General features: G+C 39.4%; 153 protein-coding genes, 3 tRNA genes and 4 pseudogenes (1 of these 160 running past the window's edge). 83 read left to right on the top strand and 77 right to left on the bottom strand.

Going from position 1 to position 169,210, the window contains the following annotated elements; genetic code table 11:
- Positions 1-356: 356 nt before the first annotated feature.
- Positions 357-746, top strand: coding sequence for a DUF1499 domain-containing protein (locus A9Y75_RS11355; protein WP_071189638.1), 390 nt, complete (start codon positions 357-359; stop codon positions 744-746).
- Here A9Y75_RS11355 and A9Y75_RS11350 read toward each other — a convergent pair.
- Positions 733-1,809, bottom strand: coding sequence for a glycosyltransferase family 4 protein (locus A9Y75_RS11350; RefSeq protein ID WP_071189637.1), 1,077 nt, complete (start codon positions 1,807-1,809; stop codon positions 733-735). The two genes, A9Y75_RS11355 and A9Y75_RS11350, sit on opposite strands and share 14 nt — an antisense overlap.
- Positions 1,810-2,454: 645 nt before the next feature.
- On the opposite strand from A9Y75_RS11350, the gene A9Y75_RS11345 reads away from it, so the two are divergent.
- The 4 genes and pseudogenes from A9Y75_RS11345 to A9Y75_RS28420 all read left to right on the top strand — a co-directional run bounded on the left by A9Y75_RS11345 (position 2,455) and on the right by A9Y75_RS28420 (position 8,636).
- Positions 2,455-3,258 (top strand): ABC transporter permease, encoded by an 804-nt coding sequence (locus A9Y75_RS11345; RefSeq protein ID WP_083389549.1) that lies wholly within the window; start codon positions 2,455-2,457, stop codon positions 3,256-3,258.
- Positions 3,259-3,696: 438 nt separating this feature from the next.
- Positions 3,697-5,550: a bifunctional serine/threonine-protein kinase/formylglycine-generating enzyme family protein gene (locus tag A9Y75_RS11335; RefSeq protein WP_071189634.1), complete on the top strand. Its 1,854-nt coding sequence runs from the start codon at positions 3,697-3,699 to the stop codon at positions 5,548-5,550.
- Positions 5,551-5,559: 9 nt separating this feature from the next.
- A pseudogene (locus tag A9Y75_RS11330) lies at positions 5,560-5,751 on the top strand (DnaJ C-terminal domain-containing protein); the annotation flags it as partial.
- A gap of 614 nt (positions 5,752-6,365) precedes the next feature.
- On the top strand, positions 6,366-8,636 hold the full coding sequence (locus A9Y75_RS28420; protein WP_071189632.1) for a peptidylprolyl isomerase: 2,271 nt from the start codon (positions 6,366-6,368) through the stop codon (positions 8,634-8,636).
- Positions 8,637-8,933: 297 nt separating this feature from the next.
- On the opposite strand, the gene A9Y75_RS11320 is transcribed toward A9Y75_RS28420, so the two are convergent.
- Entirely contained in the window at positions 8,934-9,902 is a 969-nt protein-coding gene (locus A9Y75_RS11320) for a DUF1517 domain-containing protein (protein WP_071189631.1), read from the bottom strand.
- A gap of 1,154 nt (positions 9,903-11,056) precedes the next feature.
- Between A9Y75_RS11320 and A9Y75_RS11315 the strand changes: the two genes are divergently transcribed.
- Positions 11,057-12,295, top strand: coding sequence for a glycosyltransferase family 4 protein (locus A9Y75_RS11315; protein WP_071189630.1), 1,239 nt, complete (start codon positions 11,057-11,059; stop codon positions 12,293-12,295).
- Between the two features lie 262 nt (positions 12,296-12,557).
- Here A9Y75_RS11315 and thiS read toward each other — a convergent pair whose 3' ends face one another.
- A complete protein-coding gene (thiS, locus tag A9Y75_RS11310; protein ID WP_071189629.1) occupies positions 12,558-12,770 on the bottom strand; it encodes a sulfur carrier protein ThiS in 213 nt (70 codons plus the stop codon).
- 81 nt (positions 12,771-12,851) lie between these two features.
- On the bottom strand, positions 12,852-13,895 hold the full coding sequence (locus A9Y75_RS11305) for a thiamine phosphate synthase (RefSeq protein ID WP_071189628.1): 1,044 nt from the start codon (positions 13,893-13,895) through the stop codon (positions 12,852-12,854).
- Between the two features lie 192 nt (positions 13,896-14,087).
- On the opposite strand from A9Y75_RS11305, the gene A9Y75_RS11300 reads away from it, so the two are divergent.
- Positions 14,088-15,755 carry a DUF1565 domain-containing protein gene (locus A9Y75_RS11300; protein WP_071189627.1) on the top strand — a complete coding sequence of 556 codons (1,668 nt, stop codon included), beginning with the start codon at positions 14,088-14,090 and terminating at the stop codon, positions 15,753-15,755.
- A gap of 95 nt (positions 15,756-15,850) precedes the next feature.
- Entirely contained in the window at positions 15,851-16,339 is a 489-nt protein-coding gene (locus A9Y75_RS11295) for a CRR6 family NdhI maturation factor (protein WP_071189626.1), read from the top strand.
- Positions 16,340-16,350: 11 nt separating this feature from the next.
- Here the strand turns inward: A9Y75_RS11295 and A9Y75_RS11290 are convergent.
- Together A9Y75_RS11290 and A9Y75_RS11285 are read right to left on the bottom strand one after the other, a co-directional pair.
- Positions 16,351-16,536 (bottom strand): annotated as a pseudogene (locus tag A9Y75_RS11290) (hypothetical protein); the annotation flags it as partial.
- A gap of 283 nt (positions 16,537-16,819) precedes the next feature.
- Positions 16,820-17,803 carry a glycosyltransferase family 9 protein gene (locus A9Y75_RS11285; protein ID WP_071189624.1) on the bottom strand — a complete coding sequence of 328 codons (984 nt, stop codon included), beginning with the start codon at positions 17,801-17,803 and terminating at the stop codon, positions 16,820-16,822.
- A gap of 227 nt (positions 17,804-18,030) precedes the next feature.
- Here A9Y75_RS11285 and ispD point away from each other — a divergent pair, with 227 nt between their 5' ends.
- From ispD to A9Y75_RS11270, 3 genes are all read left to right on the top strand, one after another.
- The gene (gene ispD / locus A9Y75_RS11280) at positions 18,031-18,708 is read left to right on the top strand and encodes a 2-C-methyl-D-erythritol 4-phosphate cytidylyltransferase (protein ID WP_071189623.1); all 678 of its coding nucleotides are present in this window, start codon (positions 18,031-18,033) and stop codon (positions 18,706-18,708) included.
- Between the two features lie 196 nt (positions 18,709-18,904).
- Positions 18,905-19,426, top strand: coding sequence for an SMC-Scp complex subunit ScpB (gene scpB, locus A9Y75_RS11275; protein WP_071189622.1), 522 nt, complete (start codon positions 18,905-18,907; stop codon positions 19,424-19,426).
- Between the two features lie 232 nt (positions 19,427-19,658).
- Positions 19,659-19,850 carry a DDE transposase family protein gene (locus A9Y75_RS11270; RefSeq protein WP_071189621.1) on the top strand — a complete coding sequence of 64 codons (192 nt, stop codon included), beginning with the start codon at positions 19,659-19,661 and terminating at the stop codon, positions 19,848-19,850.
- A 71-nt stretch (positions 19,851-19,921) separates the two neighbouring features.
- Here the strand turns inward: A9Y75_RS11270 and ctpC are convergent, their stop codons facing one another.
- The 4 genes from ctpC to A9Y75_RS11250 form a co-directional block, all read right to left on the bottom strand.
- The gene (gene ctpC / locus A9Y75_RS11265) at positions 19,922-21,205 is read right to left on the bottom strand and encodes a carboxyl-terminal processing protease CtpC (RefSeq protein WP_071189620.1); all 1,284 of its coding nucleotides are present in this window, start codon (positions 21,203-21,205) and stop codon (positions 19,922-19,924) included.
- A gap of 132 nt (positions 21,206-21,337) precedes the next feature.
- Positions 21,338-22,561 carry a (E)-4-hydroxy-3-methylbut-2-enyl-diphosphate synthase gene (ispG, locus tag A9Y75_RS11260; protein ID WP_071189690.1) on the bottom strand — a complete coding sequence of 408 codons (1,224 nt, stop codon included), beginning with the start codon at positions 22,559-22,561 and terminating at the stop codon, positions 21,338-21,340.
- Between the two features lie 117 nt (positions 22,562-22,678).
- Entirely contained in the window at positions 22,679-23,437 is a 759-nt protein-coding gene (locus tag A9Y75_RS11255) for an MAE_28990/MAE_18760 family HEPN-like nuclease (protein ID WP_071189619.1), read from the bottom strand.
- On the bottom strand, positions 23,421-24,482 hold the full coding sequence (locus tag A9Y75_RS11250; protein ID WP_071189618.1) for an AAA family ATPase: 1,062 nt from the start codon (positions 24,480-24,482) through the stop codon (positions 23,421-23,423). Before A9Y75_RS11250 ends, A9Y75_RS11255 begins: the two co-directional genes overlap by 17 nt.
- 240 nt (positions 24,483-24,722) lie before the next feature.
- Between A9Y75_RS11250 and A9Y75_RS11245 the strand changes: the two genes are divergently transcribed.
- Positions 24,723-25,748: an isochorismatase gene (locus A9Y75_RS11245; protein ID WP_071189617.1), complete on the top strand. Its 1,026-nt coding sequence runs from the start codon at positions 24,723-24,725 to the stop codon at positions 25,746-25,748.
- Between the two features lie 84 nt (positions 25,749-25,832).
- On the opposite strand, the gene A9Y75_RS11240 is transcribed toward A9Y75_RS11245, so the two are convergent.
- The gene (locus tag A9Y75_RS11240; RefSeq protein ID WP_071189616.1) at positions 25,833-26,717 is read right to left on the bottom strand and encodes a M23 family metallopeptidase; all 885 of its coding nucleotides are present in this window, start codon (positions 26,715-26,717) and stop codon (positions 25,833-25,835) included.
- A 174-nt stretch (positions 26,718-26,891) separates the two neighbouring features.
- Here A9Y75_RS11240 and A9Y75_RS11235 point away from each other — a divergent pair, with 174 nt between their 5' ends.
- Positions 26,892-28,097, top strand: a complete 1,206-nt coding sequence (locus A9Y75_RS11235; protein ID WP_071189615.1) for an HhoA/HhoB/HtrA family serine endopeptidase — start codon at positions 26,892-26,894, stop codon at positions 28,095-28,097.
- 40 nt (positions 28,098-28,137) lie between these two features.
- Here the strand turns inward: A9Y75_RS11235 and A9Y75_RS11230 are convergent, their stop codons facing one another.
- A complete protein-coding gene (locus A9Y75_RS11230; protein WP_071189614.1) occupies positions 28,138-28,482 on the bottom strand; it encodes a DUF760 domain-containing protein in 345 nt (114 codons plus the stop codon).
- 557 nt (positions 28,483-29,039) lie between these two features.
- Here A9Y75_RS11230 and A9Y75_RS11225 point away from each other — a divergent pair.
- The 4 genes from A9Y75_RS11225 to A9Y75_RS11210 all read left to right on the top strand — a co-directional run bounded on the left by A9Y75_RS11225 (position 29,040) and on the right by A9Y75_RS11210 (position 36,267).
- On the top strand, positions 29,040-30,086 hold the full coding sequence (locus A9Y75_RS11225; RefSeq protein WP_071189613.1) for a response regulator: 1,047 nt from the start codon (positions 29,040-29,042) through the stop codon (positions 30,084-30,086).
- Between the two features lie 317 nt (positions 30,087-30,403).
- The gene (locus tag A9Y75_RS11220) at positions 30,404-30,901 is read left to right on the top strand and encodes a chemotaxis protein CheW (RefSeq protein WP_071189612.1); all 498 of its coding nucleotides are present in this window, start codon (positions 30,404-30,406) and stop codon (positions 30,899-30,901) included.
- Positions 30,902-30,962: 61 nt separating this feature from the next.
- A complete protein-coding gene (locus tag A9Y75_RS11215; protein ID WP_071189611.1) occupies positions 30,963-33,215 on the top strand; it encodes a methyl-accepting chemotaxis protein in 2,253 nt (750 codons plus the stop codon).
- Between the two features lie 82 nt (positions 33,216-33,297).
- On the top strand, positions 33,298-36,267 hold the full coding sequence (locus A9Y75_RS11210; RefSeq protein ID WP_071189610.1) for a hybrid sensor histidine kinase/response regulator: 2,970 nt from the start codon (positions 33,298-33,300) through the stop codon (positions 36,265-36,267).
- 140 nt (positions 36,268-36,407) lie between these two features.
- Here the strand turns inward: A9Y75_RS11210 and A9Y75_RS11205 are convergent, their stop codons facing one another.
- Positions 36,408-37,190, bottom strand: a complete 783-nt coding sequence (locus A9Y75_RS11205; protein WP_071189609.1) for a DUF4231 domain-containing protein — start codon at positions 37,188-37,190, stop codon at positions 36,408-36,410.
- 459 nt (positions 37,191-37,649) lie between these two features.
- On the opposite strand from A9Y75_RS11205, the gene A9Y75_RS11200 reads away from it, so the two are divergent.
- Together A9Y75_RS11200 and A9Y75_RS11195 are read left to right on the top strand one after the other, a co-directional pair.
- Positions 37,650-38,549: a DUF2382 domain-containing protein gene (locus tag A9Y75_RS11200; RefSeq protein WP_071189608.1), complete on the top strand. Its 900-nt coding sequence runs from the start codon at positions 37,650-37,652 to the stop codon at positions 38,547-38,549.
- Between the two features lie 154 nt (positions 38,550-38,703).
- Positions 38,704-39,234 carry a DUF2382 domain-containing protein gene (locus A9Y75_RS11195; RefSeq protein ID WP_071189607.1) on the top strand — a complete coding sequence of 177 codons (531 nt, stop codon included), beginning with the start codon at positions 38,704-38,706 and terminating at the stop codon, positions 39,232-39,234.
- Between the two features lie 72 nt (positions 39,235-39,306).
- On the opposite strand, the gene A9Y75_RS11190 is transcribed toward A9Y75_RS11195, so the two are convergent.
- The gene (locus A9Y75_RS11190; RefSeq protein WP_236721371.1) at positions 39,307-40,551 is read right to left on the bottom strand and encodes an MFS transporter; all 1,245 of its coding nucleotides are present in this window, start codon (positions 40,549-40,551) and stop codon (positions 39,307-39,309) included.
- 24 nt (positions 40,552-40,575) lie between these two features.
- On the opposite strand from A9Y75_RS11190, the gene A9Y75_RS11185 reads away from it, so the two are divergent.
- The gene (locus tag A9Y75_RS11185) at positions 40,576-41,499 is read left to right on the top strand and encodes an ion channel (RefSeq protein ID WP_071189606.1); all 924 of its coding nucleotides are present in this window, start codon (positions 40,576-40,578) and stop codon (positions 41,497-41,499) included.
- 54 nt (positions 41,500-41,553) lie between these two features.
- A complete protein-coding gene (pabB, locus tag A9Y75_RS11180) occupies positions 41,554-43,686 on the top strand; it encodes an aminodeoxychorismate synthase component I (RefSeq protein WP_071189605.1) in 2,133 nt (710 codons plus the stop codon).
- 75 nt (positions 43,687-43,761) lie between these two features.
- On the opposite strand, the gene recQ is transcribed toward pabB, so the two are convergent.
- The gene (gene recQ, locus A9Y75_RS11175) at positions 43,762-45,927 is read right to left on the bottom strand and encodes a DNA helicase RecQ (RefSeq protein WP_071189604.1); all 2,166 of its coding nucleotides are present in this window, start codon (positions 45,925-45,927) and stop codon (positions 43,762-43,764) included.
- 337 nt (positions 45,928-46,264) lie between these two features.
- Complete coding sequence (locus A9Y75_RS11170) at positions 46,265-47,743, bottom strand: hypothetical protein (protein ID WP_071189603.1); 1,479 nt, start codon at positions 47,741-47,743, stop codon at positions 46,265-46,267.
- 369 nt (positions 47,744-48,112) lie between these two features.
- Here A9Y75_RS11170 and A9Y75_RS11165 point away from each other — a divergent pair, with 369 nt between their 5' ends.
- Positions 48,113-48,397 carry a DUF427 domain-containing protein gene (locus tag A9Y75_RS11165; RefSeq protein ID WP_071189602.1) on the top strand — a complete coding sequence of 95 codons (285 nt, stop codon included), beginning with the start codon at positions 48,113-48,115 and terminating at the stop codon, positions 48,395-48,397.
- A 354-nt stretch (positions 48,398-48,751) separates the two neighbouring features.
- Here A9Y75_RS11165 and A9Y75_RS11160 read toward each other — a convergent pair whose 3' ends face one another.
- Positions 48,752-49,186 (bottom strand): molybdopterin-binding protein, encoded by a 435-nt coding sequence (locus A9Y75_RS11160; RefSeq protein WP_071189601.1) that lies wholly within the window; start codon positions 49,184-49,186, stop codon positions 48,752-48,754.
- Positions 49,187-49,295: 109 nt separating this feature from the next.
- Here A9Y75_RS11160 and A9Y75_RS11155 point away from each other — a divergent pair, with 109 nt between their 5' ends.
- On the top strand, positions 49,296-50,150 hold the full coding sequence (locus A9Y75_RS11155; protein WP_071189600.1) for a DUF72 domain-containing protein: 855 nt from the start codon (positions 49,296-49,298) through the stop codon (positions 50,148-50,150).
- Between the two features lie 383 nt (positions 50,151-50,533).
- On the top strand, positions 50,534-50,818 hold the full coding sequence (locus A9Y75_RS11150; protein ID WP_071189602.1) for a DUF427 domain-containing protein: 285 nt from the start codon (positions 50,534-50,536) through the stop codon (positions 50,816-50,818).
- A gap of 515 nt (positions 50,819-51,333) precedes the next feature.
- Here A9Y75_RS11150 and A9Y75_RS11145 read toward each other — a convergent pair.
- Entirely contained in the window at positions 51,334-51,768 is a 435-nt protein-coding gene (locus A9Y75_RS11145; protein WP_071189601.1) for a molybdopterin-binding protein, read from the bottom strand.
- Positions 51,769-51,877: 109 nt separating this feature from the next.
- On the opposite strand from A9Y75_RS11145, the gene A9Y75_RS11140 reads away from it, so the two are divergent.
- Together A9Y75_RS11140 and A9Y75_RS11135 are read left to right on the top strand one after the other, a co-directional pair.
- Positions 51,878-52,732: a DUF72 domain-containing protein gene (locus tag A9Y75_RS11140; RefSeq protein WP_071189600.1), complete on the top strand. Its 855-nt coding sequence runs from the start codon at positions 51,878-51,880 to the stop codon at positions 52,730-52,732.
- 146 nt (positions 52,733-52,878) lie between these two features.
- A complete protein-coding gene (locus A9Y75_RS11135) occupies positions 52,879-53,319 on the top strand; it encodes a hypothetical protein (RefSeq protein ID WP_071189688.1) in 441 nt (146 codons plus the stop codon).
- A 624-nt stretch (positions 53,320-53,943) separates the two neighbouring features.
- Here A9Y75_RS11135 and A9Y75_RS11130 read toward each other — a convergent pair.
- Complete coding sequence (locus A9Y75_RS11130) at positions 53,944-54,513, bottom strand: pentapeptide repeat-containing protein (protein ID WP_071189599.1); 570 nt, start codon at positions 54,511-54,513, stop codon at positions 53,944-53,946.
- Positions 54,514-54,904: 391 nt separating this feature from the next.
- Between A9Y75_RS11130 and A9Y75_RS11125 the strand changes: the two genes are divergently transcribed.
- Positions 54,905-55,507 (top strand): hypothetical protein, encoded by a 603-nt coding sequence (locus tag A9Y75_RS11125; protein ID WP_071189598.1) that lies wholly within the window; start codon positions 54,905-54,907, stop codon positions 55,505-55,507.
- On the opposite strand, the gene A9Y75_RS11120 is transcribed toward A9Y75_RS11125, so the two are convergent.
- Positions 55,480-57,657 (bottom strand): DNA phosphorothioation-associated putative methyltransferase, encoded by a 2,178-nt coding sequence (locus A9Y75_RS11120; RefSeq protein WP_071189687.1) that lies wholly within the window; start codon positions 57,655-57,657, stop codon positions 55,480-55,482. The genes A9Y75_RS11125 and A9Y75_RS11120 overlap by 28 nt on opposite strands.
- Positions 57,658-58,146: 489 nt before the next feature.
- On the opposite strand from A9Y75_RS11120, the gene A9Y75_RS11115 reads away from it, so the two are divergent.
- Positions 58,147-58,365 (top strand): hypothetical protein, encoded by a 219-nt coding sequence (locus tag A9Y75_RS11115; RefSeq protein WP_071189597.1) that lies wholly within the window; start codon positions 58,147-58,149, stop codon positions 58,363-58,365.
- The gene (locus tag A9Y75_RS28415; protein ID WP_177176154.1) at positions 58,362-58,532 is read left to right on the top strand and encodes a hypothetical protein; all 171 of its coding nucleotides are present in this window, start codon (positions 58,362-58,364) and stop codon (positions 58,530-58,532) included. Before A9Y75_RS11115 ends, A9Y75_RS28415 begins: the two co-directional genes overlap by 4 nt.
- 3 nt (positions 58,533-58,535) lie before the next feature.
- Here A9Y75_RS28415 and ribD read toward each other — a convergent pair whose 3' ends face one another.
- Both ribD and mreD read right to left on the bottom strand, forming a co-directional pair.
- Entirely contained in the window at positions 58,536-59,744 is a 1,209-nt protein-coding gene (gene ribD, locus A9Y75_RS11110; RefSeq protein ID WP_071189596.1) for a bifunctional diaminohydroxyphosphoribosylaminopyrimidine deaminase/5-amino-6-(5-phosphoribosylamino)uracil reductase RibD, read from the bottom strand.
- A gap of 43 nt (positions 59,745-59,787) precedes the next feature.
- Positions 59,788-60,333, bottom strand: a complete 546-nt coding sequence (gene mreD, locus A9Y75_RS11105; RefSeq protein ID WP_236721381.1) for a rod shape-determining protein MreD — start codon at positions 60,331-60,333, stop codon at positions 59,788-59,790.
- On the opposite strand from mreD, the gene A9Y75_RS28410 reads away from it, so the two are divergent.
- Positions 60,316-60,495, top strand: coding sequence for a hypothetical protein (locus A9Y75_RS28410; protein WP_177176127.1), 180 nt, complete (start codon positions 60,316-60,318; stop codon positions 60,493-60,495). The two genes, mreD and A9Y75_RS28410, sit on opposite strands and share 18 nt — an antisense overlap.
- Before the next feature lie 29 nt (positions 60,496-60,524).
- Here A9Y75_RS28410 and mreC read toward each other — a convergent pair whose 3' ends face one another.
- Together mreC and A9Y75_RS11095 are read right to left on the bottom strand one after the other, a co-directional pair.
- The gene (mreC, locus tag A9Y75_RS11100) at positions 60,525-61,334 is read right to left on the bottom strand and encodes a rod shape-determining protein MreC (protein WP_071189594.1); all 810 of its coding nucleotides are present in this window, start codon (positions 61,332-61,334) and stop codon (positions 60,525-60,527) included.
- Between the two features lie 78 nt (positions 61,335-61,412).
- A complete protein-coding gene (locus tag A9Y75_RS11095) occupies positions 61,413-62,420 on the bottom strand; it encodes a rod shape-determining protein (protein WP_071189593.1) in 1,008 nt (335 codons plus the stop codon).
- A gap of 370 nt (positions 62,421-62,790) precedes the next feature.
- On the opposite strand from A9Y75_RS11095, the gene A9Y75_RS11090 reads away from it, so the two are divergent.
- A complete protein-coding gene (locus A9Y75_RS11090; RefSeq protein ID WP_071189592.1) occupies positions 62,791-63,153 on the top strand; it encodes a single-stranded DNA-binding protein in 363 nt (120 codons plus the stop codon).
- 142 nt (positions 63,154-63,295) lie between these two features.
- Here the strand turns inward: A9Y75_RS11090 and A9Y75_RS11085 are convergent, their stop codons facing one another.
- The gene (locus A9Y75_RS11085) at positions 63,296-64,039 is read right to left on the bottom strand and encodes an SIMPL domain-containing protein (RefSeq protein ID WP_071189591.1); all 744 of its coding nucleotides are present in this window, start codon (positions 64,037-64,039) and stop codon (positions 63,296-63,298) included.
- 241 nt (positions 64,040-64,280) lie between these two features.
- On the opposite strand from A9Y75_RS11085, the gene A9Y75_RS30385 reads away from it, so the two are divergent.
- The 5 genes from A9Y75_RS30385 (at position 64,281) to murI (ending at position 72,321) form a co-directional block, all read left to right on the top strand.
- On the top strand, positions 64,281-64,535 hold the full coding sequence (locus A9Y75_RS30385; RefSeq protein WP_343232408.1) for an EVE domain-containing protein: 255 nt from the start codon (positions 64,281-64,283) through the stop codon (positions 64,533-64,535).
- Between the two features lie 248 nt (positions 64,536-64,783).
- Positions 64,784-66,214, top strand: coding sequence for a cation:proton antiporter (locus tag A9Y75_RS11075; RefSeq protein ID WP_071189590.1), 1,431 nt, complete (start codon positions 64,784-64,786; stop codon positions 66,212-66,214).
- 700 nt (positions 66,215-66,914) lie between these two features.
- Positions 66,915-68,765: an N-acetylmuramoyl-L-alanine amidase gene (locus A9Y75_RS11070; RefSeq protein WP_071189589.1), complete on the top strand. Its 1,851-nt coding sequence runs from the start codon at positions 66,915-66,917 to the stop codon at positions 68,763-68,765.
- Positions 68,766-69,287: 522 nt separating this feature from the next.
- Positions 69,288-71,189 carry an N-acetylmuramoyl-L-alanine amidase gene (locus tag A9Y75_RS11065; RefSeq protein ID WP_071189588.1) on the top strand — a complete coding sequence of 634 codons (1,902 nt, stop codon included), beginning with the start codon at positions 69,288-69,290 and terminating at the stop codon, positions 71,187-71,189.
- 277 nt (positions 71,190-71,466) lie between these two features.
- Positions 71,467-72,321 (top strand): glutamate racemase, encoded by an 855-nt coding sequence (murI, locus tag A9Y75_RS11060; RefSeq protein ID WP_071189686.1) that lies wholly within the window; start codon positions 71,467-71,469, stop codon positions 72,319-72,321.
- A 314-nt stretch (positions 72,322-72,635) separates the two neighbouring features.
- Here murI and A9Y75_RS29550 read toward each other — a convergent pair whose 3' ends face one another.
- On the bottom strand, positions 72,636-72,833 hold the full coding sequence (locus A9Y75_RS29550) for a hypothetical protein (protein ID WP_071189587.1): 198 nt from the start codon (positions 72,831-72,833) through the stop codon (positions 72,636-72,638).
- An 854-nt stretch (positions 72,834-73,687) separates the two neighbouring features.
- Between A9Y75_RS29550 and sds the strand changes: the two genes are divergently transcribed.
- Positions 73,688-74,659 (top strand): solanesyl diphosphate synthase, encoded by a 972-nt coding sequence (gene sds / locus A9Y75_RS11050; protein ID WP_071189586.1) that lies wholly within the window; start codon positions 73,688-73,690, stop codon positions 74,657-74,659.
- 71 nt (positions 74,660-74,730) lie between these two features.
- On the opposite strand, the gene A9Y75_RS11045 is transcribed toward sds, so the two are convergent.
- Positions 74,731-75,207 (bottom strand): hypothetical protein, encoded by a 477-nt coding sequence (locus A9Y75_RS11045; protein ID WP_071189585.1) that lies wholly within the window; start codon positions 75,205-75,207, stop codon positions 74,731-74,733.
- Positions 75,208-75,369: 162 nt separating this feature from the next.
- Between A9Y75_RS11045 and hetZ the strand changes: the two genes are divergently transcribed.
- The 5 genes from hetZ to gmk all read left to right on the top strand — a co-directional run bounded on the left by hetZ (position 75,370) and on the right by gmk (position 81,580).
- Positions 75,370-76,560, top strand: a complete 1,191-nt coding sequence (hetZ, locus tag A9Y75_RS11040; RefSeq protein ID WP_071189584.1) for a heterocyst differentiation protein HetZ — start codon at positions 75,370-75,372, stop codon at positions 76,558-76,560.
- A gap of 148 nt (positions 76,561-76,708) precedes the next feature.
- A complete protein-coding gene (locus tag A9Y75_RS11035; RefSeq protein ID WP_071189583.1) occupies positions 76,709-77,530 on the top strand; it encodes a PatU in 822 nt (273 codons plus the stop codon).
- A gap of 300 nt (positions 77,531-77,830) precedes the next feature.
- Positions 77,831-80,152, top strand: a complete 2,322-nt coding sequence (locus A9Y75_RS11030) for a DUF3488 and DUF4129 domain-containing transglutaminase family protein (protein ID WP_071189582.1) — start codon at positions 77,831-77,833, stop codon at positions 80,150-80,152.
- A 393-nt stretch (positions 80,153-80,545) separates the two neighbouring features.
- Positions 80,546-80,812, top strand: a complete 267-nt coding sequence (locus A9Y75_RS11025; protein ID WP_016949896.1) for a DUF370 domain-containing protein — start codon at positions 80,546-80,548, stop codon at positions 80,810-80,812.
- 171 nt (positions 80,813-80,983) lie between these two features.
- A complete protein-coding gene (gene gmk, locus A9Y75_RS11020; protein WP_071189581.1) occupies positions 80,984-81,580 on the top strand; it encodes a guanylate kinase in 597 nt (198 codons plus the stop codon).
- 97 nt (positions 81,581-81,677) lie between these two features.
- Here the strand turns inward: gmk and A9Y75_RS11015 are convergent, their stop codons facing one another.
- The 3 genes from A9Y75_RS11015 to A9Y75_RS11005 all read right to left on the bottom strand — a co-directional run bounded on the left by A9Y75_RS11015 (position 81,678) and on the right by A9Y75_RS11005 (position 82,999).
- Entirely contained in the window at positions 81,678-82,199 is a 522-nt protein-coding gene (locus A9Y75_RS11015) for a photosystem I reaction center protein subunit XI (RefSeq protein ID WP_071189580.1), read from the bottom strand.
- A gap of 116 nt (positions 82,200-82,315) precedes the next feature.
- A complete protein-coding gene (psaJ, locus tag A9Y75_RS11010) occupies positions 82,316-82,465 on the bottom strand; it encodes a photosystem I reaction center subunit IX (RefSeq protein ID WP_016949893.1) in 150 nt (49 codons plus the stop codon).
- A 39-nt stretch (positions 82,466-82,504) separates the two neighbouring features.
- Positions 82,505-82,999, bottom strand: coding sequence for a Photosystem I reaction center subunit III (locus A9Y75_RS11005; protein ID WP_071189579.1), 495 nt, complete (start codon positions 82,997-82,999; stop codon positions 82,505-82,507).
- 224 nt (positions 83,000-83,223) lie between these two features.
- Here A9Y75_RS11005 and tsaD point away from each other — a divergent pair, with 224 nt between their 5' ends.
- Both tsaD and A9Y75_RS28405 read left to right on the top strand, forming a co-directional pair.
- Positions 83,224-84,267 carry a tRNA (adenosine(37)-N6)-threonylcarbamoyltransferase complex transferase subunit TsaD gene (gene tsaD, locus A9Y75_RS11000; RefSeq protein WP_071189578.1) on the top strand — a complete coding sequence of 348 codons (1,044 nt, stop codon included), beginning with the start codon at positions 83,224-83,226 and terminating at the stop codon, positions 84,265-84,267.
- Positions 84,268-84,272: 5 nt separating this feature from the next.
- Positions 84,273-84,473 carry a hypothetical protein gene (locus A9Y75_RS28405; RefSeq protein ID WP_177176153.1) on the top strand — a complete coding sequence of 67 codons (201 nt, stop codon included), beginning with the start codon at positions 84,273-84,275 and terminating at the stop codon, positions 84,471-84,473.
- On the opposite strand, the gene A9Y75_RS10995 is transcribed toward A9Y75_RS28405, so the two are convergent.
- Together A9Y75_RS10995 and A9Y75_RS10990 are read right to left on the bottom strand one after the other, a co-directional pair.
- The gene (locus tag A9Y75_RS10995) at positions 84,454-85,371 is read right to left on the bottom strand and encodes an alpha/beta hydrolase (protein ID WP_071189577.1); all 918 of its coding nucleotides are present in this window, start codon (positions 85,369-85,371) and stop codon (positions 84,454-84,456) included. The genes A9Y75_RS28405 and A9Y75_RS10995 overlap by 20 nt on opposite strands.
- A 93-nt stretch (positions 85,372-85,464) precedes the next feature.
- Entirely contained in the window at positions 85,465-86,184 is a 720-nt protein-coding gene (locus tag A9Y75_RS10990) for a hypothetical protein (protein WP_016949888.1), read from the bottom strand.
- A 1,066-nt stretch (positions 86,185-87,250) separates the two neighbouring features.
- Between A9Y75_RS10990 and A9Y75_RS10985 the strand changes: the two genes are divergently transcribed.
- From A9Y75_RS10985 to prmC, 4 genes are all read left to right on the top strand, one after another.
- The gene (locus A9Y75_RS10985) at positions 87,251-87,778 is read left to right on the top strand and encodes a GNAT family N-acetyltransferase (RefSeq protein ID WP_071189576.1); all 528 of its coding nucleotides are present in this window, start codon (positions 87,251-87,253) and stop codon (positions 87,776-87,778) included.
- Positions 87,779-88,045: 267 nt separating this feature from the next.
- Positions 88,046-88,119: transfer RNA gene (locus A9Y75_RS10980), tRNA-Pro, on the top strand.
- Between the two features lie 435 nt (positions 88,120-88,554).
- A complete protein-coding gene (locus A9Y75_RS10975) occupies positions 88,555-89,358 on the top strand; it encodes a Tic22 family protein (RefSeq protein ID WP_071189575.1) in 804 nt (267 codons plus the stop codon).
- A gap of 5 nt (positions 89,359-89,363) precedes the next feature.
- Positions 89,364-90,290, top strand: coding sequence for a peptide chain release factor N(5)-glutamine methyltransferase (gene prmC, locus A9Y75_RS10970; protein WP_071189574.1), 927 nt, complete (start codon positions 89,364-89,366; stop codon positions 90,288-90,290).
- A 103-nt stretch (positions 90,291-90,393) separates the two neighbouring features.
- Here the strand turns inward: prmC and A9Y75_RS10965 are convergent, their stop codons facing one another.
- Positions 90,394-90,951: a Uma2 family endonuclease gene (locus tag A9Y75_RS10965; protein ID WP_071189573.1), complete on the bottom strand. Its 558-nt coding sequence runs from the start codon at positions 90,949-90,951 to the stop codon at positions 90,394-90,396.
- A 676-nt stretch (positions 90,952-91,627) separates the two neighbouring features.
- Here A9Y75_RS10965 and A9Y75_RS10960 point away from each other — a divergent pair.
- Together A9Y75_RS10960 and A9Y75_RS10955 are read left to right on the top strand one after the other, a co-directional pair.
- A complete protein-coding gene (locus tag A9Y75_RS10960; RefSeq protein WP_071189572.1) occupies positions 91,628-92,206 on the top strand; it encodes an L-threonylcarbamoyladenylate synthase in 579 nt (192 codons plus the stop codon).
- An 18-nt stretch (positions 92,207-92,224) separates the two neighbouring features.
- Complete coding sequence (locus A9Y75_RS10955; protein WP_071189571.1) at positions 92,225-93,130, top strand: HAMP domain-containing sensor histidine kinase; 906 nt, start codon at positions 92,225-92,227, stop codon at positions 93,128-93,130.
- A 285-nt stretch (positions 93,131-93,415) separates the two neighbouring features.
- On the opposite strand, the gene A9Y75_RS10950 is transcribed toward A9Y75_RS10955, so the two are convergent.
- From A9Y75_RS10950 to A9Y75_RS10930, 6 genes are all read right to left on the bottom strand, one after another.
- Positions 93,416-93,919, bottom strand: a complete 504-nt coding sequence (locus tag A9Y75_RS10950; RefSeq protein ID WP_071189570.1) for a GNAT family N-acetyltransferase — start codon at positions 93,917-93,919, stop codon at positions 93,416-93,418.
- 180 nt (positions 93,920-94,099) lie between these two features.
- Positions 94,100-94,513, bottom strand: coding sequence for a hypothetical protein (locus A9Y75_RS10945; protein ID WP_071189569.1), 414 nt, complete (start codon positions 94,511-94,513; stop codon positions 94,100-94,102).
- Between the two features lie 141 nt (positions 94,514-94,654).
- Positions 94,655-95,632, bottom strand: a complete 978-nt coding sequence (gene secF, locus A9Y75_RS10940) for a protein translocase subunit SecF (RefSeq protein WP_071189568.1) — start codon at positions 95,630-95,632, stop codon at positions 94,655-94,657.
- Positions 95,629-97,041, bottom strand: a complete 1,413-nt coding sequence (gene secD, locus A9Y75_RS10935; protein ID WP_071189567.1) for a protein translocase subunit SecD — start codon at positions 97,039-97,041, stop codon at positions 95,629-95,631. Before secD ends, secF begins: the two co-directional genes overlap by 4 nt.
- 8 nt (positions 97,042-97,049) lie before the next feature.
- Entirely contained in the window at positions 97,050-97,181 is a 132-nt protein-coding gene (locus A9Y75_RS30140; protein WP_269086289.1) for a hypothetical protein, read from the bottom strand.
- Between the two features lie 24 nt (positions 97,182-97,205).
- Entirely contained in the window at positions 97,206-98,189 is a 984-nt protein-coding gene (locus tag A9Y75_RS10930; protein WP_071189566.1) for an alpha-ketoacid dehydrogenase subunit beta, read from the bottom strand.
- Between A9Y75_RS10930 and A9Y75_RS30135 the strand changes: the two genes are divergently transcribed.
- Both A9Y75_RS30135 and A9Y75_RS30130 read left to right on the top strand, forming a co-directional pair.
- Positions 98,177-98,299, top strand: coding sequence for a hypothetical protein (locus A9Y75_RS30135; protein WP_269086288.1), 123 nt, complete (start codon positions 98,177-98,179; stop codon positions 98,297-98,299). The two genes, A9Y75_RS10930 and A9Y75_RS30135, sit on opposite strands and share 13 nt — an antisense overlap.
- Positions 98,300-98,639: 340 nt before the next feature.
- Positions 98,640-98,762: a hypothetical protein gene (locus A9Y75_RS30130; RefSeq protein WP_269086287.1), complete on the top strand. Its 123-nt coding sequence runs from the start codon at positions 98,640-98,642 to the stop codon at positions 98,760-98,762.
- A 234-nt stretch (positions 98,763-98,996) separates the two neighbouring features.
- Here the strand turns inward: A9Y75_RS30130 and A9Y75_RS10925 are convergent, their stop codons facing one another.
- Both A9Y75_RS10925 and A9Y75_RS10920 read right to left on the bottom strand, forming a co-directional pair.
- Positions 98,997-99,209 (bottom strand): helix-turn-helix transcriptional regulator, encoded by a 213-nt coding sequence (locus tag A9Y75_RS10925; RefSeq protein ID WP_071189565.1) that lies wholly within the window; start codon positions 99,207-99,209, stop codon positions 98,997-98,999.
- Positions 99,210-99,215: 6 nt separating this feature from the next.
- Positions 99,216-99,428 (bottom strand): helix-turn-helix transcriptional regulator, encoded by a 213-nt coding sequence (locus tag A9Y75_RS10920; RefSeq protein ID WP_071189564.1) that lies wholly within the window; start codon positions 99,426-99,428, stop codon positions 99,216-99,218.
- Between the two features lie 170 nt (positions 99,429-99,598).
- On the opposite strand from A9Y75_RS10920, the gene A9Y75_RS10915 reads away from it, so the two are divergent.
- Positions 99,599-100,051 (top strand): hypothetical protein, encoded by a 453-nt coding sequence (locus A9Y75_RS10915; protein WP_071189563.1) that lies wholly within the window; start codon positions 99,599-99,601, stop codon positions 100,049-100,051.
- Positions 100,052-100,162: 111 nt separating this feature from the next.
- Complete coding sequence (gene drt5 / locus A9Y75_RS10910; protein WP_177176152.1) at positions 100,163-101,638, top strand: antiviral reverse transcriptase Drt5; 1,476 nt, start codon at positions 100,163-100,165, stop codon at positions 101,636-101,638.
- A gap of 154 nt (positions 101,639-101,792) precedes the next feature.
- Here drt5 and hemB read toward each other — a convergent pair whose 3' ends face one another.
- Both hemB and A9Y75_RS10900 read right to left on the bottom strand, forming a co-directional pair.
- On the bottom strand, positions 101,793-102,770 hold the full coding sequence (gene hemB, locus A9Y75_RS10905) for a porphobilinogen synthase (RefSeq protein ID WP_071189561.1): 978 nt from the start codon (positions 102,768-102,770) through the stop codon (positions 101,793-101,795).
- Positions 102,771-103,042: 272 nt separating this feature from the next.
- Positions 103,043-103,402 (bottom strand): DUF4870 domain-containing protein, encoded by a 360-nt coding sequence (locus A9Y75_RS10900; protein WP_071189560.1) that lies wholly within the window; start codon positions 103,400-103,402, stop codon positions 103,043-103,045.
- Positions 103,403-103,583: 181 nt separating this feature from the next.
- Here A9Y75_RS10900 and A9Y75_RS10895 point away from each other — a divergent pair, with 181 nt between their 5' ends.
- The 14 genes and pseudogenes from A9Y75_RS10895 to A9Y75_RS10835 all read left to right on the top strand — a co-directional run bounded on the left by A9Y75_RS10895 (position 103,584) and on the right by A9Y75_RS10835 (position 118,964).
- Positions 103,584-104,948, top strand: a complete 1,365-nt coding sequence (locus tag A9Y75_RS10895; RefSeq protein ID WP_143046398.1) for a serine/threonine-protein kinase — start codon at positions 103,584-103,586, stop codon at positions 104,946-104,948.
- Between the two features lie 133 nt (positions 104,949-105,081).
- Complete coding sequence (locus tag A9Y75_RS10890) at positions 105,082-105,276, top strand: hypothetical protein (RefSeq protein ID WP_071189559.1); 195 nt, start codon at positions 105,082-105,084, stop codon at positions 105,274-105,276.
- A gap of 24 nt (positions 105,277-105,300) precedes the next feature.
- Positions 105,301-105,660, top strand: coding sequence for a nucleotidyltransferase domain-containing protein (locus A9Y75_RS10885; protein WP_071189558.1), 360 nt, complete (start codon positions 105,301-105,303; stop codon positions 105,658-105,660).
- A complete protein-coding gene (locus A9Y75_RS10880; protein ID WP_071189557.1) occupies positions 105,623-105,991 on the top strand; it encodes a HEPN domain-containing protein in 369 nt (122 codons plus the stop codon). The genes A9Y75_RS10885 and A9Y75_RS10880 overlap by 38 nt, the downstream gene beginning before the upstream one ends.
- Positions 105,992-106,230: 239 nt before the next feature.
- On the top strand, positions 106,231-107,031 hold the full coding sequence (locus tag A9Y75_RS30125) for an FHA domain-containing protein (RefSeq protein WP_269086286.1): 801 nt from the start codon (positions 106,231-106,233) through the stop codon (positions 107,029-107,031).
- A gap of 20 nt (positions 107,032-107,051) precedes the next feature.
- Positions 107,052-107,606 (top strand): protein kinase, encoded by a 555-nt coding sequence (locus A9Y75_RS30120; RefSeq protein WP_269086285.1) that lies wholly within the window; start codon positions 107,052-107,054, stop codon positions 107,604-107,606.
- Positions 107,607-107,843: 237 nt separating this feature from the next.
- On the top strand, positions 107,844-109,469 hold the full coding sequence (locus tag A9Y75_RS10870; RefSeq protein WP_071189556.1) for a peptide chain release factor 3: 1,626 nt from the start codon (positions 107,844-107,846) through the stop codon (positions 109,467-109,469).
- Between the two features lie 103 nt (positions 109,470-109,572).
- A complete protein-coding gene (locus tag A9Y75_RS10865; RefSeq protein ID WP_071189685.1) occupies positions 109,573-111,765 on the top strand; it encodes a M48 family metalloprotease in 2,193 nt (730 codons plus the stop codon).
- Positions 111,766-112,374: 609 nt separating this feature from the next.
- Complete coding sequence (locus A9Y75_RS10860; RefSeq protein ID WP_071189555.1) at positions 112,375-112,869, top strand: RNA-binding protein; 495 nt, start codon at positions 112,375-112,377, stop codon at positions 112,867-112,869.
- A 319-nt stretch (positions 112,870-113,188) separates the two neighbouring features.
- Positions 113,189-113,488: pseudogene (locus A9Y75_RS10855) on the top strand (DUF3727 domain-containing protein); the annotation flags it as partial.
- A 909-nt stretch (positions 113,489-114,397) separates the two neighbouring features.
- The gene (locus tag A9Y75_RS10850) at positions 114,398-115,666 is read left to right on the top strand and encodes a glycosyltransferase family 1 protein (protein ID WP_071189554.1); all 1,269 of its coding nucleotides are present in this window, start codon (positions 114,398-114,400) and stop codon (positions 115,664-115,666) included.
- Positions 115,667-115,695: 29 nt separating this feature from the next.
- Positions 115,696-115,968 (top strand): hypothetical protein, encoded by a 273-nt coding sequence (locus A9Y75_RS10845; RefSeq protein WP_016949872.1) that lies wholly within the window; start codon positions 115,696-115,698, stop codon positions 115,966-115,968.
- Between the two features lie 357 nt (positions 115,969-116,325).
- A complete protein-coding gene (locus tag A9Y75_RS10840) occupies positions 116,326-117,111 on the top strand; it encodes a choice-of-anchor W domain-containing protein (RefSeq protein WP_071189553.1) in 786 nt (261 codons plus the stop codon).
- Between the two features lie 125 nt (positions 117,112-117,236).
- Positions 117,237-118,964: an NFACT family protein gene (locus tag A9Y75_RS10835; protein ID WP_071189552.1), complete on the top strand. Its 1,728-nt coding sequence runs from the start codon at positions 117,237-117,239 to the stop codon at positions 118,962-118,964.
- Positions 118,965-119,290: 326 nt separating this feature from the next.
- Here the strand turns inward: A9Y75_RS10835 and A9Y75_RS10830 are convergent, their stop codons facing one another.
- Complete coding sequence (locus tag A9Y75_RS10830; protein WP_071189551.1) at positions 119,291-120,904, bottom strand: iron uptake porin; 1,614 nt, start codon at positions 120,902-120,904, stop codon at positions 119,291-119,293.
- Between the two features lie 541 nt (positions 120,905-121,445).
- Between A9Y75_RS10830 and A9Y75_RS10825 the strand changes: the two genes are divergently transcribed.
- From A9Y75_RS10825 to A9Y75_RS10810, 4 genes are all read left to right on the top strand, one after another.
- Positions 121,446-122,438 carry a metal ABC transporter substrate-binding protein gene (locus A9Y75_RS10825; protein WP_071189684.1) on the top strand — a complete coding sequence of 331 codons (993 nt, stop codon included), beginning with the start codon at positions 121,446-121,448 and terminating at the stop codon, positions 122,436-122,438.
- A gap of 468 nt (positions 122,439-122,906) precedes the next feature.
- Positions 122,907-123,686 (top strand): metal ABC transporter ATP-binding protein, encoded by a 780-nt coding sequence (locus A9Y75_RS10820; protein WP_071189683.1) that lies wholly within the window; start codon positions 122,907-122,909, stop codon positions 123,684-123,686.
- Between the two features lie 101 nt (positions 123,687-123,787).
- Positions 123,788-124,648, top strand: coding sequence for a metal ABC transporter permease (locus tag A9Y75_RS10815; protein ID WP_071189550.1), 861 nt, complete (start codon positions 123,788-123,790; stop codon positions 124,646-124,648).
- Between the two features lie 89 nt (positions 124,649-124,737).
- Positions 124,738-124,810, top strand: a tRNA-Phe gene (locus A9Y75_RS10810).
- A 399-nt stretch (positions 124,811-125,209) separates the two neighbouring features.
- Here A9Y75_RS10810 and A9Y75_RS10805 read toward each other — a convergent pair.
- From A9Y75_RS10805 to trmFO, 3 genes are all read right to left on the bottom strand, one after another.
- Positions 125,210-125,282 (bottom strand) — tRNA-Arg (locus tag A9Y75_RS10805).
- A gap of 42 nt (positions 125,283-125,324) precedes the next feature.
- On the bottom strand, positions 125,325-126,530 hold the full coding sequence (locus A9Y75_RS10800) for a M23 family metallopeptidase (protein ID WP_071189549.1): 1,206 nt from the start codon (positions 126,528-126,530) through the stop codon (positions 125,325-125,327).
- A gap of 344 nt (positions 126,531-126,874) precedes the next feature.
- Entirely contained in the window at positions 126,875-128,194 is a 1,320-nt protein-coding gene (trmFO, locus tag A9Y75_RS10795) for an FADH(2)-oxidizing methylenetetrahydrofolate--tRNA-(uracil(54)-C(5))-methyltransferase TrmFO (protein WP_071189548.1), read from the bottom strand.
- A gap of 122 nt (positions 128,195-128,316) precedes the next feature.
- On the opposite strand from trmFO, the gene A9Y75_RS10790 reads away from it, so the two are divergent.
- Together A9Y75_RS10790 and A9Y75_RS10785 are read left to right on the top strand one after the other, a co-directional pair.
- Positions 128,317-128,583: a type II toxin-antitoxin system ParD family antitoxin gene (locus tag A9Y75_RS10790; RefSeq protein ID WP_071189682.1), complete on the top strand. Its 267-nt coding sequence runs from the start codon at positions 128,317-128,319 to the stop codon at positions 128,581-128,583.
- Positions 128,580-128,801, top strand: coding sequence for a type II toxin-antitoxin system RelE/ParE family toxin (locus tag A9Y75_RS10785; protein WP_143046397.1), 222 nt, complete (start codon positions 128,580-128,582; stop codon positions 128,799-128,801). The genes A9Y75_RS10790 and A9Y75_RS10785 overlap by 4 nt, the downstream gene beginning before the upstream one ends.
- A gap of 107 nt (positions 128,802-128,908) precedes the next feature.
- Here the strand turns inward: A9Y75_RS10785 and A9Y75_RS10780 are convergent, their stop codons facing one another.
- The 13 genes and pseudogenes from A9Y75_RS10780 to A9Y75_RS10725 form a co-directional block, all read right to left on the bottom strand.
- Entirely contained in the window at positions 128,909-129,301 is a 393-nt protein-coding gene (locus A9Y75_RS10780; RefSeq protein WP_071189547.1) for a hypothetical protein, read from the bottom strand.
- Positions 129,302-129,367: 66 nt separating this feature from the next.
- Positions 129,368-129,799 (bottom strand): DnaD domain protein, encoded by a 432-nt coding sequence (locus A9Y75_RS10775; protein WP_071189546.1) that lies wholly within the window; start codon positions 129,797-129,799, stop codon positions 129,368-129,370.
- A 94-nt stretch (positions 129,800-129,893) separates the two neighbouring features.
- Entirely contained in the window at positions 129,894-131,570 is a 1,677-nt protein-coding gene (locus A9Y75_RS10770; protein ID WP_071189545.1) for a hypothetical protein, read from the bottom strand.
- 361 nt (positions 131,571-131,931) lie between these two features.
- Positions 131,932-132,021, bottom strand: a pseudogene (locus tag A9Y75_RS27530) (Uma2 family endonuclease); the annotation flags it as partial.
- Between the two features lie 54 nt (positions 132,022-132,075).
- Positions 132,076-132,639, bottom strand: a complete 564-nt coding sequence (locus A9Y75_RS10765; RefSeq protein WP_071189544.1) for a Uma2 family endonuclease — start codon at positions 132,637-132,639, stop codon at positions 132,076-132,078.
- Positions 132,640-132,779: 140 nt separating this feature from the next.
- On the bottom strand, positions 132,780-133,934 hold the full coding sequence (locus tag A9Y75_RS10760; RefSeq protein WP_071189543.1) for an iron-containing alcohol dehydrogenase: 1,155 nt from the start codon (positions 133,932-133,934) through the stop codon (positions 132,780-132,782).
- 136 nt (positions 133,935-134,070) lie between these two features.
- Positions 134,071-134,379 carry a transcriptional regulator gene (locus A9Y75_RS10755; RefSeq protein WP_071189542.1) on the bottom strand — a complete coding sequence of 103 codons (309 nt, stop codon included), beginning with the start codon at positions 134,377-134,379 and terminating at the stop codon, positions 134,071-134,073.
- Positions 134,380-134,383: 4 nt separating this feature from the next.
- Entirely contained in the window at positions 134,384-135,355 is a 972-nt protein-coding gene (locus A9Y75_RS10750; RefSeq protein WP_071189541.1) for a sodium-dependent bicarbonate transport family permease, read from the bottom strand.
- Between the two features lie 332 nt (positions 135,356-135,687).
- A complete protein-coding gene (locus tag A9Y75_RS10745) occupies positions 135,688-136,617 on the bottom strand; it encodes an alpha/beta fold hydrolase (protein WP_071189540.1) in 930 nt (309 codons plus the stop codon).
- 20 nt (positions 136,618-136,637) lie between these two features.
- Positions 136,638-137,462 (bottom strand): SDR family oxidoreductase, encoded by an 825-nt coding sequence (locus A9Y75_RS10740; RefSeq protein WP_071189539.1) that lies wholly within the window; start codon positions 137,460-137,462, stop codon positions 136,638-136,640.
- Positions 137,463-137,554: 92 nt separating this feature from the next.
- Positions 137,555-138,040, bottom strand: a complete 486-nt coding sequence (locus tag A9Y75_RS10735; protein ID WP_071189538.1) for a glutathione peroxidase — start codon at positions 138,038-138,040, stop codon at positions 137,555-137,557.
- A gap of 266 nt (positions 138,041-138,306) precedes the next feature.
- Complete coding sequence (locus tag A9Y75_RS10730) at positions 138,307-138,954, bottom strand: pentapeptide repeat-containing protein (protein ID WP_177176151.1); 648 nt, start codon at positions 138,952-138,954, stop codon at positions 138,307-138,309.
- Positions 138,955-139,567: 613 nt separating this feature from the next.
- A complete protein-coding gene (locus A9Y75_RS10725; protein WP_071189537.1) occupies positions 139,568-140,059 on the bottom strand; it encodes a hypothetical protein in 492 nt (163 codons plus the stop codon).
- A 778-nt stretch (positions 140,060-140,837) separates the two neighbouring features.
- Here A9Y75_RS10725 and A9Y75_RS10720 point away from each other — a divergent pair.
- Both A9Y75_RS10720 and psaI read left to right on the top strand, forming a co-directional pair.
- A complete protein-coding gene (locus A9Y75_RS10720; RefSeq protein WP_071189536.1) occupies positions 140,838-143,339 on the top strand; it encodes a hypothetical protein in 2,502 nt (833 codons plus the stop codon).
- 97 nt (positions 143,340-143,436) lie between these two features.
- Positions 143,437-143,577 carry a photosystem I reaction center subunit VIII gene (gene psaI, locus A9Y75_RS26390; RefSeq protein ID WP_083389547.1) on the top strand — a complete coding sequence of 47 codons (141 nt, stop codon included), beginning with the start codon at positions 143,437-143,439 and terminating at the stop codon, positions 143,575-143,577.
- Here the strand turns inward: psaI and A9Y75_RS28400 are convergent, their stop codons facing one another.
- The 7 genes from A9Y75_RS28400 to A9Y75_RS10690 all read right to left on the bottom strand — a co-directional run bounded on the left by A9Y75_RS28400 (position 143,578) and on the right by A9Y75_RS10690 (position 146,403).
- The gene (locus tag A9Y75_RS28400) at positions 143,578-144,069 is read right to left on the bottom strand and encodes a hypothetical protein (protein WP_177176150.1); all 492 of its coding nucleotides are present in this window, start codon (positions 144,067-144,069) and stop codon (positions 143,578-143,580) included.
- A 94-nt stretch (positions 144,070-144,163) separates the two neighbouring features.
- The gene (locus A9Y75_RS10710; RefSeq protein WP_016949290.1) at positions 144,164-144,283 is read right to left on the bottom strand and encodes a photosystem II reaction center protein J; all 120 of its coding nucleotides are present in this window, start codon (positions 144,281-144,283) and stop codon (positions 144,164-144,166) included.
- A gap of 54 nt (positions 144,284-144,337) precedes the next feature.
- Positions 144,338-144,457 carry a photosystem II reaction center protein L gene (locus A9Y75_RS26380; protein ID WP_083389546.1) on the bottom strand — a complete coding sequence of 40 codons (120 nt, stop codon included), beginning with the start codon at positions 144,455-144,457 and terminating at the stop codon, positions 144,338-144,340.
- Positions 144,458-144,466: 9 nt separating this feature from the next.
- The gene (gene psbF, locus A9Y75_RS10705; RefSeq protein ID WP_071189534.1) at positions 144,467-144,604 is read right to left on the bottom strand and encodes a cytochrome b559 subunit beta; all 138 of its coding nucleotides are present in this window, start codon (positions 144,602-144,604) and stop codon (positions 144,467-144,469) included.
- 9 nt (positions 144,605-144,613) lie between these two features.
- Positions 144,614-144,862 carry a cytochrome b559 subunit alpha gene (gene psbE / locus A9Y75_RS10700; RefSeq protein WP_016949289.1) on the bottom strand — a complete coding sequence of 83 codons (249 nt, stop codon included), beginning with the start codon at positions 144,860-144,862 and terminating at the stop codon, positions 144,614-144,616.
- 119 nt (positions 144,863-144,981) lie between these two features.
- Complete coding sequence (locus A9Y75_RS10695) at positions 144,982-146,004, bottom strand: photosynthesis system II assembly factor Ycf48 (RefSeq protein ID WP_071189533.1); 1,023 nt, start codon at positions 146,002-146,004, stop codon at positions 144,982-144,984.
- 54 nt (positions 146,005-146,058) lie between these two features.
- Positions 146,059-146,403, bottom strand: coding sequence for a rubredoxin (locus A9Y75_RS10690; protein WP_071189532.1), 345 nt, complete (start codon positions 146,401-146,403; stop codon positions 146,059-146,061).
- A gap of 361 nt (positions 146,404-146,764) precedes the next feature.
- On the opposite strand from A9Y75_RS10690, the gene ndhC reads away from it, so the two are divergent.
- Genes ndhC through A9Y75_RS10675 form a run of 3 tightly spaced genes read left to right on the top strand, consistent with a single transcriptional unit; the run spans position 146,765 to position 148,372 of the window.
- Positions 146,765-147,127: a photosynthetic/respiratory NAD(P)H-quinone oxidoreductase subunit C gene (ndhC, locus tag A9Y75_RS10685; protein WP_015214106.1), complete on the top strand. Its 363-nt coding sequence runs from the start codon at positions 146,765-146,767 to the stop codon at positions 147,125-147,127.
- A complete protein-coding gene (locus A9Y75_RS10680) occupies positions 147,118-147,852 on the top strand; it encodes an NADH dehydrogenase subunit K (protein WP_071189531.1) in 735 nt (244 codons plus the stop codon). The genes ndhC and A9Y75_RS10680 overlap by 10 nt, the downstream gene beginning before the upstream one ends.
- Positions 147,845-148,372, top strand: coding sequence for an NAD(P)H-quinone oxidoreductase subunit J (locus A9Y75_RS10675; protein WP_071189530.1), 528 nt, complete (start codon positions 147,845-147,847; stop codon positions 148,370-148,372). Before A9Y75_RS10680 ends, A9Y75_RS10675 begins: the two co-directional genes overlap by 8 nt.
- A 657-nt stretch (positions 148,373-149,029) precedes the next feature.
- Here the strand turns inward: A9Y75_RS10675 and A9Y75_RS10670 are convergent.
- Positions 149,030-149,311 (bottom strand): Npun_R1517 family heterocyst differentiation transcriptional regulator, encoded by a 282-nt coding sequence (locus tag A9Y75_RS10670; RefSeq protein ID WP_071189529.1) that lies wholly within the window; start codon positions 149,309-149,311, stop codon positions 149,030-149,032.
- A gap of 1,128 nt (positions 149,312-150,439) precedes the next feature.
- Here A9Y75_RS10670 and A9Y75_RS10660 point away from each other — a divergent pair.
- The 4 genes from A9Y75_RS10660 (at position 150,440) to A9Y75_RS10645 (ending at position 155,628) form a co-directional block, all read left to right on the top strand.
- On the top strand, positions 150,440-150,796 hold the full coding sequence (locus A9Y75_RS10660; protein WP_071189527.1) for an NAD(P)H-quinone oxidoreductase subunit M: 357 nt from the start codon (positions 150,440-150,442) through the stop codon (positions 150,794-150,796).
- A 399-nt stretch (positions 150,797-151,195) separates the two neighbouring features.
- Entirely contained in the window at positions 151,196-153,118 is a 1,923-nt protein-coding gene (locus tag A9Y75_RS10655) for a protein phosphatase 2C domain-containing protein (RefSeq protein ID WP_071189526.1), read from the top strand.
- Between the two features lie 138 nt (positions 153,119-153,256).
- Positions 153,257-154,834 (top strand): CHAT domain-containing protein, encoded by a 1,578-nt coding sequence (locus A9Y75_RS10650; protein WP_071189525.1) that lies wholly within the window; start codon positions 153,257-153,259, stop codon positions 154,832-154,834.
- 155 nt (positions 154,835-154,989) lie between these two features.
- Positions 154,990-155,628: a hypothetical protein gene (locus tag A9Y75_RS10645; RefSeq protein WP_071189524.1), complete on the top strand. Its 639-nt coding sequence runs from the start codon at positions 154,990-154,992 to the stop codon at positions 155,626-155,628.
- Between the two features lie 160 nt (positions 155,629-155,788).
- Here the strand turns inward: A9Y75_RS10645 and A9Y75_RS10640 are convergent, their stop codons facing one another.
- The 9 genes from A9Y75_RS10640 to A9Y75_RS10600 all read right to left on the bottom strand — a co-directional run.
- Positions 155,789-157,159 (bottom strand): PrsW family glutamic-type intramembrane protease, encoded by a 1,371-nt coding sequence (locus A9Y75_RS10640; protein WP_071189523.1) that lies wholly within the window; start codon positions 157,157-157,159, stop codon positions 155,789-155,791.
- Positions 157,160-157,496: 337 nt separating this feature from the next.
- A complete protein-coding gene (locus A9Y75_RS10635; protein WP_071189522.1) occupies positions 157,497-157,949 on the bottom strand; it encodes a nitrate reductase associated protein in 453 nt (150 codons plus the stop codon).
- Between the two features lie 193 nt (positions 157,950-158,142).
- The gene (locus A9Y75_RS10630; protein WP_071189521.1) at positions 158,143-158,601 is read right to left on the bottom strand and encodes a phosphate-starvation-inducible PsiE family protein; all 459 of its coding nucleotides are present in this window, start codon (positions 158,599-158,601) and stop codon (positions 158,143-158,145) included.
- 372 nt (positions 158,602-158,973) lie between these two features.
- Complete coding sequence (locus tag A9Y75_RS10625; RefSeq protein WP_071189680.1) at positions 158,974-161,172, bottom strand: nitrate reductase; 2,199 nt, start codon at positions 161,170-161,172, stop codon at positions 158,974-158,976.
- Between the two features lie 62 nt (positions 161,173-161,234).
- Positions 161,235-162,077 (bottom strand): nitrate ABC transporter ATP-binding protein, encoded by an 843-nt coding sequence (locus A9Y75_RS10620; RefSeq protein ID WP_071189520.1) that lies wholly within the window; start codon positions 162,075-162,077, stop codon positions 161,235-161,237.
- A 1,691-nt stretch (positions 162,078-163,768) separates the two neighbouring features.
- Positions 163,769-165,742, bottom strand: a complete 1,974-nt coding sequence (locus tag A9Y75_RS10615; RefSeq protein ID WP_071189519.1) for a nitrate ABC transporter ATP-binding protein — start codon at positions 165,740-165,742, stop codon at positions 163,769-163,771.
- Positions 165,743-165,872: 130 nt separating this feature from the next.
- The gene (ntrB, locus tag A9Y75_RS10610) at positions 165,873-166,715 is read right to left on the bottom strand and encodes a nitrate ABC transporter permease (protein WP_071189518.1); all 843 of its coding nucleotides are present in this window, start codon (positions 166,713-166,715) and stop codon (positions 165,873-165,875) included.
- 138 nt (positions 166,716-166,853) lie between these two features.
- Positions 166,854-168,179, bottom strand: coding sequence for a CmpA/NrtA family ABC transporter substrate-binding protein (locus A9Y75_RS10605; protein ID WP_071189517.1), 1,326 nt, complete (start codon positions 168,177-168,179; stop codon positions 166,854-166,856).
- 61 nt (positions 168,180-168,240) lie between these two features.
- Positions 168,241-169,210: the 3' portion of a ferredoxin--nitrite reductase gene (locus A9Y75_RS10600; RefSeq protein WP_071189516.1), read on the bottom strand. It continues 599 nt past the right edge of the window; only the last 970 of its 1,569 coding nucleotides appear in the window; its start codon lies off the right edge, out of view — the gene reads right to left on this strand; it ends in the stop codon at positions 168,241-168,243.

Genomic DNA, 169,210 nt, shown 5'->3' with positions numbered 1-169,210 from the left:
GATTCAGCTATCAACGAATCGCACACATCCCTCAGTTTTGCTTTAAAAGCAAATAACGTCAGTAACCTGGTATTATTTGCCTGGGCGCTGGCAATCACAGCTATTTTGGTAGGATTAGAGCGTTATGCTTTGTGGTTATTAGCACAATACGCAAGTGGCAGGGAAGAAGGAAGATAGCGATCGCTCTATTTGTCTGATATTTTTAATTTTCAATTAACCACCTTCATTTATGATGGAATCATGAACCCAATCATAGATTAATATTTTTCGTGTCGATTCAAAAAACAACAAGAAGCTTTTTAGGTTTTATCTTTCTTAGCATTCTAATTCTGATTTTTTTACCCCTACTTAATCCTATGATCTTTGCAGGCCAACGACCAAATAATTTAGGCGTTCAATCAGGTAAATTAGCACCCTGTCCTTCTAGCCCTAACTGTGTCTCCAGTCAGGCTTCAGATTCACTTCATCAAATCGCACCCCTGAGTTTTACATCCACCCCAGAACAAGCATTAGCTAATCTGAAAAATCTGATTCTGTCTTTACCTAGAACTAAGATAATTACCGAAACAGAAGATTATTTATATGCAGAATTCAAAAGTGCTTTGATGGGATTTGTCGATGATGTAGAATTCTATCTCGACCGGAACTCTAACATCATTCATGTACGTTCAGCTTCCCGCTTAGGTTATGGCGACTTAGGAGTAAATCGCCAACGGATTGAGGAAATTCGCGCTAAATTAAATTAACTACAGGAGTGCGGAAATGACCATTTTTAGCAAATCTCTCAGCAAGAACTTGTTGATAAACCGCCTCATACCCATCAGTCATTTTGTCTACACTAAAACATTTTTCCACATACCGCCGACAAGCATAACGGTTTAACTTATTTACCTTGTCAATCGCATTCACACATTCTTGTGTATTATTGCAAAGGAAACCGGTTTCACCATCAGCAATTACTTCTTCCGTCGAACCCATTCGCATCGCAATTACTGGCGTACCCGCAGCCATTGACTCTACCATTACTAAACCAAACGGTTCTCGCCAAGTGATCGGGAATAAAGTTGCGACAGCACTTCCCATGAGAACATTTTTTTCAGCATGATTAGCTTCACCTAAATACTGAATTTGCTCCCCATCAATATGTGGTTTAATTTCTTTTTCAAAAAACTCCACATCTACCATATCTACCTTACCTGCCATTTTCAATCGCCAACCAGCTTTTTTGGCAATTTCAATAGCTAAATGTGGCCCTTTTTCTGGAGACATCCTACCCAAAAATGCCAAGTAAGGCTCATCTATTGGTTCAGGATAAAACTCATAACTACTAACATCAATGCCATTGTAAACAGTGCTGACATAATTTAACCCTAAACTAGCTTCCCTTTGGGAATCAGAAATACTGATATAAGGCTGTTTTTTGCCATATTGAAAGATTTTTTTATTATCTGGTGTAAAAATTCCATGCAACGTGTGAACTGTAGGCGTTTTCACAAGTTTCGTGTATGCTATGGGCGTATGTCCCATATGAGAGTGAATAATATCAAAATCTTCGGCTCGCTCATAGACTGAAGCTAGATGTAGCGATTCATAAATGCTGCAATCTTTGACAGTTTTATCAAGTCTTAAAGCACGAGGATGAACCGATATCAAATTTGCTAAAGTCAGAGAATCACCTGATGCAAATAATGTAACTTCATGTCCCCTGCGGACTAATTCATCAGTCAATAATCCAACTACTAATTCTATTCCACCATAAGCTGGAGGAGGTACTCTCTCCCACAGTGGAGCAATTTGAGCAATTCTCATTATCAACCTCCTAAAAAATAAGACTCTAAAAAATAAGTGGTGTTTATTTGTTTGATTTAAATTAAGTCCAATCATGTCCAGTGATTCACTATAGCAGTAAATCACTTAAAACACCAACTACATGGATAACTGCTATTGCATCTTATACTGAAACTTCGATATTTTTTGTCTATCCTAGGTAGGGAAATCATATTCACCTCAAGAGGTAAATTAGCAATTTAATTATCAGATAATTGTCGTTTAATTGCTGAATAATTCTGATAAAAACTGCAAATATTCCCAAATTGGTCAATTCCTATTTATCCCCAATCTCTAGGGTAATTTGTCTATTTATTTAAGTCTGGAGATGGAAAAAGTTAGCCAAGGTGAAAATAACTGCACGACAGCAGATAGAAGTCTATTGGGCTTTCAAGCTTCCCGCCCTATCTTTATGTCAATATGATACGGAAGCAACGGCGATACCTTGACTTTGATAATTTATTTATGGTATGAGAATATAAGATAAAATAGAACTAAATATAGGACTCCTATTTGATTATTGAACAAGACTCAGTAAATAGTGAAAACCTTCTTTCCTGTTCCCTGTTCCCTGTTCCCTGTTCCCTGCCCACACCAATCAATTCAGAAATCAAACCGGATTACTATATGAATATCTCTAAAACAATCAAAAAACCGCGTGTCTCATGGCAGGCGGTTTTCTCACTAGTTATATTTGTGTTCATGTACCTGCCTATCCTGGTACTAGGTTTTTATAGCTTCAATCAATCACCCTACAGTGCCACATGGAAAGGATTCACCCTAGAATGGTATAAAACACTGTTCCGGGACGATCGCATTTTATCCGCTGTAAATAACAGTTTACTAGTTGCCTTTAGTGCAGTCACAGTTTCGTCCGTTTTGGGAACCATGATGGCTGTGGGGTTAGCGCGTTATAACTTCCCTGGTAAAAAATTATATCGCGGCATATCCTATCTACCATTATTAATTCCTGATATTGCGATCGCAGTTGCCACTCTAGTTTGTTTAGCCGCCTTTGCCATTCCCCTCAGCATCTGGACAATCGTAGCCGCCCACATCGTTTTTTGTCTATCCTACATCAGCTTAGTAGTCTCATCCCGACTCAATAATCTAGATCCTCATCTCGAAGAAGCCGCACTAGATTTAGGTGCAACCCCAATTCAAGCCTTCTTCAAAGTAGTTTTACCACAACTAATGCCCGGTATCATATCAGGCTGTTTACTAGCCTTTGTCCTCAGTTTAGATGACTTTCTCATCGCCAGCTTCACCGCCGGTAGCGGTTCCAACACCCTACCTATGGAAATATTTAGCCGCATTAGAACCGGAGTCAAACCTGATATTAACGCTCTTAGCGTCATGTTAATTTCTATCACTGGAACTGTCGCTGTTATAGCTGAATTAATTCGCATTTCCGGAGAAAATAATTCGTAATTCCTAATTCGTAATCGGTTAAACAGATACAGCAGATTGCAAGTGAATAAAGTACAAACCAAAAACCAAAATCTGTACATCAAGTTCCCCTCCTCGCTTGCGGGGAGGGGCTAGGGGTGGGGTTCTTCGATGGTAATTGAGTAAGTTGAATATCAGTAAACCAAACACTTGACAAGATCCCCAAACTCTTCTATTATTAATATTATAATGGGAATCCGTGCGCGCATATATAGTCACCCGAAAATTAGTAAATAGGGTGATAACAGATAAAACCTCCCCAGAAACATAAATAAATCAACATATTCTCTTCACTTTTATTCCCATAATCAGCCAATGTCAGGACATAGATAGATATCCTTGTTTACTGACCTAAATATCTTTTATAAATTAGATAATATTGGGGACGACTTTGGAAAAGATGCTATCTTCCCCTCAACTATGCAAATTTGCCAAAATCCCAACTGTTCAAACCCCTTCAACCCTGACTACAGTAAATTTTGCATCGTTTGCGGACACGGTACATTTGGAAAACACCTCAGAAACCGTTACCGTGTTTTGCGATTATTAGGTGAAGGTGGGTTTAGTAAAACTTACGCAGCAGAAGACGTAGATAGACTAAATGCACCTTGCGTAATTAAGCAATTTTTTCCTCAAGTTCAGGGAACAGCACAACGTGCAAAAGCAGCCGAATTTTTCAAAGAAGAAGCTTTTAGATTATATGAACTTGGCGAAAATCATCCCCAAATTCCCCGGTTATTAGCTTACTTTGAACAAGGTGCTAGTTTGTATTTAGTCCAGGAATTTATTATTGGTAAAACTCTCCTCCAAGAAGTTCAAGAACAGGCTTATAACGAAACCCAAATTCGTCAACTTTTAGCTGATTTATTACCAGTACTTGAATTTGTTCACCAAAAAAACGTAATTCATCGGGATATCAAACCTGAAAATATTATTCGTCAAGATACAGATAATAAACCTGTATTAATTGACTTTGGTGGTGCAAAACAAGTTACTCACACCAGCATAGCCAGACAAGCCACAGCCATTTATACATTAGGTTATGCACCAACAGAACAAATGGCCGGTTTTGCTTGTCAAGCTAGTGATTTATATGCTTTGGGAGTAACTTGTGTACGGTTATTAACTCAAGAGTTACCTATGCAAGATACCTATGGACTTAAAGATCCTCTTTATAATCCCATGAATGCAAAATGGTTATGGAAAGAACGTTTACAAGAAAAGGGTATTACTATTAGTGATGAATTAACAAGAATATTAGATACATTACTCCAACATTTCCCCAGCGATAGATATCAGTCAGCAACAGAAGTTTTAAATGACTTGAAAGCCGAATTATCTCCACCAGCAGCATTAAAAATTCCTCCCATTCCTCAACCACAATTACCACAATTACCACCACCTCCTCCTCCAAAAGTCATCGTACCTGTACCACCTTTAGAAACATTTGAATTTTATGTCGTCACAGTAGACACAGGAGGGAGAGAAGTTAACCGCGACAGACGTAGCGCCAAATTATTTACAGAACAATTAAATAAAAACGTTAATTTAGAAATGGTATCAATTCCCAGCGGAATTTATTTAATGGGTTCACCAGAATTTGAAGGTGATGCTGAAGAATATCCTCAACACAAAGTTATAGTTGAACCTTTTTATATGGGGAAATATCCCATTACTCAATCACAATGGAAAGCAGTAGCAGCTTTACCAGAAATTGTCCAAGCTTTAAACCCCAACCCCTCAAGATTTAAAGGTGCAAATTTCCCCATAGAAAATGTCTCTTGGTATGAAGCTGTAGAATTTTGTTTGCGGTTGTCAATGAAAACAGGACGAAATTATCGTTTACCAAGTGAAGCCGAATGGGAATATGCTTGTCGTGCGGGAACAACCACATCTTTTCACTTTGGAGAACGGATTACTTCTGATTTAATTAACTGTAGCGGTGGTGATTTTTATGCTGTAGAACCAAAAACCAGGTTCCGCAAAGAAACAACAAATGTAGGCAGTTTTAAAGTAGCAAATGCCTTTGGGTTGTATGATATGCATGGGTTAGTTTGGGAATGGTGTGCTGATCCTTGGCATAATAACTATAATGGCGCACCTATAGATGGTAGTGTGTGGGACATTGGTGGTGATATACATCGTCGGGTTTTGCGCGGTGGTGCTTGGAATTTCAGTGCTGAACTTTGTCGCAGTGCGAGTCGCAGTTGGAATGAAGCAGATGATGGTTTGAGAATGTCAGGTTTTCGAGTGGCGTTTTCTGCACAGGAATGAGTTGGAAACCAACCCCATTCTTTTTTCCAAATTGAGGGTGATAATCTAGTTTGTGAAGTGCTAATTACACCAGATGAAGCTACATTAGGCGCTACCATTGATGTACCTACACCCGATGGCAATGTCAATGTTAAGCTGCCGGCAGGTGTGCGTTCTGGTCAATCCCTGCGCTTACGTGGTAAGGGTTGGCCTCTAGCTAAAATAAATGGATTAAGAAACCTCTCTCTAAATCTCTCTCCTACAAGGAGAGAGACTTTGATTTTCCCACTTCCCTTGTAGGGTAGGGGGTTAGGTTTTTCGGTGCTTTGGATTTTCTGTACAAATACTTAAATGAATTTTCGTGAAATTAGCGTAAAGAAACAGAAAATCAAGAGAAATTAATATAAATATGCTTGACTATACCTTAAGGAATAGTTTAAATTGAAACTAATAAATTACTGATACTTCGGTAATTGAGGATAGAGTTTTAATCCGCATTATCTTAGGCATTCACTGAATTTGAAAGTTTTCGATGTAGTTTCATAAACTTTTCGGTGTTACTGAAACCATCTGTGGATTTAGGTGTAGAGACGTTCCATGGAACGTCTCTACTTTTCCGGAGATGTCTAATATTTTAAACGGCTTTTTTAACTTTGAACTAAACGCAAAGATAGAGCCTTAGGGGGTTGACAATGGGTTTGAGATTTGTTATCCTAAAATTGATAAGGAAGAAGTATCTAGCAATAATAATGCAGCCGCAGGCAATAACCTCAGCGGTTTTTTAATGCCTATCTATTGGCAAATATAAAACGAAAACCCTAACTATTATCAACAATATGCTCAGATTTACACCTATTGTCACCACCCCCATCAATAACATTTCTGTGGGAGTAAATGCAGCCGATACTAATCTAAATTTAATAAACTACTTTGATGACCCTAGCACAACAGGACTCGTAGCCCATTTTAACTTAGCAAATACATCAATAGGCAATGGAGTAATTAATGTAGTCCTATTCGACCAAAATGGAGCCGGCGCACCAAAAACAGTTCAAAATTTCCGCAACTATGTCAATAATGGCAGTTATACCAACAGCATTATTCATCGTTCTGTTCGTAACTTTATTGTTCAAGGTGGTGGGTTTACAGTCAATAACCTAGCTGTAGGAAGCATTCCCGCTAACGCACCGGTGCAGAATGAATTTAGTACCCAGCGTTCTAACGTGCGCGGAACCATCGCTATGGCTAAACTAGGTAATGATCCTAATAGTGCCACTAATCAATGGTTTTTTAACCTAGCAGATAACTCCACTAACCTCAATAATCAAAATGGCGGTTTTACCGTCTTTGGACAAGTTCTTTCTAATAATGATTTAGCTACTATTGATGCTATTTCGTCCGTACGAACTTACAACGGAAGTGGCATTAATCCAGCCTTTACAAATCTACCTCTTGTTGTCGATAATCCCGCCCAACCTGTTATTAACAGAGATAATAATTTTATTCGTCACAGTAGCATCACCGTTACACAACAGGATGAACTTAAATTTACTGTAGTTGGCAACTCCAAACCCACCTTAGTCACTCCTATTATTAATAATAAGCAACTTTTACTCGATTATCTTCCTAACCAAACTGGTACTGCAAATATTACCCTTCGCGCTACAAATTTATTTGGTGACTACTTAGATTATCAGTTTTCAGTTACAGTTTTACCTATTATCAACCTAGCGATAAATCCCACCAGCGTCACCGAAAATGGTGTAACAAATCTAGTTTACACCTTTACCCGCAATGGCACTTTAACCAACCCCTTAACCGTTAACTATAAAGTCGGGGGGACAGCTACTTTTAATAACGATTATACTCAAATTGGGGCAACTAATTTTAATACAACCACTGGCACAATTACCTTTGCGGCTAATTCTGCCACAGCAACTTTAAGGATTGACCCCACTGCCGATACAATCATTGAAAATAATGAAACTGTTGCTATAACTTTATCATCAGCAGCAACCTATAAAATAGGAACAAATCCAACCATTACAGGTACAATTCTTAATGATGATTTTCCTAACCAAGCCCCTACAAACTTGACTTTATCTAACAACAAAATTGCCGAAAATCAATTAATTAATACAGTTATTGGCAACTTTAGCAGCACAGACCCAAATCCAGGTAATACCTTCATCTATAGTTTAGTTGCAGGAACAGGTTCTACAAATAATAACCTATTTACAATAGTCGGCAATCAACTCAAAAGCAAATTCGTTTTCGATTATGAAACCAAAAATAATTATAGCATCAGAGTTCGCACTACAGATCAAGGTAATTTATTTTATGAAAAACCATTAACCATTAATATCAACAACTTAGATAACGTTTTTACAGGTACTATTAATAACGAAAGTATTACCACAACTGCCGAAAAAGATATTATCAACACTCAAAGCGGTAATGACAGCATTAACAGCGTCTTTGCTAATTTACAACAACAAGATTCTCTCAATGGTGGTACGGGAATTGATACCCTATTTATTAAGGGCGGTACAACTGCAAATAGTATTTCCATTAATGCCAATAACACTACCAATCAACTCTTGAATATTACAGGCACAACTATTGTAGGATTTGAACGATTTGATTTAAGTGGATTTGCGGGAAAAGTTACTTTTGTTGGTACTAACAGTAATGATTTGATCAAAGGTGGTACAGGGGCAGATAATTTAACTGGTGGCGCTGGTAATGATATTCTCAATGGTGGTGCAGGTGCAGATACCTTCATTGGTGGAGTTGGTAACGACATCCTTTATTTAGGTTTAAACGATAATGCAGTAGATAACGTTAAGTATGTCTTTGGTAATGGTGCAGATACCGTTTATCAGTTTGTCCGTGGTGTCGGTGGTGATAAACTCAATTTTACCGGCATTACTGCTATTGATGTGCTGAAATCAGGTACAAATACACAACTGCGAATTAGTAATAATATTGCGGGTAATGCTGGTTTTGGTACAGGTCAGTTATTAGTTACTTTATCCGGTACATCTGGCTTTATTGGTGCTGATGTGAATGTTAACTTATTTGGTGCTAATTTCTTGTTCAGTTAAAGTTTGTCTATCCCCAGAATTCTCTTCTGAATGCAAGAAGTAAGTCAAGGAAAAAAAGGGAGTTTTGGGGGTTGACGATTGATTTAAATTTTGTTATCATGAACTTGATAAGGAAGAACTATCTTAAAATTTATATTGTTATCTCGTTCCCAGTCTCTGACTGGGAATGCTATCCAAGAGTCTCCGACTCTACTGTCACGCCCACAGGCAGAGCCTTGTAGAATTCATTCCCATACAGAGTATGGGAACGAGAAACGAACGAGAAACGAGAAATTTTCCTACATGACTAAAGCTTGGTTAAACCAACTTCAAATCAGGATACTCAGCAAACAAATCATCAGAAGTCAAAGTATCACCTTCGGCTTGAGGAGTCCACAACACTTCTAGAGCTAAAAGTTTCTCACCAGGAAGACTACCAATTTGTCGCAAAGCTTGACGTAAATCATCGGCGCTATTAATTTGGGGAATTTCAAATTTACCCAAAGTTGCAGCTAATAAAGTGACAATCAGATATTCTCCAGGCCCTTCACTAATCAGACGAGTGGGGTTATCGATTTCACCGGGTAATTCTTTAGCCAGAACAGATTTTAGCTGATTGTTAACATTAGAAAGAGTTTCTTCGCTAAACTTGCTGCGTTCAGCCAATGACAAGCGATTAAATTGTGATTCAGCAGCATTTAATTTCACTTGTTGGCTACCACCACCGGCATATACCCAATATTCAGGATGACGTAGTAAAGCCAAACTCGCTTCTTGCAAAATTTCTGTTCTTCCTTCTGAGGTGTTGGTATCAGCTTTTTCGGCAATTTGGTTAAGTTCGGTTTGTAAACCTCTAGCTTGTGCTAGTAAACCAACTTGTAAACGAGTAACAGAAACACCGGGATTGCTGTTGTAGCTTACTTCTTCACCTTCTTCACCGCTAACACGGCGGAAACTTTGGACTAAGAAATTAGCGATCGCAAAAAAGATTAAAATACCAAACAAGCCGCCAAAACCTCCCCCAATACCCCACAAGGGAAGTAGGAAGGGAAAGCCAAAACCACCACCAAAACCGCCACCAGGATAATATCCCCCACCACCAGGTGAGTAGGTGCGTGGTGTGTAAGTGCGGCTAGAAGGCATTCTAAAGGAACCCCCACCAATACGTCCGCCACTGCGTGCAGCTAAAGCACCATCAGCATTACCCAGCGCTAAAGCCAGCACCAGACTGAGGACAAAGGTGATTTTTAACAGGGGTTTGAAGATTCTTTGTATTTTTTTATGCATAACTAATCTGGAATTGCAGTATTTTTAAGTTTTCTCCCTCCATTGGTAGGAGGTAATAGCCACAAGCCGATAAGTTTGGCATTGTGCAGCTATATATCCAATCTACAGGGTATTATCTTGGGTTGGCAGCAAACGCAGGGGGGATTTCTCGCGGAGATAACCGTACCGCGAAACATCTTTGCAAATACATAACTTGGGAATCTATTAATTATATCAAGCCCAGATCATCACCTGTTATTAAAATCTCTCCGCCTCAAAGCATCAGCCCTAATGATAACTATTCAACCGGACTTGATATTATTCTCTTCTGTATTCACTGCAATTGAATCAAAAATCTTACTTCATAAACTGACACATACCCAGATAATTTTTTTCCGGATAGGGAAAGAATATTCAGCACATATTGGCAGGGGGTTGAAGTCATCAAAGCTACTATAAATACAGATGCAATCAATAAAAAAATAACAAATACTACCTATGTCTCCGAGTGGAAATTATCAACATCTGTACAGAGGTAAAAATATACAAATTGGTAATTTATTCTGTTGCCGACAAAAGAATAAACACCATCAATTTCCGGTTAGACTGATGAAAAATTTTACAATAGCATGAACAAATATAAATCATTCTTAGGAAATACAATCTGTTGCCTAAAGTATCAATTTTTTAGAGATATTTTGGCAATTTGGCATGGATTTTGGATATATTTAGGCTAGTCTATTAATATCAGCTAGATTTAGTAATTTCACCAGCATTCTCCCAGAAATTGCCTCATGCCTATCGGCGATAAAATCTAGCTCAAGTTGATTATGCCCAAAAATCATCCATCATATCGTGTCAGGTTGTTCGCGTAGCGTCTCGTCAGAGATATAGTTATCATTAGGGAACCGCACGGTGACGGGTCGAGTTTTTTTGATCAGCAATTACCCGGACTTGATATCAATAGTCAATTGCCGACAAAAATATAAACAAGCCAATTTAAAAATCAATCTCCCTTCATTGTTAATTCTTGATTTTCAATTCCGAATCTTTACAAAATATTTAGCCAGATAAGCTATGAGTTTTCAACTCCACTTATCGCCAATCAATCTGCGACAAATTAAAAATTAGTTCAAGATTAGTTCAAGGATATCAAGTTTATTTAAAACATCATCATGGAACATATTTCACAAATAGGGACACAATTTAGGGACAATACAACTTATCCAGATATCCTAGTTATCTCCCGCATCTTCCGTCCGCAAGAGGCTGTAATTGGAGAATATGTATATAATCGCTGTTTGCAAGATCCAGACAGAGTGATTGTATTAGCCGCTGGTTGTTCAGGAGATAAAATATTTGACAAAGCGCAAAATTTTCCAGTTTATCGCTGGCCATACTTTAGTTTCTGCTGTGGTAATGTATTGAGCAAGATATTCAAGTCTTTTTTTAATATTATTTGCTCATTATTACTAGCCATTAAGCTATATTTCCGCTATCGTTACCGCTACATTGAATGGTGTCATGGTGAAGATTTTCTAGCCTTGTTAATACTCAGTTATATCTTACCCATTCGATTTTTTATCTATCTCCACGGTAATGATTTGGTTAGTATTACACCTAATCCTTTGTGGAGATGGCTATTTAAAATTACCCTAAAACGGGCAGCAGGAATTGTATGTCACAGTTCCCATATCAGAGATACTTTAAGAACTAAATTTCGTGTAGATACTCCTACCCACGTCATTAACCCAGTAGTCAGACCAGAAAAATTTGGTACTCCCACCAGTCCTAGTCATCTCGAAGAATTACGTGTCCGCTTACGTCAAGTTTACAACATTCCCGAAACCGCAATTGTGATTCTCTCAGTCGGTAAATTTCTCAAGCATAAAAATTTCGACCGAGTAATAGATAACATCCCCTTACTATTAACTATTGGTGTAGATGTTCACTACATCATTTGCGGTGAAGGTCCATGTGAACCACAGCTAAAAAATCTATCCCAGCGTTTGCGAGTAGATAAAAGAGTACACTTTGCTGGCTATGTAGCCGAACGTGAATTAGCCAGTTATTATGCAGCCTGCGACATTTTCGCCATGCTAACTATAGAGTCAGAAAAAGCTAAAAACATAGATAATTTTGGCATGGTTTATTTAGAAGCAGAATACTTTGGTAAACCTGTAATTGCTTCTCGCTTAGGGAGTATTTTAGACACAGTTCACCATGAAGAGAATGGACTGTTGGTAAATCCAGATTCAGGCTATGAAGTTTTACAAGCCTTTAAGCGTTTGTGTCAAGACAAACAACTACGGGAAAAACTTGGTCGTCAAGGACAAGAACTAGCTAAACGCAAAACCTATCACCGTTGGCTATATGCACCTGAATCTCGTTATTCTTGTTTGTTGCAGCAGTAAATTGATAACTCATTAAGTAAGGGTAAAGCGCATTACTCATGAGTATCAACTTAAGCTCAAACCGTTTTCCCACAGCCGTTCTACCCCACCCCTTAGTCCCCTCCCCTCTTGAGGGGAGGGGAAGTTTTACGTTAGTAAAACGGGGGTGGGGTGATTCTGGATTGATTGGTCATTGAGTAAGTTGGATATAACGTCAATGAAGAGTCTTTTACGTTAAGTTGACACCAATGTTAGCTGCTAAACCCCTACAACTGATAACTGATTAACCACCACCAACGATTGTAACTACTTCCAAGCGATCGCCATTTTCAATTTTAGTCTCTGACCAAAACTGACGGTGTAATATTTCACCATTGTATTCTACCGCCACCAACCGAGGATTAAAACCCAACTGCTGAAGTAACTCAGGTAAAGACATTTCGGATAAACAACTTTGTGTTTCTCCATTTACTTGCAAAATAACTTTAGAATTCATAATTCGTAATTGGTAATTGGGCGGGGAAACCCCGCCCCTACAGTACTGTCACCTGTCACCTGTCACCTGTCACCTTCTTTTCTACTTCCGATAAAGTTGGGATATAAAATACTGTGTGACTAAAGTCGGTTGTTCAGCTTGCATGAGCGATCGCACCACAGCCACTTTTTGCGCTCCCGCATCAATCACATCATTAATATTACTAGTATCTATTCCCCCAATTGCCACCCAGGGAATTGGACAATTTTGAGCCGCATAGCTGACATATTCTAAACCTGTTGCCGCCTTACCTACTTTTGTCGGCGTTTCATATACTGGCCCCACACCAATATAATCCGCACCTTCCGCAATTGCCCCTTGCATTTCTTGAGGATTTGTGGTAGAGCGTCCTATCAAACGCTGGGGACCTAGCAATTGCCGCGCAATAGCAATAGGAATATCTTGTTGTCCCAAATGCACCCCATCAGCATTGACAGCCAAAGCCAAATCTACGCGGTCATTGATAATGAATAAAGCCCCGTAATCATCACATAACTGCCTAAGTTTTCTGGCTCTTTCCAGACGAATCACATCATCAGCCGTCTTTTCTCGATACTGTAGCAGCGTTAAACCACCTTTGAGAGCCGCTTCCACAGTCTCAAACAAATTATCTACCGGAGAAGTTACCAAATATAAGCGCGATCGCCATAATAAGTGATGACGCTGATAACCCATTAAATTACTTTCCAGGGTATAAACCTGATAGCGCATTTGCTTAAAAGCACTACCCATATTCGGGTCATACAGCTTGCCATATTCCTCCAGCACCCTCAGTGCTTCTTGAACACGACAAAAATTGGCTTGCAACAAGGATGTGATATTAGCTCGTTGTTCTTCTTGGGGATGAGTTAAATCAGTACCAGCATCGCCAGGAGTATCTCGTGCCGCCCTCATTTGTGCCGTATGCCAGTTACCTATCTCTTGACGTAGGTGCTTACAGACTCCAGCTAACTGGGCATCATTTAAGCCAAAGCGACACCATTCCTCAATAATTCTCAGACCCTCACGAGCGCGGTCTAAGTTTGCGTCTAAAATGCGGTAAACCACTTGCTGTACTTGCTGTTTTTGGCTGTGGGCTTCGACCATTACAACAACTCCGTTGTTAGTCCAATCATAAAACCTCCAGCCTGTTTCATAATATTTGTATCATTAAATATTTACTAAGTAAATTGCATGAAAAATAGCCAATTGGTCAAATTATGAGTAATATTATCCACATATTACCCTATGAAAAGTATAAAACTTCAGTGTGTGTTCTACAGGAGTTAGTTAAATTTGATGCCTCCGTTTAAATTTTTTCATAACCGTAGAGCAGATATCCTGCCCACAAAGCCTATTTTTCCTCAACTCGGCAGATATTCAGATTTGCCTGCCTCAATATTGAGTTTAACCTTTGCTTTAGGAATCGTGAGTATAGCACTTTTAAACACAAGTTTTAGCAGTGCCATCGCTCAGATTACCATCTCAGGAGAACGGAAACTGGACAATGAGAAAATACTCTCTCAGGTTAACGTCTTGTTTGTCAACCCAAGTGCTGGAGATGACAAACTAGGTAATGGTAGCGATCGCGCTCCTTGGAAGACAATTACCCAAGCCTTGCAAGTAGCCCAGCCGGATACTCTCATTATCCTCTCTGCGGGTACATACAGTGCAAAAACCGGAGAAGTATTTCCCTTATTCCTCAAACAAGGTGTAGCCATTCAAGGAGACATTCGCAACAAAGGCAGAGATATCAAAATTATTGGCGGTGGCGAATACCTAAGTCGTAGCTTTGGTGGTCAAAACGTTACCATTGTTGGTGCTAACCAAACAAGTTTAACTGGAGTTACAGTCACAAACACCAATAGCCGTGGATATGGTTTATGGTTAGAATCAACCAATCTCCTAGTTCAGGAAAATACATTCACTGCTAATACCCAAGATGGGATTTCCGTCACAGGCAATGCTACACCGACTATTAGCAACAATTATTTTTACCGCAATGGCGCTAATGGCATCACTGTGACTGGTAATTCCCGTCCTCAAGTCCTGGAAAATATCTTTCAACAAACTGGTTTTGGCATTAACATTGCCCAGAATGCTGCTCCTGTAATTATCAGAAATCAAATTCTGAACAACAGATCAGGAATTATTGCACAAGCAAATACCCGCCCGACTTTGCGGAATAATTTAATTGCAGGCAGTCAAGAAGATGGGTTGGTTATAATTGCCCAAGCTACACCAGACTTAGGTAATTTCACAGAACCAGGTGGAAATGAATTTCGGGATAATGGTCGCTATGATATTAATGCTAAAGCTGCCAAGCAGTTAATCTCTGCCCCAGGCAACAACCTAGCCAAAAACCGCATCATTGGCAATGTAGATTTTAACGCCAGAACGGCCCCTATAGCCAGAAAGTTTCCACCTGATTCTGTCTCAATACAGGAAATACCTCAAGGCAGAGAAATTGTTTTTGCTGCCCCCACAATTCCCAAAACTCCCAACCAGTATTTAGCTATATTGCCCAGTCGCAGAACTACTTCCCAAAATGGTCAACTATCACCAATACCAGCTAATGTGCAGACTTCTTTCCCCAGCAACAATTCCCAGCTAACTACCCCTGGAGAACAACCAGAGACACGGCAGTTAAATTATGTGCAAATTGAGCCGGGAGTGATTGAGTTTACTGCACCTCAAGCATCTCTCCCTAACAATTCAGTAATAATATCAGCACCCAAACTTTATACAACTACTCCCAGGGGTGTACGTTATCGTGTCATAGTTCCAGTTACAAATAACCAACAGCGGGAAGTAGTGCTTTCCGTAGCCCCTGATGCTTTTTCCAAAACCTGGCAAGGTAGCAGGGTGATGCAAGTAGGCGTTTTTAGTAGTCAAAATAACGCCAGTGAAATGGTTCAAATTTTGAGTAGTAAAGGTTTAAGAGCAATTATTCAACCCTTGAATTAATTCTTGACATACTCACCAGCCTAAAGGCGTGGGAGTATGTCAATGTGGATTCTCGATTCTACTGTTGAGCGATCAAAAAAGCGGTTAATCAGTCAATGACAATCACAATCAGCCTCAATAACGACTTCATTAACAATCTGGATTTGTCACCTGCATTAACGGTGATTGAACCACTAATACAAGACAAAACTATTACATCTAATGAACAGCTACTTTCCTTTGAGATTAACTACGCACGGGAAAAAAATGATCCAAGGGAGCTTTCAGAAATTCCCGAAGTGCGCCTGTGGTTTGTGCGGCTCGATGCTAAGTATCCCTGGTTACCATTCTTATTAGATTGGAAAGGGGGAGAATTAGCCCGTTACGCTGCTATGTTAGTACCCCATCAGTTCAGTTCTAAAGAAGGCATACAGTACAACCCTGAAGCCTTAGAAATCTTTTTGATGCACAAAATCTTTATTTTAAGTGCTTGGCTAAAAGAGCAAGGTATCCCGACTCCATTTCGGCTCAAGTCTCTAGCACAAATTCTAGGTTATGAGTTAGATGATGCTTTCTTTGAGATGATTGAAAAAACTAATTTGTAATAGTGCTTACCTAAAACTATATATTCTTCAATTTGCAAGCTGGGGTTATTAGCGACTATGGCGGCTAATTCCATCAATGCTTCTACATTAACTTGGCGATATTCTGGGGCTTCAATTTTATTTAGCAAATGTTCAACTAGCAAAGCAAAATTTCTTTCTCCTGATGTCATTTCGGAAAGCATTATTTCACTATCTAACCCCTCCCCGCAAGCGATGAGGGGAATAATAAGTTTTTCATGTGTCCTGGTGTACGCAGTTCATGATGGCTACTTACGCTAATGAGATTCAGAGTAGGAAATAGATGATAAAAATTTTGGATTTTAGATTTTTACAGCGGTTTCCGCTCTTATGAATTACATCATAGCCCCCTCATCGCTTGCTCTTAGGGGGTTGGGTTCTTGTACCTCATAACACCGGGAAGTGCTTGTTGTAATTGAATCCAAAATCTAAAATCTAAAATCTAAAATCTAAACTTGGTATTCAACCACCCCAGATTTTTTCTAACACAGTTGCAGGTGGAATATCGGCTGTTTTACCAGTAGGGGATTGAATCGCCAGAAATTTATCACTTTTTGGTAACAAATGTATGGAATTGATAGCACCCAGTAGAGCAATAGTATAGGTTTGAACAGCTACACTTAGTTGTAGTGGTGCGCTATCGATAGACATCATTAAACTCGCTCCGCCAATTATGGCAGTCAATTTGCCAATATTATCGGGGCAAGTAACCTTGATATCTGGACAAGATTCTAAAAGCAATGGCGTTACGCCCAGTTTTGGTGAACGCACAAATTTATCATCGTCAGCCTCTTTAATCACCACTACTGGTAACTGTGGCTGTTTTTGTTGGCAATCTTGAATAATTTGCTGCCAACTTGCTACAGGATAGCTTGTATCTGAATTATCTATTTGGGACAACTGGCCAGAACCACCATAGATCAGGATGTAACCTGTTTCATGTATCCCTAGGCGTTTTTGCTCATGTTGCGCCCATTCAATATCTGATTTGGGTACATTTACTGCTAACTCTGGACAAGGTGTGTCAATTCCCAAAGGTTGCAACAGGTCATGATACATCGCTGCCACATATTGGGATGTGTTCATTGATATTGTGTTGGTGAGAAAACCAGCACCCTTGCCTTTGTAGCCAATACGTGTGGGAATTCCCGTTAACCAGAGAAACAAACTTACTAACCAGCTTTGTCCAACAGCAATGGCGACATCATATTCGCGATCGCGTATTGTGCCAACCAAGTTACCCCAATCTGCTAGACTATTACGATCTTTGTAATCAAAGGTCAATACCTCATGAACTGACTTGCTCACTCGGTAGGCAGCCTTTGACCGGGGTTCCACAATGACATCTATCTGAGCGTTCGGGTAATAACGCTTCAGGCTATCTAATGTGGCAAAAAAGAGAATCTGGTTGCCAATTGAGCCAGGTACAAGGGCTACTACACGCATAATATTTATGGAAGCTTACTCGCTCCTTATTTTAGGGGAATATAGGTAATGGATAATTGATAATTCGTAATTCATAATTCCTAATTGGTTAATCTCTTACCAAAAGCAGTCCCCATGAGGCAGGAGTTGGCTTTAATTTTGAAATTTGAAATTTGAAATTTGAAATTTGAAATTTGAAATTTGAATTGATTTCTCTCTAGTCCCCAGTTTAAAAATTGAGGAAATTTGTGTATTTACTAATTCCATCTGCTGGCACCGGCAAACGAATGGGTGCTAATCGCAATAAACTTTTACTACAGTTACGCTCACAACCGATTATTGCCTGGACTCTACTGGCCGCAGAAGCAGCAAGCTCTATTAGTTGGATAGGAATTATTTCCCAACCTCATGACTGGCAAGACTTAAAAGCAATTATGGCTGATTTAAAACTAACTAAACCCATAAAGTTAATTGCTGGTGGTTCCACTCGGCAAGAGTCAGTACATAATGGCTTGCTGGCATTACCAGCAGATGCTAAACAAGTATTAATTCATGATGGCGCTCGTTGTCTAGCTACACCCGATTTACTCAATGCTTGTGCTGACGCTATTCGCCATTATCCTGGGTTAATTGCTGCTGTACCTGTCAAAGACACAATTAAAGTTGTGGATGAAAGTGGCATAATTCAAAGTACACCAGAGCGAAGTCAACTTTGGGCGGCTCAAACTCCCCAAGGTTTTGATGTTGAGTTGTTAAAACAATGTCATGCTGAGGGTGTACGTCAAGGTTGGGAAGTCACGGATGATGCGGCTTTGTTTGAAAAATGCGGTATTGAAGTGCATATAGTACCAGGAGAGGAGACTAATTTAAAAGTTACCACTCCCCAAGATTTAGCGATCGCTGAATTTATCCTCAGTAATAGGTAGTAGAGGAGATGGAAAGATGGGGAGATGGGGGGAGGGGAAGACGCGGAGACAGTGGGACGCGGGGACGCGGAGAGTTTGTTTGATCAGCAATTAAGTAGAGTAAAACCCTTTTTCTCCCTGCACCCTGCCTCCTGCCCGCTGCACCCTGCCTCCTGCCCGCTGCACCCTACCTCTGCCCACTAACTCTTGGTTAAAAATGCCTAAAAATATATCTATAGCGATCAAAATAGAAGCAATTCTCTATTTAAAGGGTAAACCCTTGTCCTTGAGTGAAATTGCCGAGTATGCCGCGTGCGATCGCTCTACAGCCGAAGAAGGCATAATTGAACTCATGGATAATTATGCCCGTCGAGATAGTGCTTTGGAAGTTTTAGAAACCTCCGATGGCTACAGTTTGCAAGTGCGGTCAGATTTTCATGATTTAGTACAAACTTTGATACCTGTAGAATTAGGTGTAGGCGCTTTACGGACTTTAGCTGCGATCGCTCTCCATAGTCCCATACTCCAAACTGATTTAATTAACTTACGCGGTTCAGGAGTATATCAACACGTTCCCGAACTTGTCGAATTGGGTTTTATTCGCAAACGTCGAGATAGCGATTCTCGTTCTTACTCATTACAAGTCACACCCAAATTTCACCAGTACTTTCAAATCGACCAACTCCCCCAAATATTCCCCACAGCAGAGAGTGAACAACAACTAGAACTAGAGCTTTGACACTCCCATCCTGTACCTCATCTAACGACAATCTGCTGTATATTAAGTTTAATTACGCCAAAGTACTGAAGATAAAACCCACTACGTAGTGTGTTTTGTAGTGGGTGATAGCAGTAACAAACAATGTCATTCTTATCATCTGTTATTTATGTAACTTATTCAATTGGTTAATGTAATATTTGCATCGTTATATTGCATTTATCGAAAGTCAACCACAAATCAAAATTTTGCGATGACTGAAGAAAATACACAAACTTGGTATATTGTCAAGCATAAATCTGAAAAATGTGAAATAGTCCCCAGCCAAAAAATTGAGGACAACAACCCAGACATTATGGAAAAATGGGGAAGTTTTAGTACTCCACAAGAACCTATTTCGCGGCGGATTGGATTAATTAGGGCTGGAAAATGCCAACCCACTTAATGTTGGATTTTGGATTTTGGATTTTAGATGTTGGATTTTGGATTTTAGATGTTGGATTTTGGATTTTGGATTTAATTCTTATTTGTGGTTGTAGTATTTTGAGAAACTTGCTTACCTAAAACTTCCACAGCTTTAGCAAATTGAGGATCTTCTAGAGTAGCGAGTTTATCGCGCTCACGTAGCCACAAATCTTGTCTTTGAGCATCTGTCAACTCCACCTTTATATCTGGATCAACACCATGTTTATTAATATCTTTACCACTGGGGGTATGGTATTTAGCAATTGTCACCGCTAAACCTGAACCATCTTCTAGAGGGCGCACCGATTGTACCAAGCCCTTACCAAAAGTTTGCGTACCCACCAAAACAGCGCGTTTGTTATCCTGCAAAGCCCCTGAAAGAATTTCACTGGCACTAGCTGAACCTTTATCTACCAAGACTACCAAAGGTTTAGTCGTCAAAGCTCGTCCCCTAGCTATTTCCCGTTCTTGCTCACCTTGACGGTCAATAGTAGAAACAATTATCCCTTTATCTAGCCACATCCGGGCAATCTCCACGCTGGAAAATAGTAAACCACCAGGGTTGCCACGTAAATCTAAAATATAACCAGATACTTTTTTGTCTTCTAATTTGTTAATAGCATCTTTCATTTCCTTGCCAGAATTGGCACTAAACTGGTTCAGGCGAATGTAGCCAATATTACCTGCTGGTGTTTGCTTCTGGGAAAACTTAACTGGATGAATTTCAATTCGCGCTCTGGTGATGTTAAATTGCTTTGTCTGACCATTTCGCTGAATTTTCAGCTTGACTGAGGTTCCGGCTTCACCACGAATGAGAGATACAGCCTGATTAGTGTCCATCCCTTCAGTACTTTTGCCATCAATTTCTAGAATGATATCCTTAGCCAGAACCCCTATTTTAAAGGCAGGTGTATCCTCAATTGGGGCAATCACCACCAATTTCTTAGTTTTTTCATCCTGACTGATAGTAATACCAATACCCGTGAGTTCTCCAGAAGTATCTACTTGCATACTTTTGAACTCCTCTGGGTTCATAAATCGGGTGTAAGGATCTTCTAGCTTTTTAAGCATTTCCCGAATGGACTTATAAGCTTCCTCCTGATTAGTGTAGGACTTGCTTAAATATTCCTTACGAACAGCCTGCCAATCTACCTGATTGAAAGTCCCATCTACATATTGACGGTAAACGATGTTCCACACTTCATCTACTAATTCCTTGGGACTTGCTTTAAATAAAGCCTGACCACGGGAGTGAATGCCAAGACTAGTAACAGCAATTGTAGAGAGCGTTACTGCCGTAGCACCTAAAACAAGTCTACTTTTTGTAATCACCATAATGACAGTTGTGTCAGAGGGAAAATTTATAGTCAGTATGCCCAATCTAACACAGGGTCAGCAATTCCAAATTCAAAATGAAGATTTAGGATGACAAATATCAGGCGACCTTAATGGTCGCCAATGTCATAATTAAGGATCTACCCAACGGCCATCAGCCTTAATGAGGTTGATTAATTCCTCTACACCTTGTATTTCTGGGACTTTTTTAATTTCTTCTCGGCCACGGTATAAAGAAATGTAACCAGGAGTTTTGCCGACATAGCCATAGTCAGCATCTGCCATTTCTCCAGGGCCATTGACAATACAACCCATGACGGCAATATCTAACCCTGTTAAGTGTTTGGTTGCTTCTCTGACTGTGTGCAGCACTTCTTCTAAGTTAAATAAAGTCCGTCCGCAAGAAGGACAAGCGACATACTCAACCATTGTTTTCCGCAAACCTAACGCTTGCAGAATGCTGTAACAAACAGGAATTTCTTTTTCAGGTGCTTCGGTTAGAGATACACGAATTGTGTCACCAATACCATCAGCCAGTAATGTGGCAATGCCAGCTGTAGATTTAATTCTGCCATATTCACCATCACCGGCTTCGGTTACGCCAAGGTGTAGAGGATAATCCATTCCCAAGTCGTCCATGCGCTTGGCCATTAACCGATATGCAGCTACCATCACAGGAACTCGTGATGCTTTCATAGAAATTACGACATTGTGAAAATCCAAAGATTCACAAATGCGAATAAATTCTATGGCAGATTCCACCATGCCTTCGGGGGTGTCACCATAGGTAAATAGCATTCTTTCGGCTAGAGAACCATGATTTACGCCAATTCTCATCGCCTTACCTTGATCTCGCAAGGAAATCACCAGCGGTGCTAATGTTTCGCGGATTTTTTCGCCAATTTCGTCAAATTCAGCTTTTGTATATTCAGTGCGATTGGTGTTTGGCTTTTCAAATACATATAACCCTGGATTAATTCGCACTTTTTCAATATGTTTGGCGACTTCTAAGGCGATTTTCATCCCGTTGTGATGCACATCAGCCACAATTGGCACATCACGGTAAGTTTTAATTAATTTCTGTTTAATTTCCGCCAAAGCTTTCGCGTGTCCGAGACTGGGAACTGTAACGCGGACTATTTCGCAGCCTATTTCATGGAGACGACGAATACCCGCTACCGAACCGTCAATATCTAGGGTGTCTTCATTAATCATGGATTGCACCACGACGGGGTAGCCTCCCCCAATGGTGACATCTCCTACTTTGACAGCACGGGTTTTGCGGCGTTTGATGGTTGTATCAAAGGCAGGTTGGCTTGTAGCGTTGGTAGTTTCAAGAGTCGGCAGAGTTTGCATAACCTTAAGAGGTAGATTTTCTGTAGCTAAAATATCAGATTGCAATGGGTTCTGCTTCTCAGATTGCCATAGTTGGGGCTGTTTTGGGGGATGATGTGGTGAAAAAGGGGAACAAAGCTACAAAATTTGATGAATACTCTCAACAACTTGCTCAATAAAGTCAACTGCATTATTAACTAATAATTCATCTATAGGCCAGCGATTACCTAAACCTAATGTGGGATCTATATCTGCTTGATGAGCAATTTTGTTTCTACGATCTACAATCAAAATTAGTTGTTGTTTGATCTGGTTAGCTTGTTTCACATTTCCACTTATTTGAATAGCAACTTCATCCCATAATTTCTTATTTGATATATACCTCATTGCATCAGCGATATTATCTGGTGTTTGAAAACTTAGTTTGCTAAACTCTTTCCTAATTTCATTTTCTAACCATGAATTATTATTTAATTGATTTAAAATATTATTGGAAATAATAGGAATTAAACTAGAGATATGATGAGATTGCTGCAAAAAATTATCTCCATAAGTCTGCTGTATTTCACTCTCTATCCAAGAGGAAATCTCTAGAGCAACTCTTCTATCTTCACGCGCACTACCCAGCGAAACTTTAAACCTTGCAAAAGCTGATTGATTTGCATTAGGGGTAACTGCTGGTTCTGAGCGTGTTCCTCGATGAATTTCCAGCATACCCAATGTTACAACCTCATGGACATAATAATCCAAGGCACTCACACTGAGAACTATAGCAGATCGTAAAATATCTGAAATATCCAGAGCAGCAGTAGCTTGAGCTTTAAATGAATTATGAAGAGCAATCAGATCCCTAACACGCTGAATGCTAATGCGAAATTGATCAAGGGCTGATTGCATAACTCGATGATAGTGCCATAATTTTATCTGCTAAATCGGAAAAAGTTGTTTTAAATTCCTCTTGCTTTGCCTGATTATTATCTAAAACTGTACCTTGTTGTTTTAATTGTTCAGGCGTGAGCGCATACACTGGAGTACAGTGTTCTTGTGAGCGAGCGATTAAACTGTTAAAGTTAGAAATTTTGGTCATGGTAAAACTACCATTCATACCCTGTTCAGTATAGACTTGATTAGGTAATAACAAGTTATTTTTTTCTAGAATTGGTTTTAGTCTACTAGTAACTGTCCTTTCTATTTTTTCTATCCATGTTTGAAATGCTGTTGTTTCTTTACCTCTAATAATTCTATAGTTTTGAACTATAGTTCCTAAAAATTTCAACCTAAATTCTGGAAAAGGATAAGCTGCTTCCTTTAATATAGGGTTTGCGCTGGCCATCCTCGCCCAATTACACCACTTTGGTAATATTCTGGACAGAGAATCAATCGCCATCACAGAGAAAAAATCAGCAGTTGTAGGCACTAAAAAAAAGTCACTTGTCATTAATAAATTTTGATTGATAGATCCTAAGCTTGGACTCATATCAATTAAAATGTAGTCAGCATTAAATTTATTAGCAGTCTTTTCCAAAAGATCAGAAATCGCACCTGGTAAATTTTTGAGTGTCTGAATTGAACCACTTAGTTCTTGTGCAATTCCTAATGTTACTTCGTATTCACCAAAACCCACATGGCCAGGTAATAAAAATAAACCTTCTTGACCTTCTATCTGAATACAATCTACTGCTTCAATAGCTCTTGGTTGAGACTCAAAAGCAGGAGCTAAACCAGTCTTGATATTGGAACGTGTGTTATAAATGTTTTCTATTCTTGCTTCGTCATCTTCAGTTTCCTCTTTTAAAGCTATTCCTGTTAGATTACATTGAGGATCAGTATCTACAAGGATAACTCTCTTCCCCTTTGAAGCAAGCATCCAACCTAAGTTAAAAGTAGTTGTGGTCTTACTGACACCACCCTTGTGATTGAACAAGGCAATCTTGTGAACCATATTATTTGGCCTGTGATACTTTTAAAACCTTTTAGATACAGGTACAGTCGTATAACCTGTATGACTTAGTATAGCTTGTCCAGAGGTTCCAGATGGGATAACAAAAAGTTTAGTTTCTGGACGCGCCTATGTAATAATAACGCTAAACCCTTAATGGTTAATAGTTATAAGTTATGAAGCTATCAAAATCAAATAGAAAAATTTTTAATAATTCATATAAATCAAAGTTTTAATAGACTTATGACTACCCGAACCCAACTCCCCATTCCCGCACACTTCAACCCTGCAAAAGTCGGCGAAGTCTGGCGTGTACCCTACCAACAACGCGCAGCCGCAGCAGAAACATTTGCAAAACAACAAAATATCCAACCAGCAACATTAGATAAAACACGCATTTGTCTATTATTAATAGATGTCCAAAATACCTTTTGTATTCCTGATTTTGAATTATATGTAGGTGGACAAACGGGAACTGGTGCAGTTGATGATAATACAAGATTGTGTGAATTCATTTATCGCAACTTGGGCATAATTACAAAAATTATCCCCACCCTAGATACTCACACAGCAATGCAAATCTTTCATCCTATTTTTTGGATAAATGCAGATGGAGAACACCCGACACCAGCAGCAACCAACATTACACCCACAGATATAGAAAAGGGAATTTGGCAAGTTAACCCAGCAGTTGCTAATAGTGTGACAAATGGCGATTATGAATTATTAAAAAAACAGGCTTTTCATTATGTGAAACAACTTAGCCAAAATGGGAAATACCCGCTGACAGTTTGGCCTTATCATTCCATGTTAGGCGGAATTGGTCATGCTTTAGTTTCATCTGTAGAAGAAGCGATATTTTTTCATAGTATCGCTCGTCAAAGTCAAACCCAATTTGAACTGAAAGGTGAAAATCCGTTAACAGAGAATTATTCTATTTTACGTCCAGAAGTATTAGTAGGTTTTGACGAAAAGCCAATTGCTGAAAAAAATACAAATTTAATCAAACAACTTTTAGAATATGATGCAGTGATTATTGCAGGACAAGCCAAAAGTCATTGTGTTGCTTGGACAATTGATGATTTATTAACAGAAATAAAACAGGTAGACCCTACCCTGACAAATAAAATATATCTACTTGAAGATTGCACTTCTCCTGTTGTAGTTCCGGGAATAGTTGACTACACAGAACAAGCTAACGCGACATTTACCAGATTTGCAGAAGCAGGAATGCACATCATTCAATCTACCGAACCTATTTTTATTTAACGCAGAAAAACACAAAATTTACTCAGCAAATCTCAGCGTCCCTCTGCGTTTACCTCAGCGTCCCTCTGCGTTTTAAAAAAATCCTCATTTTGTGAAATACTCTTTTGGATTTTTAGCTTCCCAACCCAGGGAACCATTAGAACGCATTTCAAAATGTAGATGAGGTTCTCTAGAAGTCGGTTGTCCTGTAGCTCCTACAGTTCCCAGTAAGTCACCTGTTTTGACATTTTGACCCAAAGTGACATTTATCGTCTCCAGTTGGGCGTAACGGCTTTGATATCCGCCCAGGTGATTAATAATTACCAACTTGCCATAACTATTTTGGTCTTTAGCAAATACTACAATACCTGGAGCGATCGCTTCCACAGGAGTACCCACTGGTGCTACCAAATCGACACCACTATGAAAAAAAACTTCCTTGGTTATAGGGTTGATTTGCCAGCCATAAGCTAAAGCTACAGTTGTTTCACTCGATAAGGGATAGCCGGCTATTGTTGCAGATGGAGCAGTTTGTGCAGGGGAAGCAGCAATAATACGATTAGAAGATCCAGTTACGCCCGGAACAACTGGCACAAAAACAACTCTAGGATTTTGTTGACAACCATTAATCTCAAACAGAGTATCTGGGCGGATTTTGTACTTTGTAGCAACTTGTCGCCAAGTTTGAGTGGGGGGTACTTCCACGACAATCCCATTGAAGGGAGGAATCTGAAGTTCAGTACCAACCCTCACAGTTCCGTTTTTGATAAATGGATTCATGCCGATAATTGTTGCTGGCATGAGCTTGTAACCCTGGGCTATGCCCTCTAAAGTCTCACCACCTGAAACTTGGTGGCGTTGAATGCGAGATAGGGCAGGAGTTGAACAACTTGGTGCAGCATTGGCGCTTTGTGGTTGTGGCATTGTGGATATTAGCCCCAACGCACTAACTAAGCTATACAAAAACATTGAACGATAGGGAAAAGTCATGTCAACAAGTTCAGAGAGCGCTAATTCTAGATTTTAGTTGGGGAATCTTAAAGATAGGATATTTTTTTGGCTGGATTGGAAATTATCTCCCCTGCCCTCTTTCTTTTTTTTGTGACTACACTTAGAAATAAGTAACTGTCTTGCGGTGAGAGCAATTATTCTTAATAAATAAATATGAATTTATCTGTGAAGCAACTAGCCGTTTATCTGTTTTTAGTAGTAATGGGTAGTGGTTTTGGTGTATTTGGTAGTCGATATCTTTTGCCACACAATGCATCATTTCAAGAGTTTAAAAATGTCACAGCGACTTTACCTCCAGAAGCTGTTATGCCTGATTCTGCCCAAGGAGTGGGGAATTCAATTGGCGGCGACAATGTAAATTTTATTGCCACTGCTGTGAAGAAAGTAGGGCCAGCAGTTGTCCGAATTAATGCGACTCGCAAAGTGGCAAATCCGATTTCCGAAGCTTTTAAAAATCCTGTATGGCGGCGTTTTTTTGGGGAGGATGAAAAACCCATTCCCGAAGAAAGAATTGAGCGAGGTACTGGCTCAGGATTTATTTTGAGCGAAAATGGGGAATTAATAACCAATGCTCATGTAGTAGCCGAGACAGATACTGTACAAGTTACCCTCAAAGATGGTCGGACTTTTGAGGGGAAAGTAGTGGGAGTTGATACTGTAACAGATGTAGCAGTGGTGAAAATTCCGGCTGATAAATTGCCGACAGTGAAGTTAGGTAATTCACAAAACTTAATTCCTGGTCAATGGGCGATCGCTATTGGCAATCCTTTAGGTTTAGATAATACTGTTACTATCGGCATTATCAGCGCCACAGATCGCACCAGCGCCCAAGTCGGTGTTCCTGATAAACGCGTTAGTTTTATCCAAACTGATGCCGCCATTAACCCTGGAAACTCTGGCGGACCGCTCTTAAATGCCCAAGGTGAAGTTATCGGCGTTAATACTGCTATCCGCGCCGATGCCCAAGGACTTGGTTTCGCTATTCCCATAGAAACCGCCGCCCGTATTGCTAATGAGCTATTTACCAAAGGCAAAGCAGATCATCCCTTTTTGGGAATTGAAATGACAGACCTTTCTCCTGCCAAAAAACAGCAGCTGAATCAGATCAACAAACTCAACATTCAGCCAGATGTCGGTGTTGTCATTAAGGAAGTTTTGAAAAATTCTCCAGCACAAAAAGCAGGATTACTTCCCGGAGACGTGATTCAAAAAATAAACGGTAAAGCCGTGAAAATTACAGCCCAAGTACAGAAGATTGTTGAGTCAAGTACAGTAGGTGACATTCTGGAAATCGAAGTCAACCGCCAGGGAAAAACTCAAACCTTCAAAGTGCTATCAGGAACTTATCCACCGCAGTAATTAATAGTACAGACGTGATGAATCGCGCCTGTACTATTGACTATTGATTAGACAAATGCTCTAATTGCATTCGTTGTTCCATTTGGCGCAAGAAATACCCGGTCATCATTGCTGATGCTAACAGCCCTGCTAGGTTATCCCGGTCTGTAGTAATTTGCACGTTAAAACTCTCTCCTGGGAGCATTCCCACTAGCCCTTGGACATTTTGGGAAATGATTTGTTTAATTTCTGGGCTGACAGACTGGGCTACACGGGCTAGGACTTCGGGAGACTGATGCTGCAAATATTTGAGTAACTGATTCGGATTTTCCCCAAAGTGATCGTTCAAAAGCTGATTAGGGTGTTGCTCAGAGTTGTCATTCAAAAAGTCAGGATCAAACACCATTGGCAATTTTTTTTAGCTTAGTTGCTAATTCTACTCTAAACCATAGTCAAGGGATAGTGCATTCTAATAAAGTTGCAACGCACTTGATACTAATTCTGTATGATATATAGCTGGCGTGGTGTAGCCATAGATACGCCATTCGTTAAGACCAAGGTAGGATTTGGATTCAGGGTGATGGGGCTGAGATGACAAGTTGAGATCAAAAAAGCCTTTCCATATACTGTATAAGCAAGCAGCAAAGAAAGGCTACAGACACTATACTGGCTTGAAAGTGGTCAATAACATTGTTATTGTTGAGTTTTACCATAAACCAGAACATCAAATTTTGTATTGAGGATGACAAAGTATTTGATGTTTTATACTTGACTTTAATTGTGAAGCATCTGCTGTGGCAATCCTCAATTATTCGTGAATAAATCTGTTGCTGATTCCTAGCTTGTCTATTTTCTGTATCAGTAAGACTATAGCAATGCTAAAATCCTACATCACCAATCAGATAGGAATGCTATGTGCAAATTCAAATCACAAGTATTGAATTTAGCTAAAGTAAAAGCAAAATGATGACAACGACTCTAGGTAGCTACAGGTTGTTTCAGAAACTACATCCACTGTCCCTGTTGGCACAACTCAGCACTCGACGAGTGACAGGATGTTTAAATGTATTGACTAATACAGTTTCTTGGTCAATTTATTTACAAGAAGGTAAATTAACTTATGCTACTTATTCCGTTAAAGTTTTTGAGCGTCTTGAAAGTCACTTACAACGTTTAAATCAGCAACTTCCTACTTTTGACAGTGCAACTTATGAACAAATGGGGCTGATTTCCTCAGCCCAGAATGAAACTCAGTTCATAGCAAATGCAGATTATCATGCTATTTGCTGGTTAGTTAAACAAAACCATATTACTTCTGCACAAGCTGGAATGCTGATAGAAGAATTAGCGAAAGAAGTGCTGGAATCATTTCTTTGTTTAAAAGAAGGTAACTATAAACTTAATTCTGATCATTCTTGGGATCAACTACCAAAGTTCTGTCATTTAGATTTGCAATTAATTGTAGAACATTGTCAAAAGCAGTTACGCTATCGCCAGAATATCAAGCCAGTAATGTTATCTCCTAGCAGTTCACCAACTCAGACATTACCTGAAAACCAGCTTGAGGAAAAATCAGCAAAATCACCAAAAGTATCGCTTTATGAGCAGAAAAATCCCAAAAATTCGCAGTCGTCTCTGAGTAAAAACTATTATACAATTGCCTGTATAGATGATAGTCAAGCAGTTTTGAATTCTCTCAGGCATTTTTTGGATGAACAAACATTTGCAGTAGTCTTGATTAATGACCCAATTAAAGCTTTAATGCAAATTATCAGAAGTAAACCTGATTTAATTTTGTTAGATGTCGAAATGCCAAATTTAGATGGTTATGAACTCTGCTCATTATTACGTAGGCATTCGGCATTTAAAAATACACCCATTATTATGGTAACTGGCAGAACAGGCTTTATTGACAAAGCAAAAGCTAAAATCGTTAGGTCATCAGGCTATTTAACCAAACCTTTTACCAGAGCCGATTTACTAATAATGGTGTCTAAGCACATCGGCTAATTGAGTAATTGCCAGTCACATAGACAAATTATTAATATAGCAGATTGCAGATCAATGAGGTACAGAATCAAAATTGAAACCTAGACAGCAAGCCAGTTTTACTCCTGACTCCTGTACGGGCGTATTGCAATACGCCCCTACTGACTCCTGAATTCTGCTGTACTGGCAATGGAGATTTTGATAAAATTTATCATGGAGTTTAAATTTACTGATGATAATTTTGATTATTTGCTATAAATCCGGCCAATAAAATGATATTAATAATTCCAGATGCCATCAAGAAGTTCAACATCTTCAATATTTAACCAATTCAATATATGGCAAATCCCAAAGTAACCCTGTATTATCAACCGATCCAAAGCTCCTTGGGAGACAGCTATCTTAAATTTCAATTGAATCAACAAACTACGGCTGTTTTATCAATTAATCATACCCAAGAGGCAATTATTATTCCAGTTGAATCTGTAACGGCGATGCCGAATATGCCTGCCTATATTTTAGGATTGATGAATTGGCGCAGTCGGATTATTTGGGTAATTGATCTGCCCAAAATGTTTAATTTAGAATGCCTAGATCATCGACTTCGACAGTATAACATAATTGTAATCAAGGTAGAATCCTTGCTTTTAGGCTTAGTTGTACAAGAAATTAAAGGTACAACTAAATTGATGGCTGACGATATTCATTCTCCTGTGGGACAAGTGGCATCTAGTCTAGTTCCTTATCTATGCGGCTGCGTAGAGCAAAAAGAAGAAACTTTACTTGTATTAGATGCAGAGAATATTGTAAATTATGCCAATCCTCAAAGTGATTAAATGATTAAAAAAAAGGCTGTTTACGGGTATTTTTATTTAATAACGCCAAGGGAATTATTTCATGTTTAATAAAATTAAGACTGCTCAAAGTGGTGATACTAAAAATAAAGCATCTCTGATGACATCACCAAAAGTCACTGGTACTAAAATCGATATCGCCAATAAGTCTGATGCTCAAAAAACTCACAATTATTCTGGCAATTATGCAGTTAAATATTTGCAGCAACTTAAATTAAACACCAAAGCCCTATTTTTTGCCCTTGCTATCGGTACATTACCAGTAATGGGAATGGGAATAATCGCCTATAGCTTTGGTAGCAAATCGATTACTAAACAAATTATCATCAATCAAGAAACTGAAGTGAACAACTTCAGCGATACTATTAATAGTTTTATGTTGGCAAGGTATGGAGATATTCAAATACTCTCTAGTCAGCCATTTTTGACAAATGAGCAAGTTGGCAAAAGCACTCTTATTCCCCAAAAACAGGAAGTATTAAACCGGTTTATTACAGCCTATAAAGCTTATGACAGTGTGGCGGTATTAGATTTAAATGGGCGAGTTATTCTGCAAAATAAAGGTAAATCTATAGGACAGGAAAGAAACCAAAAATATTTTCAAGAAGTTTTGCAAAAAAATGCTATTGTTATTAGTCAACCAGAAAAATTAGAAAATATCGGTTTAGTAATTTATATAGCTGCACCAGTTAAAGAAGGAGCCACGGGAAAAACTATCGCTATAGTGCGAACTCGGATGCCTTTAAAACTGTTAGAAGAGTCCATTAAAAATTACATAACCAATAGTAATAAATATTATTTATTTGATGCTTCAGGAAAAATATTTCTCAGTCCCAAGTCAGATTTATTAGGGCAAGAGGCTACAGTAATATATCCTAGTTTAGCAAACCTGCTGACTAGGCAAAATGTCAATGATTTAACAGAAGTGCAGACAATTAATCAAAAGCCAGAAATAATCAGTTATGTGCCATTGAGAAAAATAGCAGGTTTACCGGAACTCAACTGGCAGATAATCATGGCTAAAGATGCCGCAATTGCTATTGAGCCGCAAAGACAATTTCTGATTTTTATTGCTAATAGAACAGCATTGATAGCATTATTCATGACATTACTCGCAGCTTGGTTAGCCAAGAGAATGACAAAGCCAAATTTAGATAAATCTGCGGTAGTAGCAATTCGGGCTGAAGAAGAGATCAAAATTCCTGTGGAGATTACCAGAGAAAATGACTTACCAGTTTCTGTGAAAGAGTTGGAAATTAAAGCTAATAAAGAATCTACTTCAGAACAGGAATGGCAACAGAAAGACACAATACATTTGCAACTTTTGAAGTTACTTACCGAAGTAGAAAGTGCTGCCAAGGGAGATTTAACAGTACAAGCTGATGTCACCGCTGGAGAAGTTGGTACTGTTGCCAATGCGTTTAACTCTATTGTCGAAAAGCTGCGGGATATTGTCACCCAAGTCAAACAGGCTGCTGTACAAGTGAATACAGCCCTTGGCTCGAATCAAGATGCTATCCAACATTTAGCAGAAGAAGCAATGACACAAGCTGCTGAAATTAATCGCACCTTAGCAGCAGTTGAGCAAATGACAGGTTCCATGCAAGCTGTAGCTGAGGGCGCTCAACAAGTTACTGCTATTGCTCATCATGCTAACCACACCGCGGCCAAGAGTGGAAAAGCGATGGATTTGACAGTGCAGAATATTCTATCTTTGCAAGAAACAGTGGGTGAAACTGCTAAGAAAGTCAGGCATTTGGGAGAATCTTCCCAACAAATTTCCCGCGTGGTGTCTTTAATTAACCAAATTGCCATGCAAACTAATTTGTTGGCGATTAATGCCGGAATTGAAGCGGCGCGGGCTGGGGAAGAAGGTCAAGGTTTTGCTGTAGTTGCGGAAGAAGTCGGGGAATTAGCGGCTCGGAGTGCGGCGGCTACCCAAGAAATTGAGCAAATTGTCGAGAAAATTCAACGAGAAACTAATGAAGTGGTGAAGGCAATGGAAATAGGAACTATCCAGGTAGTTGAAAGTACCCAAATTGTCGAAGATGCCAAACAAAGTTTGAGTGAAATTTTAGATGTATCGCAGCAAATAGATACTTTAGTACAGTCAATTTCTACAGCTACGGTTTCTCAGGTACAAACATCGCAAGTTGTGAGCCAATTGATGAAAGATATTGCTGCTATTTCCCAACACACCAGCGATTCTTCTCACCAAGTTTCTGAATCTCTCCAAAAAACTGTGGAAATTTCCCAGCATTTACAACAGACTGTCGAGACTTTCAAAGTCAATTGAGTCAGTCATTAATTACCAGTGGTATCAATTCCTAAATTGTCACTTAAAAATCCAAAATTGAATAACTGAGGACTAATGATTTATGACCAATGATAAAGAACTGGAAATCCAGATGCAGTTTCTGGAAGAAGCAACTGATTATCTCAACACATTAGAAACTATATTGCTAGAAATCGACACTAGTAAACATATTGATTTAGATAAGATCAATGCTGCCATGCGAGCCGCTCATTCTATTAAAGGTGGCGCGGCGATGATGGGGTTTCGGGTGTTAAGTGATTTGGCTCATCGCTTGGAAGATTCTTTTAAGGTTTTAAAAACTAGTAAAAATTCCCTAGAAATTGACACTCATTTACAGAGTTTATTGTTATCTGGCGTGGACTGGTTGCGGCAAATTGTGGACTTGTTATCACAGAGAAAATCTCTAGATGATAAGTGGTTAAAAACCTTTTGCTATCCGATTTTTGATGAATTACATCAGCGTTTGGGTGATCCCGCTCCTGAGGATATTACAACCATGCTATCTCCAGAAGATGGGCAAGGAATTATCCCTTTACTGTTTGAAACCGAGGTGGAAGAGTATTTGCAGCGCCTAGAATCGATGTTAGCAAATAGTTCTCAACTGGAGTTACACCAAGAAGTGGGGATCATGGCTACGGAGTTGGGTGGATTGGGAGAAATGCTTCAGTTAAGCGCTTTTACCCAACTTTGTGAGTCAGTCAACCATCATTTAGAAACTGCTCCAGAGCGCTTTTTGGAAATTGCCCAGTTAGCTTTGCAAGCATGGCGAAGATCGCAAGCTTTAGTGTTGACAAATCAACGAAATAGCTTACCAAGAGATATTCATCTGGGTGCAGTCAGGGATATCCAAGAGCAGGTTTCTACCTCAGCAATAGTTCCAATCGATAAAAATTCATCGGTGGCAGAGACGCTGATTACAGATTTTGAATCAATAGAGTTACCTCCAGAAATTAATGCTGTTGAGTTTCCTGAACCAAACATAGCATTTACTCAAGAAATACCATCTTTAGATTATAAACAAATTGAACGCAAAGGCGATGTTGTCAATGTTTCTAAAGATAAAGAAAGCCATGAAAATACAGTTCGAGTTCCTAGTAAGCAACTAGAGGAAATTAATGATTTATTTGGAGAAATAATTATCCAGCGAAATGGGCTAAATTTACAACTAGAAAGATTACGTAAATTAGTTTTTAGTCTCAGCCAAAGAGTGCAAATTCTTGATCAAGAAAATCAAGAAGTGCGTTTAGCATATGAAAAAATTATTACGGAAACTTCGTCATCTGCATCAAAAGAGTTGGAAGCCAATCACCAAAAACTGGAGAGAGAGTCAGGTGTTAATGGTTTAGAAATGGAGCGCTATCAAAAATTAAACCTGCTATCTCAGGAGGTGATGGAAACTATTGTTCAGGTAGCAGAAGTTACGAGTGATATTCAACTCAGTGTTGATGATACAGATCAAATTGCACGGAAGCTAAATAAGACATCCAAGCAAGCCCAGAGAAAGTTAACACAAGTGCGGATGCGTCCTTTATCTGATTTGGTAGATCGTTTTCCTAGAGCAATTCGTGATTTAAATGTTGAGTATGGTAAAAATGTCCAGTTAAATATTGAAGGTGGGAAAACTTTAATTGAACGTAGCATTTTAGAGGCTTTGAATGAGCCTTTGATGCATTTGTTACGTAATGCTTTTGATCATGGAATTGAAGATCCGGCTACTCGTCGTGCTAAAGGGAAGCCAGAACAAGGATTAATTGAAATTAAAGGCTATCATCGTAGCGATCGCACTTTTATTAGTATGCGTGATGATGGCAGAGGCATTTCTCTAGAAAAAATTCGCCAACGCGCTTTAACGATGGGTTTGGATACGGCGTTAATAGCTGGTGCTAGTGATGAAGAACTACTATCACTAATTTTTGAGCCTGGGTTTACAACTTCTGATCAAGTCACGGCTTTATCTGGCCGTGGTGTGGGAATGGATGTGGTTCGCAATAACCTGTCACTGGTACGGGGTGATATTAAAGTTGATACACAGCCAGGAATTGGCACGATTTTTACTTTATCAGTACCCTTTACACTGTCAGTCGCCAGAGTGTTACTAGTAGAGATTGATACAGGCAGCGGGCGACACCAACGCATGGTTTTGGCATTTCCTACAGATGTGGTTGCAGAAATATTTTTACTGCAAAACGATCAGGTTTTCTCTATGGATGGTGGGGAATTTCTTAACTGGCAAGATACTATGTTACCTTTAATGCGTCTAGGTAATTACTTTGAGTTTAATTGTTCCCACTACAATAGTTTAGATATAGAAAGTCCCACAGGAATTAATGCCAGTAGCGTGTTAATAGTCAAAAATGATCATCAACCAGTGGCTGTGCAAGTAGACCGCTGCTGGGGTGAACAAGAAGTAGCAATTCGCCAAGTTGAAGGAAATAGACCTTTACCCGACGGTTTTAGCAACTGTACAATTCTCGGTGATGGTCGGGTAGTACCACTAGTAAATACTAACGAGTTAGTATCTTGGATTACAACTAATCAACGCCCCCACAGAAGTAATAAATTACCTACAACTAGATTAAAAACAGCTTTTCTCAAACCACAAAAAGATAGACCCATCACTAGACCCGCTCACCAGAAAGGCATGATTTTGATTGTCGATGACTCAATTAATGTCCGCCGTTACTTAGCTTTAACTTTAGAAAAGGGAGGGTATCAAGTTGAACAGGCTAAAGATGGTCAAGATGCTTGGGAAAAGTTAGAAAGTGGCTTAAAAGTCCAAGCTGTAATTTGTGATATTGAAATGCCGCGTCTTGATGGTTATAGCTTTTTAGATCGTGTCAAATCGAACACTGATTTAAAAAATATTCCTGTAGCTATGTTGACTTCTCGTAGTAGTAATAAACATCGCCAAATGGCAATGCAATTAGGGGCGCGAGCTTATTTTTCTAAACCTTATAATGAGCAAGATTTGTTGAGAACTCTGGAAGATATGATTGTGAGGATGGCGGAAACGACTTCATCTAATAATTGAAATCTAAATCTAAATCTAAATCTAAATCTAATAATCAAAATGAATCTCCTTCCGCGTCCCCACATCTGTGCATTGGTATCAACCTGAAAGGATAATGGTATTATCCAAATCACACTAATTTACAGCCAATTTCCAGCGTGTTATTCGCTTTTAGTGGTATCAGAACTGGATTGTTCAGTAGCGCCTTGCTCCTTCTTATCCTTTTGCTGTTCAGTAGCTTGTTGCACTTGTTGCAAGTGAATGTTATTGACTTGGGTAATAAATTGTTCTACAGATTGACTTATGCGTTGTTGTTGTTCAGATTCATCAGTGACATCATAACAACGATAAGCTGGTGTAATTCCCAAGATAAACTTTTCTTGTTCTGCTTCTAATAACTCAACAATTGTATTAGCAGCAACCGCATTCTTCTGAAAAGGAAAAGAAGTGACTATACTGGCGACAATAGAAGCAAGAGCCGGACAGATTACTGGCAGCCACTTGAGCCAAGCTTGTCCTGCTTCTAATTTATCTACCAACACTAAAATTGGTGTAACACCGGATAAAACAACGGTGGAAATTTGCAAAACGTAGTAAAGATTTCTAGCCCAATTTCTAACTTTTTTATAATCATTAATTAAATCTTGACAATACTCTAAAGCTTTAGCCCTAGCAGGAATGATTGTATTGTTTTCCAAGGAATTACTACTAGTTAATAAAGAAGTGTAAATTTCTGCCTTTTTTTCCAAATCACTCTTTTGTGCTTCCTTCTGAGCATTGTTAACTGAGCTTCTGTTGAGTAGAAATAGGAAAATCGCAATAGCTAAAGCTGCTGAACCAGCTACTACATATTCTTGATTACTAGAATCGAAATAAATGATGATAGTCGCACTGATAAAAACAGCCGCTAATAAATAATCAATCAGCTTTAAGAACAATAACATTTTTCCACCTGGTTAAGAAAATGGTTTCGGATTAGACGTACAGGGAATTTTCGACTGGATACTCACAATTGGATGCTTTTCCGGTATTGTTTCCCTGATACCCCCTTGAAAATTAGTTGAAAAGCCTGAAAAAAGGTCATTTTCACAAGCAAAAAACCATATTACACTAAAGTAGCATTCAATACAAGTTTGTTAAGATGATTTAATCTGCTTTTTTAATTTTTAATTATTAATTTTTAATTATTAATTTTTAATTCCGCCCTGCGATACTAGTCAAACAATAATCTCCCTATCTCTGTTGTTACCCATTATTCCCAATGATAATTTGTTAATTAAATGTCCTATTACTTTTGATAAAAATAGCTTAATTCAATTCAGTCGGTAGAGAGAGGAGAAAAATTGAGTAAAAAATTACTATAGACATTAAGGATTTCTATAAGATTTTTGAGGAGAAATATAATGGTTCTTTACAAATTACAAGAGTTTGATCCTGATTATAGCAATACCTTTGAAGGTAAAGATATTAAAGGATTCGCAGTTTACACCGAAGGAACTGACGAAAAAATCGGTAATGTTAATGACGTTTTAGTTGACGATGAAGGTCATTTTCGCTATTTAGTAGTTGACTTAGGGTTCTGGATTTTCGGTAAGAAAGTCTTACTACCCATTGGTCGCACTCGCATCGAATATAATACTGATCGTGTATACGCCATTGCTTTAACAAGAGAGCAAGCGGAAAATTTACCAGAGTACAACGAACGTCTAACGACAGATTACGACTACGAAGAACGGGTACGGGGAGTATATCGCAATCCTGAGTATCGCACCGCTCCTGTAGAATCATCAGTACCTGTAGAATCATCAATACCTGTCGAATCATCACCAGGAGTAGCAACAACAACTACATCAACTTATAACCGCGATACTTACAACTATGAACATGAGCCTGATTTGTTCAACTTAAATGAGCAAAATCATCAGACTCTGAGATTGTATGAAGAAAGGCTTATCGCTAATAAACAGCGCCGCAAAATGGGCGAAGTCACAGTTGGTAAGCACGTAGAAACTGACACAGCAAGAGTATCAATACCAGTGGAAAGAGAACACGTTATCATTGAACGTGTCACACCAGATGATGCTGGTAGAACTGTTTCTTCTAGTGAAGCTAACTTCCGGGAAGGTGAAGTTACTCGCATGGAAATTTATGAAGAAACGCCGGAAGTTCGCAAAGAAGCATTTGTCCGAGAAGAAGTTAGAGTTAAAAAAGTCGTAGACAGAGATAACGTTGAAAGTCAAGAAACTGTACGTCGTGAAGAGCTAGATGTAAATTCTCCTAATCTACCGATTCAAGAACGATAAATAGTTTTGAAAAAATGACAATAGTTTTCCTCAGTCTAGCTGTAAGGCTGAGGTTACACTAAGTTAGCCCGCTCAGGCGGGCTAAATAATTTCGTTGAAAAAAAGAAGTCATCAATCGGCTGACATTAACATAGAACCATGATAAATAAAGTATATGCCTGAATATTTAAGCTCGGAAACAATAAACGACCATAAGCTAGAAACAAATACCTCTGTCAATTTAGAATATTCAGCAGTGGTTGAGGAAAAAATTATCTCTCTTCTAGAAGAAAAATTGGTTGTTAATAATCACAAACAGAAAGTAGGAGAGGTTATTGTTCGTAAAGTAATTGAAACTCACATGATACAAGTTCCTGTCCGCCGGGAAAAGTTGATTGTTGAACAAGTTAGTCCAGAGCATAAACAACTAGCAGAAATTGATTTAAGTCAAGGTGAAATTTCCGGTGTAGAGTTAACCATAGGAGAAATACCGCAATTTACAAATTTTGACAGTAATTTCATGGTCAGTGGTGAGTTGAGTTCCCCAAAAATTGCTAGTTTACTTTTAAATGCGATCGCTCTGGAACAAAATCATGGATGCCAGAAAATAAAATTGGCAATTATCCTAGAAAATGAGTCCCAACAGCAAAAGTATCAAGAATGGTTTAACCGCTGTTCTCACAGTCAACAACCAAAGTTTTCATAAAAGTTTTCATAAAAGTTTTCATAGTAGTTATTTTTAGGGTGGGCATTGCCCACCTTTTTTATGAATTATCAATTACCCATGACTAGGTGTATATCTTCTCCGATTATATATTGCAAAAACTAAAACAAAAAATGTTAAAAATCCTGCTAAATATAAAGGATAGCCATAGGTAATGGGATGAGATTGTTTGACAATAACTCCAGCAATTACAGGGCCAAGACCATTAGAAATACTTAAATAAGATGCATTTAAACCCAATGCAGTTCCCTGATCTTGTGGTTGAGCATTGAGAGAAATTAACGTGCTAATCATCGGTTGGACTAAAGAATTAAATATTGAAAACATAATACTGACAATCACAAAATAAGTAATATTAGGAAAAATTGGCATCAAAGCAAATGAAAAACTCCGAAAAAACAACCCTAAAAATAATATTTTAACAACATCAATTTTCTTACTCATCACAGAAACTCCCCAGGTTTGCATAATCACAGCTAAGATGCCAAATAATAAAAACAACAATGTTAAAGACTTACTATTTTGACCTAAAACTTGAATAAAGTAAGGTTGAAAAGCATAGGTAAACATCGTAAAAGTTGTTCCCGTTAAAAAATTAATGAAGAGCAAAATACCCACTCCCGGCATTGCTAAACCTTTAATTAAATTTCCTAAGCCTAAATCAAAAATGTTCTTAGATTTGGTAGCTTGATTTTGGAGAGTTTCAGGTAAGAAGAAGATTGTCACTAACAAAGCGACAAACGCAACTGCACCAGAAACTAAAAAAGCAGCCCCCAAAGAAAACTGTTGTGCTAACAAGCTAGTAGCTGGCCCTAAGACAAAGCCTAAACCCATTGCAGCCCCATAAATTCCAAACGCTTGAGCGCGATTTTTTGGGCTGGTGATATCAGAAATTACTGCTTGGGCAACAGAAGCATTACCACCGGTGATACCATCTAAAAATCTGGCGAAAAAAAGCAGTCCCGCAGTTGTTGCAGTTCCAGCTATGGAGTTAGCGATGACTGTTCCCGCTAAACTGATGATTAGTAAAGGCTTACGTCCAAAACGGTCGGACAATTTACCAATCACAGGAGTTGCGAAAAACTGAGCGATAGAGTAAACGGAAAATAATAAACTCGTTTGGAAATCGCTCAGACCAAATTGTTTGCCATAAAGATAGATAATGGGAATTAAAATTGTAAAACTCAGGGAGTTCACAAAGGCAATTAAAGCAATAATCCAAAAATTGCGATTCATCAGGAATAAATAACTATCAGGTTTGTGCTTTATAGCTGCATTCATATCTAGCCATACTACCATTCATCATGCTTTTGGTTACTCCCCATGAAATTTCGATTGCAGAGACAGTCCAGGAAGCAAAAAAAAGGTATAATCCCGCGAGTTCATATCAAGATCCACAATGGACAATTTGAGATCATGGGTATGGGTGCATGGCATTCTTATTGGCGTGATCCTTATCATTTGCTCCTCACGATTCCCTGGCTTGGTTTCTTGCTTCTAGCTTGTATTTTTTATGTGGTTATTAATGCTTTTTTTGCCTTTGCCTACTTGCTAGGAGGAGATTGTATAGCTAATGCTCAACCAGGTTCTTTTTCAGATGCCTTTTTCTTCAGTGTGCAAACATTGGCATCTATTGGCTACGGTGCAATGTATCCAAAAACAACGTATGCCAATATCATTGTCACTATTGAAGCAATGATTGGTGTGGTGGGAATTGCGGTGATGACAGGATTAGCCTTTGCTCGTTTCTCTCGACCAACTGCCCGTGTAATATTTAGTCGTGTAGCTGTGATCACACTCCATGAAGGAGTCCCCACCCTGATATTTCGTACCGCTAACCAGCGCCGGAATATGATTTTAGAAGCACAGATGCGGATGTATTTAATGCGTGACGAAATCACAGTCGAAGGATATTCCATGCGGCGAATTTATGATCTCAAACTTTTACGCAATCAGACACCTAATTTCTCTTTATCCTGGCTAGTAATGCATATTATTGATGAGTCTAGCCCTCTCTATGGCATGACGGCAGAATTACTAACTCACACCAATACTTTATTGATGGTTTCTGTTAGTGGTATTGATGAAACTGTGGCACAGATTGTTCATGCTCGTCATAGTTATGGTGCTAATGAGATTTTATGGAATAGTAGATTTGTTGATATTATGCACCACACGCCTGATGGAAATCGCTATGTTGACTATAACCATTTTCATGATGTCTTACCTGTAGATGAAGTGAGTTAATTTTTCCTGATAAAGACGCAATTTACCAACAGAAGATACAAAGGGGATTTTTGAGTGCAAACACTGATTATTGATAACTACGATTCTTATACATTTAATCTATATCAGCTGATTGCCGAAGTAAATGGACAGCCTCCTATTGTAATTCATAATGATCAAATTGATTGGGACGAATTAAGGCAACTAAAATTTGATAATATAGTAATTTCTCCTGGTCCCGGTCGTCCAGAAAAATCTCAAGACTTCGGCATTTGTCAGCAGGTAATCCAAAATATAAATGTCCCCTTACTTGGTGTTTGTCTTGGTCATCAAGGACTAGGTTATTTATATGGTGCTAAGGTGATTCATGCACCCGAAGTTAGACATGGAAGATTGAGCAAAATTTATCATAATAGCTTGGAGTTATTTCAGGGAATTCCTAAAAGTTTCTCTGTGGTACGTTATCATTCATTGATTATTTCTGAAGATTTACCAAGTTGTCTAGAAAAAACTGCTTGGACTGAAGAAGGAATTGTAATGGGTTTACGTCATCGTCATTTACCATTTTGGGGTGTGCAGTTTCATCCTGAATCAATTTGCACTGAATATGGTAAAAATATTCTTGAAAACTTTAAAAAAATTACTTTACAATTTTATCAACAACAATTAATTTCTGATCACCCAAGACAATTTAAAGATAATTCTCTAATTTCAACTAGCTATCCTGCTCAAGATTTAAAGCAGCAATTTACTGTTTTGAGTCAAAAACTAGATATCTACCCTGATGCAGAACAGGTATTTGTGCATTTGTTTGGAAAAGAAAAAAATGCCTTTTGGCTTGATAGTAGCAGAGTTGAACCTGGTCTAGCTCGCTTCTCTTTTATGGGTGCTGGAAGTGGTTTAAATAGTCAGGTGGTGGAGTACTGTACCCAAGGTCAGGAATTAACGATTACGCAATCAGGTAAAGTCACACATCGTATAGAAAGTATTTTTGATTATCTTAAAAAAGAACTTGAGAAAAGATCCTGCAATTCTGATGATTTACCTTTTGATTTCAATTGCGGATTTGTTGGTTATTTCGGTTATGAGCTGAAGGCAGAATGTGGCTCAAAATTAATTCATTCTTCATCTCTTCCTGATGCAATTTTTATCTTAGCTGACCAAATTATTGTATTTGATCACCAAGAAAAAACAACTTATCTTTTATGTCTGACGAAAAAAGATGAATTCCATTTAGCAGAAGTTTGGTTTGAGTCAACAAAACAACAACTTCGTAAACTACCACCGTTACCGCCAATTTTTCCCCAAAGTCAGGAGTCTGTGATCTTCCGATTAAGTCGTGATTACAAAAATTATATAGATGATATTAAAGAATGTTTACAAGAAATTTATGAAGGGGAAAGTTATCAAGTCTGCTTGACTAATAAATTGTATACAAAAACTATTCCTGAACCACTTGCATTTTATCGGACTTTACGCCGAATTAATCCTGCACCTTATTCAGCTTTTCTGCGTTTTGGTGATATTGCTGTTGCTTGTTCTTCTCCAGAAAGATTCTTACGAATTGATTCTCAAGGCTGGGTAGAAACTAAGCCTATTAAGGGAACTCTGGCTAGGGGAAAAACTCCTGAAGAAGATTTTATTTTGCGGGAAATTTTGCGTAATAGCGAAAAAGACCGCGCTGAAAATTTGATGATTGTCGATTTGTTACGCAATGATTTAGGTCGAGTTTGCGAAGTTGGTAGTATTCATGTTCCTCACTTAATGGATGTGGAAACCTATGCGACTGTACATCAACTTGTATCTACTATTCGCGGTCGTTTGCGTCCAAATATGGGAGCAACTGACTGTATCCGCATGGCTTTTCCTGGCGGTTCCATGACTGGTGCGCCAAAAATTAGAACTATGCAAATTATTGATAGATTAGAGCCAGAGGCACGGGGGATTTATTCTGGTGCAATTGGGTTTTTGGCGCTCAATGGTGCAGCTGATTTGAATATTGTGATTCGCGCTGCACTCATAACTCCCCATGAAACCTCTATCGGTGTGGGAGGTGGTATTGTGGCTTTATCTGAGCCGCCAGCGGAATTTGCAGAGATACTCCTAAAAGCACAGGCTTTAATACAAGCTTTACTAATCACTGTTCACGGAGAGTTTAACCCAAACCTCCTCGTCCTAAAGTCCGAGGATTTCTTAAGTATTCAATAATTCATGCAATGCTTATTCTCAGACTAAAAATATCAGCGATCGCACCATATATGCTAAAATTAAATAGCAATAAAGTTACTTAAGTTTTTCTCGTCTCCACTTTCCTCGCACTAAGCGAATTTCATCAAAACTATAGCTTTCACCTAAATAATCCCGAATGGGTGTCAGGGCAATATCGCCGAGGACTTCTAGAACTTGCCAAATTTTTTGTTGATGTTCTAGAGTTACTAATTGACTTAAATCTACAGGTTGATTTTTCTCAATTAAATCTGCCAAATGACGGATAATTGTGGTAGGGCGAATATTGCGTTTTTGAGCAATTTCTTCAATACTAAAACCCTGCTGATATAACTGAAGTGTTGTTAATTCTGTATCAGAAGGAAAGTTATTAACCTGTGAGTAATTTACTTGATTAGCTGTTGATGGCTGTAAACCTTGTTCTTGACGATAGGCTTGAATTTCTGCCAAAAATTTATCGCCATATTCGGCTAATTTGTGACTACCTACCCCAGAAAGTTCGCCAAATTCATATAAAGTTCTGGGCTGTACTTGCGCCATTAATTTCAAGGTAGAATCATGAAAGATGACGTAAGGTGGGACAGATTGTTCATCAGCGATGTGTTTACGAAGCGATCGCAATCTGTGCATCAGAATTTCTACCTCTGCGGCTTTGATATTTCCCCTGTTGAAGGAAATTTTCTGCGCTACAGGAACCACAATGGAGACTGGACGCTGTTTTCGCATTACTTCCCAACTAAGGGCGTTAAGCTTCAAAACCGAGTAACCATCAGCGGTTTGCTCTAGTATACCTTGATGTAAGAGCGATCGCCCTAACATCCGCCACTCATCTACAGTCTTATCTTTCCCAATCCCGTAAGTAGACAGTTGATCATGTCCGTTGAGGGCAATTTTTTGGCTTTTTGCACCCCGCAACACCTCAATAATATAAAGCATTCCATATCTTTCTTTACACCGTGCCACACAAGATAAAAACTTCATAGCTTCAATTGTCCAATCTTGCACAGGTTTGGGATAGCGACAATTATCACAATTTCCGCAATTTCCAGGAAATCTTTCACCAAAGTAACCTAATTGAATTGTGCGTCTACAGTCTGTACCTTCTGCATAATCAATGACTTGACGTAATTGTTGTTTAGCAATTAATTGTTCTTGTGGATCTGGTTTTTGATTAATACTCCATTCAATAGTTTTAATATCACCATAATTGAAAAACAGTGTACATCTAGAAGGTTCATCATCTCTCCCAGCCCTACCTGATTCTTGATAATAACTTTCTAAATTTCGGGGTAAATCAGAATGAATTACAAACCGCACATCAGGTTTATTAATGCCCATACCAAAGGCAATTGTCGCTACCATTACCCTCACATCATCCCGAATAAACCGAGTTTGATTTTTTGCTCTTTCTTCATCACTTAATCCAGCATGATAAGGTAAAGCTGAAACTTTATCATTTTGTAATTTTAAAGTTATTTCATCAACTTTTTTCCGAGTTAAACAATAGATAATTCCTGAACCTTCATTTTCTCTAACTATTTCTAATAATTCAGCATAAGCGCGGTTACTTTTAGCACGAACTTCATAATAAAGATTTTGGCGGTTAAAACTAGCAATGTGAATACTGGGTTTTTTTAATCCTAATTGTTCAATAATATCAGCCCGGACTCTATCTGTAGCGGTAGCAGTCAGCGCAACAGTAGGCACATCAGGATAGCGTTTCCTTAATAATCTTAATTGTCGATATTCTGGGCGAAAATCATGTCCCCATTCTGAGACACAATGGGCTTCATCAATAGCAAATGTAGAAATCCCGACTTTTTCTTTAACTACATCTAAAAGCGGGAGAAATCGGTCACTAATCAGGCGTTCTGGGGCGACATAAAGTAATTTTACTTTACCATTCATAATCGCTTCTTCACGAGAGCGAACTTTATAGGCGTTGAGACTACTATTCAGAAATGTGGCAGAAATGTTGTTATTTCGCAGTGCTTCCACTTGATCTTGCATCAAAGCTATCAACGGTGACACCACCACTGTTAAACCTGGTTTTAAGAGTGCGGGTAATTGAAAGCACAGAGATTTACCCCCACCTGTGGGCATTATTACCATTAAATCACGATTTTGCAGCGCATCTTCGATAATTTGCCTTTGTCCAGGGCGAAATTGATCATAACCAAAATGATGTTTTAAGGCTTTTTCTAAGTGAGGATACTGAAGCATGGTAAATATCTGTGCAGATAATGCTTGTATTGATAGGGGTTGAGATTGTTAACTAGTTTTAACTTAACAGAAGAATGCCTGATACAGCAGATTGCAGATCAATGAGGTACAGAATCAAGATTGAAACCTAGACACATTCGCCAGTTTTACTCCTGACTCCTGAATTCTGCTGTATGTTAAGCAATTCAACCTGAAAAAACGTAATACCCATATCCCCGACTTCTTTTCAAAAAAATCGGGGATCTATACACTTTCTATTGTACGTTTAATTAGTTGACTTACTTATTTTCTCACCATTCCCTAAAATAAAATTTACACTAGATTACAGGTAAATGAGTTAAAAGTTGGAATTATTGTTTGAATTGTCAGATATCTTACCGATTGAGCTAATACTCTTTTGACTTATATGTATCCATGAGTCTAAGAGAAAAACTAAGATAAAAAGATGCAGGGAGGCTAAAAATTCGTGTCTTTGGAAAGGGAATAGTATTTGTGGCAGTGGTCCCATAATGGAAAAAACAAAACATCCATAGGCTAAGGCTGCAAAGAAACAAAATATAATTGAACGTAGAGAAAATTCAATCTGATTGATATAAAACCAAGTAATTGCAATGAGTAAAAATGGATATCCTAAATATAGGTAACGTTCGTGTGTGCCACTGAGTAAAACATTGAAACCAAAATGGCAAAGACCATGAAACAAACATAATAGAGACATTAAGTAACCTGCTGCTTTATCTCTTTGTTCAATCCAAATTTTACTTTTGCAAGATTTCCAAATTGCCTTTCCACAGGTAAATAAAATCAAGGATATGAATATTGAATATAAAGCAATTCCAGTTTTATATGGACTAAAGTTATATTGGAGATTTCCCAATTTTAAACTTAAAAAAGGAATATGAGAAGAAGACCGCATATCACGACCCAGAAACATCCAAATGTTAAATCCGTTTCCAGAAATTTTGTTTCCATGTTCGCTTCCTCCCCCTTTCCATACAAACCAGTAACTTGAATTATGAAATTGTTCAGGTACTTCCAAAAGACTATCTAGACTACGAAAGAAGAAAATAAAGAAAATTAAAGCTAAAAATATCCATACAATTCCTTTATATTGGAATAATTTCCAAAATCTCCACGCAGTTATTAGACCAAGGATCAAAAAGAAAGGTAGGGAAAATATAGCCAACTGTTTAGTTAAAATATAAATAGCAAAACTACCAGTTCCTACAAGTAAATAAATTCCACTTTCCCAGGCTTTTTTATTCGCTGTATCTATATCATTAAATCGCCATGATTTGAAAAAACAAATTACAGAAAGTAAGCAAAAGAATAAGGAAATTCCATCAATTTGCCCCCAAACCGCACCTCCTACCCAAGTAGATGGTATTATTAATAGAATCATACCTATAAAAATGGGAAAAGGAAAGCGCATCAGCTTGGCTAACCAGATAAATAAAAGAAAATTTAAAGAATCGAAAAATGCTAAATAATAACGAAAAATTAAATCTACAGTAGTTCTCTCAATAATACCGAAAGTAGAAATTATAGTATGGATTACACCTGCACTTAGAGCTAGTCCAGCTACAGGATAATTAGGAGATACTTTAAGTTGGCATTCTATATAAGTTCTTTGATTCCAGCAATCCACCCAAGAATGAAATACATTTACATCATCTTTAAAATAGGAATCTATATATGTGACAAGCAAAAAAGGTAGAGCTATTCCCAGAAGAATAAGAAGCCACAAAAAAATACTTTTATTCCATTGCTCTTGGTCAATTAATAAACTGCTCAACTTAGCATTAATTTTCTTCATATTTTCATAATTTTAGTTATATTTTGATTTTTGATAGCTTGTTGCTGACGATTGAGAGATGAATGCTTACTTAAATTTTAGTGATTATACAAAACCTCCTTAATTTATTAAACTAATATAGGATTTATATTTTATTTATGAACAAAATTTTAGATAAAACCTTTATGTACTGCGATTTAACATCTCAGTATGCGTTCAAAATTTAAGTCTGATTTCTAGATATTACCATGACTTACGCAAAATACCAAGAGCTAAACCAATAGATAAAAAGATGCTAAGGATCTATGAAAAAACATAAGTTTATTTAACTGACTTTAACTTATTGATTAATAGTGTCACAATAATAATTGTTAACTTTTTTCAATCCTCATTATGAAAGCAATTTGGAACGGCACAGTTTTAGCCGAAAGCGATAACACCGTAGTCGTCGAAGGAAATCATTACTTCCCTGCTGACGCTATTAACAAACAGTATTTCCAAGACAGCAACACCCACACCACTTGTCCGTGGAAAGGAGTCGCTAGTTACTACAGTATTGAAGTTGATGGACAAGTCAACAAAGATGCTGCTTGGTACTATCCCAGCACCAAAGAAAAAGCTAAAAATATAGAAGGTTATATTGCCTTCTGGAAAGGTGTAAAAGTCGAAGCTTAGACTAATATTAGATTATCATAAGCATTCGTTTAGCCAGGGAATAAATTCCCTGTCTAACAGCTAAAGTCGGTTAAAACCGACTAATTTGGATGAGCTTATTTATCCATTTTCAAATTCAAAAATTGTCGTTATGAGTCGGGAAAGCAATTTCCCGTTTTTGTTGGAGTTTAAGAAGGTTCTTTTACATCTGTCTCTATTCTTTGGCAATGACAATATCATAGCTAAAGTCGGTTTTAACCGACTAATTTGGATGAGCTTATTTATCCATTTTCAAATTCAAAAATTGTCGTTATGAGTCGGGAAAGCAATTTCCCGTTTTTGTTGGAGTTTAAGAAGTTTGTTTTACATCTGTCTTTATTCTTTAGCAATGACAATATCATTAGATTTAATCACAGCATAAGCTTCTGTACCTTCATACAATTCTAACTCCTCAGCCGAAACTCTAGTAATCATTGAAGTTAACTCAACTTTATGAACAATTTCTAAAGTCACTTCAGTATTCACAGTTCCTGTAGTAACTCGTTTCACAACTCCCTTAAGAACATTGCGTGAACTAACTTTTAATGGCTTTTTTGAATTAATAATTTCCAACTCATAAGTGTGAGTTTCCACTTTCTCTTGTGGAGTTGGTAACGATGTTGGCGGTGAAGAGGACTTATTAAGACCACGTACTAATTCCCGCAAAATCTCAGTTTTAGTTCGCTGAGAGTGCTGACAGAATTCCTCTAAAATCTTTTTCTCCTCTTCTGAGGTTTGAAATGTCACCCAACCTTGTTCTTTTCTTGGCATAAAATTACTAATTTATTGAGTTAGTATAATCTTGATACAATACTAGCAAGAGTCAATGTTTTTTAACTACTTGTACAATTGAATAGAACATATCAAAGCGACTTATTTTGTGAACTTTTATATCGGATGTGCCGTTTGGGCATATAAAGGTTGGGTGGGCGAACTCTATCCCCCAGGAACTCGCACCACTGACTTTCTACATCTTTACAGTCGCCGTTTTACTACTGTAGAAGGTAATACCACTTTCTACGCCGTACCTAACCCCGAAACAGTCACCCGTTGGGCTACAGAAACACCGCCAGGGTTTGAGTTTTGTTTAAAATTACCGCGAGATATCACCCATCAAAAATTATTGCGTCCCCACATCCCTGAAGCTTTACAATTTTTAGAGAAAATGCGCCCTTTAGGTAAGCATTTGGGACCAATGTTTGCTCAACTACCGCCCAGTTACTCACCTGCATTGTTGGATGATTTAGCGGCTTTTCTGGAAGCTTGGCCTAGTAGAGATGCACCTCTAGCCTTAGAAGTAAGACATCCTGACTGGTTTCGAGAACCCCATAAGAGTAATTTGACGACACTGTTAGAGAAATTAGAGGTGGGGAGAGTGTTATTAGACTCACGCCCCATTTACAGTGGAGATGATGATCCACAATTAGCATCAGAACGGCGCAAACCTCAGCTACCAGTACAATTTAGTGTTACAGCACCTTTTAGTTTGATTCGTTTTATTTCTCATCCGCAGTTGTCAGTTAATCAGCAGTTTATGGAACAATGGGTAATACAGATCCAAAAATGGTTAAAAGCAGGAGTACGGATTTATTTCTTTGTCCATTGTCCCACAGAAGATATGTCTCCTCATAATGCCCGTTATTTCCAACAGCTATTAGAACAAACCGCTGTAGCAGTTCCCTCTCTACCTTGGAACAACCTTAACCAGCCACCTAGTCAACTGACTCTTTGGTAGCAATTATAACTAATAACTGACAGCAGGTTGGCTGGCTTTATGTATAAAATATTAAGTGTTATAGATACCAAGTACAAAATATGTTTTATATTAATATATAGATTTTAGGTAAAATTATGGAAGAATTTAAACCAAAAGACAGTGAGATGAGTCGGCTTCTATATGAAAGCTCAGTCTCATGTACTGCGATTTAACATCTCAGTATGCGTTCAAAATTTAAGTCTGATTTCTAGATATTACCATGACTTACGCAAAATACCAAGAGCTAAACCAATAGATAAAAAGATGCTAAGGATCTATGAAAAAACATAAGTTTATTTAACTGACTTTAACTTATTGATTAATAGTGTCACAATAATAATTGTTAACTTTTTTCAATCCTCATTATGAAAGCAATTTGGAACGGCACAGTTTTAGCCGAAAGCGATAACACCGTAGTCGTCGAAGGAAATCATTACTTCCCTGCTGACGCTATTAACAAACAGTATTTCCAAGACAGCAACACCCACACCACTTGTCCGTGGAAAGGAGTCGCTAGTTACTACAGTATTGAAGTTGATGGACAAGTCAACAAAGATGCTGCTTGGTACTATCCCAGCACCAAAGAAAAAGCTAAAAATATAGAAGGTTATATTGCCTTCTGGAAAGGTGTAAAAGTCGAAGCTTAGACTAATATTAGATTATCATAAGCATTCGTTTAGCCAGGGAATAAATTCCCTGTCTAACAGCTAAAGTCGGTTAAAACCGACTAATTTGGATGAGCTTATTTATCCATTTTCAAATTCAAAAATTGTCGTTATGAGTCGGGAAAGCAATTTCCCGTTTTTGTTGGAGTTTAAGAAGGTTCTTTTACATCTGTCTCTATTCTTTGGCAATGACAATATCATAGCTAAAGTCGGTTTTAACCGACTAATTTGGATGAGCTTATTTATCCATTTTCAAATTCAAAAATTGTCGTTATGAGTCGGGAAAGCAATTTCCCGTTTTTGTTGGAGTTTAAGAAGGTTCTTTTACATCTGTCTCTATTCTTTGGCAATGACAATATCATAGCTAAAGTCGGTTTTAACCGACTAATTTGGATGAGCTTATTTATCCATTTTCAAATTCAAAAATTGTCGTTATGAGTCGGGAAAGCAATTTCCCGTTTTTGTTGGAGTTTAAGAAGTTTGTTTTACATCTGTCTTTATTCTTTAGCAATGACAATATCATTAGATTTAATCACAGCATAAGCTTCTGTACCTTCATACAATTCTAACTCCTCAGCCGAAACTCTAGTAATCATTGAAGTTAACTCAACTTTATGAACAATTTCTAAAGTCACTTCAGTATTCACAGTTCCTGTAGTAACTCGTTTCACAACTCCCTTAAGAACATTGCGTGAACTAACTTTTAATGGCTTTTTTGAATTAATAATTTCCAACTCATAAGTGTGAGTTTCCACTTTCTCTTGTGGAGTTGGTAACGATGTTGGCGGTGAAGAGGACTTATTAAGACCACGTACTAATTCCCGCAAAATCTCAGTTTTAGTTCGCTGAGAGTGCTGACAGAATTCCTCTAAAATCTTTTTCTCCTCTTCTGAGGTTTGAAATGTCACCCAACCTTGTTCTTTTCTTGGCATAAAATTACTAATTTATTGAGTTAGTATAATCTTGATACAATACTAGCAAGAGTCAATGTTTTTTAACTACTTGTACAATTGAATAGAACATATCAAAGCGACTTATTTTGTGAACTTTTATATCGGATGTGCCGTTTGGGCATATAAAGGTTGGGTGGGCGAACTCTATCCCCCAGGAACTCGCACCACTGACTTTCTACATCTTTACAGTCGCCGTTTTACTACTGTAGAAGGTAATACCACTTTCTACGCCGTACCTAACCCCGAAACAGTCACCCGTTGGGCTACAGAAACACCGCCAGGGTTTGAGTTTTGTTTAAAATTACCGCGAGATATCACCCATCAAAAATTATTGCGTCCCCACATCCCTGAAGCTTTACAATTTTTAGAGAAAATGCGCCCTTTAGGTAAGCATTTGGGACCAATGTTTGCTCAACTACCGCCCAGTTACTCACCTGCATTGTTGGATGATTTAGCGGCTTTTCTGGAAGCTTGGCCTAGTAGAGATGCACCTCTAGCCTTAGAAGTAAGACATCCTGACTGGTTTCGAGAACCCCATAAGAGTAATTTGACGACACTGTTAGAGAAATTAGAGGTGGGGAGAGTGTTATTAGACTCACGCCCCATTTACAGTGGAGATGATGATCCACAATTAGCATCAGAACGGCGCAAACCTCAGCTACCAGTACAATTTAGTGTTACAGCACCTTTTAGTTTGATTCGTTTTATTTCTCATCCGCAGTTGTCAGTTAATCAGCAGTTTATGGAACAATGGGTAATACAGATCCAAAAATGGTTAAAAGCAGGAGTACGGATTTATTTCTTTGTCCATTGTCCCACAGAAGATATGTCTCCTCATAATGCCCGTTATTTCCAACAGCTATTAGAACAAACCGCTGTAGCAGTTCCCTCTCTACCTTGGAACAACCTTAACCAGCCACCTAGTCAACTGACTCTTTGGTAGCAATTATAACTAATAACTGACAGCAGGTTGGCTGGCTTTATGTATAAAATATTAAGTGTTATAGATACCAAGTACAAAATATGTTTTATATTAATATATAGATTTTAGGTAAAATTATGGAAGAATTTAAACCAAAAGACAGTGAGATGAGTCGGCTTCTATATGAAAGCTCAGTCTCATACAAAGGATATTTGATCATTCCATTTATTTTTGGTAAAGTCGATAATTACGAAATTTTTTCATACAAATTATTGTCAGAAATTGGCAGAAAAAGCCAGTTTCATAAGGTAGAAAATCCCGCTAAAGTGTATGGAATTAGTATCAGAAATATTGTTGATATTGCCCAAGAACATATTGACATCAATGCAGAGTTTATAAGTCATGAAGATGGTTTTAGAGCGCGCTACGTTTATCGCCACAATTTAATAATTGTGTGTAAAGAGAACAATAAATATTTTTATGACCATTATCCACCCGAATCTTTAAATAATCTAGCAGCACCAAAATTGTTCAAATCAGAATATGAATGTCTCAGATGGGTTCAAGAAGGACTTGACGGGAGGAATATTCGGAAAAAAGCCCAATAAATAACAATAAATAAATTGAATTTAATTTACAGTCTGGATGTGATTGGGGACGCAGTTAATTAACTCTTAAGCCAACCAGAAATCAGGTAAAATAGATTTACCAAAGTTAGGGACTGTTTGATTTAAATTCCGTGCTTGGTTGGATATGTTTTTCGTCTTCCTTCACGGGTAAAATACATGATAAAAATTAGCTTCAATTACGCAGCTAAATTTTATAAACCTAATATAGTTAAATCTTGTGGTGCGGGACGGACAGCCCGCTAGACTTATACAAATTAAATGCACAACAGCTTAACAACATTGGTTCAATTAAGTAGTAAGACTGAACAAAAGAAAAGTTAGTAGTAAGGGCTTTAGCCCTATCAAACCTAGCAAGAGAGCGATTTATCTCTCACTACGACAAATATTTTACCTTACATTTAATTCTGTCTAAGTAGGTTAACAGAAAAATTTAAAGGTATGTGAAGAAAAGTAAAATCGCCCAAAGCTCTCTTCCTGTTCCCTGTTCCCTGTTCCCTGTTCCCTTGCCCCAACGACAATTTTTAACGCCCACCTACTTATCTACTTAATACATCTGAAATTTACGTTAAAATTGCCTAAGTCAGTAAATCGAAAAATTTTTCGTCAACTATGAATGCTACCATCAGGCATAATCGCCCCTGTTAAGAAGGTTTCACTCATATCTGTTTCATCTAAATTAGCTCCTGTCAAATTCACCTCACACAAATTCGCTTCACTTAAGTCAGCACCAGTTAAATCAGCATCTTGCAAATTTGCTTTCCACATTCGCACTCCGCCCATTTTTGCTCCACTCAGGTTTGCACCCTGTAAGTTTGCGGCTGAAATTGAGGACATATGTAAATTAGCATCGCACAAATTAGCACCACTTAACAATGCTCCACTGAGATCTGATTCATTTAAATGAGCCGTTTTTAGGGTGGCCTGAGTTAAATCAGCACCACAGAGAATAACTTCCGATAAATGCGCTCTTTCTAATTTTGCACCTCGGAGATTGGCTTTACTTAAATTAGCTCCACTTAAAGATGCTGCTGTGAGGTTAGCACCTCTTAAATCTGCTCTACCAAAGTCCACACCACCTAAGTTAGCTCCTTGTAGGTTTGCTTCCGGTAATACAATACCCTGAAAGCTTCTTTCTCCTTTAGCATACCTAGTTAAAAGTTCTTGAACATTCATAGTTTTCTCGTTATTAGTAATTAGTTGGAACAGTGAATTTGCTGTTTGTGAAAATTGAGATTCCTATAAACAAGAAATTTTTAAGCTAACATATTAACCAGACTAATTCTTATAATATTAATTATACCCCTAATTAGAACAAATAGAAAACTACAAAGCTAATGCAGTCAGTCTTTAACAATCCCAAATCTCAACTGGTATAAATACATCAAGATTCCCCAAATTTACCAAATACTGAAAATAGAAATCAGAATATATTGTTGAGAAATATCTTATAGCAATTCTCATTCAAGTGAGGTACAAGCAGTAATAATTAAACGCAGATGGACGCAGATAAACGCAGATAATTTTGTACTTCATTACACTAGGAAATGCTATCTAAGGATTGGATATGAATACGAGAGAAGTAAAAATTAGTAAATACATCACATTGGCAGAATTTTGTACCTGTACGCAAACTTATCATAAATATAACCAACACATCAACCCTTATCCGCAAAATATCCAAGAAGTTATTCCGGCTTTACAGGATTTAAATAAATTTATCATCGACCCAATTATAGATTATTTTGGTAGAGAAAAATTTCGTCTTACCTATGGTTTTTGTTCTCCAGACTTAAAAAAATATCTTGAGAAAAAAGACCCAGTAACAGGGCAAAAAAACGGTCGTGTAGCCCCTAATCTCGACCAACATATCAGCCATGAAATCAACAAAAATGGTAAATACTACTGTGAAAGATTAGGGGCAGCTTGTGATTTTATGATTACAGATTTACCGAGTACAGAATTAGTAGAATGGATTTTACAAAACAAACTACCTTTTGATTCTCTCTATTTTTACAGTAACGAACAACCAATTCACATTAGTTATGGACAACAACATAAACGGGATATTTGGACATTTAACAATTCTGGAATACCCACAAAAAAAGGAATTGCAGATTGGGTAAAATTAGCAAAACAAATTTATGGTGTTTCTGAGTCTGAATCTTGACATTGATTTATTTTATTTTTCTCGATTTTGCGATGATTAACAGCATTTTTTAATAATTTTAATTTATATGGATCAGCATCTTTACACCAACTTAACCTATAACCATTCAGAACAGCACAATTTTCTTTTAAACATTGTTTCCAACCAGAAAGACGACGAATAGTCCGCCAATTATCTAAAAGTCCCCAATCTTCTTCTTGACGAGTTAATTTAACAAACTTCTCATATTGGGGATAATCAGGAGTTACTAAAGCATCTATGTGGTGTAATATTGGCGGGTCATCTTCAAGATCATAGTCTTGATAAGTAACGTGTAAATCCCGCAAATCAATGGTCATTTCTTTAGATAAAACTGGGTGTGGATCAATATCAAAATCAGGATAAAATAAATAAGAAATCTTTGGGTTTTTGATATGGAACTTAATCACATTTGCTTCTTCTAAGCGCCCAATTGTTCTACTAGCGCAGCCTTCATAAAGGCGTAGTAAAGGATCAACAGATTGTAGTGCAGAAATATGCACCCAAAGAGAATTAGGTAATTTTTTCCCGATTTTGCTTTCTTGACAACGTTTAATAATTAGTTGTGTATTTCCCAAGCTGCGTAGCATTTGATCAGCATCTATACACGCTTGTTTATAAGTACTATATAAACCAATTATGTCATCTTGTACCGCTGGGGCTAATTGTCCTAATCTGGGACGACGGCTGAAATTACACAGCGCTAGATAAACCATCAAATCTTGACGGCGTTTTTCTGCGATCGCTTCCCATTCTTCAGAGTCTGTCGCCTGTATAATTACACTAAAGGCACGTCGTAAACTTCCAAATTCTGTACAAATTTCCGCTTCTTGAGATAATTCCCCCTTACTAGGAAGTCGTCCCCGTTCCGTCATAAAAGCCATCAAGGGCGCTAACAATTCCTGATGTTCTTCAAACCGCTTCACACAAGCACGTATTCTCGGAGTACTAGCACGAGAACGGAAGCGCGAAGACCGAAATAACTGTGCTTCAGCTTCATCCCGAAACACAAAGTAAACGCCCAAAGCCACAGGAATTGCATCAACTCCTAGCACTTGATCAATGTAAATTTTTAATTCTTCTTGTTCATAATATTTCTGAAATGTGTTGCGGTTGGTAATTACCCCATCACCGAAAGCAATTACACCTCTTCTACTATCAGCAATTAAAACTTGGGCGGATACCAGCAGCACTTTTTGAGTTAGTTCCCAAGCTTGGATTAAAGCTTCTCGACGTTCACTTTGGTCTTCAATAACATTAATTACAAAGCCAATATTGACAATCTCCGCAGGTGTACGGGGAATATTTGCACAGTAGTAAGGGTCCCAACCGTTACTAATGTAACCTTGTTCAGCGATGCGAGTAACATCTCCACCATGTCCACAACCATAATCAAAAAAGTTGGTTTCTGGACTAAATAAGCCTGAGTCTAAAGCTAATCTGACTGGACGGGATAAATCAGGACGAATAATTGCGGCTTTATGTCGCTCGATTTTTGGGGTTAAATTAGCTGTATTGGCGATTTGTCGTTGAATCAGGTTATGTCCCTGTATTTCCACCCCATAAGCTTGTAACCGCTTTTCCCAACCCTCTCGTGTCCCAATCCCTCTGGTATTATGCAATAATCCTAAAGCTTCTTGAGTGCGGGTTAAGGCTGCAAACTGCTCATAAAAGGGATAGTCAGGTGTGACAAAAGTTTCTTTGCGGTGAAGAATGGGAGGATTTGCTGAGTCGCTATAATCGCGGTAGCCAATTTCACCAGTTTCTAAGTCAACTTGAATACTTACTCGTAATGCAGGATGGGGGTCAGTATCAAAATCAGGATAAAATAAATAGGAAATTTTGGCTTTATTAGTGCTAAATTTAACTAATGTAGCTCCTTCTACTTGCGGTACGACACGACGGGCGCGGCTTTCATATTCCTGAAGCCAAGGGTCAAGTATGTGCAGTGCTAACACATGAATGTAAAAAGCATCAGGTAGTAATTTACCAAATTTACTGTTTTGGCAATAATCAGCAATGCCGAAACCTGCTTCAGATAACATAGGTGTCGGTATCGCACTTACTTCCATCTGTTCTACAATTAAGTAGGTTTCTTCAAGTATTTTCAAGCTGTTGTCAGGCTTAACCATTGCAGTCATTAGTAGAGAACTACCGCTAACAAAAATGTTAGTTACCCTGTTTTATTCTTAAAATTCTAAGTCATAATCAGCATTTTAGAAAATTTATTCTTGAACAAATTAGCATTAAGTTATATTTCTACCCCCTCCCCTAGTCAAAAATCAATTATCAGTCTCCCACTTTCATAACTATTTTGGCATTAGGGTTTGAATCCCTAAATTAAATTACTGATAACTGACAGAGCTAGTAATTTAGATCTGCGATTTGTATAATAGGAGAGTATTTAGTTAGGTTAAGAATGTTCAATTATTCTCGATGAGATTGGGTTAACTTTTGTTAATCAATCTATGTATTTTAACAATTCTGAATGTTCATAAAGTTATAAATCTGTTTGTTAAGTTTTTAATAACAGTTGTCTCATGTTGTAGCTTTATCTCGTCAACTTATATCGAAATTGTGTAATCTGAAAAGAACTAAGCTCAAGATTCAATAGAGGTCTGATGACTCCTACGATTATGCGTCAGCTTTGGTCTATAGTTGAAGCCGCCCAAGCGGTGACTCTCTTGCAGCTTGACGATGCTAGTTTGGTACAGTGGTTAGTCAAACAAACCACAAAGCAAGCTTTGTTGGATGCAAACGAAACTGACTACCTTTGTGACTACATTCAAGCCAGGTTAAGTCTCATCCGCGATCTTGCCTATGAACGTGAGCAGTCATGATCATCCAGGAAAGATGGGGAGATGGAGAGACGCGGGGACGCGGGGACACGGAGACACGGAGACACGGAGAGGGGAAGAATAACCTTCTCACTTTTGCCTATTACCTATTCCCTGTCACCAATATGCCTAATGGCAGGCTATCGCCAACACAAATCACCAATCTCTGATGACTACTGACTTCTTTGTGGCAAATAACCTTCCACTAAGCAATCGGAACCGACAACACGCCAACGAACACGTTCTAAGGGTAACGCCTCAGTCATGGTAGTAAAACCTAAGTCGCCTACGGGTGTAGGAGCATTACTACCACCAATGATTTTGGGGGCGATAAAAGCCAGGATTTTTTGTACTGCTCCTTGAGCGATCGCACTCGCTGCTAAAGTACCACCGCATTCCCACAATACGCTACAAAAACCTCGCTCGTACAAATGAGTCATTGCTAATTCGGGCGTTAGTGATGGAAATTCCACAACTTCTACCCCCTTTTTGAGCAGCATTTCTTGAAAAGTTGGTGAACTGCCAATTTCCGTCAAAACTAAAGTTGGAGCCTCAGCAACTTCCCAGAGACGAGCATTTTCCGGCAAGTTTAGGCTGCGACTCATCACCACCCGCAGGGGATTATGCCCACCCACTTGGTGGCTAGTTAAATAAGGATTATCTTGTCGTACCGTATTTCCACCAACAATTACAGCATCACAAGCCGCCCGAAGTTGATGTACTTCACTGCGAGCATCTTGATTTGTCACCCAAGTACTATGTCCAGAACTAGCAGCAATTTTGCCGTCTAAGGTCATGGCATATTTCAAAATTCCCAAAGGTCGTTTGTAAAGAATGCGATGTATAAAACCTTCATTTAGCTTTTGACAAGCAGCTTCTTCTACCCCTACAACCACTTCTATTCCCGCTGCACGTAACCGGGCAATCCCCCCTCCAGCTACCAGAGGATTAGGGTCAACCATACCCACTACAACCTTAGAAACACCAGCATTTATCAATCCTTCTGAACAGGGTGGAGTCCGTCCGTAGTGGTTACAAGGTTCAAGACTGACATAGATTGTAGCTCCACGAGCGCTATCTCCGGCAGCTTTAAGGGCAAAAACTTCGGCATGAGGTTCACCAGCACGAGGATGAAACCCTTCTCCCACAATCTCCCCATCTTTGACAACCACCGCCCCCACTAACGGGTTTGGCGAAGTCCGCCCCAAAGCGCGACAGGCTAGTTTTATACACCGTTGCATCATCCGGGAGTCAAATTCACTACCTACTATTTCTTTGGCTGGGATATCCACGCTGATGACAGATTGTCCTAGAAGTTGATTCTCTTGAGTGTCTTTGGGTGAAAATGCATCTGCTGGAGCTACCGTTGAGGAGTTATTCATGTTAACTAACTCTTGAACATATATATCTAGGTACTCAATAATCTTACGAATTACGAATTAATTTTGTCTGTTGCCACCAGCGATTTAAGGGATAATAAACGACAGGGGCCCACAAGCTACTCAGAATCGCCGATGCTAAGGCCACACGCTGATAGTATGTCCAAATGTCTTCCACTTTGCGATCGCCTACCAAAGACAATTGCACAGCAAAAATAGTATCTGCTAATACTGCCATCCCAAAGACAATTAAAGCAATAGAAATAAAGTCTTCTTGAATAAAACGCTGCTTCTGTATTAGACCAGTGAGCATCCCTACTATCCCCAAACTTATAGCATGAGAAGGGTAAGGCGATGTCATCGCATCTTGTAATAAGCCAATCACTACACCGGCGAAGACACCAGCAAAGAGCGATCGCTTCACACTCCACGCCACCACCCAAATTAGTACCCAGTTAGGCCCAATACCCAATAATTCCATCCCTGGTAAACGGGTTGGTAACAACAGTAAACATAACAGCACAGAGCCAGATGTGACCGCCCAATCCAACAATTGACGCGCCCAAGGATACCAATGTCTCAACCCTGGGATGAAGGATGTGGATTTTCGGTCTGGCGATGGTGCGGTTCTCTGTCTGTTGCCAGGAAATCCAGGAATTTTCATGGTTTTGCCAAATTGTCAACTATAGCAGGAGTCAGGAGTCAGGAGTCAGGAGTAAAACCCTCTTGTCGTGGGAGTTTCATTATCAATTGATGTCCTAACCACCCTGTCCACGGCTATATTTAATTAAACTTTTGTAACTGTTGATTTGTTACCTTGGGTTTTTCCGGATCTGTGTTTTCTGGCTTAGGATATACAGTTACCCAATCTAAATGTTGAATTGGTGGAAAAAGCTCGACTTTCGCCACGGAAGCTGGGAGTTTATTTAAATCCAGAGACTTAACTCGTCCTACCGATAAGCCAGCAGGGAATTTCTGACTATAAGTAGAAGTAGATATTAAATCCCCCACCTTAACATTAGGAACTTTCTCGTAAAACTCTAGTACCCCTTCGGCAGAAGAATCACCACGCAAAACCCCCTTGGCTGCTGTGCGGCTAATAGTAACACCTACTTGACTTTTCAAATCGCTAATTAACAACACACGGCTAGTATTGGGAGTGACACTTTCTACCAAACCCACCAATCCACCATCAGCTTTAACTACAAACCCTTCTTGAATCCCAGCATTTGTACCACGATTTAGTGTCACTTGTTGCCACCAGTGATCAGCACTGCGTCCCACTACTCTCGCTAGAACCCGTTTGGCTGAACCCTGATCTTTCTCTGCGTAACCCAATAAACTTTGCAGTTTTTGATTTTGACTTTCCAGATCAACTATGCGTGTTTGTAACTCCATAAACCGAGCGTCACGAATACGTTCTTCAGGACTTATTCCTGGTTGTAATATCTGTAATGGACGGGTAATACCTTGATATATCTCCAGCAGTAGTGTGCCTTGAGTTTGTCGCAGTGTCCAAGCACTACCAGCGACTAGAGCTAACAAACCTATTTGTAAACCTTTATGTTCCCACCAACGGCGTGCAGTAAACATTTATACCTGTATATATTTTATAAATTATTCACGATATTGGATTCCATACTTCATATAATACAGAATCCAGTATCAATCCTACATATTGCGAGAACGTCCACTGAAAACCCGTTCTAGCTGCTTGAAGTTTTCTAACACACGACCTGTCCCCAAGACAACACAACTTAAGGGATCGGCGGCAATATGTGTCACAATACCAGTTTCATGACTAATTAAGGTGTCTAAGCCTTTGAGTAATGCACCACCGCCTGCCAGCATAATTCCCCGATCAATGATATCTGATGCGAGTTCTGGGGGTGTGCGTTCCAGTGTACGCTTAACTGCTTCTATAATTACTGATAGCGGTTCCAACATACTTTCCCGAATTTCCGGGCCTTTAATGGTAACAGTTCTCGGTAATCCAGACAGCAAATGCAAACCTCGGACTTCCATCATAGCATCGCCATCATCATTGGTAGGATAGGCAGAGCCAATGCGAATTTTGATATCCTCAGCTGTTCGTTCACCAATGACTAAGTTATGAACTTTCTTCATGTAGTGGATAATTGCTTCAGTCAACTCATCTCCCGCAATCCGCACTGATTCGCTGATTACTGTACCCTGAAGACTCAGCACCGCTACTTCTGTTGTGCCACCTCCAATATCAATGATCATGTTACCAGTGGGTTCAGCTACAGGCAGTCCTGCGCCAATTGCTGCTGCTACTGGCTCATCAATCAAATATACTTCCCTGGCCCCAGCTTGAGTAGCTGCATCCATCACAGCCCGTCTTTCAACTCCTGTTACCCCGCTGGGAATACCAATGACAATCCGAGGTAAAATTAGGGATCTGCCCTCATTTACTCGCTGGATAAAGCTTTTTAGCATTAATTCAGCGGTATCGAAATCAGCAATGACACCATCACGCAGGGGACGAACGGCAATCACATTACCTGGTGTTCGACCTAGCATTTTTTTGGCATCTTCTCCCACTGCCAGCGCTATCTTTTCATTTTTATCAATGGCTACTACTGAAGGCTCTTGGAGTACAATTCCTTTACCAGATACATAAACTAGGGTGTTGGCAGTACCGAGGTCGATACCCATATCCCATGATGAGCGAAAGTTCCTAAAAAGACCCACGCGTCTCTAAGCCCCCTATGTGCGCTACTTATGAATATAATGTCAGAGTTAATTGTGCTGGATTCTATTATGTTTTTTCGCCTGGCTCCAGTCAAACAGACTATTTTTTCCATAACTTTTGTCAATCTTGATGGAAGTTTCAGGCCTCTTATTTTCTCTATTCCCAAGTCACTCAGTATAACCGTATAATTTTGGCAATGATGCCAAGTAAATTTTGAATCATTGTGTGGAATTAATTATATTGCTAATTACTTAACATATTTTAAATATTTTTACAATTAGATATTATATTATTTACAATAATCTAGTACTTTTGTACTAAAAGGTAACACCCATGAGCATCAATGTTGTCACTCTTGTCGGTCGTGTAGGCACTGACCCCGATATGAAGTACTTCGAGTCTGGTACAGTTAAATGTAAATTAACACTAGCAGTTAACCGGCGATCGCGTAACAACGATAAGCCCGACTGGTTTAATCTAGAACTTTGGGGTAAAACCGCCGAAGTCGCAGGGAACTATGTACGGAAAGGTAGCCTGATCGGGGTTAAAGGTTCCTTGAAATTTGATTCCTGGAGTGATCGCCAAACCGGAGTCAACCGTTCTAGTCCAGTTATTCATGTAGAACAACTAGAGTTACTAGGCTCTAAGCGTGACGGTGAAGGCGGTATGGCTGATATGTCTCCAGAGAATTTCTAATTTAGTCAGAAGGGGCGTATTGCAATACGTCCGTACAGGAGTCAGGAGTCAGGAGTCAGAATATCAGAATATCAGAATCATCTATAAACCTTCCAAATGACCAATGACCAATGACCAATGACCAATGACCAATGACCAATGACTAATAACTAATTTGCAGCGTTACAGATGCTTGTACTTCTTGTTCACCAGCAACTATGGGGGTAGAAGCATCTGCATTAGCTAACTTAGCTTCTGTCCGGTAAAGCATAGGTGGCGGTGGCGCACTGGCACCATTGATTTGAATACTAACAATTTCTTTCGACTTCAACCCCAATGTGCCGAGAACTGTTTCTGCTTGCTGTTGAGCATCCTGAGTAGCTTTTTTAAGTGCTTGTTTTTGGGCATTGGCGATCGCATCATCACTAGCTACAAAGCTCACACCGTTAATTTGTGTCGCCCCAGTTTTTACAGCTTCGTCTAACAACGTACCAGTTTGATCAACGGGAATACGAAAACTCACTGTATTCGTGGCAGCATAACCAGTTATTTTTTGTACGTTATTACTGTAGCTGTATACTGGATTTAGGCGAACCCCTGTAGTTTCTAATTTTTCTACGTTGCGGCTTTTGAGCAGATTGACTACAGCTGATGACCTGCGGGCTGCTTCTTTTTGTACTTCCTGAGCAGTTTTTCCTTGAATTTCTACACCCAAACTAACTTGCGACAAGGTGGTAGGAATTGCTTCCACCCCACGACCACTCACCGTCAAAGTGCGCCATAGTTTTTCTTTTTCTTGTGCCGATGCAGGTAATGTAAAAATCATAAATAACAGTAAAGTCAAAGATAGTCTTTTCCAAAACTCACCCCGCTGAAAACGAGAACTGGATAAAGTAGCTTTATACATTAGACGTACACTCCTTACAAAATTTATACCGAGTTTCCAGGTTTTAGGGAACTTTCACCCAAAACTTTCTAAAACTTTTTACAACTACAATCCGATTTGTATATTTATACTTTGACACTGCCTAAATCAAAAAGTTGCTTGGTTACATTTTTGGCAACTAAAAAAAATTACACCCTAATTGATGAGTATTTGCTCATGGCTGATTGGCTACTGAAAACAAAACCAGAAATTTCTTCTTACTTTGGATTTAGAACGAGATTGCAGTACAGTATGGGATGGAGTCAATCATCCCTTAGGCTTCAAACATATGCAGACAATGCTCCCTCATAATTTGGCTTTGATTTATCACACAGGCAAAGAACGGCAAGTTATGGGCATAGAAGAAATCTACTCTCAAGCTGATAGTGACCCAGCCTGGAATGATAGTAAAGGGGTAGTTGTGGATTTGCGGGCAAGCGCGAAAGGTCTATCAATCCCTCACCTTAGCCAAAATTAAACAAGACATTCACGTTACAAGTTTTAACTTGCTAAAATTGCCAAGACTTTCTCTTCTGCCAGTATTAGAGTTAAATTGGCATCACCTGAATGTATTTGGTAGGAGACATCAATTAATTTATACCTGTTATCAGTAGTGCATATATATCTAATATCTTATGATTGCTGTTAGAAGTAAGTATATATCTATGTCTATGAAATGGTTTCAATAACAAGGTAAAAATAAAGAGAAGGATATTAACAGAACCAATGCAGTTTTTCAATGCAATCAATTTAACTGTTCCCCTGTTGGCAAGTGCCACAGAAACCGTAGACAGTTCGATGGTGGTAGCCTCTGTGCTACTGAGTTTAGTAGTAATTTACTTTGCCAGCAAAGTGGGAGGGGAATTCTCCAACAGAGTAGGTTTACCCCCTGTCTTAGGTGAACTTGTTGGTGGTGTAATTATCGGTGTCTCTGTACTCCATCTGTTAGTATTCCCTGAAGGTGGTACAGACAGTTCTAATTCTTTAATCATGACTTTCCTGCAAATGACTGCTGGTTTAACTCCAGAAGCTACGCCACAGGTGTTCGCTGCACAGTCAGAAGTCGTTTCTGTTTTAGCAGAACTGGGTGTTATTATCCTGCTATTTGAAATTGGTTTGGAGTCCAATTTAAAAGACTTAATGGATGTCGGTATCCAAGCAGTCGTTGTCGCAGTCGTAGGGGTAGTAGTACCCTTCGCAGCAGGGACTGTAGGGTTAATGGCTTTGTTTGGTATCAGCGCTATACCGGCTATTTTTGCTGGGGCGGCTTTGACTGCTACTAGTATTGGTATTACTTCCAAAGTCCTCTCAGAACTAGGACGGTTGAATTCTAAAGAAGGGCAAATTATTCTCGGTGCAGCTGTAATAGATGACATCCTCGGAATTATCGTACTGGCTGTAGTTGCCAGTTTAGCGAAAGATGGAGCAGTAGATGTAGGCAATGTCATCTATTTAATTACCAGCGCTACTGGTTTTCTCGTCGGTGCGATTGTTTTTGGTAATGTTTTCAATAAATCCTTCGTAGCGATCGCTGATCAACTCAAAACACGCGGTGAATTGATCATACCCGCCTTCATTTTCGCTTTTGTGATGGCCTATTTCGCCGCCGTTATCCACTTGGAAGCAATTCTCGGCGCTTTCGCAGCAGGTTTAGTTCTAGAAGAAACAGACAAACGCAAAGAACTACAAAAGCAAGTTATTCCTATCGCTGATATGCTAGTGCCGATTTTCTTCGTCACTGTTGGGGCAAAAACTGATTTTGGAGTATTAAACCCAGCAATCCCCAGTAACCGGGAAGGTTTAATTATGGCAACTTTCCTGATTGCAGTCGCCATAATCGGTAAAGTGATCACAGGTTTAGCCGTGTTTGGACAACCTAACATCAATCGTTTGGCTATTGGTGTAGGGATGATTCCTAGAGGTGAAGTTGGCTTAGTGTTTGCTGGTGTGGGCGCTGCTAGTGGCGTTCTTTCCAAACCACTAGGAGCAGCAATTATTATGATGGTAATTCTCACCACTTTTTTAGCTCCCCCTCTGTTAAGATTCGTATTTCCCGAATCAACGCCCGCAGCTACTTTAGACGGTGCAGATGATACATCATTAGCAATAGCAGCAGCAAATCATGCGGGAACTTTGAAAGACACCTCAGATTCATAGAAGAGTCTGAGTCAGTAGTCAGTTCCTAATTTTTACTTGTCCATAATCAACTATGGACAAGTGTATAGGACTTACGCACTATACAAATTAGACATGATCTGTATCAACCTAAATTAGTTATTTCCGGGATATTAGTAGGGTGTGTCAGATGGCAAAATTTTGTTAATTGTGGGCAAATTATCCGGTCTAACGTGGTTGGTGAGCTTGCCGAACCACACCATAGAAGAGATAAAATCCACAATGCATATTTAATAAATTTTGTCAATGCGTAACAGCTTAGTGTACTTTGGCTTATATCCAGTTCTCCTACTGTCTCTAGGACAACTGCTGTAATAGTTAACGGAAACTTATCTTTCTCAAGCGCCGTCTCCTGTGATAGCCAATTTTCAGTTGTTTTTCATTCTTACTGGGATATTGAAAAAATTAAACAATTAAAAATTCCAATTAGCTGAACTGCAAGGCTGGCGAGACTTAATTTAAAAAGCTGATTAGCAAAGCTTTTCAGGAATTTGGAAGCTTGACTTATTGATCATTATTCATTTTGTCTTTGTATTAGTTTGCCAAAGCCACAGTTTAAAAACAAATTTTATTGGCTATTTAATATATTTTACAAATAATTTAGGATTGCTATAGTCAGGAATTGTTATCGAAAATCCAAAATTCCTTGGATATCTCAAAATGTAAATCAGGAGCAATAACTTTGAAAATATACTCATTACTACCCGGTACTCTGGGAACTATCGTCTTACTAGCTTCGCCAACTTTAGCGGCAAAATTAGAATCTTGGCGGTTTGATGCTAATCAAAACCAACTAGAAATTAATACTTCGGGCGCTGTACAACCCCAAGCACAACTAATTTTTAACCCCACACGTTTGGTAATTGATTTACCAGGTACTAGATTTGGGCGATCTCAATTAACTCAACCAGTAGGTGGTGCTATTCGCTCAATTCGGATAGGACAGTTTGACCCCCAAACAACACGCATAGTTTTAGAGTTCACTCCAGGTTATACTATAAACCCTAATTTAATTAAATTTGTTGGCACTACTGCCAGTCGTTGGAAAGTCCAATTACCAAAGCTGGAAGCTGAGAAAGTTCCAGTTTCTAACAACACTAATACTTATAGTTTAGTGACGATAGACTCTCAGGCTAAACCTGAGTTTTCAACAGCCGCCACTACCACAGCGGGAATAACTCAAATTCAGAAAATACAAACTACAGGGGATGGTTTTTTTATTCGTACCAGTGGTGGTAATCCCCGGATTCAGGTCAATCGTAGCCGCGATAATACTACCATTTTCATGGATATCTCCGGTGCTACTTTATCACCGGATCTAGCACCAGGAATTTTACCAATAAATCAGCATGGTGTCAGCCGCATAGAATTCACCCAACTGCAAACAAAACCAACTTCTGTCCGCCTAACCTTGCGGGTAGATAAAAATAGTTCCGATTGGCGGGCTAGTATCAGCAATGTTGGTGGGTTAATTCTACTACCAACTAAGGGTGCTGTCCGCTTACCTGGAAATAATAATCAATCAACACCTATTCCATCTACAAGTAACCTCCCTGTTACCAACACACAGGCTACTATTCAATCTGTAGAACTAGCAGCTAATGGCACACAATTACTAATTAGAGCCGACCAAACTTTATCTGCTACTGGTACTTGGGATAAGTCTAGTGGACTATTTCGGATCACAATACCCAATGCTAAATTAGCTAGTAACGTACAAGGCCCTACTTTCAATGCCAATAGCCCTGTCCTGCGGGTACGTATGCAACCGCAAACACCCAACAGCGTAGTTGTTTTTGTTCAACCTGCATCGGGTGTACAAATTGGGGCGATTAATCAAGTTAGTGACCAGATTTTGGCTCTAGAATTACAACGATATCGTCAAGTCAGACCCCCAATTAGTTTACCTCCCTTACCATCAGCCAACAGTGGACAATTACCAGACCCAAATATCAGAACTCCCCAGCCCCGTCCGCGGGCCTCAGTTCCAAAAGGGAAATTATTAGTTATCATTGACCCTGGACATGGTGGTAAAGACTCAGGAGCAGTTGGCATTGGTGGAATACAAGAAAAAAATATTATTTTGCCCATTAGCAAAAGGGTAGCAGAGATTTTGCAGCAAAATGGCGTGCAAGCTGTGATGACAAGGGATTCTGATTATTTTGTTAGCCTACCAGGAAGAGTCCAAATGGCAGAAAGAGCCAACGCTGATGTATTTGTCAGCATTCATGCTAATTCAGCCGGAGCAAGTCGTCCAGAGGTCAGTGGTTTAGAAACTTATCATTACGGCAATGGTCTGACTTTAGCTCGCATTGTCCATAACAGAATTCTTCAAAGTCTCAATGTCAGAGACCGGAAAGTGCGGAAAGCCAGATTTTATGTTCTCAGAAAAAGTTCTATGCCCTCAATTTTAGTAGAAACGGGTTTTATAACTGGTCGAGAAGATGCTGCCAAACTCAGAACTTCAGCTTATCAAAATCAGATGGCCGAAGCGATCGCTCAAGGAATTCTCCAATATTTAAGGCAAAGATAAGTAATTCACGTTTGTTTACTCTCTTCCCACTAAAAGAATACGGATTAAATAAACCGCAAAGACGCGTATTGCTAAAGCGAAAGCTCCGCTAACGCGCAGCGTTCCGTAGGAAAGAACGCGTTCTTCGAAGACGTTCCGTAAGAAAGGAACAAGGAAGAAGATAGCTAATCTTACACTGGGAAGGGAGTATACCACTCGCCACATTTGACCAGCAAAGTTTTTTTGAATACTAAATAGTTACCATCACCAACCTGATTGGACTAGTATTTCTGCTCAGAAAAATATGATTTTCTGATTACGGTTAATTTTTGATAGCTCTTTTTGGTGTAATCTGATGCTTTGCAGGCTAAATTGATTTACGCTCACAGCATGGCAAAATTAAAAACTTATGCTATAGTGTTACGCCATTAGCTGTGTCTCGATACCAACGCAAAGCTAAAGTTTGGGCGGTAAAGGTGTGAGGATTTACCAAGATGTTGAGATATTGACGACTCCCATGAATGCGAATCAGGAGAAAGGACTGTGAAACTACACTGGTTAATACCCAGCACTTTTGGAACTATCTTCATGCTATCGTCGCCAGCAATGGCCGCGAAATTAGAATCTTGGCGCTTTGATACCAATCAAAACCGCTTGGAAATTAACACTTCTGGTTCTGTTCAGCCTCAAGCACAACTAATTTTTAACCCCACTCGGTTAGTAATTGATTTGCCAGGTACTACCTTTGGTCGTCCCCAATTAACCCAGCAGATAGGTGGAGCAGTTCGCGCTATCCGCATTGGGCAGTTTGACGAACAAACAACGCGCCTAGTTGTAGAACTTACTCCTGGTTATACACTAGACCCCACCCTCATCAAATTCACCGGAGCTAGTAGCAGCCGCTGGATAGTACAATTACCACAAATAGAGGCTGAAGCACTACCACCCTCTGGCTATGTGGGTGAGCAAGCCACAGAAACACCCAAATTCATACCCCCTCAATCACCATTCACGCCCGCAGCCTCCCCTCAAAATACTTACAATATGGTGACAACAACTTCTGTCACCCTTCCTAACCGTGACATAGCAGTCAACACCACCGGGGGAGTAGTTCAAATTGAAAACTTGCGAGTCACCGGGGATGGTTTTTTTATTCGTACCAGTGGTGGTAATGCCCAGATTCAAGTTAATCGTAGCGACGATAACCGCCTAATTAATATTGAAATTGCCGGCGCTGCCTTATCACCAAAACTTGGACAAAGAGATTTGTTAATTAATCGCTATGGTGTCAGCCGCATCCAATTTACCCAACTATCAAGTAAAACGCCGACTGTCCGCATGACTTTGCGGGTAGATAGCAACAGCGCCGACTGGCGAGCCACAACTGGCAATACTGACGGTTTTGTTTTACTGCCTAATCGTCTGGTGAGATTGCCAGGAAATCAACCCTCTACAGCAATTGTTCCCAACTCTCCAGCCACAATTGGGTCTGTAGAACTGGCTGGTAATGGTACACAACTACTGATTAGAGCCGACCAAGCTGTATCTGCTACTGGTGGCTGGGATAGGACTTCTGGTTTATTCCGCATCACTATTCCCAATGCTAAGTTAGCTAGTAAAGTACAAGGGCCTGCTTTTAATGCTAATAGTCCTGTTCTTCGGGTACGTCTACAACCCCAAGCCAACACTGTAGTCATCTTTGTTCAACCTGCCTCTGGTGTACAAATTGGCGAACTTAACCAGGTGGGAGAAAAGCTTTTAGCTCTACAGTTAGAACGCTCTCGTCAGTTAACACCACCCATTAATTTACCTCCTTTACCATCAGTCAATAGCAGACAACTACCAGAACCTACGGAAAGTACTCAAATACGTACTCAGCCACAACCGCGTCTATCTGTTCCTAGAGGAAAACTACTAGTAGTTATTGACCCCGGACATGGCGGTAAAGATTCCGGCGCTCCCGGTTTGGGCGGTTTGTTAGAAAAGGATGTCATTTTGCCAATTGGTAAAAGGGTAGCTGCAATTTTAGAGCAAAATGGTGTACAAGCTGTGCTGACACGAGATGCTGACTTTTTTGTGGAATTGCAAGGACGGGTAGATATAGCACAGCGAGTAAATGCAACTTTGTTTGTCAGCATTCACGCTAATGCAGTAGATAGTCGTCCTGATGTGAATGGGTTAGAGGTATATTATTACGGTAGTGGTTATGGTCTGGCAGAAACTGTTCGCAACACTATTCTTCAGGATATCAGTACCATTAAAGATAGGGGAACCCGTAAGGCTAGATTTTATGTACTTAGGAAAAATTCTATGCCCGCGATTTTAGTGGAAACAGGCTATATGACTGGTCGTGAGGATAATCCCCGTTTAGGCTCACCAGAGTACCAAAATCGCATGGCTGATGCGATCGCTCGTGGTATCCTCAATTATCTACAGCAAAGATGAGAATACACTACTTTTTAGTATGTCATCCACATTACTAATTATAGATTCAGTATGTAAGTAAGTCGGCACGATCAAACCGATGTATGTTGAGTTTTGTAAAAACCGTGAAATGACCTATTGATAAGGCATTAATTGAATTTACATTTTGTTACATGGTTATAAATTTTCCCACCGACTTACTTAGACTTTTTTTAGGTACAGAATTTAGTGGTCAAGGAGAAAATTGTCTGCTAAATTCTGTATTTTAAATAGCAAAATCTCAATCAATAATTTACCTGTGTATTCATCTTCCATTTTTGAAGGTAATCTTAATTTCTCGGACAAAGAACCTCAACGCGCCCCCATTGGGGTGTTTGACAGTGGTGTCGGTGGGCTAACGGTACTGCGACAACTCTACAAGCAACTTCCCAATGAATCAATTATTTACTTTGGGGATACAGCCCATCTTCCCTACGGCATTCGTTCACAAGCTGAAATATTACAATATGTCAGGGGAATCCTGGACTGGATGCAACAGCAACGAGTAAAAATGGTGATTATGGCTTGTAACACCAGTTCTGCTCTGGCTCTAGAAAATGTCCGTCAAGAATTTAGTTTCCCCATTCTCGGAGTCATTCTACCAGGAGCAAAGGCAGCAGTACAGCAAGGTAAGCGTATTGGTGTCATTGCTACCCCAGCAACTGCCAAGAGTAATGCTTATCGCCAGGCTATTGTAGAAATACAACCTGATGTCCAAGTCTGGCAAGTCAGTTGTCCAGAATTTGTCCCACTCATTGAGCAAAATCGCATCCACGACCCCTACACCATAGAAGTGGCTAGATCATATTTAGAGCCTTTAATCAAACAGGAAATTGACACCTTAGTTTATGGCTGTACTCATTATCCCCATTTAGCACCTGTACTGCGATCGCTCCTTCCCCCACAAGTCAAGTTGGTTGATCCAGCTGTTCATGTTGTGGCAGCTTGCGCTCAAGAGTTAGACTTATTAACCATCAGCAATACCCACTTACCAATGCCTACTCGCTTTGCTGTCAGCGGTTGTCCGCAACAATTCGCTCAGTCTGGATTACAGTGGTTGGGCTATACTCCTCTGGTAGAACAGGTCTTCCTCACTGATGCCACAGTCTCATAAGTCACTCAATTTTGGATTTTGGATTTTGGCAGCATCCCATTAAGAGGATGTTTTAAAAGTTGTGAATGATGTATCAAAAACTTTTAGTTTCCCCTATACACCTGAAAAAAGTAAGACCCAAAGTCTCCCTTTTTTAAGTTGGTTTAGGGCGATATCGATACAAATTGATGCTTGAAAAACATCCTTTTGGGCAATTGCTCCAGGTGAAAATTTTGAATCTTGAATTTTTCCAGAGAATGAGAACGGCTATTGCACTATAACGAGTTCAGATTTTTTCTTCTTAATCCAAAATCTAAAATTATCCTCACCTTTATTTATTGACTATTGACGACCTCAGTTACTTTTGTCCTTAGTCCTCTTTGCTGATTGTGCTGATCCTGTATAGCTGAAGCTCCACTTCTAAGAACACCTTTTTTGCCTGTTCGCTTTGCTAGTGCTAATAATAAGTAGACGGTGAATAAATATCCAGCAGCTAAAATAAATATCAACATAGGCATATTTCCGTAAATCATTGTTCTACCAGCCCTGCTCTCAAGGGAATATAAAATTGCATACAAAAACAGTAGAACTTCAGCCAATCAAGACTGTACTTGATTACTGTAGTTGGCTATGAAAAACCCCCAGTAGAGTGTTAATTCTCTCCGGATAACGAATTTATGATTTTATTTAATTTCTCGCAGACCACACATCCGACAGTAGTTAATTCGCTAAATTGCAAATTAACTGCGCTCTTCAGCAGTCTACCCAGTCTGCGTTATTTACCCTCACACCAATAGAGCTAGAGCTACACTAATGCTCAACGTGCGCTGAACTAAGTGTAGTGGCTTCCCTAACAGGAGGCACATTATCCAACCCAAAAGGTCTGTTGGTCGCACAAAAAACAATTAGGAATCATTTCCTTAATTCTGTAAGCGACCTGCTATTTTAGACTTACAATCCCCATGAGTAAAAACACCTAATGGTGGTTTGCTTTTTTGGGAAGTGAATATCTGAAAAATTTAAAATTCCTATAATTTAGCGTAACATAACCTAACGAGATTTTAAGCTTACTTCCAGACTAAATTTCAAATTTTTTAGATGTTTACACACAAGCTTTATATCAAGCAGTTTTAATGCTAAATAAATTCAGCAGGAGTGAGAATAACCTCATGTCTAAAGCCAGCGGTGGCAATGAATAATTCTTTTTTTGGCACGAGAGCTATTTTCATATCACAAATAGTCCAATATAGCAAAAGTTTTTTATGTCTTTTTTGCAGATAATTTAGCATGGGATTCGCTGAGGAAAACTTTTCGCTGGCACTGGGTTATCTTAAAATGAGTAAAGGATATGTAAACTTTCGTAACCTAAGTCAGAGTCCGCCCATCCATGACCCCAGCCACCTCCCTGTTTACCCCTGTGGAAGCAGACCTGCAAATACTAGCAGATAACCTCACACAGCTAGTTGGAAATCGCCACCCCATTCTCTATGCAGCAGCCGAACATTTATTTGGTGCTGGGGGCAAGCGTCTCAGACCAGCAATTGTGCTGCTAATATCGCGGGCAACCATGCTAGAACAAGATATTACACCCCGTCATCGCCGCTTGGCAGAGATTACGGAAATGATCCACACAGCCAGCTTAGTACACGATGATGTAGTGGATGAATCAAATGTCCGCCGTGGTGTGCCTACGGTTCATAGTTTATTTGGTAATCGCATTGCCGTACTAGCAGGAGATTTTCTCTTTGCTCAGTCGTCCTGGTATTTAGCGAATCTAGACAATTTGGATGTAGTCAAACTGCTTTCAGAAGTAATTATGGATTTGGCAGCTGGGGAAATCCAACAAGGGCTAAATCGTTTTGATACTAATCTTTCTACAGGAACTTACCTCAAAAAGAGCTATTACAAAACAGCATCCTTAATTGCTAACAGTTCTAAAGCCGCTGGATTACTCAGCGAAGTTTCCCCAGAGAGTGCCGAAAATCTGTATAACTACGGTAAGCATCTTGGTCTAGCCTTCCAAATAGTAGATGATATTTTAGATTTCACTGGTTCTACAGATGTCTTAGGTAAACCAGCCGGATCGGATCTCAAAAGCGGTAATCTGACTGCACCAGTGTTATTTGCCTTGGAGGAACAACCTTACCTAGAAGTGTTGATTGAAAGAGAGTTTGCCCAAGCTGGTGATTTAGACCAGGCATTGGGGCTGATTTCAGATAGCCAAGGTATACAGCGGGCGAGAGAATTAGCTGCTCACCATGCTAAATTGGCTGCTGACCATATTGCCACCCTAGAATCCTCAGAATCACGACAAGCATTAATTAACATGACTGATTATGTACTGAGTCGCCTCTTTTAGCCGATGCGTGAATTTTAGATTTTGGGTTTGGGATTGACTCTAAAATTCAAAATCTAAAATCTAAAATTGATTCAGGCGATATTAGGTGGTACTTGCTGACTGGCTCTATGTTGTTGCAGATTCTGTTGAATTAGGTTTTGCAGCTCAGTTTTTCCCACTTCAATGGCGTTGTTAGTTGTGCCAGGAGTCTCAAAAAAAACTATACTATCTACTGGCTCTAATGCAACCAATTGAAACAAAACGTGAATGACAGGAATGGCTTTAGCTGCAACTTGAGGGTTAAGCCCAACAGATGAGAACAAGGAGACATCCTGTAATCTAGGAAAAGCGTAAACCACGCGCTTCTCTAGTTCTGGATTTGCCTTGTTACTTAATGTAGTTAAAATCCAGCTTTCCTGTATATTTTGGAGAATATAGTACTGAGGGTAGCGTAACTTTTGAGCGATCGCTCTCAGCGCCGGGGCAATTGTAGCCACAATTTTTGGTGTCATCCCATCCTGAGGTGCATTGTCAATCAACAATTGAATTTGTACTTCTAAATCTGTCATGACTTATCAATGGCTCCTGAGTAATCTCCAGAATATTAAATCAAGGAACAGCGAACAGGGAAAGGTAACAACTGATAACTGATACGCAAAACTTATCAATCTAACGCCCATAACCTTACAGGTTGTGTTTAAGTATGTTAGGGTCTTTTTAAAATTTAGACTATGAATTCAGCCGCAACCGCAACTACTCAGGGAGACAAGTCTATCGGCGTGGAGGTTATATTTCAATTCCTATTGAAAGAACTACAGCAGTCAACCAAGGCTACAGAAAAAAATTGCCGCAGTGTGTCATTGCGAATTGCTGGCGAAGTACTGAGAATTTGTAATGAGAGTAAACGCATTCAAGCTTCCGGTGAAATCGAAAGCTCCGCAATGACCCTAGCCCGACATCGGCTGCAACAATGTCTCAGGTACTATCAATTGGGTTCCAATCGAGGCAGAGTAGAGTTACATAGTACTCTGAGTGCAATCATTTATCGCTATATTAATCCTCCTCAGAAGCAATTGAGCTATCAAGGGCGACTGACTATCATAGAAGATTTTCTTCAGAGTTTTTATCTGGAAGCATTGAATGCTTTCCGCAGGGAGAATCAACAAGAACAGACCTATCGCCCCCAAACTCTCCTAGAATTAGCCGAGTATATGGCATTTACCGAGCGCTATGGTAAACGTCGTATTCCCTTACCAGGAAGACAACAACAGCTAATTATCTTGCGAGCGCAAACCTTCTCACAACAGCAACCTCCAGAAACTAGCATAGATATAGAAAAAGCTTCTGAAGGCAGTAGTGGTGAATTTGATGGATCTTGGGAAGAGCCAGCCATACAACAATTGCGATCAGCAATGGCAATGCAACCAGAACCAGAACTGGAAGAAGAAACCCTGCGTTCAGTTGTGATTACGGAATTAATGGATTATTTACAGCAACGGCAACAATCAGACTGTGCTGATTATTTCTCCCTCCGTCTCCAGGATTTATCCGCGCCAGAAATAGAATCAATTTTGGGTTTAACCCCGCGTCAACGAGATTACTTACAGCAGCGCTTTAAATATCATTTAATTCGGTTTGCACTTTTGCATCGTTGGGAATTAGTTCATGAATGGTTAGAAGCTTCTTTACCCACTAATCTAGGCTTGACCCCTCATCAATGGCAAGTCTACACTGCAAAGTTGGATGCTCAAGATCGATCTTTGCTGGATTTGAAACAACGAGGAGAATCGGACGAAACAATTGCCAAAACCTTAAACTTGTCAATGGCACAACTGCAAAAACGGTGGTTTAAGATTTTGGAACAAGCTTGGGAAATTCGTAACTCATTAGTGTCCGGATCTAGTGCATCTACCCATGAATAGTGACTCACAACCCTTACAATACCAGTTGCTCGATTAGTTGTTGGCAGAATAATGTCAAACCGGCGAGTATCCCTCGGTAGAGTATGAGAAAATTGAAGGGGTAGAAGACCCTCTCAAGGAAGCCACTACATAACGTGGTGAGCCAGAGTTGGGAGGAAAACCCCAAACCTTTCAACTAGGAGAAATTCCTACTGTGCAAGAACGTTTTCAAGCCGTCCTTAAGCGTCGGTTACAAGTCGAAATCCAAAACCACCCACCTTTATTCCCTTGGGAAAGCCAATTAATAGATTATCCCGAATTTGTGGAAGAGCCATCGATTGCCTTAGTTCCTGCCTGGGGGTGGTTGGCACAGCAATCGAAGCTCAATCTGCCAGTTTCTTTACCAGAAAGAATTTTCCAGCAATTGATGGAAAAGTGTCAGTCATTACTGACATCTTCTCTACCCTTAGGCCCTAAACTGGTTCAAGCTGTAGAGAGCTTTTTTCCTGAAGATTACCAGTTAATAAATGATGTAGCTGGCTTGGTACTCAGAAGCGCTTATCGTTCTGTAGATGTTCTAGAGACAATACCCAATATTCAGAGCGATTACTCAGATTTACAACCACGTCAACAAATGGCGTTGTCGTTAATGGCAGCTAAACAACTGCTAGAAAATCTGACTCTGCCAATTTCATTCACTAATCCGGTGATAGAAAAACAATGGCAAACTGCGGCTGGAACGCTAAGTATCAGAGTAGAACTACAGTCGTTGGGTAAACTCACGAAGTTACGGGTTCATAGTGAATTACCCACTCTAGGAGTTTTGAAGCTTCATGGCAATGGGACTCAAGCAGTGTCACAATCTGGAGATTCAAATAAACCGAGTGTGGAATTATACTGTAAACGTACCAACCAGACTTGTACTCTGGAAATTGAATGTCCAGAACTAGAAGAACAACCATTACTATTGGCTATTAATCTGACGATGTAATTCAAATTACCACCGCTAGCACTCTCAATTCATAAACAGCGATAGCAAAAGATAATAATCCTGGTTTTCAAGCTTACTCCTCTTTGCCAACAACAGTAATTAGGGCATCTATTAGTAAGTAACTATGAGCGGGACACTTGCGAAAAGGCGTAGATTCACTTAGATGATTAAAGGGAATCTAAAGCTAGGATAGGGTAGGGCTAAGATTGAAGACAAGGTAATCAGTTGTCGTCTCTAGCATTGTGTCCGTAGCGTCTACATCATAGTTTTACTTACTTCAAAATGTTAAATTTATCCAGGATGAATCGGTTTCGGCGCTTACCTGTAGGTGATTACTGGCGACAAACTAGACAGCGGTCGTCCTTAGCAGAAGTGGAAGATTCAATCCCCTTACGGGTGCTGGTGCTAGCGTTGGTAATTTTAGGGACTGTGGCGACGGATATTGCATCGGAAACTACCTTTAGTTTTTGGGCAGTGCCTCTGAGTATGGTTGGTGCTATTTGGAGTCACTACCGTCGCCGCAATGCTAATATTCCTGTCAAGTTCTGTATTGCTATAGGAATGTTGGTGGCACTAGGTGCTTTTTTTGGGCGGTTTATCGGTGAGTGGAATGATACAAGGCTGAGTCTGGCAGAATTACTGATTCAACTTCAGGTACTACACAGCTATGATACTCCTCGCCGCAAGGATTTAGGTTATTCGATAGTTATCGGCTTAATATTGTTAGGTGTAGCTGCAACATTAAGTCAAACTATGGCGTTTGCACCTGTGTTGCTGTTATTTTTAGGCGTGGCTTTGCCAACTTTAGTCCTAGATTACCGCTCACGTTTGGGTTTAAAGCCATCAAAAAAAGAAAAAATTGCTAAGAAGAATTCTTCAAGCTTCAATTTTAAATTTTTAGTTGTAAATTTTTTGGTAATTTTGGGGCTGGGACTGGGAATTTTTGCTGTTTTACCGAGGGTTCCTGGTTATCAGCTACGTTCGTTTCCTGTAAGTGCGCCGATTGAATTAAAAGGCCCGTTTACAGGGCGCAATATCAATAATCCCGGTTATGTTCGCCAAGGTAATAGTCAAGGTAATGGTAGCGGCACGGGAGAAGGAAGAACTGGTGAAGCAGGAAAGATAGATAATAATTTTTATTACGGTTTTAATAGCCAGATGAACCAAAACCTGCGGGGGGAAATGAAACCCAAGGTGGTGATGCGGGTTAGATCCCAAGCAGAAGGTTTTTGGCGAGTTCTGGCTTTTGATCGCTATACAGGTCAGGGATGGGAGATTTCTCGTAATGATCAAGTTACTACTCTTAAGCAATTGCCTTGGTCTTACAAAATTTCCCTTGATCTGCCAATCATCACAACTCCAACCAAAGAAGTAGTACAAACTTATAACGTGGTATCAGATTTACCTAACCTGATTCCCACTCTGTCTTATCCCAAAGAAATGTATTTTCCGGGGCCTGTGATCGCAGTTGATACCGAAGGGGGTTTGCGATCGCCTGTACAATTATCAGAAGGGATGACATACACGGTACTTTCAGAAGTACCCTACCGCGATCGCACTTTGTTAGGTAAAGCCTCGACTAAATATCCCCGCAATATCAAGAATTATTACCTGCAAATTCCGCCAGAAATTAATGATAAAGTCCGACAAAAAACGGAAGCTATTCTGGCTAACTATAATCATGAACGGGTTTCTCGAACTGAAGACACTAGAACCCTAGATTCAGCTTACGAAAAAGCACTTTACCTAGCTCAATACCTCAAGCAAAATTACTCTGTCCCAGAAAATCCTTTGGGACTACCTTATTTAGATCAAAAAGAGGACTTGGTAGAATCCTTTTTGTTCAAAAATCAAGGAGGCTATGCAGACCACTTTTCTACTGTGCTAACTGTGATGTTGCGTTCCATAGGCATTCCCGCACGGTTAGTAGCAGGATTTGCTCCAGGAGAATTTAATCCATTTACAGGAATGTATGTTGTCCGTAACACTGATGCTTATGCCATGACGGAAGTTTATTTTCCTAAATATGGCTGGTTCAGTTTTGATCCAATTCCCAATCATCCCTTAATTCCTCCATCAATTGAGGAAGATCGGACTTTTAGTGTCCTACGTCAGTTTTGGAATTGGGTGGCTGGTTGGCTACCTTCACCCGTTACAGGGTTGCTGAATAATGTATTTGGGGCAATATTTAGCTGGTTCGTTAGAGCGATCGCTTGGTTTTTAGCTTTATTTTCTCAAGGTTGGGTAGGGGTATTCACTGCCTTAATTGTAGGGACAACCACCGCTTTCTTAGGTTGGTTGGGTTGGGTACAGTGGCGAAAATGGCTTAATCTTCGTTGGTTGAAAAAATTGCCCCCAATGGAAAGCCTGTATCAACAAATGCTACAATGGACAGCCGAAAAGGGTTTGGGTAAACATCCAGCCCAGACACCTTTAGAATACGCCCAAGTATCATATCAGAACCATCCTCAGGCAACTGCTGTGGTCATAGATGAAATTTGTCAAGCTTATGTAAGTTGGCGTTATGGAGGTAACAGTCCTAACTGGAAACAATTACAACAAAGATGGCAAACAGTCAAAAAAACAGCTAAAACTCGACAAAACCAAAAATCAACGGTATAAGCTGACGGGGAGAAGAGGAAATTCATCTCTCCCCATGTCATAAAAGTAGTTCACAGTGCTTTCCATCCTGAAATCAATGTTTTTTTCAGCCAATCCTTTTCAAAGAACCTGAAAACTAATAGCTCTTGAGTTCCAAAATCTTTCTTCCTTGCTTCTTGCCTCCTACAAAAAAGCTTCTGCGGTGATATCCATAGCGTGTATGAGTATAATTTCCCATATATCTTTGGAGAGATTTTTAGTAAATTTAGCTGATAAATAGCTAAAAAAAAGCAGTTGTTATTAAAAAACTCAATATACCAAGACTTTAAGCGTTGTAACTACGATTCTTTAGGTATAACATGGGAATAAGTTTCTAACAAGCTTTTTCTAGCGCTTTTAGCGTCAGTTTTTTTTATGGACATTCAATTAATTAACATAGGTTTTGGCAACATCGTATCCGCCAATCGAGTAGTTGCCATTGTCAGTCCAGAATCTGCCCCAATTAAGCGGATTATTACCGATGCTAGGGATAGAGGTCAACTGGTTGACGCAACCTATGGTCGCCGGACTAGGGCTGTAATTATCACTGATTCCAGCCACGTGATTTTATCAGCGATTCAGCCGGAAACGGTAGCAAATCGCTTTGTCATTTCCCGTGATCATCAAACTGTAGATAATTAATCGTAGGTGGGTGATCAACCCACCGCTATTTGCACTATATTGGCCGTACCATGTGAATTAGACAAATTTTCTGTCACCAGTGCTACAAATTTCTTAGTCCCAGCTTGCCCTCGCAACTAACACAAGACTAATGAATAACATCTATTGATTAATTCACAAGTTGAACGGATCATGCAAGTCTTACCAATACATAGTGGTGCTACTACAAAAGAATGCCAATCTCCGGGCAAGCTGATTGTTTTGACAGGCCCTAGTGGAGTCGGCAAAGGTACTTTAATGCAAGCGCTCCTCCAGCGTCATCCAGAACTGTATTATTCAGTATCTGTAACGACTCGTTCTCCGCGCCCTGGAGAAACTAACGGCAAAAACTATTACTTTATTAGCCGTAGCAAGTTTGAACAATTAGTTGCTCAAGGGGAATTCTTGGAATGGGCAGAATTTGCTGGTAACTATTACGGCACTCCACGTGAAGCTGTACTTAACCATATTCAGTCTGGTAAGTTGGTGGTGCTAGAAATAGAGCTAGAAGGGGCAAGACAAATTCGTGCTTCCTTCCCTAGCGCCCTCAGCATTTTTATTCTGCCGCCGACATTTTCAGAATTGGAGAAACGGATACGGGGACGGGGACAAGATTCGGAAGAATCGATAGCTCGTCGTCTGCATTGCGCCCAAACAGAAATTCAAGCCGCAGATGAATTTGATATTAAAATCGTAAATAACGATTTTGAAACCGCTGTCAATGAAATTGAAGCGGTCTTATTTCGATAAATAGCAGTTTAACAACACACCTATTTTAGTTATGGGTAATAGGTAACAGCAACAAATAACTGAACAATTACCTATTACCCATGATTCAAAAATCAAACTAACCGACTAGACCTTGAATGATGCCCAAGTTGCCAGTCAAAAAGTAAGCAACTACCGCACCACCAATACCGCCAATTAAGAAAGCACTAGCAAAGTTATTCCAGCTTTCCTTAGAGTTAAAAGCATCTACAGGAGGATTGGGAACAGTAACGCTGGCAAGTGCTTTAGCAGGATTGCTATTAGCATACAAGGATAGGCAGGCAGTGAGAATCACAACCAAGCCAATACTACCTAGTAAACCCGCTAAGTTAGCATTGGGTGCATCCCGCAGTGGACCCAATTTAGAAAATGGACCAAACAGCAAGTAACCATGAGCCATGCCAACTTCTAGTCCCCTTCTAAAAGGAGTAAGACCTAGACGATAAGCAGGCAAATTGCCGATAAACCACTTCACCAAAGGAGAAGAATTAATTGGGGTTTCTAGGTTGCCATCCTGTGGATCACGTCCAGCAGGTCTAACTGTCTCCCGGTTTCTAGGATCACTAGGGAGATTTTTTGATGCATTTACTGCTTGCGCCATATTTTATGTTGCCTCTAAATGAGAATCGTGGCATTGATTTCAGTGGTCAGTAAACAGTTATCAGTTAGCAGAGTGTTTACTGTTTACTGTTTACTGATTTAAATCACATTTTCACCCTATGGTAGGGGGTGAAAAAGTAAGTCAGGGAAAAAGCGGTTAAATTCAATCAAAATGCCTGCTGTTATTGTCAGCCAAATGGTTGCTGCCACAGGTGCTGTAGACAGAAATTTAACAAAGTAGGTTGATTGATCGCTTTTTTCAGCCATGAATTTAGTCTCCAAAACAAGTGAATGAGTACAGATGAATTAGCGGGGAGAAACAGTAATTTCTGAATCCTTAGCTGTTAATTCACCTGAAAGAAATTCTTTCAGTGCAGCTACAGGCCAAGCAAAGCCGGAAGAAATAATGGGTAGGGCGATGCCAAGATCGATTTGAATTTCCTTTTGTTCAGAATCAGATCCCTTGCTGACCGCTTGCAAATAAGCGCGACCAACCCAACCTATCCAACCAGCAATATAGAGGAAAAGGATACTGGGGATCAAAAAGTCGCCAGCCCGATCAAGCCGACCATCAACAATCAGGTGAGGATAACCCTCAGGTCCACACAGGGCTTGAGAATAACGCTCAAACCGCTTTTTCCCTGATTCTGGGTCAGCAGTGGTGTTACGGGCATTTTGTGCTAGTGCTTGAAATGCGGGAGAGTCTTTGCAAGGTACAAGGTTAGCTCCTAGGGCTTGAGCTTGAGGAGCAAAATTGAACCAAAGACCAATCGCTAAAATCAAAGCAAACAATCGTCGCATGGAGTTGTTTCCTTTTATTACAAAACAAGAAGTTCTTTGTACAAAACGAAGCGGCTTGTACAGTGTTTAATTTGGATAACTAGCAAGTCATCATACTCTTGGCCGGGAACCGAGTAAAGTTTAAGTAAATAAAAGTTAAAGCTTCTCAACGAAAAGATAGGGAACAGGCAACAGGCAAGAGTTACAATATATTACTTTTTACCACTCCCTCGTCCCCAGTCCCTATGCCAACCGTTTTAGCAATCGAAACTAGTTGTGATGAAACTGCCGTCGCAATTGTGAACAATCGTCAGGTGTACAGCAGTATCATAGCCTCGCAAATTCCCGTCCATCAGCAGTATGGTGGAGTTGTGCCAGAGGTCGCATCGCGCCAGCATTTAGAAACGCTCAATCAAGAAATAGCGCAAGCAATGGAGCAAAGCCATAAAGATTGGGGGCAAATTGATGGCATCGCTGCCACTTGTGCGCCTGGTCTCGTAGGAGCGCTGTTGGTGGGGTTAACAGCGGCCAAAACCCTGGCGATGGTACATAAAAAACCATTTTTGGGGGTTCATCACCTCGAAGGCCATATCTACGCGACTTACTTGAGTGAGTCAACTTTAGACCCCCCATTTCTTAGCTTACTCGTTTCAGGCGGACATACAAGCTTGATTTATGTAAAGGATTGTGGTAATTACGAAACCCTGGGAGAAACCCGTGATGATGCGGCGGGTGAAGCTTTTGATAAAGTGGCACGATTGTTAAAGCTGGGTTATCCAGGCGGTCCAGTAATTGATAAACTCGCACAAACAGGAAATCCCCAAGCCTTTGCACTACCAGAAGGGAAAATTTCTCTACCGGGTGGCGGTTATCATCCCTATGATGGGAGTTTTAGTGGTTTAAAGACAGCAGTCTTGCGGTTGGTGCAGCAGTTAGAGAAGGAGGGTAGAGAAGTACCTTTGGCAGATGTAGCGGCGAGCTTTCAGGAAACTATAGCGCGATCGCTAACCAAAAGAGCGATCGCCTGCGCCCGTGACTATGGTCTAAATACAATTGCTGTGGGTGGTGGTGTAGCAGCGAATAGCGGGCTAAGAAAATTCTTACAAGCTGCAGCTGCCGAGCATAATCTCCGCGTTCTCTTCCCCCCCCTAAAATACTGTACTGACAACGCCGCTATGATAGGATGTGCCGCATCTGATCATCTATCTCGTGATCACACTTCTGCCCTCACATTAGGCGTACATTCTCGCCTACCCCTCAGCCAAGTTATGAATTTATATGAACATTAATTGCAATGAAAGAAGACGCGGGGATGGGGAGATGGGGAAGAAGAGGACGCGGGGACGCGGGGATGGGGAGACGCGGTGAGAAAGAGAGATTGTCTTCTGAGAGTCAACTCTTTCCCCCTATCCCCCTGTCTTCTTTTCCCATATCTTCGTGTAAGAGCGTCCCCGTGTCTCCGTGTCCTCTTGTCCCTATTCCCTATTCCCTGTAACCAATGAGCGGATATGATGGGCAACTGCATCTGGCTGCTCTAACATTGCCAGGTGTCCACAATCAGGAATTTCAATCACATTATCGCCAACGTATTGAAAAAGCGGGTGAAAACTCGCTAAATGGCGTACATACTTGGGTTCCATCACCTTGTCATCAGCACCAGCTAAAAAATAAACTGGCTGTTTTAGTTGTGACACTAACTGTGGTAAGCGGTTAATTTCTTCCTCAGTAGTAGATTCTAAAAGTGTTCCTAAAGAAGCTTCTGGGTCAGCCACAAGGAAATCAATTACCCGTTGTCGCGCCCAAACGCGTTCTAAAGGACGTGATACGCTTGCTCTGGTAAACAGTAAATCAATCAAAGGAACTTGGGAGAGCCAACGTGGGCGGACTTGTAAAAATTTCTGACCAGCAGCGCGGAACTGCTCAAATGCCTCTTTAAGATAAATTCCACCACCAGCATTAATACAAATGACTCCTTGCACACAATCAGGTAGTTGAGCAGCTGTCCACAGGGCAATAGTACCTCCCAGAGAATGACCAATTAGCCAAACACTGGAAATATTCAGTTGTGCCAAGAGAACTGCTAAATCCTGAGCATAAGCAGAGGGCGAATATAAAAAATCGAAAGGAGAGCTAACCACACTAGGATCTGCGGAATTGAGGTTCAAATCAGTTTCTGCGCGATTAAAATCTAATTTCGCCTGAGACGATGATTCTCCAAACCCCCGCAAATCATAAGACAAGCACTGTAAATCAACTGATAGGCGAGAAATCACAGGTTGCCAGTATCCACGGCTATTTAGCCAACCGTGGATGAACACTAAAGCATGGGGGCAAGAGGTGGGAGCCGTTAGCTCGTATGCGTGGGGAACGCCTAAGATTTCTATTGTTGCCATACCTAATATCGTACCCCTAAGAGCGGGTGCGACTAAATACGGTGAGGGAAAAACAAATTCAACTTCAAAATTCTGAATTTGAATTTGCTATACTTATCGACCGAGTAACCTCTGTCGCACTCCTTCAGCAATTTTGTTACCAAGATATTCAGGAATCAGGCTTTCATTTGGTCCCAACAAATAGAGTATCAGCCTTGTCCGGCCGCGCCAAACCAGCAAATTGGCATTGACTACCAGCAGGTCTTCTTGCCAGATACCATACATGACTTTATAAAATAATCCTGGTTGATTATCGGCTTCAATCACTAAGGCGGGAAGATGAAAAACTGGATCAACATAGAACTCAGTTTGTACCTGCTCTAACCCGGCATTCAGGTTAAATTCTACTGCCAGCATTTCTTCCACCTCAAACCGACTTCCCAAAGCCTCACGAATGGCACGGCAAACATTTTCTGCTGTTTTTTCAGTCAAGGCTTTGCTGCCACGAGACACGAGCAGTTTGATAAACACTAACATCGGTGGTCGGATCTGACCATATAAACTCAGACCGTGGATAGTCAAACCATAGGCAGCCAGCACACCAAAAATATCGCTGAGGAGAAATGACTGATTCCGGTACGCGAAATGCAGGGCGCTTTTATTGCCCTCCGGTTTCATCTCTATAACTGCGCGTCTAGTTTTATACAGACGATATGCCAGGCGCAAATTTTGTAGTTGAATCTCACTGCTAACAAATTGCTCATAGAATTGGGGAAACGCTCGGTTGAAGCGCTTTAGGAGTTCCAGTGTCGAGGATTTTAAACCAGAAGTCATTTTTGGCGGTAAGACTTACTTGCTTTGTTAAAACTAAAGCTAAAAACTGTATGATCTACTACTTCTGTCTCATATCCTTCCGTTTCGGCGGCTTGAACATAAGCTTTACATAATAACCGGAATAGTGGATGAAGTTAGGTATCATACCAGCTACAACCGAAAATTCTACATACTTTACATAATTTATGTAAGCATTCGATTTTCTTTAAAAATCCTCGTTTCTTGGGGCAGGGAGTGTGAAAATGTCGTATTAGATTTAAATAACAAAAATCTAGTCAGATATAGTCAAATATTAACATCTGTGGCACAAAAATATCATTAATTTTTGCCTATATTATGTGATGCAAGATGTGAATGTGATATATTTAGTCTTGAGTTCAAGAAGTCTAGATCCTTGAAAAGTGGTGAAAGTCCTGATCTGAGACTGCACCAAAGTCAGAATTGATCCGACTATAGCTCCTGTGTGACAGGAAATCCTATAAATCAGACGAAATAAAACATTTTCAAGAGTAGCTAATCAAATCAGAACCCAAAAACGAGAAGTCAGAAAAAAGTATTTTACGTAAAGTAGTCCCGACACCTTTTAGTCTAGGGATAGGGGAGCCACTGCGTTAGGCGGATTTCCCGACTTGTAGCAAGTGGCGTGGCGTTGTAGTGCCTCCTATGCCTTCGGCACGGCTTCGCCGAACGGAGGAGCTTCGCTAACGCCCCGTCGGGGTTATTCCCGGCAAACAAAGGGCATGAGATATTTGTCTATGTTTTTTGGAACTATCTTGATTTTAATGGATCAGGAAATCAACCACCTGAAAAAAATCAGTAGCCGAAAGGCAGTGCATCTTCAAAAAAATCTCCACTGCTTTAGCTAGGGGAGTGTGAAAACAAAATGCTAAAGTTAAAAATGATTGGTGTGAAACATACAATAAATGGCTGTTAACATTTCCAATGCCCGAAACACTCAAAAATTTTTCTGTGTCTGGGGATAAGGTTGTAACGGTTGTATCGAGTGTGAATCAACGCTCTCAATGAGTGGAAACCAATTCAGTCATCTTAACCGAACCACGTTGGCATGGGTTTTTGGAAAACTTGGTTTAGTGCTTCTGAATCTGTAGCGACAAATAAAACAACTGCATTTGAAGAGAATACAGCAGACAATAGAGGCAACTCTAGCGTCGGTAACGATAATATCGTTTTCAGCACCGAGCGAGATATCGACCTGTATGAACTCGAAGAACTCTGTGATGCAGTTGGTTGGTCGCGTCGCCCTCTGAGAAAAGTAAAAAAAGCCATTGAGCATAGTTTCCTCGTCGCTACCATGTGGCAAGTGCGCGGAAATCAAAAAAGGTTGATTGGTTTTGCCCGTGCTACCTCAGATCATGCTTTTAATGCCACTATCTGGGATGTGGTAGTTCACCCAGACTTCCAAGGTCAAGGGCTGGGCAAGACATTGATGAAATATGTTCTCAAAAAATTGAGGAATGAAGAGATTAGCAATGTTACTCTCTTCGCTGACCCCCAGGTGGTAGATTTTTACCGAACTATGGGGTTTATGCCTGACCCAGAAGGTATTAAAGGAATGTTTTGGTATCCTCACTAATCCCTAATTGGAAAAAAAACTGCTTGTAACTGGAAAATTCAGCTATGATGTCTAAGATGTGATATTATGGACAGGTTGATTCAAAATTCAGTCGTCTAGCTGATCAACATGAAAACTCTTATTTAGGAAGTAATATTATTTTTCCTGGGTAAGAGGCTTCGCAATCAGCTTGAAGTATGATATAATGATTTAGAGCAATGCCTAAGTAAAACATAATAAGATTTATGTAATGCTTGAGCAAAGGCTCTAAAGTTAGAGTAGTTTTTTCGGGATGTAGCGCAGCTTGGTAGCGCGCCTGCTTTGGGAGCAGGATGCCGCAGGTTCGAATCCTGTCATCCCGATTTATAAATATGGATATGAAACCTGGCGCTTTCTATAAATCTGGATATCAGGTTTGATTTTTTTAGATGAAAAAATGCTTTTATTGATATAAACTAAAAATGTTTAATTTTGGGATAAAACATTAAAGCGATGGCTTTGATTTGGAACGATTTATTTATTCATAGCGTCACCCATAACTGAGAAAAACAATAAAATAGCATTGTTCTGATCAAGAGTCCGGGTATAACTCCCCGCTTGGGAAGAAATATAATAGGCACATACAGCATTTCCTAGTGAATGGCAAGGCAATTTTCAAAAAATTAGCTAAATCTACTAGTTATTTACCTATAAAATGGCTTAATAGATAACTGAAACTAGTTACTGCTGTATAAATTCTAACCTTTTTCCAATTGTTTAAGTTAATTCAACTATTGATATTGAAGTGAGGAGTTGTTATGAAATCATTAGTTCGCTGGGGCGCAACTTTAGGTCTAGTAGGAAGTACATTTTTCTTAAGTGTTGTTGGCCTCAATATTCCTGTACTGGCATTATCAGAACAACAAATAAAAGATAAACTAGACTCAGTACCTGTTTACTTAATTACCAATGATAAAGGTCTACCCCTAAGTCGTAATTTACCCGATGGTCAGAATGGGCAAAAAGGTGGCTCAGTAACGGGTGTATATATGAGCCGACAAGAAGCTTTGGCTTTTATCAAAGAACTGCGGAATGCCAAAAATAAAGACCCGAAACTGGAGGACATGGCCAAAAAACTACAAGTTACTGCCGTGCCTTTAGGTGTAATTTATCAACAATTGCAACAAAGCAAAAACCAACCAAATCGCCTTTTATTTGCTTTTAAGCCTGTAGAACAAGAACTGAAAGGGGCTTTAGACTTGCTACGTGCCAGCGGTCAAAAAATAGATCAGTTTAAGAGTGTACCAGTTTTCGCTGTTAGATTTGCACCTGATAAAGGGTATGTACCTATTCAACTCGGTGGTGAGAAACAGCAAACTATTCCTTTATTCTTGAGTAAAAAAGATGCACAAGGTTTATTGAGCCAAGTGAAGCCGAAGTTTCCTACGGCTGATATTCAGGTGATAGATGTAGATGGGGTGATTAAAACTTTAAAAGATAAAAACGATTCGTGGTTAAACCAAGTGGTTTTGGTTCCATCCCCTGAATCTAGAGAATACATCAGAACTTTGCCGAAGGAAAATGCTCCTAAGCCAAAAAGTTTACCGTCTAAGCAGCCTTAATCAGGATGGAGAATCAACAGCCAAAGGTGATTTCTGGTATAGAAATATGGCAATGGCGGAATATAGCAATTCAAAGTGCGATCGCTCATGATGTCTCACCGCTAGAAGTAGATTGGCTGTTACAGGAAATAGCTGGATTAGACCGTTTGGCACTGCGTTTGGAGTCTTTCAAAGCATGGAATCAAATTCAGATTCAGTTGTCTTTGCAAGAGTTAGACCTGTTGTGGCAAAGTCGCTTGTATGAGCGCTTGCCAGTACAGTACATTGCTGGAGTTACACCTTGGCGAAAGTTTAAACTCGCAGTGTCAAGTGCGGTTTTAATTCCTAGACCAGAAACAGAGATGTTGATTGATTTGGCTGTGGCCGCTGCTAACCAATGTCAAGATGTTTCATGGAACGTCTCTACACAGCAACATTGGGCAGATTTGGGGACTGGTAGTGGTGCGATCGCTCTGGGATTAGCTGAGGTATTGACAAATGCTACAATTCATGCTGTTGATTTGAGTGCAGAAGCATTGGCTGTTGCTAAAACTAATGCTGAAAATTGGGGTTTTATTGAACGGGTTAATTTTTATCAAGGTTCTTGGTGGGAACCGTTAGAATCGCTGAAGGGTCAGTTTAGTGGGATGGTATCAAATCCACCTTATATTCCTAGTGATACGGTACTGACTTTGCAACCGGAAGTAGTTAAACACGAACCACATCTGGCTTTAGATGGTGGTGTTGATGGTTTAGATTTTATTCGTCATTTAATAGAAGTTTCCCCTCAATATTTGCGTCCGGGTGGGGTTTGGTTGATTGAGATGATGGCGGGACAGGCGGATATAGTGCGGGAATTATTGGAAAACAATGGTAATTATTGTCATATTTCCATTCATGCTGATTTAGCGGGAATTGAACGTTTTGCTGTGGCTTATATAAAAAATGTCTGATTCTGACAAAAAAGATAATTTAATTCATTGCATCCTGTAAATCCTTAAATCCTGGAAATCCTGTTCGCGGAGCGTGGCGTTAGCCATTTCAGACAACAAAAATTTAGGGAATACCAGCTTGTTGAAAAATTTGTTCAGAAGTAATTACCAAACCTGGAAATAGAGAATCTTCTAAACTATCTTGACTGCGTTTTGTTTGCGGACGTGTATCAGGATAAAATATAGTTACAGTTTTAGCTTTAGGATCTATTACCCAAACTCTCAACACACCTGCATCAAGATAATCTGTAGCTTTGGCGCTCATTTCGCCAAAAGATTGATCCGGTGATATAATTTCAATTACTAAATCTGGGGGAATTGGACAAGCTTCATTTTCAATTACATCACTTTGAAAACGAGAATAAGAAATATATAATAAGTCTGGAACAGGAACCCAATCTTTACCACGAATTTTTAAAATAACCGCCCATTCTACACCAACTTCACCTTGATTTTCTGCCCATTGGGTGAGAATTAAACATAAGGCTATAGTCAATCGAGAATGGAATCTTTTTGGTGACATTTTTGGTTTTGCTTCCCCGTTAATTAATTCATAGGTGATATCCTCTTCTGGAAGAGTGAGAAATTCTTGTAGTGTAAGTTGATGTTTAATAGCAATCATAGATAAATTTATAGTTAGTAATTATTAAATTATATCTGAATAAATAATATTTTGTCTGAAATGGCTAACGCCACGCTCCGCGAACAGGATTTCCAGGATTTAAGGATTTTCAGGATGTGATTGTTAAATTTTCCCTGATTAAATTCAACTAGATTCTAGTAGTGTAGGTAGGGCTATGCCTTACATAACCAGGATATCGTGGGCAATGCCCACCCTACGTAAAATTTCAAAAATCAAATATTAGTCTTATATCTGAATAAATAATATTTTGTCAGACAATTTTATATTATTTTCTCCTTTACCTCCTTCTTACCGCAGCTACCAAACCGGGATTATCCCATTCATACATTTTCACCAATTGAGAAATACCTTGTAAGTACTTTTCTAGCGTGTTTCTGGTATCTGGTTCAACCATGCAACTTGACGCACACAACGGTTTAATTTTTGTAAAAAATCCATTGTTAATTCTATTCTCTCATAATTCACCCCACTCCTCTAAGGGCAAGCCATGACGGGGCTATGATGTACCTTATAAAAAAGGAATCCGCTGTAACAAACCAGTAAAATTACCTTAGTGCTGATTTTACCATCCTGGTGATTGGAAATCACAGCTACACAAACAAAACCCACTTATGCGGGTTTATCTCCAAAATAAATAGGTAGTTTTCTGATATTTATGAATGTTTCTCTAGAAGTACTGATAAACGCTGCAAAAGCTGGAAAATTAATCAGCTTCCCCACAGATACCGTCCCCGCATTGGCCACCATACCCACACAAGCAGAATTGATTTATGCTGCTAAACAAAGAAGTTTTGATAAACCTTTGATTTTAATGGCTGCTAAAGCTGAAGATTTGTGGGATTATGTGAAAGGCAATAATATTGAATATGAAATTTGGCAAAAAGTTGTTAATCAATATTGGCCTGGTGCGTTGACTTTGGTTTTACCAGCTAGTGATAAAATTCCTAAAGTCATGAATCCTCATGATCCAACGACTATTGGAATTAGAGTACCAAATCATCAAGTTGCTCAAACTATTTTGGCACAAACTGGACCAATGGCTACAACTAGCGTCAACTTATCAGGACAACCTGCTTTAGAAAATCGAGCCGAAATAAACATTCATTTTCCAGAAGTTCTGACTTTAGAAGCGACAGAATATAAAGGTTGGGGAATACCTTCTACTGTTGCTAAATGGACAGGTAAAGATTGGCAGATTTTGCGACAAGGTTCGATTAAATTGGATCAGGATTAGAATTCAAATTAGAAAATAATGAATTTTATTAATTGGCTATATCTAGGAACAGGAATAGGATTAGGAATAGGTTTTTGTAAATTATTTCTACAGTCTTCCAAATCAACACCCACTCCTTCTCCAAGTGCGCCACAACAGGCAGAAACTCAACTTTTACAACAATTGAAGCAAAGCCAACTGGCCTACGAAATGGCGCAGGAAATGAGCCAGTTTCAAGCGGGTTTTTTGGCGCGGACTAGCCATGAATTGCGATCGCCCTTGAATGGTTTAATAGGGTTACACCAGCTGATTTTGAACGATTTGTGCGAAAATCCAGCAGAAGAAAGAGAATTTGTGGGACAAGCTTATGAGCGATCGCTAAAATTGTTGAAAATGATGGATGAAATTCTGAGTGTCGCCCGAACCGAACATGGGACAAACAAATTAGATATTCAGCCTATACAGCTAATTCAAGTTTTACAAGAAGTTCATAAATTAACTCATATGCTGGCGGCCAATCGTAATTATCCCTTGACTGTGACACTTCCAGAACCGGAAATTTACGTTTTAGCAGATATGCGCTGGCTACGCCAAATATTGCTAAATTTAGTAGACACGACAATTTCTCAAATGGAAGAAGGCAGTATTTGCCTTTCTACTCATATTCTACCTATAAATAATTGTATTCATATCTGTTTAGATATTCCCAGTCATGCTGTAATTTGGAGTGAGCGAATAGACTTAATTGAATCTAAAGAAAGTCCAGAACAAGAAAATACCAATTTGTCTTCCGAAATGAAGCTATTGCTCAATCAAAAATTATTAGAAGTGATGGCAGGAAAACTAGAAATTGTCCCATCTCCCATCACCCAAGAAGTAACACAGAATTGGACTAGGTTACAAATATCTATGCCCCTAGTACCGCAGGGCGGAATTAAAAATTAACAATTAAAAATTAAAAAAGCAGATGATACATACAAGCTTTTTAGTAATTTTTAATGGTTGGTTGATTTAAGCCGTTGTGTATTAGTAAGTACGTAGACAGAATTAAATGTAAGATAAAATTTTTGTCGTAGTGAGCGATTTATCGCTCTTTTACTAGGTTTGATAGGGCTAAAGCCCTTACTACTAACTTTTCTTTTATTCAGTCTTACTACTTACAAAACGGCATAAGTTAAACAAAGTGAAAAGCTTGTTTAATTCGCTTTTTTAATTTTTAACTGTTAATTTTTAATTCTGAGAAAGCGGTACTAATGATTCTTGAAACTGAACTTCTCCAGTTGCAGGAGAACCTATATGAGATTGATTGTATAGCACCATCGTGGTTGTGCTATTACTTTGAAAACCAATCTTTTCATAAAATGCCTGTTGGTTAGTAGTCATCAGGTAAACACGCTCTACTTGCATTCGCGGATGACTCAAAACTGTTTCTACTAATTTAATTCCCAGTCCATTGCCTTGATACTCTGGGTGGATGACAACATCCCAAATTGTAGCGCGATAGATACCATCAGAAGTAGCTCTAGCAAAGCCAATTAATTGCTCTTTATCCCACACACAGATCACTGGTTCACTGTTAGCAATAGCTATCCCTAAATCCTCAACACTACGCCCTTTTGCCCAGAAAGCGGCAATATCAAATAGGTTCTGGAGTTGGTAAAGATCAATTTCTGAAGAGCTTTGTCCTTTGCTAAAGCTACGCTGCTCGCTAAAGTGAATCTGAGAATATTTCATGTTTAGACACCCAATGTTCGTAATATCTTCGCTACGGTTATGTCATATTTTGCTAGAAATTACTGAAACTGTATATATATAGGCAACTCAACAATTAAAATGTCTCTGATATTATGACCGACAAAGCCATACAGAGGAGCTATGCTCACCAAATCCAAAGAACTTCTTGCTTGTACCTATTCATTGACAAACCCACTTCCAGAGAGGATGAGTAGGACCTTGCTGACGGATGCGACAAACTTGTGTTTCTAAGCGTTGCTTTTCCTGTTGTGGTAGTCCCAAAAGAATATTCCGACTTTGCCAAACTAAAACAGAAATAGTTATGGCAATACAAAAGGATAAACCAAGAGTAGCTAGTGGATGAAAAGCGAGTCCATATCGCACTGCTACCCAAGTAAAATATTGTTGCCACAAAGCCATTTCTGCACGTAAATCCCATAAGCAAGCAGGTGCAATCAGGAGCCACGAACCGCCAGCAAATAACCACCTGCCATAAACTGTTAGCTGGTGTAACCTCTGTACTTGGCGAATAAAAGTAGCGTCAGGGTTTTCAATGATTGAATCATTAATTGGTGGTTCTTCCTGTTGAGCCATAGGACAAGAAAATTACAATATAGCAGGAAGCAGAGAATGCAGAAGGAGTAAGGGGAATTTTCCTAATTACGAATTACGAATTACGAATTACGAATTACGAATTACGAATTATTTTAATCCCATTTTGAACTAATCCCTGAGCTAACTATCCTGGGAACTAACAGATGTATTAATTGCTTCAATTGTAGATGTTTCTGTGCGCTCTCGCCACCAAGTTAATAGTGTACTGGCGATGAAAATACTGGAATAAGCCCCCATAATAAAGCCAATAATGAGAGCCAAAGAGAAATAATGCAGTGTTTCTCCACCAAATAGGAAGATAGCAGATAATGTCAGTAAGGTTGTTAAAGTAGTGTTGATTGACCTAGATAAAGTTTGGTTGACAGCATCATCCACAATTTCCGCAATGGGAAGTTCGGGATTGAGTTTAATAGTTTCCCGAATCCGGTCATAAATTACCACCGTGTCGTTAACGGAGAAACCTGTGATGGTCAGCAACGCGACGATAAAGAGGCTATCTACTTCTATACCTGCAACTAAGCCCAAAATTGAGAACACACCGACAGTAACTAAAATATCGTGGAATAGAGCCACAATCGCAAACAGGGCATAGTCTAACTGGAAGCGGAAACTCATGTAGATAGTAATACCTACAAATGAAACTATTAGAGCTAAAACCCCAGAAGTAAATAACTCTTTTCCTAATGTTGCACCTACGGAATCAATTTGATTTTTTTGCGGGTCAAAAGCACCTATTTTTTCGCTTAAGGCGTTTTGTAACTTGGTACGCTGGTCAGTCTCCAAGTTTTTTGTGCGAATGGTAATGCCATTTTCTTGACCATTTTCGGAGATTAATTGGATGCTACTATCTCCAAGTCCCTGTGATTTAGCAACTTCCCGAACGGCGTTGATATCTATTGGTTGGTCACAGTTATTAGGTGGACTACAGTCTCGAACTAGCTGCAATCGCGTCCCACCGATAAAATCTAAACTGGGGCGTAAAGGTGCTTTGATAGCTGGTGTTTGCCAAGAAATCACCATTGAGATGATACCGCTAAGAATGATAGCAGCCGAAATAGTCCACCAGAGCGATCGCGATTTGTTAATACTTAGTTTCATTGAGCTACCTCCACTTTCTTCACTTTTGGCACATTAGGACTGTAAAGTTCTGTTTTCCGCCAAGAGGGAATGGAAATAGCCAAAAACATTAATGTGCGACTACAGGTAATGGCTGTAAACATACTCACTGCTACCCCTAAAGCTAAAGTGAGAGCAAAGCCTTTTACTAACCCTGAACCCAGCCAAAATAGTGCTGCACAAGCAATCCAGGTAGTAACATTACTGTCTAAAATGCTGGAAAATGCCCTATAAAAACCAGATTCTACAGAACGATATAAAGATTTACCTGCTTGCAATTCTTCCCTTGTCCGTTCAAAAATTAACACGTTAGCATCTACAGCCATACCAATACTGAGAATAAAACCAGCAATTCCCGGTAAGGTGAGGGTGACACCCAATAAACAAAAGGTAGCCCAAGTCAGAAGCGAGTAAATCACTAGTGACACATTCGCTATCATTCCTGGTAGTCGATAGTACAAGACCATAAAAATTAAGACTAAAGTCAGACCACCAATACCAGCGTAAATGCTGCGTTGAATACTGTCTTTACCTAGAGTTGCTCCTACTGTCCGTCTTTCAGCAATTTCTACAGGTACAGGTAACGCGCCACCTCGTAACTGCACACCTAAATTGTTCGCTTCTTGGGCTTGAAACCGACCTGTAATCACCGCAGAACCGCCTGTAATCCCTGTTGTGGCAAATTCTATACCCACACTAGGAGAACTAATTAGTTCATTGTCAAGAAAAATACCGATACCGCGTCCAGTCCCAGCCAGGGTTTTAGTCAATTCTGCAAATAGTTCACCGCCCTTTTGATCAAAACGAATAGCTACATTCCAACTATTGCCTTGAGTGGGTTCACCGTAGGCATCCTTGAGATATTTACCTGTGAGTGGTGGGTTGGTGCTTTCAAATAATTCCGCCAGCGCTTGATTACTGTTGTTTAAATCTTCTTGATTTTTAGCAATTGCTTCTTTATCACCACTCTTTCTCAACTCTTCTTGTTTAGCTTTGAGTTCGGAGCGTGATACTTGCAGCGCAAATACTTGAGTTTCTGTATTCGGTTTTTGAATCTTAAATTCTAACTGGGCTGTACCCCCTAGTACCCGTTCTGCTTGTTCTGGGTCATTCACTCCCGGCAGTTGTACTAAGATTTTATCTGTACCCACAGTTTGAATTACTGGTTCCGAAACGCCTAAACCATTAATCCGTCCTTCGACGACTTTCTTCACGGCCTCCAATTCTCTTTCGGTGATTTGCTTAATTTCCGCTGTTGGTTTCACCTGAATTGTAAGCTGTGAGCCGCCCCGCAAGTCCAATCCCAAGGGTACGGGAATTGTCGCAATCACCGCAATAGCGGCGATGACCAAAACTATAATCAACGCTAATAGCGATCGCTGTCTTTGCATACTATCACTCACAACTGACAAATGCTATAATAGCGTTCTTTGATCGCGTTATGAGTAGAAGTTTTGATAGAGAGCAGGTGACAGGTGACGGGTGACAGGTGACAGACAAGAGAAAGAGTTTTTAAGATTACATTACCCATCACCAATTACCCATCACCAATTACCTAAACTCGCAAAGCTACCATTTTTTGGACTGCTTCAACGATTTGCTCTGGTTGGATAATTGTTAGGCGTTCTAGATTACCGTTGTAAGGTGTGGGTATATCTTGGGAAGAAAGCCGCAGTACAGGTGCATCTAATTCATCAAACAAGCGATCGTTGATAGAAGCGGTTAATTCTGCGCCAATACCCCCAGTTCTCATGCACTCTTCCACAATCACTACACGGTGGGTTTTGCGGATTGATGCGCCAATAGTATCAAAATCAAGGGGCTTGAGAGATATCAAGTCAATAACTTCTGGATCGTATCCTTGTTTTTCCAAAGTTTTTACGGCTTGCAGGACATGATACCGCATCCGGGAATAAGTCAAAATTGTGACATCTTTACCTTGACGGACTACTTCAGCTTTATCGAGTGGGAGTAAATATTCTGTTTCTGGCAGATTTTCTTTTAAGTTATAAAGCAAAACGTGTTCAAAAAATAACACAGGATTATCATCACGGATTGCGGCTTTAAGCAGTCCTTTGGCGTTGTAAGGTGTGGAACAAGCGACAATCTTTAACCCTGGAACAGCTTGGAAATAAGCTTCTAGTCGCTGAGAATGTTCTGCACCTAACTGTCTACCTACTCCACCAGGGCCACGAATGACCATAGGGATTTTAAAGTTACCGCCTGAAGTGTAGCGCAACATCCCGGCGTTGTTAGAGATTTGGTTGAAGGCTAAAAGCAAAAAGCCCATATTCATGCCTTCAATGATCGGTCTTAACCCTGTCATTGCGGCTCCTACAGCCAACCCTGTAAAGCTATTTTCGGCAATAGGAGTGTCTAAAACTCTGAGTTCGCCATACTTTTGATATAGGTCTTTGGTTACTTTATAGGAGCCACCGTACTGTCCTACATCTTCACCAAGAACAAATACGCTGGAATCACGCGCCATTTCTTCATCAATGGCTTCCCGGAGGGCGTTGAAAAATAGTGTTTCTGCCATTTAGACCTTTATTACAATTTATTGTTTTAGAATTTTATCGTGTCATTGTCCCCAATACCGTCAGCGATCGCACTCTTATTGACGACTGGGAACTGGGAACTGGTGACTAGGTACTGGAAACTGAGGACTGGGTAGTTATAGCAGGACTCAGGAGTCAGTAGGGGCGTATTGCAATACGCCCGTACAGGAGGAGGCAGTGCGGTGGACGGGTTCCCCGGCATAAAGCAACTGCCGTTCAGGAGTAAAACCCTCTTGTAGTGGGAGTTTCATTATCAATTGATGTCCTAACCACCCTGTCTACGGCTATACCATAATCACTAGTGACACATTCGCTATCATTCCTGGTAGTCGATAGTACAAGACCATAAAAATTAAGACTAAAGTCAGACCACCAATACCAGCGTAAATGCTGCGTTGAATACTGTCTTTACCTAGAGTTGCTCCAGTGCGGTGGACGGGTTATTTAGACCTTTATTACAATTTATTGTTTTAGAATTTTATCGTGTCATTGTCCCCAATACCGTCAGCGATCGCACTCTTATTGACGACTGGGAACTGGGAACTGGTGACTAGGTACTGGAAACTGAGGACTGGGTAGTTATAGCAGGACTCAGGAGTCAGTAGGGGCGTATTGCAATACGCCCGTACAGGAGGAGGCAGTGCGGTGGACGGGTTCCCCGGCATAAAGCAACTGCCGTTCAGGAGTAAAACCCTCTTGTAGTGGGAGTTTCATTATCAATTGATGTCCTAACCACCCTGTCTACGGCTATACCATAGTTTGAATTTTGAATTGTGAATGGAATCACCCTACTCTTCTACAACATCATATAAATCTTCAATCAAAACTTCAAATGTCCGTGCCAGCTTTTGCAGAGAAGTTACGTCCACGGTAGCCAAGCCCGGAGACTTAGCATAGTTCTTGAGCGTGGTGTATGCAATTCCTGAACGCTCTGAAACTTCTTTGAGAGTCCAGCCCTTCTCAGCCGCAAATTCTTTGACCCGCAACCTCACCAAGCCCATAGTTTATTATTCCTGCACTATTTCATACAAGTCTTCTATCAATACGTTAAAGGTTCGTGCTAACTTGTGTAAGGATGTCACATCAACAGTTGCCAACCCAGGAGAACGCGCATAAACCTTGAGCGCACTGTACCCTACACCAGAACGATCAGACACTTCTTTTAATGTCCAACCATTCTCAGCCGCAAATTCTTTTATCCGCAACCTTACCAAACCCATACTTGACAAAAGATATGTATCTATCCTTTAATAGTTACAGGAATAAAAAGCGATCGCCTCCAGTCTACCAAACAAAAGAGCGATCGGCAATTTAAATATTCATTTAAACCTCTTGGTGTCTTTCACCCGAAAACCAGGTTCATCTACCCAAAAGATCAAAATCTTCAATCATGATAACACTTGAACAATCGAAATCCAACTCTGTCAATCCTTTATTTAAGTTTGTTACTGAAGAAGCAGTTGCGTTGCTGCTGAAAATTCCAGTTACGGAAATCAAAAATATTCGCTGCTGGCCGAATGTAATTTTGGTAATTTCGGAACATTTAGTCAGATTTGTTAGTTACGCCGACTTACCACCCATCTTAGATGCGGAACGACCTACAAATAAAGATATATTAACTTGGCGGAAGCGTTGGCGGAAGCAGAAAACACATCAAGCGCCAAAGTTCTGGAAAGAATTCTATAGCCTAAAATTTCGCCAAGCTAAAGACTCTGATGAATTGTATGCTTGGGGGCGACTTGTCAACATTCTCAAGTTTGCATTATCTCATGATTCCCTAGAGACGCTAAGAAACGTTTTTCGGGAAACTCGCAATTTTATCGTTGTCCCTGTACGCAAATAATCTCACGCCTAAATTATAGAGAAAGTTAAATTTATTTCTGGATATTTGAAATTGACAGGTGCAATCGTGGGTAAAATAGAAATGATACCTTAGTGATACATGGAAAATATAATGGTTAGTAATGATAATGCTGGGTTAGTTAATTTTATTGTTGATGATTTAAAGAGAACATTATTTCCGCTGAATCTAACTGCATTTATGGCTCAATATGCTCATAAGGAACTTCAAGAGTACATTGACAACATCTACGCAAGAACCGGAAATTTTCATTCGCAGACTACAGTTTATGCAGACAAGCCTAATCGAACTCTTAGAAGGACTTTGAAGCTTGATCCAATTGCCGAGTGGTATATCTATTCTATTATTTACAAATATAAGGATAAATTTCAAGAGATAAATACAGAACGGGTAAGTGTCTATGGCTATAAATTTAAATCAGTTTCTCCAGTACCCGGAAGAGATTCTTATCGAAATTTCAAGAATGAATTTTATTCGTGTAGAGAGAAATTTAAATACTCGATGGAATTAGATATTGCTAATTATTTTAACACTATTTATCATCATGATCTTCAGCATTGGTTTGCAAGGTTAGCTGATGATGATCAAGATGCAAAAGTATTTGGTCAATTCCTGCGGGAAATAAATACAGGCCGCTCTATTGACTGTTTACCACAAGGTATATATCCAGCTAAAATGATAGGAAACTCTTATCTACAATATATTGACTATAACGGTAGTCTACGTTCTAAACGTTATTTAAGATTTATGGATGATTTTATACTATTTGATAATGATGAATCTGTTCTTTATGAGGATTTATATAAGTTACAAACTCTATTAGGTAATAAAAGTTTATCAATCAATGAAGGTAAACTTAAGCTTCCTTCTAAAGCTGATAATGCTAATTATAAAGATATTGATGAAATAAAAATTAGTCTTCTAAATGTTCGTGAGCAATTGTTACAAGATTATGATGGTATACAAGACGAAGATGAAATGGATTCCGTTATACTCAATAAAGAACAAAAAGATTTCCTTTTGGGAATTCTGAAAAATGATAATATTGATGAAGAAGATGCTGAACTTGTGCTGGTATTGATGCGTGATAGTTGGAATGATGGTTTTGATAAAATTTCTAACATAGCATTTGATTATCCAAATTTGGCAAAAAGTTCTTATAAGTTCTTTGAATCTGTTGAAGATAGGGAAACTGTAGCCAAAACTATTTTACAAAGAGTCTTAAAAGGTGAACATCTAACAGAATATCAATTATTTTGGATGGCTAAGATGTGCGAAGATTTTTTATTAGAAACAGCATCTGTTGGAGAACTTTTATATGCACTTTATGAGCATCGTTCAGCAACTACTATCTCACAGGCTAAAATACTTGAAATTCAAGATACACGTTATGGATTACCTGAAATGAGAGAAACAATTCTGAGAGATGGATCTTCAACATGGGCATCTTGGTGTGCTGCTTTTGGTTCAAAATCTGAAGTTAAAGCACGTATAAATCATCACTTAAAATATTTTCAGAATCCTTCAATTATGAATAATATAGTTGGAAAGGTAATTTCCAATCTGTAGTTTATTTGCTGATTTTACCTGATAAAAAATTCAATTTTGAATTCCAATAACTTATTCTGAAAATATCACCAAAAACTAAAAATCTCACGCCCAAACACAAAAACCCTCAAAATCTTCTTTGCGCCTTTGCGCCTTTGCGTGAGAAATTATCTTACTACAACCACCGAGCCGCATCTTTAGCGTGGTAAGTCAAAATCAAATCAGCACCAGCCCGTTTAAACCCAGTCAAAGTTTCCATCACAACGCGCTGTTCATCAATCCAACCATTTAAGGCCGCAGCCTTCACCATCGCATACTCACCAGACACATTGTAAGCAGCAACAGGTAAATTAGTAGCTTCCTTCACGCGCCAGATAATATCCATGTATGCCAAAGCTGGCTTCACCATCAGCATATCAGCGCCTTCAGCAATATCCAACTCAATTTCTTTAATCGCTTCACGAGCATTACCAGGGTCCATTTGGTAAGTGCGTCTATCTCCAAATTGAGGTGTTGAATCCGCTGCATCTCTAAACGGACCATAATAAGCCGAAGCATATTTAGCAGCATAAGACATAATCGGGATATCTTCAAATCCCGCTTCATCTAAACCTGCACGAATTGCTTGGACAAAACCATCCATCATTCCCGAAGGTGCGATAATATCAGCACCGGCTTTAGCTTGAGAAACTGCGGTTTTCTTTAATAATTCCAAAGTTGGATCATTTAAAACCCTTCCTGTCAAATCACCAGTTTGTAAATAACCACAATGACCATGACTTGTATATTCACACAAACAAGTATCAGCCATAACAATTAAATCAGGAACAGCTTCTTTAACTGCGGTTGCTGCTTTTTGAACAATACCACAATCATGCCAAGCACCAGTAGCATCTACGTCTTTATCTGCCGGAATTCCAAATAAGATAATTGCGGGAATTCCTAAGTCATAAACTTCCTTTGCTTCTTCCACAATTTTATCTACCGAAAGTTGGTAGACACCAGGCATTGATTTAACTTCTTTTGCAACACTTTCACCGGGAACAGCAAACAGTGGATAAATCAAATCATTGGTTGTTAAAACGGTTTCACGTACCATCCGACGCAATTGAGGATGAGTACGTAAACGGCGGGGGCGATGTATAGGAAACATAATTTTTTATCAAGAAAAAACCACAATGGACATAAAACAAAGCGTCACAAAAGCCAGGTTTTAGCCAGCTTTTTTCAGACACACTAGAAACAGTGCTTAACTGTCTTTGCCCTACTGTTGATCAAGCTGTGGGGCAATTTTGTATTTTACAGCCTGGTTGACATTTGCTTAGGACAAATTTACAAAAAACAATCTTAAAAAAAATCATTCAATTAATTTTGGGAAATTGTTAAATCAAATGTTTGTGATTAATCAAACTACCCAATCTCTTTCTAAAAAACTCGGAAAATAAACGGATAACGGCAAGGTTGATCAGGATTGCTAAAAACACCAATTAACGCCCAGATTGTTAGTCCCCAGTGGATGATATATCCTAAACCTGCGATTGGTAACAAAACAATTAGCGGTAAAACCAACCAACCAGTTAGAAAAAACAAAGCTCCCAGAATTGCACCGTAGAACCAAACGTTAAAGTGGAAATTGATTGATTCCTTTGCATTGTCTTTAACAACAGGATCATCGGATACAAATAATATAGCTATAGGTAAACCAACAGATACTATTGTCGTGCTGAAAAAAATCGCCCCGTGACACAAGGCTGATAATAGTTTACGTTTATCGCTGTCGTACATTCTTATCTCCTATTCAGTTCTGGTTATTTATTATATCAAGAAAGAAGGCACGATTTTCAGACTAAAAAATGCACAACTTCTTAAAGAAGTCAGGGATCTGAGAAAATCGGATAGGATTGCTATCATGATATAATTTTTACAAGATATTAAATCAATCTCAGCAATATCTACTATCAAAGGTATGATCATTTGGCAACCAAATCAAGAAATTAATAAGGGTAGATTCATAATTCAAGGTAAACCCTTGGGAAGTGGTGGTTTTGGAACTACCTACAAAGTTTTAGAACCCAGCACGGGTAAATTATACGCTATCAAAACCCTGAACTCAACCATGCAACTCAGGGAAGACTTTGCAGAACAACAGGTTAAGTTTATTAACGAAGCCTTGACAATTAAGGGATTTGATCATCCTCATATTCTCAAAGTTTATGAAGTCATCCAAGAAGGTGAACTTTTTGGGGTAGTGATGGAATATATTGATGGAGAGACTTTATTTAAATATGTTCAGAATAAGGGACAACTATCAGAATCAGAAGCACTTTTATATATAGATCAAATTGGTAAAGCTTTAGAATATATCCACAATAAAGGACAGTTACACCGCGACATTAAACCCCAAAATATTCTCTTACGCCAAAATAAACAAGAAGCGGTTTTAATAGACTTTGGTTTAACTCGCAGTATTGCTACCAAAAGCATGACAAATTCTTTAACAGAAGGTTATGCACCTATTGAACAATATCGACGCAAAGGTAGTTTTGGTTCTCATACAGACGTTTATGCTTTAGCTGCAACTTTATATTATCTCTTAACTGCCGATGGACTCAAAAAAGAGGGTGAATTTACTCCAGTTCCCGCGCAAAACCGGAAATATGATGATGAAGTTTTACCCGCACCAAAACATTATAATTCTCGGATTAGTCAGAGGGTGAATGATGCTATTTTGCAGGGTATGGAAATAGAACCGGAAAAGCGGACTTCGACGGTTTTTAAGTTTCGGGAAAATTTGGGTTTGGTTGTTCAACCGAGAAGAACCCCACCCCCTAACCCCCTCCCCGCAAGCGAAGAGGGGGGACTAAAATCATCCTGTGGAATTGACTACACAAAACTGCATGACTTACTCAAAGCAGGGAAATGGAAGGAAGCAGATGAAGAAACAAGAAGGCTAATGTTAGCAGTTGCAAAACGGGAAAAAGAAGGTTGGTTAGATCTTGAAGATATTGATAATTTTCCCTGTGAAGACCTCCGCACCATTGACCAATTATGGGTAAAATACAGTGATGGGAAATTTGGTTTTTCTGTGCAGAAACGAATTTATCAAAGTTTCGGTGGAACGAGAGAAAATAACTCGGAAATCTGGGAGAAGTTCGGGGACAAGGTAGGATGGAGAAGAGGCAACAACTGGTTGTACTACAAAGATATTACTTTTTTGGACAAGGACAAAGCACCAGAAGGCCACTTCCCGGTGGTTGATGGGTGTGTTTTGTTTTGTTGTGTGTTTGGGGTCTCTTCTCTCGCGCCGAGACTTGTAAACTGTAACATTTAAAGGTTACAGAAAATTATTAAGAATTGTAAACAGGTAATTTTCAACGAAGTCTTGCGGGTTCTGGGTTTTGGATACCTGGTACTCCAGGTACTCCACAAAAAAGAAGAAGTCACAAAAAGATGTAGTACAAGTCATGCTTGCTTCTGTTGCATTGCTGTTAATTGGGAATGTATATATTATTGTCATCAATTCTATCATCTTTGGAGAATTACTAGGAGGTTTTGCACTAGGAAATAAACCAGAAATCAATCGTGATGAATTGGGAAAATTTATGGAATCTCCTAGAGTCAAAATATTTCCTATAGATGAGAAAACATCAGAATATTAAGACAAATTTCTCAGATAAACAACTATGAAACACCCAAAACTAGAACAAATCATGCAAGAATTATGTGATAATTTGATTGCGACTTATCAAGATCAGTTAGTTGCAGTAATTCTTTTTGGTTCTCAAGCGCGTGGTGATGCTACTCCCGATTCAGATTTTGATGTGTTAATTGTCCTCAAAGATATATTTCAAGCAACTAAAGAAATAGAAAAAATAGGCTTTTTTCTTAGTCCCCTTTGTCTAAAATATAGTGTAGTAATTTCTAACCTGTTTTACTCCCTTAGTCGTTTTGAGAAAGAAGAAACAATGCTGATCAAAAATATCAAAAAAGAAGGTATTTATTTCTATGAACAACGAACAACAGTTTCTAGTGCAAAAAGCTGAAGATAGTCTGCGTGCAGCTAAAATTTTAGCTAGTGAAAATCTACATGATTTTGCTGCTTCTCGTGCTTATTATGCTATGTTTTACATAGCTGAAGCATTTCTAGTAGGTGCAGATTTGAGCTTTAGCAAACACTCCGCAGTAATTAGTAAATTTGGCGAACTTTTTGCCAGAACTGGTAAAATTGATCCTAAATTTCACCGTTATTTAATTGATGCAGAACAAATCCGTTTAAAGGGAGATTATGATCGTTCTGAACGGTTGAATGCTGAAGATGCAAAACTACTGATTGACAGATGCGAAGAGTTCTTAAAATTAGCAGAATATCTATAATTTTTTAAATCTAACATATCATCAATGTATAACATAACAGAGTTAAAAAATAATATTGCAAATTCACATCCTGTACATCCTCAAATTCTGATTCTGACAAAAAATTCCCAACTCCCAAAAAACGATCATCTAACAACATCCTGTAAATCCTTAAATCCTGTAAATCCTGATTCTGACATTTTCCCCCCAATCACGTCAAAATCCTGTATGATATAGTGCATCAATAAAAATCCTCAAATATGCAATCTACCATTACCCTGACTATTACTACAGGGAAACTCTCAGGAAAACAATATATATTCGATAGTCGCACCACTGTTTTAATTGGTAGAAATGATGATTGTTATTTATCCATACCGGATGAATTTGATAAGCGTGTTTCCCGCTATCATTGTTTATTAGATATCAACCCCCCAGAAATCCGAGTCCGAGATTTAGGAAGTTTAAACGGTACTTATATAAATAATACAAAAATTGGTAGTAGACAATCTCACCAAACTCCAGAAGAAGCTGGTAAATTGAATTTTCCTGAATATGATTTACAAGACGGTGATGAAATTACTTTGGGTGATACCGTCTTGCGAGTGAATATTGAAATTTCACAACCACAACCAATTAATAAAACTCCCGATACTCAAAATCCTGGTTTTATCCAACCACTACAACCAAAAGCTAAAACCAAGCTTTTTGATGTCATTCAAAAATTAATCAAATTAGCAATAGGTGGAGAAAAACAATTAACAGCTTTACGCAATTATCAAATTATTAAATCTATCGGTAAAGGTGGTTTTGGTGAAGTTTATTTAGCGCAACATTCCCAAACTGGTAAATTAGTCGCTTTAAAAGTGATGTTACCTGCGGTTGCACAAGATGACAATCATGTACAGATGTTTCTCCGGGAAATCGAAAATATGAAAGCTTTAAAACATCCCCATGTTGTGGAATTATTTGATTATGGTTATGCGGAAAACCTGTTTTTCCTAGTTATGGAATATTACGAAGGTGGGAATGTTTATGATTTAATGCAGCACAGCAATTAGGAGGAAAGTTACCTGTAGATATGGCTTTAGGAATTATCCTGCAAGTTTTAGACGGTTTAACGTACACCCATAATGCCGAAATTCCTTATGTTAAATTAGCTAATGGTAATTTTGCAAAAGGTAAAGGTTTGGTTCACCGTGATTTAAAACCAAATAATATTTTTCTCTGTAATATTAATGGTAAACTAACCGCAAAAATTGGTGATTATGGTTTAGCGAAATCTTTTGATTTAGCAGGTTTAAGTGGACAAACTTTCACAAAAAGAACGGGTGGTACACCTGGTTTTATTCCTCGTCAACAGGTGCTAAAATTTAAAGATTCAAAACCTGATGTTGATGTATGGGCTGCCGCAGCTTGTTTATATAATTTGTTAACAGGATATGTTCCCCGCAACTTTACAGAAGATCCTTGGTTGGATGTTTTGCAAAATAATCCTGTACCCGTTCTGCAACGAAATGGAAATATCCCGATAAAATTAGCTGAAGTCGTAGATTTAGCTTTAACTGAAAAACCGCAAATCTATTTTCAGAGTGCTGCAAAATTTAAGGAAGCAATCATTAATGTAATCCTGTAAATCCCAAAATCTTGTAAATCCTGATTCAGACAATCTTAAATCTTCTAAAAAAGACTCTATATGCGCGCACAGATTCCCATTATAATAATATAATGAAAAATCGGGCATTTGTCAACTATCAGACTGATTAATTTCTGAATTGAGTAAGATTGATTCAGATGTGAAGATTAATAGAATTTACAAATGTGATTCCTAGTCCTGGAAAAGATTACATTAACTTACAAACACATTACAATCATGTCCACAGAAATTGAAACTGAATTATTAGAAGCGGTGGAATTACGTCGCAATTTTGCGATTATTTCTCATCCTGATGCTGGTAAAACTACGCTAACTGAAAAGCTATTATTATACGGAGGTGCAATTCACGAAGCTGGGGCAGTGAAAGCCCGCAGAGCGCAGCGTAAAGCGACTTCTGACTGGATGGCAATGGAACAACAAAGGGGTATTTCCATTACTTCCACTGTATTGCAATTTGTCTACCGTAATTGTCAAATTAATTTACTAGACACTCCTGGACACCAAGATTTTAGTGAAGACACCTATAGAACTTTAGCAGCAGCTGATAATGCGGTAATGCTAATTGATGCTGCGAAAGGATTGGAACCCCAAACCCGGAAACTGTTTGAAGTGTGTAAACTCAGGGGTATTCCGATTTTTACATTTGTCAATAAACTCGACCGTCCGGGACGAGAACCATTAGAACTGTTGGATGAGATTGAGCAAGAATTGGGATTACAAACCTATGCGGTGAATTGGCCGATAGGAATGGGCGATCGCTTCAAAGGAGTATTTGATCGCCACCAACAGCAAATCCATCTCTTTGAACGTAGCTCCCACGGTAGCAAAGAAGCCCGTGATACCATCATAGATTTAGGTGATGGCAAAATTGAAGAATTACTAGAACAAAGTCTTTACCACCAACTAAAAAGTGATTTAGAACTGTTAGAAGGAGCAGGAGGAGACTTAGATTTAGAGTTAGTGCATCAAGGAAAAATGACACCCGTGTTCTTTGGTAGCGCCATGACTAACTTTGGGGTCGAGTTATTTCTCAAGTACTTCCTGGACTATGCCCTCAAACCAGGTACACACAGTAGCAGCGTCGGTGAAGTTCCCCCCAGCTATCCAGAATTTTCAGGGTTTGTCTTCAAACTGCAAGCCAACATGGACCCTAAGCACAGAGATCGTGTGGCTTTTGTCCGGGTCTGCACAGGTAAGTTTGAAAAAGATATGACAGTGAATCATGCTCGCACTGGCAAAGTTGTCCGTCTGTCTCGACCACAAAAACTCTTTGCCCAAGAACGGGAATCCATTGATGTGGCTTATCCAGGTGATGTGATTGGTTTGAATAATCCCGGCGTTTTTGCAATTGGCGATACAATTTATACAGGGCAAAAACTGGAATATGAGGGAATTCCTTACTTTTCTCCAGAATTGTTTGCTACTCTCAGAAACCCCAACCCCTCAAAGTTTAAGCAGTTTCAAAAAGGCGTTTCCGAATTGAGAGAAGAGGGTGCTGTACAAATTATGTACGCTACTGATGAAGCCAAGCGAGATCCAATTTTAGCAGCAGTGGGTCAGTTGCAATTTGAAGTGGTGCAGTTTCGCCTACAAAACGAGTATGGAGTAGAAACCATACTGGATGTTTTACCATACAGTGTTGCCCGTTGGGTGGAAGGAGGTTGGGAAGCGTTGAATCAAGTGGGACGTTTATTCAACACGACAACAGTCAAAGACAGCATGGGACGACCAGTGTTGCTATTTCGCAATGAATGGAATTGCCAACAATTAGAGGGAGATCATCCAGAATTGAAATTAAGCGCCATTGCCCCGGTATTTTCTAGTCAGAACACAGTTCTTTGACAAGGAATGGTCATGGGTGATGGGTTATGGGTCATAGATGAGTGTTTTTTTACAATTACCTTTTTCCCAATTACCTTTTTCCCAATTACCTGCCAAAATTTGTATGCCTTCACACCCCGAATCGTCTTTGGAGGCAGGTTTAGTTGCCCTCAAGGAAGGAAATTACTACGCAGCAATCACTCAACTAGAACCTATTGCTAGTAGCCAGAATCAGAGCAATACTTGCCTGCAAGCCAAAGTTGGGTTGGTGATGGCTTATGCACGCACAGGCGAAACCTCAAGAGCGATCGCTTTGTGCGAAAATCTGATTTTGAGTCATAATTCCCAAGTTCAAGAATGGGCTAAACGTGCGCTCGAACACCTCAAAAAAAGCCAAAAACGCCACAGAAAAACCAAAAACACCGAAACGGGATTTGTCGCTTTTGATAATTCCTCACCACAGAAACCACAAGAACCTATCCCCGCCAAAAATACTCCTACTCACAGAGATATAGCAAATACAGGCTTCATCGGTATTAGAGGTAGTACAACTCGTGAAGAGTCCAGCATTTATTGGCGGCAAGCTAGGCGCGCTAAGGTATGGCAACCTTTGCGTAAGCCTAATTTAATGCTGACAATACTGTCTCTGTTGCTGACAGCAGGAACATTTATCTCCCTGTTTTGGGTGTTGCAAGCAATACTCAAATTACCAATGGGTTTAATCAACCTGATTTTAGACAAACTGCCATATTTAACGCCATTACCACTTTTATCAGGTGATTATAGTTCACTTATACTAGGTTTTCTGTTAGTCTTAATCGGACTGTCTCCTTGGTTGCTAGATTGGCTACTGGCAGCATTTTATGGTCAACAACAGTTATCCAAAGAAGTCTTACACACTCACAGTCGTGAAGCAGTCCGCGTTATCCAACGTACTTATCAACAGCGACACTGCCCTCTTGTTAAATTGCGGATTTTACCAATAGCCGCACCAATAATGTTGACCTATGGTAATCTACCGCGTACAGCCCGGATAGTCGTGAGTCAAGGTTTGTTAAACCAACTAGGGGATGATGAAATAGCCACTATTTACGCCTTGGGACTAGGACAGATTCATAGATGGGACTTTTTTGTCATGTCCTTGGTGCTACTGGTGACATTGCCGTTTTACGAATTATATCAGCGAGCCTCAGCATGGGGAAACAACGGCCAACAACCGATCTGGCGCTGGACAGCTACAGGCTTAAGTTGTGTGTGCTATGGAATTTGGTGTTTACTGACCGGTACAGCCTTGCTTAACTCCCGGTTTCGGCTGGATTATAGCGATCGCCACGCCGCTGAAATTACAGGTAATCCCAATGGGCTAATTCGGGCTTTACTCAAAATTGCCATTGGTGTTGCTGATGATATCAAAAAGCAACAACATACTTCCTGGGAGTTGGAAAGCCTGAATATCCTCGCCCCAGTTAGCTACCAACAAAGCCTGTCTTTAGGAAGTATGGCCAATCATCTTCCTTTTGAATCATTTTTAATGTGGGAAAACTTCAATCCCTATCGGCGATGGTTTACTATAAATAATAGCCACCCCTTAATCGGCGATCGCATTCAACGCCTCTGCCAAATAGCCCGTCATTGGCATCTAGAAACCGAACTACACCTGACTGGTCAAGAATCCTGTCCAGCTAAGCCTCAGTCCTTCTTATTACAAATTTCGCCTTGGTTGGGGATTCCCCTGGGTTTTGTTTTCGCCGGTCTGTTCTGGATAATTTGGCAAACAGCATTTGCCATTCATTTGTTAAACCTGAAGTGGATCTACGATGATTGGTCTTTCGTCACAGGTTTTGTCTTGATAGGCTTTAGCATCGGTACAGTGATGCGGATTAATTCCTTTTTTCCTGATATCAAACCTTTAACCTTGCAAACTGACTACTACTTGCCTAACTTATTAACTGACCCCACTGTTTTACCAATCGATAGCGTCAGCGTTCGTCTTGTTGGTAAACTCTTAGGCCGTCGTGGCACTAGTAACTTTCTGGCGCAAGACCTAATCTTAGAATCCAACACCGGTTTAATCAAATTAAACCATATTCCTTTGCTAGGACAGTCAATCAACCCCCAGGAATGGATTGGTAGGCAGATTATCGTTACAGGTTGGTTACGCCGTGGGGCAACACCTTGGATTGATATTCAAACCTTGGAAACTCAAAGTGGCAAAACCATTAATAGTCCTCATCCCATTTGGTCTACTGTTTTGGCAGTCGCTACTCAAGCTTGGGGTGCATACATTGTGCTGACTGCTCAATCCGTAGCAGGTTAAGGCAGCAATTCAATCAATCATTACCAAAAATGTAAACAAAAGTTGCAGAATCCTTACCAAAGTGTTACATTTATTTACGAAATCAATGGCAACTGACATAATTCATCTACATAATTCGGTGATTGGTCTAGCTGCTGGTACTATCTCGTCCCCTTTGATATCCCCAACACAGCAGTAAATCAACCAGCCAGTGGCTGGTTTTTGTTGCCTATTTCTAATTTTGTCAAAAAAAATGTATTTTATGCTACGATGCAATAATACTATTGGCAGAAATGTAGGTGCTGAACTAGCTACGTAAAAAATACCGTGATAATCTTAAGGGATGGTATTTTACTCTGCCGATAAAAGCTAGAAAGAATTCATTTACTGTGGCGGACGGTGGGCTATTAAATTTACAATTCTTAGAATTAAGGTGTTATTAACTGAGCGTGGTGGCGCGTTTGTCTTAAATAAGCTTGATCCCAACAAAAAACTGTATTGTATAGGTTGACAGTTTGGATTAAAAAAATTGGTTTATGGCGATTTTAGTTAATAGCATCTATTTAAAAGCCAAAGCCAAGTGATTGTTTTTGTCAAAATAAGTTCATTTCAACTCTGGAGGTATAGTTCATGTCTGTTCGCCTATATATAGGTAATTTGCCAAAAGAAGAAATAGATCGTCTAGAGTTGCAAGCAGTTTTTGCAGCTGAAGGCGATGCTGTCACTACTAAGCTAATCAAAGACCGCAAAACAGGCAAATGTCGTGGTTTCGGGTTTTTGACGGTGAACAATGACGAACAAGCAGACCAAATTATTGAAAAGTATAACGGTCAATTGTTCAAAGACACCGCTATTAAACTAGAAAAGGCATTACCTCGTACCAAAGGTGAAGAGGGTGAGGAACAAGCGCCTAAACCTGCTAGTCAAGCTACTAACATTCCCACACCTACCATCAACAAAGAAAATAACCGTCGTGAAAAAAGCGCTAAGAAATCTCGGCGTGGTGGCGGCGTGCGCGAAACAACCAGCAATAATGTTGATTCAGACGCTATTCGTCCAGATCCCCGTTGGGCTGCTGATTTAGAAAAGCTTAAACAAATGTTAGCTGCACAAACTACTAACTGATCATCTGGGGAAAAGATTAAAAATTAAAAATTAGCAAAGTGAAGATTTTTAATTTTTGATTGTTCCCTTGTTAATTCAGAGTCAATGTAGCTAAATTTATCTGAGTGGGTTGGCTTCTGTGCTGGTTGCAACATCCATCTGTAGTCGCTACTCAGACGAAGTTTTGTCTGGCTGCTAATCTCAAACTGAAATCATCAGCACCAATCTGGGATTGCTCTCTGTGCAAATAAAAATTATTGAGCAGTGATGAAAGCCAAAGAAGGCTATTCTTACTGCTCAATTTGACTTTTTACAGTAAATTTTATATTAACCCAAGTTGCTACTTACAGAAAATACTGCTTATGCTTTGACGGTGGCTGGTGAGTTACCACCAGTCGAAGAATCAGAACTCTTCACTTTAGAAATTGAAGATGACGAAGCAGATTTAGAACCAGAGCAACTACAGTTACTCGCCAGTTTCTACCATGAAGATCAGGAATATGCAATTTATACACCTCTCGATCCCCTGCTATTTTTTGCCCGGATAACGGATACAGGTAAGCCTGAATTGCTATCTCCTGAAGAGTTTCGGAAAGTTCAACCGTTATTGGAAGAGCATCTGTTTAATCAAGTTGAATAATCCGAATTTAAAATTAAACACTAATAGTTAGAAATAGCATTTCTCAATTGTGAAGTTGAAATTTTTCCATTGCCAATCTGACTCGATTACGTTGATTGGCAGTGGAAATTTATTAATCAAAAAATCCCATGATTTAGAACTCGTAATTACAGAATAGAGTAACTTTGTTTGTTAATAATAGAAAAAGAAAAATAGTAAGAATTCAGGAGTCAGGAGTCAGGAGTCAGGAGTAAAACTGGCTTGCTGTCTAGGTTTCAATTTTGATTCTGTACCTCATTGATCTGCAATCTGCTGTATATAAAAACAGAGTTTCAACCCTGTTCCCTGTTCCCTGTTCCCTGTTCCCTATTAAGAGTTTCCGTCTTCAATGAGATGTCAGGTAAGAGATACAGAACTGACAATCCAGCAGTATCTGAGGTTTTTGCAAAAGTGTATCTTATTTAACAAAAAAATACATAACATAATAATAGTATAAGTTACCACAGTTAGTCAAAACAAATTTGTGTCAAAAAAACTTTTTCATTTTGGCATATTTGTTGATAATCAATGACTGTAAATTAAGACGTAATTTAGGATTGGTATTTTGATTGAATAAAAAGCTAAAACGGTTAAATTAAAATATCTAAAATTTACTTGGTGTTGTACTGCAAGGCAGCAACAGCAGAAATTTTTCATGCATTTTTTTAAATCAATAAATAAGAAAATATTAATTATCTTCCATAAGATAGAACTAAATCTATCGAAAGTATTAGAGGAAAAATAGAGTTTTACATATAATAAAATCAATATTTTTTGACACAATTAAATTAAAATAAAGATTAAGCAAAGTTCCGAAATACTTCAGGTAAGCGTGATAAACGCCAGAGTGGAACTGCATACTACCTTGTGACAATCAGCAACACACAACTTATGAACTCTACCACTAACAAACGCATTGCCTTGATTTCAGTCCATGGTGATCCGGCGATTGAGATTGGGAAAGAGGAGGCTGGAGGACAGAATGTTTACGTACGCCAAGTGGGTGAAGCACTATCCCAGCTAGGATGGAAAGTTGATATGTTTAGCCGCAGAGTGAGTGCTGACCAAGAAACGATTGTTCAACATAACTCTCACTGTCGAACTATTCGTTTAACAGCAGGTCCAGTGGAATTTGTCCCACGAGATAATGGTTTTAAATACTTGCCCGAATTTGTGGAACAGTTACTTGAGTTTCAAAAAGAAAACGGGATAAAATATGAGTTAGTTCATACTAATTATTGGCTGTCTAGCTGGGTGGGATTGCAGTTGAAGCAAATCCAAGGAAGTAAACAGGTTCATACATATCATTCTTTAGGAATAGTCAAATACAACGCCATAGAAAGTATTCCTCTAGTTGCGAGTCAACGCCTAGCAGTAGAAAAAGAAGTTTTGGAAACAGCAGAAAGAATTGTGGCCACAAGTCCGCAAGAAAAACAACATATGCGATCGCTCGTTTCCCAACAAGGTGACGTTGATATTATTCCCTGCGGTACAGATATTCGGCATTTTGGTTCAGTAAAAAGAGAAGCAGGCAGAGCCGCATTGGGAATTGACCCGGAAAGCAAAGTCATATTGTATGTAGGGCGTTTTGACCCGCGTAAAGGCATAGAAACCTTGGTACGGGCAGTACGTGAGTCTGAGTTTTATGGTTCAAAAGACCTGAAACTAATTATTGGTGGTGGCAGCACTCCAGGTAATAGTGATGGTAGAGAACGCGATCGCATTGAGGGCATTGTCAACGAATTGGGGATGAGTGAATGTACTATTTTCGCCGGTCGTCTCAGTCCAGAAATCCTCCCAAATTATTATGCTGCGGCTGATGTGTGCGTCATTCCCAGTCACTACGAACCCTTTGGATTAGTAGCAGTTGAAGCGATGGCCAGTGGTACACCCGTCATAGCCAGCGATGTAGGAGGACTTCAGTTTACCGTCGTTAATGAAAACACTGGTTTATTAGTACCACCCCAAGACGTAGCAGCCTTTAGTAACGCCATTGATCGCATTCTCAGCAATCCAGAATGGCGAACACAACTAGGTCAAGCTGGTAACAGACGAGTCATGAGTAAGTTTAGCTGGGATGGTGTAGCTATGCAGCTAGATGAGTTGTACACCCAACTCTTGCAACCAGTGAAAGAACCCGCATTAGTTACGCTAGGGTAAATTCAAAAGAGAGTTAGACAGGTAAAACGATGGAAGTTCAAGAACTCAAAAAATTTCCTAAGCCAAGGAAACCAGAAACTGAAGCTACAACTTCTCAACACATCAAAATATTAGACTGTAACCAACCAGTTAGTCGGGTAATTTTTGAGTGTTGGCATTGTAAACAAGGTCTGTTGAGTGAAGTAGACGTATCATCTTCACAGTTTCTAGAAATTCAATGCCCCAGTTGTGGTAGAACAGCTTTAAGACTGATGGCAGAAACAGTGATTTCAACTACAGCGATCCCTTCACCCTGGCAATGAGCTATAGCAGGTGACAGGTGACAGGTGACAGTGCTAGAAGCCTTTTATTGTCTAACTTTTAGCATTGGTTGATGTCCTAACTGCCTTGTCCATTGCTATATTAACTAGAAGCAGGAAATCCTGACTAAATTAAACCCAGAAATTGTGTTGGATTTCTGGGTTTAACGTCGTTTTATGGCATTAAAGAGCTAAAGATAACAGCGGTGCTAGAGAGAGTAACCGCAAGCATTTATACATTATGAAATTTCGATGAAAAGCACGTAATGTTTGTTTAAAGCTCTTAAAATACTGATTTTTACTGGGTACTATCTTATTTAGTAGAGCAATTAAACACTGACGTAATACTAAGGAAAGATTATGCTATCTATACACGGATATAAATCATTTCTGGTTTTGGGATTGGTAACATTGGGGTTAGGACTCGCTCCCAATCAAGCAAAAGCAGTGACAATAACTCCTTTAACATCTCAAGATGCTACTCCTGGGTTTGATGATACAGACTTTAATTTATTGCTTGACAACGGAGATTTTAAAGAATTATTTGTTGCTGAAGGACGAATTGGGAATAATGCCGGCAACGGAACTCAAGAATTAAGCATTAACAAAGATGTAGCTATCGGTGGCGCACCAGTTGATCAAGATCAGTTGACCTGGGGAAATGGAAAGTTATGGGATTTCAGCTTGCAATATGATGGAAGCCAGGTGACTTACAAGATTTTCGAGTCTGGTAATTCTACCGCCACACAAACACTACATTCTACTCAATTTACTGGACCAGCAACAGATATATTCTTACGTACTCGTGCCAGAGACAACACCACTAGCACGACTAGCAACTCAATCACATTGAGCGACCTCGTTTTCAACGGTACATCAATCGGTAATCTCTCCTCTGTTGGTTCAGCTACCAGAGATATAGACTATTTGCACCTTAGTAATATCACCACTAACTTTACCTTAACTGGTAAAACATCCTTTAGCTGGACAGGTACTACTCCCACCAATTCTAACCTTGCTTTTCAAATTAAAGTCGGAACTTCACCACAATCCGAATCTGTACCAGAACCTGGTATGTTAGGTGGTATATGCTTGGCAGCTACTATAGGCGCGGCTATGAGTAAAAAAAAGAAAGTAGCTGTTTAGTTATGAGAATGCTGGTTTAGAATAGTAACCGTTAGAATAATTCTGAAAGAAATCGGAGTATTTAACGGTTTTGTTTTTGGCTGTTGGCTTCTTGATGGAAAACTCCCCTATTGTGACTAATTGTTTTGCAACCAGTTGATTTTACTACCCTGACTGCTGCTTGTAGCGAACTACGGGCTGACTGGCTACCTTCGCGGACAGAGCAGGTTTACCAGCGCGATCGCTATACTATTGCTATAGCCTTACGTACCCTAAAACAACGTGTTTGGTTAGAAGTATCTTGGCATCCCCAAGCTACCCGAATTTGTATTGGTGAACCACCACCACGCACACCAGATACTTTCACCTTCAGTCAACAATTAATCCATCAATTGGGTGGTTTAGCGTTGGTAGGAATTGAAGCGATCGCACCTTGGGAACGTGTCATTGATTTACAATTTGCTCGTCGTCCGGGAGAAAACGCCCTCTATCACTTGTATGTGGAAGTGATGGGTAAATACAGTAACGCCATTCTCACCGATGCCGACAACTTCATTATCACCGCTGCTCATCAAGTTAGTCAGCAACAATCCAGCGTTCGTCCTATTCAAACCGGACAACCTTATGAAATACCACCCAAACAAACCGGCCCTATTCCTAGTTTGAGCGAATCCCAAGCACGTTGGCAAGAACGGGTGAGTTTAGTACCAGGCGCTATTAAACGACAACTACTCAAAAATTATCGTGGGTTGAGTGCAGCTTTGTTAGATACAATGTTGCTGGTAGCAGATATAGCACCAGAAACAACCACAGATACACTAAATGCTGATGATTGGCAGAGGCTATTTGCACATTGGCAAGAATGGTTACAAGCTTTAGAAATTGGTAAATTCCAACCTGCTTGGACAGCAACCGGTTACACTGTCATGGGTTGGGGTGTTGTCGCACCAGCTAAAAACATCCAAGAGTTACTGAACAAATATTACACCGACGAATTAAATAAACAATTATTTTCTCAATTACGCCATCAGTTAACTCAGAAACTAAATAATATTCTCGGCAAATTACGTACCAAAGCCCAAACTTTTAGTGAGAAATTGCAGCAGTCAGATCAAGCTGATGATTATCGACAAAAAGCTGATTTATTAATGGCATATCTCCAAAACTGGGAACCAGGGATGAAAGAAATTATCCTGGCAGATTTTGAAACTGGTAAACCAACTGCGATCGCACTTCTCCCAGATAAAAACGCCGTCCAAAACGCCCAGAAGCTTTATAAACAGCACCAAAAACTCAAACGCGCTCGTGCTGCTGTTGAACCTTTATTATTTGAAGTTCAAGCCGAAATTGATTATTTAGAACAAGTAGAAGCCGCAATTTCCCAAATCGACAACTACCAAACAGCAGCAGATTTACAAGCTTTAGAAGAAATCCGTGATGAACTCATTGGGCAAAAATATCTAGAAGCCCTGGAATATCGCAGCCGCAGTACCACCGACTCTCCCAGCACTAATTTTCATCGTTACCGCACTCCCAGCGGCTTTGAAGTCTTAATCGGTCGCAATAATAACCAAAATGACCAACTGACATTTCGTGTAGCCGGAGATTATGATCTGTGGTTTCACGCTCAAGAAATCCCTGGTAGTCACGTTTTATTGCGTCTTGAACCTGGTAAAGTCCCGGAAGAAGCCGATTTACAATTTACCGCTAATCTTGCAGCTTACTTCAGTCGCGCCCGTCAAAGTGACCAAGTACCAGTAGTTTACACCCAACCCAAGCACGTCTACAAACCGAAAGGTACTAAACCAGGACTTGTAATTTATAAACAAGAAACCATCATTTGGGGAAAACCGCAAATAATTCGTAATTCGTAATTCGTAATTCGTAAACAGGGAATAGGGAATAGGGAATAGGGAATAGGGAATTCTCCCCGTGTCCCCGTGTCCCCGCGTCTTCCCATCACCCTATATCCCTATCTCCCCTTAGAAATAAATACTACTGACCTGCGGATAGATATTTTTTAAGATATTTTTATGAAAAAAGTGTACTGGCTGTTACAATCTTGTTAAGAAAAGTTGCCCGTTAAATTTTGGGAACGCGCAATTTGGTTTTGACTCTCTTGAGAAGACAACGCGAACAACGTTTTTTAGACCAGCCCGTGGGAAGGCTGGTCTTTTTGTTAAGATGGTGATTTTGAAATTTAGAAACTGAAGGTGGTTCTCAAAGCACCAATGACTACACCATCATTATTATCGTTATGATCTGCGGCGGTTAACCAAATCACACCTGGGGTAATGGTGATATTGTCGCTGACTTTGTATTGATAAAATGCCTCAATGTGATATGAGGTATCTTGGTCTTTAAATGCACTTCCAAAACTGGAACTTGTAACTCTCGGTTCCATTCCGAGGATAACACCAGCTAAATTACCTTTTTTGCCCAAGTCTGGGAACCCAAGAGTAACAGCATAGTTCCAAATGTCAACATCTCCCTTTGTACCTGTCAATACCTGACTATTCGTATATCCAGCCCAACCACCGAGGACAAATTTATCACTGATGCCAATTGATGCTTGGAAACCATAAGAATTGCTAGAAAATGCTTCTGAATTGCCATCTAGATTTGTATCCAAGTTCTGGAAGGTAGCGAGATTACTGCCTGTGAGTAGTGGCTGTTTGTAGGAATTGATATAAGTTAGACCAAAGGAAATGCGATCGCTTGGTTTAACTGTCAACTGCGCCAAAGCACCGTACTTACCGTCAAACAAACCATTTTTAGCACTGGGGTCATTAGCTGAACCTGCTAAATACGCTAAACTTAGTGTCAAATTTTTACCGAACTGGTGATTTACTCCCAACCCGCTACCACTGATCTGAGCATAAATCGGGTTGCGTGTACCAAAGCTTGACAATGCACCAGATCCACCATCACCATCAAAAAGATTCACAGTACTGGTCACGTCATCTGCTGCACCAGCATTAGCAATAGCGATTACCTGTGTGTTTTTTCCTAGAGGGAATTTGTACCATAGCGCATCTATGACAGCGTTGTTAGTACCATCAGGACCTTGAAAAAACAAGTTACCTTCTGGAGTACCAATATCAGGAGTCTTGATATTGTTACTCTGGATTCTGGTAAACAGAGTATCTTGACCAGTGAAACTAGTTACAAATTCAATACGCGCCCGCGCCCCAAGGGTAGTATTTTTGTCTGTAATCGGTCCGTCAACATTGTCACCTGATAAAACATCACTGACAACTGCAACAACTTGTCCTTGCAGTTTGGTGGTAGTAGAAAATTGATTGGCTTCTAATTCAGAAGCCCTCGCTTCTAATGCATCTACGCGTCCACGCAAGGTTGCTAGTTCTGTGGAAAAATCTTCTTGCAGTTTTTGTAATGTTGCTAAATCTTGTTTTGTCAACGAGTCGGCAGTTGCGGTAGCAATTAGTTCATTCACCCGATCTAAACAAGCATTCAAACCAGCCGCAAACTCATACCTCGTCATGGCACGATTACCACGATAAGTACCGTTAGGATATCCAGCAATACAACCATAACGTTCTACTAAAGATTGTAAAGCTTGGAATGCCCAATCTGTGGGTTGTACGTCCGACAATTGAGATACTGATGTAACTTGTGAGATTAACTCTTTTTGATTTATATTTTCAACTTGTTGGTCTGAATTGGCTACAACAAGTGGTTCACTGGCTTCTATTGTTGCTGGTGCTTCTCCTGCCCACGCTGCTGCACTCATCAATAGTGTTGCGCCGCTAACTACTGGACTAGCTAACAGATATTTCCATGATTTTTGCATTTTTCACTCACACCTATTTACTAACAATCAGCACATTACGTGCTTATACGAAATGAGAGATTATTAAAAACTGATCTCAATATACTAGCAGTAAGCAGCATTTTTTTTAACTCAAAAAGTCAAGAAATCTTCATGAATGGGGAAAGCTAGTATAAGGCAGTATCCTCTCAACAAAATCATCTGTTATTACTTAATCTCAGTAGACATCTCCAGAAATTAAATATGCGTGACCTAAAACCGTTGTAGAGACGTTCCATGGAACGTCTCTACAATCTTTATCGGAGATGTCTAGTATATTACACGGATACAGCAGATTCCTTTGTTATAAGATACATGATAGCCCCCTCATCGCTTGCTCTTAGGGGGTTGGGGGTGGGGTTCTTGTACCTCATAACAGCCGGAAGTGCTGTAATGCAGGGTATTTTTATTAAACCAAAATGATAATGAGAATTATTATAGTATAATGTCTAGGATTAAGTCTTGTTGTCAATAAAAATATTGACGTAGGTAAAGACAGTATTCTGAAGGAAGAGAAAACATGATGATTGAGACTGATGTCAGCCGAAGAATAGGCAGATTTAGAGGTAAAATGTTGTCTCTCATGGCGCTGCTGATGTTGGCAATGATTTCTGGCTGTACTGAAACGAAACAGGTTACACAGACAAATGCAGAACAGTCAGAACCAGCACAACCACCAAAAACTAAAGTAGTCACAACATTTTTACCAGTGTATTTATTTACCAAAGCAGTAGCGGGAGATGCAGCAGATGTAGAAATTTTAGTCCAGCCAGGAACGGAAATACATGAATATCAGGCTACACCAGCTAATGTGAAAGCGATCGCAACGGCGAATGTATTAGTAAAAAATGGGCTGGGGTTAGAAGAATTTCTGACAGATACCGTCAAAAATGCCCAAAACACCAAATTAGTCGAAATTGATGCCAGCAAGGGTATTAAGGCTATCAATGAAATTTCTCCCATAGAGGAAATTGGGAAGGAAGAAAAAGATCACAACCACGAACACGCAGATGGGAATCCTCATGTTTGGCTAGATCCCGTTTTAGCTAAACAGCAAGTAGTAAATATTAGAGATGGGTTAATTGCTGCTGACGCTGGGAATAAAGCAACGTATGAAGCTAATGCTGCGGCATATATCCAAGAACTAGAGAATTTAAATAATGAATTTCAACAGACTTTACAACAGACTCCAAATTGCACCTTTGTTACCTTTCATGATGCCTTTCCTTACGTAGCTAAACGCTATAATCTCAAACAATTAGCCGTTGTAGAAATTCCAGAAGATCAACTTTCACCCACAGATATACAAAAAGTTGTTAATGCTGTGAAAAAATACAAAGTTAAAGCCTTATTTAGTGAACCAGGGGTAGATAATAAATTATTTACAAGCCTATCTAAAGACTTAAATTTAACTTTGCGAACTCTGGATTCTCTAGAAACTGGTGAGACAAATCCACAGTATTATTTTAAGGTGATGAAATCTAATTTAGAGACTTTAGCAACAGCTTGTAAATAATTCTATGGAAATGCAGGTTACTAATCTTTTGATTTTTACTAGTCCGCGACTTTCATTCTTTCGTCGGGCTTTTTATACATTTCTGAAGATGAAACTGCACAGAATAAAATTTCCAGAAGTTTTAACGGCAGATATAGACACTCGTAGAGTGGCTTTTCAAAGAGTAAGCAGACAAAACCGATGACTTCATGCTTTTGTGCAAACTCAAATTAAATTAAATACAGCAGATTGCAGATCAATGAGGTACAGAATATAAATTGAAACCTAGACACCAAGCCAGTTTTACTCCTGAATTCTGTACGGGCGTATTGCAATACGCCCCTTCTGACTCCTGTTTAAAGACCTCACTACAAACTTTTAATTATTGACATTACTCTACTTAGTATTACTTGTTTGCTAATTAGTAATTGAAAAAACTGAAAATTGGAGTTTAAAATCTAAAATTCGATGAATAACGACCAACAATTAATGACATTACCAATATTAAAAGTAGAAGGATTAACTGTCTATCAAAGCAGTTATCTAGCGGTACGGGATGTTTCTTTTGAATTGTTACCAGGAACAGACACAGCTATAGTCGGACCGAATGGCGCGGGTAAGAGTACTTTGGTAAAAGCTATTTTAGATTTAATTCCCAGAAGTGCTGGTGCAATTGAAATATTTGGTCGTCCAATATCGAGATTAGGAAGTTTACATCACCTGTTAGGCTATATGCCACAAAACTTTATTTTTGATCGTAGTTTTCCGATTTCTGTTAGTGAATTGGTGGGACTAGGAATAGGTGATAGAGAAAAGGTTGCAGGTGACAGAAAACATTTATTTTCCAAGTTTTGGCAAAATCACAGACAAAAATCAGCAGCAATAACCGCAGCTTTACAACGAACTGACGCATATCATCTGAGAAATCAAGCGATTGGAACTCTTAGTGGTGGTCAACTCAAGCGGGTTTTGTTGGCTTATTGTTTAGTAACTCCACGCAAATTTTTGGTACTTGATGAAGCTTTTGCTGGGGTAGATGTGCAAGGTGCGGCTGATTTTTATGTTTTACTAAATGAATTAAAGAGAGAAGAGGGTTGGACAGTTTTACAAGTTTCCCATGATATTGATATGGTCAGCCGTCATTGCGATCGCGTTCTTTGTCTTAATCAAACTCTTGTATGTACTGGTAAGCCAGAAATTGCCCTTTCAGCAAAAAATCTTTTAGCGACTTATGGCCCTGGTTTTAGCCGCTACCAACACAATCACTAAACAATTCAACATTGTAAATTTAAAAAGTTCAGTAACATCCAGACAAAGACTGAATCATGAGTTGTGGTTAAATCAATTTATGTAGAGAAAAAAGTCAAAATATGCATTTATTGATTTTACATCCACACAAATTGTTAGTTATTGCTAATAATCAAGAATTAGTGGATTTATTACAATTCCCTTTCATGCAACGTGCCATTATTGGTGCTGTATTAATGGGAATACTTGGCGGTTTATTGGGCAGTTTTGTGACTTTGCGCCAGTTGTCATTTTTCAGCCATGCTGTTGGTCATGCAGCCTTAGTAGGCGTAGCATTAGGCGTATTATTAAACACAAATCCTACTTGGATGTTGTTACCTTTTACCTTGATTTTCGGGATTGTTGTTCTCTACTTAATTGACAAAACAGATTTAGGTAGTGATAGCGTTCTCAGTATAGTTTTATCAGGAGCATTAGCAATAGGTGTTATCCTCACCAGCATGATTAAAGGATATCGCGGCAATTTGATGGCTGTGCTGTTTGGCGATATTCTCGCGATTGATGTCACCGATTTAATTTTGACGCTGGTGATACTTGTCGGTAGCAGCATTTTTTTATTATCAACTTTGCGATCGCAAATTTTGTTAACTCTTAATCCTGATGTTGCCCAAGTACAAGGCGTTCCGGTGCAATTGTATCGTTATGGGTTTGTCGTTTTGCTGTCTTTGTCCGTTGCTGTAGCCATTAAAGCGGTTGGCGTTTTACTCGTGAATGCTTTTTTAGTGATTCCCGCTGCCACTGCTAAACTAATGAGTCACCATTTTAACCGCTTTCTGATTCTGTCGGTGCTTGTCGGTTCTAGCAGTAGCATTGGTGGAATTATGGTTTCTGGGGTGTTTAACCTGGCTTCTGGCCCTAGTATCGTTCTGGTACAGTTCCTGATGTTCCTCCTCGTTTTCACTTGGGTGAAGTTGGGGATTTGAGGGGGCGTAAAAGTTTCTTCTGTAAACCACTTGACAAATCTTTCTTTCTTTGCTACATTGATTAATCGTGGCGGTACTAAAAAAACCACGCCGGGATAGCTCAGTTGGTAGAGCAGAGGACTGAAAATCCTCGTGTCACCGGTTCAAGTCCGGTTCCTGGCACTTCTTAGTAAAAAGTAGCAAAAAATAACCTCCTACAAAGCTTAAAATTTTGTATGGGGTTATATTTTTATCTGTTGGGGTTCTCTAACTTACAGCGGATTCCTTTGTTATAAGGTACATCATAGCCCCCTCATCGCTTGCTCTTAGGGGGTTGGGGGTGGGGTTCTTGTACCTCATGACGCTGGGAAGTGCTGTATACCCAACCTGCGGAAGTGTCCCATAATTTTTTTTAACCAGCTATAACAAACTCAACCATTGCTATTAACTTTGGAAATGTTGATATTTGCGGTTTTCTCAAACTTGCCAATTCTAAATGATCGTGTAAATATCTAATCGGTGCACGTGAATAAAAACCGAAAAAGAGTTAATTTTCTGTTGATTTTGTAATATCTTAAAAAACGAGCGCGGAGGGATTTGAACCCCCGACCCACAGGACCGGAACCTGTTGCTCTATCCACTGAGCCACGCGCCCTCGAACATATATCTTATATCATAACATACTTTCTGAATTTAATTATAAGTAATTTGCTGGATCAACGGGTGTACCATCACGACGGACTTCAAAATGCAGGTGAGGGCCTGTAGATAAGCCTGTAGAACCGACAGCAGCGATCGCTTGTCCTTTTTGTACAGATTGCCCTTCACTCACATATAATTCACTACAATGGGCATATAGGGTGGTAATTCCTTTACCATGATCAATAATCAAAGATTTGCCATAACCACCATACCAACCCGCAAAAATCACTGTACCTGAATCTGCGGCTCTAATGGTACTACCATAACTAGCGGCAAAATCCAAACCTCCATGAAAACGCCGATATCCGAGAATAGGGTGAATCCTCCAACCAAAGGGACTGCTGGTAGGTGCGTCGCTGGGAAATGCAAAGATACCTGTACCACGAATCCAAATTTTACTGTTAGCTTTTGCTTGTGCGGCTTCCCGCGCTTCTCTGGCTTTTTGTTCAGCTACTTTTTGTTGAATCAAAGCTTCTAGATTTTGAGAATCTTTCTCTAGTTGATTTTGTGCTGCTTCTAAAGCCAAGCGATCGCTATTTAAACGTTGAATCAATTCTCCTTGAGATTCCGCTTGAGCTTGATAATCGGATTTTTGGGCTAATAATTGTTCTCTAATTAAAGCAATTTGATTTTTCTGCGCTTCTACTTCTGTTCTTTGTTGAATTAATAAATTTGCTTGTTCTGCAAGTTTAGATAAAATCCGCTGGTCTGCCTGATAAACTAACTTTAACTGATGACGACGACTGATAAAATCACTTAAATTCCGGCTTTGTAACAAAACAGCCAATCCTTGAGAAGATTGCGATCGCTGTAAAAATCGTAACCGCGCTACGGTTGCAACTTGTCTTTCTTCATAATTACGTTCTGTGACAGATAAAACAGCTTCTAATTCTTGGAGGCTTTCAGTAGCAAATTTTAACCTAGTTTCGCTGTTTTGAATTTGGCTATTAGTGGCTTGCAGATTTTGATTTAACCCAGTTAAATGTCTTTGCGCTTCTGTTTGCAGATTCGTTAAATGATTCTTTTCCTGAATCACATTTTGACGCTGCTGTTGAACTTGCTGCTGTTGTTGCTTTAGGGTATTAATTGTTTGTGAATAAGCTGCACTTAGTGGTAATAATACTGAAGCATACCAGACAAAACAACAAAATGTCAGCAACAACCACCAGGTTCTAATTTTGGGGAAAGATACCGTTTTCATCCCGTGATATTCAGCCAAAGAAGTACAAACATAAACAGTATTATGCCCAAACTTTGGCAAAAATTAACACCCATAACTATTACTGATGATTTGAGTATGAAAACAGGTTCAGATATTCTGGTTTTAACCTTAGTCTTACCTGGTTTATTGGTATTTTCAACATCGCTGTATTGCTATTACCATAATTACTAAAATAGAGGTGTTGCGGGGAAGAATTGATTATGTTTTAAAAGCTGATACAGTGACAAATATAAATATATATATATAATAAAGTTCAGAACCCAGACTTCTTTTTTGATATTGTCAATAAATGATATATTAATCATAGAAGTCGGGGATCTTATTTATCCTAAACTTGCAGCTTTCCAACTTGATAAATCTGCCAAAGAGCGATCGCGATAACGTCCATATTTTTCTGGTTTACTCTTGATTCTCACACCCAAATCTGGCACAATACCAAAATTAGGAGCCATCGGTTGAAAATATTTTGGTTCAGCGGAACTGATAAACTCAAATAAAGACCCCATCATGGTTGTAACGGGTAAAATTAGCGGTTCTTTTCCTAAAGCTAACCTAGCTGCATTTGTTCCCGCTAACCAACCTCCCGCAGATGCAGCAGTATAACCTTCTGTTCCTATTAATTGTCCCGCAGCTAATAAAGTTGGACGTTCTTTAAATTGCAAACTTGCAGACATTAACTGCGGTGCATTTAAAAAAGTATTGCGGTGCATAACTCCTAATCTGACAAACTCGGCTTTTTCCAAACCAGGTATCATTTGAAAAACTCGTTTTTGTTCACCCCAACGTAAATTAGTTTGAAAACCCACCATATTCCAAAGTTGACCGGCTTTATCTTCTTGACGCAATTGAATTACCGCATAGTTACGTTCACCCGTGCGAGGATCAGATAAACCCACTGGTTTCAGGGGACCATATCGCATGGTATCTTCCCCTCTGCGTGCCATTTCTTCAATTGGTAAACAAGCTTCAAAAAATTTCGCGGTTTCTTTTTCAAAGTCTTTTAATTCTGTTTGTTCTGCTTGACGTAATTCTGACCAAAAATGTAAATACTGTTCTTTATTCATCGGACAATTCAGATAAGCTGCTTCACCTTTGTCATAGCGAGAAGCCATAAAAGCAATATCTTTATTAATAGAATCTCCTAAAATAATAGGACTTGCAGCATCAAAAAAATTGAGATATTCCATCCCGGTAAACCGCTGTAAATCTGCCGATAAATCGGGACTTGTTAATGGGCCAGAAGCTAACACAACAATACCTTCGGGAATTTCTTTAACTTCTCCCCTGCGGAAATCAATTAAAGGATGATTTGCTAAGGTTTGGGTTAAGTCTTCACCAAATTGTCCTCTATCTACCGCTAAAGCCCCACCAGCGGGGACTGCGTGTTCATCAGCTTTAGAAATGATAATAGAACCGAGTTGACGTAATTCTTCGTGTAATAATCCTGCCGCGCGATCGCTCGCCATAGCCCCGAAAGAGTTACTACAGACCAATTCTGCCAAATTTTCGGTATGATGGGCAGGGCTGAACCTTTTAGGGCGCATCTCGTGGAGAATTACGGGTACTCCTGCTTGGGCTATTTGCCATGCTGCTTCTGTTCCCGCCAGTCCACCGCCAATTACTTGTATTGGTTGTTGTGTCATAGTGATTTTTCTGTGATATTTTTTAATTATTACTTTGGTTATAATAACAATTAATAGTAGGTTACAATTGCCAATACTGAATCCTCAAGTTATTAAATTTATCAATTCTGGTACTTATGACTATGAATATTAGCCTTCAACCGGAACAAGAACAGTTGATTCAATCCAAATTGCAAAGTGGTAAATATGAAAATGCCTATCAGGTAATTGTAGCAGCTTTGCAATTACTAGAAGAAAGAGATAAACATTATGAACAATGGTTAGAAGAAACCCGTAAAAAAGTAGCTGTGGGTATTGAACAAGCTAACAGGGGACAATTAACTGCTGGTGAAGTTGCTTTTGCTAAATTGCGAGAAAAACTTGCCCAAAAAGGTGAATCTTTGCAATGAGTAATTACAGTTTAACAGATGAAGCAATTGAAGATATCAATGAAATTTGTGAGTATTTATCCAATTTCAATTTAGATTCTGCACATCAGTTTTTGGATACCATAGAACAAAAATGTCAAATGTTAGCACAATTTCCTAACATGGGGCGTAGTTATGCAGAATTATCACCAGAATTGCGAGGGATATCTACAAATCCTTATATTATTTTTTATCGGTAGAAGATGATGTAGAAATTATCCGAGTAGTTAATGGATATCGTAACATTGAATCTTTGTTTTCTTAAACTTTCCGAAATATATGTAGACACAAGAATTTAAGGATTTGGTCAACTATATCCTCGCCAACGAAGTAAAACTGCGGCTTGGGCTTTACGTAACATAAAGAGATCAGATTCGTGTCGGAGAGATATTAAATTTAATCTTTCTGTTTCTGTTAATGTACCACTAGAATTTTTCTCTAGTAAAGTATTATATTCTTCCATATCTGCTGCTGTTTTCTGACTATGGAAAATTTGCCAGAGAGTATTATCATCTAACTTATCTAAAGCAGCAAGTTCGGCTTGAAATTCCTCTGGTACATCATCCCATGCTGGTGAACTACCCACTTGTAAAGCATGAAGCATGACTTCCTCTAAAGGACGTTGAGTAGCATGGGCGGTATTGACTAACCGTTGATAGATAATTTCGGGTATTTGTAGTGTAACAGTTTCAGTAGGCATATTTCATTACTACTTAGGGTTTGCTGAAAAAGTTTTTTGGTTAAGAGTAGGAGTAAGTCCGATGATTTACTCTTCCATCTCTTCGAGAAGAACAGATATCAAGTTTCTTGCGTCTAACATTGTAAGTTCATCAAAGTCAGTCTTATCACTCACGTCACTTAAACTAATCCCATCTCTCTCTAGCAAAGAAGCAATATAGGTAATTTGTTTAGCAGTTGCTGGCTTCTTAGCTAATCCGACATCAGGGTTTGATAAATATTCTGGTGGACTTTCCCTAGCCCAATTCTTTAAAATGCCTGCTGTATATTTAACATAATCCTGGATTTCTTTGCGTACTGCAATATCAATTGCCGCTTTAATCCAGTCAGGTTCGTATCTCTCTATAAAATGCTCAATAGCTGTATTATCTTTTTCTGATAAACTTCTTTTTTTTAAAGATGAAGCCCAATGCTGCTTAATTTCATCTAGCTTTTCTCTCCTTTCTTTAAGTATCTGCAAACGTTTAGCCCTGATATGTTTAGACCATTCTTCTTTATTGAATCCTCCTGTAAAATCTTTAATTAACTTAGAAGATTTACCAGAATTACACTCTTCACAACTTGTCGCTTATTACACCTAAATTATTGATAGCTGCACTATTATCGGGCTGTTGATCAATTAAAATTAGATATATAGCTTCTGCTTCATCTCGATTACTTAAAGAATTGAGGCTGTAAGCATAATCAAAAAGTCCTTGAGTTTTATTAGAAGCATCAACTATCTTTTTGCTAATCTCAGCAACAATATAAAATAATCCTTTTTTGAAAAGAAGGTTACGCCAAACTGCATTATAAAAAGGTACAAAAACTTTAATGATTATCTCTGGATTTTGACATTTCCTCAATTCTGATAAAGCAATCTCATTTATAGAATCAATATACTCTAAAATACCATTCCTAATTTCAGACTGGTTGATATAAATTGTATTTGAAAAATTATTTAAAAGATATTCATCACTCTCACATTTCCAAATTGCATATTTTAAGTAATAATGTATTGCTTGTATAATATCTTTATCTATGATTTCTTGAGTTAATTCGTAACATAAATTAGGTGGATATCCCAATAATTTTGCTGAAAATAAAAGTGGTGATTCTGATAAATCTGGGAAAAATGCCAGTAATTCATTTTGACGATCTTCATAAAAATATCTTTGAATGGTATAAATTAGTAAGCCTATACTTTGTTGTGTTAATAATTCGTTTTCATCCTTCAGTAAGACTAAAGTTTCACACACATCTTCAATTACATCAAATTCTTTATATAAATAATGTTCACCATTAATTGAAATATCTATCCAAGAATATATGTAATCTACAATTCCAATCAATAGCTCTGCTCCAGACACAAAATCGTTAATTGCTTGCTGTAAATTATTATTGTAAATGTTCACATAAGCCTTTTTGAAATAGTATTTGACAATAGGTTCAAAACTATTTTGATCTATGTTTTCGGCAGACAAAGCTAACCAATCACCAAAATTTCCTTGTCTAAATAGTAGATCAGATTTTATTGATATATAACCGTCCTTATTATTTATTTCAATACTATCTAAATACTTATCAGCATCAGAATATTCTTTCTGATTAACCAACGCTTCAAAGATATACCATCGTGCTTTTTGATCGAAATTTTCTGTACCAACTAAAGGTGTTAATATGGTAATAGCTCTTTCATTTTCTCCTTGAAAATGGATCAAAATAGAAGCTAACTCAAACCGAACAATTGGATTATCTGGATACTTTTGAAAAGCCTTATTCAGTGTATCAATTTTATTTTCTAAGTGGTTGAAATCATATAAATCTACAAGTAAAAGATAAGATTCAACAGGACAATCTTCAAATTCTATTGATCTTCTAAGGTAGCTCTGCATCATCTCCTTACTAGCTGCATCTACGTTTAATAAATTACGTCCTTGCCTTTCGGCAACTGCTAGATAATAATAGATGTATCCAGATTGATTTATACGCACCGATTCCCTAAGAACCCTTGTCATCTCCTCCCAATTCTTACTCTGCTCATGAATCATAGCCAAAATTATGTAATCACGATTTGTTAGATTTTCAATCTCTTGCACAACTCTGAAGGCTTCTTCAAAATTACCAAGAATGAACCAACAAACAGCTAGTAAACTACGTTTTTCATCATTTGGATATGACTTTATTTCTATTTGAAGTTCAGTTATGGCTTCTTTATAGAGTTTTTGAGCAAAAAGTTCTTGGTAGTTCATAGCTTAATTTTCCCTTAAAAAGCTTTTATATATGAGATATAGAATAGTATAGATTGTATTATAGCCGTTCTCATGCTAGTGAAGTACAAAGTTTTTTCGTTTTAGGGAACAGGGAACAGTTAATAAATTGGTGTGTACTTCATTAGACTGGGAAACGCTATATACCTCTATTTATTAATCTCGCAATATTAATATTAATATTTACTCTAAGATGATGTTGTAAAAATCCCTCATGATGTATCAAAAATTTTAGATACCCCTAAATCCCCATTGAAAAGGGGGACTGTTTTACTCTTATTTTAAATAAGAATCAATTTCACTCTAACAACCACGCAAACAACTCTCCAACTGTCAGTTGTAAATCACCATCAATATACTCACTAGCCGGTTTCGTTTCTGGTAGTTGCAGAAACTCCTCTAATGTGAGAGTTTTTAATATTGCTTGTACCATCTTAGTTAACTTCTAGAAAATATTTGTTTTTCAATGTTAAATTTAAGTATTTTTCTACTTAAATAAACTACCCACGACACAACTAAATCCAGGCAATAAAGGCGATATTAACTCATCATTAGCAAACAGAGTTTCTACTAATACTAAAATTGCTCTTTCTCGTCTATAAACTTCTATTTGTTGTAACCGCCAATTCATTATCCAATATTCCTGCACACCTCTAGAAGCATAAAGTTTTAATTTCACTTCTTTATCTCGGCGTTCATTTTCCACACCAGCAGAAAGCACTTCAATTACTAATTCTGGCGCACCTGTTAAATGTCCATCATCATCTAATAAAGTTGCTAACCTTTCATTACTTGCCCAAACTACATCAGGAATGACATTATCAGCATCAGTAAAAATAATACCTGGAGCAGTTACAGCTTCTCCTAAACCGGTTTCTCTAGACCAAAGTGTGAGTTCTGTACAAACATTGTTGCCAGCTTTTTGATGTTTCCAATGTGGCGCTCTTGTCACAAATAATTCTCCATTAATTATCTCATAACGGTTGCCGTTATCTGGCAATAGTTCAAGGTCTGAGCTTGTCCAGCGTACTCCCTCATATATCTGGGTCATACGGACTCCTGTGGTGGTGTTCAATAATTATATTATAGAATCTGTAGCAATATTGTTGTTGTCTCAAGTTGAAAAATTTTAGATATTAAAAATTGCTTTGTTATGGGTAGGTAAAATACCTACCCTCAAAAATTTAATTTCTAAGCACAAAGAGCTAAAATTTGCTCAACAACTTGCAGATTAACATCTTTATTTTCCCCTAAAGCTGTCATCCCATGTTTTTCTAAATTCTTGATCACTGCGGGAATGGTTTCTAGTCCCACACCATAATCAGATAAACGAGTGCGAACACCAACTGATTCAAAGAAATCACGAGTTTTACTAATTGCTGCATCTACTCGTTCTTCATCCGAACCACCAATAATTTCCCAAACTCTATCTGCATATTGTAGAAGTTTTTGCCATTTGCGATCGCGTCTAATTGTCAAAGTGCTGGGTAAAACAACCGCCAAAGTTTGAGCATGATCCATACCATGCAACGCTGTCAACTCATGACCAATCATGTGAGTTGTCCAATCTTGGGGGACACCAACAGCAATTAACCCATTTAACGCCATTGTTGCAGCCCAAACTAAATTCGCCCGTGCATCATAATCTGTAGGATTTGCTAAGGTTTTTGGACCTTCTTCAATCAGCGTTTTCAGAATTGACTCAGCCATGCGATCTTGCAATGGTGCATTCACTGAATAGGTTAAATACTGCTCCATCACATGAGTAAAAGCATCCACAATCCCATTACTAATTTGCCTCGTAGGCAGGGAGAAAGTCGTTTCTGGGTCAAGAACAGAAAATTTAGGAAACACCAGGGGATTAGCGAAATATAACTTTTCTTGAGTTTCCGACTTGGTAATCACCGAAGTTGGGTTCATTTCCGAACCAGTTGCTGGTAAAGTCAAAACCACACCAAAGGAAACTGCCTCTGTTATCGGTGCGCCTTTTGCTAAAATATCCCAAGGGTCGCCCACAAAAGATACCGCAGCAGCAATAAATTTAGTCCCGTCAACAACGGAACCACCACCCACAGCTAAAAGAAAATCAATACCTTCTTTGCGTATCAATTCCACTGCTTTCATCAAAGTTTCAAAGTGGGGGTTGGGTTCAATACCACCAAACTCAAATACCTTTCTTCCCGCTAATGCCGATTTTACTTGATCATAAACGCCATTGGCTTTAATGCTACCACCGCCGTAGGTGATCAGGATTTTAGCATCAGCAGGGATTTCTGAAGCAATATTGGCAATTTGACCTTTGCCAAATAGGATTTTAACAGGATTGTAAAAAACAAAATTTTCCATGATTAATCACACAAGGGAATTAGATTTCACCTTGAGTATTGTAATCAGTTTCTTGATTTTTGTGCCTGTACCTACAGAATACTACTTCCCAAAAAGAAGGCAGAGTTATTCGAGAAGTGAAGAATTTTATGTTTACCTAACCAACATACTTGGTTGTTTTCAATTCCATTGCATCAGAAATAAAACAACTCCCACCAAACTTATTTAAAGTTTTTCTAATCTGCACCTCCACCTGCGGCAATTTTTCAGGAGGAAAGAAAGCAATGATATAAATGTTATCTAGCAATGTCATTGCTAAATCATCACTGTCTGTTCCTCCTCTACCTTTACCAGCAACATTCTTAATAACAGTATGTCCAGGAACACCAGCCTTTTCTAAAGCTTCTAAAATCTTGCCGACTTCGACGTAATTAGCAAAAATTTCTATCCTTTTAACTAACTCCATAATCTCAACTCCAAAAGATATTAATTGCGTATAAATAAAAGGGTATGCCGATAATGATGTTAAAAGGAAATGTCACAGCTAAAGCAGTGGAAACATATAGACTAGGATTAGCTTCAGGAACGGTTAGTCGCATAGCTGCTGGAACTGCAATGTAAGAAGCACTAGCGCACAACACTGAAAATAAGAGAGCATCTCCTTGTGGCATACCGATTAGTTTAGCAATAATTAAACCAACTCCAGCATTGACTATGGGTATTAATATGGCAAATAAGATTAAGAAAACGCCAGTTTTTTGTAAATCTTTGATTCTTTTCGCCGCCAGAAGTCCCATATCTAACAAGAAGAAAGTGAGGACTCCGTAAAACATATCCTGTGTAAAAGGTTTTAATGTCGTCCAACCATGTTCACCTGTAAGTAAACCCATAATTAGGCTACCAACTAGGAGAAATACGGAACTATTTAGGAATGCTTCTTGTAATACTTCCGCCCAATTAAACTCTCTGTCACTCTCATCAGCAGTAAATAATTTTACTAATATCAAACCAACAACAATCGCTGGAGATTCCATCAAAGCCAGGGCTGCAACCATATAACCATCAAAGCTGATACCCAGTTGAGTGAGAAAAGAACTAGCCGTGATAAAGGTGACAGCACTAATTGAACCATAAGTAGCAGCGATCGCAGCAGCATTGTAAGAGTCCAGTTTTATTTTGAGAATGAAAAAAGTATAAATTGGTACGAGGCAAGCCATTAAAATCGCTGCCAGCATGGTGAAAATCACTTCCTGACTGATACCACTTTTTACGAGTTCCACACCACCCTTAAACCCAATCGCAAATAGCAAATACAGGGAAAACAGCTTGGGAATGGGTGCAGGAATTTCCAAATCTGACTTCAGGAAAACCGCCAACATCCCCATAAAGAAAGCTAACACAGGTGGATTCAAGATGTTGGACACAATCAAGCTGACATCCATTCCCACCACTCCTATAATTTCGTGATTAAGATTCCTTCATCAGTTTGACACGAGAGCGGTAATCAGAACATTTCATCGCCATCCAATTTGACTGATGATAACCTTGCATGGTGTAGCCATAATTACTTGTATAGACAGGATTTAGGGTATAAATCAGGTCAAGTTGTACCTGATTTTTAAGGACACGTTGGCCATAGTCTCCCGTAACCAATAAGTAAAACAACGTAAATAATTAAAGGTATGTAGTCAGGGCTTCAGCCCAAAGTTGAGGTATAAAACCTTCACTACGAGTGAATTTCGAGATTGGTTACTTAACTTCACATAGTTGTGAACTAAGAAAGTTCATGAATAAATGGAGATATAGCCGCTACAAATTCAGCAGTAGATTCATATGGTAAAACATTTCTGCCGCTGATTTTTATTCCTTGACCTTGAGGTAAACAAGCCAGATAATCTGCCAAACGTTCATCTGGAGTTTCTTTTTTACCTTCTTTGCTAATAGCTGATGCTTTATTTCCCAAAACTATTAATGTTGGTTGCACAATTGCCGCAATATCACCACTATAATCTCGCTGCCAAAATCTAGCTAAAAAAGCAAATACTGCATAGCGTCCACCCATATTTTTAGCATCTGCTATTAAGGTTTTTAACCATTCTTCATCAACGGCATCACTAGAGTCAAAAAGTCTTTCAATAGAGAAAGAAAGTAAAAATTTGCGGGTGCGGGCATAGCGAAAAAAAGCATTTCCTATTGGTGAATCAAAGATATTCCAAAGTAATTTTTGTCGCCATTTAGCTGCATTTTTAGTAGTTACACTCCAAGCCGTTGGCCCAGAAAGTATAATTCCAGCAATTAAATTTGGTTCTAGTTTAACTAATTCAATTGCTACTGGTGATAAAGCACCCTGCGCTATTAAAATCACAGGTTTTTTTACTACTGTTTGTAAAAAGTGTTGTAACTGTTTTGCCCAATCGATTGGTGTATAAGCTTTGCGTGGCATATCACTTTCACCACATCCCAATAAATCAATATTGTAAATAGAGTTATGGTGATTTGTCTGATACCATTCACGGATAAATCTCTGCCAAAATTGCCGTGATAATCCTACCCCAATAGGATGAATTAATAGTAAAGGAATAGCTGTTGGAGTTGAATTTGTTGGTTGATGAACTTCGTAAGCACAGCGATAAGTCTGCCAAGTATAAAACTCAGAGATAGGTGGTGTTACAGCAAATGTATTAGCTCCGGTTGATGGTTGCATGATTTTAAATTTAAGACCTGCTAAAAAATTATTTGAGGATGAACCAAATTGTAGCCTGCGTCTTTTAGCTTTTGATTCGACACCCAGGTATTATATTGGCGGGTACTCTTGTTTGCTGCATCCCATATAACATTAGGTAAATTATGTTTTGTCAATACATTACCAATTAATTCTCGACTGCTAAGATGTGCATCATCCACAAGATTATATATACCTTGCAAGCGGTGATTGCGAGCAAATTCTATAGCACCAACAATATCATCGAGGTGAATCCAATTGGTTATATCTTCGCCATTACCAGGACGAGTTGTCCCCGCGACTCGTCCAAATATTTTCACCAATTCTCTACCAGGTCCATAAATTCCCCCCAAACGCAAGATACAAACGCGGAGGTTTTCATTCTCTGCGGATAGTAAAACATCCTCAGTTTTGCGAAGAATCTGAGCATTAAGATTAGCTGGTGCCGGTGGAGTTTCTTCATCTACCCAGACACCATTTCTATCTCCGTAAATTGAATGACTTCCTGTATATATCAATTGGCGAATATTGGGGCAATTTCTTAATACTGAAACTAATGTTTTAGCAGTTTGAAGATAAGTTTCTTCATAGGAAGTTGCAGTTTTTGCCGCCACAGTTAACAGCACAACATCTTGATTTTTTAATGCTGCTTTGAGACTTTCTGTATCATTTCCTTGGGTGACGATAACTTTTTGAGATACTACTTGTAATCCAGGAACACGCTCAGGATTAGTTGTGGTTGCAGTGATCCCAAAATTATTATTTCGTTGCCAATATTGAGCAACTGCATAGCCAACATAACCACAACCAATTATTACTATATTCATGACAATTTAACACCAATTAATTAAAAAGTGTTTTTTCCCAAGTCAATAATCAATAGTACAAGACTTTTTATGTCATTACTAATGACTAAGGACTATTTTGCTAATTCTCTTTCAATTATGGCAATTAATTCTGATGAATCTGGCTTGACACTACTATTAAATCTGGCGACTACTTCCCCCTGCTTACTGATTATAAATTTTTCAAAGTTCCAAGACACTGCTCCTTTTGGCTCAACTGCATTGGTAAGTTGAGTATAAAGGGGATGCTGCTGAGAACCTTTAGCATGAACTTTATCAAATAGTTCAAAGGAAACCCCAAACTTGCTTGTGCAGAATTGTGCGATTTCGGCATTGGTTCCAGGTTCTTGCGCTCCAAAATCGTTGCAGGGGAATCCTAAAATCTCTAAACCTGCTGCTCTATACTTCTGGTTTAACTTTTCCAGTCCCCCATATTGAGGAGTATAACCGCAGTAGGAAGCCACATTGACAATTAATAGTACTTTGCCTGTGTAGACGTTGAGTTGCTTATCTTCTCCATTGATTGTCTTCACTAAAATGTCATATATGATACCATTCATGGGCAATGTAATTCATAAGGAATATTACTAAGTTTCCCATATAGTAGGTAATGTTAACCAGGTTTTTTAGCTTTTTGTACACTATAGGAATCTTATTTGATTTTTACCACTGTTAAGATTTCCGGTGTTGCTGAATTGAGGTATGAAATTCCCAAATTGAACCTTTAAAACTCTTACCTTTGCGCCTTTGCGCCTTTGCGTGAGACTAAAATTCATACCCTTAATCAGCAACGTCAGATTTCCCTACGCAAAAGGTTGGGTTAGTGTCAGCTATGAATTGCACCATCGGGCATAATCGCTCCAGCTAAGTTGGCACCAATCAGTTTCACCAATAACCGTTCGCCTGAGCGAATTCTAGCACCTGTCAAATCTGCACCCCGCAAGTCTGCACCACTGAGATCCGCACCAATTAGATTAGTATTGCGTAAGTTGGCTTCTCTTAAGTCTGCTAACAGTAGGTTAGCTCTAAACAAATTGGCTTCCGACAAATCCGCCCCTCTCAGATTAACTTTGTGCATAAAAGTATCACTGAGATTAGAACCGCTCAAATTAGCATAACTCAGGTTTCTCCCAGATAAGTCTCTGTTACTTAAGTTGGCTCGACTGAAATCTTTTCCACTCAAGTCTGGGTTTTGATTTGGTGGTTGATAATTTGTTGTTGGTGGTTTTTTTGGCGAAGTTGTTCTATGGTTATGTGCAGTTTGAGGCTGATCTTTCAAAGAACGCAATTGATCACGAGCTTCATTAAAGGCTTTGAGCTTGTCTTGAGCTTTTTTTTGTAAGCGGTGGTTGTCTTTAGGGAGGCGATCAGGATGCCAAACAAACACTAAATCTTTATAAGCCTGGTTTATTTCTTCTAGTGTTGCTCCAGGCTCCAATTCTAAGACTCTGTAATACCGCTCCAGTTCGCTCATACAATGTGTTGGTGGACAATCAGATAATCATTAAATTAATTATGAGTGATGCCGTCATTTGACAGTATAAATATTGATTGAGGCTCTCCCTGGATTCATACAGGGGATTTCAGATTCTGAATCAGTTTAGCTTTTTACCCTAATTTCCAATTCTCAGTCTTTGCCATTAAATAATTTTTTGTTAGTTATCCCTAAAATACTACTACAGTTCCTTGTCCTAAAGTGGCTACAGCATAAACACATATAAGTGAAAAGCCGTAAATAAACATAACAATGTCAACAAAGCTAAAACCCTGTTCCCTCTTGCCTAATCATAACGTTAAATATTTACTGCGAATTCACACCGTCCTACTTAGAGAATTTTTTAACCGTATTGGGTGGACGAAAATAATATTGCTGATGCCGCACCCTACCGCGAACGCAACACCCATATCAAAAAGGTAAAAGTCCAATACCCGTACCCTATCAGAACGCTAAATACATACGGCGTAGCTTATATCACCCATACAAGCAAGCTCTAGTCGGGGTTTAAATCTCCTTATTTAACAGTTGGCAATTTTGTATCCCTTACGGCAGCATTCGCCTCTATTTTAAATTTTGAATTGTTTAAGATTCACCTGATTAATCCATTTCTCCAGCGAGTTATGGCTCGAAAATATGCCATAATTGGGATTTGATAAACTTCAATGAAAATCCAAATTATGATTGATAAATGTGATAAAAAAGTGAGCGCTGTCCAGATCGATGGTACCCAGGTAAGAGGATCATTAATTTGTGGAGGAAAATGATAAGCTCCTATAGCAATTAAAGTAGTAGGAAAAAATACAAAAGCAATTGCAGCCACCACATAACCCCAACCCAATTCTACACCTTCTAACTGGGCTTCTGTCCACTTATAGCCATTCCACCGCCAAACCAACGGAGGTTCTCTAGAAGGCATTTTGATTTGTTGTAGCTCTAAGTTAACGGTAAAAATCTCTTGGCAAAAGTCACAAGACATCGCCTCCATTAGTGGCATATGGGAAATTTTACCGATGCGGCAAACAGGACAGGGGTAATCTTCTTGAAAATTTAAAGATGTGGAAAAAATTTGGGAATTAGGCATAATCAAATTATATTTGTCACAAACTTATTCTGGTTAATAATAAATCAAATAAAAATCATAAATTGTCAGATTTTTCACTATTTGTTTGGATATCTTTATCAATATCTGATACCACACAATAACTGTATAATTTATCTGACCGCAACAGAATTCAGTAGTTGCAGGAGTGGAAGAGAGTGAATTTATTTACTCTTTGCTTTAGGTAATAGTATGTGAATACAGGTTACGGTTTTGATTTTCTAGCGATTCCTACATTTGCAAGGTAGGGTAAGAAAGATTTAACCGCAGATAGAAGAAGATGGATGCAAATAAATCTAAGAGAAATCTGTACCTCAGCCGACTAGAAAACGCTATATACACACCAGCAACTATTTTGAATTCTCGTAGTTGTAATGAGTCTATCGTTTTTTTTGTCTAATGGGTATATTGACACAGCAGACTCTTTCTTAAGTAGGTTGGCGTTAAAAATTGTCGTTATGACAAGGGAACTCTTAACAGGGAACAGGAAGAGAGTTTTGGGCAATTTTACCTTTCTTCACATACCTTTAATTTTTTCTGTTCACCTACTTAGAGGTTAGAGGATATTTTCGGGATTTGTTGGGTTGTGGGACGCTACGTCTTAGTATTACTTTTTATTAGTACTGCAGTACTAGTTTAGCTCCGATATAGATGTATTGAACCAAGATAAGTGATGCAATTACGTATTCCTGAGTTAAACTTGCAAGCAAGTTAATGCAAAATATTAATCGGCGACTCTTCGGTTTGGGCATTACTCACAATGGAAAACTGGCAATTTCTGATACAGAAACAGGGCGATCGCACTTGGCAAACCCTGGAATCGCCAACTCTAAAAATTTTGGCAGGTAAGTATAGAGTTTTGGCTCGTTCTCACCTTGTCAATACAGATGTAGAAGTGCGGGTAACTCACTCGTCAATCCAGGAAGTTCTCCCCAAACGGAGAATTTTTAAGCGTTTGCGTCGCACCAATACAGATGGACTTATGGCTGTAATTCCCTTTATTGATCTCAAACCGGGAATTTGGGAGTTACGATGCTCTGGCGACTTGATGACGCATATGCTGGGTAAATCCTGGCAATACACGCTCACTATTAAAGTCTTACCTCAAGAATTAAGTGAACAATCAAAGCTAGATATTGCCCTTCAGCAATTAGATGGGGAAAATCAATCTGAGATTACTCCACAGGACAATTTAGATATCAAGGATTTTTTCACAGAAACCGAAGAAGATATAATTATTAATCAGCCTGTTAGCCCAGTCTGGGTCAAAGGCGAGACGGCAGAACAGATTTTACAAAGCTTAATAGATTTGGCTTTACCCACCTCGGAATCCTTGGAAGAGGAGCAAATATCTGAGGATTTTCGACTAATATCACCACTTTCACCAATCAAACTATCTTTAGAACGGGATAGCTATATTGCTAGTTGGGGAAAACCCATCACAGTCAATGGGGACGTGGAATTGGCAGAAACGGGGAATCTAGAAGATGAAATATTATCTACAACCAGCCTTGATCAGTTGCAACTAGTCATTGAACTGCGATCGCCCTTAGAGTCCAAAATCTTAACTCAAGTCAAGCAGCCTTTAACAGCTAAAACCCTGCCTTTGAGATTTAGTACCGCTATTGATATTCCGACTGAGTGTGAATCTAAGTTAATTTTGGCAGAAATTAGTTTATATGGCGCAGTTACGAATGGCGGTGAAGTCATACTCTTAGGTAGCAGTGGTTTTACAATTACAGCAGATGTGACAGAATTACTGACAGTTAGAAGCAAAAAATCAATCACACCAGACTTATTAATTGACAGCAATGCGCCACCAACGCAGGTGGAAGCCACAAAGCCAGAACAACCTGTCAGTATCGGTTTAGAACTTTTCAATCTGGGCAAGAAGCCAAAACTAGCCCAGTTTCACATTTTAAAACCATCCCCAAGCCAACCTCTACCACCGCGAATTAAACCCTTGGTTTTTTTGGATAGGTTTTCACCACAACTACCGAAGCTGCCTGAGAATCAAAAAGATGCTATTGCTACTAATTCCGTAGTTGCAGATTCCCTGAAACCGGAAGAAACTGTCAAGATAACTCAGAAGATAGCTCCAATTAATCTGGAAAAGTTGGTAATCAAACACACAAAAACTTCTTTACCCTACCTAAAACGGTTAAAAGCAGTCCCAGATCCAAAAGAAGTCAAAAGCAATACCCCAGATAGCTTAGAAGCTCAGATTACGGATGAGTCTCAACAGATAGTAGAGATACCTTCCTTAGAAGAAGCTACACACAAGGATACGATCAATGAAGCGATGCCTACGGCGTACCCCTCCGGGGAAGCAAGATACGCGGAGCGTCTCGTTGGTGAAGCCTCTGTCTACGACACGCTCCGCGAACGTAGAGAAGAGAGCGAAGCGATCGCACCTGAAGAAGAAAATACACTGTCTCAATATGAGTCTGATGTTGAATTGAGAGAAAATGCTGTTGCTCAAGTTCCTACTCTGGACAGTGAAGAATTAATCACAGCCAATACCCCAGAGAGATCACCCTTAATTAGAAAGTGGATGCAGAGCCAAGGATACTTTTTACCAGAAGGTATCGATTTAGTAGATGAAGATGATGATACTCATGAGCCAAATGAGGAACAGCCTGTAACTGTCTTTGATGACAATTCGGCAGTTGAGGAGTTAGATGTAGATAATTTTGCAGAAGAAAATCTTTATTTAGATACTTGTGAATCACAACCAGAAGAAGAAACACCTCCTAGTGCGCTCCAGACCAATACTACTTTGTTATCCCAAGAAATCGTTCTAGACGATATCTACATTGCACTGACAAATGAGAATAACAATCAATCTCCTGAAAAACAGGAACAACCACTAGTAGATATATCTAGTCCTTTGCTGGCATCGTTACCAACACCCCAATTGTTTATGCCAAATGGTGAATTGGTGGCTGGAAAATCGGTGAAAGTGCGTTTAGAACTGTCTGAGGTATGGTTAGGAGTGGCGGTTAAGTTATGGGTTGAAGATTACCAAACTCGCGGGTTGTTAGATGGACCTCATCTGCTTAAGGATTTGCGACCTACTCCCTGGGGAAATTGGGAAGCGGTAACTCACTTAGTTGTGCCTTTAGGCTGTGTAGAAATTCGTGTGGAAGCGATCGCTCTCGATCAGACTACCCAACAGGAAAGTCGCAAAGTTACATTAGTCAAAACAGTGATTCCTCCCGATTTACCGAGTATGGAACTTGATGAACTGCTGGGTATGTAAACGTCTGTGTTAAAAATCTTGAGAATTTGCAAAAATAGGCAGAATTTTAAAGTAAGCTCCTAACAGAATTGTAGTGTGACTTAAAAGGACTTTTACTATGTCAGGTTCATTTTTGCCCTCTATTTTGGCCTATTCTTCATTCTTGCCTTCCATTTTCGTACCTCTGACTGGTCTAGTTTTGCCAGCAGTAGTCTTCGCATTTCTATTTTCATACATTGAAAGCGAAGATATCGCCTAATTAGGGACTGGGAGATGGGGTGACGCGGTGACGCGGTGACGCGGAGATGGGGAGATGGGGTGACGCGGAGACGCGGAGATGGGGAGATGGGGAGATGGGGAGAGTATTTATCTTTCTTCTTTCTTCTTTCTTCTTTCTTCTTTCTTCTTTCTTCTTTCTTCTTTCTTCTTTCTTCTTTCTTCTTTCTTCTTTCTTCTTTCTTCTTTCTTCTTTCTTCTTTCTTCTTTCTTCTTTCTTCTTTCTTCTTTCTTCTTTCTTCTTTCTTCTTTCTTCTTTCTTCTTTCTTCTTTCTTCTTTCTTCTTTCTTCTTTCTTCTTTCTTCTTTCTTCTTTCTTCTTTCTTCTTTCTTCTTTCTTCTTTCTTCTTTCTTCTTTCTTCTTTCTTCTTTCTTCTTTCTTCTTTCTTCTTTCTTCTTTCTTCTTTCTTCTTTCTTCTTTCTTCTTTCTTCTTTCTGCCCCCTGCCCCCTGCCTCCTGCCTCCTGCCTCCTGCACCCTGCCCCAATTTTTAATGGTAAAACCGCCTATCTAAAACAGACAGGCGGTTTTTTTTGTTGTTTTTTAAACAAAAATTCGGATCAGCTGATCATTACAATGAAGAACCGATTCCAGCGTAGGCTCCATAGAAGAAAATACCTACAACAGTAATTACACCTAAACCTGCGACCGTAGCAACGACCCACAGGGGAATTCTTCCACTTCCAGACACAGTTTTCTCCTCCCTTAAGAACAAATCAACAGAAATTAGCAATGACGCTTCCAGTTAGTTAAAGAAGTAACTGGAAAACAAAATCCCTAGAACGAAAATCAATAGCAGTCCTAGATACAGAGAGGTACGGTTTAATTCAACCGGTTGTTGATTAGGATTAGGCGATCTGTCCATGAGTTGCTCCTAGCGTTGAATAAACTGCATTGCGGCGATCGCGCCCAAAAAGAAGACAGTTGGCACACCTAAAGTGTGAACTGCGATCCATCGAACCGTAAAAATTGGATAGGTAACTGGTTGATTGATGTTATTGCCGCTGGTCATGACTTCAAATTACTTTCCGATAAATGTTTCTACTTGCTTTTTAGCTTCAAAACGGTTTTTCACGATTGGCACTTCTTGACGAACCTGTGTGAAATACTCATTAGGACGGGGTGTACCAAACACATCATAAGCCAGTCCGGTGCTGACAAATAGCCAACCAGCCACAAATAAAGCTGGAATGGTGATGCTGTGAATTACCCAGTAACGAATGCTGGTAATAATGTCCGAAAACGGACGTTCTCCAGTGGTACCTGCCATTTAGATCACTACCTTCACGAAAACTAGTATTGAGTTTATTATCCTACAAAGTTTAGAAAGAGTTACAACTTGCAACGTTCTTCTCAGAAAAGGGTATCATCACTTAACCCTGAGTGTAACTAAGCAGCCTCTGGTTGATTGGCTGGTTCTGCACTGGGGTTATATTTGAGCAAAATACCGCGATCGCCAATGATGAAACCTTGGTCTGGCTTAAAAAATACAATTTTGTAAAAATTAGCGGCCACTCCTTCCACTTCCCGGTCTTTTTCCCAGGTTTTACCGCCGTCGGTACTGCGTAACAGATTACCACTACCGCCACCAATCCAGATTTCATCGGGTGTGCGATAAGCCAAATCTAGTAAACCCCAGCTTGTTGCCAACTCTGGATATTCTACATCAAGCCATTCATCTGGTTTAGTCAAATCGCTAAATTGAACTTGACCTCCCCGTGCTAACAACCATAACTGGCCATTATCCGCAAAGCCCATATTTTCTACCCGTCGAGAACTCAGACGGTTATGGGGTTCCCAAGAGGCTTGTCCTGGTTCCCAGACTGAGTAAAAACTACCTTTGGCAGAAACAGCAATATACTTGCCATCGGGCGATCGCTCTAAGTTCCGCACCACACCAACAGCAGCTTCGACTTGTGCTTTCCAGTTTTTACCACCATCTGTAGTTTGATAGATAGCACCCACATCAGTAGCCATTTCCGCTGTATTTTCAGCCAAGGCGGCAATCATAATTGGGCTACCTGGTAACTTTTCGTTTAGGGGAATACGTGACCAAGACTTGCCTTCATCAGTAGTATGTAGCAGCAACGAAGGCTCTCCAGCAATCCAGCCTTCATTTCCACTAAAACTGACTGAGTTAAAGCGATACCTTTCATCGTCTAGTTCCAGTTTGAGCGGCTGCCAAGTATTTCCACCATCTTTGGTTTCCAATAAGGTAGCATTACTACCAACTAAATAACCATGTTGGGGATTACCAGTAAAGCCAATATCGAATAGTTTCGCCTCTGTTGGCACATTAATAACTTGCCAGGGATTGTAGCTGATAGACGCAACTTTGCTACAACCTATACAAGCTATAACTACTATTAACGCGGCAAAAATTCCTTGCCACTTTTTTACAATTGAGTGCATCAGTATTTCTTAGTCTTTTCTAAATTTGTGTAAGGTATTTGTGAAAAACGGTTCTTATTGTAAGCCGTAAAGACTGATAAAGAACAAGAAGCCAAGGGCTAAAGCACCGAAGATCAGGATGTTCTTTTGGGTTGGTGTCAGGGTATTAACGCCTAAGCCGTAACCTAAATTTTCTTTGAAACCAGATGCAGTACCCGCAGGACCAATGTTGGCAAAAGCTACCTTGTTAGCAGTACAAACTGGACAACGCCAACTTACAGGTAGTTCTGCAAACAGTGTCCCAGCAGTAATATCACTTTTGTCGTCTCCTTTCTCCGGTTCATAAACGTAACCGCAAGAGCGACATTCATACCTATCTAAAACTGGAGTTTCAATAGCTTCTTCAGCTTGTTCGCTCATGGCTAAAGCCTCCCAGAGGGCAAATCTTAAAGATACGTTACAAATTATGACATATTTGTTAGGCTTTTCTATCACTCTCAAAAAGGAATCAAATACTCCCAGTGTAGTGCATTAAATTTGTATAAAAAAGTCAAGCTTTTCCGTATGCGGTAAAAATGCGATACCTTGTCTGCGGAACCCTGTTCGCCAACAGTTCAGTGTAGCTATCGCAAAACACAAGTAGTTGAGGTTGAAGGGGTACTGATCAAATCAACACCATACGCTCAGTGTGTCAATTTCCACGATTTCAGAAAGCCTGAAAAGATATAATGTAAAAGAACAATATCCATTTCAATTGCACCATCAGCGGTAGATATCCATTGTGTTTGTCCTTAGCGGTTACGAATATCTTCTAGGCTTTTTCCTCCTCTGTAGCCTAGTACCTGCCCTGGCGCTCTCAGCGTCCAAGCTCCTCAGACCTAGTAGCTTCAGCCCAGAACGGCGCACCACTTATGAATCTGGAATGGAACCCATTGGCGGAGCCTGGATTCAATTCAATATTCGCTACTATATGTTCGCACTGGTTTTTGTCGTTTTTGACGTAGAAACTGTGTTTTTGTACCCTTGGGCGGTTGCTTTCCACCGGTTGGGTTTATTGGCGTTTATTGAAGCGCTGGTTTTTATTGCGATTCTCGTAATCGCCTTAGTTTACGCATGGCGTAAAGGAGCTTTGGAATGGTCTTAAATTCTAACATAACCACCCAGGACAAAGAGCGTATCATCAACCCCGTTGAGCGCCCTACTGTCACTCAAGAACTGTCAGAAAACGTCATCTTAACCACCGTTGATGACCTCTACAACTGGGCGCGGCTTTCTAGTTTGTGGCCTTTGCTGTTTGGTACAGCTTGCTGCTTCATTGAATTTGCAGCTTTAATTGGCTCTCGATTCGACTTTGACCGTTTTGGTCTAATTCCCCGTTCTAGCCCCCGTCAAGCCGATTTAATTATCACTGCGGGAACAATTACCATGAAGATGGCTCCTCAATTGGTGCGTCTTTATGAACAAATGCCTGAACCCAAGTATGTAATTGCTATGGGTGCTTGTACAATTACTGGCGGAATGTTCAGCGTTGATTCTCCTAGTGCTGTGCGCGGAGTTGATAAGCTGATTCCTGTAGATGTGTATTTGCCCGGTTGTCCTCCCCGTCCTGAAGCGATTATTGACGCAATTATTAAGCTGCGGAAAAAAATTGCTAATGATTCCATGCAAGAACGGGGTCAAATTAAGCAAACTCACCGCTATTACAGCACGACTCATAACTTGAAACCAGTACCAATGATTTTAACTGGTAAGTATATGCAGTCAGATACCCGCTTTACTCCACCGAAGGAATTGACGGAAGCAATAGGTATGCCCATACCACCTGCGCTACTGACAGCAAAGACAAAGGAGGAAGAAAAGCGTGGCTGAAGAAGAATCTAATTTAGTTCCTGCGGCGGAAGAGTCTATAGTTCCGGCTGGTCAGGTTTCTCAGTGGTTGACAGAAAATGGTTTTGACCATGAATCTTTAGCCCCAGACGTGAACGGTGTAGAGATTCTTAAGGTAGCAGCAGATTTCTTGCTTCCTACCGCTACAGCTTTGTACGCCTACGGGTTTAATTATCTCCAGTTTCAAGGAGGTATTGACTTGGGGCCAGGACAAGATTTGGTAAGTGTCTATCACTTGGTGAAGGTAAGTGATAATGCTGATAAGCCAGAAGAAGTCCGGGTGAAGGTGTTCTTACCTAGAGAAAATCCCTCTGTGCCTTCAGTTTACTGGATTTGGAAGACTGCGGACTGGCAAGAGCGTGAGTCTTACGATATGTATGGCATTATCTATGAAGGTCATCCCAATTTGAAGCGGATTTTGATGCCGGAAGATTGGGTGGGTTGGCCTTTGCGTAAGGATTACATTTCACCTGATTTCTATGAGTTGCAAGATGCTTATTAGGTAGTGCTGAGTTTCAGCTATGATTAACCCCTTTCCGGTGGCGGAGAGGGGTATTGTTTTTTAACGCAGAGGTTCGCAAAGGAGAAATGTTTACTTCAGCTAGGATGGGTGATGATATTAATAGATAGGAAAGTATAGCAAAGTGATGAATAGAAAACGAGTTGTTTTTAAGCTTGTATCAATCAACAATGTTCTAACCGCCTTGGCAGTTGCTATATTTAGCGAAGTCCCATGTCTCAAGATTTATTAACAGTATTTCACCAAGTATTTGGCGTTCTAATTTGATGAAAAAATAAGTAAGATGCACCTAGAGGAGTTTGCTCACAAAGGATAATATGTGGGTTCTTATCATTGAAGCGGAACCCTCCTAATGCTGAAATTTATCTGAAAATAGACTTTCAACAACCCTAACCTAAATTTGAAGCCAGGGATGACTGCATTGAGTAGACATCCATATATGTTGGTAGTGCACTATTTTTAAGGGCTGATGTAGATACTGGCGTGAACTTCCCTGAGGTCATCTTCTCGCTTGTATCTGTAGAGTCTGATTATACAAGCCGACTAAGAATCATAGCAAATAGGTAGGGACAAAGTAAATAAATTTACTATTTTGATGCCCGCAGCAGAATTTGCTACTTCTTAAAAGTACACCGTTAGTTATTGGCTATTATCAGCAAAATTCCGTAAGCGCATCAGTTGACGTCTCATTTGAGGCGAGGCTTTGAACTCAGAAACCTCTTGGGCTTTTACGGACGCTTGTAGTGTCTCCAAAAATTCGTCAGATCCCTCAGTTAGTGCTTCTAGTAGCACCTGCAACAGTTGTTCGCGATCGCCCAATAGACTCTTTTCTTCAATCAACCGGAATTTGAGATGAATTTCGCATTCATAAACACCCACTTCGAGATTATTTATTTGGCGTGGTAATGCTTTGGAGTTCATAGTCTGAGGATTCCTTTACTTGGTGTTCATGCGAGTGAGAAACTAGATATCCGGAAAAAATTTCTTTATATTTTTTTAAATACAAAGAAGTCGTTGAATTAACAATTTTTTCTTATACATCACCTTTACATTCGATTTAACTCCCCCTGTTTTGGTTCTGGCTATATTTTCGTCTCAGTTTTGATGTTCCTGTGCTAGTTATCGCATATGTTACTCATAAACTATTATTCAGTTTTTAAGATTCCATACAATAAAGTTTCTGTAAGAACTTTTCAGACCTTTTTAAAAGTTTTTACATCAACTTTATCTAAACGTCAATAACAGTTTTTCTTATCATCATTTTTTAAGTATTTGTACTTACGCATAAATGCTGGCTTTTTTCATTTGATTAGAGCTATATGTCATTGTAGCTAGTGTAAGTACAATTACTCTATGTACGCTTTTTTCTCAGTAATTTTAGGGTGCGTTAATTGGTAAACTGATGAGTTGTAAAAATTTTCTTCTGGAGAAACACATACATACTGAATTAAGTCATTTTATCCCAGAATTTTACAAAATCAAATGGTAAGTTTTAAAGATTACTAGCTGCACTGAGAGGGCGTTGGTCAAAAATAAAAATTCTTAATTCTTCCCTCTGGCAATACTGCTCACTTTGTAGATTTTGGGGAACTCCCAAAAATAAATTATCCAATTTCACTCCAATCAAAATGACTTTTCTTTCCTCCCCTGCAAGATCAGCCCCCTCCCATGCCCTCAAAACGATTGGGGTACTCTTCGAGAAGCCACCCTACTAGTGTCTACATCCTTTTTGCGGTTAAATCTTTCTTGCTGTACCTCAGGCTGGGTCGGTACTAGCAGCACAACCCGCTTTTGCTGCTATTGTTTTTGTATAATTCATAAATTAGCGTAATTTAAGATTAAAAAGCTTGTATTATTTCAATTTGCAAATTTAGCAACCTTGTACAGATGCTTTTATGCAGTTGAAATGATGATTCAGTTTAAACGTAAACTAAATATTTCCCAAAGTTTGTGAAAACTGCCATCACAGCTTGTAAGTTGGAGGAATTAAGCCCAAGCACAGCAGTTAAAATGATTGCAGTGTAATTAACCGAAATCTTACACCTTTTTATGGATAACCCAATGCTGCTCAAGTCTACAACCCGCCATATTCGCATTTTTGCGGCGGAAATGGACAAAGATGAACTAATTCCTAGTAATCAGGTGTTGACGTTAGATGTTGACCCAGACAATGAATTCAACTGGAATGAAGATGCACTGCAAAAAATTTATCGCAAGTTTGATGAACTAGTAGAAGCCTCTAGTGGTGTAGATCTAACAGATTATAACTTGCGTCGTATTGGGTCAGACTTGGAGCATTATCTGCGATCGCTTCTACAAAAAGGCGAAATTAGCTACAATCTCTCTAGCCGCGTTACTAACTACAGCATGGGACTACCCCAAGTTGCAGCTAACTCAAATCAATAAGGTGAAGAGTTATTGTTGGTGAGTTATAAATTTTGTAACCCACCAACAATTTAGGGACTAGCCAAACTGAGAATCCCCAGTCCCTAGTAAACAGCAGACTGAAGGGTTAACATCCCACTCCTGTGTCTCTATCTCTCCAAGTCAAGCTTTGCTGACAGGGTGAAATTAAGTGGCATTGATGGTAGAGAGTCCCAGAGCAATAGAAGCTATGATGAGGCTGTAGAGTTTTAAGGATTATGCTCTTGGGATAAGTAGTAACAAGTATTAGCAACTGCTGGTAGTCACTAGCTACAATCACGATCCAAAGCTGGATATGTTGAGGACAAAAACATAAGCGGTCTAAATTGCCGCTGCAAATACCGTTGAAGAAATTGCCAATCGCTGATCGGTGCGACAAATATGGAAAATGAAGCGGCAAAGCTCTACTGCCCAAATGAATATTGTCAAGCTGCTAACCCCTTGACACATAAGTTCTGCCAGCGATGCTCCACACCATTACCCAAGCGTTACCTGTGGGCTGTGGGGGATAATTTAAGTCTGGGTAGTCCTGGAGAAATTTTAGCCGATCGCTATTTAGTCATTGGTCAATCAATTCTTTTTGATCTCAAGCCTGGTTTACTACCCCAAATACCTGAATTAGATAATTTACAGAAACTTAAAGCCTATCTCAAACTCATTCCCTACCGCTTACACATACCGCAAATATATGGTGTGTTAACTGTAAATCCAGAACAATTGCAGCCAGAAATATTACTTCTGGAAAAACCGCCCCTATTAGTTGATGGTACAGGCACTCAAGTGCATCTGTGCAGCCAGTTAACGACTGTTTGGGGCAATGCCTCATCAATACGGCAAATTAATTGGCTGTGGCAGTTAGCTCATTTGTGGCAACCCTTTTTAACCGAAGGAGTAGCTTCCAGCTTATTAAATTCCCATTTATTGAGAGTTGAAGGGGGATTAGTACGGTTACTAGAGTTGCATTTGGATTCAGAACCAGCACCAACATTGTCACAATTAGGAGAATTTTGGCAACCACTGCTGAAAGATGCCAAGCCAGCCGTAGCGGAATTTATCAAACAAATTAGCGATTCTCTAATTCAGGGCAAAATCAACTCATCTGAGCAATTAATTACAGTTTTAGATCAAGGATTAGCACAATTAGGGACAGCTTGTACTGGACGAACTTCTCCAGCCCAAACCACCATTAAAATTGTCACCCAAACTAACACAGGCCCTAGTCGTCAACGTAACGAAGATGCCTGTTACCCTCCTAGTGGTGTCGTGGTGAGTAAACCACCACAGCAAACTGCCTTAGCTATTGTCTGTGACGGTATTGGTGGACATGAAGGAGGTAACATAGCATCAACTTTAGCCATTGAAACCATTCAGCAACAGGTAATCGAACTCACCTCAGTTCCTTATAACAACATCGATCCTTTACTGCTGCTGAATGATTTAGAACAGGCTGTAGCACTTGTCAATGATAAAATTAGCCAACGCAACGACACAGAACATCGTCAAGGGCGACAACGGATGGGAACCACCCTGGTAATGGCTTTGCCCATTGCCCACGAAATGTATATCACCCATATTGGTGATAGTCGTGCCTATTGGATTACGCGCCACGGTTGTTATCAAGTTACCCTAGATGATGATGTGGCATCCCGCGAAGTGCGGTTAGGCTATGCTGTATACCGCGAAGCATTACAACATAGTGGTTCTGGTTCCTTGGTGCAAGCTTTAGGAATGAGCAAAAGCGCTTCATTACATCCCACAGCCCAACGGTTTATCATTGATGAAGATGCCGTTTTTCTGCTCACATCCGATGGTTTAAGTGATTTTGATCGGGTAGAAGAATATTGGGAAACAGAAATTTTACCAATTCTTGCTGGCGATACAAATATAGAAAATGTTGCCCAGCGACTTATAGAAATCGCTAATACCAAAAATGGACACGATAATGTCACCATCGCCTTATTACATTATCAAGTCCAATACTCCGAACCGAATTTAACGCTCAACGCGGACATTCATACTATTTCCTCTAGCAAAACGGTAGATTTGACCCCAAAAATCACAAACGACACAGTTTTGGACAACTCTCACCAGCAAACTCAAGTCATACCTGAAACCAAGCTGACTCGTACGTCTCAATTACCGCTACAGTTACTAGTTATTCTTGGGGTACTTTTAGCATCTGGTTCACTGGGATATTGGATCAAAATGCAACGGCAGCTACCATCTCAGGAAAACCCACCACCAACAAGCCTGGAAAAACAACAAGATTCCTCGCCACAAGTCACTCAAACACCTGCACCTTAGTAAACAATGCCTTTTTGGTACCACACACTATCTTATAATGCAGGTGATAAAGAAAATAAAAAATTACCGGGTAAAAATTTCTGCCTGGACTAAGTTTGTTGGAAATTATTTGTTATTAAAGTTTAGTTCCTTGAATCCATGTCCTGCCTGAATCTGGCGATCGCCCGTCTGGTAAATACTGGCACTGATAACTTCGCTATTTGGGTGGTTAAAGCTCCCTATCCCAGTGGTTATGTTTTGCGTGACTGTGTTTTTTCTACTGAACTTAGTCAAATTTGGCAAGAATGGCAGCAGATGTTTGCTGGTCATAATCCCTTGGATATTGTTTCATTGCCGACATTACCAGGAGTAAATACATTACCCATTGATTTAAATTTACCCGTGGTCGGTCAAACCACCAGTCCTTACAGTAGTCGTTTGATGCAATACCTGGGCATCAGTTTATGGCGTTGGGTATTCGATGGGTCAATTCTTGGTAGTCTAGAACGTAGTCGTGGTATTGCTATGGGTCAAAATAAACGGTTGCGCTTTCGTTTAGAAATTCGTGACCCTGATCTTATAGCTCTGCCTTGGGAAATTATGCAGCGTGAACCTGGCCAATCGGCAATATCTATTTCCCAAGACATTTTATTCAGTCGCACTACTAGTGAAGTTGAACCTTTGCCAAATTTGCGAACTGATCCAGCTTTAAATGTCTTATTGGTTTTAGGACATGATGACAATCTGCAATTAGAACAAGAAGCTGCTATTCTCGAAAAAATATTGTCAGACTGTAGTCCATTAGGAAAAAATGCCTACGCGCCCTGTATGGTGAAGACACTCTTGCAACCCACTCCACAGCAGTTAATTCAAGAGTTAGAAACCAAAACCTACAATGTGTTTTTTTTCGCTGGCCACGGTTTACCTGCTCCAGATGGCGGTTTGTTATTTTTGGGGTCGGATCTAACTCTCAATGGTATAGAATTAGCGCAAGTTTTAACACGTACAGGTGTAAAGTTGGGGGTCTTTAATGCCTGCTGGGGGGCGCAACCAGCGACAATTAATCAACAAGTTATAGCTGCGAGTAGTTTAGCAGAAGTACTCATCCGTCATGGTGTACCTGCGGTACTAGCGATGCGGGATGAAATTGCTGACCAAGAAAGTCACAGTTTTATTCAAGCTTTTACAGAAGCATTGCGATCGCGGAAACCAATTGATGAAGCAATGGCAGCAGCAAGGCAAGAACTGTTAACACTATATAAGTTCAATCAACCGGCTTGGACATTACCAGTTCTCTACCTGCATCCAGATTTTAATGGTGACTTGATTAAAAGTGTTGATGAAGGAATTACAGAATTACCAGATACTGCTATCTCTGGACTGGGTTCCCCAAAAACCACAGCATCATTGCGATCGCTTTCACCAGAAGGTCAAACTTGGTTATTGCGTTCTGGTGTTACCCGTATTGGTCGCACTAAAGATAATGATATTGTCATTCCTGAACTCTATATTTCCAAACGCCATGCCGAAATTTTATGCCGAAATACTCTCACTGGTACTACATCAGTGCAAACATACTACCTGCAAGATTTATCAACTTATGGTACAACTTGGTGTTTAGGTCCAAATGGCTGGCAACAAATCCTCCGAGAGGAAGTACCACTAAAATCGGGAATGCTATTAAAGTTTGGCAGTGCTAAAGGTGAAACATGGGAATTCTTAATTAAAAACCCCTAAAGGAATAATTTCAACCGGAAAATTCCTGACCTCAGCATTGGTGGCAATCCTCTACTTTTAATATACAGAAACGATCATTATTTTTTGCGGAAATTTGATTCTTCAAGTTGTAGCTGTCAACAAGGCAAATTAATTAATTAATTGTGAGGTGAAACATGATTAATAAAATCAATAGTTTAGATACCTGCTCGATTTTTCCATCTTCAGTAGATTTAGATTTATTAGAAGCACTACTACAACCTGAAGATGCTACTTATCCCTGGAATCCCGCTGATGAAGAATCAGAAGCTTATTTTTCCCAACTAGAGCAGCAGTTTGAGAGTCAGGATTTACTAGCAAAAGACCTGACTACCAGAGCGGAGAATTTTTATCATCATCTAGACGACATTTGGTCTCAAGTGTCCCATTCTCAAACTGACCATGATCAAAAACCCTGTCATCGTCTTCAATCCACATTACATAGTGCTTTTTCTGCCTTTGTACCCTCAAATTGGCTAAATGCCATCGCCGAAAAAGTCTTGGAAATTAGCACTTTAGAACAAGCTGCTAGTAATAAACTAGTAGAATGTGTGCAAGCTTTACTACCAAATTGGGGAACAGATGATCTGCTAGTTTTAGCTCGTCCTTTTGCCTATGCCATGCGAAGTAACGAACAACAAAACTTAGTATTTGTCAGCAAAAATATTGAAAATCGAGATTGGACAAGTTTATCAGAAATAGAACAAGCAAAAGTTAGTTTAGCGATCGCTGGCTATGCCTTCAAACAACTCTCTAGCTTGCAGACTGAATCCTAAATTTGTCCATTTGTATCAAACTTAAAGTGAAACGGTATCAGAGACTGGGGAGATTTTAGATTTTAGATTTTAGATTGGAGTTAATTAAATACAATTCCCAATCAGAAATCCAAAATCCTATAATCAATCACTAATTACCCCAGAAATGTTTTATTTTGTTTTATTTTGGTTCGAGAAAGCGAGTTGCGAAATTTTGCGATCGCGTTGGGGATAATGCTCGTGCTTTCAGAATTGCCGCCATCAAAAAAGCATAAGATAAAACCCCAACTACCACCAACAGCAAAGCATTGATTGAACCTGTAGCATTCCAAAGAGCATGGAGTGCGGAAGCGCTTAAATACCCAACTGATAGAATTTGCCAACTCATCAGCGGCTTGAGGACAGCTAACCCGATAAAATAACCCAAGTATCCACTGTAAGCCATATGTCCGGCTACAGAGCCTAAAATTCGCGGAATCAGGAGTTGCAAACCCACCAACTGGCCTGCACCTATTCCATCTTGTTGGGTGACATTTTGGGTGATCACAGGCACATATTGACCAAGAGTTTCTAGCAAAGTAAAACCCACAGCCGAAGCAGTTCCCAGCAAAATCCCATCGAGAGGTTCCCAAACGCCGATCCGTTCGCGCCAAGGTGATGGCAAGGAGTTACCTATAAAATAAGCACCTAATACCGGCAATACCTTCAGTAATTCCTCCATTAACCCAGCACCAAAAAACATCCGCACCAACAATTCTGTGAAGGTGATTGATTCTTGAGATGAAGGCAAACTTCCAGGAAGAATAACGCGAAAGACAAAGATTAGAAAATCTAATACAGGACTCAGCAAAATCAGCGCTGTACTCAATCCCATAGCTAAGAGAACCCACCAAGGCTTCTGTTTACCGCAAAGTTGGTAAACAAAATAGTAAGCAGCAAAGGCGATGTAAGACCCAACAATCAATTGATTTGCTTGGGGATTGCCTACTGTAGCAAACATCAGGACTACAAATACTACTGTCAGGATTCCCGGTACTAGGTAAGCTTTCCGAGTTAAATCTTTCCCAGTGGAAATAATGGGAAACAGTTGTGTGAAGCTAACTGAATCATGCTGTGATAGGGGTGGCTTATTGTTAGCAGATAGTAGTGACTTCCCCTGATTCGCTGACATCACCGTTGGTTGGGAGGGAAATTCATACTCAAAAATGAATTGTGGTCCATCTGCACCTAAAGAAATGCGATCGCCTTGGTGCAATTCCTGAGAACCTTGTAACAGTTGTCCATTTAAAAAAGTTCCATTGGCGCTATTTAAATCATAAATCACCCAGCTGAATCTGCTATCTGGAGATAACGAAAGGGGTCGAACCACTGCATGACGACGAGATACCATCCGGTACATCATGGCATCCAAGACAACTTGGCAGCTGGGGTCGCGTCCAATGACCATCTCTTTAGTGGAAAGCAGCGAGTAGCGGGATTCTGACCCGGAAGTTACTCCATTACTAGACACTAGCCGCAGAAATGCATTATGTCTTGCGTTGTTGCCTGTCATCGAGTTAGTGAGTGTGTCTAAACAAATTCTATGGCTTACGCCACGCTAGGCTATCAAATTTTTTGGTAGTAGATTTAACCTTAGTTTGAACAACAGCCACAGCTATTGCTAAATACACTATAGCTTCACTAACCGTCGCTTCGCTCCAATTCAAAATACAAAATTCAAAATTCAAAACCAAGAAAGTCACAAATGTACAATATTGGTTGTTTTACTCCTAACTCAGAACCAGGGAAGCTTTCTAGCTTTCTAGCTTTTTAGCAAGGGAAAACAATGGAATATTTTCCTGCATATCGGTATAAGTTCGCTATATTTAAGTTGAGAAAAACGTAGAACATTAAAACAGATTAAATTCTCTCATTGCTGCGGGAAAATTTTTGTTTTCATGTCCTGAAAGACTAAGTTTTATCAGTGCAAACCGTTGTAACGGAGTTAAAATTCTCCACTTTGATAAGGTGATAGTAACACCTATTGCTTGTGATTTCTCCTGAAGGCTAATAGGTATAGTTGTAGAATCCAACCAAGGGGGATGAGGTTCAATTACTAACTGGGTAGCTGGTTTACCTGTATGTTCCAAAATTAGTTGCTGGAGATACTGTTGATAAGATTGAATTTCTGTTGTTGTGGAACATGGAGATTCAACCAAAGCTGTACGTTCTGCTAAAGTCAATTGATTCCATTCAGACAACCTGAGCTTAATTCCACAAGTATCTAATTTGTAACGTAGTTCCATAGGGATGCAACGTAGAGAATCCACAAAATCGGCTTCAAATCCAAATAATTCTGCCATAAAATTAAAACCAACTTAGTTTAATTGTAAGTATTCAGGATAGATAATACAGAAGACGCTACGCAGACCTGGGGTTCAGAAGAATAAAGGCTTTTTTAGTGAACTTTGATGATTTTGATAAAATCTCACTTCTCTCTATTCTTCATTTCATAAGCATTCTGACTCCTGACTCCTGACTCCTGAATTCTTACGTTTAATGTTCGTTTCGGGAATTGTTAGTCCGAATTATAAAATAACTAATTGATAGGGCAAGAATCGCAATACCTAAACCTATAATTTCTATACCTTCAGTTACTTTTAAATCAAGAATAATAATTTTACGAGCAATTGCAATTAGAGAAGTAACAATAACTAATTCAACTTGTAAAACGTGCTTTTTTAGGTAGCCTGTAATATTTTCTAATATTTCCAAAGCAATCAGCACATTTAGAAATAAACCAAAAGTTTTAAATAATGCCTGACTAAAAGTGCCTTCTGCTGGGGAAAGTATCTCCTTAACTATAAATATTGTTAAATCTCCCAGCGTCGCAAAAATTACTATCACCATCAGTAGAGATAGCAATTTTGAAACTATGACCTCTACAATTTCTATGAGGTGCATGAAGTTTTTATCGCTGGTAAGTTCTATCAATTGTTTGATTAGTTTACTCATCTGAAGTATCCTGTTTAAAATCAACTAAAAAACTACAAAAATAAAATAAAAACCCCATAGATACATCTACAGGATAAGAAAGACTATTTGTATTATAGGATTCCTATATTTAACAGTTTATTATCCAATATTTTGGATAATGATTAAATCATAGTGACTTTTGTATCAAAAAACCTAATCATAATGATTGAATATTAATATTAGGTTAAGTAGGTAGGCAAAATAAAACTCAACTGTGTAAAGAAAAGTAAACAAGGCTAAAACCCTTTTTCCCCCTGCCCCCTGCCCCCTGCCTTATCCCAACGACAATTTTTAACGCCAACCTACTTAAGTGAATAATTCCTAGTTTAGGAAGCAAGCATATTAAGCAGCTTACCATTGTGAGAACAAAACTTGATAGTTTTTGGCAGTAATTTCTACAGAGACAGGCACTAATTGCACAGCACAAGCTTTTAATTCTGGTTGTAAAGAATCAGGACAAGCTTGTGAGTGAGTCATTGCATTAGCTTCAGCATCATCTGCCCAAAGTTTACCCCAGTGCATGGGGACAAAGACAGTACCAGGAGCAATTGCTTTTGTGACTTTAGCAGGAAACTTAGTTATACCACGACGCGATCGCACTTCCACCGATTGATTATCAATAATTCCCAACTTTGCAGCATCACGGGGATGAATTTCAATAAACGGTTCTGGGTGCATTTTGCGAATTTTATCAATTCTACCTGTGCGCGTCTGTGTGTGCCAATGCCCATATAATCTACCAGTAGTTAATATAAAAGGATAATTAGGATCAGGTGGTTCTGCTAAACCTTTAGAATAATATGCACCGAATTTAGCGCGTCCGTCTGGAGTATGAAAGTGTAAATCAGTGTAAAGACGTTTCCCTGCATAAGAGAGTCCCCGTATAAGAGCGTCCTCTTTCCGGTGCGGCCATTGAATTGGTCCTTGTGTTTTTAATACCTCATGACTCAACCCAGACATATCACAAGGACGTTGACGAGTTAATTGTACAAATTCCGCATAAACTTGGGCAGAATTATTAAAAGCAAATTCCTTTTTAAAACCTAAACGCCGTCCTACTTCTGCAAAAATTTCCCAATCTGGTTTTGCTTCCCTTGGTGGTTCACGAAAAGCTGAACACAACGTTACCATTCTTTCAGAATTAGTCATGATCCCAGTTTTTTCACCCCACTGCGCCGCAGGTAACAAAACATGAGCATAAGCTGATGTTTCCGTAGGATAATAAGCATCTTGATAAATAGTAAAAGGAGATTTTAATAAAGCTTTTTTAGTGCGTTCTAAATCTGGCATACTGACAGCGGGATTAGTAGCAGCAATCCATAATAAACCTACATTTCCAGTTTCCAAACCAGTAATTATTTCCCAAGCAGTTAAACCGGGAACAGGAGAAATTTGTCCTGGTTCTAAACCCCAAAAATTCTCAACTTCTGCTCGATGTTGTGCATTTTTTACCAATCGATATCCCGGTAACAAATGCGCCAAACCTCCCGCTTCTCTTCCACCCATTGCATTAGGTTGACCAGTAAGAGAAAAAGGTCCAGCACCAGGTTTACCTATTTGTCCCGTCATTAAATGTAAATTAATAATAGTTCTAACTTTAGCAGTACCTTCCGAAGATTGATTAACTCCCATTGACCATAAAGAAAGTACAGATTTAGATTTTCCCCAATATTTAGCAGCCGTTTCCAAATCTTCAATACTAATACCACATCGACTCGCTACCACTTCTGGAGAATAGTGGCGAATTACTTCTGCATAAGCTGGAAAATTGCTAGTACAATCATCTATAAATAAGGGATCAATGTAGTGCCAACGCATCAATAAATGAGCAATCCCATTTAACAAATCAATATCTGTACCTGGACGAATAGCTAAATGTAAATCGGCTGCTTCTGCGGTAGGAGTGCGACGAGGATCAACAACTACCATTTTCACGTGACGATTTTTTTTATGATATTTCGCTAACTTATTAAAAACAATTGGATGACATTCGGCTGTATTCGTACCAATTAAAAAAGCACAATCAGTTAATTCTAAATCATCGTAACAGCAAGGAGGACCATCAGCGCCAAAACTTTGAATGTACCCAGATACCGCACTAGACATACACAACCGGGAATTAGCATCAAAATTATTAGTTCCTAAACAACCTTTGAGTAATTTTTGAGCAATATAATAATCTTCTGTTTGAAATTGTCCAGAACCATACATACAGATAGAATCTGTGGCATTATTTAAGCGTAATGTTTGAATATGTTGGGTAATAATATCAAAAGCTTCATCCCAACTAACACGGCGAAATTCTTGATCTAAAGAATTACGCATCATTGGATAATGCAATCTATTTTTATCTAAAGATTCGGTAATAGTTGCACCTTTAACACATACCATTCCTTGACTAGAAGGATGGGATCTATCACCTCTAACTCGCCAAGTTGGAGTTCCTTCACTATCTCGATTTGTGGCTTTTCCATGTTGTGCTGGTGGGGAAACTTCTAAACCGCAACCAACACCGCAATAAGAACAAAGGGTTTTTGTAATTTCTGTCATAATATTTTGATTTTTTTTCACGCAGAGACGCAGAGAGATTTTTGCGCCTTTGCGTGAGATAATTATTCTTCTTCAATATGAGCGCAACGACGAAAGAGGAAGTCTAGGGCGTAGTTTCTCAAGTGATAATATTCTGGATTTTCCATGATGCGGCGACGGTTGCGAGGACGGGAGAAGGGTATTTCTAATACTTCGCCAATATTTGCTGCTGGTCCGTTGGTCATCATTACTAATTTGTCGGCGAGAAAAAGGGCTTCATCAATGTCATGGGTTATCATTAAAACTGTGACTTGATGATCTGACCAAATTTGTAGTAGTTCTTCTTGTAATTCTTCTTTGGTGATAGCATCTAAAGCGCCGAATGGTTCATCTAAAATGAGGAGTTGGGGACGGATGGCTAAAGCACGGGCTATGGCTACTCTTTGTTTCATTCCTCCAGATATTTGACTGGGTTTCTTTTGGGCTGCTTCTGTTAGTCCTACCATTGCTAAATGTTCTTTAACTATTGCCCGTTTTTCGGCTTGGCTTTTGTTGGGAAATACGGAATCAACGCCTAAATAAACATTATCAAAAACATTTAACCAAGGTAATAAACAATAGTTTTGAAATACCATCATTCGGTCTGGTCCTGGTTCGGTGATGGGTTGACCTTGCAACCAGACGACACCGTTGGTAGGTTTATTAAATCCAGAAACCATATTCAGGAGTGTTGATTTTCCACAGCCGGAATGGCCAATTAAACAAATAAATTCACCTTCATGAACTTTGAGGTTAATGTCATCTAGAACTGTATAGGGTCCTTCGGCTGTGGGATAAATTTTGTTGACACCATCAATTACTAAAAAGTCCTCTTTTCTCTGGGTTTGTAATTGTTGGCTTTGGTTATTAAAGTTTACTGTTGTCATGATATTTTTGGGAATGGGGAGTTTATTATGTTTCCTTGATCAATGACTGATGTAAGGGCGAAGCATTCGGAAGTTAGACCTGGGTAAAAACCGATAATTTATCGCCCGTAAGGGCGAAGCATTCGGAAGTTAGACCTGGGTAAAAACCGATAATTTATCGCCCGTAAGGGCGAAGCATTCGGAAGTTAGACCTGGGTAAAAACCGATAATTTATCGCCCGTAAGGGCGAAGCATTCGGAAGTTAGACCTGGGTAAAAACCGATAATTTATCGCCCGTAAGGGCGAAGCATTCGGAAGTTAGACCTGGGTAAAAACCGATAATTTATCGCCCGTAAGGGCGAAGCATTCGGAAGTTAGACCTGGGTAAAAACCGATAATTTATCGCCCGTAAGGGCGAAGCATTCGGAAGTTAGACCTGGGTAAAAACCGATAATTTATCGCCCGTAAGGGCGAAGCATTCGGAAGTTAGACCTGGGTAAAAACCGATAATTTATCGCCCGTAAGGGCGAAGCATTCGGAAGTTAGACCTGGGTAAAAACCGATAATTTATCGCCCGTAAGGGCGAAGCATTCGGAAGTTAGACCTGGGTAAAAACCGATAATTTATCGCCCGTAAGGGCGAAGCATTCGGAAGTTAGACCTGGGTAAAAACCGATAATTTATCGCCCGTAAGGGCGAAGCATTCGGAAGTTAGACCTGGGTAAAAACCGATAATTTATCGCCCGTAAGGGCGAAGCATTCGGAAGTTAGACCTGGGTAAAAACCGATAATTTATCGCCCGTAAGGGCGAAGCATTCGGAAGTTAGACCTGGGTAAAAACCGATAATTTATCGCCCGTAAGGGCGAAGCATTCGGAAGTTAGACCTGGGTAAAAACCGATAATTTATCGCCCGTAAGGGCGAAGCATTCGGAAGTTAGACCTGGGTAAAAACCGATAATTTATCGCCCGTAAGGGCGAAGCATTCGGAAGTTAGACCTGGGTAAAAACCGATAATTTATCGCCCGTAAGGGCGAAGCATTCGGAAGTTAGACCTGGGTAAAAACCGATAATTTATCGCCCGTAAGGGCGAAGCATTCGGAAGTTAGACCTGGGTAAAAACCGATAATTTATCGCCCGTAAGGGCGAAGCATTCGGAAGTTAGACCTGGGTAAAAACCGATAATTTATCGCCCGTAAGGGCGAAGCATTCGGAAGTTAGACCTGGGTAAAAACCGATAATTTATCGCCCGTAAGGGCGAAGCATTCGGAAGTTAGACCTGGGTAAAAACCGATAATTTATCGCCCGTAAGGGCGAAGCATTCGGAAGTTAGACCTGGGTAAAAACCGATAATTTATCGCCCGTAAGGGCGAAGCATTCGGAAGTTAGACCTGGGTAAAAACCGATAATTTATCGCCCGTAAGGGCGAAGCATTCGGAAGTTAGACCTGGGTAAAAACCGATAATTTATCGCCCGTAAGGGCGAAGCATTCGGAAGTTAGACCTGGGTAAAAACCGATAATTTATCGCCCGTAAGGGCGAAGCATTCGGAAGTTAGACCTGGGTAAAAACCGATAATTTATCGCCCGTAAGGGCGAAGCATTCGGAAGTTAGACCTGGGTAAAAACCGATAATTTATCGCCCGTAAGGGCGAAGCATTCGGAAGTTAGACCTGGGTAAAAACCGATAATTTATCGCCCGAATGCTTCGCCCCTACTAAATAAATACTTCTTCAACGCGAAGTTGACATTTAATTTCCAACCTTTTTAAATATTCGATTGGTTCTGAAGGATTAAAGACTTTACCATCAAATAATTTAATTGGTTCTTCTCTACCAATATCTAAAATGCCTCTTTCTCTTGCGGCTGCGCCAAACACATCTGGACGACAAACTCTGTCAATTACTTCTACCCAATTTTTTGGGAAAGCTACTAAACCCCAACGGGCTAATTGGGTTAAAATCCATAGCATTTCATTACGATCTGGATAGTTGGCTTTGTTGAAATAAAACTGATGGGAAGTTTGGGTTTTTTGGAAATCATACTGTTTGTAAGTATCTATTAAAGCTGGACGAAGATTAAGGGAATTACTTCCAATATAGTTAGGTTGAGAAATTAATTTGAGAACTTCTTCCCAGTTACGAATATCATCACAATATTCACAAGCTGCTAATAGGGCTTTGACTAAAGCTAGATGTGTTTGGGGATTTTCTTGCGCCCAATCTTCTCTGACTCCTAATATTTTATCTGGATGTCCATTCCAAAGTTCTGATGTGATAGCGGTGATAAAACCCACATTTTGATCAACTGCGTGAGAGTTCCAAGGTTCACCGACACAGTAACCGTCAATTTTTCCGTCTTGGAGGGAAGTCACCATTTCTTCTGGTGGAATTACCATCAAACTGACATCAACATCAGGTTGAATTCCACCGGCTGCTAACCAATAGCGTAATAATAGGTTTTGCATGGATGCAGAATGGACAATTCCCAAGGTGTGGGTTTTGTCTAGGTCAGCGTTGATGGTTTTTTGAAATTCTACTAAGTTTTTAACCCCATTATTCAATAATTCCTTGCTGAAAGTAATGGCGCTACCATTGCGGGAAAGGGTCATGGCTGTAACCATTGGAATTGCAGTTTTACCTCCTGCACCTAATGTCATTGCTAAGGGCATTCCTGCTACCATTTGGGCTGCATCAAGTCTACGAGTTGCTACACCTTTGGCGATGTCTTTCCAGCTATTTTCGCTGTTAAGGTTAACTTCTAAACCATATTGGGCAAAGAAACCTTTTTCTTTGGCAATTATTAAAGGTGCGGCTTGGGTGAGGGGAATATAGCCAATTTCTAAATGAACTTTTTCTAAGTTGTTGTTAGAAATAATTGCTGGTGCTGTGGGTTGTTGCTGGCGTTTTTTCGCTTGTTTTTGTTGGTTGAGGAAGTAGATCATTTGATTCCGCAAGTTGTAGTAACTGGGATGGTTAACTACTTCCAAACGTTGACGAGGACGGGGAATAGGTACTTCGAGAATTTGCCCAATGTGTGCTTCTGGTCCATTGGTTAACATGACAATGCGATCGCTCAATAATAAGGCTTCATCAACATCATGTGTCACCATCACACAGGTAATTCTGTGTTCATTACAGATGGTCATTAATTGTGCTTGTAAATTCCCCCTTGTCAACGCATCCAAAGCGCCAAAAGGCTCATCTAATAATAATAACTTGGGACGGGTAGCCAAAGCACGGGCGATCGCAACTCGTTGTTTCATTCCCCCTGATAATTCACTGGGACGTTTGTTAATAGCACGTCGCAACCCCACCATATCAATATGTTCTTCTATGATGCCTCGACGTTCTCCTTTAGGTAGATTTTGATGAACTTCATCCACAGCCAAAGCGATATTTTCCCGTACAGTTAACCAAGGAAGTAAGGAGTAATTTTGAAAAACCACCATCCTATCAGGACCAGGTTCTCTGACTTCCCGATCTTCCAAAGTTACACCACCAATACTAGCTCGATCTAAACCAGCAATAATATTCAGTAAAGTGGACTTACCACAACCAGAATGTCCAATTAAAGAAACAAATTCACCTTCAGCAATTTTCAATTCAATATTTTTTAAAGCAATATATTTACCACCATCGGGGAGGTTAAATATTTTATCTACGTGATCAATTTCTAAAAAAGTCTTCATTATGAATGGTAATAGGTAATTGGTAATGGGAAGTAGATCCCCGACTTCTTTTTGAGCGTGTGACTAAATTATGAATAAATGTCAGAAGTCGGGGATATTAATGGGAACAGATAATTCAAATAATTACGAATTATTTTTGTTCTGTAGTTACAACCTTTTGAGCAACAAAAGCCACCATTCTATCTAAAACTAACCCCACCAAACCGACATATACCAAGGCGATAATAATCTCACTCATATTAGTTTCAGTAGTCGTATTATAGGCATCCCAAATAAACGAACCAATACCCACACCACCAACCAACATTTCCGCCGCGACAATTGCCAACCAAGATAAACCAATACCAATTCTTAAACCCGTAAAAATATAAGGAACAGTTGCCGGAAACACAATCTTCAAGAAATAATTTCCCTTCCGCAACCGCAAAACACGAGCCACATTTACATAATCTTGGGGAATATTTTGTACACCCACAGTTGTATTAATTACAATCGGCCAAATCGAAGTAATAAAAATTACGAAAATTGCCGAAGGATTAGCTTGTTGAAACGCTGCTAAAGAAATGGGCAACCAAGCCAAAGGCGGAATAGTTCTTAATACCTGAAAAATCGGATCTACAGCATTATACAAAAAAGTATTAGAACCAATTAATATTCCTAAAATCACTCCTACAACTGCTGCTAAAGAAAACCCTAAAGCAACCCGTCCTAAACTGGTCAATATTTGCCAACCTAAACCCTTATCACTGCCACCATTATCAAAAAAAGGATGAAGAATAAAAGGATCAAAAGTTTCCCGAATTGTTTCTATCGGACCCGGTAATTGAAAACTAGGAATTAAACAAATTAATTCCCACAACACCAGAAAAACAACCAATCCAAACAGCGGCGGTAGAACCTTATTGATCAAAAACTTATTAATAACCTTTCGTTGTTTACTACCAACCCTACGACTTCCAGCAATAGCAGCCATTTAGTTCTCCTAAGTAAAATATTAAAAATCTCTTTTCCTTCTCTTCTTTGCGTCTTTGCGCCTTTGCGTGAGACTTAAAAATTGAATAAATACACCAAAGGTAATGGGTAGGGGTAATTCATGAATTACCCCTACTACTTACACCTTCTTAATTTGCAAACTCTTTAAATATTCCTCTGGTTTTTCAGGATCAAATTTCACACCATCAAAAAACGTTTCCACACCACGAGAAGAACTAGCTGGAATTTCCGCAGCAGCTACACCCAAAGCCTTAGCAGCTTGTTTCCATAAATCTTCTCTATTTACTTGATCAACAATTTCCTTCACTTTCGTATCTTTAGGTAAATAACCCCAACGAATTTCTTCAGTTAAAAACCAAGTATCATGACTCTTATAGGGATAGGAAGCATTATCTTCCCAATATTTCATGCGATATGCAAAGTTTTGTTCCTTGCGTCCATCACCATAATCAATATTACCTTTAGCCCGCTCTAAAATATCAGTCACAGCAACATTAAAGTATTTTCTATCAGCGCAGATTTTACACATTTCTTCTTTATTTTCTGCCTGATCACACCATTGTTGTGCTTCCATAATTGCCATTAATAATGCTTGTGTAGAATTGGGATTTTTATCAACCCAATCTTTACGCATCGCAAAGGCTTTTTCTGGATGATCATTCCATAATTCACCTGTTGTTAAAGCTGTATAACCTAATTTTTGGCTAACTAATTGAGCGTTCCAAGGTTCTCCTACACAAAAAGCATCAACAGTCCCAACTTTCATATTTGCTACCATTTGCGCTGGTGGTACAGCTTCCAAAATGACATCTTGATCAGGATTAATACCACCAGCAGCTAACCAATAGCGCATCCATAAATCATGAGTACCACCGGGAAAAGTCATGGCAACTTTGATGGATTTTTTATCAGCTTTAGCTTTATTTACAGCTTCTTTTAGTGATTTACTTTGTAAACCAACTTTTAAATCTTTGAATTTTTCAGCAACTGAAATGGCTTGACCATTGATATTTAATCGCGCCAAAAGATACATTGGTACTTTATCATTCATGGTCAAAAGATAGGGCATGGGGGTAAGAATATGTGCGCCATCAATACCACCACCAGATGAGCCAATTTTCAAGTTATCACGAGTGACTGGCCAGGATTTTTGTTTGCTGACTTCAACATCAGTCATGCCATATTTAGCAAAGAAACCTTTCTCTTGAGCAATAATTAAAGGTGCAGCATCGGTAAGGGCAATAAATCCAAATTTGGCTTTGGTTGTTTCAACTTTAGGGGCATTACTAACTGTGGAATTGTTAGCAAGTTTAGTATTTGAAGAAGCAGAACTATCTGTTGTTGCTGAATTAGAGTTACTAGAGGAACAACCGTGTACCAAGATAGAAGTTGCTGCTGCAACACTGGAGGTAATAATAAATTTTCGGCGGGAAATATTGCTCATAGGAAACTCTTAATCAGTTTTAATTTTGGTTTGCAGTTATGTCTGGATTTTGGCGATTAATTTAATGAGAAATTAAGGCTTGTTCCCTAAGTTTTGCGCCAAAGTTCTGAATAAGTAAATCTCGTAATATTGGTTGCAAGTCTTCACAAGCAATGCTTTTTTGCACACAAGTTCCTAAATGTGCATCTTTTCCAACTTTACCACCCATGTAAATGTCAACTCCTTCTAAGGTTTTGCCATTTTTTCTAACTTTAGTTCCCATTAAGCCAATATCTGCTACTTGGGGTTGTCCACAGGAATTAGGGCAACCTGTCCAATGAATTCGCACAGAACGCGATAAAATTAATTCAGATTCCAATGATTTAATCATTGCTAAGGCGCGGTTTTTGGTTTCTATTAATGCAAAGTTGCAAAATTGTGAGCCTGTACAGGATACTAAGCTTCGCATTAATAAACCAGGATTAACTCCAAATCTTTCTAACAATGGTTCTGTTAAAAATGTTGTTAATGCTGAATCAGGAATATTAGGGATAATGATATTTTGTTCTACGGTAAATCGGATTTCTCCACTTCCGTAAACTTCGGCTAATCGGGCAATTTCAAACATATCATCAGCATACAATCGTCCGACGGGAATATTTAAACCTGCGTAGTTAAATCCAGGTTGTTTTTGTTGATATATCCCCACATGATCTCGTTTTTCCCAGTCAATTTCATCTTTAGCTACTGCGGGTAATAATGATTTTCCAAAACGGTTTTCTACTTCTGCGCGGAATTTTTCTATCCCCCATTCATCAAGTAACCACATTAACCGGGCTTTTAGTCTATTTGCGCGTAGCCCATGATTTCGGAAAATCTCAACAATGACCTTACATAATGATACAACTTCTGCCGGAGATACCCAGACATTGAGAGGAATAGCAGCTTCACAACGTTTTGCAGAAAATAAGCCGCCGACAATGACGTTAAAACCAAATATTGGGGATTGATCTTCATTTCCCCAAAAAGCGGGAATAAAGGCTAAATCGTTA

Origin of the sequence: Trichormus sp. NMC-1, from assembly GCF_001858025.1 — a bacterium.
GTDB lineage: Bacteria > Cyanobacteriota > Cyanobacteriia > Cyanobacteriales > Nostocaceae > Anabaena.
Note: the sequence above shows the minus strand (reverse complement) of the source record. Positions and strands in the feature narration are given on the sequence as shown.

What these genes read in the sequence shown, in the direction of transcription:
- A9Y75_RS10755 (WP_071189542.1), bottom strand. Translation starts at nt 134,379, where the DNA reads ATGGAGTTAGTTAAAAGGATAGAAATTTTTGCTAATTACGTCGAAGTC.
- A9Y75_RS10760 (WP_071189543.1), bottom strand. Translation starts at nt 133,934, where the DNA reads ATGGAAAATTTTGTTTTTTACAATCCTGTTAAAATCCTATTTGGCAAA.
- A9Y75_RS10995 (WP_071189577.1), bottom strand. Translation starts at nt 85,371, where the DNA reads ATGGCAACAATAGAAATCTTAGGCGTTCCCCACGCATACGAGCTAACG.
- A9Y75_RS10975 (WP_071189575.1), top strand. Translation starts at nt 88,555, where the DNA reads ATGAAATCATTAGTTCGCTGGGGCGCAACTTTAGGTCTAGTAGGAAGT.
- A9Y75_RS10965 (WP_071189573.1), bottom strand. Translation starts at nt 90,951, where the DNA reads ATGATTGCTATTAAACATCAACTTACACTACAAGAATTTCTCACTCTT.
- A9Y75_RS11245 (WP_071189617.1), top strand. Translation starts at nt 24,723, where the DNA reads ATGACTACCCGAACCCAACTCCCCATTCCCGCACACTTCAACCCTGCA.
- A9Y75_RS11170 (WP_071189603.1), bottom strand. Translation starts at nt 47,743, where the DNA reads ATGAAGAAAATTAATGCTAAGTTGAGCAGTTTATTAATTGACCAAGAG.
- trmFO (WP_071189548.1), bottom strand. Translation starts at nt 128,194, where the DNA reads ATGACACAACAACCAATACAAGTAATTGGCGGTGGACTGGCGGGAACA.
- A9Y75_RS11190 (WP_236721371.1), bottom strand. Translation starts at nt 40,551, where the DNA reads ATGGTAGTATGGCTAGATATGAATGCAGCTATAAAGCACAAACCTGAT.
- A9Y75_RS28420 (WP_071189632.1), top strand. Translation starts at nt 6,366, where the DNA reads ATGCTCAGATTTACACCTATTGTCACCACCCCCATCAATAACATTTCT.
- secD (WP_071189567.1), bottom strand. Translation starts at nt 97,041, where the DNA reads ATGCAAAGACAGCGATCGCTATTAGCGTTGATTATAGTTTTGGTCATC.
- thiS (WP_071189629.1), bottom strand. Translation starts at nt 12,770, where the DNA reads ATGAATTCTAAAGTTATTTTGCAAGTAAATGGAGAAACACAAAGTTGT.
- A9Y75_RS10930 (WP_071189566.1), bottom strand. Translation starts at nt 98,189, where the DNA reads ATGGCAGAAACACTATTTTTCAACGCCCTCCGGGAAGCCATTGATGAA.
- A9Y75_RS11130 (WP_071189599.1), bottom strand. Translation starts at nt 54,513, where the DNA reads ATGAATGTTCAAGAACTTTTAACTAGGTATGCTAAAGGAGAAAGAAGC.
- A9Y75_RS11205 (WP_071189609.1), bottom strand. Translation starts at nt 37,190, where the DNA reads ATGTTATTGTTCTTAAAGCTGATTGATTATTTATTAGCGGCTGTTTTT.
- A9Y75_RS10895 (WP_143046398.1), top strand. Translation starts at nt 103,584, where the DNA reads ATGATCATTTGGCAACCAAATCAAGAAATTAATAAGGGTAGATTCATA.
- A9Y75_RS11350 (WP_071189637.1), bottom strand. Translation starts at nt 1,809, where the DNA reads ATGAGAATTGCTCAAATTGCTCCACTGTGGGAGAGAGTACCTCCTCCA.
- A9Y75_RS10670 (WP_071189529.1), bottom strand. Translation starts at nt 149,311, where the DNA reads ATGAACTCCAAAGCATTACCACGCCAAATAAATAATCTCGAAGTGGGT.
- A9Y75_RS11220 (WP_071189612.1), top strand. Translation starts at nt 30,404, where the DNA reads ATGGCAAATCCCAAAGTAACCCTGTATTATCAACCGATCCAAAGCTCC.
- A9Y75_RS11125 (WP_071189598.1), top strand. Translation starts at nt 54,905, where the DNA reads ATGAATACGAGAGAAGTAAAAATTAGTAAATACATCACATTGGCAGAA.
- A9Y75_RS11235 (WP_071189615.1), top strand. Translation starts at nt 26,892, where the DNA reads ATGAATTTATCTGTGAAGCAACTAGCCGTTTATCTGTTTTTAGTAGTA.
- A9Y75_RS10885 (WP_071189558.1), top strand. Translation starts at nt 105,301, where the DNA reads ATGAAACACCCAAAACTAGAACAAATCATGCAAGAATTATGTGATAAT.
- A9Y75_RS28410 (WP_177176127.1), top strand. Translation starts at nt 60,316, where the DNA reads ATGTCTCAACCCTGGGATGAAGGATGTGGATTTTCGGTCTGGCGATGG.
- A9Y75_RS26380 (WP_083389546.1), bottom strand. Translation starts at nt 144,457, where the DNA reads ATGGACAGATCGCCTAATCCTAATCAACAACCGGTTGAATTAAACCGT.
- A9Y75_RS11305 (WP_071189628.1), bottom strand. Translation starts at nt 13,895, where the DNA reads ATGGTCGAAGCCCACAGCCAAAAACAGCAAGTACAGCAAGTGGTTTAC.
- A9Y75_RS10615 (WP_071189519.1), bottom strand. Translation starts at nt 165,742, where the DNA reads ATGAAGACTTTTTTAGAAATTGATCACGTAGATAAAATATTTAACCTC.
- A9Y75_RS10620 (WP_071189520.1), bottom strand. Translation starts at nt 162,077, where the DNA reads ATGACAACAGTAAACTTTAATAACCAAAGCCAACAATTACAAACCCAG.
- A9Y75_RS11285 (WP_071189624.1), bottom strand. Translation starts at nt 17,803, where the DNA reads ATGCGTGTAGTAGCCCTTGTACCTGGCTCAATTGGCAACCAGATTCTC.
- A9Y75_RS10915 (WP_071189563.1), top strand. Translation starts at nt 99,599, where the DNA reads ATGATAACACTTGAACAATCGAAATCCAACTCTGTCAATCCTTTATTT.
- A9Y75_RS10735 (WP_071189538.1), bottom strand. Translation starts at nt 138,040, where the DNA reads ATGAATGGTATCATATATGACATTTTAGTGAAGACAATCAATGGAGAA.
- A9Y75_RS10925 (WP_071189565.1), bottom strand. Translation starts at nt 99,209, where the DNA reads ATGGGCTTGGTGAGGTTGCGGGTCAAAGAATTTGCGGCTGAGAAGGGC.
- A9Y75_RS30140 (WP_269086289.1), bottom strand. Translation starts at nt 97,181, where the DNA reads ATGGGTAATGTAATCTTAAAAACTCTTTCTCTTGTCTGTCACCTGTCA.
- A9Y75_RS10720 (WP_071189536.1), top strand. Translation starts at nt 140,838, where the DNA reads ATGGAAAACTGGCAATTTCTGATACAGAAACAGGGCGATCGCACTTGG.
- A9Y75_RS10660 (WP_071189527.1), top strand. Translation starts at nt 150,440, where the DNA reads ATGGATAACCCAATGCTGCTCAAGTCTACAACCCGCCATATTCGCATT.
- A9Y75_RS10680 (WP_071189531.1), top strand. Translation starts at nt 147,118, where the DNA reads ATGGTCTTAAATTCTAACATAACCACCCAGGACAAAGAGCGTATCATC.
- A9Y75_RS11230 (WP_071189614.1), bottom strand. Translation starts at nt 28,482, where the DNA reads ATGGTGTTTGATCCTGACTTTTTGAATGACAACTCTGAGCAACACCCT.
- A9Y75_RS11095 (WP_071189593.1), bottom strand. Translation starts at nt 62,420, where the DNA reads ATGGGTATCGACCTCGGTACTGCCAACACCCTAGTTTATGTATCTGGT.
- A9Y75_RS10945 (WP_071189569.1), bottom strand. Translation starts at nt 94,513, where the DNA reads ATGGCTCAACAGGAAGAACCACCAATTAATGATTCAATCATTGAAAAC.
- A9Y75_RS10880 (WP_071189557.1), top strand. Translation starts at nt 105,623, where the DNA reads ATGAACAACGAACAACAGTTTCTAGTGCAAAAAGCTGAAGATAGTCTG.
- A9Y75_RS11255 (WP_071189619.1), bottom strand. Translation starts at nt 23,437, where the DNA reads ATGCAATCAGCCCTTGATCAATTTCGCATTAGCATTCAGCGTGTTAGG.
- A9Y75_RS28405 (WP_177176153.1), top strand. Translation starts at nt 84,273, where the DNA reads ATGAAAGAAGACGCGGGGATGGGGAGATGGGGAAGAAGAGGACGCGGG.
- mreC (WP_071189594.1), bottom strand. Translation starts at nt 61,334, where the DNA reads ATGTTTACTGCACGCCGTTGGTGGGAACATAAAGGTTTACAAATAGGT.
- A9Y75_RS10955 (WP_071189571.1), top strand. Translation starts at nt 92,225, where the DNA reads ATGAATTTTATTAATTGGCTATATCTAGGAACAGGAATAGGATTAGGA.
- A9Y75_RS10765 (WP_071189544.1), bottom strand. Translation starts at nt 132,639, where the DNA reads ATGACCCAGATATATGAGGGAGTACGCTGGACAAGCTCAGACCTTGAA.
- A9Y75_RS10850 (WP_071189554.1), top strand. Translation starts at nt 114,398, where the DNA reads ATGAACTCTACCACTAACAAACGCATTGCCTTGATTTCAGTCCATGGT.
- A9Y75_RS10865 (WP_071189685.1), top strand. Translation starts at nt 109,573, where the DNA reads ATGCCTTCACACCCCGAATCGTCTTTGGAGGCAGGTTTAGTTGCCCTC.
- A9Y75_RS10890 (WP_071189559.1), top strand. Translation starts at nt 105,082, where the DNA reads ATGCTTGCTTCTGTTGCATTGCTGTTAATTGGGAATGTATATATTATT.
- A9Y75_RS10800 (WP_071189549.1), bottom strand. Translation starts at nt 126,530, where the DNA reads ATGAAAACGGTATCTTTCCCCAAAATTAGAACCTGGTGGTTGTTGCTG.
- A9Y75_RS11345 (WP_083389549.1), top strand. Translation starts at nt 2,455, where the DNA reads ATGAATATCTCTAAAACAATCAAAAAACCGCGTGTCTCATGGCAGGCG.
- scpB (WP_071189622.1), top strand. Translation starts at nt 18,905, where the DNA reads ATGCCTAAAAATATATCTATAGCGATCAAAATAGAAGCAATTCTCTAT.
- A9Y75_RS10750 (WP_071189541.1), bottom strand. Translation starts at nt 135,355, where the DNA reads ATGGATGTCAGCTTGATTGTGTCCAACATCTTGAATCCACCTGTGTTA.
- A9Y75_RS10840 (WP_071189553.1), top strand. Translation starts at nt 116,326, where the DNA reads ATGCTATCTATACACGGATATAAATCATTTCTGGTTTTGGGATTGGTA.
- A9Y75_RS11315 (WP_071189630.1), top strand. Translation starts at nt 11,057, where the DNA reads ATGGAACATATTTCACAAATAGGGACACAATTTAGGGACAATACAACT.
- A9Y75_RS10985 (WP_071189576.1), top strand. Translation starts at nt 87,251, where the DNA reads ATGGGTTTTTGGAAAACTTGGTTTAGTGCTTCTGAATCTGTAGCGACA.
- A9Y75_RS10830 (WP_071189551.1), bottom strand. Translation starts at nt 120,904, where the DNA reads ATGCAAAAATCATGGAAATATCTGTTAGCTAGTCCAGTAGTTAGCGGC.
- A9Y75_RS29550 (WP_071189587.1), bottom strand. Translation starts at nt 72,833, where the DNA reads ATGATTTACGGAAATATGCCTATGTTGATATTTATTTTAGCTGCTGGA.
- A9Y75_RS10785 (WP_143046397.1), top strand. Translation starts at nt 128,580, where the DNA reads ATGAGTAATTACAGTTTAACAGATGAAGCAATTGAAGATATCAATGAA.
- psaJ (WP_016949893.1), bottom strand. Translation starts at nt 82,465, where the DNA reads ATGGCTGAAAAAAGCGATCAATCAACCTACTTTGTTAAATTTCTGTCT.
- A9Y75_RS11135 (WP_071189688.1), top strand. Translation starts at nt 52,879, where the DNA reads ATGAGTCGGCTTCTATATGAAAGCTCAGTCTCATACAAAGGATATTTG.
- A9Y75_RS11300 (WP_071189627.1), top strand. Translation starts at nt 14,088, where the DNA reads ATGCCTCCGTTTAAATTTTTTCATAACCGTAGAGCAGATATCCTGCCC.
- A9Y75_RS11185 (WP_071189606.1), top strand. Translation starts at nt 40,576, where the DNA reads ATGAAATTTCGATTGCAGAGACAGTCCAGGAAGCAAAAAAAAGGTATA.
- A9Y75_RS10740 (WP_071189539.1), bottom strand. Translation starts at nt 137,462, where the DNA reads ATGAATATAGTAATAATTGGTTGTGGTTATGTTGGCTATGCAGTTGCT.
- A9Y75_RS11030 (WP_071189582.1), top strand. Translation starts at nt 77,831, where the DNA reads ATGAATCGGTTTCGGCGCTTACCTGTAGGTGATTACTGGCGACAAACT.
- tsaD (WP_071189578.1), top strand. Translation starts at nt 83,224, where the DNA reads ATGCCAACCGTTTTAGCAATCGAAACTAGTTGTGATGAAACTGCCGTC.
- A9Y75_RS11200 (WP_071189608.1), top strand. Translation starts at nt 37,650, where the DNA reads ATGGTTCTTTACAAATTACAAGAGTTTGATCCTGATTATAGCAATACC.
- A9Y75_RS10640 (WP_071189523.1), bottom strand. Translation starts at nt 157,159, where the DNA reads ATGACAGGCAACAACGCAAGACATAATGCATTTCTGCGGCTAGTGTCT.
- hemB (WP_071189561.1), bottom strand. Translation starts at nt 102,770, where the DNA reads ATGTTTCCTATACATCGCCCCCGCCGTTTACGTACTCATCCTCAATTG.
- A9Y75_RS11240 (WP_071189616.1), bottom strand. Translation starts at nt 26,717, where the DNA reads ATGACTTTTCCCTATCGTTCAATGTTTTTGTATAGCTTAGTTAGTGCG.
- A9Y75_RS11215 (WP_071189611.1), top strand. Translation starts at nt 30,963, where the DNA reads ATGTTTAATAAAATTAAGACTGCTCAAAGTGGTGATACTAAAAATAAA.
- drt5 (WP_177176152.1), top strand. Translation starts at nt 100,163, where the DNA reads ATGGTTAGTAATGATAATGCTGGGTTAGTTAATTTTATTGTTGATGAT.
- A9Y75_RS10825 (WP_071189684.1), top strand. Translation starts at nt 121,446, where the DNA reads ATGATTGAGACTGATGTCAGCCGAAGAATAGGCAGATTTAGAGGTAAA.
- A9Y75_RS10870 (WP_071189556.1), top strand. Translation starts at nt 107,844, where the DNA reads ATGTCCACAGAAATTGAAACTGAATTATTAGAAGCGGTGGAATTACGT.
- A9Y75_RS10605 (WP_071189517.1), bottom strand. Translation starts at nt 168,179, where the DNA reads ATGAGCAATATTTCCCGCCGAAAATTTATTATTACCTCCAGTGTTGCA.
- A9Y75_RS11225 (WP_071189613.1), top strand. Translation starts at nt 29,040, where the DNA reads ATGATGACAACGACTCTAGGTAGCTACAGGTTGTTTCAGAAACTACAT.
- A9Y75_RS11250 (WP_071189618.1), bottom strand. Translation starts at nt 24,482, where the DNA reads ATGGTTCACAAGATTGCCTTGTTCAATCACAAGGGTGGTGTCAGTAAG.
- A9Y75_RS10655 (WP_071189526.1), top strand. Translation starts at nt 151,196, where the DNA reads ATGGAAAATGAAGCGGCAAAGCTCTACTGCCCAAATGAATATTGTCAA.
- A9Y75_RS11120 (WP_071189687.1), bottom strand. Translation starts at nt 57,657, where the DNA reads ATGGTTAAGCCTGACAACAGCTTGAAAATACTTGAAGAAACCTACTTA.
- psbE (WP_016949289.1), bottom strand. Translation starts at nt 144,862, where the DNA reads ATGGCAGGTACCACTGGAGAACGTCCGTTTTCGGACATTATTACCAGC.
- ctpC (WP_071189620.1), bottom strand. Translation starts at nt 21,205, where the DNA reads ATGGTGATTACAAAAAGTAGACTTGTTTTAGGTGCTACGGCAGTAACG.
- ribD (WP_071189596.1), bottom strand. Translation starts at nt 59,744, where the DNA reads ATGAATAACTCCTCAACGGTAGCTCCAGCAGATGCATTTTCACCCAAA.
- A9Y75_RS10625 (WP_071189680.1), bottom strand. Translation starts at nt 161,172, where the DNA reads ATGACAGAAATTACAAAAACCCTTTGTTCTTATTGCGGTGTTGGTTGC.
- A9Y75_RS11210 (WP_071189610.1), top strand. Translation starts at nt 33,298, where the DNA reads ATGACCAATGATAAAGAACTGGAAATCCAGATGCAGTTTCTGGAAGAA.
- gmk (WP_071189581.1), top strand. Translation starts at nt 80,984, where the DNA reads ATGCAAGTCTTACCAATACATAGTGGTGCTACTACAAAAGAATGCCAA.
- ntrB (WP_071189518.1), bottom strand. Translation starts at nt 166,715, where the DNA reads ATGGCTGCTATTGCTGGAAGTCGTAGGGTTGGTAGTAAACAACGAAAG.
- A9Y75_RS10820 (WP_071189683.1), top strand. Translation starts at nt 122,907, where the DNA reads ATGACATTACCAATATTAAAAGTAGAAGGATTAACTGTCTATCAAAGC.
- A9Y75_RS30125 (WP_269086286.1), top strand. Translation starts at nt 106,231, where the DNA reads ATGCAATCTACCATTACCCTGACTATTACTACAGGGAAACTCTCAGGA.
- A9Y75_RS30120 (WP_269086285.1), top strand. Translation starts at nt 107,052, where the DNA reads ATGGCTTTAGGAATTATCCTGCAAGTTTTAGACGGTTTAACGTACACC.
- A9Y75_RS11295 (WP_071189626.1), top strand. Translation starts at nt 15,851, where the DNA reads ATGACAATCACAATCAGCCTCAATAACGACTTCATTAACAATCTGGAT.
- A9Y75_RS10690 (WP_071189532.1), bottom strand. Translation starts at nt 146,403, where the DNA reads ATGAGCGAACAAGCTGAAGAAGCTATTGAAACTCCAGTTTTAGATAGG.
- sds (WP_071189586.1), top strand. Translation starts at nt 73,688, where the DNA reads ATGACCCCAGCCACCTCCCTGTTTACCCCTGTGGAAGCAGACCTGCAA.
- A9Y75_RS10900 (WP_071189560.1), bottom strand. Translation starts at nt 103,402, where the DNA reads ATGTACGACAGCGATAAACGTAAACTATTATCAGCCTTGTGTCACGGG.
- A9Y75_RS11015 (WP_071189580.1), bottom strand. Translation starts at nt 82,199, where the DNA reads ATGGCGCAAGCAGTAAATGCATCAAAAAATCTCCCTAGTGATCCTAGA.
- A9Y75_RS11085 (WP_071189591.1), bottom strand. Translation starts at nt 64,039, where the DNA reads ATGTATAAAGCTACTTTATCCAGTTCTCGTTTTCAGCGGGGTGAGTTT.
- A9Y75_RS10650 (WP_071189525.1), top strand. Translation starts at nt 153,257, where the DNA reads ATGTCCTGCCTGAATCTGGCGATCGCCCGTCTGGTAAATACTGGCACT.
- secF (WP_071189568.1), bottom strand. Translation starts at nt 95,632, where the DNA reads ATGAAACTAAGTATTAACAAATCGCGATCGCTCTGGTGGACTATTTCG.
- psaI (WP_083389547.1), top strand. Translation starts at nt 143,437, where the DNA reads ATGTCAGGTTCATTTTTGCCCTCTATTTTGGCCTATTCTTCATTCTTG.
- A9Y75_RS10920 (WP_071189564.1), bottom strand. Translation starts at nt 99,428, where the DNA reads ATGGGTTTGGTAAGGTTGCGGATAAAAGAATTTGCGGCTGAGAATGGT.
- A9Y75_RS10645 (WP_071189524.1), top strand. Translation starts at nt 154,990, where the DNA reads ATGATTAATAAAATCAATAGTTTAGATACCTGCTCGATTTTTCCATCT.
- A9Y75_RS10815 (WP_071189550.1), top strand. Translation starts at nt 123,788, where the DNA reads ATGCATTTATTGATTTTACATCCACACAAATTGTTAGTTATTGCTAAT.
- A9Y75_RS11195 (WP_071189607.1), top strand. Translation starts at nt 38,704, where the DNA reads ATGCCTGAATATTTAAGCTCGGAAACAATAAACGACCATAAGCTAGAA.
- A9Y75_RS10745 (WP_071189540.1), bottom strand. Translation starts at nt 136,617, where the DNA reads ATGCAACCATCAACCGGAGCTAATACATTTGCTGTAACACCACCTATC.
- A9Y75_RS10770 (WP_071189545.1), bottom strand. Translation starts at nt 131,570, where the DNA reads ATGAACTACCAAGAACTTTTTGCTCAAAAACTCTATAAAGAAGCCATA.
- hetZ (WP_071189584.1), top strand. Translation starts at nt 75,370, where the DNA reads ATGAATTCAGCCGCAACCGCAACTACTCAGGGAGACAAGTCTATCGGC.
- A9Y75_RS11270 (WP_071189621.1), top strand. Translation starts at nt 19,659, where the DNA reads ATGACTGAAGAAAATACACAAACTTGGTATATTGTCAAGCATAAATCT.
- A9Y75_RS11160 (WP_071189601.1), bottom strand. Translation starts at nt 49,186, where the DNA reads ATGCCAAGAAAAGAACAAGGTTGGGTGACATTTCAAACCTCAGAAGAG.
- A9Y75_RS10695 (WP_071189533.1), bottom strand. Translation starts at nt 146,004, where the DNA reads ATGCACTCAATTGTAAAAAAGTGGCAAGGAATTTTTGCCGCGTTAATA.
- A9Y75_RS11335 (WP_071189634.1), top strand. Translation starts at nt 3,697, where the DNA reads ATGCAAATTTGCCAAAATCCCAACTGTTCAAACCCCTTCAACCCTGAC.
- A9Y75_RS10725 (WP_071189537.1), bottom strand. Translation starts at nt 140,059, where the DNA reads ATGCCTAATTCCCAAATTTTTTCCACATCTTTAAATTTTCAAGAAGAT.
- A9Y75_RS11115 (WP_071189597.1), top strand. Translation starts at nt 58,147, where the DNA reads ATGACTCCTACGATTATGCGTCAGCTTTGGTCTATAGTTGAAGCCGCC.
- A9Y75_RS10860 (WP_071189555.1), top strand. Translation starts at nt 112,375, where the DNA reads ATGTCTGTTCGCCTATATATAGGTAATTTGCCAAAAGAAGAAATAGAT.
- recQ (WP_071189604.1), bottom strand. Translation starts at nt 45,927, where the DNA reads ATGCTTCAGTATCCTCACTTAGAAAAAGCCTTAAAACATCATTTTGGT.
- prmC (WP_071189574.1), top strand. Translation starts at nt 89,364, where the DNA reads ATGGAGAATCAACAGCCAAAGGTGATTTCTGGTATAGAAATATGGCAA.
- A9Y75_RS10960 (WP_071189572.1), top strand. Translation starts at nt 91,628, where the DNA reads ATGAATGTTTCTCTAGAAGTACTGATAAACGCTGCAAAAGCTGGAAAA.
- A9Y75_RS11005 (WP_071189579.1), bottom strand. Translation starts at nt 82,999, where the DNA reads ATGCGACGATTGTTTGCTTTGATTTTAGCGATTGGTCTTTGGTTCAAT.
- A9Y75_RS10790 (WP_071189682.1), top strand. Translation starts at nt 128,317, where the DNA reads ATGAATATTAGCCTTCAACCGGAACAAGAACAGTTGATTCAATCCAAA.
- A9Y75_RS11045 (WP_071189585.1), bottom strand. Translation starts at nt 75,207, where the DNA reads ATGACAGATTTAGAAGTACAAATTCAATTGTTGATTGACAATGCACCT.
- A9Y75_RS10950 (WP_071189570.1), bottom strand. Translation starts at nt 93,919, where the DNA reads ATGAAATATTCTCAGATTCACTTTAGCGAGCAGCGTAGCTTTAGCAAA.
- A9Y75_RS11090 (WP_071189592.1), top strand. Translation starts at nt 62,791, where the DNA reads ATGAGCATCAATGTTGTCACTCTTGTCGGTCGTGTAGGCACTGACCCC.
- A9Y75_RS11145 (WP_071189601.1), bottom strand. Translation starts at nt 51,768, where the DNA reads ATGCCAAGAAAAGAACAAGGTTGGGTGACATTTCAAACCTCAGAAGAG.
- A9Y75_RS11025 (WP_016949896.1), top strand. Translation starts at nt 80,546, where the DNA reads ATGGACATTCAATTAATTAACATAGGTTTTGGCAACATCGTATCCGCC.
- psbF (WP_071189534.1), bottom strand. Translation starts at nt 144,604, where the DNA reads ATGACCAGCGGCAATAACATCAATCAACCAGTTACCTATCCAATTTTT.
- A9Y75_RS10730 (WP_177176151.1), bottom strand. Translation starts at nt 138,954, where the DNA reads ATGAGCGAACTGGAGCGGTATTACAGAGTCTTAGAATTGGAGCCTGGA.
- A9Y75_RS10845 (WP_016949872.1), top strand. Translation starts at nt 115,696, where the DNA reads ATGGAAGTTCAAGAACTCAAAAAATTTCCTAAGCCAAGGAAACCAGAA.
- ispG (WP_071189690.1), bottom strand. Translation starts at nt 22,561, where the DNA reads ATGCAAACTCTGCCGACTCTTGAAACTACCAACGCTACAAGCCAACCT.
- A9Y75_RS10990 (WP_016949888.1), bottom strand. Translation starts at nt 86,184, where the DNA reads ATGACTTCTGGTTTAAAATCCTCGACACTGGAACTCCTAAAGCGCTTC.
- A9Y75_RS10635 (WP_071189522.1), bottom strand. Translation starts at nt 157,949, where the DNA reads ATGGCAGAATTATTTGGATTTGAAGCCGATTTTGTGGATTCTCTACGT.
- A9Y75_RS11355 (WP_071189638.1), top strand. Translation starts at nt 357, where the DNA reads ATGATCTTTGCAGGCCAACGACCAAATAATTTAGGCGTTCAATCAGGT.
- A9Y75_RS11320 (WP_071189631.1), bottom strand. Translation starts at nt 9,902, where the DNA reads ATGCATAAAAAAATACAAAGAATCTTCAAACCCCTGTTAAAAATCACC.
- A9Y75_RS10630 (WP_071189521.1), bottom strand. Translation starts at nt 158,601, where the DNA reads ATGAGTAAACTAATCAAACAATTGATAGAACTTACCAGCGATAAAAAC.
- A9Y75_RS28415 (WP_177176154.1), top strand. Translation starts at nt 58,362, where the DNA reads ATGATCATCCAGGAAAGATGGGGAGATGGAGAGACGCGGGGACGCGGG.
- A9Y75_RS11075 (WP_071189590.1), top strand. Translation starts at nt 64,784, where the DNA reads ATGCAGTTTTTCAATGCAATCAATTTAACTGTTCCCCTGTTGGCAAGT.
- A9Y75_RS10780 (WP_071189547.1), bottom strand. Translation starts at nt 129,301, where the DNA reads ATGCCTACTGAAACTGTTACACTACAAATACCCGAAATTATCTATCAA.